The sequence below is a fragment of the Halomonas ventosae genome (genome assembly GCF_004363555.1).
Taxonomy (GTDB): Bacteria; Pseudomonadota; Gammaproteobacteria; order Pseudomonadales; family Halomonadaceae; genus Halomonas; species Halomonas ventosae.
The window spans coordinates 1-192241 of record NZ_SNZJ01000008.1 but is presented as its reverse complement, the minus strand read 5'-3'; the positions used below and the strand labels follow the sequence as shown (position 1 = coordinate 192241).

Annotated in this window: 176 protein-coding genes, 6 tRNA genes and 1 other RNA gene; 129 read left to right on the top strand and 54 right to left on the bottom strand. The window is 69.4% G+C overall.

The features are described from left to right. Nucleotides 1-202: 202 nt before the first annotated feature. Nucleotides 203-1120, bottom strand: coding sequence for a MurR/RpiR family transcriptional regulator (locus DFP85_RS09195; RefSeq protein ID WP_133635980.1), 918 nt, complete (start codon nt 1118-1120; stop codon nt 203-205). Nucleotides 1121-1364: 244 nt separating this feature from the next. On the opposite strand from DFP85_RS09195, the gene DFP85_RS09190 reads away from it, so the two are divergent. The 4 genes from DFP85_RS09190 to DFP85_RS09175 all read left to right on the top strand — a co-directional run bounded on the left by DFP85_RS09190 (nt 1365) and on the right by DFP85_RS09175 (nt 7270). Further along, nucleotides 1365-2171: an enoyl-CoA hydratase/isomerase family protein gene (locus DFP85_RS09190; RefSeq protein ID WP_133635979.1), complete on the top strand. Its 807-nt coding sequence runs from the start codon at nt 1365-1367 to the stop codon at nt 2169-2171. A gap of 78 nt (nt 2172-2249) precedes the next feature. Beyond that, nucleotides 2250-4436 carry an acetate--CoA ligase family protein gene (locus DFP85_RS09185; protein WP_133635978.1) on the top strand — a complete coding sequence of 729 codons (2187 nt, stop codon included), beginning with the start codon at nt 2250-2252 and terminating at the stop codon, nt 4434-4436. Then, nucleotides 4433-5239, top strand: a complete 807-nt coding sequence (locus DFP85_RS09180) for an enoyl-CoA hydratase-related protein (RefSeq protein ID WP_133635977.1) — start codon at nt 4433-4435, stop codon at nt 5237-5239. The genes DFP85_RS09185 and DFP85_RS09180 overlap by 4 nt, the downstream gene beginning before the upstream one ends. A gap of 129 nt (nt 5240-5368) precedes the next feature. Continuing rightward, nucleotides 5369-7270: an SLC13 family permease gene (locus DFP85_RS09175; protein WP_133635976.1), complete on the top strand. Its 1902-nt coding sequence runs from the start codon at nt 5369-5371 to the stop codon at nt 7268-7270. Nucleotides 7271-7450: 180 nt separating this feature from the next. Here DFP85_RS09175 and DFP85_RS09170 read toward each other — a convergent pair whose 3' ends face one another. The 4 genes from DFP85_RS09170 to betI all read right to left on the bottom strand — a co-directional run bounded on the left by DFP85_RS09170 (nt 7451) and on the right by betI (nt 14177). After that, nucleotides 7451-9913 (bottom strand): acyl-CoA dehydrogenase, encoded by a 2463-nt coding sequence (locus tag DFP85_RS09170; RefSeq protein WP_133635975.1) that lies wholly within the window; start codon nt 9911-9913, stop codon nt 7451-7453. Between the two features lie 346 nt (nt 9914-10259). Then, nucleotides 10260-11954, bottom strand: a complete 1695-nt coding sequence (gene betA / locus DFP85_RS09165) for a choline dehydrogenase (protein ID WP_133635974.1) — start codon at nt 11952-11954, stop codon at nt 10260-10262. A 135-nt stretch (nt 11955-12089) separates the two neighbouring features. After that, nucleotides 12090-13559 carry a betaine-aldehyde dehydrogenase gene (gene betB, locus DFP85_RS09160; RefSeq protein ID WP_133635973.1) on the bottom strand — a complete coding sequence of 490 codons (1470 nt, stop codon included), beginning with the start codon at nt 13557-13559 and terminating at the stop codon, nt 12090-12092. A gap of 12 nt (nt 13560-13571) precedes the next feature. Continuing rightward, nucleotides 13572-14177, bottom strand: coding sequence for a transcriptional regulator BetI (betI, locus tag DFP85_RS09155; protein WP_208108479.1), 606 nt, complete (start codon nt 14175-14177; stop codon nt 13572-13574). 183 nt (nt 14178-14360) lie between these two features. Between betI and DFP85_RS09150 the strand changes: the two genes are divergently transcribed. The 5 genes from DFP85_RS09150 to DFP85_RS09130 all read left to right on the top strand — a co-directional run bounded on the left by DFP85_RS09150 (nt 14361) and on the right by DFP85_RS09130 (nt 15969). Then, on the top strand, nt 14361-15326 hold the full coding sequence (locus DFP85_RS09150) for a choline ABC transporter substrate-binding protein (protein WP_133635972.1): 966 nt from the start codon (nt 14361-14363) through the stop codon (nt 15324-15326). An 85-nt stretch (nt 15327-15411) separates the two neighbouring features. After that, a tRNA-Met gene (locus tag DFP85_RS09145) sits at nt 15412-15488 on the top strand. Nucleotides 15489-15633: 145 nt separating this feature from the next. After that, nucleotides 15634-15709 (top strand) — tRNA-Asn (locus DFP85_RS09140). Between the two features lie 61 nt (nt 15710-15770). Beyond that, nucleotides 15771-15846, top strand: a tRNA-Asn gene (locus DFP85_RS09135). 47 nt (nt 15847-15893) lie between these two features. Then, nucleotides 15894-15969 (top strand) — tRNA-Asn (locus tag DFP85_RS09130). Nucleotides 15970-16184: 215 nt separating this feature from the next. On the opposite strand, the gene DFP85_RS09125 is transcribed toward DFP85_RS09130, so the two are convergent. Further along, nucleotides 16185-18236, bottom strand: a complete 2052-nt coding sequence (locus tag DFP85_RS09125) for a carboxy terminal-processing peptidase (protein WP_133635971.1) — start codon at nt 18234-18236, stop codon at nt 16185-16187. Nucleotides 18237-18379: 143 nt separating this feature from the next. Between DFP85_RS09125 and DFP85_RS09120 the strand changes: the two genes are divergently transcribed. Continuing rightward, nucleotides 18380-19678, top strand: a complete 1299-nt coding sequence (locus DFP85_RS09120; protein ID WP_133635970.1) for a M18 family aminopeptidase — start codon at nt 18380-18382, stop codon at nt 19676-19678. A 141-nt stretch (nt 19679-19819) separates the two neighbouring features. Here the strand turns inward: DFP85_RS09120 and DFP85_RS09115 are convergent. From DFP85_RS09115 to DFP85_RS09075, 9 genes are all read right to left on the bottom strand, one after another. After that, nucleotides 19820-19896 (bottom strand) — tRNA-Met (locus DFP85_RS09115). A gap of 56 nt (nt 19897-19952) precedes the next feature. After that, complete coding sequence (gene ychF, locus DFP85_RS09110; RefSeq protein WP_133635969.1) at nt 19953-21044, bottom strand: redox-regulated ATPase YchF; 1092 nt, start codon at nt 21042-21044, stop codon at nt 19953-19955. 188 nt (nt 21045-21232) lie between these two features. After that, a complete protein-coding gene (gene pth, locus DFP85_RS09105) occupies nt 21233-21823 on the bottom strand; it encodes an aminoacyl-tRNA hydrolase (protein ID WP_133635968.1) in 591 nt (196 codons plus the stop codon). A gap of 325 nt (nt 21824-22148) precedes the next feature. Beyond that, nucleotides 22149-22802, bottom strand: a complete 654-nt coding sequence (locus DFP85_RS09100) for a 50S ribosomal protein L25/general stress protein Ctc (protein ID WP_133635967.1) — start codon at nt 22800-22802, stop codon at nt 22149-22151. A 128-nt stretch (nt 22803-22930) separates the two neighbouring features. Then, nucleotides 22931-23872 (bottom strand): ribose-phosphate pyrophosphokinase, encoded by a 942-nt coding sequence (locus DFP85_RS09095; RefSeq protein ID WP_181243486.1) that lies wholly within the window; start codon nt 23870-23872, stop codon nt 22931-22933. 64 nt (nt 23873-23936) lie between these two features. Beyond that, a tRNA-Gln gene (locus DFP85_RS09090) sits at nt 23937-24011 on the bottom strand. Nucleotides 24012-24069: 58 nt separating this feature from the next. After that, nucleotides 24070-24939, bottom strand: a complete 870-nt coding sequence (ispE, locus tag DFP85_RS09085) for a 4-(cytidine 5'-diphospho)-2-C-methyl-D-erythritol kinase (RefSeq protein WP_133635966.1) — start codon at nt 24937-24939, stop codon at nt 24070-24072. A 1-nt stretch (nt 24940) separates the two neighbouring features. Continuing rightward, complete coding sequence (lolB, locus tag DFP85_RS09080; protein ID WP_133635965.1) at nt 24941-25552, bottom strand: lipoprotein insertase outer membrane protein LolB; 612 nt, start codon at nt 25550-25552, stop codon at nt 24941-24943. Between the two features lie 22 nt (nt 25553-25574). Beyond that, entirely contained in the window at nt 25575-27341 is a 1767-nt protein-coding gene (locus tag DFP85_RS09075; protein WP_133635964.1) for a tetratricopeptide repeat protein, read from the bottom strand. Nucleotides 27342-27543: 202 nt separating this feature from the next. Here DFP85_RS09075 and hemA point away from each other — a divergent pair, with 202 nt between their 5' ends. The 6 genes from hemA (at nt 27544) to DFP85_RS09045 (ending at nt 33124) form a co-directional block, all read left to right on the top strand. Beyond that, nucleotides 27544-28812: a glutamyl-tRNA reductase gene (gene hemA / locus DFP85_RS09070; protein WP_133635963.1), complete on the top strand. Its 1269-nt coding sequence runs from the start codon at nt 27544-27546 to the stop codon at nt 28810-28812. A gap of 9 nt (nt 28813-28821) precedes the next feature. Then, entirely contained in the window at nt 28822-29916 is a 1095-nt protein-coding gene (gene prfA, locus DFP85_RS09065) for a peptide chain release factor 1 (RefSeq protein ID WP_133635962.1), read from the top strand. After that, the gene (prmC, locus tag DFP85_RS09060; protein WP_133635961.1) at nt 29913-30788 is read left to right on the top strand and encodes a peptide chain release factor N(5)-glutamine methyltransferase; all 876 of its coding nucleotides are present in this window, start codon (nt 29913-29915) and stop codon (nt 30786-30788) included. The genes prfA and prmC overlap by 4 nt, the downstream gene beginning before the upstream one ends. Before the next feature lie 149 nt (nt 30789-30937). Next, on the top strand, nt 30938-31438 hold the full coding sequence (locus DFP85_RS09055; protein ID WP_106229103.1) for an Lrp/AsnC ligand binding domain-containing protein: 501 nt from the start codon (nt 30938-30940) through the stop codon (nt 31436-31438). An 8-nt stretch (nt 31439-31446) separates the two neighbouring features. Continuing rightward, entirely contained in the window at nt 31447-32208 is a 762-nt protein-coding gene (locus DFP85_RS09050) for a HesA/MoeB/ThiF family protein (RefSeq protein WP_133635960.1), read from the top strand. A 25-nt stretch (nt 32209-32233) separates the two neighbouring features. After that, nucleotides 32234-33124 (top strand): LysR family transcriptional regulator, encoded by an 891-nt coding sequence (locus DFP85_RS09045; RefSeq protein ID WP_243737254.1) that lies wholly within the window; start codon nt 32234-32236, stop codon nt 33122-33124. A gap of 24 nt (nt 33125-33148) precedes the next feature. On the opposite strand, the gene aptA is transcribed toward DFP85_RS09045, so the two are convergent. Then, nucleotides 33149-34507, bottom strand: a complete 1359-nt coding sequence (gene aptA / locus DFP85_RS09040) for an omega-aminotransferase AptA (protein WP_133635958.1) — start codon at nt 34505-34507, stop codon at nt 33149-33151. A 420-nt stretch (nt 34508-34927) separates the two neighbouring features. Here aptA and DFP85_RS09035 point away from each other — a divergent pair, with 420 nt between their 5' ends. The 8 genes from DFP85_RS09035 to DFP85_RS09000 all read left to right on the top strand — a co-directional run bounded on the left by DFP85_RS09035 (nt 34928) and on the right by DFP85_RS09000 (nt 44206). Beyond that, on the top strand, nt 34928-36217 hold the full coding sequence (locus tag DFP85_RS09035) for an NAD(P)/FAD-dependent oxidoreductase (protein ID WP_133635957.1): 1290 nt from the start codon (nt 34928-34930) through the stop codon (nt 36215-36217). A 32-nt stretch (nt 36218-36249) separates the two neighbouring features. Continuing rightward, nucleotides 36250-37377: an ABC transporter ATP-binding protein gene (locus tag DFP85_RS09030; protein ID WP_133635956.1), complete on the top strand. Its 1128-nt coding sequence runs from the start codon at nt 36250-36252 to the stop codon at nt 37375-37377. Between the two features lie 10 nt (nt 37378-37387). After that, nucleotides 37388-38311, top strand: a complete 924-nt coding sequence (locus DFP85_RS09025) for an ABC transporter permease (protein WP_133635955.1) — start codon at nt 37388-37390, stop codon at nt 38309-38311. Beyond that, on the top strand, nt 38308-39105 hold the full coding sequence (locus tag DFP85_RS09020; protein WP_133635954.1) for an ABC transporter permease: 798 nt from the start codon (nt 38308-38310) through the stop codon (nt 39103-39105). Before DFP85_RS09025 ends, DFP85_RS09020 begins: the two co-directional genes overlap by 4 nt. A 41-nt stretch (nt 39106-39146) precedes the next feature. Beyond that, nucleotides 39147-40211 (top strand): ABC transporter substrate-binding protein, encoded by a 1065-nt coding sequence (locus DFP85_RS09015; RefSeq protein ID WP_133635953.1) that lies wholly within the window; start codon nt 39147-39149, stop codon nt 40209-40211. 56 nt (nt 40212-40267) lie between these two features. Continuing rightward, nucleotides 40268-41635 (top strand): glutamine synthetase family protein, encoded by a 1368-nt coding sequence (locus DFP85_RS09010; RefSeq protein ID WP_133635952.1) that lies wholly within the window; start codon nt 40268-40270, stop codon nt 41633-41635. A gap of 57 nt (nt 41636-41692) precedes the next feature. After that, the gene (locus tag DFP85_RS09005; protein ID WP_133635951.1) at nt 41693-42766 is read left to right on the top strand and encodes an ABC transporter substrate-binding protein; all 1074 of its coding nucleotides are present in this window, start codon (nt 41693-41695) and stop codon (nt 42764-42766) included. 147 nt (nt 42767-42913) lie between these two features. Then, nucleotides 42914-44206, top strand: coding sequence for an NAD(P)/FAD-dependent oxidoreductase (locus tag DFP85_RS09000; protein ID WP_133635950.1), 1293 nt, complete (start codon nt 42914-42916; stop codon nt 44204-44206). 2 nt (nt 44207-44208) lie between these two features. Here DFP85_RS09000 and DFP85_RS08995 read toward each other — a convergent pair whose 3' ends face one another. Then, nucleotides 44209-45948, bottom strand: a complete 1740-nt coding sequence (locus DFP85_RS08995; RefSeq protein ID WP_133635949.1) for a formate--tetrahydrofolate ligase — start codon at nt 45946-45948, stop codon at nt 44209-44211. A 208-nt stretch (nt 45949-46156) separates the two neighbouring features. Between DFP85_RS08995 and DFP85_RS08990 the strand changes: the two genes are divergently transcribed. Then, nucleotides 46157-47179 carry a GlxA family transcriptional regulator gene (locus tag DFP85_RS08990; RefSeq protein WP_133635948.1) on the top strand — a complete coding sequence of 341 codons (1023 nt, stop codon included), beginning with the start codon at nt 46157-46159 and terminating at the stop codon, nt 47177-47179. A gap of 4 nt (nt 47180-47183) precedes the next feature. On the opposite strand, the gene DFP85_RS08985 is transcribed toward DFP85_RS08990, so the two are convergent. Further along, a complete protein-coding gene (locus DFP85_RS08985) occupies nt 47184-49751 on the bottom strand; it encodes a GcvT family protein (protein ID WP_133635947.1) in 2568 nt (855 codons plus the stop codon). Nucleotides 49752-49985: 234 nt separating this feature from the next. Here DFP85_RS08985 and DFP85_RS08980 point away from each other — a divergent pair, with 234 nt between their 5' ends. The 3 genes from DFP85_RS08980 (at nt 49986) to DFP85_RS08975 (ending at nt 52197) form a co-directional block, all read left to right on the top strand. Further along, on the top strand, nt 49986-51191 hold the full coding sequence (locus DFP85_RS08980) for a glycine cleavage T C-terminal barrel domain-containing protein (RefSeq protein ID WP_133635946.1): 1206 nt from the start codon (nt 49986-49988) through the stop codon (nt 51189-51191). A 21-nt stretch (nt 51192-51212) separates the two neighbouring features. Then, the gene (locus DFP85_RS18910) at nt 51213-51389 is read left to right on the top strand and encodes a hypothetical protein (protein WP_166644624.1); all 177 of its coding nucleotides are present in this window, start codon (nt 51213-51215) and stop codon (nt 51387-51389) included. 208 nt (nt 51390-51597) lie between these two features. Continuing rightward, nucleotides 51598-52197 carry a glycine zipper 2TM domain-containing protein gene (locus tag DFP85_RS08975; RefSeq protein WP_133635945.1) on the top strand — a complete coding sequence of 200 codons (600 nt, stop codon included), beginning with the start codon at nt 51598-51600 and terminating at the stop codon, nt 52195-52197. A 27-nt stretch (nt 52198-52224) separates the two neighbouring features. Here DFP85_RS08975 and DFP85_RS08970 read toward each other — a convergent pair whose 3' ends face one another. Genes DFP85_RS08970 through DFP85_RS08960 form a run of 3 tightly spaced genes read right to left on the bottom strand, consistent with a single transcriptional unit; the run spans nt 52225 to nt 56473 of the window. Further along, nucleotides 52225-53634, bottom strand: coding sequence for an NAD(P)/FAD-dependent oxidoreductase (locus tag DFP85_RS08970; protein ID WP_133635944.1), 1410 nt, complete (start codon nt 53632-53634; stop codon nt 52225-52227). Between the two features lie 16 nt (nt 53635-53650). Then, the gene (locus DFP85_RS08965) at nt 53651-55138 is read right to left on the bottom strand and encodes a Na+/H+ antiporter NhaC family protein (RefSeq protein WP_243737250.1); all 1488 of its coding nucleotides are present in this window, start codon (nt 55136-55138) and stop codon (nt 53651-53653) included. A 45-nt stretch (nt 55139-55183) separates the two neighbouring features. Then, a complete protein-coding gene (locus tag DFP85_RS08960) occupies nt 55184-56473 on the bottom strand; it encodes an NAD(P)/FAD-dependent oxidoreductase (protein ID WP_133635943.1) in 1290 nt (429 codons plus the stop codon). Nucleotides 56474-56619: 146 nt separating this feature from the next. Here DFP85_RS08960 and DFP85_RS08955 point away from each other — a divergent pair, with 146 nt between their 5' ends. Beyond that, the gene (locus DFP85_RS08955; RefSeq protein ID WP_133635942.1) at nt 56620-57273 is read left to right on the top strand and encodes a GntR family transcriptional regulator; all 654 of its coding nucleotides are present in this window, start codon (nt 56620-56622) and stop codon (nt 57271-57273) included. A gap of 64 nt (nt 57274-57337) precedes the next feature. Here the strand turns inward: DFP85_RS08955 and DFP85_RS08950 are convergent, their stop codons facing one another. Further along, nucleotides 57338-58711: a glutamine synthetase family protein gene (locus DFP85_RS08950; RefSeq protein WP_133635941.1), complete on the bottom strand. Its 1374-nt coding sequence runs from the start codon at nt 58709-58711 to the stop codon at nt 57338-57340. A 256-nt stretch (nt 58712-58967) separates the two neighbouring features. Between DFP85_RS08950 and DFP85_RS08945 the strand changes: the two genes are divergently transcribed. From DFP85_RS08945 to DFP85_RS08930, 4 genes are all read left to right on the top strand, one after another. Next, the gene (locus DFP85_RS08945; protein ID WP_133635940.1) at nt 58968-59735 is read left to right on the top strand and encodes a gamma-glutamyl-gamma-aminobutyrate hydrolase family protein; all 768 of its coding nucleotides are present in this window, start codon (nt 58968-58970) and stop codon (nt 59733-59735) included. 27 nt (nt 59736-59762) lie between these two features. Next, complete coding sequence (locus DFP85_RS08940) at nt 59763-61172, top strand: aspartate aminotransferase family protein (protein ID WP_133635939.1); 1410 nt, start codon at nt 59763-59765, stop codon at nt 61170-61172. Next, entirely contained in the window at nt 61169-62671 is a 1503-nt protein-coding gene (locus tag DFP85_RS08935; protein ID WP_133635938.1) for an aldehyde dehydrogenase, read from the top strand. Before DFP85_RS08940 ends, DFP85_RS08935 begins: the two co-directional genes overlap by 4 nt. A gap of 151 nt (nt 62672-62822) precedes the next feature. After that, a complete protein-coding gene (locus DFP85_RS08930) occupies nt 62823-62993 on the top strand; it encodes a DUF6435 family protein (RefSeq protein ID WP_133635937.1) in 171 nt (56 codons plus the stop codon). A gap of 8 nt (nt 62994-63001) precedes the next feature. Here DFP85_RS08930 and DFP85_RS08925 read toward each other — a convergent pair whose 3' ends face one another. The 4 genes from DFP85_RS08925 to gatC are packed head-to-tail and all read right to left on the bottom strand — an operon-like array spanning nt 63002 to nt 66860. Continuing rightward, the gene (locus tag DFP85_RS08925; protein WP_133635936.1) at nt 63002-63553 is read right to left on the bottom strand and encodes a cupin domain-containing protein; all 552 of its coding nucleotides are present in this window, start codon (nt 63551-63553) and stop codon (nt 63002-63004) included. A gap of 26 nt (nt 63554-63579) precedes the next feature. Further along, entirely contained in the window at nt 63580-65046 is a 1467-nt protein-coding gene (gene gatB / locus DFP85_RS08920; protein ID WP_133635935.1) for an Asp-tRNA(Asn)/Glu-tRNA(Gln) amidotransferase subunit GatB, read from the bottom strand. Next, nucleotides 65046-66521: an Asp-tRNA(Asn)/Glu-tRNA(Gln) amidotransferase subunit GatA gene (gatA, locus tag DFP85_RS08915; protein ID WP_133635934.1), complete on the bottom strand. Its 1476-nt coding sequence runs from the start codon at nt 66519-66521 to the stop codon at nt 65046-65048. The genes gatB and gatA overlap by 1 nt, the downstream gene beginning before the upstream one ends. Before the next feature lie 51 nt (nt 66522-66572). Next, nucleotides 66573-66860: an Asp-tRNA(Asn)/Glu-tRNA(Gln) amidotransferase subunit GatC gene (gatC, locus tag DFP85_RS08910; protein WP_133635933.1), complete on the bottom strand. Its 288-nt coding sequence runs from the start codon at nt 66858-66860 to the stop codon at nt 66573-66575. 181 nt (nt 66861-67041) lie between these two features. Here gatC and DFP85_RS08905 point away from each other — a divergent pair, with 181 nt between their 5' ends. Genes DFP85_RS08905 through tldD form a run of 7 tightly spaced genes read left to right on the top strand, consistent with a single transcriptional unit; the run spans nt 67042 to nt 76936 of the window. Further along, the gene (locus DFP85_RS08905; RefSeq protein WP_089846023.1) at nt 67042-68079 is read left to right on the top strand and encodes a rod shape-determining protein; all 1038 of its coding nucleotides are present in this window, start codon (nt 67042-67044) and stop codon (nt 68077-68079) included. A 58-nt stretch (nt 68080-68137) separates the two neighbouring features. Further along, nucleotides 68138-69010: a rod shape-determining protein MreC gene (mreC, locus tag DFP85_RS08900; protein ID WP_133635932.1), complete on the top strand. Its 873-nt coding sequence runs from the start codon at nt 68138-68140 to the stop codon at nt 69008-69010. Continuing rightward, complete coding sequence (mreD, locus tag DFP85_RS08895; protein ID WP_133635931.1) at nt 69010-69498, top strand: rod shape-determining protein MreD; 489 nt, start codon at nt 69010-69012, stop codon at nt 69496-69498. The genes mreC and mreD overlap by 1 nt, the downstream gene beginning before the upstream one ends. Before the next feature lie 28 nt (nt 69499-69526). Next, nucleotides 69527-70132, top strand: coding sequence for a Maf family protein (locus DFP85_RS08890; RefSeq protein WP_133635930.1), 606 nt, complete (start codon nt 69527-69529; stop codon nt 70130-70132). 33 nt (nt 70133-70165) lie between these two features. After that, nucleotides 70166-71629 carry a ribonuclease G gene (rng, locus tag DFP85_RS08885; protein ID WP_133635929.1) on the top strand — a complete coding sequence of 488 codons (1464 nt, stop codon included), beginning with the start codon at nt 70166-70168 and terminating at the stop codon, nt 71627-71629. 4 nt (nt 71630-71633) lie between these two features. Then, nucleotides 71634-75485, top strand: coding sequence for a YhdP family phospholipid transporter (locus DFP85_RS08880; protein WP_133635928.1), 3852 nt, complete (start codon nt 71634-71636; stop codon nt 75483-75485). Further along, a complete protein-coding gene (tldD, locus tag DFP85_RS08875; RefSeq protein WP_133635927.1) occupies nt 75482-76936 on the top strand; it encodes a metalloprotease TldD in 1455 nt (484 codons plus the stop codon). Before DFP85_RS08880 ends, tldD begins: the two co-directional genes overlap by 4 nt. Nucleotides 76937-77061: 125 nt before the next feature. Here the strand turns inward: tldD and yjgA are convergent, their stop codons facing one another. Next, entirely contained in the window at nt 77062-77568 is a 507-nt protein-coding gene (yjgA, locus tag DFP85_RS08870; RefSeq protein WP_133635926.1) for a ribosome biogenesis factor YjgA, read from the bottom strand. A 119-nt stretch (nt 77569-77687) separates the two neighbouring features. Here yjgA and pmbA point away from each other — a divergent pair, with 119 nt between their 5' ends. Next, nucleotides 77688-79028, top strand: a complete 1341-nt coding sequence (pmbA, locus tag DFP85_RS08865; protein WP_133635925.1) for a metalloprotease PmbA — start codon at nt 77688-77690, stop codon at nt 79026-79028. 3 nt (nt 79029-79031) lie between these two features. Here the strand turns inward: pmbA and DFP85_RS08860 are convergent, their stop codons facing one another. From DFP85_RS08860 to DFP85_RS08810, 11 genes are all read right to left on the bottom strand, one after another. Next, nucleotides 79032-79301: an HPr family phosphocarrier protein gene (locus tag DFP85_RS08860; protein WP_133635924.1), complete on the bottom strand. Its 270-nt coding sequence runs from the start codon at nt 79299-79301 to the stop codon at nt 79032-79034. A 4-nt stretch (nt 79302-79305) separates the two neighbouring features. Next, on the bottom strand, nt 79306-80226 hold the full coding sequence (gene rapZ / locus DFP85_RS08855; RefSeq protein ID WP_133635923.1) for an RNase adapter RapZ: 921 nt from the start codon (nt 80224-80226) through the stop codon (nt 79306-79308). Between the two features lie 49 nt (nt 80227-80275). Further along, nucleotides 80276-80761, bottom strand: a complete 486-nt coding sequence (gene ptsN, locus DFP85_RS08850) for a PTS IIA-like nitrogen regulatory protein PtsN (RefSeq protein WP_133635922.1) — start codon at nt 80759-80761, stop codon at nt 80276-80278. A 6-nt stretch (nt 80762-80767) separates the two neighbouring features. After that, nucleotides 80768-81076, bottom strand: coding sequence for a ribosome hibernation-promoting factor, HPF/YfiA family (gene hpf, locus DFP85_RS08845; RefSeq protein ID WP_089846043.1), 309 nt, complete (start codon nt 81074-81076; stop codon nt 80768-80770). A gap of 170 nt (nt 81077-81246) precedes the next feature. Then, nucleotides 81247-82671: an RNA polymerase factor sigma-54 gene (locus DFP85_RS08840; RefSeq protein WP_133635921.1), complete on the bottom strand. Its 1425-nt coding sequence runs from the start codon at nt 82669-82671 to the stop codon at nt 81247-81249. A 142-nt stretch (nt 82672-82813) separates the two neighbouring features. Beyond that, on the bottom strand, nt 82814-83539 hold the full coding sequence (gene lptB / locus DFP85_RS08835; RefSeq protein WP_133635920.1) for an LPS export ABC transporter ATP-binding protein: 726 nt from the start codon (nt 83537-83539) through the stop codon (nt 82814-82816). Continuing rightward, nucleotides 83539-84069 (bottom strand): lipopolysaccharide transport periplasmic protein LptA, encoded by a 531-nt coding sequence (gene lptA / locus DFP85_RS08830; protein WP_133635919.1) that lies wholly within the window; start codon nt 84067-84069, stop codon nt 83539-83541. Before lptA ends, lptB begins: the two co-directional genes overlap by 1 nt. Continuing rightward, entirely contained in the window at nt 84066-84650 is a 585-nt protein-coding gene (lptC, locus tag DFP85_RS08825) for an LPS export ABC transporter periplasmic protein LptC (RefSeq protein ID WP_133635918.1), read from the bottom strand. The genes lptA and lptC overlap by 4 nt, the downstream gene beginning before the upstream one ends. A gap of 3 nt (nt 84651-84653) precedes the next feature. Then, entirely contained in the window at nt 84654-85211 is a 558-nt protein-coding gene (locus DFP85_RS08820; protein ID WP_133635917.1) for a KdsC family phosphatase, read from the bottom strand. Nucleotides 85212-85254: 43 nt separating this feature from the next. Further along, a complete protein-coding gene (locus tag DFP85_RS08815; RefSeq protein ID WP_133635916.1) occupies nt 85255-86250 on the bottom strand; it encodes a KpsF/GutQ family sugar-phosphate isomerase in 996 nt (331 codons plus the stop codon). Between the two features lie 32 nt (nt 86251-86282). Next, nucleotides 86283-87242 (bottom strand): calcium/sodium antiporter, encoded by a 960-nt coding sequence (locus DFP85_RS08810; RefSeq protein WP_133635915.1) that lies wholly within the window; start codon nt 87240-87242, stop codon nt 86283-86285. Between the two features lie 137 nt (nt 87243-87379). On the opposite strand from DFP85_RS08810, the gene DFP85_RS08805 reads away from it, so the two are divergent. From DFP85_RS08805 to hisD, 9 genes are all read left to right on the top strand, one after another. Next, nucleotides 87380-88192, top strand: coding sequence for an ABC transporter ATP-binding protein (locus DFP85_RS08805; RefSeq protein ID WP_133635914.1), 813 nt, complete (start codon nt 87380-87382; stop codon nt 88190-88192). Next, the gene (gene mlaE / locus DFP85_RS08800; protein WP_133635913.1) at nt 88189-88971 is read left to right on the top strand and encodes a lipid asymmetry maintenance ABC transporter permease subunit MlaE; all 783 of its coding nucleotides are present in this window, start codon (nt 88189-88191) and stop codon (nt 88969-88971) included. The genes DFP85_RS08805 and mlaE overlap by 4 nt, the downstream gene beginning before the upstream one ends. Before the next feature lie 16 nt (nt 88972-88987). Further along, nucleotides 88988-89452: an outer membrane lipid asymmetry maintenance protein MlaD gene (gene mlaD / locus DFP85_RS08795; protein WP_106229150.1), complete on the top strand. Its 465-nt coding sequence runs from the start codon at nt 88988-88990 to the stop codon at nt 89450-89452. Nucleotides 89453-89457: 5 nt separating this feature from the next. After that, complete coding sequence (locus DFP85_RS08790; protein ID WP_424955087.1) at nt 89458-90108, top strand: MlaC/ttg2D family ABC transporter substrate-binding protein; 651 nt, start codon at nt 89458-89460, stop codon at nt 90106-90108. Next, entirely contained in the window at nt 90105-90443 is a 339-nt protein-coding gene (locus DFP85_RS08785) for an STAS domain-containing protein (RefSeq protein ID WP_133635912.1), read from the top strand. The genes DFP85_RS08790 and DFP85_RS08785 overlap by 4 nt, the downstream gene beginning before the upstream one ends. Nucleotides 90444-90585: 142 nt before the next feature. After that, complete coding sequence (locus tag DFP85_RS08780; RefSeq protein ID WP_133635911.1) at nt 90586-90840, top strand: BolA family protein; 255 nt, start codon at nt 90586-90588, stop codon at nt 90838-90840. A gap of 13 nt (nt 90841-90853) precedes the next feature. Then, a complete protein-coding gene (gene murA, locus DFP85_RS08775; protein ID WP_133635910.1) occupies nt 90854-92116 on the top strand; it encodes a UDP-N-acetylglucosamine 1-carboxyvinyltransferase in 1263 nt (420 codons plus the stop codon). Nucleotides 92117-92136: 20 nt separating this feature from the next. Continuing rightward, nucleotides 92137-92799: an ATP phosphoribosyltransferase gene (gene hisG / locus DFP85_RS08770; protein WP_133635909.1), complete on the top strand. Its 663-nt coding sequence runs from the start codon at nt 92137-92139 to the stop codon at nt 92797-92799. A gap of 79 nt (nt 92800-92878) precedes the next feature. Next, nucleotides 92879-94201, top strand: coding sequence for a histidinol dehydrogenase (gene hisD, locus DFP85_RS08765; protein ID WP_133635908.1), 1323 nt, complete (start codon nt 92879-92881; stop codon nt 94199-94201). Between the two features lie 96 nt (nt 94202-94297). Here hisD and DFP85_RS08760 read toward each other — a convergent pair whose 3' ends face one another. Continuing rightward, nucleotides 94298-95515 (bottom strand): Do family serine endopeptidase, encoded by a 1218-nt coding sequence (locus tag DFP85_RS08760; protein ID WP_133635907.1) that lies wholly within the window; start codon nt 95513-95515, stop codon nt 94298-94300. A gap of 103 nt (nt 95516-95618) precedes the next feature. Here DFP85_RS08760 and DFP85_RS08755 point away from each other — a divergent pair, with 103 nt between their 5' ends. Continuing rightward, the gene (locus DFP85_RS08755; protein WP_133635906.1) at nt 95619-96380 is read left to right on the top strand and encodes a Nif3-like dinuclear metal center hexameric protein; all 762 of its coding nucleotides are present in this window, start codon (nt 95619-95621) and stop codon (nt 96378-96380) included. A gap of 54 nt (nt 96381-96434) precedes the next feature. On the opposite strand, the gene DFP85_RS08750 is transcribed toward DFP85_RS08755, so the two are convergent. Beyond that, entirely contained in the window at nt 96435-96875 is a 441-nt protein-coding gene (locus DFP85_RS08750; protein ID WP_133635905.1) for a Z-ring associated ZapG family protein, read from the bottom strand. A 200-nt stretch (nt 96876-97075) separates the two neighbouring features. Between DFP85_RS08750 and zapE the strand changes: the two genes are divergently transcribed. The 8 genes from zapE to DFP85_RS08710 all read left to right on the top strand — a co-directional run bounded on the left by zapE (nt 97076) and on the right by DFP85_RS08710 (nt 103380). After that, nucleotides 97076-98266 carry a cell division protein ZapE gene (zapE, locus tag DFP85_RS08745; protein ID WP_133635904.1) on the top strand — a complete coding sequence of 397 codons (1191 nt, stop codon included), beginning with the start codon at nt 97076-97078 and terminating at the stop codon, nt 98264-98266. A gap of 159 nt (nt 98267-98425) precedes the next feature. Then, entirely contained in the window at nt 98426-98854 is a 429-nt protein-coding gene (gene rplM / locus DFP85_RS08740; protein ID WP_133635903.1) for a 50S ribosomal protein L13, read from the top strand. Nucleotides 98855-98867: 13 nt separating this feature from the next. Next, the gene (gene rpsI / locus DFP85_RS08735) at nt 98868-99257 is read left to right on the top strand and encodes a 30S ribosomal protein S9 (protein WP_106229161.1); all 390 of its coding nucleotides are present in this window, start codon (nt 98868-98870) and stop codon (nt 99255-99257) included. A 220-nt stretch (nt 99258-99477) separates the two neighbouring features. After that, entirely contained in the window at nt 99478-100077 is a 600-nt protein-coding gene (gene petA / locus DFP85_RS08730; protein ID WP_133635902.1) for a ubiquinol-cytochrome c reductase iron-sulfur subunit, read from the top strand. Then, a complete protein-coding gene (locus DFP85_RS08725) occupies nt 100077-101336 on the top strand; it encodes a cytochrome b (RefSeq protein ID WP_133635901.1) in 1260 nt (419 codons plus the stop codon). Before petA ends, DFP85_RS08725 begins: the two co-directional genes overlap by 1 nt. Beyond that, nucleotides 101336-102103, top strand: a complete 768-nt coding sequence (locus DFP85_RS08720) for a cytochrome c1 (RefSeq protein WP_133635900.1) — start codon at nt 101336-101338, stop codon at nt 102101-102103. Before DFP85_RS08725 ends, DFP85_RS08720 begins: the two co-directional genes overlap by 1 nt. 147 nt (nt 102104-102250) lie before the next feature. Next, nucleotides 102251-102877, top strand: a complete 627-nt coding sequence (gene sspA / locus DFP85_RS08715) for a stringent starvation protein SspA (protein WP_106229165.1) — start codon at nt 102251-102253, stop codon at nt 102875-102877. A gap of 47 nt (nt 102878-102924) precedes the next feature. Then, entirely contained in the window at nt 102925-103380 is a 456-nt protein-coding gene (locus DFP85_RS08710) for a ClpXP protease specificity-enhancing factor (protein ID WP_133635899.1), read from the top strand. A 102-nt stretch (nt 103381-103482) separates the two neighbouring features. On the opposite strand, the gene DFP85_RS08705 is transcribed toward DFP85_RS08710, so the two are convergent. The 4 genes from DFP85_RS08705 to DFP85_RS08690 are packed head-to-tail and all read right to left on the bottom strand — an operon-like array spanning nt 103483 to nt 106802. Then, on the bottom strand, nt 103483-104061 hold the full coding sequence (locus tag DFP85_RS08705) for a BON domain-containing protein (protein ID WP_133635898.1): 579 nt from the start codon (nt 104059-104061) through the stop codon (nt 103483-103485). A 5-nt stretch (nt 104062-104066) separates the two neighbouring features. Next, nucleotides 104067-104660 carry a phosphoheptose isomerase gene (locus DFP85_RS08700; RefSeq protein WP_106229168.1) on the bottom strand — a complete coding sequence of 198 codons (594 nt, stop codon included), beginning with the start codon at nt 104658-104660 and terminating at the stop codon, nt 104067-104069. A 38-nt stretch (nt 104661-104698) separates the two neighbouring features. Beyond that, nucleotides 104699-105067 carry a YraN family protein gene (locus DFP85_RS08695; RefSeq protein WP_133635897.1) on the bottom strand — a complete coding sequence of 123 codons (369 nt, stop codon included), beginning with the start codon at nt 105065-105067 and terminating at the stop codon, nt 104699-104701. Continuing rightward, nucleotides 105051-106802: a penicillin-binding protein activator gene (locus DFP85_RS08690; RefSeq protein WP_133635896.1), complete on the bottom strand. Its 1752-nt coding sequence runs from the start codon at nt 106800-106802 to the stop codon at nt 105051-105053. Before DFP85_RS08690 ends, DFP85_RS08695 begins: the two co-directional genes overlap by 17 nt. A gap of 46 nt (nt 106803-106848) precedes the next feature. On the opposite strand from DFP85_RS08690, the gene rsmI reads away from it, so the two are divergent. From rsmI to lpxC, 17 genes are all read left to right on the top strand, one after another. After that, complete coding sequence (gene rsmI / locus DFP85_RS08685; RefSeq protein ID WP_133635895.1) at nt 106849-107706, top strand: 16S rRNA (cytidine(1402)-2'-O)-methyltransferase; 858 nt, start codon at nt 106849-106851, stop codon at nt 107704-107706. A gap of 32 nt (nt 107707-107738) precedes the next feature. Next, nucleotides 107739-108091, top strand: an RNA gene (gene rnpB, locus DFP85_RS08680) — RNase P RNA component class A. 48 nt (nt 108092-108139) lie between these two features. Continuing rightward, nucleotides 108140-109096, top strand: coding sequence for a 16S rRNA (cytosine(1402)-N(4))-methyltransferase RsmH (gene rsmH / locus DFP85_RS08675; protein ID WP_133635894.1), 957 nt, complete (start codon nt 108140-108142; stop codon nt 109094-109096). A gap of 8 nt (nt 109097-109104) precedes the next feature. Continuing rightward, nucleotides 109105-109431 (top strand): cell division protein FtsL, encoded by a 327-nt coding sequence (gene ftsL, locus DFP85_RS08670; RefSeq protein WP_133635893.1) that lies wholly within the window; start codon nt 109105-109107, stop codon nt 109429-109431. Next, nucleotides 109428-111143, top strand: a complete 1716-nt coding sequence (locus DFP85_RS08665; protein ID WP_133635892.1) for a peptidoglycan D,D-transpeptidase FtsI family protein — start codon at nt 109428-109430, stop codon at nt 111141-111143. Before ftsL ends, DFP85_RS08665 begins: the two co-directional genes overlap by 4 nt. A gap of 25 nt (nt 111144-111168) precedes the next feature. Further along, a complete protein-coding gene (locus DFP85_RS08660) occupies nt 111169-112692 on the top strand; it encodes a UDP-N-acetylmuramoyl-L-alanyl-D-glutamate--2,6-diaminopimelate ligase (protein ID WP_133635891.1) in 1524 nt (507 codons plus the stop codon). Next, nucleotides 112689-114068 (top strand): UDP-N-acetylmuramoyl-tripeptide--D-alanyl-D-alanine ligase, encoded by a 1380-nt coding sequence (locus DFP85_RS08655; RefSeq protein WP_133635890.1) that lies wholly within the window; start codon nt 112689-112691, stop codon nt 114066-114068. Before DFP85_RS08660 ends, DFP85_RS08655 begins: the two co-directional genes overlap by 4 nt. A gap of 9 nt (nt 114069-114077) precedes the next feature. Then, entirely contained in the window at nt 114078-115160 is a 1083-nt protein-coding gene (mraY, locus tag DFP85_RS08650; RefSeq protein WP_106229177.1) for a phospho-N-acetylmuramoyl-pentapeptide-transferase, read from the top strand. A gap of 38 nt (nt 115161-115198) precedes the next feature. Further along, entirely contained in the window at nt 115199-116575 is a 1377-nt protein-coding gene (murD, locus tag DFP85_RS08645; RefSeq protein ID WP_133635889.1) for a UDP-N-acetylmuramoyl-L-alanine--D-glutamate ligase, read from the top strand. Further along, nucleotides 116572-117780: a putative lipid II flippase FtsW gene (gene ftsW / locus DFP85_RS08640; RefSeq protein ID WP_133635888.1), complete on the top strand. Its 1209-nt coding sequence runs from the start codon at nt 116572-116574 to the stop codon at nt 117778-117780. The genes murD and ftsW overlap by 4 nt, the downstream gene beginning before the upstream one ends. Further along, nucleotides 117777-118865, top strand: a complete 1089-nt coding sequence (murG, locus tag DFP85_RS08635; protein WP_133635887.1) for an undecaprenyldiphospho-muramoylpentapeptide beta-N-acetylglucosaminyltransferase — start codon at nt 117777-117779, stop codon at nt 118863-118865. Before ftsW ends, murG begins: the two co-directional genes overlap by 4 nt. 58 nt (nt 118866-118923) lie before the next feature. Next, nucleotides 118924-120336, top strand: coding sequence for a UDP-N-acetylmuramate--L-alanine ligase (gene murC, locus DFP85_RS08630; RefSeq protein ID WP_243737251.1), 1413 nt, complete (start codon nt 118924-118926; stop codon nt 120334-120336). Beyond that, nucleotides 120333-121250 carry a D-alanine--D-alanine ligase gene (locus DFP85_RS08625; RefSeq protein WP_133635886.1) on the top strand — a complete coding sequence of 306 codons (918 nt, stop codon included), beginning with the start codon at nt 120333-120335 and terminating at the stop codon, nt 121248-121250. The genes murC and DFP85_RS08625 overlap by 4 nt, the downstream gene beginning before the upstream one ends. A 3-nt stretch (nt 121251-121253) precedes the next feature. Further along, a complete protein-coding gene (locus DFP85_RS08620) occupies nt 121254-121979 on the top strand; it encodes a cell division protein FtsQ/DivIB (protein ID WP_133635885.1) in 726 nt (241 codons plus the stop codon). Between the two features lie 194 nt (nt 121980-122173). Further along, nucleotides 122174-123463, top strand: a complete 1290-nt coding sequence (ftsA, locus tag DFP85_RS08615) for a cell division protein FtsA (RefSeq protein WP_106229183.1) — start codon at nt 122174-122176, stop codon at nt 123461-123463. Between the two features lie 34 nt (nt 123464-123497). After that, the gene (gene ftsZ, locus DFP85_RS08610; protein WP_106229184.1) at nt 123498-124670 is read left to right on the top strand and encodes a cell division protein FtsZ; all 1173 of its coding nucleotides are present in this window, start codon (nt 123498-123500) and stop codon (nt 124668-124670) included. 111 nt (nt 124671-124781) lie between these two features. After that, nucleotides 124782-125693, top strand: a complete 912-nt coding sequence (gene lpxC / locus DFP85_RS08605) for a UDP-3-O-acyl-N-acetylglucosamine deacetylase (RefSeq protein ID WP_133635884.1) — start codon at nt 124782-124784, stop codon at nt 125691-125693. Between the two features lie 126 nt (nt 125694-125819). Here the strand turns inward: lpxC and DFP85_RS08600 are convergent, their stop codons facing one another. After that, entirely contained in the window at nt 125820-126245 is a 426-nt protein-coding gene (locus DFP85_RS08600) for a DUF721 domain-containing protein (protein ID WP_243737249.1), read from the bottom strand. 142 nt (nt 126246-126387) lie between these two features. Between DFP85_RS08600 and DFP85_RS08595 the strand changes: the two genes are divergently transcribed. The 4 genes from DFP85_RS08595 to DFP85_RS08580 all read left to right on the top strand — a co-directional run bounded on the left by DFP85_RS08595 (nt 126388) and on the right by DFP85_RS08580 (nt 131858). Beyond that, on the top strand, nt 126388-126747 hold the full coding sequence (locus DFP85_RS08595) for a hypothetical protein (protein ID WP_133635882.1): 360 nt from the start codon (nt 126388-126390) through the stop codon (nt 126745-126747). Nucleotides 126748-126815: 68 nt separating this feature from the next. Beyond that, a complete protein-coding gene (secA, locus tag DFP85_RS08590; protein WP_133635881.1) occupies nt 126816-129551 on the top strand; it encodes a preprotein translocase subunit SecA in 2736 nt (911 codons plus the stop codon). A gap of 45 nt (nt 129552-129596) precedes the next feature. Continuing rightward, nucleotides 129597-130826, top strand: coding sequence for a bifunctional glutamate N-acetyltransferase/amino-acid acetyltransferase ArgJ (argJ, locus tag DFP85_RS08585; RefSeq protein ID WP_133635880.1), 1230 nt, complete (start codon nt 129597-129599; stop codon nt 130824-130826). An 84-nt stretch (nt 130827-130910) separates the two neighbouring features. Continuing rightward, entirely contained in the window at nt 130911-131858 is a 948-nt protein-coding gene (locus tag DFP85_RS08580) for a Nudix family hydrolase (protein ID WP_133635879.1), read from the top strand. Between the two features lie 170 nt (nt 131859-132028). Here DFP85_RS08580 and DFP85_RS08575 read toward each other — a convergent pair whose 3' ends face one another. Continuing rightward, nucleotides 132029-132931 (bottom strand): carbon-nitrogen hydrolase, encoded by a 903-nt coding sequence (locus DFP85_RS08575; RefSeq protein WP_133635878.1) that lies wholly within the window; start codon nt 132929-132931, stop codon nt 132029-132031. 17 nt (nt 132932-132948) lie between these two features. Then, on the bottom strand, nt 132949-133998 hold the full coding sequence (locus tag DFP85_RS08570; RefSeq protein WP_133635877.1) for an agmatine deiminase family protein: 1050 nt from the start codon (nt 133996-133998) through the stop codon (nt 132949-132951). A gap of 152 nt (nt 133999-134150) precedes the next feature. Here DFP85_RS08570 and DFP85_RS08565 point away from each other — a divergent pair, with 152 nt between their 5' ends. After that, nucleotides 134151-135392, top strand: coding sequence for a lipoprotein-releasing ABC transporter permease subunit (locus DFP85_RS08565; RefSeq protein ID WP_133635876.1), 1242 nt, complete (start codon nt 134151-134153; stop codon nt 135390-135392). Between the two features lie 7 nt (nt 135393-135399). Further along, nucleotides 135400-136128 (top strand): ABC transporter ATP-binding protein, encoded by a 729-nt coding sequence (locus tag DFP85_RS08560; RefSeq protein ID WP_243737248.1) that lies wholly within the window; start codon nt 135400-135402, stop codon nt 136126-136128. 48 nt (nt 136129-136176) lie between these two features. On the opposite strand, the gene DFP85_RS08555 is transcribed toward DFP85_RS08560, so the two are convergent. Continuing rightward, nucleotides 136177-136719, bottom strand: a complete 543-nt coding sequence (locus DFP85_RS08555) for a DUF2062 domain-containing protein (protein WP_133635874.1) — start codon at nt 136717-136719, stop codon at nt 136177-136179. Nucleotides 136720-136852: 133 nt separating this feature from the next. Here DFP85_RS08555 and DFP85_RS08550 point away from each other — a divergent pair, with 133 nt between their 5' ends. Genes DFP85_RS08550 through murB form a run of 9 tightly spaced genes read left to right on the top strand, consistent with a single transcriptional unit; the run spans nt 136853 to nt 145599 of the window. Beyond that, the gene (locus tag DFP85_RS08550) at nt 136853-139150 is read left to right on the top strand and encodes a DNA internalization-related competence protein ComEC/Rec2 (protein ID WP_133635873.1); all 2298 of its coding nucleotides are present in this window, start codon (nt 136853-136855) and stop codon (nt 139148-139150) included. 40 nt (nt 139151-139190) lie between these two features. After that, nucleotides 139191-139904, top strand: coding sequence for a MotA/TolQ/ExbB proton channel family protein (locus tag DFP85_RS08545; protein ID WP_243737247.1), 714 nt, complete (start codon nt 139191-139193; stop codon nt 139902-139904). Continuing rightward, a complete protein-coding gene (locus DFP85_RS08540) occupies nt 139901-140323 on the top strand; it encodes an ExbD/TolR family protein (protein WP_133635872.1) in 423 nt (140 codons plus the stop codon). Before DFP85_RS08545 ends, DFP85_RS08540 begins: the two co-directional genes overlap by 4 nt. Next, the gene (gene msbA, locus DFP85_RS08535) at nt 140323-142059 is read left to right on the top strand and encodes a lipid A export permease/ATP-binding protein MsbA (protein WP_133635986.1); all 1737 of its coding nucleotides are present in this window, start codon (nt 140323-140325) and stop codon (nt 142057-142059) included. Before DFP85_RS08540 ends, msbA begins: the two co-directional genes overlap by 1 nt. A gap of 3 nt (nt 142060-142062) precedes the next feature. Next, a complete protein-coding gene (lpxK, locus tag DFP85_RS08530) occupies nt 142063-143100 on the top strand; it encodes a tetraacyldisaccharide 4'-kinase (RefSeq protein ID WP_133635871.1) in 1038 nt (345 codons plus the stop codon). A gap of 20 nt (nt 143101-143120) precedes the next feature. After that, complete coding sequence (locus DFP85_RS08525; protein ID WP_106229201.1) at nt 143121-143330, top strand: Trm112 family protein; 210 nt, start codon at nt 143121-143123, stop codon at nt 143328-143330. A gap of 9 nt (nt 143331-143339) precedes the next feature. Continuing rightward, nucleotides 143340-144110 (top strand): 3-deoxy-manno-octulosonate cytidylyltransferase, encoded by a 771-nt coding sequence (gene kdsB / locus DFP85_RS08520; protein WP_133635870.1) that lies wholly within the window; start codon nt 143340-143342, stop codon nt 144108-144110. Next, the gene (locus tag DFP85_RS08515) at nt 144110-144586 is read left to right on the top strand and encodes a low molecular weight protein-tyrosine-phosphatase (protein WP_133635869.1); all 477 of its coding nucleotides are present in this window, start codon (nt 144110-144112) and stop codon (nt 144584-144586) included. The genes kdsB and DFP85_RS08515 overlap by 1 nt, the downstream gene beginning before the upstream one ends. Further along, complete coding sequence (gene murB / locus DFP85_RS08510; protein WP_133635868.1) at nt 144583-145599, top strand: UDP-N-acetylmuramate dehydrogenase; 1017 nt, start codon at nt 144583-144585, stop codon at nt 145597-145599. Before DFP85_RS08515 ends, murB begins: the two co-directional genes overlap by 4 nt. Nucleotides 145600-145687: 88 nt before the next feature. On the opposite strand, the gene rne is transcribed toward murB, so the two are convergent. Continuing rightward, nucleotides 145688-149038 (bottom strand): ribonuclease E, encoded by a 3351-nt coding sequence (gene rne / locus DFP85_RS08505; RefSeq protein WP_166644623.1) that lies wholly within the window; start codon nt 149036-149038, stop codon nt 145688-145690. 564 nt (nt 149039-149602) lie between these two features. Here rne and DFP85_RS08500 point away from each other — a divergent pair. The 3 genes from DFP85_RS08500 to DFP85_RS08490 are packed head-to-tail and all read left to right on the top strand — an operon-like array spanning nt 149603 to nt 152324. Beyond that, nucleotides 149603-150550, top strand: a complete 948-nt coding sequence (locus DFP85_RS08500) for an RluA family pseudouridine synthase (protein ID WP_133635867.1) — start codon at nt 149603-149605, stop codon at nt 150548-150550. 12 nt (nt 150551-150562) lie between these two features. Then, nucleotides 150563-151213, top strand: a complete 651-nt coding sequence (locus DFP85_RS08495; RefSeq protein WP_133635866.1) for an HAD family hydrolase — start codon at nt 150563-150565, stop codon at nt 151211-151213. Nucleotides 151214-151235: 22 nt separating this feature from the next. Then, nucleotides 151236-152324, top strand: a complete 1089-nt coding sequence (locus DFP85_RS08490; RefSeq protein WP_133635865.1) for a S49 family peptidase — start codon at nt 151236-151238, stop codon at nt 152322-152324. A gap of 123 nt (nt 152325-152447) precedes the next feature. On the opposite strand, the gene DFP85_RS08485 is transcribed toward DFP85_RS08490, so the two are convergent. After that, nucleotides 152448-153047, bottom strand: a complete 600-nt coding sequence (locus tag DFP85_RS08485; RefSeq protein ID WP_133635864.1) for a Maf family protein — start codon at nt 153045-153047, stop codon at nt 152448-152450. 129 nt (nt 153048-153176) lie between these two features. Between DFP85_RS08485 and DFP85_RS08480 the strand changes: the two genes are divergently transcribed. The 16 genes from DFP85_RS08480 (at nt 153177) to DFP85_RS08405 (ending at nt 167296) form a co-directional block, all read left to right on the top strand. Then, nucleotides 153177-153704 carry a YceD family protein gene (locus DFP85_RS08480; RefSeq protein WP_133635863.1) on the top strand — a complete coding sequence of 176 codons (528 nt, stop codon included), beginning with the start codon at nt 153177-153179 and terminating at the stop codon, nt 153702-153704. A 32-nt stretch (nt 153705-153736) separates the two neighbouring features. Beyond that, complete coding sequence (rpmF, locus tag DFP85_RS08475) at nt 153737-153907, top strand: 50S ribosomal protein L32 (protein ID WP_106229211.1); 171 nt, start codon at nt 153737-153739, stop codon at nt 153905-153907. Between the two features lie 38 nt (nt 153908-153945). Further along, nucleotides 153946-155067 (top strand): phosphate acyltransferase PlsX, encoded by a 1122-nt coding sequence (gene plsX, locus DFP85_RS08470; RefSeq protein WP_133635862.1) that lies wholly within the window; start codon nt 153946-153948, stop codon nt 155065-155067. A 5-nt stretch (nt 155068-155072) separates the two neighbouring features. Then, nucleotides 155073-156044: an ACP S-malonyltransferase gene (gene fabD / locus DFP85_RS08465; RefSeq protein ID WP_133635861.1), complete on the top strand. Its 972-nt coding sequence runs from the start codon at nt 155073-155075 to the stop codon at nt 156042-156044. A gap of 31 nt (nt 156045-156075) precedes the next feature. Further along, nucleotides 156076-156819, top strand: a complete 744-nt coding sequence (gene fabG / locus DFP85_RS08460; protein WP_133635860.1) for a 3-oxoacyl-ACP reductase FabG — start codon at nt 156076-156078, stop codon at nt 156817-156819. 132 nt (nt 156820-156951) lie between these two features. After that, complete coding sequence (acpP, locus tag DFP85_RS08455) at nt 156952-157185, top strand: acyl carrier protein (RefSeq protein ID WP_008956801.1); 234 nt, start codon at nt 156952-156954, stop codon at nt 157183-157185. 199 nt (nt 157186-157384) lie between these two features. After that, on the top strand, nt 157385-158623 hold the full coding sequence (fabF, locus tag DFP85_RS08450; RefSeq protein ID WP_133635859.1) for a beta-ketoacyl-ACP synthase II: 1239 nt from the start codon (nt 157385-157387) through the stop codon (nt 158621-158623). A 17-nt stretch (nt 158624-158640) separates the two neighbouring features. Beyond that, nucleotides 158641-159462 carry an aminodeoxychorismate lyase gene (gene pabC, locus DFP85_RS08445; protein WP_133635858.1) on the top strand — a complete coding sequence of 274 codons (822 nt, stop codon included), beginning with the start codon at nt 158641-158643 and terminating at the stop codon, nt 159460-159462. Nucleotides 159463-159477: 15 nt separating this feature from the next. After that, nucleotides 159478-160482 (top strand): endolytic transglycosylase MltG, encoded by a 1005-nt coding sequence (mltG, locus tag DFP85_RS08440; RefSeq protein ID WP_133635857.1) that lies wholly within the window; start codon nt 159478-159480, stop codon nt 160480-160482. Nucleotides 160483-160748: 266 nt separating this feature from the next. Continuing rightward, entirely contained in the window at nt 160749-161381 is a 633-nt protein-coding gene (gene tmk / locus DFP85_RS08435) for a dTMP kinase (protein ID WP_279512927.1), read from the top strand. Next, nucleotides 161378-162373, top strand: a complete 996-nt coding sequence (locus tag DFP85_RS08430; protein ID WP_133635856.1) for a DNA polymerase III subunit delta' — start codon at nt 161378-161380, stop codon at nt 162371-162373. The genes tmk and DFP85_RS08430 overlap by 4 nt, the downstream gene beginning before the upstream one ends. Nucleotides 162374-162402: 29 nt before the next feature. After that, the gene (locus DFP85_RS08425) at nt 162403-162738 is read left to right on the top strand and encodes a PilZ domain-containing protein (protein ID WP_106229220.1); all 336 of its coding nucleotides are present in this window, start codon (nt 162403-162405) and stop codon (nt 162736-162738) included. 47 nt (nt 162739-162785) lie between these two features. Next, nucleotides 162786-163631, top strand: coding sequence for a TatD family hydrolase (locus DFP85_RS08420; RefSeq protein WP_133635855.1), 846 nt, complete (start codon nt 162786-162788; stop codon nt 163629-163631). Between the two features lie 46 nt (nt 163632-163677). Next, the gene (locus tag DFP85_RS08415) at nt 163678-164250 is read left to right on the top strand and encodes a DUF1285 domain-containing protein (protein ID WP_133635854.1); all 573 of its coding nucleotides are present in this window, start codon (nt 163678-163680) and stop codon (nt 164248-164250) included. Then, nucleotides 164247-166469 (top strand): ATP-dependent helicase, encoded by a 2223-nt coding sequence (locus tag DFP85_RS08410; protein ID WP_133635853.1) that lies wholly within the window; start codon nt 164247-164249, stop codon nt 166467-166469. The genes DFP85_RS08415 and DFP85_RS08410 overlap by 4 nt, the downstream gene beginning before the upstream one ends. Next, a complete protein-coding gene (locus tag DFP85_RS08405) occupies nt 166466-167296 on the top strand; it encodes a sulfurtransferase (RefSeq protein WP_133635852.1) in 831 nt (276 codons plus the stop codon). Before DFP85_RS08410 ends, DFP85_RS08405 begins: the two co-directional genes overlap by 4 nt. A 119-nt stretch (nt 167297-167415) precedes the next feature. On the opposite strand, the gene DFP85_RS08400 is transcribed toward DFP85_RS08405, so the two are convergent. Next, the gene (locus DFP85_RS08400) at nt 167416-169059 is read right to left on the bottom strand and encodes an electron transfer flavoprotein-ubiquinone oxidoreductase (protein ID WP_133635983.1); all 1644 of its coding nucleotides are present in this window, start codon (nt 169057-169059) and stop codon (nt 167416-167418) included. A 394-nt stretch (nt 169060-169453) separates the two neighbouring features. On the opposite strand from DFP85_RS08400, the gene DFP85_RS08395 reads away from it, so the two are divergent. The 9 genes from DFP85_RS08395 to DFP85_RS08355 all read left to right on the top strand — a co-directional run bounded on the left by DFP85_RS08395 (nt 169454) and on the right by DFP85_RS08355 (nt 177304). Continuing rightward, on the top strand, nt 169454-170218 hold the full coding sequence (locus DFP85_RS08395; protein WP_133635851.1) for an electron transfer flavoprotein subunit beta/FixA family protein: 765 nt from the start codon (nt 169454-169456) through the stop codon (nt 170216-170218). Beyond that, on the top strand, nt 170215-171141 hold the full coding sequence (locus tag DFP85_RS08390; RefSeq protein WP_133635850.1) for an electron transfer flavoprotein subunit alpha/FixB family protein: 927 nt from the start codon (nt 170215-170217) through the stop codon (nt 171139-171141). The genes DFP85_RS08395 and DFP85_RS08390 overlap by 4 nt, the downstream gene beginning before the upstream one ends. A 288-nt stretch (nt 171142-171429) precedes the next feature. Beyond that, nucleotides 171430-172041, top strand: a complete 612-nt coding sequence (locus DFP85_RS08385; RefSeq protein ID WP_133635849.1) for a superoxide dismutase — start codon at nt 171430-171432, stop codon at nt 172039-172041. A 240-nt stretch (nt 172042-172281) separates the two neighbouring features. After that, a complete protein-coding gene (locus DFP85_RS08380; RefSeq protein ID WP_133635848.1) occupies nt 172282-173091 on the top strand; it encodes a DUF3450 domain-containing protein in 810 nt (269 codons plus the stop codon). Beyond that, nucleotides 173088-174476, top strand: coding sequence for a MotA/TolQ/ExbB proton channel family protein (locus tag DFP85_RS08375; protein WP_133635847.1), 1389 nt, complete (start codon nt 173088-173090; stop codon nt 174474-174476). Before DFP85_RS08380 ends, DFP85_RS08375 begins: the two co-directional genes overlap by 4 nt. Continuing rightward, nucleotides 174460-174993 (top strand): MotA/TolQ/ExbB proton channel family protein, encoded by a 534-nt coding sequence (locus tag DFP85_RS08370; RefSeq protein ID WP_133635982.1) that lies wholly within the window; start codon nt 174460-174462, stop codon nt 174991-174993. Before DFP85_RS08375 ends, DFP85_RS08370 begins: the two co-directional genes overlap by 17 nt. Continuing rightward, nucleotides 174986-175396 carry an ExbD/TolR family protein gene (locus tag DFP85_RS08365; protein WP_133635846.1) on the top strand — a complete coding sequence of 137 codons (411 nt, stop codon included), beginning with the start codon at nt 174986-174988 and terminating at the stop codon, nt 175394-175396. The genes DFP85_RS08370 and DFP85_RS08365 overlap by 8 nt, the downstream gene beginning before the upstream one ends. Further along, on the top strand, nt 175393-176190 hold the full coding sequence (locus DFP85_RS08360) for an energy transducer TonB (protein ID WP_133635845.1): 798 nt from the start codon (nt 175393-175395) through the stop codon (nt 176188-176190). Before DFP85_RS08365 ends, DFP85_RS08360 begins: the two co-directional genes overlap by 4 nt. 19 nt (nt 176191-176209) lie before the next feature. Next, a complete protein-coding gene (locus DFP85_RS08355; protein ID WP_133635844.1) occupies nt 176210-177304 on the top strand; it encodes a tetratricopeptide repeat protein in 1095 nt (364 codons plus the stop codon). Nucleotides 177305-177334: 30 nt separating this feature from the next. On the opposite strand, the gene xthA is transcribed toward DFP85_RS08355, so the two are convergent. Both xthA and DFP85_RS08345 read right to left on the bottom strand, forming a co-directional pair. After that, entirely contained in the window at nt 177335-178162 is an 828-nt protein-coding gene (xthA, locus tag DFP85_RS08350) for an exodeoxyribonuclease III (RefSeq protein ID WP_133635843.1), read from the bottom strand. Between the two features lie 2 nt (nt 178163-178164). Next, on the bottom strand, nt 178165-178416 hold the full coding sequence (locus DFP85_RS08345) for a hypothetical protein (RefSeq protein ID WP_133635842.1): 252 nt from the start codon (nt 178414-178416) through the stop codon (nt 178165-178167). 169 nt (nt 178417-178585) lie between these two features. Here DFP85_RS08345 and rhlB point away from each other — a divergent pair, with 169 nt between their 5' ends. Together rhlB and dinG are read left to right on the top strand one after the other, a co-directional pair. Continuing rightward, the gene (gene rhlB, locus DFP85_RS08340; RefSeq protein WP_243737244.1) at nt 178586-179860 is read left to right on the top strand and encodes an ATP-dependent RNA helicase RhlB; all 1275 of its coding nucleotides are present in this window, start codon (nt 178586-178588) and stop codon (nt 179858-179860) included. Nucleotides 179861-179866: 6 nt separating this feature from the next. Further along, a complete protein-coding gene (gene dinG, locus DFP85_RS08335) occupies nt 179867-182008 on the top strand; it encodes an ATP-dependent DNA helicase DinG (protein ID WP_133635840.1) in 2142 nt (713 codons plus the stop codon). A gap of 112 nt (nt 182009-182120) precedes the next feature. Here the strand turns inward: dinG and DFP85_RS08330 are convergent, their stop codons facing one another. Then, nucleotides 182121-183200: a 3-deoxy-7-phosphoheptulonate synthase gene (locus DFP85_RS08330; protein ID WP_133635839.1), complete on the bottom strand. Its 1080-nt coding sequence runs from the start codon at nt 183198-183200 to the stop codon at nt 182121-182123. Nucleotides 183201-183503: 303 nt separating this feature from the next. Here DFP85_RS08330 and rpoE point away from each other — a divergent pair, with 303 nt between their 5' ends. The 8 genes from rpoE to era all read left to right on the top strand — a co-directional run bounded on the left by rpoE (nt 183504) and on the right by era (nt 192046). Then, the gene (rpoE, locus tag DFP85_RS08325) at nt 183504-184109 is read left to right on the top strand and encodes an RNA polymerase sigma factor RpoE (protein ID WP_133635838.1); all 606 of its coding nucleotides are present in this window, start codon (nt 183504-183506) and stop codon (nt 184107-184109) included. A 201-nt stretch (nt 184110-184310) separates the two neighbouring features. Further along, nucleotides 184311-185018 (top strand): sigma-E factor negative regulatory protein, encoded by a 708-nt coding sequence (locus tag DFP85_RS08320; RefSeq protein ID WP_133635837.1) that lies wholly within the window; start codon nt 184311-184313, stop codon nt 185016-185018. Beyond that, nucleotides 185018-186016: a MucB/RseB C-terminal domain-containing protein gene (locus tag DFP85_RS08315; RefSeq protein WP_243737243.1), complete on the top strand. Its 999-nt coding sequence runs from the start codon at nt 185018-185020 to the stop codon at nt 186014-186016. The genes DFP85_RS08320 and DFP85_RS08315 overlap by 1 nt, the downstream gene beginning before the upstream one ends. A 72-nt stretch (nt 186017-186088) precedes the next feature. Further along, nucleotides 186089-187522, top strand: coding sequence for a DegQ family serine endoprotease (locus DFP85_RS08310; protein ID WP_133635836.1), 1434 nt, complete (start codon nt 186089-186091; stop codon nt 187520-187522). 181 nt (nt 187523-187703) lie between these two features. Continuing rightward, nucleotides 187704-189521: a translation elongation factor 4 gene (gene lepA, locus DFP85_RS08305; protein WP_106229242.1), complete on the top strand. Its 1818-nt coding sequence runs from the start codon at nt 187704-187706 to the stop codon at nt 189519-189521. A 14-nt stretch (nt 189522-189535) separates the two neighbouring features. Beyond that, on the top strand, nt 189536-190339 hold the full coding sequence (gene lepB / locus DFP85_RS08300) for a signal peptidase I (protein ID WP_133635835.1): 804 nt from the start codon (nt 189536-189538) through the stop codon (nt 190337-190339). A gap of 106 nt (nt 190340-190445) precedes the next feature. Next, nucleotides 190446-191150, top strand: a complete 705-nt coding sequence (gene rnc / locus DFP85_RS08295) for a ribonuclease III (RefSeq protein ID WP_133635834.1) — start codon at nt 190446-190448, stop codon at nt 191148-191150. Next, nucleotides 191147-192046, top strand: coding sequence for a GTPase Era (gene era / locus DFP85_RS08290; RefSeq protein WP_133635833.1), 900 nt, complete (start codon nt 191147-191149; stop codon nt 192044-192046). The genes rnc and era overlap by 4 nt, the downstream gene beginning before the upstream one ends. The last annotated feature ends 195 nt before the right edge of the window (nt 192047-192241 follow it).

The window sequence follows — 192241 nt, the reverse complement described above, 5'->3', positions numbered from 1 at the left end:
TTTGAACTCTAGCGAGAACTGACGTCGAGTTTTCAAGCGCATAGCACCTTACCTTCGGTTGTCGGCAAGGTGTCTACAAAACCGGGGGCACATCACAAGGACCCCTTGCGGCTTGCCCTCAGCTGCTTCAATCCTGTCCTTGCTCCTTGCTCCTTGCTCCTTGCTCCTTGCTCCTTGCTCCTTGCTCCTTGCTCCTGGGCCCTCAGGAATTCTCCACATAGGCGCCCATCGCCCGCATCCGCGACTCGAAGCGTGCCACGTTGTCCACCAGGTCGTCGGGGCCGAAGGCCACGCACTCGGCCAGCAGCACCTCGATCAGCGTGATCGCCGAGAGGATCGAGGGGAAGAAGTGCGGCGTGGCATTGGCCACCGGGAAGGTGATGCTGGCGCCGGGGACCAGCGGCGAGCGCATGGTGTCGGTAACCACGATGGCATTCACGCCGTTGGCGCGGGTGATCTCCAGGGCCCGCATGGTCTCGGCACAGTACGGCTCGAAGCCGAAGGCGATCACCACGTCCCCCTCGCCGAAGGGGGCCAGCTCGGTGAGCAGGCCACCCTCCTGCCCGCGGATGAGGTGGATGTCGGGCATGGCGATGCGCCCCACGTAGGCGAAGTGGTAGGCGCAGGCGAAGGTGTCGCGAAAGCCGACCACCGCCACCTTGCCGGCGCCCAGCAGCAGCCGGGACGCCTCGCGGACCTTCTTCTGGTTGTCGGCGGTGAACAGCCGACCGATGTTGTCGAAGGCCGCGTCTCCCACGTCCAGGAACACCTGATCATCGGTCTGGCTGGCCAGGCTACGCAGCTGGCTGGCCCGCCCCGAGAGCTCCACCGGACCGGCCTGCACCGCCGACTGGAACACCTCGCGGAACTGCTCATAGCTCTCGAACTCGAGCCGCTTGGCCAGCCGCATCAGCGTCGAGGGCGTGACCTCGGCGGCCGTGGCCGACTTGCGGATCGACTGGAAGGCGATCTCCACCGGGTGTTCCAGCACGTAGCCGGCGGCCAGCTTGAGCTGCGGGCTCAGCTCCGGATACGCCTCGGCCAGCTGCTGGTTGACGGCATCCAGTCCCGCCGGGGCCTCCGGCAGCGCCTCCTGGCTCGGGGTCTGCGGTTCCAGCACGCGGTTCTCCTCAGCTGATCATGTTGATGGCATCCGTCCCTCGTGGCAGCGCGCATTGTAACGCATGCGGGCCGGCATGAATGAAACAACTGTGTCCCATGATAAAAAACCATGACACGGATGTATTGACGCATCTCCGGGTCGTCGTCTAGGATGCCGGCAAAACAGACGTGCCTCATTGTCAAAGTGACTGATACGTTTGTTTCATTCATCGTCAGCCACTCCAGGAACGACCGAACCCGACATGAGCCACTCTGCCAAGCATCCCGCCTACGAGACCCTGATCACCCAGCGCCACGGCCAGGTGATGGAGATTCGCTTCAACCGGCCCCATCGCCTCAATGCCGTGGTCGAGACGCTGTATACCGAGCTGCTCGATGTCCTCGCCGTCGTCTCCGCCGATGTCGATATCCGTGCCGTGATCCTCACCGGCGAGGGTCGCGCCTTCTGCGTCGGCGCCGACATGAAGGAGCACGGCAGTGCCAAGCGTTCGCTGTTCCAGCGCCGCCAGTACCTGCAGCTGGGCAACGACGTCTGCGAGGCGATCCTGCGCCTCAACAAGCCCGTCATCGCCGCCGTCAATGGCTATGCCCTGGGGGCCGGCGCCGAGATGGCGGTCTCCTGTGACTTCATCCTGATGGCAGAGGATGCCCAGATCGGCTTCCCGGAGACCAGCATCGGTACCTGCGTGGGCGGCGGCGTCTCCAAGCTTCTGCCCGAACTGGTGGGCCTGGCCCAGGCGCGCCGCCTGCTCTTCACCGGCCGGCGCATCGATGGCGAGGAAGCCACCCGCATCGGCCTGGCGACCTCCAGCTGGACCGCCGACTCCCTGCTCGACGAGGCCCGCACCCTGGCCGGCGAGCTGGCGAAGCAGGCGCCGGTCTCCATCGCCATGCTCAAGCGGCTGGTCAACCAGGGCAGCGACACGAACCTGGAGAGCCAGCTGCAGCAGGAGCTCGATGCGGTCTTCACCTGCTCCACCACCGAGGACTGGCAGGAGGGCGTCGACGCCTTCGCCGAGAAGCGCACTCCCCGGTTCCAGGGCAAGTAATCACGAGCTTCCGTGCCCGGCCGGCTGCCGGGCCCGTTGTCACCGTTCAACGACCCTTGCGGTCAAGGTCATCAGCACATGAATCCCATCGAAGGACACCTCCCGACCCGCAGCCCGCTGCACGACATCCTGGCGCCGACCGGCATCGCGGTGATCGGCGCCTCCGCCGATCCCACCAAGCGGGGCTACAAGGCGATGGTCGGCCTGATCAAGGACGGCTATCGCGGCGACATCTACCCGGTGAACCCCAAGGCCGACATGATCCTCGGGGTCAAGGCCTGGCCCTCGGTCACGGCGATCCCCGGCAATCCCCAGCTGGCGCTGATCTGCACGCCGGCGGCAACGGTGCCGGGGCTGATCGCCGAGTGTGGCCGTCGCGGCATCAAGGGGGCGGTGATACTCGCCAGCGGCTTTGCCGAAGTCGGCGGTGAGGGGGCTGCGCTCGAGCGCGAGATGATGGTCAAGGCCGAGGCGCACGGCGTGCGGATCATCGGCCCCAACACCTCGGGCGTGTTCAACCTGCATCACCACATCAACCTGCTGGCGCTGGACAACGTCAGGCCGGGCGACGTGGGCATCATCTCCCAGTCCGGCAACATGCTGCTGTCGCTGGCCCTGGAGGCCCAGCACAACGGCCATGTGGGCTTCTCCACCTACGTGGGCCCCGGTAACCAGAGCGACATCGGCTTCAACGACTACCTGCGCTACCTGGGCGAGGACGAGCACACCCGGGTCGCTACCCTCTACGTGGAAGGCTTCCGGGACGGCCGCAAGTTCCTCGAGGTGGCCCGTGACGTCACCGCCATGAAGCCGGTGGTGGTTTACAAGTCCGGTTCCACCGAGCAGGGCCAGAAGGCTGCCAGCTCCCACACCGGGGCCCTGGCCGGCAGCTATGCCATGACCGTGGACCTGCTCAGGCAGTCCGGGGTCAGCGTGGTGCAGTACTCCGACGAGATCCTCCCGGTGGCCGAGGGCCTGGGGCTGCTGCAGAAGTCCCGCGGCAAGCGGGTGGCGGTGATCTCCGACGGCGGCGGCCAGGCCACCATCGCCTCCGACCGCCTGTCCGAGGCGGGCCTGGAGCTCGCCGAGCTTTCCGAGGCCACGCGGGCGAAGCTGCGCGAGGTGCTCTTCCCCCAGGCGTCCACCGTCAACCCGGTCGACGTGGCCGGCTCCACCGACGCCAACCCCTCGCTGCTCGCCACCTGCATGGAGATCGTCGCCGCCGACGACAACGTCGACAGCGTCTTCCTGGTGGGCATGTTCGGCGGCTACAGCATCCGCTTCGCCGAGTCGCTGCTGGGCGACGAGATGCGTGGCGCCGAGGCGATGGTGGACCTCTCCAACGCCACCGAGAAACCGCTGGTGATCTACAGCCTCTATACGCCGATCAAGCCGCCGGCGCTGCGTCGCCTTCACGAGGCGGGCCTGCCGGTCTATGCCTCCATCGAGCAGTCGGTGCGGGTGCTTGCGGCGCTGGGCGAGCGCGGCCAGTACCTGGCCCAGGCCAGTGGCCAGTCCCGCGAGACCCCGGTGGCGGCCCGTCCCGAGCTCACCACCATGTTCCGGCAGGCCCGGGCCGAGGGGCGTGACCTCTTCGAGTACGAGGCCAAGCAACTGCTGCGCGACCACGGCGTCGAGGTCCCGGAGGAGCGGGTGGTCAGGAACGAGGCCGAGCTAGCCGCGGCAGCGCTTGGCGAGACGCCGCTGGCCATGAAGGTGGTCTCGAAGGACATCCTGCACAAGTCCGACGCCGGCGGCGTGAAGCTCAATGTGGTGGGCGAAGCCGCCATGCACGAAGCCCGCGAGGCGATCCTCGACGCCTGCAGGGCCTATGACGCCAACGCCGAGATCGAGGGCGTGCTGGTGACGCCCATGGCGAAGAAGGGCGTGGAGGTGATCGTCGGGGTGATCCGCGACCCGATCTTCGGGCCGGTGCTGATGTTCGGCCTCGGCGGCATCTTCGTCGAGATCCTCGAGGACGTCGCCTTTCGCGCCATCCCGCTGTCGCGCCATGACGCCCGCTCCATGGTGGAGCAGATCAAGGCGAAGCGGATCCTCGAGGGGGTGCGCGGCGAGTCCGCGGTGGACAAGGAGGCGCTGGTCGACCTGCTGCTCAAGGTATCGAGCATCGTCGCCGCCTACCCGGACCTCAAGGAGCTCGACCTCAACCCGGTGATCGTCAATGCCGACGGCTATGCGGTGGTGGATGCCCGGGTTATCGTCGACCGTGACACTGCTGCCACCGACGAGGACGCCCGAGCATGAGCCTGAGCCAACCGCAACTGACCGATGCCCGCCTGACGCTGGAGGGGCGGGTGGCCACCCTGACCCTGGATCGCCACGACGTGCGCAATGCCCTGACCGGCACCGCCCTGGTGGAGGACATCGTGGCCGTGGCCGACTGGGTCAATGCCTGCGACGAGGTCTCCGTGCTGGTCATCACCGGGGCGGGCTCGGCGTTCTCCGCGGGGGGCAACGTCAAGGACATGGCCGAGCGTGGCGGCGACTTCGCCGGCGACGTGGCCGAGGTCGCCAGCCGCTACCGGCGGGGCATCCAGCGGATCCCGCTCGCCCTGCAGGGCGTGGAGGTGCCGATCATCGCCGCGGTCAACGGCCCGGCCATCGGCGCCGGCTTCGACCTGGCCAACATGGCCGACGTGCGCATCGCCTCCCGCAAGGCCAAGTTCGGCGAGACCTTCCTCAACCTGGGGATCATCCCCGGCGACGGCGGCGCCTGGTTCATGCAGCGCCTGATCGGCTATCAGCGTGCCTTCGAGCTGACGCTCTCCGGCCGGGTGATCGATGCCGAGGAGGCGAAGGCGTATGGCATCGTGCTGGAGGTCACCGAGCCCGAGACACTGCTCGAGCGCGTCGGCGAGATGGCCGGGCAGATGGCGGCCCAGCCCCCCAAGGCGACGCGACTGACCAAGCGGCTGATGAAGATGGGCAGCCGCATGGAGCTGCCCGACTTCCTCGACCTCTGTGCGACCTTCCAGGGCATGTGCCACAACGAGCCCGAGCACCTCGAGGCCGTCAATGCCATGCTGGAGAAGATGGCCAGGAAGTAGGCCTCGCGACACCTCAACCCGACGGACCCGGCCATTGCCGGGTTCTTCGCATCCGGGCGGGCGAAAGGGCTGGCTTTTCTGTCCCGCGGCTGGTGTGCTTGAGTCTCCATGAAGGGACAGGGAGGTGTCATGGCCGACAGCACGCTGGTCTTCATTGTCCTGGGACTGACGCTTGCCGCCTTCGTCTGGGGGCGCTTCCGCTACGACCTCGTAGCCCTCTCGGCGCTGCTGGGCTCGGTGATCCTGGGACTGGTGCCGGGCGAGGAGGCCTTCCTCGGCTTCGGCCATCCGGCGGTGATCACCGTGGCCGCGGTGCTGGTGCTCAGTCGCGGTTTCGAGCGCTCCGGGGTGGTGGACGTGATCGCCCAGCAGGTGCTCAAGGTCGGGGAGCGGCTCTTCCTCCAGCTTGCCGCGCTGACCGGGACGGTGGTGGTGCTCTCCGGCTTCATGAACAACGTCGGGGCCCTGGCGCTGCTGCTGCCGGTGGCCATGCGCCTGGCCCGGGAGCATGACACCTCGCCGTCACTGCTGCTGATGCCGCTGGCCTTCGGCTCGCTGCTGGGCGGGCTGACCACCCTGATCGGCACCCCGCCCAATATCATCATCGCCAGCTACCGGGGCTCGGTCACCGGCGACGCCTTCGGGCTCTTCTCCTTCTCTCCCGTGGGCGTGGCGGTGGCCCTGGCCGGGCTCGCCTTCATCCTGCTGATCGGCTGGCGGCTGGTGCCCCAGCGTGCCGGCAAGGCTTCCACCGAGGAGATGTTCGACACCGCCAACTACCTGGTCGAACTCGAGGTGGACGAGGAGGCGAAGGCCAACGGCTGGACGCTGCGAGACCTGCACGAGGCCCTGGAGGAGACCATCCCGGTGCTCGCTGTGGTGCGCGATGACCGGCGCCGCGCCGGCCATGCCTTCCATGGTGAGCTGCGAACCGGCGACATCCTGCTGCTGGAGGCGGGCCCCGAGGAGATGAAGCTGCTGGAGGACAAGGCGGGGCTTCGCGTGGGCAAGGAACCCGAGGGAGGTGACGAGACGGCGCAGCAGGCCGAGACCGACGACGATACGCGGGAAGGGGCAACGTCGGCCAAGGACCCGGCGGCGCAGGACAGGGTGCTTGACGAGGAGGACGAAAAGGGGAGCAAGAAGGAGAAGAAAAAGAAGAGCGTTGATACCGAGGGGCTGCAGCTGGTCGAGGCGGTGGTGCGCAACGACTCCATGATGGTCAATCGCACCGTCGGCCAGCTGCGCCTGCACAACCAGTTCGGCCTGCACCTGGTGGCCGTGGCCCGCGACGGGGGCCGCCTCAAGCAGCGCCTGCGCGACATCCGTTTCCGCCCGGGCGACGTGCTGCTGCTGCAGGGTGGCGAGAGCGAGCTCTCCGAGAGCCTGGCGACCCTGGGCTGCCTGCCGCTGGCCAGCCGCAACCTCTCCCTGGGACAGCCGCGCCTGCTGCTGGTCTCCCTGGCCATCTTCGCCGCGGCCATCCTGGCCATCCTGCTGGGCGTGCTGCCCGCGGCGGTGGCGCTCGCCACGGCGGCCCTGGTCTCGCTGCTGGTAGGGGTGCTGCCGCTGCGCGAGGGCTACCAGGCGATCGACGGCCCCGTGCTGGTGCTGCTGGGCGCCATGATCCCGGTGGGCGAGGCGCTGGAGACCAGCGGCGGGGCGGCGCTGATCGCCGACGCCCTGCTGGGCTGGGGCGGGCAGTGGCCGGTGGTGGTCACCCTGGTGGGGCTCTTCGTGATCACCATGATGCTCTCCGACATCATCAACAATGCCGCGGCGGCAGTGCTGATGGCCCCCATCGCCGCGAGCTTGGCGCGCGGCTTCGAGGTGTCGTTGGACCCCTTCCTGATGGCGGTGGCCGTCAGTGCCTCCTGCGCCTTCCTCACCCCCATCGGCCACCAGTCCAATACCCTGGTGATGGGCCCCGGGGGCTATCGCTTCGGGGACTACTGGCGCATGGGACTGCCCCTGGAGGTGGTGATCACCCTGGTGGCGATCCCCATGATCCTGCTGGTCTGGCCGCTATAGGAACAAGGAACAAGGAACAAGGAACAAGGAACAAGGAACAAGGAACAAGGAACAAGGAACAAGGAACAAGGAACAAGGAACAAGGAACAAGGAACAAGGGGTCAGATCACGCCTTGGGTTCGCGCCTGAATGCAAAAGCCCCGGCTCTGGGCCGGGGCGGGAGGGTGGCGTGGTGACCGGTCAGGCCATGGCCGATGGCTCCTCGGTATGCCAAAGGACCCGGGACTTGTCGGTGACGAAGGCGTCGTAGGCAAAGTCGTCCACGCTGAGCAGCTCCAGCACCTCGGCCTCGCGCTCGCGCATGAAGGTGGCATCGTCTTCGCTGATGATGCCGGCTCTGGCTGCCTCCTCCACCTTCTGCTCGGGGTGCAGCGCGTGCGCCGGCAGTTCGCCCTTGGCATGGGCCTTCTGGACCTGGCGGTAGAGCTTTTCGGCGCGCTCCTGGGTGGCGAGCAGGGCGTTGTAGTGGGCGAGGGGGTTGTCCCGGCTGCCGTCGTTCTCCTGCCAGGTGGTTTCCAGCAGGTAGCGGCGCAGCGCCGTGTCGCGGGAGACGGCCTGGGCGATCTCGCGGGTCAGGGCGTCCTGAGGGCGCTTCCAGCGGCGGCCGGCGGGCATCACGACGATGCGCAGCAGCCGGCCCAGGGCACGGCTCGGCAGGTTGTCGAACAGCTCGTCCAGGGCCTGCTCGGCACGACCCAGCAGGAAGCGGCAGCCATAGTGCAGCAGCGCGGCCTCGCCCTCGACCTTGTCGCCCTCGTGCCACTGCTTGAGCGTCATCGAGGCGAGGTACAGGTTGGAGAGCACGTCGCCCAGGCGGGCCGAGAGCATCTCCCGCTGCTTGAGGGTCGAGCCGAGGCTCGCCATGGCGGCATCGGCGCACAGCCCGAAACCGGCGGAGAGGCGGGCGACGTCCCGGGCATAGGGCGCGGCGACCTCGTCGAAGGGCACGGCCGCCCGGCCGATTCCCAGGCCCTGGGTGAGGGCACGGGCGGCATTGCCGAAGATCAGCCCGGCGTGGCCGAAGAAGGCGCGGTCGAAGGCCTGCAGGTCGTCGGCGTCCTTGGCGGCCAGCTCCTCGAGCACGTAGGGGTGGCAGCGGATCGCCCCCTGGCCGAAGATCATCAGGTTGCGGGTCATGATGTTGGCGCCTTCCACGGTGATGGCCACCGGATTGGCGCTGTAGCCGATGCCGAGGTAGTTGCGCGGCCCCAGGGTCACCGCCTTGCCGCCGTGGATGTCCATGGCATCGCCGAGGATCTGGCGCTGGAACTCGGTGAGCTGGCTCTTGAGGATCGCCGAGGGCACCGCCGGCTTCTCGCCGTGGTCGATGGTGTTGGCCGTCTGGTAGACCGCGGCCCGGGAGACATATGCCAGCGCGGCCATGCGCGCCAGGGGTTCCTGGACCCCCTCCATCTCGGCGACCGGCACGTTGAACTGGCGACGGATGCGGGCGAAGCCACCGCTCCACCCCAGGGCGTAGCGGGCGGTTCCGGTGGCGCCGGAGGGCAGGGTGATGCAGCGGCCGATGGAGAGGCACTCCACCAGCATGCGCCAGCCCTGGCCGATCATCTCGGGCCCGCCGATGATGGTATCGAGGGGTACGAAGACGTCCTTGCCCCTGATGGGGCCGTTGAGGAAGGGGCTGCCGATGGGGTGGTGGCGGCGGCCGATCTCCATGCCCGCGGTGTCGCGCGGGATCAGTGCCAGGGTGATACCGCGATCGCTCTCCTCGCCCAGCAGGTGGTCGGGGTCGAAGAGCCTGAAGGCCAGCCCCACCACGCTGGCAATGGGCGCCAGGGTGATCCAGCGCTTCTCGAAGTTCAGGCGCAGGCCCAGCACCTCCTGGCCGTCGACCTCCTGCCGGCAGACCACGCCGGTATCGGGGATGGCCGTGGCGTCACTGCCGGCGCGGGGACCGGTGAGGCCGAAGCAGGGGATCTCGCGCCCGTCGGCCAGCCGCGGCAGGTAATGGTCCTTCTGGGCCTCGGTGCCGTACTTGAGCAGCAGCTCGCCCGGGCCCAGGGAGTTGGGCACACCCACCGTGACCATCAGCGTCTCGCTGACCGAGAGCTTCTGCAGCACCAGGGACTGGGCCTTGGCAGAGAAGCCGAGGCCGCCGTACGCCTGGGGGATGATCATGCCGAAGAAGCCTTCCCGCTTGAGGTAGTCCCACAGCTCCTGGGGCAGGTCGGCGCGCTCCCGGGCGATCTCCCAGGCGTTGCACATGCCGGCGGCCACGCTGCACTGGTGGTCGAGGAAGGCCCGTTCCTGGTCCGTGAGCCCCTCGTCGCGGTACCCGAGCAGCGCCTCCCAGTCGGGGCGCCCGGTGAAGAGCTCGCCGTCCCATGCCACGGTGCCGGCCTCCAGCGCGGTGCGCTCGGTGTCCGAGACTTTCGGCGACACCTTCTTGAACAGGGCGAAGAGGTGCGGTGACAGCCAGCGGACGCGCAGCGACGGCAGGCCCGCCACCGCCACCCCGGCGGCGGCGGCCAGCAGCAGCACGCCCAGCAGGGTAGAGGCGAAGAGCAGGCTGGCCAGGCCGGTCACGGCGAGCACGGCCAGGGCGGGCAGGGCGCCCGCCTCGCGGCGCATCACCGCGAGCAGGCCGACGATGGCCGCTAGCAGCAGGATCAGGGTGAGCATGGGAAGACTCCGGTTGTGGTGAGACGCAAAGATTCGAACAGATGTTTGAATTCTTGCAGACTAGCCCACATCGCTGCAACCGGCCAGTGGCCATGCATAGGGTTATCGCAGATTGCTCGTAGCTCGGGGCTGGTCTGGCGACAAGCCCAGGAGCGCCGGACCGTCGAGGAGGCGCTGTGAACCCCTCCTTGGGCGCTACCGACGCCATCCCTGGCGTAGGGCCTCCTCTACGGCTTGTCCCCAGCGCCCCTAAGCTCCTGCGTCTGCGATAGCACTGTACCCAAGAAAAAAATACCCCGCGCTGCTGGGCAGGGCGGGGCACAGGGAACGTGACCGAAGGGCTGCGCTATCCGCCGAGGCGGCGCTGCGGCTCGCCGCGGGCCGGGGAGTCGCCCGCCACGTAGTAGGGGGCGTCGCTTCGCGGCAGCGGCTCGCGGCCGCGGATGCGGTCGGCGATCTTCTCGGCGAGCATGATGGTTGGCGCGTTGAGGTTGCCGGTGGGAATCACCGGGAACAGCGAGGCATCCACTACCCTGAGCCCCTCCACGCCGTGCACCCGGCCCTGGCCGTCCACCACCGCATCGTCGCCCTCGCCCATGCGGCAGCTGCCGCAGGGATGGTAGGCGGTCTCGGCATGGGCCTTGACGAAGGCATCCAGCTCGGCGTCGGACTGTACGTCCGGCCCCGGCGAGATCTCCCGGCCGCGGAAGGGATCGAAGGCGGGCTGGGCGATGATCTCGCGGGTCAGGCGGATGGCATCGCGGAACTCCTGCCAGTCCTTCTCCCTGGACATGTAGTTGAAGAGGATGCTCGGCGCGGCCTCGGGATCCCGGGAGGTGAGGCGGATGCGGCCTCGGCTCTCGGAGCGCATGGAGCCCACGTGGGCCTGGAAGCCGTGGGCTTGCACTGCGCTCTTGCCGTTGTAGCTGATGGCGATGGGCAGGAAGTGGTACTGCAGGTTGGGCCATGCTTCCTGGTCATTGCTGCGGATGAAGCCCGCCGCCTCGAACTGGTTGCTGGCGCCGATGCCGCGGCCGAGGAACAGCCACTCGGCGCCGATCTTCGGCTGGTTCCACAACTTCAGCGCCGGGTAGAGCGAGATCGGCTGGGTGCACTCGTACTGGATGTACATCTCCAGGTGATCCTGGAGGTGGGCGCCGACGTTGTCGTTGATGTGTACCGACTCGATGCCGAACTCGTCGAGGACCTCGCGGGGGCCAACGCCTGAGCGCTGCAGGATCTGTGGCGAGGCGATCGCCCCACCGCATAGCAGCACCTCGCGGCGGGCGTGTACCCGCTGCTCCTGGCCGCGGCGCTGGTAGCGCACGCCCACCGCCCGCTTGCCCTCGAACTCGATGACGTCGGTGAGGGCGTGGGTCTCGATGGTCAGGTTCGCGCGCCCCTTCGCCTGGTCGAGGTAGCCACGGGCCGTGGAGGCGCGCCGGCCATTCGGGGTGACGAAGCGGTCCATGGGGCCAAAGCCCTCCTGCTGGTAGCCGTTGACGTCCTCGGTCTCCGGGTAGCCGGCCTGCTTGCCCGCCTCGATGAAGGTGCGATACAGAGGGTTATTACCCTCTTTGGGGGTCGTGACACTCACCGGCCCGTCGCCGCCGTGGTAGGCGTCGGGGCCGATGTCGCGGGTCTCGGACTTGCGGAAGTAGGGCAGGCAGTCGGCGTAGGTCCAGTCCGCCAGGCCCGGCGCCTTGGCCCAGCCGTCATAGTCCAGGGCGTTGCCGCGGATGTAGCACATGCCGTTGATCAGCGAGGAGCCCCCCAGCCCCTTCCCACGGCCGCACTCCATGCGTCGCCCATCCATGTGCGGCTCGGGGTCGGTCTCGAAGGCCCAGTTGTAGCGCTTGCCCTGCAACGGATAGGCCAGGGCCGCCGGCATCTGGGTGCGGAAGTCGAAGCGGTGGTCGGGGCCGCCGGCCTCGAGCAGCAGCACGTTGACGCCCTCGTCCTCGGTCAGGCGAGTGGCCAGCACGTTGCCGGCCGATCCCGCTCCGATGATGATGTAGTCGAATTCACGGGTCTGTGACATGGGGTCTCCCAATGCAACATCAGTACGGGGCTGTTCCGGTGACAGGCCTTCGCGAGAGCGCTAAGAACGTACCCTCGCTATGACCTGCCCCCGGCGCCCCTGACAGGTGGGGGTAGCAGGGCGGTTGCGCAGCGTTCAGAACACCGACTCGAAGGGGCCCATCTCGATCTGCACCGACTTGGTCTGGGTGTAGTGGGCCAGGGTCTCGAGGCCGTTCTCGCGGCCCACGCCGGACTGCTTGTAACCGCCCACCGGCATCTCGGCGGGGGACTCTCCCCAGGTGTTGATCCAGCAGATGCCCGCCTCCAGGCGGTGGATCACCCGATGGGCGCGGTTGAGGCGCTCGGTGAAGACCCCGGCGGCCAGCCCGTAGTGGGTGTCATTGGCGCGGCGGATCACCTCCTCCTCGTCATCGAAGGCCAGGATCGCCATGACCGGGCCGAAGATCTCCTCGCGCACGATGCGCATCTCGTCCGTGCAGTCGGTGAATACCGTGGGGGCCGCCCAGGCGCCGTTCGCCCGCTCGCCGTCGTTCCAGGCCTCGCCACCGGCCAGCACCCTGGCGCCTTCCTGCTTGCCCAGGGCGATGTAGGAGAGCACCTTTTCCTGGTGCTCGAAGCTCACCAGGGGACCGAAGTTGACGCTGGGGTCCAGCGGGTCGCCGGCCCTGATGCGCGCCACGCGCTCGGCAATCCTCGCCTCGAAGGCCTCCTTGACGGCACTCTCGACGAAGACCCGGGTGCCGTTGGTGCAGATCTGCCCGCTGGAGTAGAAGTTGGCCATCATGGCGGCGTCGGCGGCGCGGTCGAGGTCGGCATCATTGAAGACGATCAGCGGCGACTTGCCGCCCAGCTCCATGGTGACGTCCTTGAGGGTGGAGCCTCCGGCGGCGGCCATCACCTTCTTGCCGGTCCCCACCTCCCCGGTGAAGGAGACCTTGTCGATGCCGGGGTGCCCGGTCATCAGGGCGCCGACGCTGCCGTCACCGTGGATGACGTTGAACACACCGTCCGGCAGCCCGGCCTCGGTGAAGATCTCGGCGAGTCGCATGGTGGTCAGCGGAGTGACCTCGCTGGGCTTGAAGACCACGGCGTTGCCGGCGGCCAGTGCCGGGGCGCTCTTCCAGCAGGCGATCTGGATGGGGTAGTTCCAGGCACCGATGGCGCCGATCACCCCCAGCGGCTCGCGGCGCGTGTAGACGAAGGAGTCCTCGCGCAGCGGGATCTGGCTGCCCTCGATGGCCGGCGCCAGGCCGGCATAGTACTCGAGGACGTCGGCGCCGGTGACGATGTCCACCGCGGCCGTCTCGCTGATCGGCTTGCCGGTGTTGCGGGTCTCGAGTTCGGCGAGCTCGTCATTGCGCTCCCTCAGGAGCGCCACGGCGCGGTTGAGGATGCGGCTGCGCTCCATGCCGGTCATCGCTGCCCAGGCGCGCTGGCCCTTGCGGGCCGCGGCCACGGCGGCGTCCACGTCGGCCTCGGCGGCCTGCTGCACCTCGGCCAGTGGTGAGCCGTCGTAGGGGTTGACCACCGAGAAGGTCTCGCCGGAGGTGGCGGCCGTGCGACGGCCGTCGATGTAGAGGGTCTGGGTCTCGAGGGATGGCATGGTGACCTCCATTCAGGAAGGGGAAAGGGTGTCTCGGCTGTCGAGCAGGCGATCGAGGTAGTCCCGGGCCAGGCGACGCGCCTCGTCGCTGTCCAGGCCCTCGAGGGTCAAGGCACCGCGCAGCCACAGACCGTCGATCAGGGCGGCCAGTGCGCGGGCACAGGCGCGGGCCTCATCACGGGGCATCAGGCGGCGGAACTGGTGGCAGAGGTTGGCGTAGAGGCGACGGTCATTGACCTGCTGCAGGCGCGCCAGCTCGGGCTTGTGCATGCTGCTGGCCCAGAAGGCCAGCCAGGTCTTGGCCACCGGCCCGGTGACCTGGCTGCGGTCGAAGTTGCCATCGATGATGGCGCCGATATGGTCCCGGGGGCTCGTGCTGGTGAGCTCGCGCCGCCGCGCCGCCACCGCCTCGCCCAGGTCGCTGAGGATCTGGCGCATGGTGGCCTCCAGCAGGCCATCCTTGCCGCCGAAGTAGTGGCTGATGATGCCGGCGGAGACGCCCGCGTGGCGGGCGATGCGCATCACCGTGGCATCGGCCAGGCCGACCTCGTCGATCGCCGCCATGGTGGCCTTGATCAGCTGCTGGCGGCGGATGGGTTCCATTCCAACCTTGGGCACCGTTGCTGGCTCCTTTCCCGGGGAATTGATCTTGCAACCACCACGTGAAGCATGGTTACCATGTGCACAGCTTGCCATTTCTTTATTGAACGTTCAATCAATAAAGGACCTGGCCAAGGATCCCGCTGGCTCGTGGTGCTGCCACCGCGGCTATACTTCAAGTCTCACAAGAGGAGTGTCTCCATGCTCACCCGCAACCTGAACCGTCGTCTGACCCTGGGGCTCGGCGCCGCCGCCCTCGGTCTCTCCGTCTCGCCGCTGCAGGCCGCCGCCCCCGAGAGCTGCGAGACGGTCCGTTTCGCCGAGGTCGGCTGGACCGATATCACCGCGACCACCGCGCTCACCACCGAGGTACTCGAGGCACTGGGCTATGACACCCGCATCGATACCGTCTCCGTGCCCATCGCCTATCAGGGCATGAAGAACGGCGACTTCGATGTCTTCCTGGGCAACTGGATGCCCTCCATGGCCTCGATCAGTGATCCCTACGTCGAGGATGGTGATATCGATCGCCTGGGGGCCAACCTCGAGGGCGCCAAGTACACCCTCGCGGTGCCACAGTATGTCCACGATGCCGGCGTCACCTCGGTGGAAGACCTCGCCGAGCATGCCGAGCAGTTCGACAGCCAGATCCACGGCATCGAAGCCGGCAACGACGGCAACCAGCTGATCCAGCAGATGATCGACGACGACGCCTTCGGCCTGGGGGACTGGCAGCTGGTCGATTCCAGCGAGGCCGGCATGCTCGCCGAGCTGAGCGCCCGGGTGCCGGATGAGAAGTGGATGGTGTTCCTCGGCTGGGAACCGCATCCGATGAACACCAACTTCGACATGGCCTACCTGGCAGGTGCCGATGACTACTTCGGTCCCGACCTCGGCGGCGCTACCGTCTACACCAATACCCGTAGCGGCTATGTCGAGGAGTGCGCCAACGTCGGTGCGCTGCTGGAAAACCTCGAGTTCACCCTCGAGATGGAGAACCAGCTGATGGGCCAGATCATGGACGAGGGCGAGGATCCCCGTGATGCCGCCCGTGCCTACCTGCAGGCCAATCCCGAGGTCCTGGAGGGCTGGCTCGAAGGCGTCGAGACCCGCGAGGGCGAGCCGGGGCTGCCGGCGGTCAAGCGCGCCCTCGACATCGAGGCGTGAGGGGCCACGCGGGCTTGCCATGCGGCGGGCCCGCGTGCATAATCCCACCCCGTTGCCCGGCTGCGGTCGGGCAAGCCGTTGATAAGGCTACGTAGCTCAGCTGGTTAGAGCACATCACTCATAATGATGGGGTCCCCTGTTCGAATCAGGGCGTAGCCACCAGGATCCATAGAAAAGCGCCCGCCAGGCCTTACCCTGACGGGCGCTTTTCCATGGTGCCCGGTGCGCCTTGCGAGGGCGCGCGGTGCCAATCCCCGCTTGACCTTGCGGGCCCGATCCGTATACTACGCCCCGTGCTCGAGGTCATTCCCCGATAGCTCAGTTGGTAGAGCAAATGACTGTTAATCATTGGGTCGCAGGTTCGAGTCCTGCTCGGGGAGCCAGCTTCGCTCATGCAGCGGAGGAACTCGTCAACCTGACGAGCACATTGCGGCATGCGGTCATTCCCCGATAGCTCAGTTGGTAGAGCAAATGACTGTTAATCATTGGGTCGCAGGTTCGAGTCCTGCTCGGGGAGCCAACCGCTCCTAGCTGCCTGCCGCTTCCCCACGCATCATCCTGCATCGTTCCCCGATAGCTCAGTTGGTAGAGCAAGTGACTGTTAATCACTGGGTCACAGGTTCGAGTCCTGTTCGGGGAGCCAGTCCTGTCTGGCCGTCATCCTCTCTTCTTGCCTGTCGTGCCGATGCCTCGTCGGCTTCTGCCCGTTAGCGTCTGCCCTTTCTGCGTCTCATTGTCGCCCGGACCGCCTGCGGCCTGACTCCTGGCCTTGGCGCTTGTCTGTTAGGCGAGAGGAAAAGACGCCGGGCCCGAGGGCCCGGCGTCGCATGTCGCACCCGCTGACAGGGGAGGGCGGGCTCAGGTGCCTTTCGCGTAGTGCCAGGTGCCCTCGAGCTGGGTGTAGTCGAGCAGGATCTGGGCCGCCTCCAGGATCTGGGCGCGGTCGACCGGCTCCTCCTCGCTCTCCTCCTCGTCGCGGGCATCGATCCACTCCTCCAGTGGCTCCAGCTCCAGGGCGCGCCGGCGCTCGTTCTCCAGGGCGAGCTGTTCGGCCTCCTGGGCCTCCACCTCGCGCTGACGCTGCTCGCGATTGAGGCTGACGCTGGTGTGCTGCTCGCGAAGCCGGTTGGCCAGTTCGGACTGCTGCTCGAGGTAGTGGAAGTTGGGGTGCTGCTCGGCACGCTCGTTATGGCGACTGCGCAGTGTCTCCAGGTACTGGCGGGGCTCGCCATAGGTGCGGTACTGCACCTCGCGCACCGTGTCCCACTCCAGGGCGTTGTCGAGGCTGCTCTCGCCGATCAGCTCCGGGTCGATCAGGCTCGGGAAGCGGATGTCCGGCTCCACGCCGCGGTGCTGGGTGCTTTCCCCGGAGATGCGATAGAACTTGGCGCGGGTCAGCTTGATCTCGCCGTGGGAGAGCTCGTTGAGGGTCTGGACCGTGCCCTTGCCGAAGGTGTCGGTGCCCACCACCAGGCCACGGCCGTAGTCCTGGATGGCACCGGCGAAGATCTCGGAGGCCGAGGCCGAGAGGCGGTTGACCAGCACGGCCAGGGGGCCATCGTAGAGGGTGCCGCTCTCGGTATCGCCGTAGAGGCTGATGCGGCCGCGGGCATCGCGGACCTGCACGGTAGGCCCGCGGTCGATGAACAGGCCGATCAGTGAGTTGGCCTCCTGCAGGGCGCCGCCGCCGTTGTTGCGCAGGTCGAGCACGATGCCCTCGACGCCCTCGGCCTGGAGTCGCTCGACCTCCCTGGCCACGTCGCGGGTGGTGCTGCGGTAGTCCTCCTCGCCGGCCTGCCAGGCATCGAAGTCCACGTAGAAGGTGGGGATCTTGATCACCCCGAGGCGGTGGGTGCCGTCGTCCCGGGCGATCTCGACCACCTCGCCCTGAGCGGCCTGATCCTCCAGGTCCACGGTGTCGCGAGTGATCTCGATGACCTTGGAGCGCGTCATGTCGACGGCCTGGGCGGGCACCACGTCGAGGCGCACCACCGAGCCCTTGGGGCCGCGAATCATGTCGACCACGTCGTCGAGGCGCATGCCCACCACGTTGACGATCTCCTCGCCCTCCTGGCCCACCCCGACGATGCGGTCGGCCGGCTGCAGGGCGCCGGCCCGCTCGGCGGGGCCGCCCGGCACCAGGCTCGAGACCTTGACGTACTCGCCGTCTGCCTGGAGCAGGGCGCCGATGCCCTCCAGCGAGAGGCGCATCTGGATGTCGAAGGACTCGCCCTGGCGTGGCGAGAGGTACTCGCTGTGGGGGTCGATGCTGCCGGTCACCGCGGCCATGAAGAGGCCGAAGACGTCCTCCTCGTTGGTCTGGCGCAGGCGCGACAGCTGCCCCTCGTAGCGCTGGCGCAGGTTGTCCTCCACCTGCTCGGCGTCCTGGTCGCTGATGGTCAGCGTCAGGGCGGCGTTCTTGAGCCGCTTCATCCACAGCTCGTCCAGGGCCGCCTCGCGGCCGGCCCAGGGGGCGTCCTCACGCTCGAGTTCCAGGCGCTGCTCGCTGTCGAAGGCGAAGTCGACGCCCTCGTCGAGGCGGTCGAGCAGCCACTCGAAGCGCGCCTCGGCGCGCTCGTGGTAACGTTGGTAGAGGGCGAAGGGACGGGTCAGGTCGCCGTCGAGCAGTGCCTCGTCCATGCCCGTTTCCAGGTCGCCGAAGGCGGCCACGTCGTGGTCGAGGAGGTAGGCGCGCTGGCCATCGAGGATGTCCAGGAAGCGCGAGTAGGCGCGCCGTGACCAGTCGTCGTCGAGGCGGACATCCGCATAGTGGCCGTAGCGCAGCGACTCGGCCACTTCCGCGGCCACCTGGCGCTGGGCGTCGCTCGGCTCGACGGCGGCCAGTAACGGCGTGGTGGCCAGCAGCAGGGCCAGGGCCGCTGAACGCCCAAGGGTGACAAACAGGCTCATCGATGAAGCACTCCCCGATTCGTGTACACTTACTCTCTATCCAGACTCCGACCCGGCTGACGAGTTGCATGGACCGAACGGTCATTGTATCAGCTTGGTCGTGCCGCCAAGACCCCTGAAATGCCCCGTGATAGAGGAATTCCATGTCCCAGGATGCCCGACTCGAGCGCCTGCTCGACTTCCTGCGTCGATCCCCCACGCCCTGGCATGCCACGGCCAACATGGCCAGGCGCCTGGAGGAGGCCGGTTACCGGCGTCTCGAGGAGACCGAGGCCTGGCGCCTGTCGCCCGGTGAGCGTGTCTATGTCACCCGCAACGACTCCTCGATTATCGCCCTGCAGCTGCCGTGCGAGCGACTCACGGCGCTGCGGCTGGTCGGTGCCCATACCGATAGCCCCGGCCTGCGCCTCAAGCCCAACCCCGCCCAGAGCGCGGCGGGCTGGCTCCAGCTCGGCGTCGAGGTCTACGGCGGGGCCCTGCTGGCGCCCTGGTTCGATCGTGACCTGGGGCTGGCCGGGCGGGTGCACCTGCGTCACCCCGATGGCCGCATCGAGGGCGTGCTGCTCGACGTGGAGCAGCCGCTGGCGATCATCCCGAGCCTGGCCATCCATCTGGACCGCGAGGCCAACAACGGTCGTGCCATCAATGCCCAGACCGAGATGGCTCCGGTCCTCCTGCAGGGCGGGGGGCGGCCCGACCTCGAGCGGCTGCTCGCGAGCTGGGTCGCCGAGCAGCACGGTCTCGAGGACGTCGAGCTCCTCGACTTCGAGCTTGCCTTCCGCGACATGCAGCCGCCGTCCCGGGTCGGCGTCGACGGCGAGCTGATCGCCAGCGCCCGCCTCGACAACCTGCTCTCCTGCTTCATCGGCCTGGAGGCCCTGCTGGAGAGCGACGGTCGCCAGGGGGCGGTGCTGGTGGCCAACGACCACGAGGAGGTGGGCAGCGCCAGCGCCTGCGGCGCCCAGGGGCCCTTCCTCGGTGACGTGCTGCGGCGGGTGAGCGAGCAGCTCGGCGAGCCGGGGGAGGAGGGCTTCATCCGCCTGATCCAGGCCTCCCGGCTGATCTCCTGCGACAACGCCCATGCCCTGCACCCCAACTTCCCGGACAAGCACGATGCCGGCCACGGGCCGGTGCTCAACGGCGGGCCGGTGATCAAGGTCAATGCCAGCCAGCGCTATGCCACCAACAGCGCCACGGCGGCCCTGTTCCGTGACCTCTGCCGCGCGGCCGAGGTGCCGGTGCAGAGCTTCGTGACCCGGGCCGACATGGGCTGCGGCAGCACCATCGGCCCGATCACCGCCACCGAGCTCGGCGTGCCGACCCTGGACGTGGGCGTGCCCCAGTGGGCCATGCACTCGATCCGCGAGACCGCCGGCGCCCGGGACGTGGAGTCCCTGACGCGGGTGCTCACCGCCTTCTTCGATCGCCCCGAACTGGCCTAGAGTGACGTACGAGAGGCGCCGGAAGTATTCACAGCGCCTGCCCGGCACCCCGGGGCCTGCTCCCGGGTAAGCCTCGAGTCCGGATGGGCATGTGTTGCAATACAAAAAACCCGGCGCCAGGGGCGCCGGGTTTTCGGTATCTGGTGGCTACGCCCTGATTTGAACAGGGGACCCCATCATTATGAGTGATGTGCTCTAACCAGCTGAGCTACGTAGCCGAACAACGGGGGCGAAGTCTACGGAGTTTGCCCTCTCGGGTCAAGGCTTGCGTGCCTCAGACATTGAAGCGGAAGTGGATCACGTCACCGTCCTGGACGATGTACTCCTTGCCCTCCAGGCGCCACTTGCCGGCGTCCTTGGCCCCCTGTTCGCCGCCCAGCGTGACGAAATCGTCGTAGGCGATGACCTCGGCGCGGATGAAGCCCTTCTGGAAGTCGGTGTGAATCACCCCGGCGGCCTCGGGGGCGGTGGCGCCCACCTTCACGGTCCAGGCACGCACCTCCTTGACCCCGGCGGTGAAGTAGGTCTGCAGCCCGAGCAGGGCATAGCCGGCGCGGATCACCCGGTCGAGCCCCGGCTCCTCCATGCCCATCTCGTCGAGGAACATGGCGCGCTCCTCGTCCTCCAGCTCGGCGATCTCGGCCTCGAGCTGGTTGCACACCGGTACCACCACGGCGCCTTCTTCGGCGGCGATCTCGTTGACCACGTCCAGGTAGGGGTTGGCCTCGAAGCCGTCCTCGTTGACGTTGGCGATGTACATGGTGGGCTTGAGGGTCAGGAAGCCGAAGCTCTTGAGCTGGTGCTTCTCGTCGTCGTCGAGGCCGAAGCTTCGCAGCGGCAGGCCCTCGGCCAGGTGGGGCTGGATGCGCTCGAGGATCGCCTTGGTGGCGATGGCCTCCTTGTCGCCGCCCTTGGCCACGCGAGCCAGGCGTTGGATGGCGCGCTCGACGGTGTCGAGGTCGGCCAGCGCCAGTTCCATGTTGATGATCTCGATATCGGCCCGCGGGTCGACCTGGTTGGCGACGTGGATCACGTTATCGTTGTCGAAGCAGCGCACCACATGGGCGATGGCCTGGGTCTCGCGGATATTGGCCAGGAACTTGTTGCCGAGCCCCTCGCCCTTGGAGGCGCCGGCGACGAGGCCGGCGATGTCGACGAACTCCATGGTGGTGGGGAGCACCTTCTGCGGCTTGACGATCTCTGCCAGCCGGTCGAGGCGGGGGTCGGGCATCGGCACGATGCCCACATTGGGCTCGATGGTGCAGAAGGGGAAGTTCTCGGCGTCGATGCCGGACTTGGTCAGCGCATTGAACAGCGTGGACTTGCCGACGTTGGGCAGGCCGACGATACCGCAGTTGAAACCCATGGGAGTGTCCTGGAAAGCGTGTTCGCGAGTGGAAAGTGGCGAGTATTCTACGGAAGCGCGGAGCGCCAAGCTACCAGCGGCAAGCGGCCAAGCGACGGGCAGAGGGCAATGCCAGCAGGAGGCGGCACAAGACAGGAGCGTTCCGGGCATGGCTGCCCGTCGGCCGCCCTGCTTGCAGCTCGGCGCTTTCAGCTCGACGCAGTAAAACTGTGCAGGCGGTTCATGGCCTTCGCCCAGTCGCCAGCCATGGCCTGGGGCAGGGTGGCCAGGCATTCGTCGATGGCGGCGTCGATGGCGCTGCGCTCGGCCTTGCCGGGCCGGCCCAGCACGTAGTTCGTCACCTGGCGGCTGTCGCCGGGATGGCCGATGCCGATGCGCAGGCGATGGAAGTCCCGGTCGTTGCCCAGGGCGCGGATGATGTCGCGCAGGCCGTTGTGCCCGCCGTGTCCGCCGCCGGTCTTGTAGCGCGCCGTGCCCGGCGGCATGTCGAGCTCGTCATGGGCCACCAGCAGCTCGCCCGGTGCCAGCTTGAAGAACTGGCAGAGGGCCGCCACGGCGCCGCCGCTGCGGTTCATGAAGGTGGTGGGCTCGAGCAGGTGCACATCCTTGCCGTCCAGATGGACCCTGGCGTGCAGGCCCAGGAACTTCCTGTCCGGGCGCAGCTCGCCGCCCGCCGCCCTCGCCACGGCCTGCACCAGCCAGGCACCGGCATTGTGGCGGGTGGCCGCGTAGTCGGCGCCGGGGTTGCCCAGTCCAATGATCGCCTTGACCTGGCTCATGTCGTGTCTCCAACAAATCATCGGGAATGATGTTTGACGTCGCGTTAGCGGCGCTCCACAGGATGGCCGCCAGGGGTGGATGGCCACAAAAAAAATCAAGCGCCGGGGCGCTTGATCGATGAAGGAGGGGCCATGCCGTGCATGGCCCTTGGGAGCCTATCGAACTTAACGCTGATCAACTGCGAGAACCGGTCTTTCGGCCAATTTCATTCGATTCGATTCGTTAAATAGCGGGCTATTCGCCTCATCGGATCGATATACTTGTCTCGAAATCCGTCCCTCTCGCGACGATCGGTCAAGCCCGACAGGCTCCTGGCAGGCACGCTTACTCGGCGCTGCCTTCGCCTTCCTCGCCTTCGGCGGCTTCACCGCCTTCCTCGCCCTCTTCCGTATCACGGACCTTGGGCTTGGTGATGCTCAGCACGGCGTTGTCGTGATCCTCGCCATGGGTGAGCGCGACCAGGGTCACGCCGGCCGGCACGGTCAGGTCGGAGAGGTGCAGGGTGGTGCCCAGCGCGACCTCGGTGATGTCGACCTCCAGGAAGTCGGGCAGGTCCTTCGGCAGGCAGCTGACCTCGACCTCGTTGGAGAGCACGTGGAGCTCGCCGCCTTCGTCCTTGATGCCCTTGCACTTCTCCTCGCCCACCACGTGCAGCGGCACGCGCAGGGTGATCTCGTGGGTGGCATCGACCCGCAGGAAGTCGGCATGGGTGATCAGCGGCTTGTAGGGGTGACGCTGCAGGTCACGCACCACCACCTGCTGGGCCTTGCCATCCACCTGCAGGTTGATCACCGAGGAGAAGAAGGCCTCGTCTTCCAGCGCCTTGTAGAAGCTGGTCTTGTCGACGGCGATGGGCTGCGGCGCCTGCTCACCACCATAGATGATGGCCGGCACCTGTTCGTTCGCACGACGCAGGCGGCGGCTCGCACCTTTCCCCAGGTCGTTGCGAACGCTGGCATTGAGTGTGTAATCGGACATGGAATTGCCTCTTTTCTGGAAGTAAGGAAAGCGTCGTGGCCCGCGACCAGACCACGGCGTTTCCGGGAGCCCCGCAGGGCATGTGTCCCGCGCCCTGTCCCGCCGGGCGAGTCCCGTTGGACCCGCGTTCAGTGGAACATGGCGCTGACGGATTCCTCGTTGCTGACCCGGCGGATCGCCTCGGCGATCAGGCCGGCGACGCTGAGCTGGCGAATCTTGCCGCTGCGCCGCGCGGTCTCGGAGAGGGGGATGGTGTCGGTCACCACCACCTCGTCGAGCACCGAGCCGGTGATGTTGTCCACCGCCGGTCCCGACAGGATCGGGTGGGTGGCGTAGGCGACCACGCGCCGGGCGCCCCGGGCCTTGAGGGCCTCGCCGGCCTTGCACAGGGTGCCGGCGGTATCGATCATGTCGTCCACCACCACGCAGGTGCGATTCTCGATCTCGCCGATGATGTGCATCACCTGGGCCTGGTTGGCCGAGGGCCGACGCTTGTCGATGATGGCGAGGTCGGCGTTGAGCTGCTTGGCGATGGCGCGGGCCCGCACCACGCCGCCGACGTCGGGCGATACTACCACCAGGTCGTCGTAGTTCTGGCGCTCGATGTCGTCGAGCAGGATCGGCGAACCGTAGACGTTGTCCACCGGCACGTCGAAGAAGCCCTGGATCTGGTCGGCGTGCAGGTCCATGGTCATGACCCGGTCGACCCCGGCCTTGACCATCATGTCGGCGACGATCTTGGCCGAGATCGGCACGCGCGCGGAGCGCACGCGGCGGTCCTGACGGGCGTAGCCGAAGTAGGGCACCACGGCGGTGATCCGGGTGGCGGAGGCCCGGCGCAGGGCATCCACCATCAGGATCAGTTCCATCAGGTTGTCATTGGTCGGTGCACAGGTGGACTGCAGGATGAACACATCCTTGCCGCGCACGTTCTCGTTGATCTCGACCGCGACCTCGCCGTCGCTGAACTGGCCGACCGTGGCATTGCCCAGGTAGGTGTCCAGACTCTCGGCGACCTTTCGGGCGAGTTCGGGATTGGCATTCCCGGCGAAAACCATCAATTTTGACACGCGCAGCCACCTTTGCTGTGTGGGGTCTTCAGGGATTCGGGTCGAGGGTCGTTCCGGGACGGAATGGCTGGGGCAGGAGGATTCGAACCTCCGCATGGCGATACCAAAAACCGCTGCCTTACCGCTTGGCTATGCCCCAGCAGCCTGCTCCGCTCCGGGACGTCCCGGGATGCCTCGGCGCCCGTGGGCGGGGAGGGTCATCGACCCAGCGCAGCATGGAGAGGTGAGCGATTCAGGCCGCGCGCCTTGAAGGCCTGCCAGCCCTCGGGAACCTCGGCCAGAATGCAGTCTGCCCCGGCCTCGCTGTCGAGCCGAGCAAAGACGCAGGCGCCGGTGCCGGTCAGCATGCTCGGCGCTCGGGTCGCCAGCCAGTCGAGTGCATGCGCCACCTCGGGATACAGTGCCCGAACGGTGGGCTCGCAGTCGTTGCGCCAGCTCGCCGCTCCCCCCTGCAGTGCGCGCGCCATGGTAATCGGGGGGGTGTGGCGTGTCAATTGCGGTGCCCCGAACACCGCCGGGGTGGAGACCGTGACGCCGGGGTGGAGCACCACGAACCAGGGGGTGTCGAGCTCGACCGGGGTGAGGCGTTCGCCGACCCCCTCGGCCCAGGCGGCGTGCCCATGCACGAACACCGGCACGTCGGCCCCCAGGGCGAGGCCGAGCCTGGCCAGCTGTGTCAGGCCGAGGCCGAGTCCCCAGAGGGCATCGAGGCCGAGCAGCGTGGTGGCGGCATCTGAGCTGCCGCCGCCGAGGCCGCCGCCCAGGGGCAGGCGCTTCGCGAGGTGGATGTCCGCCCCCCGGCGGCACCCGCTCTCGGCCTGCAGCAGGCGAGCGGCCCGCACGACCAGGTTGTCCTCGGCTGCCACCCCGGGCAGGCGGGGAGAGAGGCGGAGCTCGCTGTCCTCGCGGCCGCGCAGGGTGAGGGTGTCGCCGTGATCGAGGAACTGGAACAGCGTCTGCAGCTCATGGTAGCCATCCGGCCGGCGGCCGGTGATGTGCAGCAGGCGGTTGAGCTTGGCCGGTGCCGGCAGCACCAGCGTCTCGGGAGGGAGAGCGGTCCGTGGCATGTCAGTCGTCGAGGGCCGGGCGCCAGTCGGTGACCACCAGGGTGACCCGCAGGTCGTCATAGGTCATCACCAGGCGCCGGGGCAGCCAGAGCCCGTCGACGCGCGTCCAGTCGCGGTACGCGATCTCCCAGCCATCCTGCTCGAGGTGCAGGGGGAAGCCCAGCTCGTCCTCCTCCAGGCGGTGGGGCGTGTCGTCCGCCGGCAGGCCGCGGATCCAGTCCGAGAGCGCGCTGACCGGCAGCGACCAGCCCAGCTGCTCTTCCATCAGCGCCTCCGGAGTCTCGGCCTCGAAGCGGCCCTCGGCGGTGGTCAACGAGAAGCGCCCCTCGCGTCCCTCCAGGGTGCTGCGCCCGCTGCCGAAGGGCCCGCTGATCAGCAGCCGGTAGTAATGCGGGTGCTGGCTCCAGTCCAGGTTGGCGCTGGTGGAGTCCTCGGGGGTGCGCAGGCCGGCCTTGCCGGCCAGCACCCAGGTGTCGAGCTCGGCCAGGCGCTCGGCCTGGGCCTGCCACTGGCCCGCGGCGCGCTCGCCCTCGGGAGCGGGTGCCCGGCCGGCGCAGCCGGCCAGCAGGGCCAGGGCGAGCAGGGGAATCAGCAGTCGCGGCAGTGTCGTCATGGCGAGGTCCGTTCGTCAGGGGTCAGTCGTCATGCCCGGGCGCGTCGAGCTCGGGATGGCGTTGCAGGAGCTCGTCGATCAGCGGACGCTCCTCGAAGCGTTGCCGGGCCTCCTCGAGCAGCGCGCGGGCGCGCTGCTCCTCGCCCAGCGCCCAGAGCACCTCGATGAGGTGGGCGGCGATCTCCTGGTCGGGCATCGCCGTCCAGGCGCGCTCGAGCCAGGGCAGGGCACCCTCGGGGTCGCCCTGGCGATAGCGGACCCAGCCCTGGCTGTCGAGGATCGCCGGGTTGTCCGGCTCCAGCGCGTGGGCCCGCTCGATCAGCTCGCGTGCCTCCTCCAGGCGGCCCTCGAGGTCGGCATCGGCGAGGGTGTAGCCCAGGGCGTTCAGGGCATTGGCGTTGTCCGGGTCGGCCTCGATGATGTGGCGCAGGTCCGCCTCCATGGCGGCGAGGTCGTCGTCGGCGAAGGCGCGCATGGCACGCTGGTAGCGCAGCCGCTCGTCATCGGGGTGCTGCGAGAGTTCGCTGTCGAGCAGGGCGTCGGCCTGCTCGACGCGACCGGCCTCGTCGAGCAGCTCGACCTCCAGGGAGACCAGCTCGCTGCGGTAGGCCTCGTGGCGCAGCCGCTCCAAGCGCAGGAAGGCGCGCGCGTCGAGCAGGCGGTCATCCTCGATGAGCATCCGGGCCGCACTCAGGCGGGCGGTCAGGAACTGCTCGCCCTCGGGCACCTGGCGGTAATAGAGGAGGGCGTTGTCCACCTCCCCTTCCTCCTCGGCGATGGCTCCCAGCAGCAGGAAGGCCAGCGGCGGGGCCTGGTCGTCGCCGACCAGGGGCAGCAGCAGGCGTCGCGCCGGGGGCAGGTGCTCCTCTTCCAGGAACAGCCGTGCCAGGCCGAGGCGCAGTTCGGGGTCGTCGCCATGGTCGTCGAGCAGGGCGTCGGTGGTGGCCTCGGCGGCCTCGATGCCGCCCAGCCGGATCTCGGCGCGGGCCAGCAGCAGCATCAGGCGCGGGTCGCCCGGTGCCACCTCAAGGCCGCGCCGCGCCGCCGATCGCGCACTCGCCGGGTCGTCGGCCTCCAGCGCCAGGCCGGCGCGGACCTGCCACAGCTCGGGGAGCTCCGGGGCTTCCCGGGCCAGTCGCGACAGGCGCTGCTCGGCCGCGGCGCGCTCCCCGACAGCGGCTTCCAGCAGGGCGGTGGCCAGCTGGCTGTCGTGGTCTGCCTCGCCAGGTCCTGCCAGGTGGTCGCGCATGCTTTCCAGCAGCGGCGCCGGGTCGGCGCCGGCCTCCAGGGCGCTCTCCACGAAGCCGGTCAGCTCCTCCTGGGCGCCGCGCGAGATGGCGGCCAGACGCTGCGCCAGGGCGGCGTTCCAGTCGCCGCGCTGGATGGCGAGGCTTGACAGCAGACGTGCCGGGGCGTCGCTCTCCGGTGCCAGGGCCTGCCAGCGGCGTGCGGCCTCCTCGAGCAGCCGGGAGTCCTCGCTGAAGCGGGCCGCCAGGGTGGCGCGCTCGGCGAGGGGCGCCGAGCCGTAACGCTCGGCGACGTCGAGAAAGCCGCGGGTGGCACGCGGGTAGTCGCCGCGCTGTCCGGCCAGCTCGGCCTCTAGCAGGCCGGAGAGGCTGTCGGCATCCAGGCCACGGGTGACCGGCGGCGCACCCGTCAGCGGGTCCTCGGTGGGTTCGGCGGCCGAGGAGGCCCCCGGCAGCCCCTGGCAGCCGGCGAGCAGGGTCGCCAGCACCAGCGGCGCCAGGGGGAGGTGGCGAGTGAATCGGGGGAGCGTTCCGCGGGGCATGCGCGTCTCGTGCCAAAGGACGAGCCGTCAGCATAACGGCTCGGCTCCCCCGGGCAAAGCATGATCCCGATCACGGCATGTCATGGCGCCCCGGGCGGATGGCCTGTGGTAGAATGCTGCGCTTCGAGGATGGGCGGTCCGCCTCGGCGGACATCACCACAGCGCCCCTGCCGGAACCACGACTCGCGAAGACGCCGAACGCATGACGCTTCTTGCCTTGGGAATCAACCACCGGACCGCCACCATCGAGGTGCGCGAGCAGGTCGCCTTCTCGCCGACTCAGCTGGAGGCGGCGCTGGCCGAGCTGCGTGCCCTGCCGGAAGTGCGCGAGGCGGCGCTCCTCTCCACCTGCAATCGCACCGAGCTCTACTGCGTCACCGAGGCCGTCGGCGAGCGCGAGATCCTCGACTGGCTGGGCCGTTTCCACGGGCTGCGGGTCGAGGACCTGTCGCGCTGTGCCTACCACTTTCTCGAGAACGACGCGGCCCGGCACCTGATGCGGGTGGCGGTGGGGCTGGACTCCATGGTGCTCGGCGAGCCGCAGATACTGGGCCAGCTCAAGGACGCCTACCAGGCGGCCCGCCGGGCCCGGGGCCTGGGCGGTGAGCTGGAGTGCCTGTTCCAGAACACCTTCGCCGTGGCCAAGCAGGTCCGCACCGAGACCGGCATCGGTCGCAACCCGGTGTCGGTGGCCTACGCGGCGGTGAGCCTGGCCAGCCGCATCTTCGGTGACTTCACCCGCTCGCGGGCGCTGCTGATCGGGGCCGGGGAGACCATCGAGCTGGTGGCGCGCCACCTCCACGAGGCGGGCGTGCGCCGGCTCACCGTGGCCAACCGCACCCGCGAGCGGGCCGAGGCCCTGTCCGGGCCGCTGGGCGGCGAGGCGATCACCCTCGATGCCATCCCCGAGGCCCTGGTCGAGGCCGATATCGTGATCTCCTCCACGGCCGCGCCGCTGCCGATCCTCGGCAAGGGCATGGTGGAGCGGGCGCTGAAGAAGCGCCGCCACCGCCCCGTCTTCATGGTCGACATCGCCGTGCCTCGGGACATCGAGCCCGAGGTCGGGGAGCTCAGCGACGTCTTCCTCTATACCGTCGATGACCTCCAGGAGGTCATCGAGGAGAACCGCCGGCATCGCCAGGTGGCCGCCGACCAGGCCGAGTCGCTGATCGAGCACGGCGTGGGCAACTGGCAGCACGAGCGGCGGATCCGCAGCGGCGGCGAGCTGATCCGCGACGTGCGTGCCCGCGGCGAGGCCATGCGCGAGCTCTCCGAGCAGCAGGCCCTGGCGCGCCTGGCCCGCGGCGAGGACCCCGAACTGGTGATCCGCCGCCTGGCCCACCAGCTGACCAACCGGCTGATGCACCGGCCCACCGTGGCGATGCGCGAGGCCGCCTCCCGGGAGCGTCGCGACCTGCTGGAGGCCGCCACCGCCCTGCTGCTGGATGAATCCACCGACCACTCCCGATAGGATGCGCCGATGAAAGCCACCCTGCGCCAGCGCCTCGATGCCTTCGTCGAGCGCTTCGAGGAGCTTTCCGCCCTGCTGGCGGAGCCCGAGGTGATCAGCGACCAGACCCGCTTCCGCGACTACTCGCGGGAGTATGCCGAACTCGAATCCCTGGTGGAGGCCTGGCGCGAGTATCGCGCCGTGGAGGCCGACATCGCCTCCGCCGAGCAGCTCCTCGGCGATGCCGATGCCGAGATGCGCGAGCTGGCCGAGCTCGAGCGGGACGAGGGGCGTGACAGGCTGGAGGCCCTCGAGGTCCGGCTCAAGCAGCTGCTGGTGCCCCGGGACCCCGACGATCGGCGCAACGTCTTCCTCGAGATTCGCGCCGGCACCGGCGGCGACGAGGCGGCGCTGTTCGCCGGTGACCTCTTTCGCATGTACTCGCGCTACGCCGAGCAGCACGGCTGGAAGGTGGAGGTGGTCAGTGCCAGCCATGGCGAGCAGGGCGGCTACAAGGAGATCATCTCGCGGGTCAGGGGCGAGGGGGTCTATGCGCGGCTCAAGTTCGAGTCCGGCGCCCACCGGGTGCAGCGCGTGCCGGCCACCGAGTCCCAGGGGCGCATCCACACCTCGGCCTGCACGGTGGCGGTGATGCCCGAGGCCGACGAGGTGGGCGACATCGATATCGATCCGAGCGACCTGCGGGTGGACACCTTCCGCTCCAGCGGGGCCGGCGGCCAGCACGTCAACACCACCGACTCGGCGATCCGCATCACCCACCTGCCCAGCGGCGTGGTGGTGGAGTGCCAGGAGGAGCGCAGCCAGCACAAGAACCGCGCCAAGGCGATGTCGCTGCTCGCCGCTCGGCTGAAGCAGTCGGCCGTGGCCAGCCAGCGCCAGCAGCAGGCCGATGCCCGGCGCTCCCTGGTGGGCTCCGGCGATCGCAGCGAGCGCATCCGGACCTACAACTTCCCCCAGGGCCGGGTCACCGACCACCGCATCAACCTGACGCTCTACAAGCTCGCCGAGGTGGTCAGCGGCGAGCAGCTCGACGACGTGATCGAGCCGCTGATCCACGAGTACCAGGCCGAGCAGCTGGCGGCCCTCCAGCAGGACGCCGGATGACCCTCGACGCCCTGGTGGCCCGGGCCGCCCGGCGCCTTGTTGACGCCGGCTCGCCGAGCGCGCGACTCGATGCCGAGGTGCTGCTCTGCCACGTGCTGGGCGTCGATCGCACCTGGCTCTACACCTGGGGCGACCGCGAGGCGCCGCTCTTCGAGCAGGCCCGCTTCGAGGCGCTGCTGGCGGCGCGCGCCGCCGGCCAGCCGGTGGCCTACCTGACCGGCGATCGCGAGTTCTGGGGGCTGCGGCTTTCCACCTCGCCGCACACCCTGATTCCCCGTCCCGATACCGAGCGGCTGGTGGAGGCGGCCCTGGCGCATGGCGCGTCGCCGCGGGGCCGGCTGCTGGACCTCGGCACCGGTACCGGCGCCATCGCCCTGGCCTTCGCCAGCGAGCGCCCCGGCTGGTCGGTGGTCGGCATCGACCGTAGCCCGGAGGCGGTGGCCCTGGCCCGGCACAATGCCGAGCGCCTCGCCATCGGCAACGTCGACTTCCGCGAGGGCGACTGGTTCACGGCGCTGGACCCCGATGACGGCGGCGAGCGCTTCGCGCTCATCGTCTCGAACCCGCCCTATATCGCCGCGGACGACCCGCACCTGCGCCAGGGTGACCTGCGCTTCGAGCCGGCCAGCGCCCTGGTGGCCGCCGAGCAGGGACTGGCCGACCTGCGCCACCTGGTGCTCGAGGCCCGTGGCCACCTCCTGCCCGGCGGCTGGCTGCTGCTCGAGCATGGCCATGGCCAGGGGCAGGCGGTGCGCGATGCCCTCGCCGATGCCGGCTATGGGGAGGTCGCGACCCTTCGCGACCTCGGCGGCAACGACAGGGTCAGCCTGGGACGTCACGTTGAGGGCGGGACTGGAGGGGGGCGGTCGTGATGTGGTACATCTTGATCAGCAAAAAACGCCACGTCTCGTCGCCTTTGCATTCGTGAAACCCGCCGGGGTGCCATTGGTGGGGTGATTTTCAGGTGATCGTGCTGTCGCGACGACGTGAACGGCCCATTCCTATCGGCACGCCCACGACCATGAAAGCCAAGACCCGCTCGCTCGACCGCATCGACCTCAAGATCCTGCGCTGCCTGCAGGAGAACGCCCGCATCTCCTATGTCGACCTGGCCTCCCGGGTCGGCCTCTCCACCACCCCCTGCCTGGAGCGCGTCAAGCGCCTGGAGCGCGCCGGCATCATCCGCGGCTACAAGGCGCTGCTCGATCCCCGGGCGCTCAAGGCCAACCTGCTGGTGTTCGTCGAGATCAGCCTGGAGACCCAGTCGCCGGCGGTGTTCGACGAGTTCCGTCGCGCCGTGGCCAAGCTGCCGCAGATCCAGGAGTGCCACCTGGTCTCGGGGCAGTTCGACTATATCCTCAAGTGCCGGATTCCCGAGATGTCCGCCTATCGCCAGCTGCTCGGCGACGTGGTGCTGACCCTGCCCGGGGTGAAGGAGTCCAAGAGCTATGTGGTCATGGAGGAGGTCAAGGAGGACTTCAGCCTCCACGTGCCCGAGATCGAGGAGTTCGAGGAGAAGTGAGCCCCGCGATGGATGACCAGGCCCTGCTGCGCTACAGCCGCCAGATCATGCTCGACCAGGTCGACATCGACGGCCAGGAGCGGCTGCTCGCCGGCCACGCCCTGGTGGTCGGCGCCGGCGGGCTGGGCTCGCCGGTGGCCCTCTACCTGGCGGCCGCGGGCCTTGGCCGGCTGACCCTGGCCGATGCCGACGAGGTCGAGCTCTCCAACCTGCAGCGCCAGATCGCCCACGCCACCGCCGATCTGGGTCGCAACAAGGCCGAGTCGGCCCGGGAAGCGGCGCTCGCCCTCAACCCCGGCTGCACGATTCAAGCGATCACCGAGCATCTCGACGGCGCGGCGCTGGCGCGGGCGGTCGCCGAGGCGGACGTGGTGCTCGACTGCACCGACCGCTTTTCCAGCCGCTATGCCATCAACGCCGCCTGTCGCACGGCGCGGGTGCCGCTGGTCTCCGGGGCGGCGATCCGCTTCTCCGGCCAGCTCGCCGTCTTCGATCCCCGCGACCCCGACTCGCCCTGCTATGCCTGCCTCTATCCGCCCGGGGGAGGGGCGAGTGGGGAGGGCGACGAGGCGCTCAGCTGCGCCGAGAGCGGCGTGGTGGCGCCCCTGGTGGGCCTGATCGGCAGCTTCCAGGCCCTAGAGGCGATCAAGCTGGTCAGCGGCGCCGGTACGCCCCATCGCGGGCTCTCCACCTTCGATGGCCTCGGCGGCCAGTGGCGCCACTTCCGGGTGCCCCGCGACCCTGCCTGCCCGGTCTGCGGGCCGGCCTGAGGAGGAGCCCGTGAGCGACCACCCGGTGGCCCCCCTGGGCCAGGTCAGCGACTTCGACATCCGCCTGATCCGCGTCTTCAAGGCGGTGGTGGAGTGCGGCGGCTTCTCCGCCGCCGAGGGGGTGCTCGGCGTCGGCCGCTCGGCCATCAGCCTGCACATGAACGACCTGGAGCGTCGCCTGGGGCTGCGTCTCTGCCAGCGAGGCCGCGGTGGCTTCTCGCTCACCGAGGAGGGACGCCAGGTCTACGAGGCGGGGCTCACCCTGCTGGCCTCCCTGGAGATCTTTCGCACCGAGGTGAACGGGCTCCACGAGAGCCTGCGCGGCGAGCTCAACATCGGCATCACCGACAACCTGGTCAGCATGCCCGAGATGCGCATCACCCACGCCCTGGCCGAACTCAAGGCGCGCGGCCCGGAGGTGCGCATCAACATCGCCATGGAGGCACCCGACAGCATCGCCCGGGGCGTGGTGGACGGCCGACTGCACGTGGGGGTCGTGCCAGAGGTCAACCTGCCGTCGAGCCTGGCGAGCGAGGTGCTCTACGACGAGCGCTCCCTGCTCTACTGTGCCGACAGCCATCCGCTCTTCGCCGAGGCGGTGGTGGACCCCCAGCGCCTGGCGGCCCACGAGGCGGTGGTGCCCGGCTACCCGCTGCCGGAAGCCGCCCGGGCTGCGCATGCGCAGCTGCACGGGGCGGCCACGGCATCGGATCGCGAGGGCGCGGCCTTCCTGATCCTCACCGGCTGCTACATCGGCTACCTTCCCGACCACCTGGCGGCGCCCTGGGTGGCCGCCGGGCGGCTGCGGGCGCTGTGCCCCGACGCCTGCCGCTATCGCATCCCGCTGGTGGCGATCACCCAGCGCGACCGGCGCCCCCATCGCGTGCTGGAGGCCTTCCTGGCCGCGCTCGGTTAGATACCGGCGCCGCCGGGCCGCCCGTCATGCCAGCCGGTCCAGGGTGGTGGCCACGGCATCGAAGAGCCGCTCGAGCTCCGCCTCCGTGGTGCCGAACGGCGGTCCGAACTGCAGGGTGTCGCCGCCGTAGCGCACATAGAAGCCCGCCTCCCAGAGCGCCAGATGGGCATCGCGGGGGCGGATGGTCGGATCCCCGTCGCGGGGCGCGAGCTGCAGGGCCCCGGCCAGGCCGTGGTTGCGGATATCCACCACGTGGGGGCGACCCCTGAGGGAGTGGAGCTTCGCCTCGAACGCCGGGGCGATGGCCCGCACCTGTCCGGGGAAGTCCTCGCGCTCGAACAGGTCCAGCGTCGCCAGCCCTGCGGCGCACGCCACGGGATGGGCGCTGTAGGTATAGCCGTGGGGGAACTCGATGGCGTGCGTCGGCCCGCCCCCCGCCATGAAGGTGTCGAAGATCTCCCGCGAGGCGATCACGGCCCCCATGGGCACCGCGCCGTTGGTGAGCTGCTTGGCCACGTTCATGATATCCGGGGTGACCCCGAAGGCCTCGGCGCCGGTGCGGGCGCCGGCGCGACCGAAGGCGGTGATCACCTCGTCGAAGATCAGCAGGATGTCGTGGGCGGAGCAGATCTCGCGCAGCCGCTCCAGGTAGCCCCTCGGCGGCACGATAACCCCGGCCGAACCGGACATGGGCTCGACGATCACCGCGGCGATGCTGGAGGCGTCGTGCAGGGCGATCTGATCGAGCAGGGCGTCGGCGAGCTCCGCGCCGCTCTCGGCCTGGCCGCGGGTGAAGGCGAGGCCCGGCTGCAGGGTGTGGGGCAGGTGGGTGACGTCCAGCAGCTGGCCATAGTGCTTGCGATTGCCGCCGATCCCGCCGAGGCTGGTGCCACCCACGTTGACGCCGTGGTAGCCCTTGGCGCGGCCGATCAGCCGGGTCTTCTCCGGACGCCCCTGGAGGCGCCAGTAGGCGCGCGCCATCTTTACCGCGGTGTCGGCGGACTCGGAGCCGGAGTCGGTGAAGAAGATGTGGTCCAGGCCCGGCGGAGTCAGCGCCGCCACCCGTTCGGCCAGCTCGAAGGCGAGCGGGTGGGCGACCTGGAAGCCCGGGGCATAGTCCAGCCGGCCCAGTTGGGTTGCCACCGCCTGCTGGATCTCGGTGCGATTGTGGCCGGCGCCGCAGGTCCAGAGGCCGGAGAGGGAGTCGAACAGTCGCCGGCCGCGGTCGTCGATGAAGTAGCGTCCCTCGGCGGCGGTGATCACCCGCGGATGGGCATGGAAGTCGCGATTGGCGCTGAACGGCATCCAGTAGTGGTGGTTGAGCGGGCTATCGCCCTTGCCGTACTCGACGGCATGGGGGGCAGGGGCAGTCGACGCCGTCATGGGGGTCTCCTCGGTCGGGGCGTGGTCCTCACTGGAGGATGGCGGGTGTCTCGAGTCGATAAAAGGCTCACCTGCTGACCCTTGCGTGAGTGAACCCTGACGTGAAGGCAGGGTTCCCTCAACGTCTCGTCCGGGCGGGTGATGGTGATTAATTGACGAGATCTGCGCGGCATGCCGGGTGCCCGCCTGGCCGTCAACGTTCTTTTCTCACCCATATATGTCTTTGAAAACAGACTATTGTATCGGAGTGGAACAAGGCCGGGTTGACGCATCGTGAAAGCCGCTCGCCAGCAAGGTATTAAATACTTGACAGGTGTTGCGGTGCTGGTGTCAAACTGAAGTGGCCTGCCCGGGTGGTTTCTCCGGGCGAGGAAGCCAACAACAACCAGCGCACCGCGCATCACACGACAGGTGTCCCGCATGACGACCCCGCCGCTGGCGCCGCCCGCCTCCTGGTACCGCGACTCCATCGCCGTCGAGCTCGGCGACTGCCCCCCGCTCGAGGGCGAGGTGAAGGCCGATGTCTGCGTGGTCGGAGGCGGCATCACCGGCTGCTCGGCGGCACTGCACCTGGCCGAGCGGGGCTACTCGGTAGTGCTGCTGGAGGCCGGGGAGATCGGGCATGGTGCCTCCGGGCGCAGCGGGGGCCAGATCCTGCCGGGGCTGGGCACCGACATCGCCACCGTGGAGAAGGCCCTGGGACGGGAGCGGGCCCGGGATATCTGGGAGATGAGCCGCGAGGCGGTGCGTCTCACCGCCGAGCTGGTCGAGCGCCACGCCATTCCCTGCGAGCTGGCCTGGGGCTACCTGCACGCTGCGGTCAAGCGGCGCCACGTGCGCGAGCTCGAGGCCTTTCGCGAGCGCATGGCGCGCGACTACGGCTACCCGGCGCTCACCATGCTCCAGGGGGAGGCCCTGCGCGAGCACGTCGTGACCGATGCCTACCCGGCGGCCCTGCACGATGCCGAGGGCGGCCACCTGCACCCCCTCAACTATACCCTGGGCCTGGCCCGGGCGGCCCGCCGCGCCGGGGTGGCGATGCACGAGCAGAGTGCCGCCGTGGAGGTGCGCCATGGCCAGCCGGCCAGTGTGGTCACCGCCGCTGGCCGGGTCACCGCCGACTTCGTGGTGCTGGGCACCAACGCCTACCAGGCGGGCCTCGTGCCCGAACTCTCCGGCCGCATCATGCGCGCCGCCAACTACATGATCGCCACCGAGCCGCTCTCGGCCGAGCGGGCGGCCCGGGTGCTGCCGCGCAACGATGCCCTGTCCGATGCCAACTTCGTGCTCGACTACTATCGGCTCTCCGCCGACCGGCGCCTGATCTATGGCGGCGAGGTCAGCTACGATGGCCGGGAGCCTCGGGGCCTCGAGGCGCGCATGGATGCCAAGATCGCGCGGATCTTTCCGGTCCTCGAAGGGGTGCGCATCGACTACCGCTGGGGCGGGGACGTGGCCATCACCCTCGACCGGGCGCCGGACTTCGGCCGGCTGGGGAGCAACGTCTACTACGCCCAGGGCTATTCCGGACACGGCATGGCCCTGGCGGGGCTGGCCGGCAAGCTGCTGGCCGAGGCCATCGCCGGGCAGAGCGAGCGCTTCGACGTCTTCGCCGCCATGCCCCATCGCCACTTCCCGGGCGGCGCCCTGCTGCGCAAGCCGCTGCTGGTGCTGGCCACCAACTTCTACAAACTGCGGGACCGGCTGTGAACCGGGCCATTGAGAACCGAGAGGGCACCCCCATGAGCGACATCATCACGGCGGAAGCCAGCGCGTCACCAGGCGCGCGACCGGTCGGGGAGGCGGCACAGGGCGAGGTGGCCCGCGAGGCCTCCTCCATCGAGATGCAGGGCCTGCACAAGCGCTTCGGCCGCGATACCGTGGCCCTGGACGGCGTCGACCTGACCATCGAGGCCGGCGAGTTCTTCACCCTGCTCGGCCCCTCCGGCTGCGGCAAGACCACCCTGCTGCGCATCCTCGCCGGCCTCGAGGAGGCCGACGACGGCCGCCTGGCCATCGGCGGCAAGGACATCACCGAGGTGCCGCCCCACAAGCGCAGCGTCAATACCGTCTTCCAGTCCTATGCGCTCTTCCCGCACCTCTCGGTGCGCGAGAACCTGGCCTTCGGGCTCAAGATGCGCGGCCTGCCCCCCGAGGAGCGCGAGGCCCGGGTGGCGAAGATCGCCGAGTTCATCAAGCTGGGCGACCTGGTGGACCGCCGCGTCGACCAGCTCTCCGGCGGCCAGCGCCAGCGCATCGCCCTGGCCCGCGCCCTGGTCAACGAGCCCGACGTGCTGCTGCTCGACGAGCCGCTCTCGGCACTGGACGCCGGCCTGCGCAGCCAGCTGCAGGTGGAGCTCTTGCGGGTGCAGAAGCGCCTCGGCATGACCTTCGTCTTCGTCACCCATGACCAGCAGGAGGCCATGGTGATGTCCGACCGCATCGCCGTGCTCAACGGCGGGGTGATCCAGCAGGTGGGGCCGCCCCGCGAGGTCTACGAGCGTCCGGCCAACGCCTTCGTCGCGCGCTTCATGGGCCATGACAACCTCTATCCGGTCACCGCCCGCCAGGGAGGGCGCCTGACCACGTCGCTCGGCGAGCTCACCGCCGAGGACGCCGGGGAGGGCGGCCTGCTGTTGATCCGACCCGAGACCTTGGACCTGCTGCCCGGTGAGGTGGCGGGCGACAACCACCTGCCGGCCGTGGTGAGCGAGCGGCTCTATCGCGGCAGCCATGCCGAGTATCGCCTCGAGATCGGCTCGAGCACCCTGCAGGCGACCCTCAACAACCGGGGCAGGCACCTGCCCGAGGTGGGGGACCGGGTCACCGTATCGGTGGCCCCCGAAGACCTGGTCACCCTGAGCGAGTGAGGAGACGCACATGGCCTATACCGGCGTAACGCCCTCCGCCCGCAGCCGCGGCATGGTGCGCGAGGCACGGCACCTGCTGGCCACCGTGGCCCCCGGGGCAACCTGGATCGTGATCTTCCTGGTGCTGCCCAGCGCCTACCTGATGGGCGTGGCCTTCATGACCAACGGCCCCTATGGCCTGCCGGAGATGCCGCTGTCGCTGGAGTCCTTCCGGCGCCTGGCCGGCTTCGGCTTCCTGGGCTGGAGCCCCGGCAACCTCTACACTCTGCTGCGCTCGCTGTGGCAGACGCTGGTCTCCACCGGCCTGGTGGTGATCGTCGCCTATCCCATCGCCTACTACATCAGTACCTGCCGGGCGAAGTGGCGGCCGATCATGCTGCTGCTGGTGGTGGTGCCGAGCTGGACCAACCAGGTGATCCGCACCTTCGGCTGGATGAACCTGCTGGCGCCCGGCACCCCGCTCTCCGAGCTCGCCGAGGCGCTGGGCCTGATCAGCGCCAACATGGGGCTCTATCCGTCGAACTTCGCGGTGACCCTGGGCCTGGTCTACAACTTCCTGCCGTTCATGGTGCTGCCGCTCTACGCCGCCTTCGAGAAGCTCGACACCGCCCAGGTGGAGGCTGCCCAGGACCTCTTCGCCTCGCCGGTGCGGGCCTTCTGGCACGCCGTCTTCCCCCAGACCCTGCCGGGGCTGCTGGCCGGCATCGTGCTGGTGGCGATCCCCGCCTTCGGCATGTACGTGATCCCCGAGCTGCTCGGCGGCGGCAAGGGCATGATGCTCGGCAACCTGGTGGCCAACCAGTTCGCCGGCGGGGCCAACTGGCCGCTGGGGGCGGCCGGCGCGATCCTGATGCTGATCGCCACCTTCATCGGGCTGTTCGCCATGCGTCGCATCGGCAAGCGCCTGGGTGGCGGCGAGGAGGTGGTGATATGAGAAAGCGTACGCTCAAGCGCGGCCTGACCGGCTTCTGGTGGTTCACCCTGGCCTTCCTCTATCTGCCGCTCGCCGTGGTGGTGCTGTTCTCCTTCAATGCCTCCAACAGTGCGGCCACCTTCACCGGCCTCTCGCTGCGCTGGTATGGCCGCCTGATGGGCAACGAGGAGATCCTCTCGGCCTTTTCCAACAGCATGATCCTGGCCATCACCTCCTCGGTGATCGCGCTGGGGATCGGCTGTCTGATCGGCTACGGCATGTACCGCCACCGTCACCGCAAGCTGGGCTGGCTGATCGTGCTGATCTACCTGCCCATCGTGCTGCCGGACATCGTCTTTGGCATCTCCGAGATGGCCTTCTTCGTGCAGGTCCATCGCCTCACCGGGCTGCTGCAGCCGGGCCTGGTGACCATGATCATCGCCCACGTCACCTTCCAGATCCCCTTCGTGGCGCTGATCGTCTACTCGCGCTTCGTGGGCCTGGACCCGACGCTCTTCGAGGCCGCCAAGGACCTCTATGCGTCGCCGACCAAGCGGGTGGTGCACTTCATGCTGCCGACCATCAAGCCGGCGTTGATCTCGGCCTTCTTCCTCTCCTTTACACTGTCGGTGGATGACTTCGTGATCAGCTTCTTCACCGCGGGGCCGGAGAGCGCGACCCTGCCGATCTACATCTGGGGGGCGATCAAGAAGGGGGTGTCGCCCGAGATCAATGCCATCGCCACGCTGATGATCGGCGCGGTGGCCCTCGCCGCCATCATCAGCCTGGTGTTCAGCCGTCGCCGGCAGGCATGAGCCGGCCAAGCCTTCCCTAGGGGAAACGAGGAGAGTCCGAGATGACAATCAACAAGACCGCACTTGCCCTGTCCGTCGGCGCCGCGCTGCTGGCCGGCAGCGTCCAGGCCCAGGAGAACAAGCTCTACCTGTTCAACTGGACCGAGTACATGGACCCCGAGATCATCGAGGCCTTCGAGGAGAAGTACGACGTCGAGGTCGTGCAGAACTACTTCAACTCGCTGCCTGAGATGTTCGCCAAGCTCAACGCCGGCGGGGTCTCGCAGTACGATATCATCGTGCCGTCCAACTACTACGTGCCGCGACTGATCCAGACCGGCCTGGTGCAGAAGCTCGACAAGTCGAAGCTCGAGAACCTCGACAACGTCATGGCGCAGTTCCAGGACCCGGCCTACGACCCGGGGGCCGAGTACAGCGCGCCCTACCAGTGGGGCACCACCGGCATCGTCTACAACACCGAGACCTTCCCGGATGCCCCCAAGAGCTGGTCGCTGCTGTTCGACCCCGAGGTCAACCCCGACCATCCCTTCGCCCTGATGGGCGACGGCCAGGTCAGCATGGGGGGCGCCTGCGCCTACCTGGGGCACGGCTATGACTGCACCGACATGAACGCCTGGAAGGAGGCTGCCCGGCTGCTGATCGACACCAAGGGCCGCGACACCTTCAGCGGCTTCACCGATGGCACCCCGGCGCTGCAGCAGCTGGCCCGCGGCGTCACCCACGTGGGGCTCTCCTATAACGGCGACTACCTCTTCTTCAAGGACGAGGACCCGGAAACCTTCGAGACCCTGGACTTCATGATCCCCGACGAGGGCGCCGAGATGTGGGTGGATGCGATGCTCATCCCCTCCGAGGCCCCCAACCCGGACATGGCCCACAAGTTCATCGACTTCATCCTCGATGCCGAGGTCGGCGCCCAGCTCTCCAACTACAACTACTACGCCAGCCCCAATGCGGCCGCCGAGCCCTACCTGGACGCGGTGCTGACCGAGCCGCCCGTCCAGCCCAGCGAGGCGGACATGGAGCGACTGCGCTTCACTCCCAGCCTGGAAGGTGATGCCCTGCAGACCTTCCAGCAGCTCTGGTCCGAGGTCCAGTCTCGCTGAGCGCAGGGCCCCCGGCATCGGGCCGGGGGCCCGCCATCCCGAGCAAGGAAATTCCCATGAGTAACCGACAGGAGCAGCCGCTCCTCAACGACTGGTTCCAGAATCACGGCATCACCGAGGTCGAATGCCTGGTCAGCGACCTGACCGGCATCCTCAAGGGCAAGATCATGCCCGCCGGCAAGTACCTCAACGGCGGACGCCCGCGCCTGCCCGACTCGATCTTCATCCAGACCGTAACCGGCGGGTATCCCGACGACGAGGACATCCGCTTCTGGAATCCCGCCGAACGGGACATGGAGCTGGTGCCGGACGCGAACGCCGTCTACCTGGTGCCCTGGGCCGAGGATCCCACGGCGCAGATCATCCACGACTGCTACTACCTGACCGGCGAGCCGGTCGAGCTGTCGCCACGCTACGTGCTCAAGCGGGTGCTGGAGCTCTATGCCGCCCGTGGCTGGACCCCGGTGATCGCCCCGGAGGTGGAGTTCTACCTGGTCAAGACCAACACCGACTCCGACTACCCCCTGGAGCCGCCGATCGGTCGCACCGGCCGGCAGGAGAGCAGCCGCCAGTCCTTCTCCATCGACGCGGTCAACGAGTTCGACCCGCTGTTCGAGGAGATGTACGACTACTGCGAGGCCATGAACCTGGACCTGGACACCCTGATCCACGAGGAGGGGGCGGGCCAGATGGAGGTCAACTTCCAGCATGGCGACCCCTTGACCCTCGCCGACCAGGTGGTGATGTTCAAGCGCACCCTGCGCGAGACCGCGCTGCGCCATGGCATGTATGCCACCTTCATGGCCAAGCCCATGGCCAACGAGCCGGGCAGCTCCATGCACATCCACCAGAGCCTGCTCGACACCAAGGACGGGCACAACGTCTTCGCCGACGCGGATGGCCAGCCCAGCAAGCTGTTCCACCACTTCATCGGCGGCCTGCAGCGCTACCTGCCCTCGGTGATGCCGCTGCTGGCGCCCAACGTCAACTCCTACCGCCGGCTGATGCGCACCGAGACCAGCGGCTCGGCGCCGATCAACGTGGAGTGGGGCATGGACAACCGCACCGTGGGGCTGCGCGTGCCGGTCTCACCCCCCGAGGCGACACGGGTCGAGAACCGCCTGGCGGGCGCCGATGCCAATCCCTACCTGGTGATGGCGGCGTCCCTGGCGTGCGGCTACCTGGGCCTGCTGGGCCGCCTCGAGCCGCGCCCGCCGATGGTCGGCTCCGCCTGGTCCGGCGGCAACAAGCTGCCCGACGACATCGGCCCGGCGCTGGACCTGCTGCACGAGTGCCAGCCCCTGGCCGACATCCTCGGCGAGCGCTTCACCCACAGCTACCTGGCGGTCAAGCGCGCCGAGCATCGCGCCTACTTCCAAGTGATCAGCTCCTGGGAACGCGAGCACCTGCTGTTGCGGGTATAGTGCCGGGACGGGGTCCGCCCCCGACTCGAGGCTAACCATTATCAGGGAGGGGACGAGATGCTGCTGCGACAAGGAGCCCGGCTGGCGGGCCTGGGGCTGGTGGCCGTCAGCCTGGCGGCGACGGCCGAGGAGGGCAAGCTGCGGCTGTTCAACTGGTCGGACTACATGGACCCGGCCATCATCGATGCCTTCGAGACGGAAACGGGCATCGAGGTGGTACAGAACTACTACAACTCGAACGCCGAGCTCTTCTCCAAGCTCACCGCCGGGGGGGATGCCCAGTACGACCTGGTCGTGCCCTCGGACTACTTCGTGCCGCGGCTGATCGACGCCGGCCTGATCCAGCCGCTCGCCGCCGAGGACGAGGGGCTCGAGGGCCACGACAATATCCTCACCGAGTTCCGCGCGCCGAGCTATGACCCCGAGGGTGCCTATACCGTGCCTTACCTGTGGGGCGTGACCGGGGTGGTCTACAACCGGGAGACCTGGCCGGCACCCGAGCCCAGCTGGGGTCTGCTCTACGACCCCGAGGTCAACGCCGACTACCCCTTCGCGCTGCTCAAGGGGGATGCCCAGTTCACCTTCGGCACCCTCTGCGCCTTCCAGGGGCAGGGCTTCGACTGCGTGGGCGAGGCCCCCTGGGTAGCGGCGGCCAGGCAGGTCATCGAGACCCGCGGCCGAGACAACTTCGTCGGCTTCGTGGATGCCACGGCGGCCATCGAGCAGGTGGCCAACGGGGTGATCCATGCCGGCATCGCCTACAACGGCGACCTCGCCGGCAAGCGCGCCGAGGATCCCGAGACCTATGGCAAGCTGGGCTTCTTCATCCCTGAGGAGGGCTCCCAGCGCTGGGTGGACGTGCTGGCGATCCCGGCGCGAGCGCCGAACCCGGCGGCCGCGCGGGCCTTCATCGAGTACCTGCTGCGTCCCGAGGTCGCCGCCCGGCTGGCCGACTACAACTTCTATACCACCCCCAACGAGGCGGCCCTGCCACTGGTGAACGATGCCCTGCGCGAATCGCCGGTGATGCCGGATGCCGCCGCCCGCGAGCGGCTCCACTTCACCCCCTCGGTGAGCGGCGAGCAGCTCGAGCTGCTCCAGGAGCTGTGGAACGAGGCGCGCAGCCGCTGAGGCTGGCCGCGCTCGCCATCACGCCGCCGGGGGCACCCTCGGCGGCGTCTTTTTTGGTGAATATATAGTGCCATCATGTTTGCCATTCTCCAGGATGGGTCGGTAATATGGCGATCAAGTGTTGAATAAAATTTCCAAGGGGGTCTCATGTCCGTCTCGTTCGAGCCCGATCACGCCGCGTCCTGGTACGCCGCCACCGCCAACCCTGCTCCCGAGCGCCCCGCCCTCGCGGGCGAGGTGAGCTGTGACGTCTGCGTGGTGGGCGCCGGTTTCACCGGCATCTCCGCCGCCCTGCACCTCGCCGAGCGCGGCTTCTCGGTGGTGGTGCTGGAGGCGGTGAGGGTCGGCTATGGCGCCTCGGGGCGCAATGGCGGCCAGATCGTCAACAGCTACAGCCGCGACATGGACGTCATCGAGGAGAAGTACGGCGCCGATACCGCCCGCGCCCTGGGCGACATGGCCTTCGAGGGCAACCGCATCATCCGCGAGCGCGTCGAGCGCTACGCCATCGACTGCGACCTCAGGGACGGCAACCTCTTCGCCGCCTGCAACGCCAGCCAGATGCGGGGGCTCCGCGAGCACCAGGCGCTGTGGGAGCGCTACGGCTATCGGGAGCTCGAACTGCTCGACGGGGAGGCGGTCAAGCGCGAGGTCGACAGCGAGCGCTACACCGGCGCCCTGGTGGACCACGGCGGCGGTCACCTGCATCCGCTCAACCTGGTGCTGGGCCAGGCCGCCGCCGTCGAGTCGCTGGGCGGGCGCATCTACGAGTACTCGCCGGTCACCGGCGTTGCGCACGGCGAGCCGGTGGTGGTACGTACCGCCGGCGGTCGCGTGCGGGCCGACCGGGTGGTGATGGCCGGCAATGCCTACCTCAAGGGCGTGCTGCCCGAGATCGAGGGGAAGTCGATGCCCTGCGGCACCCAGATCATCACCACCGAGCCGTTGGACGAGGCTCGGGCCCGTGCCCTGATCCCCAATGGCCTGGCGGTGGAGGACTGCAACTACCTGCTGGATTACTACCGTCTGACCCGCGACAACCGCCTGCTCTATGGCGGCGGCGTCAACTATGGCGGCAGCGACCCCGCCGACATCGAGAGCGTCATCCGGCCCAAGATGCTCACGACCTTCCCGTCGCTCGACGACGTCAAGGTGGACTACGCCTGGAGCGGCACCTTCCTGATGACGCTCAACCGCCTGCCGCAGTTCGGGGTGGTCAACGGCAACGTCTACTATGCCCAGGGCTACTCGGGGCACGGCGTCACCTGTACCCACCTGGCCGGGCGGCTGATCGCCGAGGTGATGACGGGCCGCGAGGAGCGCTTCGATGCCTTCGCCGGCCTGCCCCACCTGCCGTTCCCCGGTGGCCGCCTGCTGCGGGTGCCGCTGTCGGCGATCGGCGCCTGGTACTACCAGACCCGCGATCGCCTGGGCATCTGAACTCAGTAAAGCCCGATGGTGTTGCCCTCGTCGTCGATATCCAGCCGCGTGGCGGCCGGCGAGGCGCCCAGGCCGGGCATCGTGCGAATGTCGCCGGCCAGGGCATAGACGAAGCCGGCGCCGGCGGAGAGGCGCACCTCGCGCACCGGCAGCCGCCAGCCCGTGGGGGCGCCGAGCCGTCCCGGGTCGGATGACAGCGACATGTGCGTCTTGGCGATGCACACCGGAAACGCCCCGTACCCCTGGCGCTGCCAGGTCTCCAGTCGCTCGCGGACCCCTGGGGCTAAGTCGACCCCCTCGGCGCCATAGAGGCGCATGGCGATGCGCTCGATCTTCTCCGCCAGCGCCATCTCGGCGGGATAGAGGAACTGGAAGCCGTTCCCCGCCTCGTCGGCCTCGTCGATCGCCTCGACCAGCGTCCGCGCCAGGTCCAGGGCGCCCTCGCCACCGTCGCGCACATGGCTGGAGACCTCCGCGCGCACGCCCAACGAGGCGCACAGCTCACGGATGGCGGCAACCTCGCTTGGATGGTCGCCGGGGAAGGCGTTGATTGCCACCACGGGCGAGAGGCCGTGGGCACGCACGTTGTCGATCTGCTTGAGCAGGTTGGCCCCGCCTTCCCGGACCTCGTCGGGGGACTCCCCCAGCAGCGAGGCGGGCAGCGGCTGGCCGGGCACCACCCGGTGGCGGCCGCTGTGGTACTTCAGGGCGCGTACCGTGACCACCAGTACCGCGGCGTCCGGCACGAGGCCCGAGGCCCGGCACTTGATGTTGAAGAAGCGCTCGGCGCCCATGTCGGCACCGAAGCCCGCCTCGGTGACCAGGAAGTCGCCGGCGAACAGGCCGATGCGGTCGGCGACGATCGAGGAGTTGCCGTGGGCGATGTTGCCGAAGGGGCCGGCATGGATCAGCGCCGGGGCGTGTTCGAGGGTCTGCAGCAGGTTGGGCTTGAGTGCCTCCTTGAGCAGCACCGTCATGGCGCCGGCGGCGCCGATCTGCTCGGCGGTGACCGGCTCGCCGTCGCGGTCCAGCCCCACGATCAGCCGGCCCAGGCGTCGGCGCAGGTCGGCCAGGGAGTCGGCCAGCGCCAGCACCGCCATCACCTCGGAGGCGGCGGTGATCTCGAAGCCCCCCTGGCGGGGCATCCCGTCCCCGCGCCCACCGAGGCCCATGACGAGATGCCGCAGGGCGCGGTCATTGAGGTCGATGACGCGCTGCCAGCGCACCTCGCGAGGATCCAGCTCGGGTGCCAGGCGATGGTGCAGGTGATTGTCGACCATGGCCGCCAGCAGGTTGTGGGCCGCCGCCACCGCATGGATATCGCCGGTGAGGTGCAGGTTGATGCGCTCCATGGGCAGCACCTGGCTGTAGCCGCCGCCGGTGGCGCCGCCCTTGAGCCCCAGGGTGGGGCCCATGGAGGGCTGACGCAGGGCGACGGTGGCGGTGTGGCCGAGGCGCTGCAGTCCCTGCACCAGGCCGATCGCGGTGGTGGTCTTGCCCTCGCCGGGCGGGGTGGGGGTCATCGAGGTCACCACCACGTAGCGCCCCTGCGGGCGCTCGGCCAGGGTCGCCAAGGCCGCCAGGTCGAGCTTGGCGATGCCGCGGCCATAGGGCTCCACCGCCTCGCCGGGCAGGCCCAGGCGATGGGCGATCTCCTCGATGGGCCAGAGACGGGCGTCACGGGCGATGGTGAGGTTGTCGGTGGGCCGCGACGCGGCCTGCTCGGTCGCTTGGGGTGCCATCGGCGTCTCTCCTCTTGGGCGTCGGCGGGTCATGCCTCGCGTCCCGTTCAGTATCGTGCGCCTGACGCGGCCCTTTTGCCTGTCGACGTCCGCGGCCTTGGGCGCAGCGACACCTGCCGCAAACTCGCTGCCCTTGCCGAGGGTCGAAGGGATGGACTATTCCTGATGACAACGTCGCCCGGCCGAGCGCCGGCGAGGGGAAGGAGGGATGATGGAGGCTCCGGTACCGGCCAAGGACCACCATGACATCGGCTTCCTGCTGATGCCGGGCTTCTCGCAGCTCGCCTTCTCCGCGGCGCTGGAGCCGTTGCGCATGGCCAACCATCTGGCCGACTGTTCCCTCTACACCTGGCACCTGGTGAGCCGCGATGGCACCGCGGTGACGGCCAGCAGCGGCCTGCCCACGGCGGTGGACCAGGCGCTTGCGCCCATGCCGCAACTGGACCTGCTGCTGGTGTGCGGTGGAGTGGACGTGCAGGCGCACTGCGATCGCGCCACGCTCTCCTGGCTCAGGCGCCTGGCCGAACGGCGCATCCCCCTGGGCGCCGTGTGCACCGGGGGCTATGTGCTGGCCCGGGCGGGGCTGCTCGACGGCTATCGCTGCACCCTGCACTGGGAGCATATCGGCAGCCTCCACGAGGCGCGGCGCTTCCCCGAGGTGACCTTCACCTCCCAGCTCTTCGTCATGGATCGCGACCGCTACACCTGCTCCGGCGGCATTGCCCCCCTGGACATGATGCTCAACCTGATCGGTCGCCAGCAGGGGCTGGCCCTGGCCGAGGCGATCGCCGAGGAGTTCATCCACGAGCGCATCCGCGGCGTGGGCGACCGTCAGCGCAGCCCGCTGCGGGTGCGCCTGGGCCATAGCCATCCCAAGCTGGAGGAGGTGGCCACCCTGATGGAGGCCAATCTCCAGGAGCCCCTGGCGCTGGACGAGCTGGCCCGCTATGCCGACCTGTCGCGGCGTCAGCTGGAGCGCCTCTTCCAGCGCTACGTGGGCTGTCCGCCGCTCAAGTACTACCTGGAACTGCGCCTGGCCCGGGCACGGCTGCTGCTGCAGCAGACGCGGATGCCGATCACCGAGGTGGCGCTGGCCTGCGGCTTCGTCTCGCCGCCCCACTTCACCAAGTGCTACCACGACCACTTCGGCCACTCGCCGAGCGGCGAGCGCAAGCGCCGGCAGCAGCGGCAGGCCGAGCTGGCTCTGCCGGACGGGCTGCCGGGCGGCTGAGACCTCAGCCTCGCGGCCGGGCGTTCTCCGGATCATAGAGGGCCCGATAGCCGACGGCGGCCACCCGCATCGGATAGTGCTCGGCGAAGTACTCCAGCAGCAGGGATCTTCCTTCCTCGGCATAGCCAGCGGGCAGGTAGGCCAGGGCGATGTTGCGCCCGAGCGAGGGGCCGTAGGCGATGCTGGTCACGTAGGAGCGCCGGCCCAGGGCGTCCACCGGCACCTCGCCGCTCTCGGGGTCGAGCAGCGGCGACTGGCCGACCGGGAAGCGCGGGTTGCCGGCGGCGTCGTGGTGTGCCTCCATCACCAGGGTGCAGAGCGTGGCCGGCTGGCCGTGCCGTTCGCGCTGTTCCAGGTAGGCGGCCTTGCCGTGGAACTCCGCGGCCTTGACCCTGGGCCGTGCCAGCCCCGCCTCATAAAGGTTGTAGTCGGTGAGCAGGTCGACGTTCTGCAACCGCAGGCTCTTCTCCAGGCGGCGGCTGTTGGCGTAGGTCTCGATGCCCACCGGCGTCACCCCGGCGTCGAAGAGCCGGTCCCAGAGCGTCAGGCCGTAGCTGAAGGGCACATAGAGCTCCCAGCCCTGCTCGCCCACGTAGGAGATACGGAAGGCCCACACTGGCAGCCCCTGAATGCGGATCTCGCGGGCGGTGGCGAAGGGGAAGCGGGCGTCGTCCAGGCCCTCGGGGTCGTCGGCCAGGGCCTGCAGGGTGCGCCGGGCGTTGGGGCCCCACAGGCCCAGGGTGGCCAGGCCGTCGCTGCGATCCTCCAGGTGCCAGCGGGTCAGGCCGGCCGCCTCGGCGCGGCGGGTGATCCACATCAGGTCGCGGTGGCCAGTGTCGCCGCCGCAGATCACCCGCCAGGCGTCCGTGGCCAGGCGCACGATGGTGAGGTCCGAGTGGACGCCGCCGGCGGCATCCAGGAAGTGGGTATAGACCCCCTTGCCGACGGCGGTGTCGCCGCCCACCCGGACCACCGAGAGCCACTCCAGCAGCGCCTCGGCATCGCGGCCCGAGATGTCGTAGATGGCGAAGTGGGAGAGGTTGATCATGCCCACGTCGTCGGAGAGCGCCAGGTGCTCGGCATTGGACACCCGCCAGAAGTGGCGGGCGTCCCACTCGGCCGGACGCTCGGGCACCCGCTCGGCATAACGCTCCAGAAGCGCCTCGTTGGCGGCATAGCCGTGGGCGCGCTCCCAGCCGGCGGCCTCCATGAAGAAGCCGCCGAGCTCCTTCTCGCGGGGCCAGAAGGGACCACGGCGCAGGTCGCGGCCGCTCTTGAAGGGCTCGCGGGGGTGCACCGGCGGGTCATAGATCTTGCGGGCGATTTCCCGGCAGCGGCCCTCGACGTGGTGGGGCGTCTTCTGCACCGGGTAGAAGCGCGCGATGTCGATACCGCAGGGGTCGGGCTCGGCGCGGCCATGGGTTAGCCAGTCGGCGAGCAGCTTACCCATGCCGGGGCCGTCCTTGACCCAGACGGCCTCGCAGAACCACAGGCCGCGGGTCTCCGGCGACTCGCCCACCAGGGAGCCGCCGTCCGTGGTGACCGAGAGCAGGCCGTTGAAGGAGTGCTTCTCGTCCCAGCCCAGTTCGCCGAGAACGGGGGCGAGTTCGATGGCCCGCTCGAAGGCCTCGGCCACCTGGTCGAGCTCCAGGTCGCGCATGGAGGGCGAGAGGCGTGCCCGGTCGCGCGGGAGGATGGCGCGAGGGTCCACCAGCCGCGGCTCGCGGGACTCGTAGTAGCCCCACTCCAGCAGACCGCCCTCAGTGCTGGTCGGGTCGCCGGTATCGCGCATGTAGGCAGAGTTGCCCTGGTCGCGCAGCAGCGGATAGCCGATCTCCTTGCCGGTGCCGGCGAAGGTCTCGAAGGGGCCGAAGAACAGCAGCGGATGCTCCACCGGCATCAGCGGCAGGGCCGCACCGCCCATGGCGGCGGGGATCGGGCCCCAGATGCCCGAGGTGATGATCACCAGCGGGGTAGCAACGTAGCCCCTGGGCGTCTCGACGCCGCATACCCGGCCGTCCTGGACGTCGATATCCAGCGCCGGGGTCTCGGCGAAGGCGCGCAGGTGACCGCTTGTAACGGCGCGCTCGACCAGCTCGCCGGCCACCCGCTGGGAGCGCGGGATCACCAGGCCGGCGTCGGGGTCCCACATGCCGCCCAGCACCTGGTCGCGTTCCAGCAGCGGGAACCGCGCCAGCACCTCGTCGGCGTCCACCATGCGGACGTTGGTGCCGAAGGCCTTGCCCGAGGCGACCTTGCGCTGCAACTCGGCGAGCCGCGCCTCGTCGCCGACCCGGGCGATCTCCAGGCCGCCAACCTTGTGGTAGTGCCCCATCGCCTCATAGAAACGCTGGCTGTAGGTGGTGGTGTAGCAGGAGAGCCGGTCGTGGGCGGTCATGAAGCAGAAGTCGGAGGCGTGGGCGGTGGAGCCGATGTCCGAGGGGAGGGCGGAGGTCTCGAGCCCCACCAGGTTCGTCCAGCCCTGCTCGATCAGGTGATGGGCCACCGAAGCGCCGACGATGCCGCCCAGGCCGATGATCACCGCGTCTGCCTGCGAGGGGAGTGCCGCCATGGTCGTCCTCCTGATTCGAGGGTTTCTCGCAGCATAAGGCAGGCCCCGGGCGGCACGCTGTCCCGCGGCGACGCCCCCTTTCCTGACGGCGACAGGCCGCGGCCGGCCCTGTCGCCCACGCCAAAGAGCTCGCCGCCCACAGCGAGATCAGCGCTCGGCCCAGGGGCTAGTGTCCAAGGCATGGGCGGCCGGCGGGCGCCGGCCCCCGCCATCGAGTCAGGGGAGGAGTCGGTCATGTCCCAGGCCATCGAGAGCATCCAGAGCAGTCATGACGCCCCGTCGGCGCCGGAGATCCTGCTCTATCCGCGCATCCGCAAGTCACCGTTCTTCTACGCCTCGCGGCGGCACGGGGTGCGCAAGTACAGCGTCTACAACCACCACTACCATCCGCGGCTCTACACCGACCCGGTGGACGAGTACTGGGCCCTGGTGCAGGGCGTGACCCTGTGGGACGTCGGGGTCGAGCGCCAGATCGAGATCAGCGGCCCCGACGCCTTCGTCTTCACCCAGCGGCTGGTCCCCCGCGACATGCGCCACTGCCAGGTGGGGCAGTGCAAGTACGTCTTCGTCACTGCCCCCGACGGCGGCATCCTCAACGACCCGGTGCTGCTGCGCATCGAGGAGAACCGCTTCTGGCTGTCGCTGGCCGACAGCGACATCCTGCTGTGGTGCCAGGGGCTCGCGGTCAATGCCGGGCTCGACGTGACCATCAGGGAGGTGGACGTTGCACCGGTGCAGGTCCAGGGGCCGAAGGCCAAGGCGGTGATGGTGGACCTGTTCGGCGAGTCGGTGCTGGGCATGCCCTACTACCACCTGATGGAGGCCGAGCTCGACGGCATGTCGGTGGTGATCTCGCGCACCGGCTACTCCGGGGAGATCGGCTACGAGATCTACCTGCGCGAGGCCAGCCGCTTCGGGGAAGCGCTCTGGCAGCGGGTCTTCGAGGCCGGCCGGCCCCACGACATGCAGGTGATCGGCCCCTGCCACATCCGCCGCATCGAGGGCGGGATCCTCGCCTTCGGCTGCGACATCTGGTACGACACCAACCCCTTCGAGGTGGGCATGGGCTACGACTGGATGGTGGACCTGCGCGGTGATGACGACTTCATCGGCCGCGACGCCCTGGAGCGCATCAAGGCCGAGGGCGTGTCGCGCAAGCTGGTGGGGGTGGAGATCGACGGCCCGAGCGTCGGCTATTTCACCGACGGTTCGATGATCGACGTCTTCCCGGTGTTCGGGGAGGGGGGCGCACGGATCGGCAAGGTCACCTCGGCCACCCGCTCGCCGCGCCAGGAGCGCAACATCGGCTACGCCATGGTGCCGGTCGAATACGCCGAGCTGGGCACGGCGCTGCGCATCGAGGCCAATACCGGCCTGCAGGAGGCCAGGGTCGTGGAGAAGCCCTTCCACGATCCTGCCAAGGCGATTCCCAAGGGGTAGAAGGCACAAGGGTAAGTAAGGATGAAGGCGACGCGCTTCGAGCTGCTGCCCGTCGCCGGCCTGCATCTGTTCACCTTCAACCGGGTCGCCAACACCCGCCGCTGGCTGGAGTCGCGTCAGCACCCGATGGTCGAACGGCCAGCGGACGACGCGCCGGAGGCCCCGCTCGTCGCCTCCGCCGGCGAGCCCCTGGCCTGACCGCCTGGAGCGTCGCCATTCGGTGACAGCAGGTCAGGAAATGTGAAACCCGCGGCATCCCCCTGATGTCCTGCATCGCGGGGCTTATACTGGGGGCGATTCTCGAGAGGCGCAGGATGCGCCCTCACCATCGCCCCTTTTCCGTCACGCATCTCCCGGAGCCTCGTGATCATGAAGAGGCGCGGCAGCGTCCCCCAGGAGGTGCAAGATGAGCAAGTCGATCGTGATAGGTTCCACCCTGGCCGTGCTGGGTCTGGGCGGGCTAGCCTTCGGTGCCTGGCAGATCCAGGAGCAGCAGCGCGGCCCCGAATACGCCCAGATCACCAACGTCGAGACCCTGACGCGCACGGTGGAGACCCCCCGCGAGGTGTGCGAGGAGGTGGTCGTGCAGCTGCCGCCGGAAGCCCCGACGGGGCAGGGCGCCAGCCGTGATCCCCATCGCGTGCTGGGCACCGCGGCCGGGGCCATCGTCGGCGGCCTGCTCGGCAACCAGGTCGGCGGCGGCAGCGGCAAGAAGATCGCCACGGTGGCCGGTGCCATAGGCGGCGGCCTGGCCGGCCGTGAGGTTCAGGAGCGCGTTGAGGCACGCCAGCATGCCCAGGCGGCACAGTCCCAGCCGCGCACCACCACCCGCCAGGAGTGCCGCACCGTGGTCGACACTCGCCAGGAGACCGAGGGCTACGAGGTCACCTGGCGCCACGGCGAGACGGTGGAGACCAGCCGCCTGGACAACCCGCCCCAGGGCGACCGGGTGCTGCTAGAGGAGGGGCGACCCAACTGGCAGCAGACCCTGCCCGCCGACGGTTGAGGCGTTTCCCGGAATGTGGCACCGCGATCATTCGATGATCGACGCGAAGGCATCGTTCAACCGTGCAAGGGCGGGCCGGACGATGCCCAGTGAGCGCTCACGCCTCATCAGTGCCTCTTCGCCTGCATAGCTCAGGCTGATCAGCCGCGCGGCGAGCCAGCGGAAGGGTTCGGGTTCCCAGCGCCGCAATCCATGCGAGGGGCGGGTATCACCCATCGCCCAAGGCATTCGCGTCAGGTCGGTATCGCGCTCCAGGATCATGTCGGCGAGCGTGCGGGCGAAGAGGTGGGATGCGGCGACCCCCTCGCCGGCATAGCCACCGGCCGTGGCCAGGCCGCTGGCGCGATCGAGGAGTGCATGGGGCCGAAAGCGGCGCGACAGGCCCAGCGAGCCGCCCCAGCCATGGGTGATCTTCACGCCCTCGAGGGCCGGAAACAGGTCCACCAGGAGGTCGCGGCGCAACGTCACGGCACTCGCCGGAATCGCCTGGCCCCACGTAGGACGGCCGCCAAGCCGATAGTTGCCCCTGGCGCCGAACACTAGGCGATCGTCGGCGGTGCGGTGCCCGTAGTTGACCAGGCGGCTGGCATCGGCGAAGGCCGGTCGGCCGTCCATGCCGATCTCGGCCCAGTGGGATGCCGAGAGCGGCTCGGTGGCGATTACCTGGCTCTGGACGGGGAGCACATAGCGCTGCATCTCCGCAAGGCCCGCGCAATAGCCCTCGGTGGCACTTACCGTCACCTCGGCCCGAAGGTGGCCCGACTCCGTCGTTACCCCTCGGGGGTGACGCGATCGTACGCGACTCTGCTCATGAATCGTCACCCCCATCGCCTCGAGCCTGCCAGCCAGCCCCCGCAGCAGCTTGAGGGGGTGCACGGTGGCGCAGTCCCGCTGAAAAACGCCGCCGCGCGCGTTGCGGAAGTGTGCCCTTTCCGCGAGTTCGGCGGCGTCCAGCCAGTAGCACGCCTCCTCGGCGTGGCCGAGGGCATGAAGGTGCTCGAGATAGGCCCGCTGGATCGCTTCCTGGCCCGGATAGCGGGCCGCGGCATAAATCGCACCCCCCTTGTGGAACTCGGCCTCGATGCCTTCCCGGGCCAGCGTGGCGCCGATGGCTTCCACATTGTCGGCCAGCATCCGGCAGCAGGCCCTTCGCTCATCTCGAGAAAGCCCATCGACGAGTCGCGACAGGCCGGCCAGGCTGCCGATCACCCAGCCGCCGTTGCGTCCGGAGGCGCCGTGACCGACGCGCTCGGCCTCGAGCACCCGGATGACCAGGTCCGGCGACAGGGTCTTCAGGTAGTAGGCGGTCCACAGTCCGGTGAGGCCTGCACCGATGATCGCCACGTCGGCCTCGTGGTGTCCCGTCAGGGCGGGGCGTGGGCCGGCCTCGCCGGGAGCGCTGTCGGCCCAGAAGTTGTTCAGAGGGGCGTCGTTCAAGGCGAGACCTCCTCGTTCACAGGTAGCCCAGTGCCAGGTAGGCACCGGCGGCCAGGATGCCCGCCAGTGCCGCGTAGGGCAGCTGGGTGAAGGCGTGCTGGAAGGGGGTGCAGCCGCTTGCCTGGGAGGTCAGTACCGTGGCATCCGAATAGAAGCAGGCATGGCTGCCGAAGGTGCTGGCCGACAGGGTGGCGCCGATCACCAGCGTCATGTCGGCGCCCAGGTTGTGCCCCAGGGTGGCGACGATGGGCAGGATGATCACGAACACGCCCCAGTTCGAGCCGGTGGCGAAGGAGACGAAGCCCATGAGGCTGAAGATGATGAAGGGCAACAGCTCGGCGGAGATCAGCGGCTCTACCGTGGTGATGATGTACTCGTTGAGGCCCAGTGCCGTATTAACCTCGTTGAACAGGAAGGCCGCCACCAGCACGGCCAGGGCATCGATCATCGACTTGAAGCCCTCGACGATATTGTCGAAGGTCTCGCTGGCGGATAGCTTCTTCAGGGCGATGAAGGTCACGATCATCCCGGCCAGGGTGACGAAGATGCCCATCAGGAAATCCAGGTCGAACCACCAGGTGAAGAAGGCCAGCGAGGCCATGGGCAGCAGGAAGGACCAGACGCTGCCCTTGTGCCTGGCATCCGCCTCGAGGTGGGCAATGTCCTCGTCGATGTGCTCGGCCCCCGGCGGCACGCATTGCCCCTGTCGTTCGGCGCGACATTCCGCCGTTTTCATCGGCCCGATCAGCGGGATCTTGCCGTAGATGACCAGCGGCACCATGGCCACGGCGATCCACGGGTAGAACATGAAGGGGATGGCCTGGATGTAGGTCATCACGCCCTGGCCGTCCGCGGCGACGCCGTTCTTCTCGATCAGGGCGCCGAAGAATACCGCCCAGGTGGAGATGGGGATCAGCACGCTGATCGGTGCCGCGGTGGAGTCGATGACGTAGGCCAGCATCTCGCGGGAGGTCTTGAAGTGGTCCGTGATCTTGCGCATCGAAGTGCCCACGGCCAGCGAGTTGAGGTAGTCGTCGACGAACAGCACGATCCCCATGCACCAGCAGCCGATCAGGGCGCGGGGCTTGTCGGTCGTGTAGCGCATCATGGCCCGGGCGAAGGCCTGGGACGAGCCCGATTTCAGCAGCAGGGCGATGATGCTGCCCATCAGGCCGCAGACCATGATGACCCAGGCGACATCCTCATCGGTCATCACGCTCATCAGGCTCTCGGAGAGGCTGCTCAGCGCATTGGTGGGGTCCATCATCAGGGTGCCGGCGAAGGCACCGAACACCAGCGGTTCAAGCGCGCGCCTGGACAGCAGGGCAAGCAGCAGCACGAGTCCCGTCGGGACCAGGATCAAGGGCCCGTCGATGGCGTCGGCACCGCTGGTGCCGACCACGGCACTGACGACGGCGGCCAGCGCGCCGGCCAGCGCTATCATGACCATCCAGCGCTGCCACGGGCGGGCGCCCTGCTTGATTACCTTGTCATTGGCTTGCATGAATACCTCCTCGATCTTGTCATTGTGTGAGGGTGGTGGGGGGGCTCAGCGCAGGCGTTCCAGCAGCTGGTAGTACCACATGCCGGCAGCCAGCAGGGTGTTGCCGAGACGGTCGCTGAACGGCACGCGCCAGTGACGGACATTGGCGAAGGCATCGAACTCCCGCCTGCTGCCGTCGACCGCCTCGGCAAGGATCTCGCCGACGAGATGCGAGGTGGCGATGCCGTGCCCGGAGTAGCCCTGGGCGTAGTAGACGTGGGGGGAGAGCTTACCGAGCATCGGAACGCGGTTGATCACGATTCCGGCGAGTCCCTGCCACTGGAAGTCGAGCGCCACCCCCTCGAGCTGAGGGAAGGTATGCTCCAGCCGCGGGCGCAGCTCGGCGGTGATGTCGGCTGACGACCTTCCCGAGTAGTTGGCGCCGCCGCCGAAGAGCAGCCGCCGGTCGGCGGTGAGGCGGTAGTAGTCCAGCACGAAGCGGGTATCGTAGACGGCCAGGTCCTGGGGGTTGATCGCGTTGGCGGTGGCCTCGTCCAGCGGGGCGGTCGTGACGATGCCGAGCGAGGCGGGGAAGAGCTTGCCGCCGAGCCGCTGGCGCTCGAGGTGGTGGTAGGCGTTGCCGGCCAGGATCACGCTATCGGCCTCAACGCGGCCATGCTCGCCGATGACGGCCGGGGATTCACCGTGCACCACCTCCACCACGGGGGACGCCTCGAAGATCCTGGCCCCCAGGCTTGCCGCTACCCGGGCCTCGCCCAGGCAGAGGTTCAGGGGGTGGAGGTGCATGTTGTAGTCGTTGCGGATGGCGCCATGGTAGAGCCGCGTGCCGAGCAGGTCTTCGACCCCTGCCTTGTCCAGCCAATGAACATGTTCGCCGATCCAGTGGGACTGGGAGGCGTTGTAGTCCCGTCGCAATGCCTTCAGATGGCTCGGCTGGTAGGCCGCCTGGAGATGGCCGTGCTTGAGGTCGCAGGGAATGGCGTATTTCTCGACACGCTCTCGGATGATGCGCTGGCCGCGCCAGCGCAGGTCCCAGACGAAGTCGGCGGCCTCATCGCCCAGAGTGCGACGCATCTGGCGGCGCATGGCATCCTCGCCGGACAGGCTGCCGGTGACCTGGCCGCCGTTGCGGCCACTGGCCCCCCAGCCGATCTTGTTCGCCTCGATCACCGCCACCCGGTAGCCCCGCTCGCTCAGCTCGACGGCCGTGGCCACGCCCGTGAAACCGCCCCCCACGATGGCGACGTCGACTCGGTGATTACCCTCGAGGATGGGATAGTCGGATTCCCTGATGACGGACGCTGAGTAGTAGGAAGGGGGGCGCGACTGGGTCATGACAATGCTCGCTTGAAAGTGTGATCACATATGTGTGATCACACTAGCAGGGCCTTGTGACAGTGGCAACCCGATGCGGGACGGAGCCGCATCGGCGACTGTTTGGGGTATGCTGGCGGAGTGTGTGACGACGACATGGCAGGCCGATGGAGCAACAGACACTGGGCGAAGGGTTCTCGCCGGATACCGCCGCCACCCGGTTGCATCGGGAGCTGCGGACCAGGCTCTGCGAGGGGGATTTTGCGCCGGGAGACGTGATCTCGATACGCCGTATCGCCACCGAGTACGGTACCAGCGCGATGCCCGCCCGTGAGGCCGTGCGCTGGCTGGTGACGGAGGGGGCACTGGTCTTCTCCGACAGCCGCAAGATCCGGGTCCCCGAGCTGAGTCGCGAGCGCTTTCACGAGGTGCTGTTCGCGCGCAAGAGCCTCGAGACCGAAGTCTCCCGCCAGGCATTTCCCCGGCTGACTGCCGAGGATCTGGCGGCGCTCGAGGGCATCGATGCGCGGATCAATGCGGCCATCGAGGCGGGGGATATGCGGGCCTACATGCGTGGCAACCATCGCTTCCATTTCCTGATCTATCGACGCAGCCACTCCCGGGTGCTGCTGCCCCTGGTCGAGCTCCTCTGGCTGCAGTACGGGCCCAGCATGCGACAGATCGGCTCCCGCTGGGGCGCATCGAGCATCGCCGATGACCATCATCGCGAGGTGACCCGGGCCCTGTCCCGGGGCGACAGGGAGGGGTTCTGCAACGCCATCGCCGCCGACATCGAACAGGGGATGCGCCTCCTCGAGTAGCCCTGCCGCTGTCGTGGCGGTTGACAACGCTCTTCCGGCAGGCATGGCGAGAGGGCTATCGAGGTCACACGTGGCGCAGGTACCAGTCGTACTCGAGCTTGCTGACCGCCTGCATGGCCTGGTCCCGCTCGGCCCGGCGGTTGGCCAGGAACACCGCGAGGAAGTCCGCGCCCAGCGCCTCGGCCAGGGGCTCGCTCTGTTCCAGCAGGTCCAGGGCCTGGCTCCAGCTGTTGGTCAGGCTGGGCGCGACCTGGTCATAGGCGTTGCCGGTGATGGCGGGCGGTGGCGTCAGCTGCCGCCGTAGCCCGTGGTCGATGGCGCCGAGCAGGGTCGCCAGCAGCAGGTAGGGATTGACGTCGGCGCCGGCCACCCGGTGCTCGATGCGCCGCGCCGCATTGGGCCCCGAGGGGATGCGCAGCGCCACCGAACGGTTGTCGTAGCCCCAGGTCGGGGCCATGGGCACATAGAGCCCGGGCTGGAAGCGGCGGAAGGAGTTGAGGTTGGGGGCGAAGAGCGCCATGGAAGCCGGCATCAGCTCGAGCAGGCCGGCCACGGCGTGCTGCATCCGCGGCGTGCCGAGCGGGGCGCCGTCCTCGGCCGCGAAGACGTTGTTCCCCGCCTCGTCGAGCAGGCTGATATGGACATGGGTGCCATTACCGGCCTCCTGCCCATAGGGCTTGGCCATGAAGGTGGCCTCGAAACCATGGTGCAGGGCCACGCCCTTGATCAGCCGCTTGAGCAGCACCGCGCTGTCGCAGGCCGCGAGGGCATCATCGCAGTGGATCAGGTTGATCTCGAACTGTCCCGGGGCGCACTCCTTGAGGGCCGTGTCCAGCGGCAGCCGCTGGGTCCGGGCGGCGGCATGGATCTCTTCGAGGAGCTCGGCATACTCGTCGAGCTCGTTGATCGAGTAGAGCTGGCTCTGCGCGGCGCGCTCGCCGGTCGCCGGCGAGCAGGGCGGCTGGACCATGCCCAGGGCGTCGCGGCGGCGGTCGACGAGGCTGAACTCCATCTCCACGGCCACCACCGGCGTCAGCCCGGCGCGACGCAAGCGCTCCAGCACCCGGGCGAGCACCTGGCGGGGATCGGCGAAGAAGGGTGCCCCGTCGGCCTCGGTCATGGTCATCAGCAGCTGCGCCTGGCGGGCGTCACGCAGCCAGGGGCTCGGCATCAGGCTGCCCGCCACCGGGCGGCAGACCCGGTCGCTGTCGCCGATCGAGAGGCCCAGGCCCGTGGCCTCGATGGTGTTGCCCAGGATATCCAGGGCGAACACCGAGGCCGGCAGGTTGACCCCGTCACGGTAGGCCTTCTCGAGGTTGTCGCGGGGGATGCGCTTGCCGCGCAGCACGCCGTTCAGGTCGCTGATCAGCAGGTCGACGCTGTCGACGTCGGGATGGCGGTCGAGGAAGTCGCGGGCTTCATCGGCTGGGGAGGACATGGGGCCACCTATCGGCTTCGGTTCATTGTTCGATGGCTGTCATCTTTGAAGCACACGCCCATGTTGTCAAATCTTTTACGTATTCCGCCAGGAGGTGCTGGCCTTTCTGACATTGTTCATTGAATTTTATCCTATTATTACAGTCATCTGAGCGATATGTGTGCTGACAGGGCGGCTGCGGGGGTTGGCAAGGTTAATCAACGGAGATATGTTGAGCAAAGCATAACAATCATCCTTCCTTTCCAAGGAGACCGCCATGCGCACCCGACCCCTGGTAGGCGTGATCGCCTGCCGGCGCGAGGTGGAAGGCCACCCCGCGCACATGGTCACCGACAAGTACCTCTCCGCCCTGCGCGACTATGGCCTGGCGCCGGTGATCCTGCCGGTGTGGGAGGACGCGGTGGAGAGCGAGCTGCTGGCGTCGCTCGACGGCCTGCTGCTCACCGGCAGCTACACCAACGTCGAGCCGCAGCGTTACGGTGCCGAACGGGCCCCGGAGAACACCCGGGACGACACCCATCGCGATGCCGCGGCGCTGGGCTGGATTCCCGCCGCCCTGGACCTGGGGCTGCCGCTGCTGGGCATCTGCCGCGGTTTCCAGGAGCTCAACGTGGCCTTCGGCGGCACCCTGCACCAGGCGGTGCAGACGGTGCCGGGCCTGATGGACCACCGCGAGCCGGAGGGTGACCGCGAGGCCAAGTATGCACCGAGCCACGATATCACCCTGGTGCCCGGCGGACGGCTCGCCGCCCTCCATCCCGAGCCGGCGTCCCGGGTCAACTCCCTGCACCAGCAGGGCATCGCCGAGCTGGGCCCGGGGCTCGTCGCCGAGGCCCTGGCCCCGGATGGGCTCGTCGAGGCGATCTCGGTCTCGGGTGCCCCTGGCTTCGCCCTGGCGGTGCAGTGGCACCCCGAATGGAAGCCCCGCGAGCACCCCCTCTACGACGCGCTGTTCCGGGCCTTCGCCGCGGCCTGCCAGTCCCATCGCGGTGCCCGCACCCCGTCACCCGCCGTCGACGCCTGAGGCCGTCGCCCGACCCGGAGGAGCATCATGTCGCATTCGCTTCAGGCACTGGACCGTGCCCACCACCTGCACCCCTTCACCGACTTCAAGGCGCTGGGCGAGGAGGGCAGCCGCATCATCGAGCGCGGCGAGGGGGTCTACATCTTCGACGCCGAGGGCAACCGGATCCTCGACGGCATGGCGGGCCTGTGGTGCGTCAACCTCGGTTACGGGCGCGAGGAGCTGGTCACGGCCGCCGCCGAGCAGATGCGCCGGCTGCCTTACTACAACAACTTCTTCAAGACCACGCACCCGCCGGCGGTGAAGCTCGCCGAGAAGCTCTGCGCGCTGGCGCCGGCGCACCTCAACCACGTCTTCTTCACCGGCTCCGGCTCCGAGGCCAACGACACCGTGCTGCGCATGGTGCGCCGCTACTGGGCGCTCAAGGGCAGGCCCGAGAAGCAGTGGGTGATCGGCCGCGAGAACGGCTACCACGGCTCCACCGTGGCCGGCATGAGCCTGGGCGGCATGGCGCCGATGCATGACCAGGGTGGCCCCTGCGTGCCGGGCATCACCCATGTACGCCAGCCCTATTGGTTTGGAGAAGGGCGGTTCGGCGAAGGCCGTCCCGAGGGCCAGGATCCCGAGGCCTTCGGCCGTGCGTGCGCGGCCGCCATCGAGGAGAGGATCCTCGAGCTCGGTGAGGACAAGGTGGCGGCCTTCATCGCCGAGCCGGTGCAGGGCGCCGGCGGTGCCATCATGCCGACGGCGAGCTATTGGCCGGCGGTCAAGGAGGTGCTCTCGCGCTACGACATCCTGCTGGTGGTGGACGAGGTGATCTGCGGCTTCGGCCGCCTCGGCGAGTGGTTCGGCAGCGTCCACTATGATCTCGCCCCCGACCTGATGCCCATCGCCAAGGGGCTCTCCTCCGGCTACCTGCCGATCGGCGGCGTGCTGGTCGGCGACCGGGTCGCCGACACCCTGGTCGAGGAGGGCGGCGAGTTCTTCCACGGCTTCACCTACTCCGGCCACCCGGTATGCGCCGCGGTGGCGCTGAAGAACCTGGAGCTCATGGAGGCCGAGGGGGTGGTCGAGCGGGTCCGCGACGAGCTGGGGCCCTACCTGGCGCGCCGCTGGGCCACGCTTGCCGACCATCCCCTCGTCGGCGAGGCCCGTTCGCTGGGGCTGATGGGGGCCCTGGAGCTCATCGACCCCGCCAGCGGCGAGCGCTTCGACAAGGCCATCGCCGCCGGCAACCTGTGCCGCGACATCAGCTTCCGTCGTGGCCTGGTGATGCGCTCGGTGGGTGATACGATGATCATCGCCCCGCCCCTGGTGATCACCCGCGAGCAGATCGATGACCTGGTGACCCTGGCCCGCGAGGCGCTGGACGAGACCGCCCGGTGCCTGGCGGCGAGGGTCGCCGACGAACCGCACCCCGAGGAGAGACCCGCATGAGCCGTTCTGTACCCCCCAAGACCCTGGCCGACTGGCAGGCCCTGGCCGCCGGCCTGACCCTCGAGTCGCGTGCCTTCATCGACGACGCCTTCGTCGAGGCCGCCAGCGGCGAGACCTTCGACACCCTCAACCCGGCCACCGGCGAGCGCCTGGCCCGGGTCGCCAGCTGCGATGCCGCCGACGCCGAGATCGCCGTGGGCCATGCCCGGGCGGCCTTCGACGGCGGCGCCTGGTCGCGCCTGGCGCCGGGGCGGCGCAAGAAGGTGCTGCTGCGCCTGGCCGACCTGATGGAGGCCAACAAGCACGAGCTGGCGCTGCTCGATACCCTGGACATGGGCAAGCCGGTGGGCAGCTCGCTGGGTGACATGGCCGGGGCCATCGGCTGCATCCGCTACCAGGCGGAGTGCATCGACAAGCTCTACGGCGAGGTGGCCCCCACCGGCGAGGAGACCCTGGCGCTGGTGCTTCGCGAGCCGCTGGGCGTGGTGGCCTCCATCGTGCCCTGGAACTTCCCGCTGATGATGACCGCCTGGAAGATCGCCCCGGCACTGGCCGCCGGCAACAGCGTCATCCTCAAGCCCTCGGAGAAGTCGCCGCTCTCGGCGCTGCGCCTGGCCCAGCTGGCCCGTGAGGCGGGGCTGCCCCGCGGCGTCTTCCAGGTGCTGCCGGGCTTCGGCCACACCGTGGGCAAGGCGCTGGCGCTCTCCATGCAGGTCGACTGCCTGGCCTTCACCGGCTCCACCGGCGTGGGCAAGCAGCTGATGCAGTATGCCGGCCAGTCCAACCTCAAGCGCCTCTACCTGGAGTGCGGCGGCAAGAGCCCCAACCTCGTCTTCGCCGACTGCAAGGATCTCGATCGCGTGGCCCGCCATGCCGCCGAGGCGATCTTCCACAACCAGGGGGAGGTGTGCATCGCCGGCTCCCGGCTGCTGGTGGAGAACGCGATCCGCGAGGCCTTCGTCGACAAGGTGCTGGCCGCCGCCGAGACGATGCAGCCCGGCGACCCGCTGGATCCCGACAGCTTCATGGGGGCGATCGTCGACGAGGCCCAGCATCGGCGGATCCTCGACTACATCCACCGCGGGGTGGAGGAGGGGGCCAGTCTGCGCTGCGGTGGCGAGGCCTTGGAGGGCAAGGGGCTGTTCATCCCGCCCACGGTGTTCGATGGCGTGACCCCGGCGATGGCCATCGGCCGCGAGGAGGTCTTCGGCCCGGTGCTGTCGGTGTTCGGCTTCGACACCGAGGAGGAGGCCGTCGCCATGGCCAACGACAGCGACTTCGGCCTGGCCGCGGGCCTGTGGAGCCAGGACATCGACCGCATCATGCGCGTGACGCGTCGGCTGGCCTCCGGCCAGGTGTTCGTCAACAACTGGGCCGGCGGCGACCAGACCATGCCCTTCGGCGGGGTCAAGCAGTCCGGCAACGGCCGCGACAAGTCCCACCACTCCCTGGAGGAGTACTCCGACCTCAAGAGCGTCTGGATGTCGCTCACCACCTGACCCGCGCTCATCGGCATGAAAGCGGCGATGCCGGCACCCCGGGGTGCCGGCCTCTTTTTTGTACTGGAAGTAATTATAGTACAGTTCTTGTATAGCATTATGCCCGCCGGGCGAGTAGCCTGTAGGGACATTCCCGGCAGGAGACAGTGCCATGTTCGGACTCTTCAAGAGCGACCCGTCGAAGAAGCTGCAGAAGGCCTACGAGCAGAAGCTCGAGCAGGCCATGCTGGCCGCGCGCAACGGTGACATGCGCGCCAACGCCTCCCTGACCGAGGAGGCGGAGGCACTGCGCGAGGAGATCGAGAAGCTCAAGTCGTCCTGAGGGACGGGTCAGAAGGTCCGCGCCGGGGTCGCGCAGCTGACCAGCCGGCAGGGCTCGCGGCCGGGGTTGCGGAAGCGGTGGGGCACGTTGGTCTCGAAGTAGTAGGCCTCGCCGGCGCCCAGCACCCGGGAGTCGGCGCCAATGGTGATCTCGATCTCGCCCTCCAGCACCACCCCGGCCTCCTCGCCCTGGTGGGCGATCATCTCGCGGCCGGTGTCGGCCCCGGGCGGATAGGTCTCGATCATGAAGGCCAGGGCCCGATCGCGGCGATCGGCGCCCACCAGCTTGTAGATGACGTCGCCCGAGCCCACGTCGGCCAGCTCCTCGGTCGAGTAGAACACCCGCCGGCCGTTCTCCAGGTCCATGGTGAAGAAGTCCCCGACGCTCATGGGAATGGCGTCGAGGATCTTCTTCAGCGAGCTGACCGAGGGGCTCACCTTGCCCTGCTCGATCAGTGACAGGCTGGAGTGGGTGACCCCGCAGCGCTTGGCCAGCTCGCGCTGGGAGATGCCCTTCAGGGTGCGCAGGGCGCGCAGTCGCGCGCCGACATCATCCGACATCCGGTTCTCCTTCCCTCAGCGCGGGCTCAGCACAGCGCGTCGAGCTTCTCTTTCAGCAGGGCATTCACCTGCTGGGGGTTGGCGGTGCCCCGCGAGGCCTTCATCACCTGGCCGACGAAGTAGCCGATCATCTTGCCGCGCTTTTCCGGCTCGGCGTCCCGGTACTGGGCCACCTGGGCGGGGCTGTCCGCGATCACCTGGTCGATCATCGCCTCGATGGCGCCGGTGTCGGTGACCTGCTTGAGCCCCTTGGCCTCGATCACCTCGTCGGCACTATTGGCGTCACCCCCGCCCTCGCCGTTCCACAGCGCCTGGAAGACCTGCTTGGCGGCCTTGCCGTTGATGGTGTCGTCCATCACCCGGGCGATGAGCCCGCCGAGCTGGGTCGCCGAGACCGGGCTGTCCTGGATCGGCAGGCCCTCGCGGTTCAGGGCCCCGGAGAGCTCGCCCTGGACCCAGTTGGCGGCCAGCTTGGCATCGCAGCAGGCTTCCTTGACCGCCTCGAAGTACTCGGCCATCTCGCGGCTCGCCGAGAGCACCCCGGCGTCGTAGGCGGAGAGCCCGAGCTCGTCCTGGAAGCGGGCGCGCTTGTCGGCGGGCAGCTCCGGCAGGGTGTCGCGCAGGTGGTCGACGTAGGCCCGGTCGAGCACCACCGGCAGCAGGTCGGGGCAGGGGAAGTAGCGGTAGTCGTTGGCCTGCTCCTTGGTGCGCATGCTGCGGGTCTCGTCCCGCTCCGGGTCGAACAGGCGAGTCTCCTGGACCACCTCGCCGCCATCCTCGAGCAGCTCGATCTGGCGCTCCACCTCGAAGGCGATGGCGCGCTCGACGAAGCGGAAGGAGTTGACGTTCTTGATCTCGGCGCGGGTGCCGAAGTTCGCCTGCCCCCTGGGGCGCACCGAGACGTTGACGTCGCAGCGCATCGAGCCCTCGGCCATGTTGCCGTCGGAGATGCCGAGATACGTCACGATGGAGTGGATCGCCTTGAGATAGGCGGCGGCCTCCTTCGCCGAGCGCATGTCCGGCTCGGAGACGATCTCCAGCAGCGGGGTGCCGGCGCGGTTGAGGTCGATCCCGGTCATGCCGTGGAAGTCCTCGTGCAGCGACTTGCCGGCATCCTCCTCGAGGTGGGCGTGATGCACGCGGATGCGCTTGGTCGCGCCATCCTCCAGGGTGATCTCCACCTCGCCGGGGCCGACGATGGGGTGATACATCTGGCTGGTCTGGTAGCCCTTGGGCAGGTCCGGGTAGAAGTAGTTCTTGCGGTCGAACACCGAGACCTCGGGGATCTCGGCGTGGATCCCCAGCCCGAACTGCACGGCCATGGCCACCGCGGCCTCGTTGAGCACCGGCAGCACGCCGGGCAGCCCCAGGTCCACGGCGCACGCCTGGCTGTTGGGCTCGGCGCCGAAGGCGGTGGAGGCGCCGGAGAAGATCTTCGAGCGGGTGGCGAGCTGGACGTGGACCTCCAGCCCGATCACGGTTTCCCATTGCATCACAGGGTCTCCTCGGCAAGCGCGGGACGACGCAGGTGCCAGTCGGTGGCCTGCTGGAACTGGTGGGCGACGTTGAGCAGCCGCGCCTCGGCGAAGTGGGTGCCGAGGATCTGCAGGCCCACGGGGCGGCCTTCCGCGGGGCGGCCGCCCACGAAGCCGGCCGGCACGCTGATGCCGGGGATGCCCGCCAGGTTGATGGCGATGGTGTAGATGTCCTGCAGGTACATCGAGACCGGGTCCTTCTTCGCCCCCAGGTCGAAGGCCGGGGTCGGCGAGGCCGGCCCCATCAGCACGTCGACCTCGTCGAAGGCGTCGAGGAAGTCCTGGCGGATCAGCCGGCGGACCTGCTGGGCCTTCTTGTAGTAGGCATCGAAGAAGCCCTCGGAGAGGGTGTGGGTGCCCATCAGGATGCGCCGCTTGACCTCCTCGCCGAAGCCCTCGGCCCGCGAGCGCTTGTAGAGGTCGGTCAGGTCGGCGGGGGCCTCGCAGCGGTGGCCGAAGCGCACCCCGTCGTAGCGCGACAGGTTGGAGGAGGCCTCCGCCGGGGCGATGACGTAGTAGGCCGGGATGGCGTAGTGGGTGTGCGGCAGGCTGACCTCGCGCACCGTGGCGCCCAGCGACTCGTAGACGCGGATCGCCTCGCGCACGGCGCCCTCTACCGCGGGGTCGAGGCCCTCGCCGAAGTATTCCCGGGGCAGGCCGATCTTCAGCCCGGCCAGGGGGGCGTCGAGCTCCTCGGTGTAGTCGGGCACGCCGCGGGCCACGCTGGTGGAGTCGCGCAGGTCATGGCCGGCGATGGCGGTGAGCAGGCGGGCGCAGTCCTCGGCGGTGCGCGCCATGGGACCGGCCTGGTCGAGGCTCGAGGCGTAGGCGATGATGCCGTAGCGCGAGACCCGCCCGTAGGTGGGCTTGAGGCCCGTGATGCCGCAGAAGGCGGCCGGCTGGCGGATCGAGCCGCCGGTGTCGGTGCCCATGGCGGCGGGCACCAGGCCCGCGGCCACGGCGGCGGCACTGCCGCCGGAGCTGCCGCCCGGCACGGCGTCCCGGTCCCAGGGGTTCTTCACCGGCCCGAAGAAGCTGTTCTCGTTGGAGGAGCCCATGGCGAACTCGTCCATGTTGGTCTTGCCCAGGCTCACGGTACCGGCGGCCTTGAGCTTCTCGACCACGGTGGCGTCATAGGGGGCGATGAAGTTGTCGAGCATCCTCGAGCCGGCACTGGTCTTGACGCCCTCGGTGCAGAAGATGTCCTTGAGCGCCAGTGGCACGCCGGTCAGCGGGCCGGCGTTGCCGGCGGCGCGGGCGGCATCGGCCCGGTCGGCGGCGGCCAGGGCCTGCTCGGCGGTCACGGAAATGAAGCTGTTGAGGTCGCCGTCGAGGCGCTCGATGCGCGCGAGCAGCGCCTGGGTGAGCTCGCGGCTGGAGAACTCGCCGGTGGCGAGGCCGGCGGCGAGTTCCGTCAGAGTCTTGTCATGCATGGGCCCTGGGCTCCGTGATGGCTTGCCGGAAACGGATGGGAGTGGCTCGGGTCATTCGACGACCCGCGGGACCAGGTAGAGGCCCTGTTCCACCGCCGGGGCGCAGCGCTGGAAGCGGTCGCGCTGGTCGGTCTCGGTGACCTCGTCGGCGCGCAGCCGCTGGGTGGTCTCCAGGGGGTGGGCCAGCGGGGCAACCCCCTCGGTGTCCAGGGTCTGGAGCTGGTCGACCATCGCCAGGATGCGGCCCAGGTCGTCCAGGTAGTGGGCGGCCTCGTCGTCGTCCAGGCCGAGCCGGGCCAGGTGGGCGGCCCTGAGAACGTCTGCGTGTTCAAGCGCCATGATCGGATGTCCTCGACAGGCAGTGGGGTCTGGGAAATGACCGCAGAAGGTACCACATCCGCCGCCTCGCTGGCAGGTCCGGGAATGCCGCGCGCCGCGGGACTTTGCTTGCTGCCGGTAGGCCGCGGTGATACCGTTTGCGTCCGCACAGGGTTCCCGGACTGCACTAGGTAACGACTCCATGTTCAAACGCTTGAGGGGGCTGTTTTCCAGCGATCTGTCGATCGATCTGGGGACGGCCAATACGCTGATCTATGTCCGCGGTCGCGGCATCGTGCTCGATGAGCCATCGGTCGTGGCGATTCGCCAGTCCGGCAACATGCGCAGCGTGGCCGCGGTGGGGGCCGATGCCAAGCGCATGCTGGGTCGCACCCCCGGCAACATCACCGCCATCCGCCCGATGAAGGACGGCGTGATCGCCGACTTCACCGTCACCGAGCAGATGCTGCAGTACTTCATCCGCAAGGTGCACCAGAGCACCTTCCTGACGCCGAGCCCCCGCGTGCTGGTCTGCGTGCCCTGCATGTCGACCCAGGTCGAGCGCCGCGCCATCAAGGAGTCCGCCGAGGGCGCAGGGGCCCGCGAGGTGTTCCTGATCGAGGAGCCCATGGCGGCCGCCATCGGTGCCGGCCTGCCGGTGGAGGAGGCCCAGGGCTCGATGGTCGTCGACATCGGCGGTGGCACCAGCGAGATCGCCATCATCTCGCTCAACGGCGTGGTCTACTCGGAGTCGATCCGCGTCGGCGGCGACCGCTTCGACGAGGCGATCATCGCCTACGTGCGCCGCCACTACGGCAGCCTGATCGGCGAGGCCACCGCCGAGCGCATCAAGGAGGAGATCGGCTGCGCCTATCCGGGCGGCGAGCTGCGCGAGATCGACGTGCGCGGCCGCAACCTGGCCGAGGGCATCCCGCGCAGCTTCACCCTCAACTCCCACGAGATCCTCGACGCCCTCCAGGAGACCCTCGGCTCCATCGTCGCCGCGGTGAAGAGCGCCCTCGAGCAGTCGCCACCCGAGCTCGCCTCGGACATCGCGGAACGCGGCCTGGTGCTGACCGGCGGCGGGGCGCTGCTGCGCGACCTCGACAAGCTGATCGCCGAGGAGACCGGCCTGCCGGTGATCGTCGCCGAGGACCCGCTGACCTGCGTGGCCCGGGGTGGCGGCAAGGCCCTGGAGATGATCGACCAGCACACCTTCGAGCTGCTTTCCAGCGACTGACTCGGGGGGACGCCCTATCAAGCCGCTGTTCTCGCATGGACCGCTGCCGGGCTATCGCATGCTGCTGTGCGTGATCCTGGCGTCGGCGCTGATGTTCGCCGATACGCGCTTCACCCGCATGGAGCCCGTGCGGGCGCAGCTCTCCACCCTGGTGGCCCCCATCCAGTGGCTGGTCAGCCTGCCCAGTGACGTCCTCAACTGGGCCTCGCTGGCGCTCTCCGACCAGCGAGCCCTGGTGGACGAGAATCGCCGCCTGCGCGAGCAGATCCTGACGCTGTCGCACCGCGTGCAGCGCATGGCGAGCCTGACCGCCGAGAACGTGCGGCTGCGGGAGCTGCTCGCGGCCACCCGTCAGCGCGACATGCCCTACATCACCGCCGAGCTGCTCTCGCTGGACCCCGACCCCTTCACCCACCAGATGGTCATCGACCGCGGTCGCCGGGACGGGGTCTACGTCGGCCAGCCGGTGCTGGATGCCTCGGGGCTGGTCGGCCAGATCACCGCCACCTCGGCCTATTCCAGCCGGGTGCTGCTGCTGGCGGATGCGAGCCACGCCCTGCCGGTGCAGGTCAACCGCAACGGGCTGCGCTTCATCCTCCAGGGGTCGGGCAGCTACGACGCCCTCAATGTCACGCATGTGCCTGACACCGCCGACATCCGCGCGGGCGACCTGCTGACCACCTCGGGCCTGGGCGGTCGCTTCCCGCCGGGCTACCCGGTGGCCAGGGTCGCCGACGTGGTCCATGACCCGGGCCAGCCCTTCGCGCGGGTCACCGCCGCGCCCGTGGCACAGCTTCAGCGTTCGCGCCACTTCCTGCTCCTCTTTCCGCCCGCGCCGCCCGCCGCGCCCCCGGAGGGCGAGCTGGCCGCCCCGGCCCTCGAGGCGGCCCGTCGCATCGGCACGACGGCGACCGACGAGGAGACGCCCTGATGGCCACATCCCCGCCCGCCAACCTGCTGTGGATCTGGGTGACCCTGCTGTTGTCCCTGTGCCTGCAGGTGATGCCGCTGGCCGATGGCTGGCAGGTATGGCGCCCCGACTGGCTGGGCCTGATGCTGATCTACTGGTGCATGCGCGAGCCGCTGCGGGTCGGCGTCTTCCACGGCTTCGTGCTGGGCCTGCTGATGGATCTCATCGAGGGCGCGCCGCTGGGGCAGAATGCCCTGTTGCTGTCGCTGCTGGCCTTCCTCTGCGCCCTGGTCTATGCACGCTTCCGGGCCTATTCGCTGGTCCAGCAGGCGGTGCTGATCTTCGTGCTGCTGGGCATGGTCCAGCTGGCCGAGCAGTGGCTCAGGGCCCTGTTCGGGCCCGTCTCGATGCACCTCTCCTTCCTGCTCTCCGCGCTGATCGGGGCGGTGCTCTGGCCCTGGCTGACCACCCTGTTCGAGGCGCTGGGACGTCGCCTCGCCCGCGACTGATCCTCTTGCCACCCGATCTGGAGCCGCCATGCCCCCCGACCCCGTGCTCTGCCTGGCCTCGGCCTCGCCGCGCCGCCGCGACCTGCTCGCCACGATCGGCGTGGCGGTGGAGGTGCGTCCCGTGGACATCGACGAGACGCCGGGCGCCGGCGAGGCGGCGCACGACTATGTGCTCCGCCTGGCCCGGGAGAAGGCCCTGGCCGGCGCCCGCCACTCGGCGCTCCCCGTCCTGGGGTCGGATACCGCCGTGGTGTGCGACGGTGCGATCCTCGGCAAGCCCGAGGGGCGCGAGCAGGCCGCGACCATGCTGCGGGGGCTTTCCGGCCGTGCCCACGAGGTGCTCACCGGGGTGGCGGTCACCGGCCCCGCCGGGCTGCTGACGGCCTGCGTGACCACCCGCGTCTCCCTGCGCCCGATCAGCGACGCCGAGCTCGCCGCCTACTGGGCCACCGGGGAGCCGGCGGACAAGGCCGGCGGCTATGCCATCCAGGGCCTGGCGGCGGTGTTCGTCGAGCACATCGAGGGCAGCCACTCGGCGGTGGTGGGGCTGCCGCTCTTCGAGACCGCCGAGCTGCTGGCCCGGCAGGGCGTGACGCTCTGGAACGGGGCGCTCCCGAGCGGGCCTATGTCATAATGGCCGCAGACTTTTCTGGACAAGGATTTCCGCATGAGCGGTGAAGTACTCATCAACCTGACGCCGATGGAAACCCGCGTCGCCGTGGTGGAGAACGGCGTGCTGCAGGAGGCCTTCATCGAGCGGGCCCGGCGCCGCGGCATCGTCGGCAACATCTACAAGGGCAAGGTGGTGCGCGTGCTGCCGGGCATGCAGGCCGCCTTCGTCGACATCGGCCTGGACCGGGCCGCCTTCATTCACGCCCACGAGGTGATGCCCCCCGGCACCCCGGCCGACGAGCAGGTCTCCATTGCCCAGCTGCTCCACGAGGGCCAGGCCCTGGTGGTGCAGGTGACCAAGGACCCCATCGGCTCCAAGGGGGCGCGGCTGACCACCCACCTCTCGGTGCCCTCGCGCTACCTGGTCTACATGCCCGATTCGCCCCACCACGGGGTCTCCCAGCGCATCGAGGACGAGATGGAGCGCGAGCGCCTGCGCGGGCTGGTGGAGGCGGCCGGGAGCGAGCAGCAGCTGGAGGTGACCGGCGGCTTCATCGTGCGCACCGCCGCCGAGGGCGTCGGCGTCGAGGAGCTCGCCGCCGACATGCACTTCCTGCTGCGCCTGTGGCGGCGGGTGAGCGAGCGCAAGGTGACCGCGCCGGCCCCCAGCGTGGTCTACGACGACCTGCCGCTGTTCATGCGCACCCTGCGCGACGTCATGCGCGACGACATCGAGAAGGTGCGCATCGACTCCCGGGAGAACTACGTCAAGCTGATCGAGTTCGCCCAGGAGTTCATGCCGACGGCGGTGGAGCGCATCGAGCACTATGCCGGAGAGCGGCCGATCTTCGACCTGTTCAGCGTCGAGGACGAGATCCAGAAGGCGCTGGGGCGCAAGGTGCAGCTCAAGTCGGGCGGGTATCTCGTCATCGATCCCACCGAGGCGATGACCACCATCGACGTCAACACCGGCGGCTACGTGGGCCATCGCAACCTCGAGGAGACGATCTTCAAGACCAACCTCGAGGCCGCCACCGCCATCGCCCGCCAGCTGCGGCTGCGCAATCTCGGCGGCATCATCATCATCGACTTCATCGACATGGACGACCCGGAGCACCAGCGCCAGGTACTGCGCATGCTCGAGAAGTCGCTGGAGCGCGACCACGCCAAGACCAAGTGCACCGGCGTCACCGAGCTGGGCCTGGTGCAGCTGACCCGCAAGCGTACCCGGGAGAGCCTGGAGCAGACGCTGTGCGAGCCCTGTCCGACCTGCGCGGGGCGCGGCACCCTCAAGACCCCGGAGTCGGTCTGCTACGAGATCTTCCGCGAGATCCTGCGCGAGGACCGGGCCTACAGCGCCGAGACCTATGCCGTGCTGGCCTCCCAGGCGGTGGTGGATCGCCTGCTCGACGAGGAGTCCGCCGCGGTGGCCGACCTGGAGGAGTTCATCGGCAAGCCGATCCGCTTCCAGGTGGAGACCCACTACTCCCAGGAGCAGTACGACATCGTGCTGATGTGAGCCCATGTCCCTGACCCGCCTGGTCGCTCGCTGGCTGTTGAACCTGGTGGCGCTGCTGCTGGCGCTGCTGGCGGTGCTGACCCTGGTCCTGCGCCTGCTGCCGGTACTGCTCGAGACGCAGGGCCCGCGGCTGGAGCGCCTGCTCTCCGCGCGCTTCAACGCGGTGGTGGAGGTGGACGCGCTGACGGCCGGCCTGCAGCGGTACGACCCGCACCTGGCCATCGACGACCTGCAGATCCGCTCCCGGGAGGGGCTGGGGCACGTCCCGCTGCTCGAGGTGGAGCAGGCCGAGCTGCGCCTGGACAGCCTCGCCAGCCTGGCCGCCGGCGTCCCCCTGGTGGCCGATGCCCGGCTGCAGGGCGTGACCGTGCACCTCTACCAGGACGAGGCCGGGCGGTGGCACTGGCCGGCCCCCGCGGAGCTTCCCCCCGAACTGGTCCCCGAGACCACCTTCGACCTCGAGCGCCTCGACTTCTGGGTCGGCATGCTGCTGCGCCAGAGCGCCTGGGTCGAGGAGGTCAGCCTGGTGCTGCATGGCCGCAAGGAGCGCGCCGTGCTCAAGGCGCCCCGGCTGGTGATGACGGGGGACGCCCGGCGCACCCACCTCGAGGGCGAGGTGCTGGTGGAGGGGCAGCGCGAGCAGGCCATCCGGGCGGTGATGGAACTGGTCCCCGGGCCGTCCGGGCTGCGCGACTTCAGCGCGGCCCTGCAGGCCGAGATGCGGCTCGACAGCCTGCTGGGGCTCTCCGAGGTGCTGGGCTATGGCGACGCCCTGCGCCTGGAGGCGGCCAGTGGCGAGGCGCGCCTGTGGGGCCGCTGGCATGCCGGCCGGCTGGCCGACCTGCGCCTCGACGTCCAGGCCCCGCTGCTGGCCCTGGCTCAGCCCGAGTCCGCCGACGAGGCGTCGCCACCGGCCATCGTGCTCAACCGGGTCTCGGCCCGCGGCCAGTGGCTGCGCGAGGCGTCGGGCTGGCAGGCCTGGCTCGAGGGCGATGCGCGCAGTGCCGACTGGGCCCGCCCCGACGGGGAGGGCGACGCGGCGGCCACGGGGCCAGCCGTGCCCCGCTACTGGCATGCCCGCAGCCGCGACGATGGCTGGTGGCTCAACACCAGCGAGTTCGACCTCGGGGCCCTGGCCGCCTGGCGCGACCGGCTGCCGCTGCCGGAGGCCCTGGCACGGGTCATCGACAGCCTCGACCCGCGCGGACAGGTCACCGGCCTGGGGCTGGGCCGCGAGGGCGGCGACTGGGTCGCCCGGGCGTCGGCCTCAGAGGTGGCGGTCTCCCCCTGGCAGCATGCCCCCGGAGGCGGCCCCCTGGACGTCTGGGTGACCTCCCGGGACCTCAGGGGCCACGTCGAGTTCGCCGGCCGCGACAGCCGGCTGCACTTTCCGCGGGTGTTCGGCCCGCCCATGGCGCTCTCCCGGGCCAGCGGCGTGATCGACTGGGCCTACGATGGCCCGCGCAGTTTCATCAGCGGGCGCGAGCTCGAGGTCGAGTGGAACGGGGCCCGGGTCGAGGGCGGCTTCGGGCTCTCGGTGGGCGGTGGCCAGCGCGGCGGCTTCGGGCTCCAGCTCGACCTGCACGACGTGGACGCCATCGAGACCCCGCTGGTCGACTGGCTGCCGGTGGGCGTGCTGGGGCCGGAACTCACCGACTGGCTGGTCGAGGGGGTCGCCGGCCGGGTGCCGGAGGGCTCGCTGCGCCTCCATGTGCCGCTGAGCCGCGAGGGGGTGAAGGTCGAGCCGGCCCTGGAACTGGCCCTGGCGGTGGAGGAGGGGCGACTCTCCTTCGCGCCCGGCTGGCCGGCCCTCGAGGAGGTCGGCGGGCGGCTGAGGATGGCCGACGGGACCCTGACGGCAGAGGTGGACCGCGCCGAGAGCCTGGGGGTCGAGGCACGCGGCGGCGAGGTCCGTCTGGCGGACGAGCGACTCGCGGTGAGCGGCGAGCTCGAGGCTTCCGCCGAGGCGCTGCGCCGCTACCTGCTGGCGCTGCCCGTGGAGGGCATGTCGGCGGTGGAGGCGTGGCAGGGCGAGGGCCGGGCCTCCGGTACCCTGGACCTGGCTCTGACCCTGGGCGAGCCCGGCTCCCTGGAACTGGACATCGCCACCGAGGCGGACTTCCCGAGGCTCGTCCATGTTCCCCTGGAACTGGCGTTCCGTGACCTCCAGGGCCCGCTCACCTGGCGTCAACGCGGCGAGGAGGGCGGCCTGGAGGGGCGCCTGGCCGGGCGGCTCCTGGGTGGGCCCGTGACCAGCGAGATCGACACCCTGGCCGGCGGGCTCGACCTCGCCGGCACGGCCGAGGCAGAGGCCATCGCCGAGTGGGGCGGCATGCCGGGCCTCGGTGGCCTGATGGAGGGGCAGCTGTCCTGGCAGGGTCGCCTGGCGCTCGGCGACGAGGGCGCCTCGCTGCGCCTCGACAGTGGCCTGGAGGGGCTGGCCATCGCCCTGCCGGACCCGCTGGGCAAGCGCCGCGACGAGCGCCTGCCCCTGCAGCTGACCTTCGACCTGACCGGGGGGCGCCTGGATGGCCGCCTGGGCGACCGGCTGGGCCTGCGCTGGCGCGAGCTCGATGGTGGCGCCTCCGGGCAGGGGCAGGCATGGCTGGGGCGGCGGCCGGACGCCTGGCCCCGCGGGCCCGGCTGGCACGTCGAGGCCTACCAGCCGCGACTGCCGGTGGCCGACTGGGCCCGTGCCCTGTCGCCACTGGCCGCCCGGGGCGGCCGCGGTGAGGGGAGCCGTGGCGCGCCGGCGGCACTCTCCTCGCTGGCCCTGCGCACCGACTGCCTGCTGGTGCAGTCACGCTGCCTGGGCTCCCTGGCGGTGGAGGGTGGCCCCCGCGGCGGGGGCTGGGAGCTGGACCTGGACGGCAGCCTGGCCAGCGGCCAGCTGTCGTATCGCCCCGCCCTGGGGGAGCCCCTGGATATCGCGCTGGAACGGCTGGCACTGGACGCCCTGATGCCGCCGGCCAGCGGCAGCGGCCAGCTGCTGGACGAGCTCGATGTGCCGCCCGATGCGACCCCGCTGCCGGAGGGCCTCGACGCCGTGCCCGACGGGCGGCTGCGGATCGCCGAGATCGCCTGGCAGGGGCAGCGCCTCGGCCCCTTCAACGGGCGCTGGCAGTCGTCGGCCGACCGGCTGGTGGTCGATCCCCTGGGCCTGACGCTGGGCCAGATCAGCGCCCATGGCAACCTGGTATGGGAGGCGAGCGGGGCCGGCGACAGCCTGACCCGGGCGAGGCTCGACCTGGACGGCCGGGACCTGGGCACTGCCCTGGCGGTGCTGGGCCAGCCGGTGGCCGTGCGCAGCGCCGAGACCCGGGTAAGGAGCCAGCTGGCCTGGCCAGGGGCTCCCTGGCAGTTCGCCCTGGCCCGCTCGCGGGGCAGTCTCGAGGTGTCGCTGCGCGATGGGCGCTTCGTCAACATCGAGTCGCCCTCGGCGCGGGTCGTCGGCCTGCTCAACGTCGACAACCTGCTGCGCCGGCTGAGGCTCGACTTCTCCGATGTCACCGGCCAGGGGACCGCCTTCGATCGTGTCACCGGTGACGCTACCCTGTATGGTGGAGTACTGGAAACTCGCGGGCCGGTGGAGATCGAGGGGCCGGCGACCCGCTTCACCCTGGACGGCAGCGTCGACCTGGCGCGTCGGGAACTCGACCAGCGCCTGGCCGTCACAGTGCCGGTGAGCAGCAACCTGCCGTTGGCGGCGGTACTGGCCGGCGCCCCGGTGGTAGGCGGCGCCCTGTTCCTCGCCGACAAGCTGTTCGGCGACGCCATCGACCGCGTGACCCGAATCCACTACCGCGTGGAGGGCCCCTGGACCTCACCGCGGATCTCTCTGGAAAGTGCCGAATGACATCACAGACTCACGCCATGCTCGACGAGGCCTCCGCTGTCCTGCTGACGCCCGGCGGCCTCGACCTCGCGGCCCTGGATGACGGGCTCGGCCATGCCATGGGCCCGGGTATCGACTATGCCGACCTCTACTTCCAGCGCAGCTGGCATGAGGGCTGGGTGCTGGAGGACGGCGAGGTCAAGGAGGCCAGCTACAACATCGACGGTGGCGTCGGGGTGCGCGCCCTGGCCGGCGAGAAGACCGGCTTCGCCTACTCCAACCAGATCACCGCCGATGCCCTGGCCGAGACCGGTCGCACCGCCGCCGGGATCGTGCGCCGCGGCGAGCGGCGGGCGGTGGCGCCGGGCGTGGCCATGGCGAGCCAGGCCCGCTACGCCGGGGTCGACCCGCTCACCGGCCTCTCCGCCGAGGACAAGATCGCCATGCTCAAGCTCGCCGACCGGGTGGCCCGGGCGGCGGACCCCTCGGTGGCCCAGGTCAGCGCCTCGCTCACCGGGGTCCACGAGGTGGTGCTGGTGCGCGCCAGCGACGGCACCCTGGCGGCGGACATCCGCCCGCTGGTGCGCTTCAACGTCAGCGTGATCGCGGTGCGCAACGGGCGCCGCGAGCGGGGCAGCGCCGGCGGCGGCGGCCGCTACGCCATGGCGCGGCTGCGCGACGAGAACGTCGCCGAGCGCTATGCCAGGGAGGCGGTGAGGCAGGCACTGGTCAACCTGGAGGCCGTGGAGGCGCCGGCCGGCCAGATGCCGGTGGTGCTGGGGCCGGGGTGGCCGGGCATCCTGCTCCACGAGGCGGTGGGCCATGGCCTGGAGGGGGACTTCAATCGCAAGGGCAGCTCGGCCTTCGCCGGGCGGATCGGCGAGCGGGTCGCCTCGCCCGGCGTCACCGTGGTCGACGATGCCACCCTCGCCGACCGGCGCGGCTCGCTCTCCGTCGACGACGAGGGGACCCCGGGCCAGAGTACCACCCTGATCGAGGACGGCATCCTGACCGGCTACATGCAGGACAAGCTCAATGCCCGGCTGATGGGCATGGCGCCCACCGGCAACGCGCGGCGCGAGTCCTTCGCCCACCTGCCGATGCCGCGCATGACCAACACCTACATGCGCGCCGGCAGCGACGACCCGGCGGACATCCTGAAGAGCGTGAAACGCGGCCTCTATGCGGTGAGCTTCGGCGGTGGCCAGGTGGACATCACCTCCGGCAAGTTCGTCTTCTCGGCGAGCGAGGCCTACCTGATCGAGGATGGCCGGATCACCGCCCCGGTGAAGGGGGCGACCCTGATCGGTAACGGTCCCGAGGCCATGGGCCGGGTCTCGATGATCGGCCACGACATGGAACTCGACACCGGCATCGGCGTCTGCGGCAAGGAGGGGCAGGGCGTGCCGGTGGGCGTGGGCCAGCCGACGCTGAAGCTCGACGAGCTGACCGTGGGCGGCACGGCATCCTGATCGAGCGAGGGCGCCGGGGACAGGCCGAAGAGGAGGTCCTACGCCAGGGATGGCGTCGGTAGCGCCCAGGGAGGGGTTTACAGCGCCTCCTCGCAGTCCTGTCCCCGGATCAGCACCGAGCGATGTTACAGTCCCGCAGTATCGCGGATCAGCCGGAACAGCCGACGGGCGTTGGTCGGGGGCTTTCCCTGCTCCCGCTCGCGGCGGGCATTGCGGATCAGCTGGCGCAGGGCCTGGCGGTCGACCTCGGGGAACTCGTCGACGAAGGCCTCCACGGCCGCGTCGCCCTCGGCGATCAGCCGGTCGCGCCATGCCTCCAGGCGGTGGAAGGCATGGTCACGGCGCAGCGTCTCGTTCTCGATCTCGTCGAACACCGCCTGGATGCCGTCGAGGTCCTCGCCGCGCATCAGCTTGCCGACGTACTGCATGTGCCGCCGGCGGGCCTCGCGGGCCTTGATGCGCCCCGTCTCCTCGATGGCCCTCAGCAGGTCGTCGGAGAGCGGGAAGCGGGCGCGCTGGGCATCGCTCATGGCGATGATCTGCTCGCCGAGCTGCTGAAGGGCCTGCATCTCGCGCTTGAGCTGGGACTTGCTGGGCCGCTCGTCGGCCGGGGAGAGCTCTTCCTGGGTCATGCCGGTTCCACCTGGTCGGGATCGAATTGCGCGACAGTATATCAGCCCGCGACACGGGGCTGGACAATGCACCATCGACAGGGCCGGCCCGATGGCCGGACGAGTGAGGAGAGACGTTCATGACACAGGCTTTCGATGCGGCCGCCCAGCAGACCCTGCTGGAGAGTCGCGCGCGGATGGCCCTGGAGCTGGCCCGTCGGCTGGGGGCCGATGCCTGCGAGGTGGGGGCGAGCGTCGACCAGGGCGTCGGCGTCAGTGTCCGCGAGGGCGAGGTGGAGACGGTCGAGCTGTCCCGGGACCAGGGGATCGCCGTGACCGTCTATGTGGGGCAGCGCAAGGGCAGCGCCTCCTCCAGCGACGCCGGCGAGGCCTCGGTGCGTGCCGTGGTCGAGAAGGCCCTGGCGATCGCCCGTCACACCGGCGAGGACCCGGCCTCGGGCCTGGCCGATGCGCGGCTGATGGCCACCGAGCTGCCGGACCTCGATGTCCACCATCCCTGGCCGCTGACCATCGATGAGGCCACCGACCTGGCGCTGCGCTGCGAATCCGCCGGTCGCGGCATGGCGGGCATCAGGAGCTCCGATGGCGCCAGCCTCTCCAGCGGCGAGGGGGTGCGCGTCTACGCCAACAGCCATGGCTTCCTGGGCAGCCAGTGCGGCAGCCGCCACTCGCTCTCCTGCATGCTGATCGCCGAGGACGAGAACGGCATGCAGCGCGACTACGACTACACCAGCGCCCGTGCGCCCCGCGACCTGGCCGAGGCCGAGGCGGTGGGCGAGAGCGCCGCCCGGCGCACCCTGCGGCGGCTGGGCGCCCGGCGTCCGGCCACCGGGCGGATGCCGGTGCTCTTCGACCCGACCCTCGCCGCTGGCCTGGTCGGCCACCTGATGGGGGCACTCGCCGGCGGTGCCCTCTATCGCCAGGCCTCCTTCCTGTGCGACCGGCTGGACACCCCGCTCTTTCCCGAGTGGTTCAGCCTCGGCGAGCGGCCCATGGAGGTCGGCGCCATGGCGAGCTCGCCGTTCGACGGCGACGGGGTGCAGACCCGCGACAATGTCTTCGTGCGCGACGGCCGCCTGGCCAGCTACATGCTCTCGGCCTACAGTGCCCGGCGGCTGGGCCTTCAGACCACCGGCAATGCCGGCGGCGCGCGCAACCTGCGCATCACCGCGCCGCTGCAGGGTCGCGAGGCGCTGCTCGCCCGCATGGGGCGCGGGGTGCTGGTCACCGAGCTGATGGGGCAGGGGGTCAACGGCGTGACCGGCGACTACTCCCGCGGCGCCGCCGGCTTCTGGGTCGAGGACGGCGAGATACGCCACCCGGTGGAGGAGTTCACCATCGCCGGCAACCTGGAGACGATGTTCCAGGGCCTGGTCGGCGTGGGGGACGATACCGACACCCGCGGCAGCATCCATACCGGCAGCTGGCTGGTCGACGAGATGATGGTGGGCGGCAGCTGAGGCTCAGCCGTCCTCGTCGAAGCGCGCCTCGAAGAGCGCGGTGATCGCCTCGAGGGCCGCCTCGGCGTCCTCCCCCTCGGTACAGACCTCGAGCTCGGTGCCGCAGGGGGCGGCGAGGATCAGCAGCGACATGATGTTGCCGCCGTCGGCCTGCTGGTCACCGCGGCAGACGGTGACCCGGGCGTCGTAGGGCTGGCAGCACTGCACCAGCTTGGTGGCGGCGCGGGCATGCAGGCCGCGCCGGTTGGTCAGGGTCAGCTTGCGACTCGGCACGCGTTCAGGTTCCTTCCTGGGCGGGGTGGTCCGCGGCCGTCTCCTGGCCGGCGGGGAGAGTGATCTGAACCCCCAGTTCCCGGTGGCGCAGCCGCACTCCATCCTGCCGGCTCGCCAGTCGGTCGGCCAGGCGCTCGGCCAGGTAGACCGAGCGGTGCTGGCCGCCGGTGCAGCCGATGGCTACGGTGAGGTAGCTGCGCTGGCTGGCACGATAGTGCGGCAGCCAGCGCTCCACCCAGGCGAGGATGTCGTCGAGCATCTCGCTGACGACGGGATAGCCGTCGAGGAAGGCGATGATGCTGGGATCGCGTCCCGTGGCATCGCGCAGGGCCGGGTCCCAGTAGGGGTTGGGCAGACAGCGGGCATCGAAGACGATGTCCGCGTCCAGCGGGACCCCACGCTTGAAGCCGAAGGACTCCACGGTCAGGGTCATCCGCTCGGCCCGGTGGCCGGCGACCTGGTCGGTGATGCGCCCGCGGAGTTCGTGCACCGAGAGGCGCGTGGTATCGATCACCAGGTCGGCGAGATCGCGGATCTCGGAGAGCGACTGCTCCTCGGTGTCGATCGCCTCGGCGAGGGTCATGTCGCTGCCACGCGTCAGGGGATGCCGGCGGCGGGTCTGGGAGTAGCGCTCGAGGAGGATGCGCGCATCGGTGGTCAGGTAGACCACCTGGCAGTCGACCCGGCGGCCACGCAGCTCCTCCAGCAGCTCGGGGAAACGCGCGAGGGCGGCGGGCAGGTTGCGGGCATCGATGCTGACGGCGATCGAGGAGCGCAGCGAGCGGTCATCCTGCAGCTCATCGACGAGCGGGCCGAGCAGCATGGCCGGCAGGTTGTCGATGGCGTAGTAGCCCAGGTCCTCCAGCGCCTGCAGCGCGATCGACTTGCCGGAGCCTGACCGGCCACTGATGATCACAAGCTGCATGCGGGTCTCCTGGTCATGGGGGTGGCCGGGCAGGCCCGAGGGGGAGGGGTCAGCCTCCCTGGCTGCCGGCCGGGGCCTGTCGTCGGATCGCCTCCGTGAGGCGCTCATGGAGTTCGCGCTGGCTGCTGCTGTGGCGCAGCCGGGCACGGGTGTCGGCATCGTTCATCACGCCGGCGACCTGGCCGAGCAGGGCGAGGTGGGCCTCGTCGGCCTCCTCCGGGACCAGCAGCACGAAGACCAGGTCCACCGGCTCGCCGTCGATGGCGTCGAAGTCCACCGGCTCGGCCAGCTTGAGGAAGCCGGCGATGGGGGCCTTGCAGTGGGGGTTGCGGGCATGGGGGATGGCGACCCCGTTGCCGATGCCGGTACTGCCCAGCCGCTCGCGCCCGATCAGCCGGCTGAAGACCTCCTGGCTGTCGAGGCTGGGGGTGTTCTGGGCAATGAAGGTGCTGAAGAACTCCAGCACCCGTTTCTTGCTCCCCCCGGGCACATCGAAGAGGGTGCGCTCGGGGGGCAGGATGGCGTCCAGTGTCATGACGGATCAGCGGGCGCCGGCGCCCTGGGCGCGAGCCTGGGCCTTTTCCTTGTGCTTGACCAGCTGGCGGTCGAGCTTGTCGGCCAGGGCGTCGATGGCGGCATACATGTCATTCTCCATGGCCTCGGCATGGAGGTCGGCACCGGCGGCATGCAGGGTACAGGCCGCCTGCTGGCGCTCCTTCTCCACGGAGAGGGTGACCTGCACATTGGTGATGTTGTCGTAGTGGCGCTCGACGCGGGTGAGCTTCTCTTGCACATAGTCACGCAGGGCGTCGGTCAGTTCCACATGATGGCCGGTGATATTGACTTGCATGACACGCTCCTTGCTCTTTCGGGTTATGGGTCGATTGTAACCCTTTTTGCTGCCCTGCATACCCCCTCGGTCCAGGGGATTCCAGGGGCGCATGACCGGCGTCATTTCAACTGCTTGCGTCCACGAGGGAGGAGGAAGGCCGGCGGCTGCGGGAGCGCCAGCGGCGGGTGTCAACGCAGCCGCTTGCGCTCGCTGGAGGAGGGGATGCCCATCGCCTCGCGGTACTTCGCGACCGTGCGCCGCGCGACGCTGATGCCGGCCTCGTCGAGCAGGCTGACCAGCCGGCTGTCGGAGAGCGGCTTGCGCGGGGGCTCGTCCTGGATCAGCTTGCGGATGCGCGCCCGGATGGCGGTGCTGGAGTGGGCATCCCCCTCGCCGTTGCCGCCCCCCACCTGGCTGGAGAAGAAGTACTTGAGTTCGAACATCCCGCGTGGGGTGTGGATGAACTTCTGGGTGGTGACCCGCGAGATGGTCGACTCGTGCATCTCCACCACCTGGGCGATGTCGGCCAGGATCAGCGGTTTCATCGCCTCCTCGCCCTGCTCCAGGAAGTCGAGCTGGCGCGCCATGATCTCCCGGCCCACGCGCAGCAGGGTGTCGTTGCGGCTGGAGAGGCTCTTCATCAGCCAGCGCGCCTCCTGCAGGTGGTCCTTCAGGAACTGGTTGTCCTCGCTCTTGTCCGCCCGCCGGATCAGGGCGGCATAGTCGGGCTGGATGCGAAGCCGCGGCATGGCCTCCGGGTTCAGCTCCACCTGCCAGCCATCGCGGGTATGGCGGGCGATCAGGTCGGGGATGACATAGGTGCCATCGCTGTCGGTGAAGCCGCTGCCGGGCCGGGGGTCCAGGGAGCGCACCAGCGCGACCACCGTGTCCAGGGCGTCGTCGTCGAGCCCCAGCCGGCGCTTTAGCAGGCGGCGGTCGTCGCCGGCGAGCGCCTCGAGGAACTGGCGCACCAGGCGGCGCGCCTGGGGCAGCAGCGGGGTGTCATCGGGCAGGGTGGCCAGCTGCAGCATCAGGCACTCGCGCAGATCGCGAGCGAAGACCCCCGTGGGCTCGAACTGCTGCAGGCGCAGCAGCACCTGCTCGACCTCGCGGGTCTTGAGGCCCTCGAGACCCTGGGCCTTGAGGCCGTCACGGAGCTCCTCCAGCGACTGGGTCAGGTAGCCGTCGCCGTTGACGCCATCGATCAGGCTCTCGGCGATGCGTCGTTGGCGCTCGTCCAGGTCGGTCATGGCAAGCTGCCAGGCCAGGTGGCCCTGGAGGCTCTGGCCCGTGGCCTGGCGCTCGAAGTCCGGCCCCTCGCCGCTGCCGCCGGCGGGCGCGGTCCCCAGGTCCTGGTAGGTGTCGGACCAGTCGCTGTCGGTGCTGAGCTGGTCGGGGATCTCGCTCGCCCACTCCTCGTCGGGGGCCTCGCTCACCGCCTGCTCGCCGAAGTCGTCCTCGACCTCGAGCATCGGGTTGGACTCCAGCGCCTGCTGGATCTCCTGGCGCAGGTCCAGGGTTGAGAGCTGCAGCAGGGCGATGGCCTGCTGCAGCTGCGGGGTCATGGTCAGCTGGGTGCCGACGCGCAGTTGCAGGGACGCCTTCATGGCCATGAGACGAATGCCCTCGACTTGCCGAAAACCCCAACCCTAGCCGCTGGCCAGGGGGCATGCAAGCGCAAAATCTGCAACAATCGTGCCATGCGCAATCTTCATGCCGTCGCGGAATAACGACAGGCATATCAGGTGATTGCGATCAGAGGCGGAAGTCCTCGCCCAGGTAGACCTCGCGGACCCGCTGGTCGGCGAGGATCGCCTCGGCATTGCCCTCGGCGATGATGCGCCCGTCACCGACGATGTAGGCGGTGTCGCAGATGTCGAGGGTCTCGCGGACATTGTGGTCGGTGATCAGCACGCCGATGTCGCGGGCCTTGAGTTGGCGGATGATGCCCTTGATCTCGCCCACCGAGATGGGATCGACCCCGGCGAAGGGTTCGTCGAGCAGGATGAAGGCGGGCTCCGTGGCCAGGGCGCGGGCAATCTCGACCCGGCGGCGTTCGCCCCCGGAGAGGCTCATGCCGAGGTTGTCGCGGATATGCGTCACGTGGAAGTCCTCGAGCAGCTGCTCGAGCCGGGCCCGGCGCCCGGCGCGGTCGAGATCCCGGCGGGTCTCGAGGATCGCCATGATGTTGTCGGCGACCGACAGCTTGCGAAAGATCGAGGCCTCCTGGGGCAGGTAGCCGATGCCGGCGCGTGCCCGCTCGTGCATGGCCGCCGTGGAGAGGTCGAGGTCGTCGATATGGACTTCCCCGGCGTCCGCCCTTACCAGCCCGACGATCATGTAGAACGAGGTGGTCTTGCCGGCGCCGTTGGGGCCGAGCAGCCCGACGATCCGGCCCTGCTCGATGGAGAGGCTGATGTCCTGCACCACCCGGCGGCGCTTGTAGCTCTTGGCCAGATGGAGGGCGCTCAGGGTCTTCATCACTGGCCGTCCTGCTGCTCGGGTTCCAGGGTCATGCGCACGCGCTGGCGCTCCTCGACGCCCTCGGCGTCGGCGCGGGCCTGGACCACGCGACGGTCGAGGAAGTACTCCAGGTAGCCGCCGTCGAAGGTGTCGCCGCCCTGGTGCAGCTCGGCGCGGTCGATCAGCTCGATGCGGCGCTCGGCGACATGGTAAATGATGGTGCGCCCCCAGCCGCGCACCAGGGGCTCGTCCGGAGCGGGCTTCTGCTCGATATAGGCGCGCTCGCCGGTGGCGGTGGCGCGGGTCAGCTGGCCCTGGTCGTTGCGCTGGATCTCCACCCGGGCGCCGGTCAGCTGCATGCTGCCCTGGCGGATGTCCACGTCGCCGGTATAGACGGCGGTACCGGCACGGTCGTCGAGGTCGAGACGATCGGCCGTGACCTGGATCGGGGCGCTGGCGTCACCCTCCAGGGCCTGGGCCGGGACGCTGCCCAGCAGCAGGCCGATGAGGCCGAGGGTCAGCAGGGGGGCGAAGGGGGGGCGCGTCATGACTCGGGCTCCTCGCGGGTGTCGGGCGGATGGTGGCCGCGCACATTGTCGGTCAGCCGGGCGCGGTTGTCATGGATCCAGGCGTCGAAGCGCTCGCCACGCATCCGCTGGGGCGGCTGGCGCAGCAGGGCCGGGGTCTCGCTCCAGGCATGGCCGCTGTCGGCGTCGAAGTGGAGCACCTCGGTATCGAGCTGCCAGCGCTCGGCGGGGGCCAGGAGCCGTGCGTCGCCGGTGAGGGTCAGCGGGTTGCCGCCCGCCCCCAGGGTGCCGCGCTCGCCGCTTGCCAGCCAGACCCGGCCCGAGTCGTCCAGCAGGCGCCCCTGCGGCTTCTCCAGGCGCGTGACGTCATCCTGTGGCGTATGGGTCAGGCGCGGCGTGTCGAGCCGCTGGTGGGCGCGTCCCGCGGCATCGAAACGGGTCAGCCGGGCCTCCTCCAGGTAGTAGTCCGGCTCGCCGGCCTCGCCCCCTGGCACGGGGCCGGGGAGCGGGGTGTCACGCAGGTCGAGCAGCGCCAGCCCGGCCCCCAGGGCGAGTAGCAACAGGAACAGGCCGGTGCGAAAGCCGGGGCGCGGCAGGCGCATGGCTCAGGTCGTGCCGTGCAGGTAGGTGTCGAGCACCGCATCCCAGTGCCCCTGGGCCTGGAGCAGGGTGTCGCAGATCTCGCGCACGGCACCATGGCCGCCCGCGGACTCGGTGACCCAGTCGGCATGCTTGCGGATATAGGCCGGTGCGCCGGGCACGCTGATGCCGACCCCGGCCCGCCGGATGGGGGCCACGTCGGGCATGTCGTCACCGCAGTAGGCGACCTGCTCGAGCTCCAGTCCCAGGCGGCTGCACAGCTCGCGCAGCACGCTAAGCTTCTTCTCGGCCCCCTGGAAGACGTGCTTGACGCCCAGCGCGGCGGCGCGGCGGCTGACCATCGGCGAGTCGCGGCCGGTGATGAAGGCCACCACGATCCCGGCACGCTGCGCCAGCTTGATGCCATGGCCATCGTGGGTATGGAAGGCCTTGATCTCGACGCCATCGGCCTGGAAGTAGAGGCGGCCGTCGGTGAGCACGCCGTCCACGTCCAGGGCGAGCAGGCGGACGCGGCGCAGGCGGTCGACGAGTTGGCTGTCGAGCAGGGGGGATTCGAGGCTCATGGTGTCTCCAGCGGTTGGGGGGTTGGGATGGGCAGTCAGGGCGTCAGATGACGCCGCTGGCGAGCAGGTCATGCATGTGCAGGGCGCCGACCGGGCGGCCGTCGGCATCCACCACGGCCAGCGCCGAGATGCGGTTGTCCTCCATGATGCGTACCGCCTCGGCGGCCAGGGTATCGGGGGCGACCCGCTTGCCGGGACGGGTCATGACATCGTCGACGGTGAGGCCGGAGAGGTCGCTGTGCTGGTCGAGGGTGCGGCGCAGGTCGCCGTCGGTGTAGACCCCGGCCAGGCGCCCGTCGGCGTCGACCACGCAGGTGAAGCCCAGTCCCTGGCGGGTGATCTCCAGCAGGGCATCGCGCAGCGGGCTGCCCAGGTCGACCCTGGGCAGCCGGGCGCCCTCGTGCATCAGGTCGGCGACCCGCAGCAGCAGGCGCTTGCCCAGGCTGCCGCCGGGATGGGAGAGGGCGAACTCCTCGGCGGTGAAGCCGCGCGACTCGAGCAGCGCCACGGCCAGGGCGTCGCCCAGCGCCAGGGCGGCGGTGGTGGACGAGGTGGGGGCCAGGTCCAGCGGGCAGGCCTCGCGCTCGACCCCGGCATCCAGGTGGGCCTCGGCGTGCCGGGCCAGGGTCGAGCCCGGCCGGCCGGTCATGCTGATCAGCGGCGTGCCCATGCGCTTGAGCAGGGGCAGCAGGGCGGTGACCTCGGCGGTCTCGCCGGAATTGGAGAGGGCCAGCACCACGTCGCCGGGGGTGATCATGCCCAGGTCGCCGTGGCTGGCCTCGCCGGGGTGCACGAAGAAGGCCGGCGTGCCGGTGCTGGCCAGGGTGGCGGCGATCTTGCCGGCGACATGGCCCGACTTGCCCATGCCGGTGACCACCACGCGCCCGCGGCAGGCGAGGATCAGCTCGCAGGCGTGGTCGAAGGCGTCGTCGAGGCGTCCCGCCAGGGCGGCGATGGCCTGCTGTTCCAGTTCCAGGGTGCGGCGGGCACTCTCGCGCAGGAGGGAGGTGCCGGCCGCCGGGGGGGCATCATGGGTCATGGCGGTGATTGTTGCCCGTTGTGGGGTTTCACTCAAGGGGATCCGCCGACGGTGGCGGCGCCGGCGCTGCCGAGCCAGGCCAGGTAACCGGCATAGCCGAGCACCAGCACGCCCCCCGGCAGGCGCCCCAGCTGGCCACGCCGGTTCCACAGCAGCAGCGCGCCCAGGGCCAGGGTCAGCAGCAGCATCACCGGGTAGTCGCGGCCGGCGGCGGCGGGGTCCGTGGCGCCCGGAGCCAGCAGCGCCGGCACCGGCAGCACGGTCAGCATGTTGAAGAGGTTGGAGCCGATGACGTTGCCGATGGCCAGGTCGTGGTGGCGCTTGAGGGCGCTGGCCACGCAGGCCGCCAGCTCCGGCAGGCTGGTGCCGATCGCCACCACGGTCAGCCCGATCGTAAGCTCGCTGACGCCGAGCCCCCTGGCCAGCTCGCTCGCGCCCCACACCAGGGCGCGGGAGCTGGCCACCATGATCACCAGGGTGGCCACCAGCCAGCCCAGGGCCTGGCCCAGCGGCATGCCGGGAATCTCGCCGGCGCTCTCGTCGTCGGGGGTGTCGGCGCGGAACAGCCACCACAGGCTGAACACCAGCAGCACCAGCAGCAGCAGGCCGTCGAGGCGGTCGAGGTGGCCGTTGGCCAGGGCGTAGCCGGCAAGGCCGGTGGCGCCGAGCAGCAGCGGCAGCTCGCGGCGCACGATGGAGAAGCGCACCGGGATGGGTACCACCAGCGCCGTCACGCCCAGCACCAGGGCGATGTTGGCGATGTTGGAGCCCAGCGCGTTGCCGACGGCGAGGTCCGGCACGCCATCCAGGGAAGCCATCACCGAGACCACGATCTCCGGCGCCGAGGTGCCCAGCGAGACGACGGTCATCCCCACCAGCAGGGTGCTCATGCCGGCCCGCCAGGCGGTGGCCGCGGCCGCGCCGACGAAGCGGTCGGCGCTCCACAGCAGGCCGACGAAGCCGAGCAGGACGATCAGCAGGGGGATGAGCATGGCGCGATCCGCAACGGTGGGTGGAGGGCGCACATTGAACATGCCGGACCCGGAGGGTGCAAGGCGCGCGGGACGCTGGCGCCGCGGGGCATGGTTAGGATACGATGTTCGATAATATTCTCGAGGATGGTGAAACGATGACGGACTCCCCCTTCGTGGAAGTGGAGAGCCTGCACTTCTCGCGTGGCGAGATGGACATCTTCCGTGGCGTCGACCTGGTCATCCCCCGCGGCCGGATCACGGCCATCATGGGCCCCAGCGGTACCGGCAAGACCACCCTGCTCAAGATGATCGGCGGCCAGCTGACCCCCGACGCGGGGCGGGTGCGCATCGATGGCCAGGACGTCCATGCGCTGTCGCGCAAGGCGCTATTCGTGCTGCGCCGACGCATGGGGATGCTGTTCCAGAGCGGCGCGCTGTTCTCCGACCTCGATGTCTACGAGAACGTGGCCTTCCCGCTGCGGGTGCATACCGACCTGCCCGAGGCGATGATCCGCGACGTGGTGCTGATGAAGCTCCAGGCCGTCGGGCTGCGCGGGGCCCGGGAGCTGATGCCCTCGGAGCTCTCCGGCGGCATGGCGCGCCGGGTGGCGCTGGCGCGCGCCATCGCTCTGGACCCGGAACTGATCCTCTACGACGAGCCCTTCGCCGGGCAGGACCCCATCTCCATGGGCGTGCTGGTGCAACTGATCAAGCGCCTCAACGAGGCCCTCGGGTTGACGGCGGTGGTGGTCTCCCATGACATCAAGGAGACGCTCTCCATCGCCGACTACGTCTACGTGATCGCCGATGGCCAGGTGATGGCCCATGGCACGCCGGCGAGCCTCGACGCCGACCGCGATCCCCGGGTCAGCCAGTTCATGCATGGCGAGCCCGACGGGCCGGTGCCCTTCCACTATCCGGCCATGGATTTCCATGCCGATATCCTGGGCAGCGGGGGGCCACGATGATCGAGCGGATCCGGCACCTGGGGCGGCGTGGCTGCGACCTGATGGAGGCGCTGGGCCGGGCCGGGATCTTCCTCGCCCAGTCGGCGGTGGGGGTGCCGTCCCGCGAGGGCCTGCACCTCTGGGTGCGGCAGATGCACTTCGTCGGCGTGATGTCGCTGGCCATCGTGCTGGTCTCGGGGCTGTTCATCGGCATGGTGCTGGCCCTGCAGGGCTACACCATCCTGGTCGACTTCGGGGCCGAGCAGGCGCTGGGGCAGATGGTGGCCCTCTCCCTGCTGCGCGAGCTGGGGCCGGTGGTGGCGGCGCTGCTGTTCGCCGGCCGCGCCGGCTCTGCGCTGACCGCCGAGATCGGCCTGATGAAGGCCACCGAGCAGCTGACCAGCATGGAGATGATCGGCGTCGACCCGCTGCGGCGCGTGGTCGCGCCGCGACTCTGGGCCGGCTTCGTGGCCCTGCCGCTGTTGACCATCGGCTTCAGCGTGGTGGGCATATGGGGCGGCCAACTGGTCGGCGTCGACTGGCTCGGCGTCTTCGAGGGCTCCTACTGGGGCAACATGCAGGCCAGCGTCGAGTTCGTCGACGACGTGGTCAACGGCCTGATCAAGAGCCTGGTGTTCGCCCTGGTGGTGACCTGGATCGCGGTGTTCCAGGGCTATGACCTGATTCCCACCTCGGAAGGCATCTCGCGTGCCACCACCCGGACGGTGGTCTATTCCTCTCTGGCGGTACTGGGCCTGGACTTCGTGCTCACCGCCCTGATGTTCGGAGAGCTTTCCTGATGTTCGGAGCAAACGGATGAAGCGCAGCAAGACGATGGAGCTCGGGGTCGGCCTGTTCATGCTGGCCGGCATCCTGGGCCTGGTGTTCCTGGGGCTCAGGGTCAGTGGCCTGAGCCTCGCCCTGCCCAGCGAGACCTTCCGGCTGGAGGCCAACTTCGCCAACATCGGCGGCCTCAAGCCGCGGGCGCGGGTCACCATGGCCGGTGTCACGGTGGGCCGGGTCGAGGCCATCGAGCTGGACACCGACTGGTACGACGCGCGGGTGGTGATGGAGCTCGACGGGCAGCTGGAAGGCCAGCTCCCCGAGGACAGTACCGCCGCCATCCTCACCGCGGGCCTGCTCGGGGAGCAGTATATCGGGCTCTCGGTGGGCGGGGCGCCCGAGACTCTCGCCGATGGCGATACCCTGCGCGATACCCAGTCGGCCCTGGTGCTCGAGGAGCTGATCCAGCAGTTCGTGTCCAGCATGGTCAAGGAGTGAAGGAGATGAAGATGATGAACCTACGTGCGCTGTTCGCCGGGCTCGGCCTGATGCTGCTGGCCTTGCCGCTGCTGGCCGCGCAGAACGACCAGCGCCCCGAGCAGATGATCCGGACCAGCATCGACGAGCTGATGACGCGGATCGAGGGGCGCGAGGCGTATTTCGCCGACAACCTCGACGAGCTCGAGGCGATCGTCGACGACAGCCTCGAGGGCGTGGCCGACTTCCGCTACATCGGGGCCAGCGTGATGGGGCGCTACTTCGGCAACGCCACGCCGCAGCAGCGGTCGCGCTTCGTCGAGACCTTCCGCAAGACCCTGATCGACACCTACGCCAAGGGCCTGGTCACCTTCGACTACCGCGAGATCCGGGTGCTCGACAACCAGCAGGCCTCGCGCTATGAGGACCAGGCCAGCGTGGCCATGGAGGTGGTGGCCAACGACGGCACCGTCTATCCCGTCAGCTACTCGCTGCGCCTGGACGACGGCCAGTGGAAGGTGGTCAACGTGATCGTCAACGGCATCAACCTGGGGCTCACCTTCCGCAACCAGTTCGACCAGGCGATGCGCGACCATAATCGCGACTATGACGCGGTCATCGACGACTGGGCGCCCGAGCTTGCCGTCGAGGAGCTGGAGGAGGGCGGCAGCGCATGAGCGTGCTGCTGGAGCAGCGCCGCTCCTGCCTGGAGGCCGAGGGCTGCCGCCTGGCGGTCACCGGCGAGGTCGGCTTCGAGGGCGCCTCGGCGATGGCCGAGGCCGGCACGGCCTGGCTGGTCGACCGGCCAGCCGGCAGCGAGGTGGTCTTCGACCTGAGCGGCGTCGGCCGGGTCAGCAGCGCGGCCCTCAGCGTGCTGCTGGAGTGGACCCGCCAGGCCCGTGATGCCGGCGTCGAGGTGACCGCCGTGCATCTCTCGGCCCCTCTCGGGCGCCTGACCCGAGTCGCGGGGCTGGACACCCTGCTGCCGCTCGCCGGGCCGGTCGCCGCCTGAGACGCGCCCCTTCCTTCCCATCGCCAAGCGCGGCGCTTTTCTTTACCATGTGCTGCCATGAGATCCCCGCTGCCGGCGGCCACGCCGTGGCCGCCGGCAGCGTCTCCCCGACGAATCGACGAACCACAGGAGTGCCGGTGCCATGCAACCGAGCGAAGTGAAGGCGCTGCTCGAGAGCCGACTCGACGGCTGCGAGTTCCATATCCAGGGCGAAGGCTGCAACTTCCAGGTGGTGGCCGTGGGCGAGGTCTTCGAGGGGCTCTCGCCGGTCAAGCGCCAGCAGATGATCTATGGCGCACTCTCCGAGGAGATTGCCTCCGGCGCCCTGCATGCGGTGAGCATCAAGACCTACACCCCGCAGCAGTGGCAGGCCGCCACCGACAACCAGGGGGCCTGAGGGTCGAGCTTCCATGGACAAGCTGATCATTACCGGCAACGGCCCCGTCGACGGCGAGGTCTGGGCCAGCGGCGCCAAGAATGCCGCCCTGCCGATCCTCTGCGCGACCCTGCTGGCCGACGAGCCGGTGACCATCGGCAACCTCCCGCACCTGCAGGACATCACCACCACCCTGGAGCTGCTTGGCCACATGGGGGTCGAGGCCGTGATGGGCGACAGGATGTGCATCCAGCTCGACGGCGCCCAGGTCACCGACTGTCATGCGCCCTATGAGCTGGTCAAGAAGATGCGCGCCTCGATCCTGGTGCTCGGCCCGCTGCTTGCCCATTTCGGCCATGCGGACGTCTCGCTGCCCGGCGGCTGTGCCATCGGCTCGCGGCCGGTGGACCTGCACCTCCGGGGGCTCGAGGCCATGGGGGCCGAGGTCAGCGTCGAGGCCGGCTACATCCGGGCGCGGGTCGATGGCCGCCTGCACGGCGCCACCATCTTCTTCGATACCGTCACCGTGACCGGCACCGAGAACCTGCTGATGGCGGCGACCCTGGCGGAGGGCACCACGGTGCTGGAGAACGCCGCCCGGGAACCCGAGGTGGTGGACCTCGCCGAGTGCCTGATCAAGATGGGCGCGAGGATCCGCGGCCAGGGCACCGACACCATCGTCATCGAGGGCGTCGAGCGGCTGCACGGTGCCTACCATGACGTCATGCCCGACCGCATCGAGACCGGCACCTTCCTGGTCGCCGCCGCGCTCTCCCGGGGGCGGGTGAGGGTGCGCAATACCCGCGCCGACATCCTCGATGCCGTCCTGGCCAAGCTCGAGGAGGCGGGGGCCACCATCACCACCGGCGAGGGCTGGATCGAGCTCGACATGCAGGGCCGGCGGCCGAGGGCGGTCAACGTGCGCACCGCGCCCTATCCGGCCTTCCCCACCGACATGCAGGCCCAGTTCGTGGCGATGAATGCGGTGGCCGAGGGCACCGCCCGGGTGGTGGAGACCATCTTCGAGAACCGCTTCATGCACGTGCAGGAGCTCAATCGCATGGGGGCCGACATCGCCCTGGAGGGCAACACCGCGGTGATCACCGGGGTCGAGACCCTCTCCGGGGCACCGGTGATGGCCACCGACCTGCGCGCCTCCGCCTCGCTGGTGATCGCGGCGATGATGGCCGAGGGCGAGACCCTGGTGGACCGCATCTATCATATTGATCGCGGCTACGAGTGCATCGAGGAAAAACTGCAGCTGCTGGGCGCGCGCATCCGGCGCATCCCCGGCTGAGTCGACCAACAGGCGAGACCATGAGCAAGCAACTGATTCTGGCCCTCTCCAAGGGCCGCATTCTCGACGAGACCCTGCCGCTGCTGGCCGATGCCGGCATCGCCCCGGCCGAGGACCTGGGCAAGAGCCGCAAGCTGCTGTTCGACACCAACCTGCCGGACGTCAAGCTGGTGGTGATCCGCGCCACGGACGTACCGACCTATGTCCAGCTCGGCGCGGCGGACCTCGGCGTGGCCGGCAAGGACGTGCTGCTCGAGCACGGCGTCGAGGGGCTCTACGAGCCGCTCGACCTGGAGATCGCCCGCTGCAAGCTGATGACCGCCGGCATCACCGGCGCCGAGCCGGCCCGGGCCCGGCGGCGGGTGGCCACCAAGTTCGTCAACGTGGCGCGCCGCTACTACGCCGAGCAGGGGATCCAGGCCGAGGTGATCAAGCTCTACGGTGCCATGGAGCTGGCGCCGCTGATGAACCTGGCCGACGAGATCGTCGACATCGTCGATACCGGCAACACCCTGCGCGCCAACGGCATGGAGCCCCGCGAGCTGATCGCCCCGATCAGCACCCGGCTGGTGGTCAACAAGGCGGCCATGACCATGAAGCACGACCGCCTGAAACCGCTCATCGCCCGCCTGCGCGAGGCGGTGGCAGCGCGGCACGATAGCCTCGCCGTGTCGGCCCCATAGCCAGGCCTGCCTTGTCCGCGGCCCGTCGCCGCGTCAGTCTCACAGACAACCTGCCCCGTTTCGAGAGGAAGTCACTGCCATGAGCCAATCCCCCACCGACGGCGTCGACATCGCGCGGCTCTCCACCTCGCAGGCCGACTTCGATCACCGCCTGGCCGACCTGCTGGCCTGGGAGGGGGTCTCCGATGCCGAGGTCCAGCGGCGCGTCGACGAGATCCTCGCCGCCGTCAAGGCCCGGGGCGATGCCGCCCTGGTCGAGTACTCGAACCGCCTCGACCGGCTCGCCGTCGCCTCCATGGCCGAGCTGACCCTGAGCGAGGGACGCCTGCGCCAGGCCTTCGAGGGGTTGCCGGCGGAGCAGCGCGAGGCGCTGTCGAGCGCCGCCGAGCGCATCCGCGCCTATCACGAGCACCAGAAGCCGGCCTCCTGGCACTACACCGAGGCCGACGGCACCGTGCTGGGTCAGCAGGTCACCCCCCTGGATCGCGCGGGCATCTACGTGCCCGGCGGCAAGGCAGCCTACCCCTCCTCGGTGCTGATGAACGCCATTCCCGCCCATGTGGCCGGGGTGCGCGAGATCGTCATGGTGGTCCCCACCCCCGATGGCGTGCTCAACGAGCTGGTGCTGGCCGCCGCCTACCTGGCCGGCGTCGACCAGGTCTTCACCATCGGCGGTGCCCAGGCGGTGGCGGCCCTGGCCTTCGGCACCGAGACGGTGCCGCGGGTGGACAAGGTGGTCGGGCCGGGGAACATCTACGTGGCGACGGCCAAGCGGGCGGTGTTCGGCCAGGTGGGGATCGACATGATCGCCGGCCCCTCGGAGATCCTGGTGGTCTCGGACGGCGGGACCGACCCGGACTGGCTGGCCATGGACCTCTTCTCCCAGGCCGAGCACGACGAGGATGCCCAGGCGGTGCTGGTGAGCTGGGACCTCGAGCACCTGCAGGCGGTGGAGGCGTCCATCGCGCGGCTGCTGCCGACCCTCGAGCGCGCGCCCATCGTGCGCGAGTCGCTGTCGCGCCGCGGCGCGCTGATCCACTGCCGGGATCGTGACGAGGCGATGCTGTTGATCAACCGCATCGCCCCGGAGCACCTGGAGCTGTCGGTGGCCAATCCCGAGGGGTGGCTGCCCCAGGTGCGCCATGCCGGGGCCATCTTCATGGGACGCTACACCGCCGAGGCGCTGGGCGACTACTGTGCCGGCCCCAATCACGTGCTGCCCACCTCGGGGACGGCGCGCTTCTCCTCGCCGCTGGGGGTCTACGACTTCCAGAAGCGCTCCTCGATCATCCACTGCTCGGCGGAGGGTGCCGGGGCGCTCGGCAAGGTGGCCTCCATCCTGGCCAGGGGCGAGTCGCTCACCGCCCATGCCCGTTCGGCCGAGTATCGCCTCAAGCCGTGACGTCACGAAGGGGCATGACCTGCCCCGGGACAGCAGAGGGCCCCGCCGAATCGGCGGGGCCCTTCGTCGTCGAGGGGGCGTTGTCGAGAGGGGGCGTCACTCCGCGTCGGGGCGGCGCGTCTCCGGGGTCGGGCGTTCGCCTAGCTCGATGGTCAGCTCCCGGCGCTCGCCGCCACGGACGATCGTCAGCGGCAGGCGGGTGCCGGGCGCCACCGCGGCGATGTCGCTCATGGTGCGCCGGGGGTCGAGCACCGGCTGGCCGTCGACCTCCAGCAGCACGTCGCCGGGCTGCAGGCCCGCACGGTCGGCGGGGCCGTCCGGCACCACACCGGCGATGATCACCCCGGCCGGCGTCTGCAGACCGAAGGAGGCGGCCAGCTCCTGGTTGAGCTCCTGGGCCTCGATGCCCATCCAGCCGCGGATGACACGCCCGCGGGTGACCAGCTCTTCGAGGATATTGCGGGCCAGGTTGGCAGGGATGGCGAAGCCGATGCCCTGGGAGCCGCCGGAGCGCGAGAAGATCGCGGTGTTGATGCCGACCAGGGCGCCCTCGGCATTGACCAGTGCGCCGCCCGAGTTGCCGGGGTTGATGGCGGCATCGGTCTGGATGAAGTCCTCGTAGGCATTGAGCCCCAGGTGGCTGCGCCCGGTGGCGCTGATGATGCCCATGGTCACCGTCTGGCCCACGCCGAAGGGGTTGCCGATGGCCAGCGAGACGTCCCCGATGGCGACCCGGGTGGTGTCGGTCAGCTCGATCACCGGCAGCGAGTCCAGGTCGATGCGCAGCACGGCGAGGTCGCTCTCGGGGTCGGTGCCGATCACCTCGGCCAGGGTCTCGCGGCCGTCGCGCAGGGCCACCTGGATCTGGTCGGCCCCGCGGATCACGTGGTGGTTGGTCAGCACGTAGCCATCGTCACTGACGATGACCCCGGAGCCGAGGCTGGAGAGCATGCGCTGGCGGCTGGGCAGCTCGTCGCCGAAGAACTGGCGGAAGAAGGGGTCCGACATCAGCGGGTGTTCCTCCCGCTCGACCACCCGCGTGGAGTAGATGTTGACCACGGCCGGTGCGGCGCGCTCCACGGCCTGCGCATAGCTGGCCGGCCCCTGTCGGCGGGTGAGGGGCTCGGCCTGGCGCACCTCCGGGGCCTCCCGTGAGCTGGCCGCGTCGTCGGACTGCACCAGCGCGGGCGTGGCGGGAGGCGTCGTCGGCGGTGCCGGCCGGCCGACCAGCTGAGGGAAGGCATTGATCAGCACGATGGCCGCCAGCACACCGATGAGGACGGGCCAGAGGTAGGGGAGCAGGGTGCGTCGCATGCGGCGGGGGTCCTTGTCGGCGGTGCTGGGTCGCGGGGTATCCTCCCGCTGGTTACACTGTGCGGATTGTAACATTGCCAACCCGACCGCGCCCGGAGGCTGCATGACGAATCGTGACGACCTGGTCGCCGCCTGCGACCGACTGCTGGAGCCCGAACGCTTCAGGGACTACACCGTGAACGGCCTGCAGGTGGCCGGCGGAGAGCACGTCACGCGGGTCATGACCGGGGTGACCGCTTGCCAGGCGTTGCTCGACGAGGCCGTGGCCTGGCAGGCCGACCTGGTGCTGGTCCACCACGGCTACTTCTGGAAGAACGAGCCGGTCACCGTCACCGGCATCAAGCGCCGGCGCCTGGCGACGCTGCTGGCCCATGACATCAATCTGCTGGCCTATCACCTGCCGCTGGATGCCCACCCCGAGCTCGGCAACAACGCCGAGCTCGGTCGGCGGCTGGGCTTCACCGTCACGGGCTGCGCCGATGGCGAGCTTGGCGAGGGGCTGGTATGGCTGGGCGAGCCCCGGACGGGCCTCGACGCCGCTGGCCTCGCCCGTGACGTCGAGGCGTGCCTGGGCCGTCAGCCGCTACTGGTCGAGGCGCCGGGGGGCGGCGAGATTCGCCGTATCGCCTGGTGCACCGGCGGGGCCCAGGACATGATCACCGTCGCCCGGGAGGCCGGGGCCGATGCCTTCATCTCCGGCGAGATCTCCGAGCGCACCACCCACCTGGCCCGCGAGATGGGTATCCACTACCTGGCGGCGGGCCACCATGCGACCGAGCGCTACGGGGTCCAGGCGCTGGGCGAGTGGCTCGCGGCCAAGTTCGCTGTCGAGCATCGCTTCGTCGACGTCGACAACCCCGCCTGAGCGAAGGGCATGCGCCCCGCGACCGGGGCGCATGCGCCGGGTAGCGGGAAACGCTCAGTAGCGCGGCGGCTGGGGAGTGGAGGCGTCATCCTGCTTGAGGCCGAAGTCCTCGGAGAGGGTGCCGCGGTTGCCGTCGGCGTAGTCGCGGGGCGCGGCGGGTTCCGTGGTGGGCGTGTCGGCGGCGGGGGAGACGGTGTCCAGGGCCTGGCGGCGCAGCGAGCGGGCGCCCAGGCGCTCCCGGGCCTCCTCGGCCTCCTGCTCGAGGCTACGGCTCTCACGCTGCAGGCTCTCGGCGAGCCGGGCAATCCGCTCCAGGCCATCGCCCATGCCATCCTTGAGTTCCGCCAGTTCCCGCTCGCGCTCGGCGAGGCGCTGGCGCAGGCGCTGGGTGTTGCCGGCGCTGGCGTTCAGCAGGTGGTAGCCCAGGGCCCCGATGCCGATGCCGGCCAGCAGGCAGGCGATGGCCAGCACCCAGTTGATGTTGGTCTCGTCCACGTTGTGCTTTCTCCCTGGAGCGTTGGGCGACATGCCGCGCGAGGCGCGGGAGCGTCATGGGGCCGGACGGGATCCGGGTGCCCATTATAGGGGCGACGCGGTGCGCCGGGTCAACGCGGCGGCCGGCGATGCCAAGAGCGGGCGGGATGCGTATAATGCCTCCCCGCGAACGTCCCGAGTAAAGGCCCTCAGGAATCCCCATGAGCGAGACGCACCCTCCCACGGCTTCCCGCAACGCGCGGCACCCCGAGACGCCGATGACCCGCTACCGAGCGGATCTCGAGTGCCACGGCTTCCAGCCCGACGCCGCCCAGGAGCAGGCGGTGACGCACCTGCAGCGTCTCTACGACGAGCTGGTGGCGACCCCGCCTTCCCGGGTTGTGCCGCCCAGGCGTGGTGGCGGGCTGAAGTCGCGGGTGGCCGGCCTGCTGGGTCGCCGCGACCGCGAGGTGCCGCCCGAGCCGGCGCTGCCCGCGATCCACGGGCTCTACTTCTGGGGCGGGGTGGGGCGCGGCAAGACCTACCTCATGGATACCTTCTTCGAGACGCTGCCCTTTCCCGAGAAGATGCGCACCCACTTCCACCGTTTCATGCAGCGGGTGCACAACGAGCTCGAGCACTACAAGGGCGAGCGCAACCCGCTGACGCTGATCGCCGCCAAGTTCGCCGCCGAGGCCCGGGTGATCTGCTTCGACGAGTTCTTCGTCAAGGACATCACCGACGCCATGATCCTGGCCAATCTGCTCGAGTCGCTCTTCGCTCACGGCGTGGTGCTGGTGGCGACCTCGAACATCGTGCCCGGTGAGCTCTACAAGGATGGCCTGCAGCGGGCCCGCTTCCTGCCGGCCATCGACCTGCTCGAGCGTCACTGCGAGGTGGTCAACGTGGACTCGGGGATCGACTACCGCCTGCGCGCCCTGGAGCGGGCCGAGATCTTCCATGCGCCCCTCGACGACGAGGCCGAGGCCGAGCTGGCCCGCAGCTTCCGCGAGATCGCCGGCCACGCGGGCGAGGAGGGGGCGCCGATCGAGATCAACCACCGGGTGCTGCACACCCGCCGGCTGCATGACGACGTGGTGTGGTTCGAGTTCACCGAGCTTTGCGACGGCCCCCGCAGCCAGAACGACTACATCGAGCTGGCCCGCGAGTTCCACAGCGTGCTGGTCTCCAACGTGACCCGCATGAGTGGCGCGACGGATGATCAGGCCAGGCGCTTCATCAACATGGTCGACGAGTTCTACGACCGGGGCGTCAAGCTGCTGATGTCCGCCGAGGTGCCGGCCGAACAGCTCTACCGCGACGGGCGCCTGGAGTTCGAGTTCCAGCGCACTCTCTCGCGGCTCCAGGAGATGCAGTCCCACGACTACCTGGCGTTGCCCCACAAGCCATGAGGGCGATGCTGCCCCTTTCCCCGAGGGGGTCGGCTCGTGTAGAATGCGCGCTCGCTCGACTGTTGCCTTCCCTCCGGGGCAGGCAACCAAGAAGAATAGGGATGGTTCCATGCCGGACGCCCGGCGGCAGAACCCAATACATCAAATGGTGATTCATCCATGAAGACGTTCACTGCCAAACCGCAGTCAGTCCAGCGCGACTGGTTCGTCGTCGACGCTGCGGACAAGACGCTCGGCCGCCTGGCCACCGAGATCGCTCGCCGCCTGCGCGGCAAGCACAAGCCGGAATATACCCCGCACGTGGATACCGGTGACTATATCGTCGTGATCAACGCCGAGAAGGTCCATGTCACCGGCAACAAGGCCAGTGCCAAGACCTACTACCGCCATACCGGCTACCCGGGTGGCCTGCGCTCCATGAATTTCGAGAAGATGATCGCCCACGCGCCGGAGCGTGTCATCGAGTCCGCCGTCAAGGGCATGCTGCCGAAGGGTCCCCTGGGCCGTGCCATGTACTCGAAGCTCAAGGTCTACGCCGGCACCGAGCATCCGCACGCTGCCCAGCAGCCGCAAGCACTGAACATCTGAGGGAGTCTTCGCCATGACACAGCAGTATTACGGTACCGGGCGCCGCAAGACCTCTACCGCCCGCGTCTTCCTGAAGCCGGGCACCGGCAAGATCACCGTCAACAGCCGTGAGCTGGACCAGTACTTCGGTCGCGTCACGGGCCGCATGGTGGTTCGCCAGCCGCTGGAGCTGACCGATACCCTCGGCCAGTTCGACGTCTACGTCACCGTCAAGGGCGGTGGTGGCTCGGCCCAGGCCGGCGCCATCCGTCACGGCATCACCCGTGCCCTGATGGACTACAACGAGGACTTCCGCGGCCAGCTGCGCGAGGCGGGCTACGTCACCCGTGACGCCCGCCAGGTCGAGCGCAAGAAGGTCGGCCTGCGCAAGGCGCGTCGTCGCCCGCAGTTCTCCAAGCGCTGATACGCCTCGTATTGCCGCACGAAAACGCCCAGGTCCAGTGACCTGGGCGTTTTTTGTTCTGGATCAAGAATTTGTCGTCAGGTTTCCCGCTTGCTCTGGGAACCTTTCCTTGTGCGGGGCGACACGATTTTTTACCATACACTGCATTTGGTATCCGTGGTCGCGGGGGATTCACTGCCCGTGATGGAACAGCGGGTAAGCTGATGGGAGAAACCTGAAAATGGCAGATAACGGCGTAAACAAGGGTCGGCGCCGTTTCCTCGTAGGTGCCACCACCGTCGTGGGTGCGGTGGGTGCCGTCGGGGTTGCGGTCCCCTTTGTGGCTTCCTGGCAGCCTAGTGCCAGGGCAAGAGCGGCGGGTGCCCCCGTCCAGGCCGACGTGTCGAAGCTCGAACCCGGGCAGCGCATGACGGTCGAGTGGCGGGGCAAGCCGGTATGGATCATCAACCGCACGCCGGAGATGATCGAGCGCACGGAGGGCTTCGATGCCTCGCGCCTGGCCGACCCGCAGTCCGAGGTGCCCCAGCAGCCCGCCTACATCGAGGGCCCGCTGCGCTCCATCAAGCCCGAGATCGGCGTGATCGTCGGTATCTGCACCCACCTGGGCTGCTCGCCGCTCTATCGCCCCGAGCCGGATGCCGAGGGCGTGGGGACCGACGACTGGCCGGGCGGCTTCTTCTGCCCGTGCCACGGCTCGCGCTTCGACCTGGCCGGTCGGGTGTTCCGCAACGTGCCGGCCCCGACCAACCTCGAGGTCCCCCCTTACCGCTTCGACAGCGACGTGCTGATCACGGTCGGCGAAGATGAGGAGACTGCCTGATGGGTAACCCGAACAAAGTCAAGGCGGAGCGCGGCTTGATGCGCTGGGTCGATGACCGCTTCCCGGCCACCCAGATGTGGCAGGACCACATGGCGAAGTACTACGCGCCGAAGAACTTCAACTTCTGGTACTTCTTCGGGTCCCTGGCGCTGCTGGTACTGGTCAACCAGATCCTCACCGGTGTCTGGCTGACCATGAGCTACAACCCCTCCGCCGAGGGCGCCTTCGCCTCGGTGGAGTACATCATGCGCGACGTGGAGTACGGCTGGCTGATCCGCTACATGCACTCCACCGGCGCGACGGCCTTCTTCGTGGTCGTCTACCTGCACATGTTCCGCGGCCTGCTCTACGGCTCCTACAAGGCGCCCCGCGAGCTGGTGTGGATCTTCGGCATGGCCATCTACCTGGCGTTGATGGCCGAGGCCTTCATGGGCTACCTGCTGCCCTGGGGCCAGATGTCCTACTGGGGCGCCCAGGTCATCATCTCGCTCTTCTCGGCGATCCCGGTGATCGGGCCCGACCTGACCCAGTGGATTCGCGGTGACTTCCTGATCTCCGGCATCACGCTCAACCGCTTCTTCGCCTTGCACGTGGTGGCGCTGCCCATCGTGATCCTGGCGCTGGTGGTGCTGCACATCATCGCCCTGCATGAAGTCGGCTCCAACAACCCCGACGGCATCGACATCAAGAAGAAGAAGGACGAGAGCGGCAAGCCGCTGGACGGCATCCCCTTCCATCCGTACTACACGGTGAAGGACCTGGTCGGCGTGGCGGTGTTCCTGTTCGTCTTCTGCGTGGTGATCTTCTACTTCCCGGAGGGTGGGGGCTACTTCCTCGAGAAGCCCAACTTCGAGCCGGCCAACCCGCTCAAGACCCCGGATCACATCGCGCCGGTATGGTACTTCACGCCCTTCTACGCGATCCTGCGCGCCATCACCTTCTCGCTGTTCGGCCTCGACGCCAAGTTCCTCGGCGTGATCTGCATGGGCGCGGCCATCGCGGTGCTCTTCGTGCTGCCCTGGCTCGACCGCAGCCCGGTGCGCTCGATGCGCTACAAGGGCTGGATGTCCAAGATGATGCTGGCACTGTTCGCGATCAGCTTCGTCATCCTGGGCGTGCTCGGGGTACTGCCGGTCACCGAGGGGCGCACCATCCTGTCCCAGGTGTGCACCGTCATCTACTTCGCCTTCTTCCTGCTGATGCCGTTCTATACCCGGCTGGAGAAGACCAAACCCGTTCCGGAAAGGGTGACTGGCTAATGAAAAAGCAACTGTTCGCACTGCTCTTCGCGCTGGTGCCCGTCACGGCGATGGCCGCGGGGGGCGCGAGCGTCCCCTACTCCATGGAGCCCGACCTCGAGGACAAGGCCTCGCTGCAGAACGGCATGAAGCTCTATGTCAACTACTGCATGGGGTGCCACTCCCTGGAGCACCAGCGGTTCGCGCGTGCCGCCGAGGACCTGAACATCCCCCAGGACCTCGTCGAGGAGAACCTGATCTTCTCCTCGGACCTGGCCTTCAACGACCAGATGCACATCGCCATGGACAGCGGTGACGCCGAGGCCTGGTTCGGTGCCCCGCCGCCCGATCTGACCCTAGAGTCGCGGCTGCGCGGCAACGACTGGATCTACTCTTACCTGCTCTCCTTCTACAAGGATCCCAGCACCGGCACCGGCGTCAACAACGCGGTCTTCCCGCTGGTGGCCATGCCCAACGTGCTGGAGCCGCTGCAGGGGGTGCAGGAGAAGGTGTGCGCCGAGACGGACCAGCCGGTCGAGGGGGCCGAGCTCGATCCCCTGACCGGCAAGTACCAGTCCTGCGAGACGCTGCAGATCACCCAGCCGGGCGAGATGGAGCCGGCGGAGTTCGAGGAGGCGGTCTACGACCTCACCAACTTCCTCGCCTACGTGGGTGAGCCGTCCAAGCTGCAGGCGCAGTCGCTGGGACCGAAGGTGCTGATCTTCATCTTCATCTTCGGGGTCATCTCCTACCTGCTCAAGCGCGAGTACTGGCGCGACGTCCACTGATCCGTCTGCGACGGACATCCACGGGGGCGCATGGTCGAGGGCCATGCGCCCCTCGTGGTCTCTGCCCGATACCGGGCGGCACGATGGCCCTCAAGGCGGGGCCGGTCGTGTTATCATCTCGGCACGAACTGATGCGAGGATTGTTACATGGGTGTAGTGGCCAAGCGGTCGTCGATGATCTTCTACTCCGGAGGGGATGACCATTTCAGTCATCGTGTGCGAATCGTGCTCGCCGAGAAGGGCGTGGCCGTCGATATCGTCGAGGTGACCGACGAGCAGCACCCCGAGGAACTCGCCGACCTCAACCCCTACAACAGCGTGCCCACGCTGCTCGACCGCGACCTGGTGCTCTACGAGTCCAAGGTGATGATGGAGTACCTCGACGAGCGCTTCCCGCACCCGCCGCTGCTGCCCGTCTATCCCGTGGCGCGCGCCAAGAGCCGCCTGTGGATGCACCGTATCGAGCGCGAGTGGTGTCCGCTGGTCGAGCAGATCCAGCGTGGCGCGAAGAAGGACGCCGAGAAGGCCCGCAAGGAGCTGCGTGAGAGCCTGGTCGGCATCTCGCCGATCTTCGAGGACATGCCCTACTTCATGAGCGAGGAGTTCACTCTGGTGGACTGCTGCCTGGCTCCGATCCTCTGGCGCCTGCCGGTGCTGGGCATCGAGCTGCCCGAGAAGCAGGTCAAGCCGCTGATGGGCTACATGGAGCGCCTGTTCGACCGCGATGGCTTCAAGGCAGCCCTCAGCGAAAGCGAGCGCGAGATGCGCGCCTGAACTCCGATCCGGTGCAGACCGGGTCCCCGACCCAGGAGGGCCAAGCGATGCTATCGAGCCGTCCCTATATTGCCAGGGCCCTTTACCAGTGGCTGCTGGACAACGACCTGACCCCCTACATCGTCGTCGATGCCGAGCAGGCGGGCGTCGAGGTGCCCCGCCAGTTCGTGCAGAACGGCCAGATCGTTCTGAACCTGGCGCCCACCGCCGTGCGTGACTTCGCCATGGAGGATGAGGCGGTGAGCTTCTCGGCGCGCTTCGGCGGCCGCCCCATGCAGGTGATGGTGCCCATCGAGGCACTGATCGCGATCTACGCCCGGGAGAACGGCGTGGGCATGGTGTTCGGTCATGAGCCGGTGATTCCGGCCGGGGCCGACGAGGCCGGCGAGAAGGAGTCCCACCTCAATGAGGTGGAAAGTGCCGATGACGCCCCGCAGGACGAGGAGCCGGGTGACGAGGCACCGCCGCGCAAGGGGCGCCCCTCGCTGCGGGTCATCAAGTGATCCGGCAGTGACCGGCTAGCCGCGTTCCCCGAAGGCGGAAGGCGGTTCATCGACGCAAGACGGCAGGCCCATTGGCCTGCCGTCTCGCGTTCGGGGAGGGGCTCAGTCCAGGTAGTCGAAGACCTTGACGATACGCTGCATGCCCCCGGCGCCCGACACGGCCTGGACGATGCGTTCCGCCTCGTTGCGGGTGACGATGCCCATCAGGTAGACGCTGTTGTTCTCGACGACCACCCGGATGCGCCCGGAGTCGATCTCCTCGTTGGCCGCGAGGCTGGTACGGATTCGGGTCATCAGCCAGGTGTCGGAGAGGCGCTGGCTGGCCGGCAGGTTGGCGGCGACGGAGAGCTCGTTGTGCACCTCGCGGACGTTGCGCACCTGGCCGGCGATCTCCTCGGCCTTCGACTTGAGCTCCTCGCTTGGCACCTGGCCGGTGAGCAGGACGACGCCGTTGAAGCTGTCGACGTTGATGCGGGCATCGCCCAGTCGGGCATCGGTGCGGCCGAGGTTGTGGCCGATCTTGGTCTCGATGCTCTCGTCCTCGACCTGGGTGCCGAAGGTACGCTCGCCGTAGTTCTCGTCGATGGTGCCGGGAGTGGTGACGCCGGTCACGGTGGTGCAGCCGGCAAGGCCGAGGCCGAGGGTGAGCAGCAGGGGCGTGAGAAGGGACTTCCTGGTCATGGGGGTCACTCGCTTGTACCGAAGAGTTGTTCGTCGATCAGGTCGCACAGGCAGTGGATCGCCAGCAGGTGGACCTCCTGGATGCGGGCGGTGGAGGTCGCCGGCACGCGGATCTCGCAATCGTCCTGGCCCAGCAGTGAGGCCATGTCGCCGCCGTCGCGGCCGGTCAGGGCCACCACCGTCATGTCGCGGTCGTGGGCGGCCTGGATGGCCTGGATGACGTTGGCCGAATTGCCGCTGGTGGAGATCGCCAGCAGGATGTCGCCGGGCTGGCCCAGGGCACGGATCTGCTTGGAGAAGACCTCGTTGTAGCTGTAGTCGTTGGCGATCGAGGTCAGGGTCGAGGTGTCGGTGGTCAGGGCCAGGGCCGGCAGGCTGGGGCGTTCCCGCTCGAAGCGGTTGAGCAGCTCGGAAGAGAAGTGCTGGCTGTCGCCGGCGCTGCCACCGTTGCCGCAGGCCAGGATCTTGCCCTCGTTGACCAGGCACTGGACCATCATCTGGCTGGCCACCTCGATGAAGGGCGGCAGTACCTCGCTGGCATAGGTCTTGGTGTCGATGCTGGCGTTGAAGTGGCCGAGAATGCGCTGCTGGAAATCCATGCGGGTTCCTGGTCCTTTTCGCAGATGGGCTTGACCGGTCAGTACGCTTCGAAGGCATCCGCCACCCATTCGATCTCGAGGTCGGGGGGCGTGCCGGTCACGGCCAGCACGTCGAAGCGGCAGGGACATGATAGCCCGTTGCGCTGGAGATAAAAACGCGCCGCCCGGATCAGGCGGCGCTGCTTGGCGGCGGTGACGGTCTCCAGCGGGTGCCCGTGGCGGCGGTCGGCACGGTGGCGGACCTCGACGAACACCAGCAACGTGCCATCGCGCATCACCAGATCGATCTCGCCGCCCTTGGCATGCTGGTTGCTGGCCTCGTGGGTGAGCCCGCGCGCCGTCAGCCAGCGGGCGGCGAGCCGCTCGATGGCTTCGCCGCGGGCCCGCGCATCACGGGGCCCGGTCATCGCCGAATACGCCGGGGATCAGCACGGGCTGGGGCACGCCGTTGACGAAGCGGGCCCAGGGCAGGCGGCGCTGGATCCGGCCATCCTCGCCGGGGCTCAGGGTGCCGGTGGCGCCGAACAGCTCGCTGCCGCTGATGGCCTGCAGCTGCGGCAGGCGGGTGGCCAGCTCGTAGGCATCCACGCCCATGGCCATCAGCCGGAACATGGCGGGGTCGGACTCCTCGCGCAGCCGGCGATAGCTGTCGAGGAAGGGCAGGGCCTCGACGCCGCCCACGGCAGCATCGGGGATCTGCCAGGGGATATCGGCGAACAGCACGTCGTCCAGGTCATGATCCAGGCGGGGCTGCAGGCGGCCCTCATAGAGGTGGGAGGTGGCATAGATCGGCAGGTCGCCGCTGTAGTAGTAGTCCAGGGTTGGCGGTACCTGGCGGGCATACTCCGGCAGGGCCAGCAGGAAGAGCATGTCCGGCTGGGGGTTGGTCACGGCGCGGCGGGCGCTCTCGGTGGCCGAGGATTCGGGGTTGTAGCGGACCGCATTGGCGACCTCGCCTCCCTGGTCGCGCCAGGCGTTCCAGAAGGCCTCGCCGACGCGGCGTCCCCAGTCATTGTCCGGGACCAGCAGCGAGGCCAGGCGGTGGCCGTCGACCCAGGCGCGGCGGGCGGCCTGGCGCGCCTCGTCCTCGGCGGAGAGGCCGTACTGGAAGAGCCCGAGGGCCCGGTTGCGCTCCCCGCGGCCGTAGTTGAGTGCCAGGGTGGGCAGCGGCACCCGCTCGCGCTGTTCGAGCTCGCTGACGGCATCCTTGTCCAGCGGGCCGACCACCACCTGGGCGCCGAGTTCGGCGGCCTCCCGGTAGAGCGCCTCCAGGTCGCCGTGACTGCTGTCGAGGAAGGTCAGGCGAACGCCGCTGTCGACTCCCTCGAGGTGATGGGTGCGGATCCCCTCGCGGATCGCCCCGGCAATGCCCGACAGGGGCCCGGACTCGGGAAGGAAGACCGCGATGTGGTCGACCTCCTGGCCGCGCAGCTCTCCCAGGGCGGTGATCTCGCCGGGCAGGCGCCGCGCCGCCGGGTGACCGCGATGGCGCTCGCGCCAGTCATCCAGGCGGGCGAAGAGCCGCTGGATGTCGCCGCCGCTGGAGCGCACCAGCTCGGCGAGGGCCACCCAGCCCCGGGTCAGGTCGCCGCCCTCCTCGCGCAGGGTGGTCAGTGAGCCACCGTCGAGGCGGGAGAGCTGCTCCCAGATCGGGTCGTTGAGGTCCTCGCGCTCGGTCTCGGCCTGGACCCGGATCAGGGCCCGGGCGGCGGCGCGGGGCTCGTCGACCTCGCCCAGGGCCATCCCCAGGCGTTCGCGCAGGGTCAGGGAGGCCGCGCGAGGCAGGTCGACCTCGTCGAGCAGCTGGCCGGCCTGGACCACCGCCCAGGGATCCCCCTCGACCTCCCCCAGCTCGGAGAGCAGCAGCGCCCAGCGGACCCGGTCCTGGCGCTCCAGCCGGCTGTCGTCGATCTCCTTGGCGACCTCCAGTGCCTGGGTGCGGTTTCCCTGGCGTGCTAGGATGTCGGCCGCCTCCAGGCGCGACAGGGCGGCCTGGCTTGGCTCCTGCTGTTCGGCCTGCTGCAGCAGGCGCTGTGGATCACCGTCGGCCTGTCGCTCGATGATGCCCGGCTGGAAGCTGCAGCCCGCAAGCAGCAGCGCGGTGAGCGCGGCGGCCAGCGGGCCGCGAAACGAGATCTTCATGAATCCTTCCTTGTCCCCATGTCCGAGAGCATCCCAGGGAGCCGAGATGTCCGATACGCTTGCCGGTTCATTGTACGTGGTCGCCACACCCATTGGGAATCTGGACGATCTGAGCCCCCGGGCCGCCCGGGTGCTGGGGGAGGTGGCGGTGATCGCCGCCGAGGATACCCGCCACAGCGGCCGCCTGCTGCGACACCTGGGGCTGTCGCGGCCGATGCTGTCGCTGCACGAGCACAACGAGGCCGCACGGGTCGATGCCTTGGATGCCCGTCTCGTCGCCGGTGAGGATATCGCCCTGGTCAGTGACGCCGGCACGCCCTTGATCAGCGACCCCGGCTTCGTGCTGGTGCGCGAGCTGCGTGCCCGCGGGCGCCGCATCGTGCCGGTCCCGGGCCCCTGTGCCCTGGTGGCGGCCCTGTCGGCGGCGGGGTTGCCCACCGACCGCTTCCTGTTCCAGGGCTTCCTGCCGGCGAAGGGCGGTGCCCGGCGGGGACGGCTGGAGGCCCTGGCGGCCCGCGAGGAGACCCTGGTGTTCTACGAGTCGCCCCACCGCATCCGTGACACCCTGGCGGACCTGGCCACCACCCTCGGGGCGCGACGGGTGGTGCTGGCGCGTGAGCTGACCAAGGCCTTCGAGACCTTCCTCGACGGCAGCGCCACCGAGCTGCTCGCGCGCATGGAGGAGGACCCGGACCAGGCGCGCGGCGAGTTCGTGGTGATGGTGGCCGGGGCCGGCCCGCGCGGCGATGCCGACGCCTCGACGGTTGCGGCCGATGCCCTGCTGTCGGCCCTGCTCGCCGAGGGGCTGGGCGTCAAGCAGGCGGCCGCCGTGGCGGCGCGGGTGCTGGGCGGGGCGAAGAAGGCCTGGTATGGACGGCTCCAGGCGCTCAAGGACGGGCATTGAGGCGGGGGAGGGGCACTGGTATCCTTGCCCCGGGAGTTGGCCAGACAGTCGCCGCCGGAGCGATCCGGGGGAGGAAAGTCCGGGCTCCACAGGGCAGAGTGCCAGGTAATGCCTGGGCGGCGTGAGCCGACGGAAAGTGCAGCAGAGAGCAGACCGCCTACGTCTCCCTCGGGAGGCCGGCAAGGGTGAAAGGGTGCGGTAAGAGCGCACCGCGCGCCTGGCAACAGTGCGTGGCAAGGTAAACCCCACTCGGAGCAAGACCAAATAGGAACCCCATGGCGTGGCCCGCGTCGGGTTCGGGTAGGTTGCTTGAGGGCTCTGGTGACAGGGCCCCTAGAGGAATGACTGTCCACGACAGAACCCGGCTTATCGGCCGACTCCCACTCCGAACATCGCCGTGCCCACGGCCCCCAGCCCCTCGAACGAGAGCCTCATGCCGTCATCCGCCCCTGAACAGCCCGCCCGCGGCTTTCGCCATGCCAGCGTGCTGCTCGACGGCGCCGTGGAGGCGCTGGTCCATGACCCCGAGGGCACCTACCTGGACGGCACCTTCGGCCGCGGTGGCCATTCGCGTGCCATCCTCTCGCGGCTGGCCCCCGAGGGCCGCCTGCTGGCCATCGATCGCGACCCCCAGGCCATCGCCGAGGCCGCCGCCATCGATGACCGGCGCTTTTCCATCGAGCAGGGCGAGTTCGCCCGTCTCGGCGAGATCGCCGCGCGCCACGGCCTGCATGGCCGGCTGTCCGGCGTCCTGCTCGACGTGGGGGTCTCCTCGCCCCAGCTCGACGACCCCGAGCGGGGCTTCAGCTTCCTTCGCGACGGTCCCCTGGACATGCGCATGGACCCCTCCCGCGGCGAGAGCGCCGCGGGCTTCCTGGCCCGGGCCGGCGAGGGCGAGATCGCCGCTGTCTTCAAGGCCTACGGCGAGGAGCGCTTCGCCCGGCGGCTGGCGCGGGCCATCGTGGCGCGTCGCCTCGAGCGACCCTTCGAGCGGACTGCGGACCTCGCCGAGGTGGTCAAGGCTGCCCATCCCGCCTGGGAGAAGGGCAAGCACCCGGCAACGCGCGTCTTCCAGGCCCTGCGTATCCAGGTCAACGGCGAGCTGGAACAGCTCGATGCTGCCCTCGAGGCGGCGCTGGAGGCCCTGGCCCCGGGCGGCCACCTGGTGGTGATCAGCTTCCATTCGCTGGAGGACCGCCGGGTCAAGCGCTTCATCCGCGATCACGTGCGCGGCGATACCGACCTTCCGCGCGGCATCCCGGTCCGCGACGACCAGCTCAAGCGGCGCCTGGCGTCGCTGGGCAAGGCGCGTCGCCCCTCCGCCGAGGAGGTGCAGGAGAACCCCCGGGCACGCAGTGCGGTGATGCGTGTGGCGCGCAAGCGATACTGAGGACGGTCATGGCACAGGGACGCTCCGCGGCAACCTCCTCCTTCGGCTGGCCCCTTCGCCTGGCGGCCTCGCCGCAGCTGCTGCTGGTCGGCCTGCTGCTGGCGGCCTGCCTGGGGTCGGCCTTGGCGGTGATCACCACCAGTCACCTGACCCGTGACCAGTATGCCCGCCTGCAGCAGCTCGAGCGCGAGCAGCAGCAGCTGCAGACCGAGTGGGGGCAGCTGCTGCTCGAGGAAAGCGCCTGGTCCTCCCCCGCCCGCATCGAGCGCCTGGCCCGTGAGCGCCTGGAGATGCGTCTGCCCGACATCGACGAGGTCGAGGTCATCCGGCCATGAGCGCTGACGCCCGCAGCGGTGTGACGCCGCGTCGCCCGCCGCCCATGGCCCCCATGGGCAAGGCGCGCTACCGGGTGATGATGACGCTGGTGCTGGTGGGACTCACCCTGCTGGCCGGCCGCATCGTCGACCTGCATGTCTTCGACCGCCCCTTTCTGCAGGGGCAGGGTGATGCCCGTACCCTGCGCACCGACACCATTCCCGCCCATCGCGGCATGATCACCGACCGCCACGGCGAGCCGCTGGCCATCTCGACCCCGGTGGTCACCCTCTGGGCCAACCCCCAGGACCTGCCCGTCGACGACATCCAGCGCCTGATGCTGGCCAGGGCCCTGGGCCAGGAGCTCGAGACGCTCAACGAGCGTATCGCGCGCTACGCCGAGCGCGAGTTCATGTACCTGAGGCGTCGCCTCACGCCGGAGGCGGCCCAGCGGGTGCTGGACCTGCGCATTCCCGGCGTCCACGCCCGGGAGGAGTACAAGCGCTACTACCCGGCGGGGGAAGTCACCGCCCAGCTGCTGGGCGTGACCAACATCGACGATATCGGCCAGGAAGGCCTGGAGCTGGCCTACCAGGCGCACCTCGCCGGAGTGCCCGGCAAGCGGCGCGTGCTCAAGGACCGCCGCGGTCGCCTGGTGCGCGACCTGGCGCTGCTGCAGGAGGCCCAGCCGGGCGGGGACCTCACCCTGGCCCTGGACCAGCGCCTGCAGTACATGGCCTATCGCGAGCTCAAGGCGGCGGTGGCCGAACACGACGCCGACGGCGGCATCGTGGTGATGCTGGATGCGCGCAGTGGCGAGGTGCTGGCCATGGCCAACCAGCCCTCCTACAACCCCAACAACCGCGCCGGACTCGACCCCCAGGGACTGCGCAACCGGGCCATCGTGGATATCTACGAGCCGGGGTCGGTCATGAAGCCGCTGGCGATGGCCGCCATGCTCGAGACCGGCGAGGTGCCGGCGGATACCGTGGTCGATACCGCGCCGGGCTGGATGGTCATCGACCGCTTCACCATCAAGGACATCCGCAACTACGGCGAGCTCAGCCTCGCCGGCATCCTCGAGAAGTCCTCGAACATCGGCATGTCCAAGCTGGCGCTGCGCCTGGATGACCCCGTGGTCCCGGCGACCTACCGGGCCGTGGGCCTGGGACAGAGCCCGGGGACCGGCTTCCCGGGCGAGGCGGCCGGCAGCATCCCGGCACCGGCGCGCTGGTCGAGCAGCCAGTGGGCGGCCCTCTCCTACGGCTACGGCCTCTCGGTCTCGGCGCTCCAGCTGGCCAGTGCCTACACGGCCATTGCCAACGACGGCCGACGGCTGCCGCCCTCGCTGCTCAAGCTCGGCCAGGCACCGGCCGGCGAGCAGGCCATCGACGCCGGCGTGGCACGGCGGGTCCTGGGCATGATGGATCAGGTCGTCGAGCCCGGCACCGGCGCCCGCCGGGCCCTGGTGCCGGGCTATCGGGTCGCCGGCAAGACCGGGACCGTGCGCAAGACTGATGCCGGCGGCTATCAGCAGAAGGCCTACCGCAGCCTGTTCGTCGGCATCGCGCCGGTCTCGGACCCGCGGATCGTCACGGTGGTGATGATCGATCACCCGCGGGGGGAAAGCTACTATGGCGGCGCGGTGGCGGCGCCGGTCTTCTCGCGGGTGGCCGGCAATGCCCTGCGCCTGCTGGACGTGCCCCCGGATGCCCGGGAGCCGGAATCATGAGCGCAAGCCCTTTGGAGGAAACGCGATGCAGCTGACCGCCGAGCGACTCGAGACGGGCCTGGCCGGGCTATGGCCCGAGTGTCGCCATGCCCTGGCGCGGGTCACCCTGCCGGCGACCGTCCGGCTGGTACTCGACAGTCGCCGGCTGGCCGAGGGCGATGTCTTCGTGGCGGTGCCGGGCGTGGCGGCGGATGGTCGCGACTTCATCCCGGCGGCCCTCGAGGCCGGGGCCTCGCTGGTGCTGGCCCATGACGACGGCGCGCCCGGGCCCGACGACCCCCGGGTGCTGTGGCTGCCGGGACTGCGCGAGGCCCAGGGCGAACTGGGCCAGCTGCTGTTTGCCGTACCCCGGGACCTGCAGCTGGTCGGGGTCACCGGCACCAACGGCAAGAGTTCGGTGACCCACTATCTGGCCGAGTTGAGCATGGCCCTCGGGGTGGACGCCGGGCTGATCGGCACCCTGGGGCACGGCCGGCCGGGGCGCCTGGCGGCCGGCCAGCTGACCACGCCGGGGCCCCTGGCCCTGCAGGCCGCGCTGGGGGAGCTGGCCGCCGACGGCGTCCGCCGGGTGGCCATGGAGGTCTCCTCCCATGCCCTGGAGCAGGGTCGCCTCGATGGCTGTCGGGTGCACGCGGCAGTCTTCACCAACCTCAGCCGTGACCACCTGGACTACCACGGCAGCATGGCGGCCTATGCCGCCGCCAAGGCGCGGCTGTTCCGGCGCCATGAGCTCGAACTCGCGGTGGTCAACGGGGACGACCCGCTGGCGCGCCTGATGCTCGCCGGCGTGCACCGCCACGTGCGTGTCCTGGCCGTCGGCGAGGACGAGGCGGTGACCTTGCGCGTCATCGACTGGGTGCCCCATGCCGAAGGGCAGCGGGCGCTCATCGCCACGCCGGAGGGGGAGCGGGTGCTCGAGCTCGGCCTGATGGGCCGCTTCAACCTGGATAACGTGCTGCTGGCCATCGCCACCCTGCACGGCCTGGGGCACCCCCTGGAGGCGCTGTTCGCGGCGGCGGCCGACCTCGCCCCGGTGCCCGGTCGCATGCAGCGCCTGACCCTGCCGGGGGCCCCCACGGTGGTCATCGACTATGCCCATACCCCGGATGCCCTCGACAGTGCCCTCTCGGCGCTGCGCGCCCACCTGCCGGGCGACGGCCGGCTGTGGTGCCTGTTCGGCTGCGGCGGCGACCGCGACACCGGCAAGCGTCCGCTGATGGCACAGGCCGCGGCGCGCCATGCCGACGTGCTGGTGGTCACCGACGACAACCCGCGCAGCGAGGACCCGGCGGCGATCCGCGCCCAGGTCCTCGCGGGCCTGGAAGCGCCCGAGCGCGACGGGGTCCTCGAACTGGCCGGGCGGGGCGCGGCGATCGCCCGGGCGCTGGCCGAGGCCGGCCCCGACGACGTGGTGCTGATCGCCGGCAAGGGACACGAGGACTACCAGGAGGTCAAGGGGGTGCGCCATCCCTTCTCGGACCTGGCCGAGGCCGAGCGGGCGCTGGCCGGACGGGGGCCGGACAGGGCCCCCGGGGAGGGCGAGCCATGAGCGGCAGCGGGCTGACCACGCTGGGCGAGGTCGCCACGGCCTTGGGCCTGCCGGCACCGCCCGAGGACCTGCCCATCGGTGCGATCGTCACCGATACCCGCCGCCTGGCCCCGGGAAGCCTGTTCGTGGCGCTCAGGGGCGAGCGCTTCGATGCCCACGACTTCCTGGACCAGGCGCGGGAGGCCGGTGCCGTGGCGGCCGTGGTCGAGGCAGCGGCAGAGCGACCGATGGATGACCCGTTCCCCCAGCTGCTGGTGGCCGACACCCGGCTGGCCCTGGGGCTGCTGGCGCGTGCTCGGCGGCGCGCCTGGGGCGGCCCCCTGGTCGCCGTGACCGGCAACAGCGGCAAGACCACGGTCAAGCAGATGCTGGCGACCCTGCTCGAGCAGAGCGGGTCGACGTTGGCCACCCAGGGCAACCTGAACAACGACATCGGCGCGCCCCTCACCCTGCTGGCGCTGGAGCCCGGGCACCGCCAGGCCGTGGTGGAACTGGGCGCCAACCACCTCGGCGAGATCGCCTGGACCACGACCCTGGCCGAGCCCCGGGTAGCTGTGATCACCAACGTCACCGGGGCCCACGTGGGCGAGTTCGGCGGCATGGGCCGTATCGCCCAGGCCAAGGCGGAGATCCTGACCGGCCTGCCGGCCGACGGCGTGGCGGTGCTCAACCGCGACGATGCCTTCTTCGCCACCTGGGCGCGCCTGGCGGCGCCTCGCGAGGTGCTCGACTTCGGCCTGGATGCGCGGGCTCGCCTGCGAGCCGAGGCGCTGGCCTGTGACGCCGTCGGACGCTATGCTTTCACGCTTGTCCGGGACGGCCGCGAGATCGGGCGCGTCCGGCTGGCCCTGCTGGGGCGCCACAACGTCGCCAACGCCCTGGCGGCCGCGGCCGCGGCTCTGGCCATGGGGCTGGGTGAGCGAGAGGTGCTGGCCGGGCTCGAGGCGGTGGCACCCATGCCGGGCCGGCTGAGCGTCGTGGAGGGCCTCAACGACTCGCGGCTGCTGGACGATACCTATAATGCCAACCCCGGCGCGGTGAAGGCGGCGCTCGACGTCCTGGTGACGCTGCCCGGCCCGCACTGGTGCCTGCTGGGCGCCATGGGAGAACTGGGGGGCGAGTCCGACCGGCTGCACGCCGAGCTCGGACACTACGCGCGGGAACGGGGAATCGATTTCCTGGGCACCCTCGGCGAGCCGGCGAGGCCGGCCAGCCGGGCCTTCGGCGAAGGCGGGGTCCATTTCGACGATCGGGAGGCGCTGATGCGCCACGTCCTCCACCATCTACCGTCCGGGGCCAGCGTGCTGGTCAAGGGCTCGCGCAGCGCCGGCATGGAACGCGTCGTGGCGGCCCTGCGTGCGGATGCTTCAAGGTGAACGCGATACATGCTGCTCTTTCTGGCTGACTTCCTGGCGCAATTCCAGAGTGCCTTCAACGTCTTCAACTATCTGACCCTGCGCATGATCCTGGGGACCCTGACCGCCCTGGTGCTCTGCCTGTGGCTCGGGCCGGTGATGATCCGCCGCCTGGTGGAACGCCAGATCGGCCAGGCGGTGCGCGACGACGGCCCCCAGTCCCACCTCTCCAAGGCCGGCACCCCCACCATGGGCGGCGCCATGATCCTGATGGCCATCGCCGTGAGCACCCTGCTGTGGGGCGACCTCACCAACCACTACGTCTGGCTGGTGCTGGCGGTGACCCTGGGCTTCGGCGCCATCGGCTGGGTGGACGACTTCCGCAAGGTAGTGGAGAAGAACCCTCGGGGCCTGCCGGCGCGCTGGAAGTACTTCTGGCAGTCGCTGATCGGCGTGGCGGCCGCGGTGCTGCTCTATGTCACCGCCGCCTCGCCGGTGGAGACCAGCCTGATCGTGCCGCTCTTCAAGGAGTTCGTGCTGCCCCTGGGGGTGTTCTACATGGTGCTCACCTACCTGGTAATCGTCGGCAGTTCCAACGCGGTCAACCTGACCGACGGGCTCGATGGCCTGGCGATCATGCCCACGGTGCTGGTGGCCATGGGCCTGGCGGTCTTCGCCTATGCCAGCGGCAACACGGTGTTCGCCGACTACCTGCAGATCCCCTTCATTCCCGGGGCGGGCGAGCTGGCCGTGTTCTGTGCCACTATCGCCGGGGCCGGCCTGGGCTTCCTGTGGTTCAACACCTACCCGGCCCAGGTGTTCATGGGCGACGTGGGGGCCCTGGCCCTGGGCGCAGCACTGGGCGTGGTGGCGGTGATCGTTCGCCAGGAGATCGTGCTGTTCATCATGGGCGGCATCTTCGTCATGGAGACCGTCTCGGTGATCCTGCAGGTGGGCTCCTACAAGCTCACCGGGCGGCGCATCTTCCGGATGGCGCCGCTGCACCACCACTACGAGCTCAAGGGCTGGCCCGAGCCGCGGGTCATCGTGCGCTTCTGGATCATCACCGTGGTGCTGGTGCTGATCGGCCTGGCCACCCTCAAGGTCCGCTGATCCCCGGGGACCGATTCGCCATCCGCAAGGAGCTCAACATGGTCAAGGTGCCGAAGGGAACCACGCTGGTGGTCGGGCTCGGGCTCTCCGGGCGGGCCATCTGCCGCCACCTCGGCCGGCTCGGCGTCCCCTACATGGTTGCCGATACCCGTGCTGCGCCGCCGGGCCTGGCGGAGTTCCAGGCCGTCCACCCGGGCATCGAGGTCCACTGTGGCCCGCTCACCGGCCTGGACCTCGCCGAGGTGGAGGAGGTGGTGGTCAGTCCCGGCGTCGACCCTCACGCGCCGGGCCTCGAGGCGCTGGCGGGGCGCACCCGCGGGGCCACCGGCGAGCCGCTGCTGGTGGGGGAGATCGCGCTCTTTGTGCGCGCTGCCCGTGCACCCATCGTCGCCATCACCGGCTCCAACGCCAAGTCGACCGTGACCACCCTGGTGGGCGAGATGGCCCGCGAGGCCGGGGTGCGGGTGGCGGTGGGCGGCAACCTGGGGACCCCGGCGCTCGACCTGCTCGACGCGGCACCGGACGCCGAGCTCTTCGTGCTGGAGCTCTCCAGCTTCCAGCTCGAGACTACCCCGCGCCTGGGGGCCGAGACGGCCGCCTTCCTCAACCTCTCCGAGGACCACCTGGACCGCCATGGCGACATGGCCGGCTACCGCGCCGCCAAGCTGGGTATCTTCCACGGCGCCCGGCACGGCGTGGTCAATGCCGACGACCCCGGTACCTGGCCGGACGGGCCGCTGCCGGCCCTGGACCGCTTCACTACCCGCTCTCCCCAGGGCAACGACTGGGGCATCGCCCGGCGCGCCGGGCGTGACTGGCTGGTGCACGGCGACACGCCGCTGCTGCCCGCCGACGAGATGCGCCTGCCGGGGCGCCACCACCAGGCCAATGCCCTGGCGGCGCTGGCCATGGGCCATCGCCTGGGCCTGCCCCTCGATGCCATGCGCGAGGTGCTGCGGCGCTTCCCCGGGCTGCCCCATCGCGGCGAGCTGGTGGCCCAGGTCGAGGGGGTGCGCTGGATCAACGACTCCAAGGGCACCAACGTCGGCGCCACCCTGGCCGCCATCGAGGGGCTCGGGCCGACCCTCGAGGGGCGGCTGATCCTGCTGGCCGGAGGGGTGGGCAAGGGCGCCGACTTCGCCCCCCTGGCGGCGCCCCTGGCGCGTTACGGCCGCGAAGCGATCCTCTTCGGCCGGGATGCCGAGCAGCTGGAACAGGCCCTGCATGGCCGGCTGCCGGTGACCCGGGTCGCGGACCTGCAGGCTGCCCTGGCGCGGGCGGTGGAGGTCGCCGCGCCCGGAGACTGCGTGCTGCTGTCGCCCGCCTGTGCCAGCCTCGACCAGTTCACCGACTACCAGGCGCGTGGCGAGGCCTTTCGCCGGGCGGTCAAGCGCCTGGCCGGGGAGGCCGCATGAGCCGGCTGTCCCGCCTTCGCCAGCGGCTGAGTACCGCCGATCACGCCTTCGACGGCTGGCTGGTGCTGGCCTCTTTCGCGCTGCTGCTGATTGGCTGGGTGATGGTGACCTCGGCGTCCAGCGAGGTGGCCTCGAGCCTCACCGGCAATGCCTGGTACTTCAGCCTGCGCCACGGCATCTTCATGCTGGTGGCGCTGGCCGCCGGGGCGCTGGCCCTGCGGGTGCCGCTGGCCTGGTGGAAGGCCAATGGCCCGCTGCTGCTGCTGGTGGGGCTGGTCCTGCTCCTGCTGGTATTGCTGGTGGGCCGCGAGGTCAATGGCAGCCGCCGCTGGCTCTCCGTGCCGGGCCTGCCCTTCAACCTGCAGGCCTCCGAGGTCGCCAAGTTCTGCCTGATCGTCTACCTGGCCGGCTACCTGGAGCGCTTCCTGCCCCTGGTGCGTCGCCAGTGGGGGGCCTTCCTGCGTCCCCTGGCGGTGATGGCGCTGATCGCGGGGCTGCTGATCCTCGAGCCCGACTACGGCGCCGTGGTGGTGATGACCGGCGCGGTGATGGGCATGCTGCTGATGGCCGGTGCCCCCTGGGGGCGCTTCCTGGTGCTGCTGCTGCTGGTGGGTGCCCTGGGGGCCCTGGCCGCCGTGGCCGAACCCTACCGGATGGCGCGCCTGACGAGCTTCGCCGACCCCTGGGCCGATCAGTTCGCCAGCGGCTATCAGCTGACCCAGGCGCTGATCGCCTTCGGTCGCGGGCACTGGCTGGGCATGGGGCTGGGCAACAGCGTACAGAAGCTGTTCTACCTGCCGGAGGCCCACACCGACTTCGTCTTCGCCGTGCTGGCCGAGGAGCTTGGCCTGCTGGGCGCCATCGCCGTGGTGGGGCTCTTTGCCCTGCTGGTGTGGCGCGCCATGGCGGTGGGACGGCGGGCCGAACTGGCCGGCCTGGCCTTCGCCGCCTATGTGAGTTACGGCGTCGCCCTGGTCATCGGGGCCCAGGCCTTCATCAACATCGCGGTGAGTACCGGGATGCTGCCCACCAAGGGGCTGACTCTGCCGCTGCTCAGCTATGGCGGCTCGAGCCTGGTGGTGAGCTGCGTGATGATGGCGCTGCTGCTGCGCGCCGACATCGAGACCCGCCAGGTCGTGCGCCGGGCCAGGCCCACGGCATCCCGGGCGCCATCGCCCGGCAGCACACAAGGACGCGCAACATGAGTCGACGCGAGGAACGCCGCGTGCTGATCATGGCCGGCGGCACGGGGGGGCACGTCATCCCGGCCCTGTCCCTGGCCCGCGGGCTGGCGGCGCAGGGCGTGCAGGTCGCCTGGCTGGGCAGCCCGCGCGGGATCGAGAACCGCCTGGTCCCCGAGGCCGGTATCCCGCTGCACCGCATCGCGGTGAGCGGGCTGCGGGGCAATGGCCTGGCCGGCTGGCTGCTGGCCCCCTTCAACCTGGCTCGGGCGGTCTGGCAGGCGACTCGGGTGATCCGCGACGTCGACCCCCAACTGGTGGTCGGGCTGGGCGGCTTCGCCAGCGGGCCCGGCGGCCTGGCGGCCTGGCTGACCCGACGGCCGCTGGTCATCCACGAGCAGAACGCCGTGGCGGGCCTTACCAACCGGGCGCTGTCACGCCTGGCGCGCCGCGTCTATGCGGCCTTTCCCCAGGCCTTCCCCGGCCGGGCCGAGGTGGTCGGCAACCCGGTGCGCGATGAGATCGCCCGGCTCGGCGAGGCCCCGCGGCGCGCGGACGAGATGGCCGGACGGCGGCTGCGGCTGCTGGTGGTGGGCGGTTCCCTGGGGGCGCAGGCCCTCAACGAGCGGTTGCCCGAGGCGCTCGCCCGGCTGCCCGAGACGGCTCGCCCCGAGGTGCGCCACCAGGCCGGCCGCGACAAGGATACAGCCACCCGTGAGGCCTACCGCGAGCAGGGCGTCGAGGCCGACGTCACGGCCTTTATCGACGACATGGCCGGCGCCTACGCCTGGGCCGACCTGGTGGTGTGCCGCGCCGGTGCCCTGACCGTGGCGGAGCTGGCCGCTGCCGCCAAGCCGGCGCTCTTCGTGCCCTTCCCCTACGCGGTGGACGACCACCAGACGGCCAACGCACGGGCCCTGGTCGACGAGCAGGCGGCGCGACTGATGCCCCAGCAGGAGATGAGCGCGGCGACGCTGGCCGAGTGCCTGGCGTCGCTGCTGGACCCCGACACTCTCGCCACCATGGCGGCACGAGCCCGTGGCTGTGCCCATCTCGATGTCGTCGAGCGCCTGGTGGCCGGTTGCATGGAGACAGGCTTTGAGCGATGAGACCCTCGGACCGGTTCCCGGTCAGGTCACGCCCCCCCATCCCGGACGGGGGCTGGGCATGCGTCGTATCCGGCGCATCCATTTCGTCGGCATCGGCGGTGCCGGCATGTGCGGCATCGCCGAGGTGCTGGCCAACCAGGGCTATGCGGTCAGCGGCAGCGACCTGAAGGCCTCCCCGGTGGTGGCCCGCCTTCGCCGCTGCGGCATCCGCGTGGCCATCGGCCATGCCGCCGAGCATGCCGCGGACGCCGATGTGGTGGTGGTCTCCACCGCGGTGGACGAGACCAATCCCGAGATCCGCTGGGCCCACGAGCACCGCGTGCCGGTAGTGCGCCGCGCGGAGATGCTCGCCGAGCTGATGCGCTTTCGCCACGGCATCGCCGTGGCCGGCACCCACGGCAAGACCACCACCACCAGCCTCACCGCGACCCTGCTGGGCGAGGGCGGGCTGGATCCCACCTTCGTGATCGGCGGACGGCTGACCAGTGCCGGTACCAATGCGCGGCTGGGGGAGGGCGACTACCTGGTGGCGGAGGCCGACGAGTCAGATGCCTCCTTCCTGCACCTGCAGCCCATGGTGGCCATCGTCACCAACATCGATGCCGATCACATGGCGACCTACGGCGGCGATTTCGAACGGCTCAAGGGCACCTTCATCGAGTTCCTGCACAACCTGCCGTTCTACGGCCTGGCGATCCTGTGCATCGACGATGCCCACGTGCGCGGCCTGCTCGACCGGGTCAGCCGCCAGTTCGTCACCTACGGCTTCAGCGAGGATGCCGACTACCGCATCGAGGGCTTCGTCCAGCAGGCCGGCGAGGTGCACTTCACCGCGGTGCGCCCCGAAGGGCTGGCGCCGCTCGAGGTACGCCTGGCCATGCCGGGGCGCCATAATGCACTCAACGCCCTGGCGGCGATCGCCGTGGCCAGCGACGCGGGGGTCGAGGATGACGCCATCCTGCGGGGCCTGGCGAGCTTCGAGGGGGTGGGGCGACGCTTCCAGGTGCATGGCCACTTCCCGGCCCCGCAGGGCGGGGGCGAGGTGATGCTGGTGGACGACTATGGCCACCATCCCCGCGAGGTGGCGATGGTGATCGACGCCGTGCGCGCGGGCTGGCCCGAGCGGCGCCTGGTGATGGTCTACCAGCCGCACCGTTACTCGCGTACCCGCGACCTCTACGAGGACTTCGTGCGGGTGCTGGCCGGGGTGGACACCCTGCTGCTGCTCGACGTCTACAGCGCCGGAGAGGCGCCGGTGCCCGGCGCCGACGGGCGCACCCTGGCGGGCTCGATCCGCCAGCGCGGGACGGTCGACCCGATCTTCGTCCAGGACAAGAGCGAACTGCCGGGGCTGCTCGCCCGGGTGCTGCGTCCCGGCGATATCCTGATTACCCAGGGGGCAGGCGACGTGGGCGGCATCGCCCAGCACCTGGCCGATGCCGCCCTGGTGCTCGACGAGGTGACACTATGACGCATGATGTCGGCCGGGTGGTGGTGCTCTATGGCGGGGACTCCGCAGAGCGCGAGGTGTCGCTGAAGAGTGGTGCCGCGGTGCTCGCGGCCCTGACGCGCTCGGGGGTGGACGCTATCGGCTACGATCCCGCCGACGGCGGGCTGGTGGGGCTTGAGGCCCTGGCCCCCGACCGGGTCTTCATCGCCCTGCACGGAAGGGGGGGCGAGGACGGTACCCTGCAGGGGGCGCTGGAGCTGCTGGGCATCCCCTACACCGGCAGCGGCGTGCTGGCCTCGGCGCTGGGCATGGACAAGCAGCGCACCAAGCTGATCTGGCAGGCTCTGGGCCTGCCGACCCCGGAGAGCGTGATGCTCGGTCCGAAGGCCGACTGGTCGGCGGTGGTCGAGCGCCTCGGCCTGCCGCTGATCGTCAAGCCGGTCCACGAGGGCTCGACCCTGGGCATCAGCATCGTCGAGAGCCGCGATGCACTGGAGTCGGCCTACCGCGATGCCGCCCGCTTCGATGCGCGAGTGATGGCCGAGCGCTTCGTCAGGGGAGAGGAGTACACGGTGTCGCTGCTGGCGGGCGATGTCCTGCCGGCGATCCGCGTCGAGGTACCCAGCGGCTTCTACGACTACGAGGCCAAGTATCTCTCCGACGAGACCTGCTACCATCTGCCGTGCGGTCTCTCCGGCGACGAGGAAGCCGAGCTCGCCGCACTCTGTCGGGGGGCGTTCGAAGCCATCGGCGCCGAGGGATGGGGGCGGGTCGACGTGATGCGGGACGCCGAAGGGCGCTTCTGGCTGATCGAGGTCAATACCGTGCCGGGGATGACCGACCACAGCCTGGTGCCCCAGGCGGCGGCCCATGCCGGCATCGACTTCGATGCCCTGGTGCTGCGCATCCTCGCCACGGCCGGGGAGCGGCACTAGCCCATGGCACCGCGTGGAAGCTTCGTCGGCGTCCTCCTGCTGGCCCTGCTGCTGGGTGCCGGGGGGCGGGCGCTGTGGGTGTGGCTCGACCGGCCCATCGAGCGAGTCTCGGTGGGGGGCGAGCTTCACCACGTCAGCGCCGACTACCTTCGCAGCCAGTTGGCCCCCCTGATCCAGGGGCAGACCTGGCTATCCGTCGACCTGTCCGCGCTGCGCCAGCAGGCCCGGGATATCGGCTGGCTGGCCGAAGTGCGCGTCAGCCGCGAGTGGCCCGATGCGCTGACCTTCGACCTGGTCGAGCAGGTGCCGGTGGCGCGCTGGAACGACGCCCAGTTGCTCAACCCCGAGGGCGAGCCCTTTGCCTTCGGCCCGGTGTCGCCGCCCGACGACCTGCCGGACCTCGCCGGCCCGCCCGGCAGCGGGGCCGAGGTGCTGGGCTACCATGCCCGGCTCGCCGCCCAGTTCGCCACCCAGGGGCTCGAGGTGCGCCAGCTGCGCCTCGAACCCCGCGGGGCCTGGCGCTTCCAGCTCGACAGCGGCGTCTGGGTGATGCTCGGTCGCAATGACCGCCGCGCCCGGCTGGGACGCCTGGCCGCCGCCTGGCAACGTGAGCTGGGTCCCCTGGCGTCGCACATCCGCTACATCGACCTGCGATATCCCAACGGGGTCGCCGTGGCCTGGCACGGCCAGACCGAACCGGTGGAGGAAGAGTCGCCGGCGGAGAGCTGACGGGGTCAGGAGATATTGCGGTTGTCCGGGTGGCATTTCGGGTGTTTCTTTCGTGACAAATTCGCCGTATCGTGTCGGGTGATTCGGCAATCGGGCTGGTGGAACAACTCAAGTTGTTCCTATAATTGGCCCAGGCCTACTTTTCAGGATTAATCTTCCCCTTCGGGGTCAGGTTCGAGGAGACTTCCCGGCTCATGGCAGGTCCATCCAATGTGTCCAATATGGTAGTCGGGCTGGATATCGGAACATCCAAGGTCGTGGCGATCGTGGGGCAGCCCACCGACGATGGCGGGATCGAAATCGCCGGTATCGGCTCACATCCGTCACGTGGCATGAAGAAGGGCGTGGTGATCAATATCGAATCCACGGTGCAGTCCATCCAGCGCGCCGTGGAGGAAGCCGAACTGATGGCCGGCTGTGACATCCATTCGGTCTATGTGGGCATTGCCGGCAGCCACATCAGTTCGATGAATTCGGACGGCGTGGTGGCCATCAAGGAGCGCGAGGTCGCCTCCTCCGACATCGACCGTGTCATCGACTCCGCCCGGGCGCGGGCGATCTCGGAAGGCCAGCGCGTGCTGCATGTCCTTCCTCAGGAGTTCGCGATCGATACCCAGGGCGGTATCCGGGAGCCACTCGGCATGTCCGGCGTGCGCCTCGAGGCGCGGGTCCACCTGGTCACTGCCGCCCTCAATGCCGTCCAGAACATCGAGAAGTGCGTACGCCGCTGTGGTCTCGAGGTGGACTCGATCATCCTCGAGCAGCTGGCCTCCAGCCATGCGGTCCTCACCGAGGACGAGCGTGAGCTCGGGGTCTGCATGGTGGACATCGGTGGCGGCACCACCGACATCGCGGTGTTCACCGAGGGCGCCATTCGCCATACCTCGGTGATTCCCATCGCCGGCGACCAGGTTACCAACGACATCGCCATGGCGCTGCGCACTCCCACCCAGCATGCCGAGGAGATCAAGGTCAAGTACGCCTGCGCCCTGACCCAGCTGGCCTCCAGCGACGAGATGATCAAGGTGCCGAGCGTCGGCGACCGGCCAGCCCGAGACCTCTCCCGCCAGTCGCTGGCCGAGGTGGTGGAGCCGCGCTACGAGGAGCTCTTCACCCTGGTGCGGGACGAGCTGCGTCGCAGCGGCTACGAGGACCTGGTGGCCGCCGGCGTGGTGCTCACCGGGGGCACCTCGCGCATGGAGGGAGTGGTCGAGCTGGCCGAGGAGATCTTCCACATGCCGGTACGCATTGCCTGCCCGCAGAACGTGCGCGGGCTGGCCGACGTGGTCCGCAATCCGATTTATTCGACGGGTGTCGGTCTGCTGCATTACGCTCTACTGGAAACCCGTCAAGGGCATGGCCGTCAGGGGCCTGGAGGCATCATCCCGGCGCAACCGAGGCGTGACGACATCACCCGGCGTGACGCAGGGGAAGGGATTCCGGCGCTGGCAAGGATCAAGGGCTGGTTCAAAGGAAATTTCTGACAGGGCCGCGGTCGCGGTCCAGGAGACGGGACTTATGTTCGAACTGGTAGATAGCGCACCCTCAAGCAGTGCGGTCATCAAGGTCATCGGTGTCGGGGGCGGCGGCGGCAACGCCGTCAACCACATGGTCGAGAGCAACATCGAGGGCGTCGAGTTCATCTGCGCCAATACCGATGCCCAGGCCCTCAAGCGGGTCGCCGCCAAGACGGTGCTCCAGCTCGGCAGCGAGATCACCAAGGGCCTCGGGGCCGGCGCCAATCCCGATGTCGGCCGCCAGGCCGCCATGGAGGACCGCGAGCGCATCGCGGAACTGCTCGGCGGCGCCGACATGGTCTTCATCACCGCCGGCATGGGCGGCGGGACCGGAACCGGTGGCGCACCCGTCGTCGCTCAGGTGGCCAAGGAGCTGGGCATCCTCACCGTGGCGGTGGTGACCCGTCCCTTCCCCTTCGAGGGGCCCAAGCGCATGCGGGCCGCCGAGGAGGGCATGAAGGAGCTCTCCGAGCACGTCGACTCGCTGATCACCATCCCCAACGAGAAGCTGCTCTCGGTGCTGGGCAAGAGCGCGACCCTGCTCACCGCCTTCAGTGCCGCCAACGACGTGCTGCTCGGGGCCGTGCAGGGCATCGCCGAGCTGATCACCAGCCCGGGCATCATCAACGTCGACTTCGCCGACGTGCGCACCGTGATGTCCGAGATGGGCATGGCGATGATGGGCACCGGCGGGGCCACCGGGGAGAACCGTGCCCGCGAGGCCGCCGAGAAGGCCATCCGCAGCCCGTTGCTCGAGGACATCGACCTGCACGGTGCCCGCGGCATCCTGGTCAACATCACTGCCGGCCCGGACCTCTCCATCGGCGAGTTCAACGATGTGGGTGCCACCGTCCAGGAGTTCGCCTCCCAGGACGCCACCATCGTGGTCGGCACCTCCATCGACATGGACATGACCGACGAGCTGCGCGTCACCGTGGTGGCGGCCGGCCTCGAGGGCAACAAGGCCCAGAAGCCCGCCTCCCGCGAGACCGCGCGCCGTGCCGAGGCCAGCGGCTATCGCCAGCGTCCCCAGGCGGCGGTCAGCCGCGGCCAGGCCGCGGCGCCCAAGCCCGAGGCCCAGGAGGCGCCCAGGCCGCAGCCGGAGAAGCGCAAGTCCCAGGAGCTCGACGACTACCTGGACATTCCGGCCTTCCTGCGGCGGCAGGCCGATTGATTCGTGCTATCACGGGAATAAAGGGCGCCGGGTGAGCTTTCTTTGTTGAAACGTCCGTTCGGTGTTATAGTGAACGGTGTTTGATAACCAATGACTGCCTGGCGACCGACCATGATCAGACAACGAACCCTGAAGAATGTCATCCGCGCCACCGGCGTCGGCCTGCACTCCGGCAAGAAGGTCTACCTGACCCTTCGGCCGGCTCCGGTGGATACCGGCATCGTCTTCGTGCGAACCGACCTGGAGCCCGAGGTGCAGGTCCCGGCGCGCGCGGAGAACGTCACCGATACCACCCTGTGCACCGCGCTCTCCGCGGGCGGGGTCAAGGTCGCCACCGTCGAGCACCTGATGTCGGCTTTCGCGGGCCTCGGCATCGACAATGCCTACGTCGACGTGAGCGCCCCCGAGGTGCCGATCATGGATGGCAGCGCGGGCCCCTTCGTGTTCCTGATCCAGTCGGCGGGCATCGCGGAGCAGGGTGCCCCCAAGAAGTTCATCCGCATCAAGCGAGAGATCGTGGTGCGCGAGGACGACAAGGAGGCGATCTTCCTGCCCCACCAGGGCTTCAAGGTCTCCTTCGCCATCGACTTCGACCATCCGGTCTTCGAGGACCAGTCCCAGACCGCCATGGTGGACTTCTCCACCACCTCCTTCGTCAAGGAGGTGTCTCGGGCCCGCACCTTCGGCTTCATGCGCGACCTGGAGTACCTGCGCGCGAACAACCTGGCGCTGGGCGGCAGCCTCGACAACGCCATCGTGGTCGACGACTATCGCATCGTGAACGAGGGCGGATTGCGCTATGACGATGAGTTCGTCAAGCACAAGGTGCTCGATGCCATCGGTGACCTCTACCAGCTAGGCCATAGCCTGATCGGCGAGTTCCGCGGGGTGAAGTCCGGCCATGCCCTGAACAACCAGCTCTGCCGTGCCCTGCTGGCCCAGCCGGAGGCCTGGGAACTCGTCACCTTCGAGGGTGAGTCCGAGAAGGCGCCGATCTCCTATTCCGCACCGGCCATGGCCTGACCCCCCCGGGCTTCGCCCGGAGCTGTAAGCCTTGAGCTTGAAGCTGGAAGAAAACCACCCCCGCCGATCTCTTCGACGGGGGTGTTTTTTGGGTGGGAGCCTTCAGGCCGATTTCGAGCGTCGAGCTTACGGCTTGCGTTCGGCGTGGGCCGCCAGCCGCTCCAGGGCGCGCTTGAGCCCCGGGTCGTCGACATCCTCGGCACAGCTGGAGATCTCGTCGGCGGCCCGTTCCGGCAGGTGGCGAACCTGGCGCAGGGGAGGGCGGGTCGGCCGCACCGGTCGGACCTTGAGGGTGAAGCCGGTCACCGACTCGAAGCCGGGCAGCTGGTGCAGCAGCTGGAGCAGGCGAGGCTGTTCATAGCGCAGCCGGGTCAGCCAGACGGCGCGATCGGTGATCAGGGCCAGCCGGCCCTGGTGATAGCCGCCGACGAACAGGTGCTCGCGCATCTCCTCGGGCAGGTGCTCCCGCAGGTGGCGCTGGGCGCGCTCGATCAGGGTGGCCATGCGCATCAGCGACCCCAGTTCGCCGCGGCCCTCCAGCAGCCGGGACATGGGCTGTGCTCTGAACCGCTTAACCTTTATACTCATCAGCTTGGTTCTCGGGGGCCGTGCCCCTGACGTTACGCGTCGGCCGCCACCGCTGGGCGGCCGTAGAACACCCAGAGCCTAGCACGCACGGGAGGCCATCGACAGCATGCCAGCCGCCATCACCGACATCGGCGCCGGATCTCACGGGAGCCGGCGCAGGCGCCGCGCGACCCGCTGGTGGCTGGCCGGGTTGCTGGTGGGGTGCCTGTTGCCGGCCAGCCTGGCCCAGGTCGAGTCCCTGCGCCCCATCGAGCGTGCCGCCCAGGTCAGCATCCTGGTGCCGGCGCTGCTGCGCGTGCGCTCCCGCCTGCATGCCCGTCGTCGTGCCCTGGTGCGCTGGGTCCGGCGAGCCGCCCGCTGGCCGAGCGTGGCGGCGAGGGGGCTGATCCTCTCGGCCCTCATGCCCCGTCACCCGGTTGCCGCGCATGATGTCCTGACGCGTCGTGGCCCTCCCTGCGTGCGCTGACGAGACCGCCCGGAGAGGTCGCGGGCCCCGTCCGCGACGCGATGCCACATGCTGCAACTGGACCCTTCATGATCAACAACCTGTTACGCAAGGTCGTCGGTTCCAAGAACGACCGCGACGTCAAGCGCATGAGCCGCCAGGTGACAGACGTCACCGGCCTGGAGAACGAACTGGAAGGCCTCGACGAGGCGACCCTCAAGGCCCGTACCGCGGCCTTCCGCGAGCGCCTGGAGAACGGCGAGTCCCTCGATGCGCTGCTGCCGGAGGCCTTCGCCACGGTGCGCGAGGCCAGCAAGCGCGTCATGGGCATGCGCCATTTCGATGTGCAGATGGTCGGCGGCATCACCCTGCACCGCGGGCGCATCGCCGAGATGAAGACCGGCGAGGGCAAGACGCTGGTGGCGACCCTGGCGGTCTACCTCAATGCCCTGCCGGGCAAGGGCGTGCACGTGGTCACGGTCAACGACTACCTGGCGCGCCGCGATGCCGAGTGGATGCGTCCGCTCTACGAGTTCCTCGGCCTCTCGGTGGGGGTGATCTTCGCCGGCCAGACGCCGGAGGAGAAGCGCCACGCCTACGCCTGCGACATCACCTACGGCACCAACAACGAGTTCGGCTTCGACTACCTGCGCGACAACATGGCCTTCTCGCTGGAGGAGAAGGTGCAGCGCGGCCTGCACTTCGCCATCGTCGACGAGGTCGACTCCATCCTGATCGACGAGGCGCGAACCCCGCTGATCATCTCCGGGGCGGTGGACGAGAACACCGAGCTCTACCGGGTCGTCGACCGCCTGGCGCTGAATCTCGCGGCCTGCAGCGACGAGGAGGACCCGGAGAGCGGCGACTTCATCCTCGACGAGAAGCAGAAGCAGGTGGAGGTCACCGAGGCCGGCCATCGCAAGGTCGAGGAACTGATGCGCGGCGAGGGGCTGCTGGGCGAGGAGGACTCCCTCTACGCCGCCCAGAATCTCAACCTGCTGCAGCACATGCACTCGGCGCTGCGCGCGCGTCACCTCTACCACCGCGACGTGGATTACATCGTCAGCGATGGCCAGGTGGTGATCGTCGATGAGCACACTGGCCGTACCATGCCGGGGCGCCGCTGGTCCGAGGGCCTGCACCAGGCGGTGGAGGCGAAGGAGGGCGTGCCCGTGCAGCGCGAGAGCCAGACGCTCGCCTCGACCACCTTCCAGAACTACTTCCGCCTCTACGACAAGCTCTCGGGCATGACCGGCACCGCCGACACCGAGGCCTTCGAGTTCCGCCAGATCTACGGCCTCGACGTGGTGGTGATTCCCACCAATCGGCCGCTGATCCGCCAGGACCTCAACGACCTGGTCTACTTGAGCGCCGAGGAGAAGTTCGAGGCGATCATCGAGGACGTCAAGGCCCAGACCGAGGCGGGGCGCCCGGTGCTGGTGGGTACCGCGTCCATCGAGACCAGCGAGTACCTGGCCGACCTGATGAAGCGGGCCGGCATGCGCTTCAACGTGCTCAACGCCAAGCAGCACCAGAGCGAGGCCGAGATCATCGCCCAGGCCGGTCGCCCCGGGGCCGTCACCATCGCCACCAACATGGCTGGCCGCGGCACCGACATCGTGCTGGGCGGCAACTGGGAGGCCGAGGCCGCCAAGCTGGAGAACCCGTCCGAAGCCCAGGTCGAGCAGCTCAAGGCCGAGTGGCAGGCCCGCCATGAGGCCGTGCTCGAGGCCGGTGGCCTGCACGTGGTCGGCTCGGAGCGCCACGAGTCTCGGCGCATCGACAATCAGCTGCGCGGTCGCGCCGGCCGCCAGGGGGATCCCGGCTCGACGCGCTTCTTCCTCTCGCTGGAAGACAACCTGATGCGCCTGTTCGGCTCCGACCGGGTGCAGCGCATGATGAAGGCCCTGGGGCTGGAGCACGGCGAGGCGATCGAGCACAAGATGGTCTCCAATGCCGTGGAACGCGCCCAGAAGAAGGTCGAGGGCCGCAACTTCGATATCCGCAAGCAGCTGCTCGAGTACGACGACGTGGCCAACGACCAGCGTCGCGTCATCTACGAGCAGCGCAACGAGATACTCGCCGCCGATGACGTCTCCGACAGCGTCATGGGCATCCGCGAGGAGGTCCTGGACCTCGCCATCAGCGAGTTCGTCCCGCCCCAGAGCCTGCCCGAGCAGTGGGACCTGGCCGGCCTCCAGGACCACCTTAAGAGCGAGTTCAACCTCGACGCGCCGGTGGTCGAGTGGGCCGAGCAGGACGAGCGCTTCCACGAGGAGCAGCTGCGAGAGCGGCTGCAGGCGATGCATCGCGAGGCCTACGAGGCCAAGGTGGCCGAGGCCGGCGAGGCGTTGATGCGCCGCTTCGAGAAGCAGGTGATGCTGCAGGTGCTCGACACCCGCTGGAAGGAGCACCTGCAGTCCATGGACCACCTGCGCCGGGGGATCCACCTGCGAGGCTATGCCCAGAAGAACCCCAAGCAGGAGTACAAGCGCGAGGCCTTCGAGCTGTTCCAGAACCTGCTCACCAACATCAAGGCCGACGTCACCCGCATCCTCAGCCATGTCCAGGTACGCCGCCCCGAGGAGGTGGAGGCCCTGGAGCGCCAGCGCCGCGAGGCGCTGGAGCGCGAGAAGGCCAGCGCGGCGAGCCGGCATGACGAGCCGTCGATGGCGGCCGACGACCAGGACGAGGCCCCGGCCGCCCCGGCCCCGGGAGCCGACGGTCGCCCGTTGCGCCGCGAGGGGCCCAAGGTGGGCCGCAATGATCCCTGCCCCTGCGGGTCGGGAAAGAAGTACAAGCAGTGCTGCGGCAAGCTGAGCTGAGGCGACAGGCCGGGGGCGACCCCGGCCAGGAGAGGAGACGAGACGATGGCAGTGGGCGAGACACGTTTTCCGGAGATGCCGGTGATCGAGGGGCTGCGGCTGGGCACCGCCATGGCCGGGATCAAGAAGCCCGACCGCCGGGACCTGGTCGTGATCGAGGTCCCCGAGGGGGCCAGGGTGTCCGGTGCCTTCACCCGCAACGCCTTCTGCGCGGCGCCGGTGACGGTGGCCCGTGAGCACCTGGCCGCCTGCACGGCGCACGGGGAAGGGGCGCGTTACCTGGTGATCAATACCGGCAATGCCAATGCCGGGACTGGCGAGACGGGCCTCGAGGACGCCCGTGCCACCTGTGCCGAGCTGGCACGGCTGGCCGGGGTGGAGGAACGCAGCGTGCTGCCGTTCTCCACCGGGGTGATCGGTGAGCCACTGCCCATGGAGCGACTGCTGGCGGGCCTGCCCACGGCCCTGCAGGGCCTCGACGATGGCGCTGCCGCCTGGCGCGAGGCCGGCGAGGGGATCCTGACCACCGATACCCGGGCCAAGGGCGCCAGCGTGACCCTGGCGCTGGGCAACCAGACGGTGACCATCAACGGCATTGCCAAGGGCTCGGGGATGATTCGTCCCGACATGGCGACCATGCTGGCCTTTGTGGCCACCGATGCGGCCCTGGAGCCGGTGCTGCTCGACCAGCTGTTGCGAGAGGCGGTGGAGCGCTCCTTCAACTGCATCACCGTGGACAGCGATACCTCGACCAACGATGCCTGCATGCTGATCAGCACCGGGCGTGGCGCCGCGGTGGAGGACGAGGCGGACCTGGCCATCTTCCGCAATGGCCTGCTGCGGGTGATGACCGAACTGGCCCAGGCGGTGATCCGCGATGGTGAGGGGGCGACCAAGTTCGTCACCCTGCAGGTCGACGAGGCGCGCAGCCGTCGCGAGGCCCTGGACGTGGCCTTCACCGTGGCCCACTCGCCGCTGGTCAAGACCGCCCTCTACGCCTCCGATGCCAACTGGGGACGGATCCTGGCCGCGGTGGGGCGTGCCCCCGTCGAGGCGTTCGACGTGGAGCGGGTCACCATCGATCTCGGCGAGGTGCGCCTGGTCGAGCGTGGCGGACGCGCACCGGGGTATACCGAGGAGGCCGGCAGCGCGGTGATGGCTCGCGAGGAGATCGTCATCCGCATCGCCCTGGGGCGCGGCGAGCAGAGCGCCACGGTGTGGACCTCGGACCTGTCCCACGACTACGTGACTATCAATGCCGACTATCGCAGCTGACCGGCGGGGACGGTCGGCAGCCAGACAGCAACCCCGCGCGGCGGCAAGGCCGCGTGGACCAGCGGGTAGGAGTCAATGAACGCAATGGTGAAGAGAAGGGTGCATGTGGCGGCCGCCGCCATCATCAGTGGCGACGGCAGTGAGGTGCTCCTCGCCCGTCGTCCCTCCAACGTCGATCACGGAGGGCTGTGGGAGTTTCCCGGCGGCAAGCTGGCACCCTACGAGACCGGGCTCGAGGCGCTGAAGCGCGAGCTCCACGAGGAGCTCGGCGTCGAGATCCGGCGGGCACAGCCGCTGATCCGCATCCACCACGAATACTCCGACAAGCATATCCTGCTGGATGTGTGGCAGGTGCACGACTTCGCCGGCGAGCCGTTCGGTCGCGAGGGGCAGGCGGTGCGCTGGGTGCCCATGACCGACCTGGTGAACTACCCCTTCCCGGCGGCCAACCTGCCGATCCTGCGGGCAGTCATGCTGCCCACCGAGTACCTGATCACCGGCGAGGAGCCCGACGAGGCGCGCTTCATGGAGCGACTGGCCCGTGCCCTCGACGAGGATGGGGTGCGCCTGGTACAGCTGCGTGCCAAGTCGCTGGGGGAGGCCGACTACCTGAAGCGTGCCGAGCAGGCGCTGGCGCTGTGTCGCGAGCGGGGCGCACGCCTGGTGCTCAATGGCGAGCCATCGCTGCTGGAGGCCGTGGCTGCGGATGGCATCCACCTGACCAGCGACCGGCTGATGAGCCTGGAGCGGCGTCCGTTGCCCGAAGGCAAGTGGCTCTCCGCCTCGACCCACGATCGGCGGCAGCTGGAGCAGGCCCGCCGCATCGGCTGCGACTTCGTGACCCTCTCGCCGCTGCGCACCACCCCCTCCCATCCGGAGGTGGCCCCGATCGGCTGGCACGACTTTCAGCAGCTGGTGGAGCACGCCGGCATGCCGGTCTTCGCCCTGGGCGGCATGACGCGCTTCGATGCGCACCATGCCCGCGCCGTGGGGGCCCAGGGCATCGCCTCGATCCGCGATTTCTGGAAGTAGTCACCAGCGCCGAGCTACAAGCGCCGAGTGACAAGCAAACCCCGAGGCCATTGCCTCGGGGTTTGCTTTTGCGTGGCAGCGCCCCACACTTTGGCGGCTTGGCGGCTTGGCGGCTTGGCGGCTTGGCGGCTTGGCGGCTTGGCGGCTTGGCGGCTTGGCGGCTTGCCGCCTCAGTCCCGATAGCGCCGGGTCAGGTCGCCATAGGCGTCGATGCGGCGGTCCCGCAGGTAGGGCCAGATGCGCCGCACCTCCTCGCTGAGCGTCATGTCCAGGGTGACCAGCATGCGCTCCGCCTCCTGGCCGGCATGGGCGAGCAGCTCGCCCTGGGGGCCGCAGATGAAGCTGCCGCCCCAGAAGTCGATGCCCGGCGTCGCCCCGGAAGGATCCGACTCGTGGCCGACCCGGTTGGCGACGATCACCGGCAGGCCATTGGCCACGCCATGGCTGCGCTGGATCAGGGTCCAGGCCTCCTTCTGGCGCTGCTTCTCCGGGGTGTCGTCGGGCGGATGCCAGCCGATGGCGGTGGGGTAGAGCAGCAGCTCCGCGCCGGCCAGGGCCATCAGCCGCGCCGCTTCCGGGTACCACTGGTCCCAGCACACTAGCACGCCCAGGCGTCCCAGCGAGGTGTCGATCGGCTGGAAGCCCTGGCCACGGCCGTCGTCCTGGTCGCCGGGCGTGAAGTAGAACTTCTCGTAGAAGCCCGGGTCGTCGGGGATGTGCATCTTGCGGTAGTGGCCCACGCGGCCGCGGTCACGGTCATAGACCACGGCGGTATTGTGGTAGAGGCCGGGCGCGCGCCGTTCAAAGAGCGAGCCCACCAGCACGATGTCGAGCTCCTTCGCCAGGGTCGCCAGCCGCGTGCCGGTCGGCCCGTCGAGGGGCTCGGCCAGGTCGAAGACGTCGGTGTCCTCGGTCTGGCAGAAATAGTGGGTGGCATGCAGTTCCTGGAGCAGCACCAGCTGGGCGCCGGCGGTGGCCAGCTCGCGAATGCCGGCCTCGCTCTCGGTGAGACTCCTGGCCTTGTCGGGCCAGGCGGGCTGCTGGACCAGGCCCACCTTCAGGGTGCGGGACATGGGGCTCTCCTTGTGGGTCAGGGCCGGGGCGTGTCGGCCAGGCTGCCCTGGGGCAGCTGCATGGTCAGGCAGTGCAGGCTGCCATGCTGGCGGATCACGCTCAGGCAGTCGATGGGGATGATGTCGCGGCCCGGAAAGGCCTCGCCCAGGACGGCGAGGGCGCGGCTGTCGGCGGCGTCGCCATAGGTCGGGACCAGCACGGCGCCGTTGATGATCAGGAAGTTGGCGTAGGTCGCCGGCAGTCGATGGCCATCCACCGGGTCATGGCAGGGGCGCGGCCAGGGCAGGGCAACCAGCCGGTAGGGCTCGCCGTCGGCGCGCCGCAGGGCATGCAGCTCGCTCTCCAGGGCGGCCAGCGCCGGGTAGTGGGGGTCGCCCGGGTCGTCGCACCTGACATAGGCCAGCGTGGCCGGGTCGCAGAAACGCACCAGGGTATCCACATGGCTGTCGGTATCGTCACCCTCCAGGTGGCCATTGGCCAGCCACAGTACCCGCGAGACGCCGAGCTCCGCCTTCAGGCGCGCCTCGAGAGCCGTCCTGTCGAGACCGGGATTGCGGTTGGGATTGAGCAAACACGCCTCGGTGGTCAGCAGGGTACCTTCGCCATCGGTCTCGATGGCGCCGCCCTCGAGTACCAGCTCGCGGGCTTCCACCGGGCAGGCGAAGGTGCCGGCGTCCGCCAGACGGCGCGTCAGGGTATTGTCGCGGCTGGCCTCGAACTTGCCGCCCCAGCCGGTGAAGACGTAGTCGAGAAGCCGCGGCGTGCCATCATGCGCCACCCCCAGGGGGCCGTGGTCGCGGGTCCAGGTGTCGTCGGCGGGGGCGACCACCAGCCTCAGGCGGGTGGCCTCGACGCCCAGGCAGGCGAAGCGATGGGCCAGGTGGCTGCGGGTTGCGGCATCCGGCACGGCGACCAGCACGGCCTGGTAGCGCGTGATGGCGACCACCATGGCCTCCAGCGTCGCCTCGATGCGTTCGAGCAGCGGGGCCCAGTCGCTGTCGGGACTGGGCCAGGTGAGGTGCACGGCATCCTGGGGATGCCATTCGGGGAGCAGGCGATGGGCCATGGGCGGGTCTCGTGCAGGTCGTCTCGGGGCGTGCCGGCGCAATGTAGGCCGCCGCCGGCAATGATGCAATGATCACGCAAACGGGCGGCGCCGGCGATGCAGTAGATGCCAAAAAACCGTACCATGGGCGCCCGCCGACAAGGAATGTTCCCATGTTCGACCGTCTCCCCTTCCTGATCGGGCTGCGCTACGTGCGCGCCAAGCGTCGCAACCACTTCATCTCCTTCATCTCGCTGACCTCCATGCTGGGCCTGATGCTGGGTGTCGCGGTGCTCATCCTGGTGCTCTCGGTGATGAACGGCTTCGACCACGAGCTGCGCACCCGGGTGCTGGGCATGGTGCCCCACACCAAGATCGAGGCGCCGGGTGGGCTCACCGACTGGCAGCCGCTGGCCGAGCGCCTCATGGAGCGCGAGCGGGTAGTCGGCGCGGCGCCCTATGTCGAGCAGCAGGGCATGTTCTCGGTGGGCGGACGCAACGAGGGCGCCATGGTCATCGGCATCGAGCCCGAGTGGGAGGGCCGGGTGTCGATCATCGACGAGAACATGCGCCACGGCAGCCTCGAGGATCTCATGCCCGGCGACTGGAACATCGTGCTCGGCTCGATCCTGGCGCGCCGCCTGGGCGTCGGCGTGGGCGATCGGGTGACGCTGCTGGTGCCCGAGGCCTCGATCACCCCCGCCGGCGTCTTCCCGCGGCTCAAGCGCTTCACCGTGAGCGGCATCTTCAGCGTCGGCGCGGACCTGGACGCGTCCCTGGCCTATGCCCACATCGACGACATGCAGACCCTGGCGCGGCTGGGCGACGCGGTCGGCGGCCTGCGCCTCGAACTGGACGACCTCTTCGCCGCGGGCAGCGAGACCCGCTCGATCATCGACGAACTGGGGGCCGGCTACCGTGGGCTCGACTGGACCTACTCCCATGGCAACCTCTTCCAGGCCATCCAGATGGAGAAGCGCATGATCGCGCTGCTGCTGACGGTGATCATCGCCGTGGCGGCCTTCAACATCGTCTCCACCCTGGTGATGGTGGTGACCGACAAGCGGGCCGACATCGCCATCCTGCGCACCATCGGCGCCACGCCACGCTCGATCATGGGGATCTTCATCGTCCAGGGACTGGCGATCGGGGTGATCGGCATCCTGGTGGGCGTGACCCTGGGCGTGCTGCTGGCCTGGACCGTGTCGGACCTCATCGGCTGGGTGGAGAGCACCTTCGGCATCCACTTCCTCGATGCCGGGGTCTACTTCATCAGCAACCTGCCGTCACGCCTGATCTGGAGCGATGTGGGCAATATCGTGTCGGCGGCCTTCGTGCTGACCTTCCTCTCCACCCTGTATCCGGCATGGCGTGCCGCCCGGGTACAGCCTGCCGAGGTGCTGCGCTATGAGTGAGACGGCCATGACCCCACGACAGGAAGCGGGCGCCCGGGCGGGGCAGGTGATGCTCGAATGCCGTGACCTGACGCGGATCTATCGCGAGGGACCGCGGGACCTCACCGTGCTCGATGGCCTGGCGATGCGGGTCCTGGCCGGCGAGCGAGTGGCCGTGGTCGGCAGTTCCGGCTCCGGCAAGACGACGCTGCTCAACCTGCTGGGCGGGCTGGATCGCCCGAGTCGCGGCGAGGTGCGCATCGCCGGCGAGTCTCTGCTGGCGCTGGGTGACGCCGACCTGGGGCGCTTCCGCAACCGCCACATCGGCTTCGTCTACCAGTTCCACCACCTGCTGGCGGAGTTCACCGCCCTGGAGAATGCCGCCCTGCCGCTGATCGTGCGCGGCCAGCGCAAGCGGGTGGCCGAGGAGCGGGCCCGCCAGCTGCTGGCGCGGGTCGGGATGGCCGAGCGGGCCGACCACAAGCCGGGCGAGCTCTCCGGTGGCGAGCGCCAGCGGGTGGCCATCGCCCGGGCGCTGGTCACCGACCCGAGCCTGGTGCTGATGGACGAGCCCACCGGCAACCTGGACCAGACCACCGCGGCGAGCATCCTGGCGCTGATGGACGAGCTGGCGAGCAGTGCGGCCTGTGCCTTCGTGATCGTCACCCACGACCCGGGGCTCGCCGCCCATCAGGACCGTGTCCTTCGCCTCGACGGCGGACGCCTGGTCGAACAGGCGGCGGACGACCGAGACTGAACGCCCCATGAGACGGCGGCCAGTCAGCCGGCCGCCGCCATGGCGGCCTCACTCCTCCCGGACGGCCGGCCGCTGACGCCGGCGTCGACGTGTCCGTGCCTTCCAGCTGCGCGAGACCTGCCAGCGCCACACCAGCCTGATCGCCAGGTTGGCCAGCGCGGCAATCGCCACGGCCGCGACCAGTGATCCCAGGGCCAGCGTCGGCAGGATCTCCACCAGCTGTTCGGCGATCCAGCGGGTGGAGATCCGTTCCGGCGCCTGGCGCACCGGCATGTCCAGCAGCCAGGCTCCCAGGCGGTAGTTGCCGTAGAAGATCAGCGGCATTGTCAGGGGGTTGGTGATCCACACCAGGCCAATGGAGAGCGGCAGGTTGCAGCGCACCAGCCAGGCCCCGGCGGCGGCCACCAGCATCTGGAAGGGAATCGGCAGCAGGGCGCTGAACAGCCCTACGGAAAAGGCATTGGCCACGCTGCGTCGTGTCAGCACCCACAGCGAAGGATTGCCGATCAGGTGGCTGACGAAGCGCAGGGAACGTCGGCGCCTGAGGGCATCGGGGTGGGGCAGGTAGCGCTGCAGCAGTCGGCGCGGCATTGACGAGGGGCTCGCGGCTTCCAAACCCGGGCTATTATGCATACGAGTCGCGTGCCTCGCCATGACGCCCCCTCAACGTGACGCCGCTTCCGGGGTGAGCGGGCCGCCTTGCTTGCCGTTCAGGGACGATGCCATGCAGCTGGGCCTGGCCATTCCCCTGGCACTCGCCACGCTGGCCGGCGTGCTGGGGAGCCATCTTGCCGTACCGGGGGCCATCGAGGCCCTGGCCATCGGTCTGCTGGTCGTCCTGGCCGGGCGTCGCGTGCGTCTCGCCATGGGGCTGGGGGTGGTGGCCCTGGTGGCGGCCCAGCTGCTGCTGGTGCGTGGCGGCGAGCTCTCCCCGGGGCTGACCCGCCAGGACCTGCGGCTGGAGGGGCGCCTGGTCTCGGTGGTCAGGGACGAGCGGCTGGCACGGCTGACGCTGGCGGTCATCGCGTGCCGCCCCCTGGCAGCGACGTTGCCCGATTGCCGCGGCCTCGGGCGGGTCAGGCTCTCCTTCTTCGACGCCCCGGCCATGGTCCCCGGCGAGCGCTGGCGGCTGACAGCTCGCCTGCGTCCGCCGGCGGGCTTCGCCAATCCCGGCGCCTTCGACTATCGCGGCTGGCTGTGGCGGGAGGGCATCCAGGCCAGCGGCTATGTGCGCCGCGAGCCACCCCCACGCCGCCTGGCCTCCGCCCCCTTCTCGCCGCGCCGGCTGGCGCTGGCCCACCTCGACGAGCAGGCGCTGGCACCCCATCATCGACGCTGGCTGGCGGCCCTGACCCTGGGGGCGAGCGAGCGGCTGGAGACGCGCGACTGGGACCTGCTCAACGCCACCGGCACCACCCACCTGATGGTGATCTCCGGTCTGCACGTGGGGCTGGTGGCCGCCTTCGCCCTGTGGCTGGCAAGGGGGCTTGCCTGGCTGGTCACCCCCCGGGCATGGCGCCTGGCGGTCTGGCCCTGGTGGCTGGCCGGTGCCGCGGCGGTGGGGTATGCCGGCCTGGCCGGCCTGGAGCCCCCTGCGCTGCGCGCCATGATCATGGCCCTGGTGGGGCTGTGGGTGGCCAGCGGTCGCCATGCGCCCGGCCCCTGGCAGGCCTGGTGGCTGGCCCTGGCGCTGGTGCTGCTGGCCGATCCCCTGTCGGCCTGGCGTCCCGGCCTCTGGCTGTCGTTCGCCGCCGTGGCGCTGCTGATCCTCGTCTGGCAGGGGAGGGCGCGCCCGCAGGGGGTGAGCGGCTGGTTTCGGGCCCTGGTCCGCTCCCAGCTGCTGCTGGCGCCGCTGATGGCCGCGGCGGTGCTGCTGGCCTTCGACCGCCTGGCCCCGGCGGCCCCGCTGGTCAACCTGGTCGCCGTCCCCCTGGTCAGCAGCCTGCTGGTGCCCCTGGGGCTGCTCGGCTGGCTGACGGCCTGGCTGCCGCCGCTCTCGGCACTGTGCTGGACCCTCTTCGGCCTCTTGGCCGACGCCCTGGCCTCGCTGCTGGGCCTCGCCGCCACCTGGCTGCCCCTCTGGCTGCCGTCCCCGTCGCGGGTCGTCCCGCTGGGGCTGGCCCTGGGGCTTGCCGCCCTGCTGTGGGCGCTGCCCGGCCTGGCGGCGCGCCTGCGGCTGGTCGGCACGGCCCTGCTGCTGGGGGTGCCGCTCGGCCTCACCGCCTCGTCCCCGGTGCCAGCCGAGGGCCTGCTGCGCGTCCGGGTCCACGACGTGGGCCAGGGCCAGCTGGTCGAGCTGCGCACCGCCGGCTATCGCGCGCTCTATGACACCGGGCCGCGCTTCGGCTCCGGCTTCATGCCGCTTGGCTCGCTGTGGCCGCCGGGCCAGCGTTTCGATGACGTCCTGATCAGCCACGCCGACCAGGACCATGCCGGTGGCCTGCCGGCCCTGCGCGATCAGCACCGGGTGACGCGCTTCCTGGCACCGCCCGGCGCGGCCCTCGACGTGCCGACCGAGCCCTGCACGGCAGGGCGCGAGTGGCGACGCGACGGCGTGGCCTTCCGCATCCTCTGGCCACCGGCCGGTCGCGACGGATTGTCGTCCAACGACCGTTCCTGCGTGCTGCTGGCGAGTGTCGGCGGGCAGCACCTGCTGATCACCGGCGATGTGGGGCGCGATACCGAGCGACGCTTCCTCGCCGAGCTTCCCCCGGGGGTGGACCTGCTGGTGGCGGGGCACCACGGCAGTACCACCAGTTCCGGCACCTCGCTGGTGCGGCGCCTGGCGCCTCGCCATGTGGTCTTCAGCGTGGCGCGCGACAACCCCTTCGGCCATCCGGCGGGCCCCGTCGTGCGCCGCTTCCGTGACGTCGGCAGCTGCCTGTGGAGCACCGCCCTGGACGGCGCCGTGACCCTGTGGCTCGGCGAGAGCGCCCGCCAGGCAATCCGCACCGAGCGGCCGGCCGCCTTGCGGCAGGGCGGTGTCCGAGGGGACTGCCTTGCGTTAGAATCGCCTCACTGACTCCCGGCCTCCGGGCCGGTCATCTGCAGGGGGAAACCGCATGGACATGATGGACGCCCTGATCGCCGGCGGCTGGCTGATGGTGCCGCTGCTGGGCTGCTCGCTGGCGGCCACGGTGATCATCATCGAGCGCCTGTGGACCCTGAGGGCGCGTCGCATCGCGCCCTACGGGCTGGGACAGGAGGTCTGCCGGCTGGTGGCGCGGGGGCAGGTCAACCTCTACTGGCTGGAAGGGCACTCCCCGCTGGGCGGCGTGCTCGCGGCCGGGCTGCGCAATGCCCGGCTCGGCCACGAGCAGGTGCGTGCGCGGCTCCAGGAGGCGGCCACCGCCGTGATCCACGACATGGAGCGCTTCCTGAGCCCTCTGGGCACCATCGCCGCCATCACGCCCCTGATCGGCCTGTTGGGTACCGTGGTGGGCATGATCGAGGTCTTCGCGGTGATCGTGACCGGCGACGGGGCCAGCCGGAGCGCCGACCTGGCCGGCGGCATCTCGCGCGCCCTGGTCACCACCGCGGCCGGCCTCACCGTGGCGATCCCGTCGCTGATGTTCCACCGCTACTTCCAGCGCCGGGTCGAGGACATCACGGTGCGCATGGAGGAGCAGGCCGGCCAGGTGGTCGAGTACCTCGCCCACTACCCGGGCGAGCTGGTACTCGCCGAGCGGCACGCCGACGAGTCGCGGCCTGGGCCACGCGGCGACGAACAACTCGAGGCCGATGGGCGCATCGCCCCCAGGGTGAAGCAACCGTGAGGTTTCCCCGTCGACGGCATGACCCGGTGGAGGTCAACCTGACCCCGCTGATCGACGTGGTCTTCCTGCTGCTGATCTTCTTCATGGTCTCGACCACCTTCGAGACCCGCCAGGCGCTGGAGCTCGAACTCCCCGAGAGCGAGAGCGGCCAGGAGATGGAGACATCGCCGGTGACCCTGGTGGTGACCGCCGCGGGCGAGTACCGGCTGGGCGAGCGGGTCCACACTGCCGGGACCCTGGGCGAGGCCCTGGCCGCCGAGGCCGAGCAGGCGCGTGAATTCGGCCTGGTGGTGGAGGCCGACGGGCGTGCTGCCCACGCCGACGTGGTGCGCGTCCTGGACCGTGCCGCCGGCCTGGAGATCCGGCACGTACGCATCGCCACCGCGGCGTCATCAACCCCTCAAGCGGAGAGACCGTGATCGAACATTCCGGCTGGACCCTCTACAAGCGCCTGCTGGGCTACGTGAAGCCCTACTGGCGGGCCTTCGCGCTGGCGATCCTCGGCTATGCCATCTATGCCGCCTCGAGCACCGCCCTCGCCGAGATGATGAAGCGGCTCATCGACGGCATCCAGAATCCCGATGCCGCCTTCCGGCTCTTCCTGCCGCTGTTCGTGGTGGGAATGTTCGCGACCCGCGGGGTCGGCACCTTCCTCGGCACCTACTTCATGAGCAGCGTGGCCCGCAACCTGGTCCATGCCCTGCGCTGCGACGTCTTCAACCACATGCTTCACCTGCCGGGGCACTTCTTCGATGGCCACTCCACGGGGCACCTGATCTCGCGGGTCACCTACCACGTCGAGCAGGTCACCGGGGCCGCCACCAAGGCGGTCACCATCCTGCTGCGCGAGGGGCTCTTCGTGATCGGCCTGGTGAGCTACCTGCTGTGGACCAACTGGATGCTGACCCTGCTGTTCCTGGCCGTGACGCCGCTGATCGGCGTCGTGGTCAGCTATGCCAGCAAGCGCTTTCGGCGCATCTCGCGGCGTATCCAGCGCTCCATGGGCGATGTCACCCACGTGGCCTCCGAGGCGCTCTCCGGCTACCGCGTGGTGAGGACCCACGGTGCCGAGGCCTACGAGAAGGCGCGCTTCGCCGAGGCCAGCGAGGTCAACCGCCGCCAGAGCATGAAGGAGGCGTTGACCAAGGCCACCAGCACGCCGGTGATCCAGCTGCTGGTGGCACTGTCCCTGGCGCTGCTGGTGTGGCTGGCCATGTCGCCGACTCTGCTGGACGCGATGACCCCCGGCGAGTTCGTGGCCTTCGTCACCGCCGCCGCGCTGATGGCCAAGCCGGTGCGCCAGCTCACCGAGATCAACAGCGAGATCCAGAAGGGCATCGCAGCCGCCGGGGAGCTCTTCGGCCTGCTCGAGGAGCCCCCGGAGAGCGACGAGGGCACCCGTGACCCGGGCCGCCTCGCCGGGCGGGTTCGCCTCGAGGGGGTGCGCTTCGCCTACGGCGAGGATCAGCCCGAGGTACTCAAGGGCATCGACCTCGAGGTGGCGCCTGGCGAGATGGTCGCCATCGTCGGCCGCTCCGGCAGCGGCAAGTCGACCCTGGTGGGCCTGCTGCCGCGCTTCTATCGTCCGACGGCGGGGCGCATCCTGATCGATGAGGTGCCCCTGGAGGCGTTCCGCCTGCAACCGCTGCGCCGCCAGATCGCCCTGGTCTCCCAGCAGGTCACCCTGTTCAATGCCAGCATTGCCGACAACATCGCCTACGGGATCGACGATCCCGATCGGGCGGCGATCGAGGCCGCGGCCCGGGCCGCCCATGCCCACGAGTTCATCGAACGCATGCCGGGGGGCTATGACGCGGTGATCGGCGAGAACGGCGTGATGCTCTCCGGCGGGCAGCGCCAGCGCCTGGCCATCGCCCGGGCGATCTTCAAGGATGCGCCGCTGCTGGTGCTCGACGAGGCGACCTCGGCGCTGGATACCGAGTCGGAGCGACATATCCAGGCCGCCCTGGAGGAGGTCTGCCGGGGGCGTACCACCTTCGTCATCGCCCACCGCCTCTCGACCATCGAGCGCGCCGACCGCATCCTGGTGCTCGAGCAGGGCGAGGTCGTCGAGCAGGGCAGCCATGCCGAGCTGCTCGCCCGGGATGGGGCCTATGCGGCCCTGCATCGGCTGCAGTTCCAGGAGCCGGCCTGAGCCATGGCGGGCAGTTTCGGCGAGCGCTGGCTGGCGGCCGCCTATCGGGGCGATGGCTGGCTGGTGGCCATGCGCCCGCTGGAGGCCCTCTATCGCCTGGCCGTGCGGCGTCGCGCCGACGCCTTCTCCTCTGGCAGGCGGGCCGTCTGGCAGGCGCCGGTGCCGGTGATTGTGGTCGGCAACATCACCCTGGGCGGCACCGGCAAGTCGCCGCTGGTGGCCTGGCTGGCGCGCTTTCTCGCCGAGCGGGGCTGGTCGCCCGGCATCCTCTCGCGGGGCTATGGCGGTCGCAGCGAGCGCTATCCGCTGCTGCTGGATGCCGACACGCCGGTGGCGGCCTGCGGCGACGAGCCCCGCATGCTGGCGGACCAGACAGGGGTGCCGGTGGTGGTCGACCCGGACCGTGCCCGCGGCGCGAGGCGACTGCTGGCGGCAGGGTGCGATATCCTGATCGGCGATGACGGCCTGCAGCACCTGGCACTGGGACGCGACCTGGAGCTCGTGGTCGTGGATGGCCGGCGTGGCTTCGGCAACGGGCGCTGCCTGCCGGCGGGTCCGCTGCGCGAGCCGCTGGCACGGCTCGAGAAGGTGGATGCCGTGGTGGTCAACGGCGAGCCGGCCTTCGAGGCACCGCCCGGGGCCCATGGCATGGCGCTGGTGCCCTCCGCCTGGCGCCGCCTCGGCGACGGGGCGCGGGTGCCGCCCTCGCCGCCACCCTTCGATGGCCCGGCGCATGCCCTGGCCGGGATCGGTCACCCGGCGCGCTTCTTCGCCACCCTGGAGGCGCTGGGCGTGGAGCCGATCCCCCACGCCTTCGCCGACCACCATCGCTTCACGGCGGCCGACCTGGCCTTCGCCGACCGTCGGCCGGTGGTGATGACCGCCAAGGATGCGGTCAAGTGTCGCGAGCTGGCGCCCGTCGACAGCTGGGTCCTCGAGGTGGAGGCCCGGCCCGACGCCGCCTTCATCGACTGGCTGCAGGCGCGGCTGGTGTCACTCTCAACCCAGGCGGCACGGCGTGCATCCCGGGCCGCCACCTGAAACCCACCCGAGGGGGAGTCATGGACAAGGAACTGCTGGCGATGCTGATCTGCCCGCTGTGCAAGGGCAAGCTGAAGTACAACCGCGAGGCCGCCGAGCTGGCCTGTCGCTACGATGGCCTCGCCTACCCGATTCGCGACGGCATCCCGGTGATGCTGCCCGAGGAGGCCCGGGCGATGGACGTCGACGAGAAGCTCCACGACTCGCCCGGTCGCACCGGCGAATCCTGAGGAGGTCCCATGCAGGAGTTCATCGCCGTCATCCCGGCACGCTTCGCCTCCTCGCGGCTGCCCGGCAAGCCGCTGGCCGAGATCGCCGGCGAGCCCATGGTGGCCCACGTCTGGCGGCGGGCACGGGAGAGCGCTGCCACCCGGGTGGTGGTCGCCACCGATGACCGGCGCGTCGTTGATGCGCTGGCCCCCTGCGGCGCCGAGGTGCTGCTGACCGCCGACGACCACCCCTCGGGAACCGACCGCCTGGCCGAGGTGGCCGAACGGCTGGGGCTTGCCGATGATGCCGTGCTGGTCAATGTCCAGGGCGACGAGCCGCTGATCCCGCCGCTGCTCATCGATCAGGTGGCGGCGCGGCTCTTCGACGATCCCGACGCCTCCATCGCCACCCTGGCCGAGCCGATCAGCGACGTCGAGACGCTCTTCAACCCCAATGCGGTCAAGGTGGTGCGTGCGCTCTCCGGTCGCGCCCTCTACTTCTCGCGGGCCCCCATCCCCTGGGACAGGGACGCCTTCGCGCGTCGCCCCGAGCTGCTGGAGACCGATGCCTGGCTGCGGCACATCGGGCTCTATGCCTACCGGGCGGGCTTTCTCGCCGAGTACCGCGACTGGTCCCCCTCGCCGCTGGAGCGCCTGGAGCAGCTCGAGCAGCTGCGTGCGCTGCACCACGGTCATGCCATCCAGGTGGCGCTGGCCCGGGTGCCGCATCCGGCGGGTGTGGACACCGAGGAGGACCTGGCACGGGTCCGCGAGTTGATGCAGCAGCCGGGAGGTCACTGATGCGCGTGCTCTTCGTCTGTCTCGGCAATATCTGCCGCTCGCCCAGTGCGGAGGGCGTGTTCCGGCGCCTGCTCGAGGCACGCGGGCTGGCTAACCGGGTGGAGGTGGACTCCTGCGGTATCGGTCCCTGGCACGTGGGCAAGGCGCCGGACCCCCGGGCCCAGGAGGCCGCCACCCGCCGGGGGGTCGACCTCTCCGGGCTGCGCGCCCGGCAGCTCGCCGCTGACGACTTCGACCGCTTCGACCTGCTGCTGGCCATGGACCATGACAACCTCGAGGCCATCGAGGCGCAACGGCCGCCCAACAGCCGGGTGCCGGCACGGCTGTTCCTGGAGTATGCCGGGCATCCCGGCCGCGCCGTGCCCGATCCCTACTTCGGCGGTGACCGGGGCTTCGACGAGGTGCTGGACCTGATCGAGGCGGCCTCACGGGGACTGCTCGAGGAGGTCGAGGCGCAGCTGGAGCCGGGGCCTTGAGCCTGGCGCTCTGTGCCCACCACGACCTCTCGCGGGACAATACCCTGGGCCTGCCGTGTCGGGCGGAGCGCTTCGTCGCGCCGGCCAGCCTCGACGAGGTGCGCGAGGCGCTGGACCTGGCCCGGCGCGAGGGTGGGCCGCTGACCCTGCTGGGGGGCGGCAGCAACCTGATCCTGCCGACATGGCTCCCGGGCCTGGTGGTCCATCCCGCCATGCAGTCGTGGTGGCTGGAGGAGCGGGGAAGGGAGGTCCTCGTCCATGCCGAGGCCGCGGTGGTGTGGCATGAGCTGGTCATGGCGTTGGCCGCCAGGGGCCTGTGGGGCACCGAGAACCTGGCACTGATTCCCGGGCAGTGCGGGGCCGCGCCGATCCAGAACATCGGCGCCTACGGCGTGGAACTGAGCGATGTCATCGAGGCGGTACACCTGGTTCATCTCGACGATGGCCGCGAGGCGGTTCTCTCGCCGGCGGCGTGTGCCTTCGGCTACCGCGACAGCGTCTTCAAGGGTGCCCTGGAGGGGCGCGTGGTGATCACCCGGCTGGTGCTTCGCCTGTCGCGCTCGCCGCGACCCCGACTCGGCTACGGTGACCTGGCCGCCCGGGTGGACGCCTCGCCGAGTGCCCTGGAAGTGGCCGAGGCGGTCTGCGCGATCCGCCGCGAGAAGCTGCCCGACCCGGCCGTGCTGGGCAATGCCGGGAGCTTCTTCAAGAATCCCGTGGTGGCGGCCGACCTGGCGGGGAGGCTCCTGGAAGCCTATCCGACGATGCCGCACTTCCCCCAGCCCGATGGCCGGGTCAAGCTGGCGGCCGGCTGGCTGATCGACCAGTGCGGCCTCAAGGGCTGGCGGCAGGGGCACTTCGGCGTGCATGAGCGCCAGGCGCTGGTGCTGGTGCACTTCGGCGGCGGCAGTGCGGTGGAACTGCTCGACTTCGCCGGACGGGTGGCCGATACCGTGCGCGAACGATTCGGCGTGACCCTGGAGCGAGAGCCCCGCCTGGCCGTGCCAGCCTGATCCTGCCCGGTTCTTCCCCTCCCCGATACGACAGCGCCCGCAGCCATGGCTGCGGGCGCTGTCAGTCGTGCAGGCGGGACGGGTGTCCTCAGCCCTGCTTGCCCTCCTGGGCCTTGGCCTCCTGCTCACGACGGCGGATCTCCCGCGGGTCGTTATGAGCGCGGCGACGGCGACGGCGGCTGGCGCGGCTCTCCGTCGCCTGCTCCTCGGCCTTCGCTTCCGGCTTGGCTTCGGCGTTCGCCTCGGCAGCCTTCTGCTCGGCCTTCGGTGCCTCGGCCTTGGTCTCGGCAGGCTTCTCGGCAGTTTTCTGCTCGGGCTTCGGTGCTTCGGCTTTCGCCTCGGCGGGTTTCTGCTCGGCCTTCGGTGCCTCCGCCTTGGCGTCGGCAGTCTTCTCGGCCGGCTTCTGCTCGGCTTTCGGTGCCTCGGCCTTGGCTTCGGCGGGCTTCTGCTCGGCTTTCGGTGCCTCGGCCTTGGCTTCGGCGGGCTTCTGCTCCGGCTTGGGTGCATCCGGCTGGGCTTCGCCCTTGGCCTCGGTCGGCTTCTGCTCGGCTTTCGGCGCCTCGGCCTTGGCTTCGGCGGGCTTCTGCTCGGCCTTCGGTGCCTCAGCCTTGGTCTCGGCAGGCTTCTCGGCAGTTTTCTGCTCGGCTTTCGCTGCTTCGGCCTTGGCTTCGGTCGGCTTTTTCTCGGGCTTCGGTGCTTCGGCCTCGGCCTTGGCGTCGGCGGGCTTCTGCTCGGCTTTCGGCGCCTCGGCCTTGAACTCAGCCTTGGCTTCAGCCGGCTTGTCGGCTGGCTTCTGCTCCGACTTCGGTGCCTCGGCTTCGCTGGGCTTCTGCTCGGCTTTTGGCGCCTCGGCCTTGGGCTCGGCAGGCTTCTCGACGGGCTTCTGCTCCGCCTTGGGCGCATTCGCCTTGGATTCGGCCTTGGCGGCCTGATCGCCTGACTGCTTGGCCGCTTCCGGCTCGGTCTTCGCTTCGGCGGGCTTCTGCTCTGCCTTGGGTTCGGCCTTGGAATCCTGGCCACTTGGCTGCTTGGCCGCGTCCGACTCGGACTTCGCCTCGGCGGGCTGGGATTGCCCCTGGGCGGTCTCGGTGTCGGTACCGGCCTCGGCCGCCTCGGCCATCAGGCGCTGTTGCTCGGCCTCGGCCTTGGGGTTGATGGCATGCTTGCGGGTGCGCTGACGCGGATTGTTGCGCGTGCGCTTGGGCTTGCCGTCATCCACCGGGGCCTCGGCAGCGCCCGGCTTCTCGGTACGCGTGTCGCCCGTCTTCTCGGTCGGCTTGTCGCTGCCTTTCTGGCGACGGGCGTCATCGCGGGGCTTCTCGTCTCGGGGCTTCTGGTCACGAGCCCTGTCGTCGCGTGGCTTCTCGTCACGTGACTTCTCATCGCGAGCCTTGGGCGCCTCCTGCGGACGCGCCTGGCGGCCCTCCTCGGGACGACCGCCGCGGCCACGTCCGCCACGGCTGCCGCGGCCCTCGGCGCCGGCGGGCTTGCCTTCCCCGCGCTCGCCCTCCTGGCGTGGTGCACTGCGCCGTTCGTCGTTGCGCGGGCGACGCTGGCGGCCGTTGCGACCGCCACGCTCGTCGTCGCGCTGGGCGGGCTTGCGCGCGCCCTGGTCACCACGCGACTCGCCCTGGCGGGCCGACGGCTTCGGCTCGGTGCCGGCGGGCGCCTCGTCGCTGCCGAGCAGCTTGGCCAGGCCCTTGACCAGGCGGCCCAGCACCCCGGCCTGGGGTTCGGCGACGGGCGGGGCGGCCGGTGCCTTGGCCGCCGTCGGGGCCGCCGGAGCGGGCGCCGGGGCCGGGGCCTCTTCCTGCTGCAGGGAGGCGGGCGCCGGCTCGTGGTGGATCACCGTCTTCACGGCGGCCTCGGCGCGCTGGACCGGCTTGCCGAAGGCGGCCTCGGGTTCCTTGCCCACCTCGGTGTCGGTGGAGAGCTCGAAGCTGGAGAGGGTCGCGGTGCCTTCCTCGTCGACGTGGTCGTCGCGCAGGCGCTGGACATCGTAGTGGGGTGTGTCCATGTCCGGGTTGGGCAGCATCACCACGCGGACGCCCTGGCGCCGCTCGATCTCGGCCAGCACGGCGCGTTTCTCGTTGAGCAGGTAGGTGGCCACCGGTACCGGCAGGATGGCGCGGATCTGGGCGCTACGCTCCTTCATCGCCTCTTCCTCGATCAGGCGCATGATGGAGAGCGAGATGGAGCGCACGTCGCGGATGGTGCCCTGGCCATCGCAGCGCGGGCAGACCACGCCGCTTGTCTCGCCAAGCGACGGGCGCAGGCGCTGGCGCGACATCTCCATCAGGCCGAAGCGCGAGATGCGGCCGATCTGCACCCGGGCGCGGTCGAGCTTGAGGGCGTCGCGCATGCGGTTCTCGACCTCGCGCTGGTTGCGCGCCGGGCTCATGTCGATGAAGTCGATCACCACCAGGCCACCGATATCGCGCAGGCGCAGCTGGCGGGCGATCTCGTCGGCCGCCTCCAGGTTGGTCTGCAGGGCCGTCTCCTCGATGTCGCTGCCGCGGGTGGCACGCGCCGAGTTGATGTCGATGGAGACCAGCGCCTCGGTATGGTCGATGACGATGGAGCCGCCGGAGGGCAGCTTGACCTCGCGCTCATAGGCGGTCTCGATCTGCGACTCGATCTGGAAGCGCGAGAAGAGCGGGACCTCGTCGACGTAGAGCTTGATCTTCTGCTGGTAGGAGGGCATCACCTGGCGGATGAAGGCCAGGGCCTCCTGGTGGACCTGCTCGCTGTCGATCAGCACCTCGCCGATGTCCTGGCGCAGGTAGTCGCGCATGGCGCGGATGATGACGTTGGATTCGCGGTAGATCAGGAAGGGCGCCGGGCGCTTGCCGGCCTCTTCGGTGATCGACTCCCAGACCTGCACCAGGTAGTCCAGGTCCCACTGCAGCTCCTCGGGGGAGCGGCCGATGCCGGCCGTGCGCACGATCAGGCCCATCTTGTCGGGCACGGTCAGCTGGCTCATGGCCTCCTTGAGCTGGCTGCGCTCCTCGCCCTCGATGCGCCGCGAGATGCCGCCGGCCCGGGGATTGTTGGGCATCAGTACCAGGAAGCGACCGGCAAGGCTGATGAAGGTGGTCAGGGCGGCGCCCTTGTTGCCGCGCTCCTCCTTGTCCACCTGGACGATGACTTCCTGGCCCTCCTTGAGCACCTCCTTGATGCTGGGTCGGCCCGAGGGCTCCTTCAGGAAGTAGTCGCGGGATACCTCCTTGAGGGGCAGGAAACCGTGGCGGTCGGCACCGAAGTCGACGAAGGCGGCTTCGAGGGAGGGCTCCACGCGGGTGATCTTGCCGCGGTAGATGTTGGCTTTCTTCTGTTCCCGGGCACCGGACTCGATGTCCAGGTCGTAGAGGCGTTGTCCATCGACCAGCGCGACCCGCAGCTCTTCGGGCTGGGTCGCATTGATGAGCATCCGTTTCATGTCGTCTCGCAAGTAGGGACGCGCCGGATGGCGGTCAACGACGGAGGCGAACCGCTGGTTGCTGCGTGCTTGTGCTCAGCGCATGTCGCGGATGCGGTAGTGCGCCCGGCCGTTCCGGCTCATCCTTGCACGATGGAACCGACACGGCGTGATCATGTTGAGTACGGGGCGGAGGCAGGACATGTCTCGGTGGGACGTCGCCCATCCGGCCCTGCGGTCACCGCCAACACCTGGCATTCATCGATTCGCCAACGCCGGCCTCCGGCACGTTGTTGTACGTATCCCGCGATCTTCGGTCGTGCTGCAGGGAGCGCGACCGAAGCCGGGCGTGGCGTTGTATCGCTTGCTTGTCGGCGGCGGGACCCCGGATTGGCGAGGATCGTCGCGGCCTGATCTTTTCGCTCCGGCCTGCGTGTCTGTCGTGCAGGCGCTCTGTCGGGTCGTGACGACCCAGTGAAGCGAGTTGGCAATATACCAGCAAAGGGTGTGGCCAGCAATTGGCGCAGGATGGCCAGCACTGCGGTAGAATGCGCCCTTCGAGCAGGTTTTCAGTGGAGTGGCGGCATGGCCGAAGGGCGCGACGTGCAGTGGGTGGAAGTGACCGAGGGCCAGGTTGGCCAGCGGGTCGACAACTTCCTGTTGACGCGCATGAAGGGGGCGCCCAGGGCGCTGATCTACCGCATCGTGCGCAAGGGCGAGGTGCGGGTGAACAAGAAGCGGGTCAAGGCCGATACCCGCCTGGCGCTGGGCGACATGGTGCGCATCCCCCCGCTGCGCCTCACGCCTCGGGAGGCGGTCCGCGAGGTGAGCGACAACCTGCGCAACCTGCTCGCCGGCAGCGTGCTGCTGGAGGGGCGCGACTGGCTGGTGATCAACAAGCCCTCGGGACTCGCCGTGCATGGCGGCAGCGGGGTGAAGATCGGCCTGATCGAGGCGTTGCGCCAGGTGCGCGAGGACCTCGACTTCCTGGAACTGGTCCATCGCCTGGATCGCGACACCTCCGGCTGCCTGCTGCTGGCCAAGTCGCGCCCGGCGCTGCTGGCGCTCAACGCCTCGCTCAAGGAGCGCCAGATGGACAAGCAGTACCTGGCGCTGGTAGCCGGGCGCTGGCCGGCGCGACGCGACTTCGTCAGCGCCCGGCTCGACCGCTTCGAGCTTCCCAACGGCGAGCGACGGGTGCGGGTCGAGCCGGGCGGCAAGGTGGCCCGGACCCGCTTCGCGGTACGCGAGGCCTTCGAGAAGGCCACCCTGGTCGAGGCCGAGCCGGTCACCGGGCGGACCCACCAGATCCGCGTGCATGCGGCCCATGCCGGCCATCCGCTGCTCGGTGACGACAAGTACGGCAGCCGCGAGAGCCAGCGGCTCTCCGCCTCGCTGGGGCTGTCGCGCCTCTTCCTGCATGCCGCGGCGCTGACCTTTCCCGAGCCCAGCAGTGGCCGGCCGGTGAAGATCAAGGCGCCGCTGCCCGCCGAGCTCGAGACGGTGCTTGACCGCGCCCGCCACGCCCGCTGACACGGAGGCTTCATGCGCTATCGACTGGCCATCTTCGACTGGGATGGCACCCTGATGGACTCCATCGCCCGGATCGTCTCCAGCATGCAGGTGGCCTCCCGGGAAGCCGGCTGGGGCGAGCTGGAGGCGGAGGCGGTCCGCAACATCATCGGCCTGGGGCTGCCCGAGGCCATCGCCACCCTCTGCCCCGGCATCGACGCCGAGCGTGCCGAGCTGCTCCGGGCGCGCTATGCCTACCACTTCGTCGAAGGCGATACCGGCCCCATGCGCTTCTATCCCGGGGTCGAGGCCGGCCTGGCCCGGCTACGCGGCAGGGCGGACCAGCGGCTGGCCGTGGCCACCGGCAAGAGCCGCCGCGGCCTGGACCGCATCTTCCGCGAGAGCGGCAGCGGCGACTGGTTCCATGCCAGCCGCACCGCCGACGAGACGCTCTCCAAGCCGCATCCCCGGATGCTCGAGGAGCTCCTCGTCGAGCTCGATGTCGAGGTCGACGAGGCGGTGATGATCGGCGATACCGAATACGACCTCGAGATGGCCCGGGCGTTGGGCATGGACCGGGCGGCGGTGACCTGGGGCGTGCATGCCCCGGCGCGCCTTGCCGCCAGCCGGCCGGTGTTCACCGCCGAGACGGTGCCCGAGCTCTTCGACTGGCTGCACGGCTAGCTGACCAAGGGACAGGACGACCATGAGTGACGACGACAAGCGTGATGACCGCTGGACGAACGGGCCGGAGCTGACCCCGGAGCAGGCGCGCCGTGAGCGCGAGGCGCAGCGGGGCGATGCTGCCGCTCCTCCCGCCGAGGATGCCGAGACGCTGCGCGAGCGCCAGCGCCTGGCCCAGCTGGAGATGATGGGTCGCTGGATCGACGGGGTGCTGGTGGAGCAGCGTCGTTCCAGGCGCTGGAAGCTCTTCTTCCGCTTCTTCTTTGCGCTGCTGATCCTGGCCTCGCTCTCGATCTCGCTCTACGGGATCCTGGGGGCCCCGGGGAGTGGCGCGCCTGCCCAGCCGCACCTCGGGGTCGTCGAGGTCAAGGGGGTGATCGACAGCGACTCCCCGGCCAGCGCCGAGCGCATCATCGAGGGCCTGGAGCGGGCCTGGCGGGCGGAAGAGGCCGAGGCGGTGGTGCTGCATATCGACAGCCCCGGCGGCAGCCCCGTGCAGTCCCAGCGCATCTTCGAGGCGGTGATGCGGCTGCGCGACGCCGGCGACAAGCCGGTGCTGGCGGTGATCGAGGACATCGGGGCCAGTGGTGCCTACTACGTGGCCGCGGCGGCCGACGAGGTCATCGCCGCACCGGCCAGCCTGGTGGGCTCGATCGGGGTCATCCATGCCGGCTTCGGCTTCGAGGAGGCCATCGGGCGCCTGGGGGTCGAGCGTCGCGTGTTCACGGCCGGCGAGAACAAGGCGTTCCTCGACCCCTTCTCGGACATCGCCCCCGGGCAGCGCGAGTTCTGGCAGGAGGTGCTCTCCACCACCCACCGCCAGTTCATCGACGACGTGCGCGAGGGGCGCGGCGACCGGCTGGCCGACGATGAGCGACTGTTCAGCGGGCTGATCTGGAGCGGCGAGCAGGCCCTCGAGCTGGGGCTGGTGGATGGGCTCGACAGCCTCGACGGCGTGGCACGCGCTCGACTGGGCGAGGCGCGACTGCGCGACTACACCCCACGTCTCGATCCCCTCGAGCGGATCTCCCGCCAGTTCGGCCGGGTCGCCATGGAGTGGCTCGGCCTGCCGCGGGGTGAGTCGCCGGTGCGGTATCAGCTCGCCCCCTAGGCGGCGAGAAATGCTCAGCTACAAGGCGCAAGGGACAAGCTGCAAGGCACCCCGTTGATGCGGCCAGCAGTGCGAGGTCGATACTGCGTGCTCCTTGTCCTTGTCCTTGCTCCTTGCTCCTTGCTACTCGGGCGAAGCCCGGTCGCCCAGAGGGTCCAGCCCGGCCTCGCGCAGCATCTTGCAGAGGCGGATCAGTGGCAGGCCGATCAGGGTGTTGGGGTCGTCGCCCTCGAGCCGCTCGAACAGCGCGATGCCCAGCCCCTCCATGCGGAAGCTGCCGGCGCTGTCCAGCGGCTGCTCCCTCTCCACGTAGCGAGCGATCTCGTCCTCGCTGAGCTGGCGGAACACCACGTCATAGCGCTCGTGGCACACCCGGTGACGGCCGTGCCCGGTGTCGAGTAGCGCCAGGCCGGTGAGGAAGCGCACGCGCTGGCCGGAGAAGCGAGCCAGGTTGGCGCGGGCCGTGGCCGCGTCGCCCGGCTTGCCGAGGATCTCGCCCTCGAAGAGCGCCACCTGGTCGGAGCCGACGATCAGGTGGGCGGGAAAGCGGTCGGCCAGCCGCTCGGCCTTGGTCAGCGCCAGGCGATGGACCAGGGCCTCGGGTGCCTCGCCCGGGCGCGGAGTCTCGTCGATGTCGGGGCTCTCCCAGGCATAGGGGATCCCCAGGCGGTCAAGCAGCTGGCGGCGCCAGGGCGAGCCCGAGGCAAGGATCAGGTGGGGCATGGGCATTCTCCGGGGCGGGTCGGTGGAACAGTGAGTCGGCAGCGCCGGTCATGGCGCCGCGCCGCCATGATAACCCGGGACGATGGCGGCTTTGACAGGGGCAGGGGGAGTGCCTATCATTGCGCGCCTATGTTGACCTCAAGACTCCCCGGCAGGGTCGAGCCCTACAAGCTCGCGGCCCGTGCCGAACACCTGGAAGGCCTGGTGGCGCTCTCTGACATGGCGCGGCTCGCCGAGGAAGTCGGTGGCCAGTCCGGCGATGCTCAGGTATGGCTGGATTTCGCCATCGACCCCCAGGGGCGGCGGGAGATCCGTGGCCACCTGAAGGCCGATCTGCAGCTGCCGTGCCGGCGCTGCCTCGAGCCCATGGCGCAGCAGGTCGAGAGCGATTTCCGGCTGGGGATGGTCACCAGTGACGCCCTGGCCGCGGAGCTGCCGAGCACCCATGAGCCGGTGCTGGTGGAAAACGAACAGCTGAACCTGCTGGCGGTGGTCGAGGATGAGCTCATCCTCAGCTTGCCCCAGGTGGTTTACCACGACGAGGCCGAGTGTCCGGTCTCGCGCGACCAGCTGAACAGCGGGGAGGCGGCCGACGCGTCGGCCAGCGCCCCGGCGAGCCCTTTCGATGTGCTGCGGCAGATCAAGGGCAAACCCTGATACACCCTCGTTTCACTCTGGAGTGACAACCCATGGCAGTTCAACAGAACCGCAAGACCCGTTCCAAGCGCGGCATGCGTCGCAGCCACGACGCCCTCACCGCGCCGGCCCTCTCCCAGGACAAGGAGACCGGCACCACCCACCTGCGCCACCACGTGTCCCCGGACGGCTTCTACCGTGGCCGCAAGGTCGTCGACGCCTGACGCGACGCCATCCCGGGTGGTAATGGCTGGCCGTTGACGTGCGGATCGCCATCGATGCGATGGGCGGGGACCTCGGTCCCCGCCCGGCTGTCATGGGCTCCGCTGCGGCCGCCAGTGCCGATCCCGATCTCGAGCTCCGCCTGTTCGGCCCCGCCGGCCTGCTGGAGGACGAGATAGCCCGCCTGCCGCGGCAGCTTGCCGCGGCGGCGTCGCGTCTGCGGGTCGGCGATGCCCCGGCGATCGTCCAGCAGTCCCAGCGACCCAGCGAGGCGCTGCGTCACGGCGGCGACACCAGCATGGCCCGGATGCTTGACTGCGTCGCCGGCGGGGACGCCGTGGCCGGGGTCAGCGCCGGCAATACCGGGGCGCTGATGGCGCTGGCGCGGCGTGCCCTGGGCACGGTGGCGGGGATTCCCCGGCCGGCCATCAGCACCGCCATTCCCACCCGTGACCTGGGTCGCTGCTACCTGCTCGACCTGGGCGCCAACGTGGAGGCCAGTGCCGAGCGGCTGGTCGACTTCGCCCTGATGGGGGAGGTGATGGCCCGCCATGTGGACGGCCTCGAGGCGCCGCGGGTGGCGCTGCTCAATGTCGGCGTCGAGGGCACCAAGGGCACGCGCAGCGTGCGCGAGGCCGATGCCTGGCTGCGCCGGCATCCCGATATCGCCTACCTGGGCTATGTGGAAGGCGACGGGATCTTCAGCGGTGCCGCCGACGTGGTGGTCTGCGACGGCTTCGTCGGCAATGCCGTGCTCAAGGCCAGCGAAGGCCTGGCGCGGCTGCTGGTCGAGCGGGTCCAGGCGACCTTCGAGGCCCACTGGAGCAGCCGGCTGGTGGGGCTGCTCGCCCGTCCGGCGCTGCGTCGCCTCAAGGGTGAGCTCGATCCCGTGCGCTACAATGGCGCCAGCCTGCTGGGGCTGGCCGGGATCGTGATCAAGAGCCACGGCAGCGCCGATGCCACGGGCTTTCGCTACGCGGTGCAACGGGCGGTGAATGAAGTGAAGCGCGACCTGCCGAGCCGGCTGGCCGCGGAACTGGACCACCGGCGGTCCCCTGTCGAGTCGGCCGACCGCGGCCGAGCCGAGAGCGGATCCAGGCCCATTGGGCCGACCATGCCGGGTGCGCCCGGCATCGGCGACAGTCAACAAGCGCAAAGGTGATCGACATGACGCAACCCCTTGCCCTCATCTTTCCCGGGCAGGGCTCCCAGCAGATCGGCATGCTGCGCGAGCTGGCAGAGCGCTACAGCGTGGTGCGCACGACCTTCGAGGAAGCGGCCGACGCCCTGGGCTACGACCTGTGGCAGGTGGTGCAGGAGGGACCGGCCGAGGCGCTCAATGCCACCGCCTGCACCCAGCCGGCGCTGCTTACCGCCAGCGTGGCGGTGTGGCGGGTCTGGCAGGAGCTCGAGGGGCCGCGCCCCGGGGCCATGGCTGGCCACAGCCTGGGCGAGTACAGTGCTCTGGTGTGTGCCGGGGCGCTGCCCTTCGCCCAGGGCGTGCGCCTGGTGAAGCTGCGCGGCGAGGCGATGCAGGCGGCCGTTCCCGCCGGCGAGGGCGCCATGGCGGCGATTCTCGGCCTCGATGACGAGGCGGTGGAGCAGGCCTGTGCCCGGGCCGCCGACGGCGACGTGGTCGCTGCCGTCAACTACAATGCCCCGGGGCAGGTGGTGATCGCCGGCAGCAAGGCCGCCGTGGAGCGGGCCATCGCCGCCTGCCAGGAAGCCGGTGCCAAGCGCGCGATGCCGCTTCCTGTCTCGGTACCGTCGCATTGCGAACTGATGCGCCCTGCCGCCGAGCGTCTGGCGGCAGCCATGGAAGAAGTCGAGCTTCGCTCGCCGCGCTACACGGTGTTCCAGAACGTCGATGCCCAGGCCCATGCCGACGTGTCGACCCTGCGGACCCGGCTGATCGAGCAGCTCTACCAGCCGGTGCGCTGGACCTCCTGCATCGAGGCAATGACCGCCCGCGGTGCCGAGGTGTTCATCGAGTGCGGGCCGGGCAAGGTGCTCACCGGGCTCAACAAGCGAATCGCCCGAGGCAGCAAGGGGCTGGCGGTCAACGACCCGGACAGCCTCTCCGCGGCCCTCGAACTGGCCAGGGATGCCGTCGGTCAGTCGCCGACGGCCAATGGCTGATCCAACTCCCGGACGTGGACGGACAGAGACCATGACAACCGAGCGTAGAGTCGCCCTGATCACCGGGGCCAGTCGCGGCATCGGCCGCGCCATCGCCCATGAGCTGGGCCGCCAGGGACGTATCGTGATCGGTACCGCCACCACCGATGCCGGTGCCGAGCGCATCGGGGCCGACCTCGCCGAGGCGGGGATCGAGGGGGCCGGCCGCCCGCTGGACGTCACCGACCAGGCCAGCGTCGATGCCCTGATCAAGGCGATCACCGAGGAGTTCGGGGCACCGACCATCCTGGTCAACAACGCTGGCATCACCCGCGACAACCTGCTGATGCGCATGAAGGAAGACGAGTGGGACGCGGTGATGGACACCAACCTCAAGTCGGTCTATCGCGTCAGCAAGGCCTGCCTGCGGGGCATGACCCGGGCGCGCTTCGGCCGCATCGTCTCGATCAGCTCGGTGGTCGCCACCATGGGCAATCTCGGCCAGACCAACTATGCCGCGGCCAAGGCGGGCATGGAGGGCTTCACCCGCGCCCTGGCCCGTGAGGTAGCCTCCCGCGCCATCACCGTCAATGCGGTGGCACCCGGCTTCATCGCCACCGACATGACCGAATCCCTGCCGGAGGAGCAGCACAAGGCGCTGCTTGGCCAGATCCCGCTGGCGCGGCTCGGCGAGCCCGAGGAGATCGCTGCGGCGGTGGGCTTCCTGACCGGCGACACGGCGGGCTACATCACCGGCGAGACCCTGCATGTCAACGGCGGCATGAACATGCGTTGAAGCCTCCGTGGGGCGGCGGTTGCGCCGACCCGGGGGCGTCTATAAACTACCCCGCAGCTTCCGGCTAGCGGATCTGGATCTTTAACGGCTGGTTTTCCGAACGGCCAATGTGAACGACTGGAGTACGTCATAATGAGCACCATCGAAGAGCGCGTGAAGAAGGTTGTGGCCGAGCGTCTGAACGTCAAGGAAGAAGACATCCAGAACTCCTCTTCCTTCACCGAGGACCTCGGCGCCGATTCCCTGGATACCGTCGAGCTGGTGATGGCGCTCGAAGAGGAGTTCGACACCGAGATTCCCGACGAGGAAGCCGAGAAGATCACGACCGTTCAGGAAGCCATCGACTACGTCAACGCCCACCAGTAAGGTGGCGGTCGATACCGCTTGCTGAGGCGTCCGGGGCCAGTGCCCCGTGGAGAGCCGTCCTGCCCTGTCAGGACGGCTCTCGTGCTATGCGCGACAGGAACTTGCCGAGCCCGCACAGGTCGGGGAGACTCGGGTATAATGCGCGCAATGACGGCCCCGTCGCGGGGTCGTGTCACCAAGGTTGTCTGGAGGAAAGCTGATGGCTCGTAGAAGGGTTGTGGTGACCGGGCTCGGTCTGGTCACGCCGGTGGGGAATACCGTGGAGGAGAGCTGGGCCAGCATCCTGGCCGGCAAGAGCGGTGTCGCGCCCATCGAACACTTCGATGTCAGCGCCTTCAACACGCGCTTCGGCGGGTCGGTGAAGGACTTCGACATCAGCCCGTACCTCAATCCCAAGGAGGCCCGCAAGATGGACCTCTTCATCCAGTACGGGATGGCCGCCGGTGCCCAGGCGATCGAGGATGCCGGGATCGAGTGTCACGATGGCAATGCCGATCGCATCGGTGTGGCCATCGGCTCGGGGATCGGTGGCCTGCCGATGATCGAGCATAACCACAGTGCCCTGCTCAAGGGCGGGGCGCGGCGGATCTCCCCCTTCTTCGTCCCGGGGTCGATCATCAACATGATCTCCGGCAACCTGGCGATCCAGCACGGGTTCCGGGGGCCCAACATCGCCATCACCACGGCCTGTACCACGGGGACCCACAATATCGGCTACAGCGCCCGCACCATCGCCTACGGCGATGCCGACGTGATGGTCTGCGGCGGTGCCGAGATGGCGACCACGCCGCTGGGCCTGGGGGGCTTCTCGGCGGCCCGAGCGCTCTCCACCCGCAACGATGACCCGGCCGCGGCGAGCCGCCCCTGGGACCGGGACCGCGACGGCTTCGTGCTCTCCGATGGCGCCGGTGTGGTGGTGCTCGAGGAGTATGAGCAGGCCAAGGCCCGCGGGGCGACCATCTATGCCGAGCTCACCGGTTTCGGCATGAGCGACGATGCCTACCACATGACTGCGCCGCCGGAGGATGGCCACGGTGCCGCCCGCTCCATGCGCAATGCCATCCGCGATGCCGGCATCGACCCCTCGGCCGTCGACTACATCAATGCCCACGGTACCTCGACCGCGCACGGTGACCTGGCCGAAAGCCGTGCCGTCGAGCAGGTGATGGGCGCGGCCGCAAGATCGGTGGCCGTCAGCTCCACCAAGTCGATGATCGGCCACCTGCTGGGCGCCGCCGGTGCCGTCGAGGCGGTGTTCAGCGTGCTGGCCATCCGTGACCAGGTGGCGCCGCCGACCATCAACCTGGATAACCCCCAGGAAGGCTGCAACCTCGACTACGTGCCCCACACCGCTCGCGAGATGAAGATCGACGTCAGCCTGTCGAACTCCTTCGGCTTCGGTGGCACCAACGGCACCCTGGTCTTCACCAGGGTGTGAGGCCCGAGGAGCATCAGGTGGGAGCCGAGGCCTCGCCGGCGGGCTGGCCGCTGGACGATCGTGGCGTCGCCTATGGCGATGGCCTCTTCGAGACCGTGCTGGTGCGTGACGGTGTCCCGCGTCTGTGGGAATCCCACCTGGCGCGCCTGGCGCGTGGCTGTCGGGTGCTGGGGATGCCGATGCCCGCCAAGCACGACCTGGAACGCCCACTGGCCCAGGCCGGCGAGGGGCTTGCGGTCCTCAAGCTGATCGTTAGCCGGGGCAGCGGAGGTCGCGGCTATGCTGCTCCCGCGGTACCCGCTCCCCGGCTTCGCTGGCAGCTGTCGCCCTTCGTCCCCGATGCCACCCGCTGGAAGGTGGGCGTGAGGGTTCGCCACTGTCGCCTGCGGCTGGGGCTGCAGCCGGTGCTCGCCGGGCTCAAGCACCTCAATCGCCTGGAGAACGTGCTGGCGCGGTCCGAGTGGTCGGATGCCGACACCGCCGAGGGGCTGCTCTGCGACGGCGAGGACCGTCTGGTGGAAGCGACCTGCATGAACCTCTTCTGGCAGCGCGGAGGACGGCTCGAGACCCCGCGCCTGGTCCGCTGTGGCGTGGCCGGCACGCTGCGGGCAGTGCTGCTCGAGCGGCTGCCCATTGCCGAGGTCGATGCCGCCCCCGGGGTGCTGGCCAGTGCCGAGGCGGTCTGGCTTGGCAACTCGGTACAGGGGGTCTGGCCGGTGACCCGGCTGGATGGGCCCGGAGGAGAGCTCCTGCGGCGCTGGACCCTCGGCGCGGTGCATCGCCGCCTGCAGGCGGTGGCCCATGAGGCGCTGGGCCACCCGATAAGGCTAGACGACTGAACGAGGACGACCCGCATGGGGCGTGTGCTGAAGATTCTGCTTGTTCTGATCATCCTGGCGGCCCTGGCGGCGTTTGCCGGGTACCGCTACTGGCAGTCGCGACTGGAGGCGCCCATCGCCCTCCAGGAACCGGCCCTCTACGAGGTGCCCGCCGGCGCCGGCTACCACCGGGTCGTGAGGGAACTGGACGAACGGGAGGTCCTCGCCGATGCGTGGGCCTTCCGGCTGCTCGCCCGGCTGGACCCCGAGGCCCTGCCACGCCTGCGCCCGGGGGAGTACCGCCTGGAGCCTGGCATGAGCGGCCGCGAACTGCTCGACCTGCTGGGCAGCGACGACGTGGTGACCTACCCGCTGACCGTTCCCGAGGGCTGGACCTTCCGCCAGATGCGCGAACTGCTCGATGCCGCACCGAAGCTCGAGCACCACACCGAGGGCCTCTCCGACGAGGAGGTGATGGCCCGTCTCGACCGCGAGGGTCGCCACCCCGAGGGGTGGTTCTTCCCGGACACCTACCGCTACCACAAGGGGCTCAGCGACCTGGAGATCCTGCGCCAGGCCCTGGAGCGGATGGAGGCCACCCTCGACGAGGTATGGGCGGGGCGTGACGACGACCTGCCCCTGGAGAGCCCCTACCAGGCGCTGATCATGGCCTCGCTGATCGAGCGCGAGACCGGCGCCCCCGAGGAGCGCCCCGAGATCGCCGGTGTGTTCAAGCGCCGCCTGGAACGGGGCATGCGACTGCAGACCGACCCCACCGTGATCTACGGCATGGGAGAGCGCTACGAGGGCAACATCACCCGCGCCGACCTGCGCGAGGCCACGCCCTACAATACCTATGTGATCGATGGCCTGCCGCCCACGCCGATCGCCCTGCCCGGGCGAGCCGCGCTGGAAGCCGCCGTACAGCCCGAGGAGGGCGAGACGCTCTACTTCGTCGCCAAGGGCGATGGTACCCATCACTTCTCGCGCACCCTGCGCGAGCACAATAATGCGGTGAACCGGTATATCCGCAATCGCTGACTGGAGCAGGCATGTGCAATAACGACCCGGATCGGCCAGCGAGGGACGCCGGGGACAGGCCGCAGAGGAGGTCCTACGCCAGGGGTGAGGAGCATTGCTCCGAACGGGCTGGCCACGGATGGCCAGCACCGGCCCTGCAAGCGGAGCGGGACACGAGAGCGCAGCAGGGCGTCGGTAGCGTACACGGAGGTATTCACAGCGCCTCCTCGCAGGCCGGTCGCCGGGAAAGTCTCGAGCGCAATGGCAATCAAGGAAAGGGACGCTTCATTACCCTGGAAGGCGGGGAGGGAGTGGGCAAGTCCACCAACCTGGCCCTGGTGGTCGACCATCTGCGGGCCCGTGGCCACGAGGTGGTGGCCACCCGCGAGCCCGGCGGCACGCCGCGGGCCGAGGCGATGCGCGGCCTGCTGCTCGACCCCGCCGGCGAGGAGCCCCTGGACCCGGATGCCGAATTGCTGCTGGTGTTCGCCGCCCGGGCCCAGCACCTGGCGCGGGTGATCCGCCCGGCGCTCGAGCGCGGCGCCTGGGTGGTCTGCGACCGCTTCACCGATGCCACCTATGCCTACCAGGGGGGCGGGCGCGGCATCGAGGTGGCTCGCATCGCCGAGCTCGAGGCCTTCGTCCAGCGGGGCCTCACGCCCGACCTAACGCTGCTGCTGGACATGCCCATGGCCGCGGCCCAGCAGCGCCTCGAGGGGCGCCTGAAGGGGCAGGGCGGCGAGCGCGACCGCTTCGAGCGGGAGCGCGGCACCTTCTTCGAGGCGGTGCGCCAGGCCTACCTCGCGCGTGCCGAGGCCGCGCCCGGTCGCATGGTGGTGATCGATGCCGGGGCCGGCCTGGCGGAGGTCCAGGCCGAACTGCTGGCGCGGCTGGACGAGCGGCTGGAGGCCTGGTCATGAGCGAGGCCGAGGTCCCCCGCCCCTTGCCCTGGCTGCAGGCGCGGTGGCAGGAACTGGTGCGTCTGGCCGATGCCGGGCGACTGCCCCACGCGCTGCTGATATCCGGCGCCCACGGCCTCGGCAAGCACTCCCTGGCCGAGGCGCTGGTGGCACGCACCCTCTGCGCCTCGCCGGGCGAGCACGCCTGCGGCCGCTGCCATGCCTGTCACATGCTGGCCTCGGGCTATCACCCCGACCTGCTGCGCGTGGCCCCGGAGGAGGGCAAGCGGCAGATCCGCATCGGCCCGGTCCGCGAGGTCAATGCCTTCGTCGCCCAGACCGCCCAGCAGGGCGGCTACCGCGTGATCGTGATCTCGCCCGCCGAGGCCATGAACGTTGCGGCCTCCAATGCGCTGCTCAAGAGCCTTGAGGAGCCCGGCGGGCGGACGCTGTTCGTGCTGTTGTCGGACATTCCCTCGCGGCTGCTGCCCACCATCCGCTCGCGCTGCCAGCACTGGAGCCTGGCGGTGCCGGCCGAGGCCGACTGCCGGGCGTGGCTGGCCGAGCGCCTGGGCGGCGAGGAGGAGGCCCGTTTCTGGTTCCGGGCCGCGGGGGGGCTGCCGTTGCGGGCGCTGGAGCTCGCCGAGCCGGAGTCCCGGGCCCTGCGCCAGCAGCTCCTGGAGACCTTCGAGGCGCTGGTCAGGGGCGCCGAGCCGGTGGCCGAGGCGGCCCGCCTGGAGCGCCAGTCCATCGACGCCATCCTGTGGTACGGTATCGCCTGGCTCGAGGACCTGATTCGTCTGGGGCTGTCCGGCGACACCAGCGAACTGCGCAACCCCGACCTGCTGGTACTCTATCGCCAGGCGGTCAAGAATGCTCGGGTACGCGACTGGTTCCGCCTGCTGGACTATGCCCGCGAGCAGCGTCGCCTCCTGGCCGAGGGGGGCAACCCCAACCCCCAGCTGGCCCTCGAGGCCTGGCTGGTCCGCTGGTCCACGCTGCTGCGCTCTTGACCTGTTGTGCCCTTGACTGAGGAGGCTCCATGGCCGCACAGAAAGCGCTCTCCCTGACGATCCAGGACGTCCCGACCCTGCTCTCGGCCTACATGCCGGTGCTGGAGCGCGGCGGCATCTTCGTGCCCACCCGCGAGCGCTACGAGCTGGGCCAGGAGGTCTTCCTGCTGCTCATGCTTCCCGGGGATGCCGAGCGGGTCCCGGTCACCGGCCAGGTGGTCTGGGTCTCGCCCGAGGGCGTGGCCGGGCGCCGCGTCCCGGGCATCGGTATCCACTTCAGCGCCGAGGACCAGGCCGTTAGGGATCGCATCGAGACCCTGCTGGCCGGTCATCTCGACAAGGGCGCCCCGACCTATACGCTCTGAGTGCCCGCGCCTCCACTGTCCACCCCTTCACATCGGTTGTTGTCTGAATGTTCGTCGATTCCCACTGCCATCTTGACCGTCTCGACCCCGGGACCCACGGCGGCGACCTGGCCGCCGCCCTCGATGCCGCCCGCGCCCGGGACGTGCGCCAGTTCCTGGCCATCGCCGTGACCCTCGAGGACCTGCCGGCCCTGGCCGAGCTTGCCCGGGGCCATGAGGACGTGGTGATCTCCGCCGGCATCCATCCGCTGCACAGCGTCGCCGAGGAGCCGAGCGTCGCGGCGATCAAGGAGGCGGCCGAACGCGTCGGTGCCGTGGCCATCGGCGAGTGTGGCCTGGACTACCACTACCTCGACAGGACGCCCGACAGGGTGCCCTCCCGGGAGGTGCAGCTAGAGCGGTTCCGCCGCCAGCTGGTTGCCGCCCGTGAACTCGAGCTGCCGGTGATCATCCACACCCGTGATGCGCGCGACGATACCCTGGCCCTGATCCGCGAACATACCGACCCGGCGGTGGGCGGCGTGCTGCACTGCTTCACCGAGGACCTGGACATGGCCCGCGAGGCGGTGCGGCACGGCTTCTACATCTCGCTGTCCGGCATCGTGACCTTCCGCAACGCCGAATCGCTGCGCGAGCTGGCCCGCAGGCTGCCGCTGGACCGGTTGCTGATCGAGACCGACAGCCCCTACCTGGCCCCGGTACCGCATCGTGGCAAGCCCAACGAGCCGGCCTGGGTCGTCGAGGTCGCCGAATGCATCGCCGGCGAGCGAGGCATCAGCATCGAGGAGGTCGCCGCCCAGACCACGAGCAACTTCTACCGGCTGTTCCGCGCCGCGGCGCCCGAGGCACCTGCCGAGGTACGCGAGGCGCTGCGCGCCGCCGGACTGGTCTAGGCTACCGTCATCACCCTGTCATCCGTGGCCCGGGGGAGGGCGCACCATGCAACTCGATCCGCTGCTGGCCCAGATCGATCCCGAGGGCGAGATCCCGCCCGTGGATCGCTGGCATCCCGACCACCTCGGCGAGATGGACCTCACCATCGCCGCCGACGGTCGCTGGATCCATGAGGGCACGCCCATCGCCCGACCGCGGCTGGTTCGCCTGCTCTCGACCATCCTGCGCCGCGAACCCGACGGCGACTACGTGCTGGTGACGCCGGCCGAGCGGCAGCGTATCCGGGTCGAAGACCGTCCCTTCCTGGTGGTGGATGCCGAGCGTGACGAGGAAGGCCGGTGGTGGCTGACCACCAACGTCGGCGACCGCCTGGCGCTTGGCGAGGCGCATCGGCTGGTGCTCAGCGAGACGCCGGCCGGCGAGACGGTGCCGGAGGTCGCGGTGCGCTTCGGGCTCGCCGCACGGCTGGGTCGCAACGTCTACTACCGCCTGGTGGAGCAGGCCGAGACCCGGGAACTCGGCGGGGGCCTCCTCGAGCTGGGCCTGACCAGCCGCGGCACCTGGCAGCCCCTGGGGCGGCTGGACGCGGGCGCGGACCCCGTGGGCGAGGTGCCATGACGCGGATCCGCCAGCTGACCCCCGAGCAGCGCGCCGTGGTCGCCCATGGGCGGGGGCACGCCCGGGTCGCGGCGGTGGCCGGTGCCGGCAAGACCACGACCATGGTCGCCCGGGTGCTGCACCTGCTCGCGCAGGGGGTACCCCCGGCGCGGATCCTGGTGCTGATGTTCAACCGCTCGGCCCGGGAAGACTTCCAGGCCCGCCTGGCTGAGATGGCGCCGGCCGGCCAGGCATTGCCCGACGTGCGGACATTCCACTCCCTCGGCCATCGGCTGACCGCGAGCCTGACCCGCTGGGGGGCACTGGCGCCGCGTCAGCTGCTCACCGCCGACTGGCAGCTCGAGCGGCTGCTGCGCCAGGCCACGCTGGCCGCGCTGGGCGAGGCCCCCGAGGCGCGCGAGACGGCCCTGGAGGCCGAGCGCCTCGAGGCGCTGGCCCACTTCTGCGGGCTGGTGAAGGCGGAGATGGCCTCGCCGGCCGAGCTGCACCGCCAGCTCGACTTCGGCGAGGAGACGGGCCACTTCGTGGCCGCCTTCGAGCATGCCGAGCGGCTGCTGGCCGACCAGGGGCTGATGACCTTCGCCGACCTGCTCTACCGTCCGCTGCTGGCGCTGGAGGCGGATGCCGGCCTGCGCGGCCGGGTCCAGGGCTTCCTCGACCACGTGGTCATCGACGAGTACCAGGACATCAACACCGCCCAGCAGCGGCTGCTGGCGCTGCTCGCCGGCCGCGATGCCGAGGTCATGGCGGTGGGCGATGCCAACCAGTGCATCTACGAGTGGCGGGGCGCCCACCCCGACACCATGCTGGAGAACTTCACCGCCACCTTCGGGGCGGCCCGCGACTACCCGCTCTCGACCACCTTCCGGCATGGCCATGCGCTGGCCCTCACCGCCAACCATGCCATCGCCGCCAACCGGCGGCGTCCCGACCAGCTCTGCCTGGCCGCGCCGGACAATCCCGCCACCGGCCTGGCCGTGGGGCAGGGCAGCCAGGGGCTGCTCGCCGAGCTCGACGGCTGGCGCCACGCGGGACGTGGGCTGGCCGAGGCCTGCCTGCTGGTGCGCAGCTGGGCGCTGTCGGTGCCGCTGCAGCTGGCGCTGCTCCGCGAGGGCATCCCCTTCCGCCTCGCCCGGGAGGATCGCTTCGTCTTCCGCCTGCCGCTGGTCGAGGCCCTGGCCGGCTACCTGCGTCTCGCCGTCGAGCCCCGGCGGCTCCAGGACCCGGGACACCTGGCGATGCTGCTGGCTCAGCCCACCCCCTTCGTGGCCCGGGAACGGATCCTTGCCCTGGCCAACCGGCTGGCCGAGACCCAGCGCTGGCCGGAGCGCCACGATCCGCTGCTCGATGGGCTCAGGCCCCACCAGCGACGTACTCTGAAGAAGCGCTGGGCGCTGCTCTGCGAGCTGCCGCGTTTGTCGGCCTGGCCGCCGGCGCGTCTGCTCGAGCACGTGGTCTCCGAGGTCGACGCCGAGAAGGTGCTCAAGCGTGCCGCCGCCCGACGCGACAAGGGCGAGGAGGACGTGCGCCTGCTCGACGTGCTGGTCGAGCAGGCCGGCGAGCTGGGCAGCGACACGGAGGCCTTCATCGAGTTGCTCTCCCGGCCGGTGGAGAACCGCGACGACGGGGTGCTGATCAGCACCGTGCATGGCGCCAAGGGCCTGGAGTGGCCGCTGGTGCTGGTGGCGGGGGTCAACGAGGAGGACTTTCCCCACTATACCCGCGACAATCCCTTGACGCCGGGGCGCCTGGAGGAGGAGCGGCGGCTCTTCTACGTGGCCATCACCCGGGCGAGAGAGCGCCTGGTGCTGCTCCATGACGGCGGTGACCACCGCCCCAGTCGCTTCATCGCCGAGTCCGCCTGGGAGGATGGCCAGCGGGTCGCCCACCGGCTCGACGGCACCCAGGCAGAAGAGGCGCAGGGCCCGCTGCCGGTGTCCGATCCCGACCTGGTGCGGCGCTACCTGGCCTCGCTGGGCCACTCGCTGCCGCTGGTGGCGGCGCGTCCGGCCGCGAAGGTGGGCGCCGCGGAGGCGCCGTCAGCCCGTTTCCGGGTCGGTCAGGCCCTGCGCCATGCGGTGTTCGGCGAGGGCCGGATCAGCGTGGTGGAGGGCGACCCGGACAATCCGGTGATCGAGGTACAGTTCCAAAATGCCGGCCGGCGTCGCCTTATCGCCCGCCGGGCGCCCATCGAACTGCTGGAGGGAGCCGACGCATGACCACTCCGCTGATCACGGCCACCGCGCTGGCCGAGGCGCTCGAGGGCGCCACCCCGCCCCGGGTGCTGGACTGTCGTGCCCGCCTGGGCGAGCCCGATGCGGGCCGCCGGCTGTGGTGGGAGGCCCACCTGCCGGGCAGCCACCACCTCGACCTGGACCGTGACCTGGCCGGGCCGCCGGGGGAGGGTGGCCGGCATCCGCTGCCCACGCCAGCGGCCTTCACCGCGGTGGTGCAGCGCCTGGGGATCAGGCCGGGACAGCCGGTGGTGGTCTATGACGACATGGGCGGCCAGCTCGCGGCGGCGCGGGCCTGGTGGATGCTCGCCTGCTGGGCGGGACATCCCGATGTCCGGCTTCTCGACGGTGGCCTCAGGGCCTGGCTGGCGGCGGGCGGCGAGCTGCTCGAGGATGGCGACCCCGAGGCCATGCCGGCAGGCTCCGACTGGCAACCGGCCTACCGTGACCAGAGCCACGTCACGGCCGGGGAGCTGCTGGTGGGCTCGGCGACCCCTATCGACGCCCGCGCCAGGGAGCGCTTCCGCGGCGAGGTGGAACCCATCGATCCGGTGGCGGGCCATATCCCGGGTGCCGTGTGCCGGCCCAGTGCCGACAACCTCACCGCTGACGGCCACTTCAAGCCCGCCGGGGCGCTGGCGAGCGAGCTGCCTGAGAGCGAGTCGCCGATTGCCTACTGCGGCTCCGGGGTCACCGCCTGCCATACCATCCTCGCCTATGCGATCACCGGCCGTCCCCTGCCCAGGCTCTATCCCGGCTCCTGGAGCGAGTGGATCCGCGACCCCGCCCGGCCCATCGCCACCGGCGACTGAGCCGGGAGCTGCAAGCCACAAGGAGCAAGCGACAGGGCAGCCCGTCGCCTTCGGACAGGAAAAAAGGGCAGGCCTTTGCTGGCCTGCCCCTGGAGCACATTGTCCTCTCTTCTTGCAGCCTACATGTTCGGATAGTTGGGCCCGCCGCCGCCCTCCGGCGCCACCCAGGTGATGTTCTGGGCCGGGTCCTTGATGTCACAGGTCTTGCAGTGCACGCAGTTCTGGAAGTTGATCTGGAACTTGGGGTTACCGGCGTCGTCTTCGATCACCTCATACACGCCCACCGGGCAGTAGCGCTGGGCCGGCTCGGCGTACCTGGGCAGGTTGTCACGGATCGGCAGCTCGGGGTCGGTCAGCTTCAGGTGGCAGGGCTGGTCCTCCTCGTGGTTGGTGTTCGACAGGAACACCGAGGAGGGCTTGTCGAAGGAGAGCTTGCCGTCGGGCTTCGGATAGTCGATCTTCTCGCACTCCTCGGCGGGCTTGAGCGCCGCATGGTCCGGCGTGGTGTCATGGAGGCTGGGCAGCCTGCCGCCGAGCAGCTGGTCGGTGAAGTTGTAGGCGCCGCCCAGGAAGGTGCCGTACTTGTGGATCGCCGGGCCGAAGCTGGCGCTCGCCTTGAGCTCGGCATAGGCCCAGCTGGCTTCCCACTTCTCGGTGAAGGCGGTCAGCTCCTGGCCGCCCTCGTCGCCCGAGGCGATCGCCTCGAAGACGCTCTCCGCGGCCACCAGGCCGGACTTCATGGCGGTGTGCAGGCCCTTGATCTTGGCGAAGTTGAGCGTGCCGGCATCGCAGCCGATCAGCAGCCCACCGGGGAAGGTCATCTTCGGCAGGCAGTTCAAGCCGCCCTTGGCGATCGCCCGGGCCCCGTAGGCCACGCGCTTGCCGCCCTCGAGATGTTTCGCCAGCACCGGATGGTGCTTCATGCGCTGGAACTCGTCGAAGGGCGACAGCCAGGGGTTCTGGTAGGAGAGGTCCATGATCAGGCCCACCACCACCTGCTGGTTCTCGGCGTGGTAGAGGAACCAGCCGCCGTGGGTGTGCCTGTCCAGCGGCCAGCCGGACCCATGAAGCACCAGCCCGGGTTCATGCTGCTCGGCGGGGATGTCCCACAGCTCCTTCAGGCCGATGCCGTAGTGCTGCGGGTCCTTGCCCGCGTCGAGTTCGAAGCGCTCGATCAGCCGCTTGCCCAGGTGGCCGCGGGCCCCCTCGGCGAACAGGGTGTACTTGGCGCGCAGCTCCATGCCCGGCATATGGCCATCCTTGGGCTGGCCGTCGGCACCCACCCCCATGTCGCCGATCAGGATGCCGCGCACGGTGCCGTCCTCGTCCTGGATCACTTCCTGGGCCGCGAAGCCGGGGAAGATCTCCACGCCCAGCGACTCGGCCTGCTCGGCCAGCCAGCGGCACAGGTTGCCGGCGCTGATCACGTAGCGGGTCATGTCGCCGCCGGTGTTGTGCATGGAGGGCGGCACCAGGGCATTGGGCAGCTTCTGGCCCTTCTCGGCATCCTTGAGCAGGTAGACCTCGTCGCGGGTCGCCGGCGTGGTCAGCGGCGCGCCACGCTCCTCCCAGTCGGGGAAGAGCTCGGCCAGGGCCCGGGGTTCGAAGACCGCCCCGGAGAGGATATGGGCGCCCACCTCGGAGCCCTTCTCCACCACGCACACCGTGAGCTCCTGGCCGGCCTCATTGGCCTGCTGCATCAGGCGAGCCGCCGCCGAGAGGCCTGAGGGTCCGGCGCCGACGATGACCACATCGAAATCCATGGAATCGCGTTCGACTTGTTCTTCCACCTGCTCTCTCCTTGCTGTCCCGGGAACGTGGCCGCTGGATGCGACCAACGTCGAAAGGATTTAAAACGGTCGTTTGCTTCTAGCCATGACCCATGATAGGCATAATAGCGGTAAAGGGTCACCCCCTGCGATGGTGCAGTGCGTCATGGCCCGGCATGTGCCCGGATGCCCGGGGATTGTTGATCAGGATGCGGCTATGGCACATTGAGAGGGTTTTTACGGTGCTGCGCCTATCAAACGCTTGCATGAAACGCATAAGGGTATGCCAGCCGGTTTCCAAGGAGGCAGGTCTCCTCCCGCATCGACCCGGGAACAGGGTCCGCTTCGCCAACCATCAGGTTCCCAGTGTGAACCAAGCGAGGACACTATGAAGGTACTCGTCGCGGTCAAACGCGTCATCGACTACAACGTCAAGATCCGGGTCAAGCCGGACAACAGCGACGTCGACCTCACCAACGTCAAGATGGCCATGAACCCCTTCTGCGAGATCGCCGTGGAAGAGGCGGTGCGTCTGAAGGAGCGCGGGGTGGCCACCGAGATCGTCGCCGTCACCGTCGGCCCCAAGGCCGCCCAGGAGCAGCTGCGCACCGCGCTGGCGCTGGGCGCCGACCGCGCCATCCACGTCGAGACCGACGAGCGCGTCGAGTCGCTGGGCGCGGCCAAGGCGCTGGCCAAGCTGGTCGAGGAGGAGCAGCCCGGCCTGGTGATCCTCGGCAAGCAGGCCATCGACACCGACAACAACCAGACCGGCCAGATGCTCGCCGCGCTGACCGGCCTGCCCCAGGGCACCTTCGCCTCCAAAATTAGTGTCGAGGGCGAAGGTGATGAAAAGCGGCTTCAGGTGACCCGCGAGATCGACGGCGGCCTGCAGACCGTCGAGCTTTCGCTGCCCGCCATCGTCACCACCGACCTGCGCCTTAACGAGCCGCGCTACGCCAAGCTGCCCGACATCATGAAGGCCAAGAAGAAGCCGATGGACGTCAAGAGCCCGACGGATCTCGGCATCGAGGTGGCCTCGAAGGTCAAGCTGCTCAAGGTCGAGCCACCGGCCGAGCGCCAGGGCGGCGTCAAGGTGGGCTCGGTGGACGAGCTGGTCGACAAACTCAAGAACGAGGCGAAGGTGATTTCATGAGCATTCTGGTTCTGGCCGAACATCACGACGGCGCCCTGGCCGGCGCTACCGCCCATGTGGTCGCCGCGGCCAAGGCCATCGGCGGCGATATCGACGTGCTGGTGGTCGGCGAGGGCGTTTCCGCCATCGCCGAGGCCGCGGCCAAGCTCGACGGCGTCAGCCGGGTCCGCGTGGCCGACAACGCCGCCTACGCCCACCTGCTCGCCGAGCCCACCGCGGCGCTGATCGCGGAGCTCGCCGGCGACTACAGCCACGTGCTGGCCTGTGCCTCCACCACCGGCAAGAACGTGCTGCCGCGCGTGGCCGCGCTCAAGGACGTGGCGCAGATCTCCGAGATCATCGCCGTCGAGTCTGCCGACACCTTCAAGCGCCCGATCTACGCCGGCAACGCCATCGCCACCGTGCAGAGCGAGGACGCGCTGAAGGTGATCACCGTGCGCGCCACCGGCTTCGATGCCGTGGGCAAGGGCGGCAGCGCCAGCGTGGAGGCGGTCGACTTCGTCGCCGACAACACCCAGTCCACCTTCGTCAAGGAGGAGCTGGCCCAGTCCGACCGCCCCGAGCTGGGCGCGGCCAAGGTGGTGATCTCCGGCGGCCGCGGCATGGGCAACGGCGACAACTTCAAGCTCCTCGACGGCATCGCCGACAAGCTGGGTGCCGCCATCGGCGCGTCCCGCGCCGCGGTTGACGCCGGCTTCGTGCCCAACGACATGCAGGTGGGCCAGACCGGCAAGATCGTCGCCCCGGACCTCTACATCGCCGTGGGCATCAGCGGTGCCATCCAGCACCTGGCGGGCATGAAGGACTCCAAGGTGATCGTCGCCATCAACAAGGACGAGGAGGCGCCGATCTTCCAGGTCGCCGATTACGGCCTGGTGGCGGACCTCTTCGAGGCCCTGCCGGAGCTGGAAAGCAAGCTGTAAGGAAGATCGGGATCTTCCAGGTGGCGCTCTCGGCAGTAACCAGCCTCGTCGCGGACCTCTTGGAGGCGCTGCCGGAGCTGGAAAGCAAGCTGTAGGGAGAGAGCTTCCAGGTTGCGCCAGCGCGCGAGCCGGCCCCTCGAGGGCCGGCTCGCGTCGTTCAGGGGTGTCGATTAACATCTTCTATACAAGGGATAACAGGAATCATTAGCAACAACTGCGCATACCTGCCATCCTTGGGGGTGACACGGGACCACGGATCCCGATGGACACCAACGAGGAGGAATGATCATGGCGCATACCCTTCCAGACCTTCCCTATGCCTACGATGCCCTGGAACCGCATATCGATGCGTTGACCATGGAGATTCACCATTCCCGTCACCATCAGACCTACGTCAACAACCTCAATGCGGCCCTCGAGGGGACCGGCCTCGAGGATGTGCACGTGGAGGAGCTGATTGCCAACCTCGACCACGTGCCGGAGGGCAAGCGCCAGGCCGTGATCAACAACGGCGGTGGCCATGCCAACCATTCGATGTTCTGGCAGATGATGTCGCCAGATGGCGGTGGTCATCCGCAGGGTCAGGTGGCACAGGCGATCGACCGCGAACTGGGCGGTTTCGATGCCTTCAAGGAGGCCTTCACCAAGGCGGCCCTGGGTCGTTTCGGCAGCGGCTGGGCCTGGCTCAGTGTGACACCGCAGGGCAAGCTGGTGGTGGAGAATACTCTCAACCAGGATAGCCCCATCATGGACGGCAACTCGCCCGTCCTGGGGCTGGATGTCTGGGAGCACGCCTACTACCTGAAATATCAGAACAAGCGTCCGGACTATGTGTCGGCCTTCTTCAACGTGATCAACTGGGAGGACGTCGAGCGTCGCTATCGCAACGCCACGGCCTGATGCCGGCTCCCTCTACCACCGTTGAGCCGCACCCTTGGGGGTGCGGCTTTTTGTTGCGCAGGCGACGGGTAGTCCAGGGTTGTCACAGGTCAGTGTCCGGCAGCTCAGTCGCCCCATTCCACGGCATCCTTGGCCCGAGAGTGGCACCATCCTAGCGGCAGGGGCGCCATCATTACGCATTGATAATCGTTCGTATTGGTGGCATGGTGGCTGCCCTGCCCGGGACCACGACGGAGAACCATGGTGAAGACCTTTCGCTTACAACTGCCGGCCGGCATCGCTCTCGGACTGCTGTCCTTCGGCCTGCTCCAGGCGCAGGAGCCCGTTGTCGAGGAGGCCAGCCAGGCCCAGCGCGCCCAGGCCGAGCTCCAGTCGCGCATCGACGCGGCCGACGACGAGACCCGCGAGTTGCTGCGTGAGCTGCGCCGGGTGGAGGCCGAGACCCGGCGCCTGGAGGCGCGCAGCAATGCCCTGGCGCCACGCCTCGAGCGCCGTGGGGAGCGCCTGGAGAGCCGCGAGGCGGCGCTGGATACCCTGGCCGAGACCCGCGAGGCGCTGCCGCAGCTCGAGCAGTCGCTGGTGTCCCGCCTGCAGACCTGGGTGGAGCGCGACCTGCCATTCCTGAAGGCAGAACGCCTGGCCCGCGCCGAGGGCCTCGAAGCCGGCCTGGACGACCCCGACGCCTCGGCCGCGGAGCGCCTGGACCGACTCCTCGCTGCCTGGCGCACCGAACTCGACTATGGCCGCGAGTTTGACGCCTGGCGCGGCATCCTGAACGAAGGGAGAGACGAGGGCGACGCCCACCGTGAGGTGGACTTCCTGCGCCTGGGGCGGGTGGGGCTCTACTACCTGACCCCCGATGGGCGCGAGGGCGGTGTCTGGCGAGCCGAGGCCGAGCGCTGGGAGGCACTGGACGAGGCCCGACGCGTCGAGCTGCGCCACGGCCTGCGCATTGCCCGCGACCAGCGGGCCCCGGAGCTGCTGACCCTGCCGGCCTCCCGGCCACTCGAGCGATTGGAGACCACCACCGACACGGGGGCGAGCTCATGAGTCATTCCCGGACGCATGCCGCGCGTCATGCGCTGGCAGGGCTCGTGATGGCGGTGCTGATGGCTGCCGTATTGCCCGCCCAGGCCCAGGACGAGCCCCTGACCAGCCTGCGCGCGGAGCGCGAGGCGGCCGAGGCCCGCGATGCGGCGCGGCTGGCCGAGCTGGTCGAGGATCGCGATGCCCTGCAGGCGGCCCTCGAGGACGCCCGGGAACGCCACGAGCAGGCCGAGACACGCTTCGCGGCCCTGTCGGAACAGGAACAGGCCCAGCAGGCGCGTCGGGACGCGCTCGACGAACGCCAGGCCGAGCAGGGTGAGGACCTGGACGCGGTGCTGGATACCCTGGCGCGTCACAGCGGCGAGCTGCGCGACGCGCTGGCGGAAAGCTGGATCACGGTGGGCGGCGCCGAGTTGCCGCCGCGCCTCGATGACGCCGAGGTGCTGCGGCCCGAGCATCTGGAGACCCTGGGCGATACGCTGATGGCGCTGACCGCCGAGACCGGCCGGGTGGTCGCCTTCGACGCGCCCGTGGCGGGAAGCGACGGCCAGGTCGCCACCCGTGAGGTGGTGCGCCTGGGCGACCTGGCGGCCTTTAGCGAGGGGCAGCTGCTGGAGCGTGGCGCCGAGGAGGGCCTGCTCGCCACGGCGCCGCGCACACCGGGGGAGCTAAGCGAGCTGCTCGCCGACTTCCAGGCCGGGGAGGGCGACCGCCTGGCACTGGACCCCACCGGCGGCCAGGTCATCGAGGCCCTGGCCCAGCGGCCGACCCTCATGGAACGCTTCCGGCAGGGGGGAGCCGTGGGCTATGTGGTGGTGGGGCTGGGGGCCATCGGCCTGCTGGTGGCCCTGGCCCAGTACGCCTACCTGCTCAGGGTGAGCGTGGCGACGCGCCGCCAGCTGCGCGACCTCAGCCGGCTGCGCGAGGACAACCCCCTGGGTCGCGTGCTGCTGCGCTTCCGGACGCTCGCCGACGACCCCGTGCCCGAGGCCCTGGAGGCACGCCTCGACGAAGCGGTGCTGGCCGAGCTGCCGCGCCTCGAGCGCGGCCAGCCGCTGGTCAAGCTGCTCGCCGCCGTGGCGCCCCTGCTGGGCCTGCTGGGCACCGTCACCGGGATGATCGTCACCTTCCAGGCGATCACCGTGTTTGGCACCGGCGACCCCCAGCTGATGGCCGGCGGCATCAGCCAGGCGCTGGTGACCACCGTGCTGGGCCTGATCACCGCCGTGCCGTTGCTGTTTGCCCATACCGCGCTGGCGGGGCGCAGCCGCCACCTGGCCGGGGTGATGGAGGGCCAGGCGAGCGCGGCCCTGGCCACGCAACTCGAGCATCGCCGGGCCACCCCCGCAGCCTCCGGGAGCGAGCGTCGTGCTGCCGCTCTGGTTTGAACCCCTGGCGCGGCTGGTCGATGCCGGCGGGATCATCCTGGTCGGCATCGCCGGGGTGGCGGGACTGCTGTTCAGCCTGGCCCTGGAGCGGGTGCTGTTCTTCCGCCTCACCTATCGTCGCGCCCGCCGCGGCCTGATCGCGCGCTGGACGGTGCGCCCCGACCACCACAGCTGGAGCGCCCTGACCCTGCGCGAGGCCTGGACCCGTGAACTGATTTCACGGCTGCGGCGCCCGCTGCCCTGGCTGAAGCTGCTGGTGGCGCTCTGCCCGCTGCTGGGGCTGCTGGGCACCGTCACCGGCATGATCGCCGTCTTCGACAGCCTGGCGCTGAGTGACACCGGCCAGGCGCGGGCCATGGCCGACGGCGTGGCACGCGCCACCCTGCCGACGCTGGCCGGCATGGCGGTGGCGGTGGTGGGCCTGCTGTTCACCAGCCGACTCGAACAGATCATCCGGCGCGAGGACCAGCGGCTTCATGACCGCCTGGCCCGCGCCGTGGAGGAGTCCCATGCGTAGACGCCGCAGCCTGGCCGCCGAGGGAGGCGATGCCGGCGAGATCAACCTGACCCCGATGCTGGACGTGGTCTTCATCATGCTGATCTTCTTCATCGTCACCACCAGCTTCATCAAGGAGAGCGGGGTGGAGATCGAGCGGCCCGAGTCCAGTGCCGCCAGCCCGCAGCCCGATGCCCAGCTGATGGTGGCGATTACCCCCGAGGGCGCCGTCTGGGTGGACGGCCAGCCGGTGGATGCCCATCGCGTCGGCGACACGGTGGCGGCACTCGTCAGCGGCGATGGCGGGGTGGTGATCCAGGCCGATCGCGAGGCCACCACCGGCCTGCTGATCGAGGTGATGGACCGAATCCGCGAGGCCGGCGTGGAGCAGGTCGCGGTCGCCGCGACTCGTAGCGCGCCATGATTCGAGTGACCGTCTCCGTCCTGGCCGGGTCGGCCATGGCGGTGCTGCTGTTCTGGCTGCTGGCGTTGCTGGTCTCGCCGCCCGAGCCGGAGATCGAGGTACGGGAGATGCGCATGTCGCTGACCCGCGTCGAGGCGCCCCAGCCCGAGCCGGAAGCCGAGCCGCCACCCGAGGCGGCCGAGCCACCCGTCGAGGCCACACCCCCGGCACCTCCGGAGGCCGTGGTCCCGCCGCCGATGCCCGAGCCCGCGCCACTGGCGCAGAGCGAGATGGCGCTGCCCGATCCGGAACCGGAACTCCCGCCGGAGTCGTCCGAGACACCGGAGCTGGACAGTGAACTGCCGGAGCTCACCGAAGCGCGGCCGGAATCGGCGCCACGGCCCGTACCGGAGCCACAGCCTGAACCTGAGCCCGAGCCGCAACCGGTGGCTGAGCCCCGTACGGACGCCTCGTCGTCCGCCCAGGAGGCACCGCCCATTGCGTCGTCCGGCGAGACAGCCAGCGCCGCGCCGGCCAGCCGCGAGCCGGTGGACGTGGGGCAGGTGGCGCCCACCGAGCGGGTACCGCCCGCGTACCCGACGCGCGCCCAGCGCCGCGGCCTGGAGGGCCATGTGGAGCTGGAATTCGTGATCCGCGCCGACGGCCGCGTCGACCCCGAGAGCGTCCGCGTGCTCTCCGCCCGGCCACCCAACGTCTTCGACGAGGCTGCGCGCCAGGCGGTGGCGCAGTGGCGCTTCGCACCGGCCGAGGGCCTGCGTCGCGCTCGGCAACGCCTGGAATTCCAGCTGAGATAGCCTGCCGCAGGGAGTTCCCATGTCGCGTCTTCACCTTCTTTTCCTGGTCACTGCCGGCTGGCTGCTGGTGGCGCCCGTGGCCCTGGCGGTGCCGGCGCTATCGGGCGCCTTCATCGCCGACCTGGAGCGCCTGCAGCAGCGTCTCGCGACCGGCGAGGTCGAGGCGGTGAGCGAGCGGGCCCTGGCCCAGGCCGGGCGCCTGGCCGGGGGCAACGCCGCCGACCGCTGGGCGCGAGCCCTCTACCTGCAGCTGGCCGCTGGCGCGGCGGCGCGCGCCGGCGATCCGGCATCGGCCGCCGACCACCTTCTCGCTGCGCGGGAGACGGGCGGCGTGGAGGCGGCGCAGCGCGACCGGTGGCAGCGCGACGAGGCGCGGCTGCGCCTGGCCGCGGGGGATAGCGAAGAGGGGGCCAGGCTGCTGGCCGACTGGCTGGAGCGCCATGAGGGCGAGCCGCGGGATCGCTGGCGACTGGCGCGGGTAATGGCCGAGCGCGGGCAATGGGATAGCGCCGCCGACCGGGTGGAGCGCGCCCTGGCCGTCACCCCCGAGCCGAGCGAGGACCAACGTGAGCTGGCCATCGCGGTGCTGAGTCGCGCCGGCCGCGATGACGCGGCCCTCAGGCTCCTGGCCGATGGCCTGGGGGAGAGTCGCGACGCCGAGCGTTGGCTTCAGGCCGCGGCCCTGGCCCATCGGCTGGGCGATACCGGCCAGGCCGTGGCGATCTGGGAGGCCGGCTGGCGGCGCGGGGTGCTGGAAGGCCAGGACGACCTGCGCCGCCTGATCGAGCTGCATCTGGCCGGCGGCACCCCGGCGCGGGCCGCCGAGTACCTTGCCGAGGCGCTGGAGGAGGGCAAGCTGGAAGACAGCGAGGCGCACCGCCGCCTGTTGGCCCAGGCCTGGGAGGCGGCGCGTGACCGAGATTGCGCCCTGGCGGCCTGGGAGGCGCTGGCCGAGCGCAGCGAGGCCGGCAAGGACTGGCTGAGGCTCGGCCAGCTCGCCCACGCCTGGGGGCGGCAGGGCCTGGCCGAGCGGGCGCTGACCCGGGCTCATGAACTGGGCGAGGACGACGCCGAGCGTTGGCTCGAGGCCATGGCCTCGGCAGCATCCTCATAGGGCATTGCCCTGAAAGGAAGGGACATTCGCCTACAGGGCCAGCTCCGTCCAGACCGGCGCATGATCGGAGGGCTTCTCCATGCCGCGCAGGTCGTAGTCGATTCCGGCATCCATCACCCTCTCGGTCAGCGGTGCGCTGACCAGGATATGGTCGATGCGCAGGCCGCGCCGGGGCTCGCGCTCGAAGCCGCGGGAGCGATAGTCGAACCAGCTGAAGCGGTCGTCTGCCGTCGGGTAGCGAAGCCGGTAGCTGTCGGTCAGCCCCCATGCCTTGATGCCGGCGAGCCATTCGCGCTCCACCGGCTGGAAGCTGGTCTTGCCCTCGCGCAGCCAGCGTTTGCGGTTGGCCTCGCCGATGCCGATGTCGCGCTCCTCCGGGGAGATGTTGAAGTCGCCCATCACCGCCAGGCGCTCGTCGGGCCGATGCTGGGTCTCCAGCAGCTGCTGGAGCTGGGCGTAGAAGGCGCGCTTGTGGGGAAACTTCACCGGGTGCGCGACGTTCTCGCCCTGGGGAAAGTAGCCGTTCCACACCGTGATGGGCGTGCCACCGCCCGGGCGCAGGCGCACCCCGATCATGCGCCGCTGGGCCTGTTCGCCGTCATCGGGGAAGCCGTGGAAGACCGCCTCCGGCTCGCCGCACTGGGCGGGGTCGACCAGCAGCGCCACACCGTAGTGGCCCTTCTGGCCGTGGTAGAAGACGCGATAGCCCAGTGCCTCCACCGCCGCCACGGGGAACTCGCTGTCCTGGACCTTGGTTTCCTGCAGGCCGATCACCGCCGGGTGATGCGTCTCGACCAGGGCGGCGAGCTGGTGCAGGCGGGCGCGGATGCCGTTGATGTTGAAGGAGACCAGGCGCATCCTCAGTCATCCCTCCCGTCGGGCGTATCATGGTCCGATGCCTCGGGGTGGATGGCGATCGGCTGCCCCGACTCCTGGCGGGCCAGGCGGCGGGCCGCCTGCAGCTTGCGCTGCTGGCGCTTCTTCTGGGTGAAGCGGGTCGTCGAGGTGACCTGGTCGGGGTTCTCGTGGCGCCACTTCTTGAAATCCTTGCGCTTGCCGGTGCGGATCTGCACCTTGTCGGCCAGCGAGCGGGTCTTCTTTCGGCGTGTCATGATGCAACTCCTTGCATGAATGGGCGCCATTCTACCAGCCGCGGCGGCCCGGCCGACAGCGGCGAGCCGGCGGCAGGTGTCCGGGGCGCGCCCTCGTCGCCGGAGACTGGTACAATGCCGGTTTGCGTCATGCACCCCATCCACCGATATGGACAAGACAGCACAGCCTATGAGCGAGTCGGAACAGACCACAGCACCGGCCCAGAACCGCAAGCCCAAGCGTCGCCGGCGCAAGCCGCGCCGTCGTCAGTCGAACTGGGACCTGCGCCAGTTCCAGGTCCCCGTCGTGGCGGGCAAGTGGCGCTTCCATGACTTCGACTTGCCGCTGCCATTGATGCGGGCCATCCATGCCCTGGGCTTCGAATACTGCACGCCCATCCAGGCCGAGGCCCTGGCCCAGACCCTGCTGGGCGGTGATGTGGTGGGCAAGGCCCAGACCGGCACCGGCAAGACCGCCGCCTTCCTGATCTCGATCCTGGCCTACTTCCTCGAGGAGGAGGCGCCCAACGGCCAGAAGCCGGGCGCACCGAGGGCGCTGATCGTGGCCCCGACCCGTGAGCTGGCGCTGCAGATCGAGAAGGACGCCAAGGCCCTGGCGCGCTTCACCGACCTCAAGGTGGCAAGCGTAGTGGGCGGCATGGACTACCAGAAGCAGCGCGAGGCGCTGGGCGGCAAGCTCGACATCCTGGTCGCCACTCCCGGCCGGCTGCTGGACTTCCACGAGAAGCGCGACGTCGACCTCACCCAGGTGGAAGTGCTGGTGCTGGACGAGGCGGACCGCATGCTCTCCATGGGCTTCATTCCCGACGTCAAGCGCATCATCCGCCACACGCCGAACAAGGAACAGCGCCAGACCTTCCTCTTCTCGGCCACCTTCAGCCAGGACATCCTCAACCTGGCCAGCCAGTGGACCCACGAGCCGGCCCACGTGGAGATCGAGGTCACCGTCGACAACGCCGCCGACATCGACCAGCGCGTCTACCTGGTCGGCGATGAGGACAAGCAGCGCCTGCTGGTCAACCTGCTCAAGCAGGAGAGCTTCGACCGCGTCATGGTGTTCGGCAACCGTCGCGACCTGGTGCGCAAGCTCGACGACCTGCTCGAGAAGGCCGGCATCAATGCCGCCATGCTCTCCGGCGACGTGCCCCAGAACCAGCGCATCGAGACCCTCGAGAAGTTCCGCGAGGGGCAGATCCAGGTGCTGGTCGCCACCGACGTGGCGGGGCGCGGCATCCACATCGAGGATGTCAGCCACGTGATCAACTACACCCTGCCGGAAGACCCCGAGGACTATGTGCACCGCATCGGGCGTACCGGTCGCGCCGGTGCCAAGGGGGTGTCGATCAGCTTCGTGGGCGAGGAGGACGCCTTCTCGCTGCCCGAGATCGAGCGCTACATCAACGACAAGCTGCCCTGCGAGCACCCGCCGGAAGGCCTGCTCTGACGGCCCATGCTTGAAGACGCGCTGAAGGCCGAGATCCAGGAGGCCTATCGACGGGTGCTGGAGGGCCTCGAGCTGACGCCGCGCTACGGCCAGCGGCTGATGATCGCCGAGATCGCCCGCACCCTGGCGGGCATCGAGGCCGACGAGGCCGGCAAGCGCGTCAGCGACGAGCACGTCTGCGTGCTCGAGGCCGGCACCGGGACCGGCAAGACCCTGGCCTACCTGCTGGCTGCGCTGCCGGTGGCCAAGGCCCGCGGCAAGCGGCTGGTCATCGCCACCGCCACCGTGGCTCTGCAGGAGCAGGTGCTCCATCAGGACCTGCCGGCGCTCAAGGCCCACAGCGGGCTAGACTTCGACTATGCCCTGGCGAAGGGGCGCGGGCGCTATGTCTGCGTGGCGCGCCTCGACCAGGCGCTGGACGGCGGAGAGGAGAACGCCACCCTGTCGCTCTTCGAGCAGTCCCTGGCCAGTGGCGGCGACGACTTCCAGGCGCTGGCCAAGGAACTGGGCGAGGCCTACGGCAACGGCCGCTGGGAGGGCGACCGTGACAGCTGGCCCGAGGCCATCGAGGACAGCCACTGGCGACGCCTCACCGTGGACCATCGCCAGTGCACCAACCGCCGCTGCGGCCACTTCGGGGCCTGCGCCTTCTTCCGTGCCCGCCGCCATCTCGAGAGCGCCGACGTCATCGTCGCCAACCACGACCTGGTGCTGGCCGACCTGGCGCTGGGGGGCGGGGTGGTGCTGCCGGCGCCGGGCGACTGCATCCACGTCTTCGACGAGGGGCATCACCTGCCCGACAAGGCCCTCCAGCACTTCACCTACCGCTTCGCCGTGGGCGGAGCACTGCGCTGGCTGAAGACCCTGAAGAGCTCGCTCACCGAGCTCAACCAGGCGCTGGCCGTGCAGCCGACCCTGGCGCGGCTGCTGGCGGGGCTGCCGGAGGTGATCAATGCCCTGGAGCCCCGGCTCGGCGAGGCCTTCGCCCTCGGTCACCAGCTGGCCGGGCGCCCCCAGGGGCTGGCCGACGGCGAGGAGGGCCGGCACCACCGACTGGAGATGGGGCGGGCCCCCGAGGCGCTGCGCGAGCAGGCCGGGGGGCTGGTGGTGATCTTCGCCCGACTCTCGCGCGCTCTGGAAGAGATGGCCGACATCCTCCGCGAGAGCCTCGACCCGGACAAGCACACCGGCTTGCCGCGGGAGCAGGCCGAGGCCTGGCTGCCGCTGGTGGCGCTGCTCCACGGGCGTGCCCTGGAGGCCCATGCCCTGTGGCTCGCCTTCGCCGAGACGGACCCCGAGGGCGAGCCCCCGCGCGCGCGCTGGCTGACCCTGGAACGCTTCCATGGCGAGCCCGAGTTGACCTTCTCCGCGAGCCCTGTCTCGGCGGCCCAGACCCTGGCGAAGAGCCTGTGGGGCAGCACCTTCGGCGCCGTGGTGACCTCGGCGACGCTCACCGCCCTGGGGCGCTTCGAGCGGCTGCAGGAGCGTGCCGGGCTGGCCAACCGCTATCGCTACCAGCGCCTGCCCAGTCCCTTCGACTACTCCCGGGCGGTGCTCAGCGTGCCCCGGGAGGCGGTCGATCCCGCCGATCGCGAGGGACACGAGCGGGCCATCGTCGACTTCGTGGAAGCGCTCGGTGACCGGGAGGCGGTGCTGATGCTCTTCTCGTCCCGGGCTCAGCTGCGAGGGGTCGAGAAGGCGCTCTCCCGGGGCCGGCGCGAGCGTGTGCTGGCCCAGGACCGCCTGCCCAAGCGCGAGCTGATCACCCGCCACCGGGCGCGGGTGGATGCGGGGGAGGGCAGCATCATCTTCGGCCTGGCGAGCTTTGCCGAGGGGATCGACCTGCCCGGGGACTACCTCACCCATGTGGTGATCACCCGGCTGCCCTTCTCGGTGCCGGACGACCCGGTGGGGGCGACGCTGGCCGAGTGGATCGAGAGCCGCGGCGGCAATGCCTTCATGCGCATCAGCGTGCCGGACGCCTCGATCAAGCTGGTCCAGGCCTGTGGCCGGCTGATCCGCAAGGAAGCCGACAGCGGGCGCATCACCCTGCTCGATCGTCGGGTGCTGACCCGCCGCTACGGCCGGGCACTGCTCGATGCCCTGCCCCCCTTCGTGCGCGAGATCGACGGGGTGCGCGAGGTCTGAGCGGCAGGGCCAGGGCCGAGGGGAGGGCGCGCCCTCGTCAGTGGCGGCGTCACCCGCGACGAACGGGCCCGCCTGAAGGCGGGCCCGTGAGTGTGGTGGGGTAGCGCAGGGGTCAGGCGGCCTGGCGTCGCTCGGCCAGCACCGGCGCGAGCTTCTCGTTCATGTGCCTGAAGGATTCGACGGTGGTGTCCCAGTCGATGCAGGCGTCGGTGATGGAAACGCCGTACTTGAGCTGGCTGAGATCCTCGGTCAGCTTCTGGTTACCCCAGCCGATGTTGGACTCGACCATCAGGCCGATGATCGAGCGGTTGCCCTCGAGGATCTGGTTGGTGACGTTCTCCAGCACCAGCGGCTGAAGGGCCGCATCCTTGTTGGAGTTGGCGTGAGAGCAGTCGATCATGATGTTGGGCTTGATCCCGGCCTTCTTCAGCTCCTGCTCGGCCAGCGCCACGCTGACGCTGTCGTAGTTGGGCTTGCCGTTGCCGCCGCGCAGTACCACATGGCCGTAGGCGTTGCCGCGGGTGCGGATGATCGCCACCTGGCCGGCCTGGTCGATGCCCAGGAAGTTGTGGGGGTGAGAGACGGACTGCAGGGCATTGACCGCGACGTCCAGGCTGCCATCGGTGCCGTTCTTGAAGCCCACCGGGCAGGAGAGGCCCGAGGACATCTCGCGGTGGGTCTGGGACTCGGTGGTGCGTGCCCCGATCGCCGACCAGCTGATGCAGTCCTGGATGTACTGCGGGGAGATGGGGTCCAGCGCCTCGGTGGCCAGCGGCAGGCCCATCTCGGCGAGCTCGACCAGCAGCTTGCGGGCGATGTGCAGGCCCTCCTCGATCTCGAAGGAGCCGTTGAGGTGGGGGTCGTTGATCAGGCCTTTCCAGCCCACCGTGGTGCGGGGCTTCTCGAAGTAGACGCGCATCACGATGTAGAGGCTGTCCTTGACCTCGTCGGCCAGGCGGCGCAGGCGCCGGGCATAGTCCAGGGCGGCATCCACGTCATGGATGGAGCAGGGCCCCACCACCATCAGCAGGCGAGGGTCGCGGCCATCGAGGATGGCCTGGATCGTCTCGCGACCCTCGATCACCGTGCGCTCGGCGGCCTCGGTGAGGGGGATCTCCCGCTTCAGGGCCTCGGGGGTGATCAGGACGTCCTGGGCGAGAACGTTGAGGTTGTTGACCTGCTGCTCTGACATTGTGCTTCCTGTGTCGTGTCTGCGCTGATGGCGATATCCAGTGGCATCTACTATCGCGCGCGGGGCCGGCAAATTCAATCGCCGCGGGAACCCGTCAGGCCGCGGCCGGTCCCATCGCCGGCACCAGGCCAAGGCAAGCGGCTTGATGGACGTTCAAGAAACAGGAACACTTGTACCTCTCGCGATACATGACCCTGACCATTCAGCGGCTCCAAGGCCCAGGTTGACACTATGCTAGCAACGCCAGACCGTTCGCGACCCGCCGGGTCGCCACTCGCGCCGCTCTGCTCGGGGAGGGCCTGAATGGGCACCCGGGAGACCGACCAGCAGCTCGTCGAGCGCGCTCAGAACGGGGATACCCGCGCCTTCGACCTGCTGGTGAAGAAGTACCAGCACAAGATCATCGGGCTGATCGGCCGCTACGTGCACGATCATGCCGAGGTGCAGGATGTGGCCCAGGAGGCCTTCATCAAGGCCTACCGGGCGCTGGGCAAGTTCCGCGCCGAGAGCGCCTTCTATACCTGGATGTACCGCATCGCCATCAACACCGCGAAGAACTACCTGGTCTCGAAGGGACGTCGCCCGCCGGGCAGCGACCTGGACATCGTCGATGCCGAGATCGTCGACCACAGCGGACGGCTGGCCGATACCGAGACCCCCGAGGCTGCCATGGCCCGCGACCAGCTGGAGGCGGCCATCTTCGAGGCGATCGAGGGCCTACCCGACGACCTGCGGACCGCGATCACCCTGCGTGAGCTCGACGGCCTCTCCTACGAGGACATCGCCGCCATCATGCAGTGTCCCGTGGGTACCGTGCGCTCGCGGATCTTCCGGGCCCGGGAGGCGGTGGATCAGCACATCCGCCCGCTCGTCACCACCTCCCGCAACCAGGAGTCGGTGGTCGAATGAGGTGCCGGGGGCGAGAAACTGCAAGCTTTTTGACGATTTGCTGAACTGTCCGGCATCTGCGACGTCATATGCGGTGACCGGCCCGCCACCAGCGGGCAATAACATGCCGACATGGCCAGGGCGACACGCGCCGATGTCGGGATCAACAGGCTGTCAAAGGACCCTGACGGGGTCGCCTTGTCGAGTGTGAGGGTGTGAAGAATGAGTCAGAACGCACGGGAATCGCTTTCTGCCCTGATGGACAACGAAGGGGATGAGCTGGAGCTGCGTCGAGTGCTGAAGTCACTGGACGACTCCCCGGATGCGGCCGAGACCTGGCGCCGCTACCACCTGATGCGCAGCCTGATGCGACGGGAACCGGAGGTCGATGTCGCCACCGACCTCTCGGCCGGCATCATGGCGCGCCTCCAGGACGAGCCGCTGCCCCGGGTCGACGCCGGTGCGGCCTCCGGCCGTCCCGTGTCGCTGGTGCGCGGCGCCGGCATCGCGGCCGCGGTGTCGCTGATGGTCATCAGCGGCGTGCAGTTCTACAACGGCAGCCTCGATGGGGGGCAGGTCCCCGCTGAGGTGGCCTCCCAGGGCCAGCCGGCGGGTGAGCTGCAGGCAAGCCCCGCCGCTCTCGGCGGGTCGGAGCTGGCGGCTTCGGGTGCCGATAGTCGTCCCTCGCTGCCGGGGCTGCCGCTCTTCCAGACGCCTTCCGGTGACGCCCGGGGTGCGATGACGGTGGGGGCTGGCTTCGATTCGCCGCTGTTCCTTTCCCCCCGGCAGTCCGCCCGGGCTGACCAGCAGCAGGCGCAACTGCTGCAGTCCTATCTGGACCGCCATGCCGAGGGGGCCGCCTACCGCAGCGGAGACACCTGGATGCCGCTGCTGCGCGCGTCCGGTAGCGAGTCCCTGGGGCAGCACTGATGCGTCAGGGTCGTCCCACCCGCTGGCTCGGCGGGATGCTGGCCGCGGCCCTACTGACCCTCTCGTCGGGCGTCGTGGCCCAGCCCGGCACCGACCCGGACCAGGAAGAGCGCTTCGACTGCCGCTCCCTGGCGGAGCGTGAGCCACCCGAGACGGCGCTGGGGTGGCTGGAGCGCAGCCTCTGGGCCAACCACTGCTACGAGTTCCAGGCACGTGCGGTACGCATCGGCGGCGACGGGGTCCGCTCCCTGGCGCTGTCCCATGATGTCGTTGAGGGCGTCGAGCGCGAGGTGGCCCGGTTTCTGGATGGTCCTGCAGTGGTCTTCGAGCGACGCGGACGCATCGGTCGGCTGAGCTGGGCCGAGGGTGACGCCCCTGCGCCCGCCTCGCCGGCGGGCATCGCCGAACACCTCGAGGGCCTCTACCGCCTCCAACTGAGCGGCGAGGAGCGCCTTGCCAATCGCAACACCACCCGCCTCGATATCGAACCCCTGGATGGCATGCGCTACGGCCACCGCTTCTGGCTCGACACCGCCACGGGCCTGCCGCTCAAGCATATCCTGCTGGACGAGCAGGGGCGCGTGGTGGAGACCTTCCAGATTACCGAGCTGCGCCAGCCCCTGCTTCACCAGGGGGAGATCGGCCTCGATCGACGCCGTGCCCGCCCGCAGGACCCCTGGCACCCCGCCTGGCTTCCCGCGGGCTTCATCCCCCAGCCGGTGGAGACCCGCAGCGCCCGCCATGACGATGACATCGGTCACCGGGTCTACAGTGACGGGCTCGCCACGCTCAGCCTGTTCGTGGAACCCGTGGAGGGACCGGACCAGCTGATCCCGGGCATGCATCGCCTCGGCGTTTCCCATGCGGCCGTGCGCCATCGCGAGCTCGGCGGTCGGACCCATCAGGTGGTGGTGATGGGGGAGCTGCCGCCCGGTGTCCTGCTGCGGGTGGCCGACTCGGTGGAGTGGCAGGAGGGCGATGAGGGCGGCATGCCCTGAACCTTTTGAGACAGGGACGGTATCAGGAGATTCGTCCCTTCTTCCCATCCCTTGTCGACGCAGGAGCCTTTCATGAAGCGCATGACGCGACACCTCTCCCTCTGGATGCTGCTCGCCACCACCCTGCTGGCGTGGCAGACGGCCGTGGCCCGTGAGCTGCCGGACTTCACCGAACTGGTCGACCAGGCCGCGCCCGGGGTGGTGAACATCTCCACCTCGCGCATGGTGGAGCGCAGTGCATCGCCTTTCCACGACTTCGGCGGCCAGGAGATTCCCGAGATCTTTCGCCACTTCTTCGGTGATCGCTTCGGCGACCGCTTCCCTATGCCCCCCGGCGGGGGGCCGGGGCGCAGCGAGGAGCGCCAGTCGCTGGGCTCGGGCTTCATCATCGACGAGGCCGGCTACATCATGACCAATGCCCATGTGGTGGAGGGTGCCGACGAGATCCTGGTGCGACTCAACGACCGGCGCGAGCTCCAGGCCGAGCTGGTCGGGGCAGATGCCAAGACCGATGTCGCCCTGCTCAAGGTGGACGCCGACGGCCTGCCGACCCTCACCCTGGGGGACTCCGATGACCTGCGGGTCGGCGAGTGGGTCGCCGCCATCGGCTCGCCCTTCGGGTTCGACCACTCGGTGACGGCCGGCATCGTCAGCGCCATCGACCGCACCCTGCCCCGGGACGCCTACGTCCCCTTCATCCAGACCGACGTGGCGATCAATCCGGGCAATTCCGGCGGTCCGCTGTTCAACCTGGATGGCGAGGTGGTCGGCATCAACTCGCAGATCTTCACCCGCAGCGGCGGTTTCATGGGGCTCTCCTTCGCGATCCCCATCAACGTGGCCCTGGACGTGGCCGATCAGCTGCGCGATGACGGCCGGGTCAGTCGCGGCTGGCTGGGGGTGATGATCCAGCCGGTCTCCCGAGACCTGGCCGAGTCCTTCGGCATGGACAACCCCGAAGGGGCGCTGATCGCCGACCTCGACCCCGAGGGGCCGGCAGCCCAGGGCGGGCTCCAGGCCGGCGACGTCATCCTCGAGGTGAATGGCGAGGCGGTGGAGAGTTCCAGCACCCTGCCGCGGCTGATCGGGCGGGTCAGCCCGGGCAGCGAGGTCGAGCTGACGCTGCTGCGCGACGGCAAGCGTCGCGAGGAGACCGTCACCGTGGGCGACTGGCCCGACAGCCAGGGCGCGGCAGCGGATGGCCGGGGCGAAAATCCGGCGCCGGCGCGGCTGGGCATCGCCGTGGGCCCGCTGGAGGAGGCCGAACGGCGTGAGCTCGGCATCGAGGGCGGCGTACGCGTGGGCGAGGTGGACCCGCGCGGCGCGGCCGCCCAGGCGGGCATCCGGGCCGGCGACATCCTGGTCAGCATCGACCATCGAGCGGTCGAGGGCCCCGACCAGCTGGCCGAGCTGGTCGCCGAGCTGCCCGAGGACCGGGCCATCCCGGTGCGTCTCTACCGCGACGGGCGCTCGCTGTTCGTGGCGCTGCGCCTCTCCCGCGGCTGATTTCGCCGCTGCAAGAGGCGGCCACGATCGCGCGACCCGACGGCCCCCGCCGTCGGGTCGCTGTATCTGGCAGGCGCATCCCGCTACAATGGCGCCCAATCCGATCAGAGCCCGCCAGCCGACCGCAACGCGATCCATCGTGTCGGCCGTGGCCCGACACCCACAAGGCAGAATCGACTCGATGTCCCAAGACGCAACCTCCGACCCCCTCAAGCACATCCGCAACTTCTCGATCATCGCGCACATCGACCACGGCAAGTCGACCCTGGCCGATCGCCTGATCCAGACCTGCGGTGGGCTGACCGAGCGTGAGCTCAAGGAGCAGGTGCTCGACTCCATGGATCTCGAGCGCGAGCGTGGCATCACTATCAAGGCGCAGTCGGTGACGCTGGACTACCACGCCCAGGACGGCAACACCTACCAGCTGAACTTCATCGATACCCCCGGTCACGTGGACTTCTCCTACGAGGTGTCCCGCTCGCTGTATGCCTGCGAGGGCGCGCTGCTGGTGGTCGATGCTGGCCAGGGGGTCGAGGCCCAGTCGGTGGCCAACTGCTATACCGCCATCGAGCAGGGGCTCGAGGTGCTGCCGGTGCTCAACAAGATGGACCTGCCCCAGGCCGACCCCGACAAGGTCTCTCACGAGATCGAGGAGATCATCGGCCTGGATGCCACCGATGCCTGCCAGGTCTCGGCCAAGAGCGGGCTGGGGATCGACGCGCTGCTCGAGCGGCTGGTGCGTGACATCCCGCCCCCCAAGGGAGACCCCAAGGCGCCGCTGCAGGCGCTGATCATCGACTCCTGGTTCGACAACTACCTGGGCGTGGTCTCGCTGGTGCGGATCTTCGACGGCACCCTGAAGAAGGGCGAGAAGATCCGCATGACATCCACCGGTCGTGACTGGCCGGTTGGCGAGGTGGGCATCTTCACGCCGCTGCGCAAGGAAACCGGCATTCTGCGCGCCGGCGAGGTCGGTTTCGTGGTCGCCGGCATCAAGGACATCCATGGCGCGCCGGTGGGCGATACCATCACCCATACCAAGACCCCGGACGTCCCCCGCCTGCCGGGCTTCCAGAAGGTCAAGCCGCAGGTCTACGCCGGCATGTTCCCGGTCAGTGCCGACGACTACGAGGACTTCCGCGACGCCCTGGAGAAGCTGGCGCTCAACGATGCGTCGCTGGACTACGAGCCGGAGAACTCCGACGCCCTGGGCTTCGGCTTCCGGGTCGGCTTCCTCGGCACCCTGCACATGGAGATCGTCCAGGAGCGCCTCGAGCGCGAGTATGACCTGGACCTGCTCACCACGGCGCCCACCGTGGTCTACGAGCTGGCCATGAAGAACGGCGAGGTCATCTACGTCGCCAACCCCTCCAAGCTGCCCGACATGGCCGACGTGGAGGAGATGCGCGAACCCATCGTGCGTGCCAGCATCCTGGTGCCCCAGGACTTCGTCGGCAATGTCATCACCGAGTGCGAGCAGCGTCGCGGCACCCAGCTCGACATGCAGTTCCTCGGCAGCCAGATCCAGCTCACCTACGAACTGCCGATGAGCGAGGTGGTGATGGACTTCTTCGATCGCCTGAAGTCCATCTCCAAGGGTTATGCCTCCCTGGAGTACAACTTCGAGCGCTTCCAGGCGGCCAAGCTGGTGCGCCTGGACGTGCTGATCAACGGTGACCGGGTCGATGCCCTGGCGGTGATCATCCATCGCGACCATGCCCACAGCCGCGGCCGCCTGCTGGTCGAGAAGATGAAGGAGCTGATCCCGCGGCAGATGTTCGACGTGGCGATCCAGGCCGCCATCGGTGGCCAGGTGGTGGCGCGTTCCACCGTCAAGGCGCTGCGCAAGAACGTCACCGCCAAGTGCTACGGCGGCGACGTCAGCCGCAAGAAGAAGCTGCTCGAGAAGCAGAAGGCGGGCAAGAAACGCATGAAGCAGGTCGGCCGGGTGGAGATTCCCCAGGACGCCTTCCTTGCCGTGCTCAGGGTCAACGACTAGGGACGGATAACCGCATGGACTTCTCTCTGATGCTGGTGGCTGCAGTGGCCGTCACCGGCGTGATCTGGCTGCTTGACCTGCTCTGGTGGCGTCCTGCCCGTCGTCAGCGGCTGGCCACGGCCGAGGCCGGCACCACCGAGGGGCTCGGCGAACGGGCCCGCGAGAAGGCGCTCAAGGAGCCCTGGCCGGTGGACTACGCCCGCTCCTTCTTCCCGGTGCTGCTGGTGGTGCTGGTGCTGCGCAGCTTCGTGGTCGAGCCTTTCCAGATCCCGTCCGGCTCGATGCGCCCGACCCTGGAGGTCGGCGACTTCATCCTGGTCAACAAGTTCGCCTATGGCCTGCGCCTGCCGGTGGTGCATACCGAGATCCTCGACCTGGGCGAGCCCGAGCGGGGAGACGTCATGGTGTTCCGCTTTCCCGACGAGCCGGCGGTGAACTTCATCAAGCGGGTGGTGGGCCTGCCGGGTGACCGCATCCGCTACGAGGACAAGCAGCTCTTCGTCAACGGCGAGCCGGTACCCAAGCGGCTGCTCGAGGCCGGCCCCATGGCGGCGCCCACCGAGCTGCTGCTGGCCGAGCAGTTGGGCGAGCTGGAGCACCGTATCTACAATAATCCTCGGGACCCCGGTCCCCAGGTGCGCGAGCTGGTGGTGCCGCAGGGGCACTACTTCACCATGGGCGACAACCGTGACCACTCCAACGACAGCCGCTATTGGGGCTTCGTGCCGGAGTCAAACGTCGTCGGCCGTGCCTTCGCCGTCTGGATGCACTGGGACGGTGGCCTGCCGAGCTTCACCAGTGTGCGCCGTATCCAGTAGGGCGCCACCTCTCGCCCCCTCGGGCCCGGCGGCTTGTGCGGAGCGCGGAGCGCCGGTGCCCGAGACACCCTTACCCCATGTCCTCATCCAAATAGTCAGGAGCTCCGTGAGCAACTCCCTCAACGCCTTCAGCCGCCGCATCGGCCATACGTTCGACGACCCCGGTCTGCTCGAGCTGGCCATGACCCATCGCAGCTACGGCGGCCAGAACAACGAACGCCTCGAGTTTCTCGGTGATTCCATCGTCAACTTCATCATCGCCGAGGCGCTCTTCCAGCGCTTTCCCCAGGCTCGAGAAGGGCAGCTGTCGCGGCTGCGCGCGCGCCTGGTCAAGGGCCAGACGCTGGCCGAGCTGGCCCGGGAGATGGCCTTCGGCGACTGCCTGCGGCTGGGCTCCGGCGAGATGAAGAGCGGTGGCCATCGCCGGGAGTCGATCCTCGCCGATGCCGTCGAGGCGGTGCTCGGCGCGATCTACCTGGATGCCGGGATGGAGGTCGCCCGGGCCCGGGTGCTCTCCTGGTACGCCGAGCGCCTGGAAGCGATCAGCCTCGACGATACCCAGAAGGATCCCAAGACCCGCCTGCAGGAGTTCCTGCAGTCACGCCAGGTGCCCCTGCCGCGCTACGAGGTGACCTCGGTGGAGGGCGAGGCCCATGCCCAGACCTTCACCGTCGAGTGCCACGTCGAGGTGCTCGAGGAGCACACCCTGGGGGTCGGCTCGAGCCGGCGCCATGCCGAGCAGCAGGCCGCCGCCCAGGCGCTGTCGCGCCTCGAGCCGGCCAAGTCCAACAGCACGGGGGGCCGTCCATGACCACCACCTGCGGTTTCGTGGCCATCGTCGGCCGTCCCAATGTCGGCAAGTCGACGCTGATGAACCGGATCCTCGGCCAGAAGGTCTCGATCACCTCGCGGCGTCCCCAAACCACCCGCCACCAGGTAATGGGCATCAAGACCGAGGGGGAGGCCCAGTTCATCTACGTCGATACCCCCGGCATCCACATCATGGCCAAGGATCGCAACAAGGCGATCAACCGCTTCATGAACCAGGCCGCCGTCCAGGCGCTGCGGGACGTGGATTGCGTGGTCTTCATCATCGACCGCACCCGCTGGAGCGACGAGGACCAGGTGGTGCTGCAGCGCCTCGAGCACGTCGAGGCGCCGGTGATCCTGGCCGTCAACAAGGTCGACCGTCTGCAGGACAAGGCCAGCCTGCTGCCCTGGCTGGAAGAGGTCGGCGCGCGCCGCGACTTCGCCGCCATCGTACCGATCTCCGCCAAGCATGGCACCAATGTCCCGGAGCTCGAGGCCGAGGTCGCCAAGCATCTGCCGGAGAGCGTTCACTACTTCCCCGAGGACCAGATCACCGACAAGAGCCAGCGCTTCCTGGCCGCGGAGCTGGTACGCGAGAAGGTGATGCGCCAGCTCGGTGATGAATTGCCCTACCAGATGACCGTGGAGATCGAGGAGTTCCGCGACGAGGGACGGGTGGTGCATATCAGCGCCCTGATCCTGGTCGAGCGCCAGGGCCAGAAGAAGATCCTGATCGGCGAGAACGGCGAGCGCATCAAGAACATCGGCCGCGAGGCGCGCCTCGACATGGAGCGGGCCTTGGGCGCCAAGGTGATGCTCAACCTCTGGGTCAAGGTCAAGCGCGGCTGGTCCGACGACGAGAGGGCACTGAAGAGCCTCGGCTACGACCTGGACTGATCGGTAAGCGCCAAGCTACAAGCGCCGAGCCGCCAAGGAAGGAGTCGCAAGGAGCGGCGAAGGCCTTGCCCCTTGCGACTTGGATCTTAACCTTCGCTTGGCCGCTTGGCCGCTTGGCCGCTTGGCCGCTTGGCCGCTTGGCCGCTTGGCCGCTTGGCCGCTTGGCCGCTTGGCCGCTTGGCCGCTTGGCCGCTT

Excerpts from the sequence above, each read along its gene's own strand:
- DFP85_RS09005 (WP_133635951.1), top strand. The coding sequence starts at position 41,693 with ATGCTGCTGCGACAAGGAGCCCGGCTGGCGGGCCTGGGGCTGGTGGCC.
- DFP85_RS08780 (WP_133635911.1), top strand. The coding sequence starts at position 90,586 with ATGCAACCGAGCGAAGTGAAGGCGCTGCTCGAGAGCCGACTCGACGGC.
- DFP85_RS08310 (WP_133635836.1), top strand. The coding sequence starts at position 186,089 with ATGAAGCGCATGACGCGACACCTCTCCCTCTGGATGCTGCTCGCCACC.
- ftsL (WP_133635893.1), top strand. The coding sequence starts at position 109,105 with ATGGCACAGGGACGCTCCGCGGCAACCTCCTCCTTCGGCTGGCCCCTT.
- DFP85_RS08385 (WP_133635849.1), top strand. The coding sequence starts at position 171,430 with ATGGCGCATACCCTTCCAGACCTTCCCTATGCCTACGATGCCCTGGAA.
- ftsA (WP_106229183.1), top strand. The coding sequence starts at position 122,174 with ATGGCAGGTCCATCCAATGTGTCCAATATGGTAGTCGGGCTGGATATC.
- DFP85_RS18910 (WP_166644624.1), top strand. The coding sequence starts at position 51,213 with ATGAAGGCGACGCGCTTCGAGCTGCTGCCCGTCGCCGGCCTGCATCTG.
- DFP85_RS08695 (WP_133635897.1), bottom strand. The coding sequence starts at position 105,067 with ATGACCGGGCCCCGTGATGCGCGGGCCCGCGGCGAAGCCATCGAGCGG.
- DFP85_RS09025 (WP_133635955.1), top strand. The coding sequence starts at position 37,388 with ATGGCCTATACCGGCGTAACGCCCTCCGCCCGCAGCCGCGGCATGGTG.
- DFP85_RS08720 (WP_133635900.1), top strand. The coding sequence starts at position 101,336 with ATGAAAAAGCAACTGTTCGCACTGCTCTTCGCGCTGGTGCCCGTCACG.
- betB (WP_133635973.1), bottom strand. The coding sequence starts at position 13,559 with ATGCCATCCCTCGAGACCCAGACCCTCTACATCGACGGCCGTCGCACG.
- DFP85_RS08790 (WP_424955087.1), top strand. The coding sequence starts at position 89,458 with ATGAAGATGATGAACCTACGTGCGCTGTTCGCCGGGCTCGGCCTGATG.
- ychF (WP_133635969.1), bottom strand. The coding sequence starts at position 21,044 with ATGGGTTTCAACTGCGGTATCGTCGGCCTGCCCAACGTCGGCAAGTCC.
- rpsI (WP_106229161.1), top strand. The coding sequence starts at position 98,868 with ATGACACAGCAGTATTACGGTACCGGGCGCCGCAAGACCTCTACCGCC.
- DFP85_RS08380 (WP_133635848.1), top strand. The coding sequence starts at position 172,282 with ATGGTGAAGACCTTTCGCTTACAACTGCCGGCCGGCATCGCTCTCGGA.
- sspA (WP_106229165.1), top strand. The coding sequence starts at position 102,251 with ATGGGTGTAGTGGCCAAGCGGTCGTCGATGATCTTCTACTCCGGAGGG.
- DFP85_RS09020 (WP_133635954.1), top strand. The coding sequence starts at position 38,308 with ATGAGAAAGCGTACGCTCAAGCGCGGCCTGACCGGCTTCTGGTGGTTC.
- tldD (WP_133635927.1), top strand. The coding sequence starts at position 75,482 with ATGACATCACAGACTCACGCCATGCTCGACGAGGCCTCCGCTGTCCTG.
- DFP85_RS08560 (WP_243737248.1), top strand. The coding sequence starts at position 135,400 with ATGACCCCACGACAGGAAGCGGGCGCCCGGGCGGGGCAGGTGATGCTC.
- hisG (WP_133635909.1), top strand. The coding sequence starts at position 92,137 with ATGAGCAAGCAACTGATTCTGGCCCTCTCCAAGGGCCGCATTCTCGAC.
- mlaE (WP_133635913.1), top strand. The coding sequence starts at position 88,189 with ATGATCGAGCGGATCCGGCACCTGGGGCGGCGTGGCTGCGACCTGATG.
- ftsZ (WP_106229184.1), top strand. The coding sequence starts at position 123,498 with ATGTTCGAACTGGTAGATAGCGCACCCTCAAGCAGTGCGGTCATCAAG.
- DFP85_RS08930 (WP_133635937.1), top strand. The coding sequence starts at position 62,823 with ATGTTCGGACTCTTCAAGAGCGACCCGTCGAAGAAGCTGCAGAAGGCC.
- DFP85_RS08925 (WP_133635936.1), bottom strand. The coding sequence starts at position 63,553 with ATGTCGGATGATGTCGGCGCGCGACTGCGCGCCCTGCGCACCCTGAAG.
- DFP85_RS08820 (WP_133635917.1), bottom strand. The coding sequence starts at position 85,211 with ATGAGCCTCGAATCCCCCCTGCTCGACAGCCAACTCGTCGACCGCCTG.
- DFP85_RS08705 (WP_133635898.1), bottom strand. The coding sequence starts at position 104,061 with ATGACCAGGAAGTCCCTTCTCACGCCCCTGCTGCTCACCCTCGGCCTC.
- DFP85_RS08515 (WP_133635869.1), top strand. The coding sequence starts at position 144,110 with ATGCGCGTGCTCTTCGTCTGTCTCGGCAATATCTGCCGCTCGCCCAGT.
- DFP85_RS08490 (WP_133635865.1), top strand. The coding sequence starts at position 151,236 with ATGAGTGACGACGACAAGCGTGATGACCGCTGGACGAACGGGCCGGAG.
- secA (WP_133635881.1), top strand. The coding sequence starts at position 126,816 with ATGATCAACAACCTGTTACGCAAGGTCGTCGGTTCCAAGAACGACCGC.
- ptsN (WP_133635922.1), bottom strand. The coding sequence starts at position 80,761 with ATGACACTGGACGCCATCCTGCCCCCCGAGCGCACCCTCTTCGATGTG.
- aptA (WP_133635958.1), bottom strand. The coding sequence starts at position 34,507 with ATGACGGCGTCGACTGCCCCTGCCCCCCATGCCGTCGAGTACGGCAAG.
- rng (WP_133635929.1), top strand. The coding sequence starts at position 70,166 with ATGAGCGGTGAAGTACTCATCAACCTGACGCCGATGGAAACCCGCGTC.
- lpxK (WP_133635871.1), top strand. The coding sequence starts at position 142,063 with ATGGCGGGCAGTTTCGGCGAGCGCTGGCTGGCGGCCGCCTATCGGGGC.
- DFP85_RS08500 (WP_133635867.1), top strand. The coding sequence starts at position 149,603 with ATGGCCGAAGGGCGCGACGTGCAGTGGGTGGAAGTGACCGAGGGCCAG.
- DFP85_RS08525 (WP_106229201.1), top strand. The coding sequence starts at position 143,121 with ATGGACAAGGAACTGCTGGCGATGCTGATCTGCCCGCTGTGCAAGGGC.
- DFP85_RS08710 (WP_133635899.1), top strand. The coding sequence starts at position 102,925 with ATGCTATCGAGCCGTCCCTATATTGCCAGGGCCCTTTACCAGTGGCTG.
- betA (WP_133635974.1), bottom strand. The coding sequence starts at position 11,954 with ATGTCACAGACCCGTGAATTCGACTACATCATCATCGGAGCGGGATCG.
- DFP85_RS08390 (WP_133635850.1), top strand. The coding sequence starts at position 170,215 with ATGAGCATTCTGGTTCTGGCCGAACATCACGACGGCGCCCTGGCCGGC.
- DFP85_RS08880 (WP_133635928.1), top strand. The coding sequence starts at position 71,634 with ATGTCCCTGACCCGCCTGGTCGCTCGCTGGCTGTTGAACCTGGTGGCG.
- DFP85_RS08785 (WP_133635912.1), top strand. The coding sequence starts at position 90,105 with ATGAGCGTGCTGCTGGAGCAGCGCCGCTCCTGCCTGGAGGCCGAGGGC.
- DFP85_RS08960 (WP_133635943.1), bottom strand. The coding sequence starts at position 56,473 with ATGACCCAGTCGCGCCCCCCTTCCTACTACTCAGCGTCCGTCATCAGG.
- DFP85_RS09190 (WP_133635979.1), top strand. The coding sequence starts at position 1,365 with ATGAGCCACTCTGCCAAGCATCCCGCCTACGAGACCCTGATCACCCAG.
- petA (WP_133635902.1), top strand. The coding sequence starts at position 99,478 with ATGGCAGATAACGGCGTAAACAAGGGTCGGCGCCGTTTCCTCGTAGGT.
- DFP85_RS09170 (WP_133635975.1), bottom strand. The coding sequence starts at position 9,913 with ATGCTCACCCTGATCCTGCTGCTAGCGGCCATCGTCGGCCTGCTCGCG.
- acpP (WP_008956801.1), top strand. The coding sequence starts at position 156,952 with ATGAGCACCATCGAAGAGCGCGTGAAGAAGGTTGTGGCCGAGCGTCTG.
- pth (WP_133635968.1), bottom strand. The coding sequence starts at position 21,823 with ATGAGCCAGGTCAAGGCGATCATTGGACTGGGCAACCCCGGCGCCGAC.
- DFP85_RS08690 (WP_133635896.1), bottom strand. The coding sequence starts at position 106,802 with ATGAAGATCTCGTTTCGCGGCCCGCTGGCCGCCGCGCTCACCGCGCTG.
- lepA (WP_106229242.1), top strand. The coding sequence starts at position 187,704 with ATGTCCCAAGACGCAACCTCCGACCCCCTCAAGCACATCCGCAACTTC.
- DFP85_RS08495 (WP_133635866.1), top strand. The coding sequence starts at position 150,563 with ATGCGCTATCGACTGGCCATCTTCGACTGGGATGGCACCCTGATGGAC.
- DFP85_RS08760 (WP_133635907.1), bottom strand. The coding sequence starts at position 95,515 with ATGCGACGCACCCTGCTCCCCTACCTCTGGCCCGTCCTCATCGGTGTG.
- DFP85_RS08810 (WP_133635915.1), bottom strand. The coding sequence starts at position 87,242 with ATGCTCATCCCCCTGCTGATCGTCCTGCTCGGCTTCGTCGGCCTGCTG.
- DFP85_RS08355 (WP_133635844.1), top strand. The coding sequence starts at position 176,210 with ATGTCGCGTCTTCACCTTCTTTTCCTGGTCACTGCCGGCTGGCTGCTG.
- DFP85_RS09030 (WP_133635956.1), top strand. The coding sequence starts at position 36,250 with ATGAGCGACATCATCACGGCGGAAGCCAGCGCGTCACCAGGCGCGCGA.
- DFP85_RS08410 (WP_133635853.1), top strand. The coding sequence starts at position 164,247 with ATGACGCGGATCCGCCAGCTGACCCCCGAGCAGCGCGCCGTGGTCGCC.
- DFP85_RS08805 (WP_133635914.1), top strand. The coding sequence starts at position 87,380 with ATGACGGACTCCCCCTTCGTGGAAGTGGAGAGCCTGCACTTCTCGCGT.
- DFP85_RS08345 (WP_133635842.1), bottom strand. The coding sequence starts at position 178,416 with ATGACACGCCGAAAGAAGACCCGCTCGCTGGCCGACAAGGTGCAGATC.
- rne (WP_166644623.1), bottom strand. The coding sequence starts at position 149,038 with ATGAAACGGATGCTCATCAATGCGACCCAGCCCGAAGAGCTGCGGGTC.
- DFP85_RS08420 (WP_133635855.1), top strand. The coding sequence starts at position 162,786 with ATGTTCGTCGATTCCCACTGCCATCTTGACCGTCTCGACCCCGGGACC.
- murG (WP_133635887.1), top strand. The coding sequence starts at position 117,777 with ATGAGTCGACGCGAGGAACGCCGCGTGCTGATCATGGCCGGCGGCACG.
- ftsW (WP_133635888.1), top strand. The coding sequence starts at position 116,572 with ATGAGCCGGCTGTCCCGCCTTCGCCAGCGGCTGAGTACCGCCGATCAC.
- mlaD (WP_106229150.1), top strand. The coding sequence starts at position 88,988 with ATGAAGCGCAGCAAGACGATGGAGCTCGGGGTCGGCCTGTTCATGCTG.
- DFP85_RS08480 (WP_133635863.1), top strand. The coding sequence starts at position 153,177 with ATGTTGACCTCAAGACTCCCCGGCAGGGTCGAGCCCTACAAGCTCGCG.
- lepB (WP_133635835.1), top strand. The coding sequence starts at position 189,536 with ATGGACTTCTCTCTGATGCTGGTGGCTGCAGTGGCCGTCACCGGCGTG.
- DFP85_RS09075 (WP_133635964.1), bottom strand. The coding sequence starts at position 27,341 with ATGCCCCGCGGAACGCTCCCCCGATTCACTCGCCACCTCCCCCTGGCG.
- DFP85_RS08415 (WP_133635854.1), top strand. The coding sequence starts at position 163,678 with ATGCAACTCGATCCGCTGCTGGCCCAGATCGATCCCGAGGGCGAGATC.
- fabF (WP_133635859.1), top strand. The coding sequence starts at position 157,385 with ATGGCTCGTAGAAGGGTTGTGGTGACCGGGCTCGGTCTGGTCACGCCG.
- gatC (WP_133635933.1), bottom strand. The coding sequence starts at position 66,860 with ATGGCGCTTGAACACGCAGACGTTCTCAGGGCCGCCCACCTGGCCCGG.
- DFP85_RS08725 (WP_133635901.1), top strand. The coding sequence starts at position 100,077 with ATGGGTAACCCGAACAAAGTCAAGGCGGAGCGCGGCTTGATGCGCTGG.
- prmC (WP_133635961.1), top strand. The coding sequence starts at position 29,913 with ATGACCCTCGACGCCCTGGTGGCCCGGGCCGCCCGGCGCCTTGTTGAC.
- gatB (WP_133635935.1), bottom strand. The coding sequence starts at position 65,046 with ATGCAATGGGAAACCGTGATCGGGCTGGAGGTCCACGTCCAGCTCGCC.
- DFP85_RS08395 (WP_133635851.1), top strand. The coding sequence starts at position 169,454 with ATGAAGGTACTCGTCGCGGTCAAACGCGTCATCGACTACAACGTCAAG.
- DFP85_RS09100 (WP_133635967.1), bottom strand. The coding sequence starts at position 22,802 with ATGTCCGATTACACACTCAATGCCAGCGTTCGCAACGACCTGGGGAAA.
- DFP85_RS08545 (WP_243737247.1), top strand. The coding sequence starts at position 139,191 with ATGGACATGATGGACGCCCTGATCGCCGGCGGCTGGCTGATGGTGCCG.
- DFP85_RS08485 (WP_133635864.1), bottom strand. The coding sequence starts at position 153,047 with ATGCCCCACCTGATCCTTGCCTCGGGCTCGCCCTGGCGCCGCCAGCTG.
- fabG (WP_133635860.1), top strand. The coding sequence starts at position 156,076 with ATGACAACCGAGCGTAGAGTCGCCCTGATCACCGGGGCCAGTCGCGGC.
- DFP85_RS08935 (WP_133635938.1), top strand. The coding sequence starts at position 61,169 with ATGAGCCGTTCTGTACCCCCCAAGACCCTGGCCGACTGGCAGGCCCTG.
- pmbA (WP_133635925.1), top strand. The coding sequence starts at position 77,688 with ATGACACAGGCTTTCGATGCGGCCGCCCAGCAGACCCTGCTGGAGAGT.
- hpf (WP_089846043.1), bottom strand. The coding sequence starts at position 81,076 with ATGCAAGTCAATATCACCGGCCATCATGTGGAACTGACCGACGCCCTG.
- DFP85_RS08665 (WP_133635892.1), top strand. The coding sequence starts at position 109,428 with ATGAGCGCTGACGCCCGCAGCGGTGTGACGCCGCGTCGCCCGCCGCCC.
- hisD (WP_133635908.1), top strand. The coding sequence starts at position 92,879 with ATGAGCCAATCCCCCACCGACGGCGTCGACATCGCGCGGCTCTCCACC.
- DFP85_RS08365 (WP_133635846.1), top strand. The coding sequence starts at position 174,986 with ATGCGTAGACGCCGCAGCCTGGCCGCCGAGGGAGGCGATGCCGGCGAG.
- lptC (WP_133635918.1), bottom strand. The coding sequence starts at position 84,650 with ATGCGCCTGCCGCGCCCCGGCTTTCGCACCGGCCTGTTCCTGTTGCTA.
- mreD (WP_133635931.1), top strand. The coding sequence starts at position 69,010 with ATGGCCACATCCCCGCCCGCCAACCTGCTGTGGATCTGGGTGACCCTG.
- DFP85_RS08965 (WP_243737250.1), bottom strand. The coding sequence starts at position 55,138 with ATGCAAGCCAATGACAAGGTAATCAAGCAGGGCGCCCGCCCGTGGCAG.
- DFP85_RS08430 (WP_133635856.1), top strand. The coding sequence starts at position 161,378 with ATGAGCGAGGCCGAGGTCCCCCGCCCCTTGCCCTGGCTGCAGGCGCGG.
- DFP85_RS08840 (WP_133635921.1), bottom strand. The coding sequence starts at position 82,671 with ATGGCCATGAAGGCGTCCCTGCAACTGCGCGTCGGCACCCAGCTGACC.
- DFP85_RS08425 (WP_106229220.1), top strand. The coding sequence starts at position 162,403 with ATGGCCGCACAGAAAGCGCTCTCCCTGACGATCCAGGACGTCCCGACC.
- DFP85_RS08955 (WP_133635942.1), top strand. The coding sequence starts at position 56,620 with ATGGAGCAACAGACACTGGGCGAAGGGTTCTCGCCGGATACCGCCGCC.
- mraY (WP_106229177.1), top strand. The coding sequence starts at position 114,078 with ATGCTGCTCTTTCTGGCTGACTTCCTGGCGCAATTCCAGAGTGCCTTC.
- DFP85_RS09175 (WP_133635976.1), top strand. The coding sequence starts at position 5,369 with ATGGCCGACAGCACGCTGGTCTTCATTGTCCTGGGACTGACGCTTGCC.
- murC (WP_243737251.1), top strand. The coding sequence starts at position 118,924 with ATGCGTCGTATCCGGCGCATCCATTTCGTCGGCATCGGCGGTGCCGGC.
- mltG (WP_133635857.1), top strand. The coding sequence starts at position 159,478 with ATGGGGCGTGTGCTGAAGATTCTGCTTGTTCTGATCATCCTGGCGGCC.
- DFP85_RS09120 (WP_133635970.1), top strand. The coding sequence starts at position 18,380 with ATGTCCCAGGATGCCCGACTCGAGCGCCTGCTCGACTTCCTGCGTCGA.
- DFP85_RS08985 (WP_133635947.1), bottom strand. The coding sequence starts at position 49,751 with ATGGCGGCACTCCCCTCGCAGGCAGACGCGGTGATCATCGGCCTGGGC.
- DFP85_RS08400 (WP_133635983.1), bottom strand. The coding sequence starts at position 169,059 with ATGGATTTCGATGTGGTCATCGTCGGCGCCGGACCCTCAGGCCTCTCG.
- rplM (WP_133635903.1), top strand. The coding sequence starts at position 98,426 with ATGAAGACGTTCACTGCCAAACCGCAGTCAGTCCAGCGCGACTGGTTC.
- DFP85_RS08330 (WP_133635839.1), bottom strand. The coding sequence starts at position 183,200 with ATGTCAGAGCAGCAGGTCAACAACCTCAACGTTCTCGCCCAGGACGTC.
- DFP85_RS08990 (WP_133635948.1), top strand. The coding sequence starts at position 46,157 with ATGATGGAGGCTCCGGTACCGGCCAAGGACCACCATGACATCGGCTTC.
- rhlB (WP_243737244.1), top strand. The coding sequence starts at position 178,586 with ATGAGCGAGTCGGAACAGACCACAGCACCGGCCCAGAACCGCAAGCCC.
- DFP85_RS08600 (WP_243737249.1), bottom strand. The coding sequence starts at position 126,245 with ATGTCCCGGCTGCTGGAGGGCCGCGGCGAACTGGGGTCGCTGATGCGC.
- DFP85_RS08755 (WP_133635906.1), top strand. The coding sequence starts at position 95,619 with ATGACGAATCGTGACGACCTGGTCGCCGCCTGCGACCGACTGCTGGAG.
- DFP85_RS08550 (WP_133635873.1), top strand. The coding sequence starts at position 136,853 with ATGCAGCTGGGCCTGGCCATTCCCCTGGCACTCGCCACGCTGGCCGGC.
- DFP85_RS08890 (WP_133635930.1), top strand. The coding sequence starts at position 69,527 with ATGCCCCCCGACCCCGTGCTCTGCCTGGCCTCGGCCTCGCCGCGCCGC.
- DFP85_RS08660 (WP_133635891.1), top strand. The coding sequence starts at position 111,169 with ATGCAGCTGACCGCCGAGCGACTCGAGACGGGCCTGGCCGGGCTATGG.
- DFP85_RS09000 (WP_133635950.1), top strand. The coding sequence starts at position 42,914 with ATGTCCGTCTCGTTCGAGCCCGATCACGCCGCGTCCTGGTACGCCGCC.
- DFP85_RS08580 (WP_133635879.1), top strand. The coding sequence starts at position 130,911 with ATGGTGAAGAGAAGGGTGCATGTGGCGGCCGCCGCCATCATCAGTGGC.
- DFP85_RS08975 (WP_133635945.1), top strand. The coding sequence starts at position 51,598 with ATGAGCAAGTCGATCGTGATAGGTTCCACCCTGGCCGTGCTGGGTCTG.
- DFP85_RS08570 (WP_133635877.1), bottom strand. The coding sequence starts at position 133,998 with ATGGCCCATCGCCTGCTCCCCGAATGGCATCCCCAGGATGCCGTGCAC.
- lolB (WP_133635965.1), bottom strand. The coding sequence starts at position 25,552 with ATGACGACACTGCCGCGACTGCTGATTCCCCTGCTCGCCCTGGCCCTG.
- xthA (WP_133635843.1), bottom strand. The coding sequence starts at position 178,162 with ATGCGCCTGGTCTCCTTCAACATCAACGGCATCCGCGCCCGCCTGCAC.
- DFP85_RS08320 (WP_133635837.1), top strand. The coding sequence starts at position 184,311 with ATGAGTCAGAACGCACGGGAATCGCTTTCTGCCCTGATGGACAACGAA.
- DFP85_RS09050 (WP_133635960.1), top strand. The coding sequence starts at position 31,447 with ATGGATGACCAGGCCCTGCTGCGCTACAGCCGCCAGATCATGCTCGAC.
- DFP85_RS09010 (WP_133635952.1), top strand. The coding sequence starts at position 40,268 with ATGAGTAACCGACAGGAGCAGCCGCTCCTCAACGACTGGTTCCAGAAT.
- lptB (WP_133635920.1), bottom strand. The coding sequence starts at position 83,539 with ATGAAGACCCTGAGCGCCCTCCATCTGGCCAAGAGCTACAAGCGCCGC.
- rapZ (WP_133635923.1), bottom strand. The coding sequence starts at position 80,226 with ATGCAGCTTGTGATCATCAGTGGCCGGTCAGGCTCCGGCAAGTCGATC.
- rpoE (WP_133635838.1), top strand. The coding sequence starts at position 183,504 with ATGGGCACCCGGGAGACCGACCAGCAGCTCGTCGAGCGCGCTCAGAAC.
- rsmH (WP_133635894.1), top strand. The coding sequence starts at position 108,140 with ATGCCGTCATCCGCCCCTGAACAGCCCGCCCGCGGCTTTCGCCATGCC.
- DFP85_RS08945 (WP_133635940.1), top strand. The coding sequence starts at position 58,968 with ATGCGCACCCGACCCCTGGTAGGCGTGATCGCCTGCCGGCGCGAGGTG.
- DFP85_RS09185 (WP_133635978.1), top strand. The coding sequence starts at position 2,250 with ATGAATCCCATCGAAGGACACCTCCCGACCCGCAGCCCGCTGCACGAC.
- lptA (WP_133635919.1), bottom strand. The coding sequence starts at position 84,069 with ATGACGCGCCCCCCCTTCGCCCCCCTGCTGACCCTCGGCCTCATCGGC.
- DFP85_RS08375 (WP_133635847.1), top strand. The coding sequence starts at position 173,088 with ATGAGTCATTCCCGGACGCATGCCGCGCGTCATGCGCTGGCAGGGCTC.
- zapE (WP_133635904.1), top strand. The coding sequence starts at position 97,076 with ATGAGCGAGACGCACCCTCCCACGGCTTCCCGCAACGCGCGGCACCCC.
- DFP85_RS08620 (WP_133635885.1), top strand. The coding sequence starts at position 121,254 with ATGGCACCGCGTGGAAGCTTCGTCGGCGTCCTCCTGCTGGCCCTGCTG.
- rpmF (WP_106229211.1), top strand. The coding sequence starts at position 153,737 with ATGGCAGTTCAACAGAACCGCAAGACCCGTTCCAAGCGCGGCATGCGT.
- DFP85_RS08655 (WP_133635890.1), top strand. The coding sequence starts at position 112,689 with ATGAGCGGCAGCGGGCTGACCACGCTGGGCGAGGTCGCCACGGCCTTG.
- lpxC (WP_133635884.1), top strand. The coding sequence starts at position 124,782 with ATGATCAGACAACGAACCCTGAAGAATGTCATCCGCGCCACCGGCGTC.
- fabD (WP_133635861.1), top strand. The coding sequence starts at position 155,073 with ATGACGCAACCCCTTGCCCTCATCTTTCCCGGGCAGGGCTCCCAGCAG.
- DFP85_RS08700 (WP_106229168.1), bottom strand. The coding sequence starts at position 104,660 with ATGGATTTCCAGCAGCGCATTCTCGGCCACTTCAACGCCAGCATCGAC.
- mreC (WP_133635932.1), top strand. The coding sequence starts at position 68,138 with ATGCTGCTGTGCGTGATCCTGGCGTCGGCGCTGATGTTCGCCGATACG.
- DFP85_RS08405 (WP_133635852.1), top strand. The coding sequence starts at position 166,466 with ATGACCACTCCGCTGATCACGGCCACCGCGCTGGCCGAGGCGCTCGAG.
- DFP85_RS08625 (WP_133635886.1), top strand. The coding sequence starts at position 120,333 with ATGACGCATGATGTCGGCCGGGTGGTGGTGCTCTATGGCGGGGACTCC.
- murA (WP_133635910.1), top strand. The coding sequence starts at position 90,854 with ATGGACAAGCTGATCATTACCGGCAACGGCCCCGTCGACGGCGAGGTC.
- hemA (WP_133635963.1), top strand. The coding sequence starts at position 27,544 with ATGACGCTTCTTGCCTTGGGAATCAACCACCGGACCGCCACCATCGAG.
- DFP85_RS08575 (WP_133635878.1), bottom strand. The coding sequence starts at position 132,931 with ATGTCCCGCACCCTGAAGGTGGGCCTGGTCCAGCAGCCCGCCTGGCCC.
- dinG (WP_133635840.1), top strand. The coding sequence starts at position 179,867 with ATGCTTGAAGACGCGCTGAAGGCCGAGATCCAGGAGGCCTATCGACGG.
- kdsB (WP_133635870.1), top strand. The coding sequence starts at position 143,340 with ATGCAGGAGTTCATCGCCGTCATCCCGGCACGCTTCGCCTCCTCGCGG.
- DFP85_RS09180 (WP_133635977.1), top strand. The coding sequence starts at position 4,433 with ATGAGCCTGAGCCAACCGCAACTGACCGATGCCCGCCTGACGCTGGAG.
- prfA (WP_133635962.1), top strand. The coding sequence starts at position 28,822 with ATGAAAGCCACCCTGCGCCAGCGCCTCGATGCCTTCGTCGAGCGCTTC.
- DFP85_RS08315 (WP_243737243.1), top strand. The coding sequence starts at position 185,018 with ATGCGTCAGGGTCGTCCCACCCGCTGGCTCGGCGGGATGCTGGCCGCG.
- ispE (WP_133635966.1), bottom strand. The coding sequence starts at position 24,939 with ATGCCACGGACCGCTCTCCCTCCCGAGACGCTGGTGCTGCCGGCACCG.
- rsmI (WP_133635895.1), top strand. The coding sequence starts at position 106,849 with ATGTCCGATACGCTTGCCGGTTCATTGTACGTGGTCGCCACACCCATT.
- DFP85_RS09055 (WP_106229103.1), top strand. The coding sequence starts at position 30,938 with ATGAAAGCCAAGACCCGCTCGCTCGACCGCATCGACCTCAAGATCCTG.
- DFP85_RS08565 (WP_133635876.1), top strand. The coding sequence starts at position 134,151 with ATGTTCGACCGTCTCCCCTTCCTGATCGGGCTGCGCTACGTGCGCGCC.
- gatA (WP_133635934.1), bottom strand. The coding sequence starts at position 66,521 with ATGCATGACAAGACTCTGACGGAACTCGCCGCCGGCCTCGCCACCGGC.
- DFP85_RS08595 (WP_133635882.1), top strand. The coding sequence starts at position 126,388 with ATGCCAGCCGCCATCACCGACATCGGCGCCGGATCTCACGGGAGCCGG.
- yjgA (WP_133635926.1), bottom strand. The coding sequence starts at position 77,568 with ATGACCCAGGAAGAGCTCTCCCCGGCCGACGAGCGGCCCAGCAAGTCC.
- DFP85_RS08905 (WP_089846023.1), top strand. The coding sequence starts at position 67,042 with ATGTTCAAACGCTTGAGGGGGCTGTTTTCCAGCGATCTGTCGATCGAT.
- DFP85_RS08950 (WP_133635941.1), bottom strand. The coding sequence starts at position 58,711 with ATGTCCTCCCCAGCCGATGAAGCCCGCGACTTCCTCGACCGCCATCCC.
- DFP85_RS09150 (WP_133635972.1), top strand. The coding sequence starts at position 14,361 with ATGCTCACCCGCAACCTGAACCGTCGTCTGACCCTGGGGCTCGGCGCC.
- DFP85_RS08360 (WP_133635845.1), top strand. The coding sequence starts at position 175,393 with ATGATTCGAGTGACCGTCTCCGTCCTGGCCGGGTCGGCCATGGCGGTG.
- DFP85_RS08815 (WP_133635916.1), bottom strand. The coding sequence starts at position 86,250 with ATGACCCATGATGCCCCCCCGGCGGCCGGCACCTCCCTCCTGCGCGAG.
- argJ (WP_133635880.1), top strand. The coding sequence starts at position 129,597 with ATGGCAGTGGGCGAGACACGTTTTCCGGAGATGCCGGTGATCGAGGGG.
- DFP85_RS08555 (WP_133635874.1), bottom strand. The coding sequence starts at position 136,719 with ATGCCGCGCCGACTGCTGCAGCGCTACCTGCCCCACCCCGATGCCCTC.
- DFP85_RS09015 (WP_133635953.1), top strand. The coding sequence starts at position 39,147 with ATGACAATCAACAAGACCGCACTTGCCCTGTCCGTCGGCGCCGCGCTG.
- DFP85_RS08980 (WP_133635946.1), top strand. The coding sequence starts at position 49,986 with ATGTCCCAGGCCATCGAGAGCATCCAGAGCAGTCATGACGCCCCGTCG.
- DFP85_RS09125 (WP_133635971.1), bottom strand. The coding sequence starts at position 18,236 with ATGAGCCTGTTTGTCACCCTTGGGCGTTCAGCGGCCCTGGCCCTGCTG.
- murD (WP_133635889.1), top strand. The coding sequence starts at position 115,199 with ATGGTCAAGGTGCCGAAGGGAACCACGCTGGTGGTCGGGCTCGGGCTC.
- DFP85_RS09035 (WP_133635957.1), top strand. The coding sequence starts at position 34,928 with ATGACGACCCCGCCGCTGGCGCCGCCCGCCTCCTGGTACCGCGACTCC.
- DFP85_RS08995 (WP_133635949.1), bottom strand. The coding sequence starts at position 45,948 with ATGGCACCCCAAGCGACCGAGCAGGCCGCGTCGCGGCCCACCGACAAC.
- DFP85_RS08940 (WP_133635939.1), top strand. The coding sequence starts at position 59,763 with ATGTCGCATTCGCTTCAGGCACTGGACCGTGCCCACCACCTGCACCCC.
- era (WP_133635833.1), top strand. The coding sequence starts at position 191,147 with ATGACCACCACCTGCGGTTTCGTGGCCATCGTCGGCCGTCCCAATGTC.